Origin of the sequence: Rhizobium sp. RU36D (assembly GCF_900176345.1) — a bacterium.
In the GTDB taxonomy this organism is placed as follows: domain Bacteria; phylum Pseudomonadota; class Alphaproteobacteria; order Rhizobiales; family Rhizobiaceae; genus Allorhizobium.
On record NZ_FWXU01000004.1, the window covers coordinates 1 to 228,900 of the forward strand.

At 60.6% G+C, this 228,900-nt stretch carries 211 protein-coding genes, 9 tRNA genes and 2 pseudogenes (1 of these 222 only partly in view); 133 read left to right on the forward strand and 89 right to left on the reverse strand.

The window, feature by feature from the left end; translation table 11 throughout:
* Window positions 1–78: 78 nt before the first annotated feature.
* From B9A97_RS30100 to B9A97_RS06225, 9 genes are all read right to left on the reverse strand, one after another.
* Window positions 79–438 (reverse strand): restriction endonuclease, encoded by a 360-nt coding sequence (locus B9A97_RS30100; protein WP_244564144.1) that lies wholly within the window; start codon window positions 436–438, stop codon window positions 79–81.
* Window positions 439–623: 185 nt separating this feature from the next.
* Window positions 624–851 carry a winged helix-turn-helix domain-containing protein gene (locus tag B9A97_RS30105; RefSeq protein WP_244564145.1) on the reverse strand — a complete coding sequence of 76 codons (228 nt, stop codon included), beginning with the start codon at window positions 849–851 and terminating at the stop codon, window positions 624–626.
* A 64-nt stretch (window positions 852–915) separates the two neighbouring features.
* Window positions 916–4,728 carry a vitamin B12-dependent ribonucleotide reductase gene (locus tag B9A97_RS06195; RefSeq protein WP_084364177.1) on the reverse strand — a complete coding sequence of 1,271 codons (3,813 nt, stop codon included), beginning with the start codon at window positions 4,726–4,728 and terminating at the stop codon, window positions 916–918.
* 665 nt (window positions 4,729–5,393) lie between these two features.
* Window positions 5,394–5,981: a hypothetical protein gene (locus B9A97_RS06200; protein WP_084364178.1), complete on the reverse strand. Its 588-nt coding sequence runs from the start codon at window positions 5,979–5,981 to the stop codon at window positions 5,394–5,396.
* Window positions 5,982–6,310: 329 nt separating this feature from the next.
* Entirely contained in the window at window positions 6,311–6,886 is a 576-nt protein-coding gene (locus B9A97_RS06205) for a hypothetical protein (RefSeq protein WP_084364179.1), read from the reverse strand.
* A gap of 73 nt (window positions 6,887–6,959) precedes the next feature.
* The gene (locus tag B9A97_RS06210; protein ID WP_084364180.1) at window positions 6,960–8,738 is read right to left on the reverse strand and encodes a methyl-accepting chemotaxis protein; all 1,779 of its coding nucleotides are present in this window, start codon (window positions 8,736–8,738) and stop codon (window positions 6,960–6,962) included.
* Between the two features lie 283 nt (window positions 8,739–9,021).
* The gene (gene gpt / locus B9A97_RS06215) at window positions 9,022–9,519 is read right to left on the reverse strand and encodes a xanthine phosphoribosyltransferase (protein ID WP_084364443.1); all 498 of its coding nucleotides are present in this window, start codon (window positions 9,517–9,519) and stop codon (window positions 9,022–9,024) included.
* Window positions 9,520–9,758: 239 nt separating this feature from the next.
* On the reverse strand, window positions 9,759–10,601 hold the full coding sequence (locus tag B9A97_RS06220; protein ID WP_084364181.1) for a universal stress protein: 843 nt from the start codon (window positions 10,599–10,601) through the stop codon (window positions 9,759–9,761).
* A 136-nt stretch (window positions 10,602–10,737) separates the two neighbouring features.
* Window positions 10,738–11,511, reverse strand: coding sequence for a competence/damage-inducible protein A (locus B9A97_RS06225; protein WP_084364182.1), 774 nt, complete (start codon window positions 11,509–11,511; stop codon window positions 10,738–10,740).
* A 213-nt stretch (window positions 11,512–11,724) separates the two neighbouring features.
* Between B9A97_RS06225 and wrbA the strand changes: the two genes are divergently transcribed.
* From wrbA to B9A97_RS06240, 3 genes are all read left to right on the forward strand, one after another.
* Window positions 11,725–12,324, forward strand: a complete 600-nt coding sequence (wrbA, locus tag B9A97_RS06230) for an NAD(P)H:quinone oxidoreductase type IV (RefSeq protein ID WP_084364183.1) — start codon at window positions 11,725–11,727, stop codon at window positions 12,322–12,324.
* A 144-nt stretch (window positions 12,325–12,468) separates the two neighbouring features.
* On the forward strand, window positions 12,469–12,714 hold the full coding sequence (locus B9A97_RS06235) for a PilZ domain-containing protein (protein WP_084364184.1): 246 nt from the start codon (window positions 12,469–12,471) through the stop codon (window positions 12,712–12,714).
* 114 nt (window positions 12,715–12,828) lie between these two features.
* Window positions 12,829–12,913: transfer RNA gene (locus tag B9A97_RS06240), tRNA-Leu, on the forward strand.
* Between the two features lie 34 nt (window positions 12,914–12,947).
* Here the strand turns inward: B9A97_RS06240 and B9A97_RS06245 are convergent.
* Together B9A97_RS06245 and B9A97_RS06250 are read right to left on the reverse strand one after the other, a co-directional pair.
* The gene (locus B9A97_RS06245) at window positions 12,948–13,562 is read right to left on the reverse strand and encodes a hypothetical protein (RefSeq protein ID WP_244564146.1); all 615 of its coding nucleotides are present in this window, start codon (window positions 13,560–13,562) and stop codon (window positions 12,948–12,950) included.
* 79 nt (window positions 13,563–13,641) lie between these two features.
* Window positions 13,642–15,096: a TrkH family potassium uptake protein gene (locus B9A97_RS06250; protein WP_084364185.1), complete on the reverse strand. Its 1,455-nt coding sequence runs from the start codon at window positions 15,094–15,096 to the stop codon at window positions 13,642–13,644.
* A gap of 101 nt (window positions 15,097–15,197) precedes the next feature.
* Between B9A97_RS06250 and ilvA the strand changes: the two genes are divergently transcribed.
* Window positions 15,198–16,448, forward strand: a complete 1,251-nt coding sequence (ilvA, locus tag B9A97_RS06255) for a threonine ammonia-lyase (protein WP_084364186.1) — start codon at window positions 15,198–15,200, stop codon at window positions 16,446–16,448.
* On the opposite strand, the gene B9A97_RS06260 is transcribed toward ilvA, so the two are convergent.
* Both B9A97_RS06260 and B9A97_RS06265 read right to left on the reverse strand, forming a co-directional pair.
* Complete coding sequence (locus B9A97_RS06260) at window positions 16,441–17,307, reverse strand: alpha/beta hydrolase (protein ID WP_084364187.1); 867 nt, start codon at window positions 17,305–17,307, stop codon at window positions 16,441–16,443. The genes ilvA and B9A97_RS06260 overlap by 8 nt on opposite strands.
* Before the next feature lie 101 nt (window positions 17,308–17,408).
* Window positions 17,409–18,422 (reverse strand): glycerophosphodiester phosphodiesterase family protein, encoded by a 1,014-nt coding sequence (locus B9A97_RS06265; RefSeq protein ID WP_084364188.1) that lies wholly within the window; start codon window positions 18,420–18,422, stop codon window positions 17,409–17,411.
* Between the two features lie 105 nt (window positions 18,423–18,527).
* On the opposite strand from B9A97_RS06265, the gene B9A97_RS06270 reads away from it, so the two are divergent.
* From B9A97_RS06270 to B9A97_RS06280, 3 genes are all read left to right on the forward strand, one after another.
* Window positions 18,528–18,851 carry an HlyU family transcriptional regulator gene (locus tag B9A97_RS06270; RefSeq protein ID WP_084364189.1) on the forward strand — a complete coding sequence of 108 codons (324 nt, stop codon included), beginning with the start codon at window positions 18,528–18,530 and terminating at the stop codon, window positions 18,849–18,851.
* Window positions 18,852–19,046: 195 nt separating this feature from the next.
* Entirely contained in the window at window positions 19,047–22,262 is a 3,216-nt protein-coding gene (gene amt / locus B9A97_RS06275; RefSeq protein ID WP_084364190.1) for an ammonium transporter, read from the forward strand.
* 93 nt (window positions 22,263–22,355) lie between these two features.
* A complete protein-coding gene (locus B9A97_RS06280; protein ID WP_084364191.1) occupies window positions 22,356–23,609 on the forward strand; it encodes a GGDEF domain-containing protein in 1,254 nt (417 codons plus the stop codon).
* 67 nt (window positions 23,610–23,676) lie between these two features.
* On the opposite strand, the gene B9A97_RS06285 is transcribed toward B9A97_RS06280, so the two are convergent.
* Window positions 23,677–24,294, reverse strand: a complete 618-nt coding sequence (locus B9A97_RS06285; protein WP_084364192.1) for an FMN-dependent NADH-azoreductase — start codon at window positions 24,292–24,294, stop codon at window positions 23,677–23,679.
* Between the two features lie 130 nt (window positions 24,295–24,424).
* Between B9A97_RS06285 and B9A97_RS06290 the strand changes: the two are divergent.
* Window positions 24,425–25,327: pseudogene (locus B9A97_RS06290) on the forward strand (LysR family transcriptional regulator); the annotation flags it as partial.
* Window positions 25,328–25,397: 70 nt separating this feature from the next.
* Here B9A97_RS06290 and B9A97_RS30335 read toward each other — a convergent pair.
* The 4 genes from B9A97_RS30335 to B9A97_RS06310 form a co-directional block, all read right to left on the reverse strand.
* Complete coding sequence (locus tag B9A97_RS30335) at window positions 25,398–27,053, reverse strand: methyl-accepting chemotaxis protein (RefSeq protein ID WP_280164074.1); 1,656 nt, start codon at window positions 27,051–27,053, stop codon at window positions 25,398–25,400.
* 180 nt (window positions 27,054–27,233) lie between these two features.
* A complete protein-coding gene (locus B9A97_RS06300; RefSeq protein WP_084364445.1) occupies window positions 27,234–29,222 on the reverse strand; it encodes a bifunctional 2',3'-cyclic-nucleotide 2'-phosphodiesterase/3'-nucleotidase in 1,989 nt (662 codons plus the stop codon).
* A 122-nt stretch (window positions 29,223–29,344) separates the two neighbouring features.
* A complete protein-coding gene (locus B9A97_RS06305) occupies window positions 29,345–29,680 on the reverse strand; it encodes a PilZ domain-containing protein (RefSeq protein WP_084364195.1) in 336 nt (111 codons plus the stop codon).
* A 125-nt stretch (window positions 29,681–29,805) separates the two neighbouring features.
* A complete protein-coding gene (locus B9A97_RS06310; protein WP_143530364.1) occupies window positions 29,806–30,267 on the reverse strand; it encodes an Lrp/AsnC family transcriptional regulator in 462 nt (153 codons plus the stop codon).
* Window positions 30,268–30,422: 155 nt separating this feature from the next.
* Here B9A97_RS06310 and ald point away from each other — a divergent pair, with 155 nt between their 5' ends.
* Window positions 30,423–31,541 carry an alanine dehydrogenase gene (gene ald / locus B9A97_RS06315; protein ID WP_084364196.1) on the forward strand — a complete coding sequence of 373 codons (1,119 nt, stop codon included), beginning with the start codon at window positions 30,423–30,425 and terminating at the stop codon, window positions 31,539–31,541.
* 146 nt (window positions 31,542–31,687) lie between these two features.
* Here the strand turns inward: ald and B9A97_RS06320 are convergent, their stop codons facing one another.
* The gene (locus tag B9A97_RS06320; protein WP_084364197.1) at window positions 31,688–32,170 is read right to left on the reverse strand and encodes a DUF1203 domain-containing protein; all 483 of its coding nucleotides are present in this window, start codon (window positions 32,168–32,170) and stop codon (window positions 31,688–31,690) included.
* A 212-nt stretch (window positions 32,171–32,382) separates the two neighbouring features.
* Between B9A97_RS06320 and B9A97_RS06325 the strand changes: the two genes are divergently transcribed.
* Window positions 32,383–33,351 carry a DUF4344 domain-containing metallopeptidase gene (locus B9A97_RS06325; RefSeq protein ID WP_084364198.1) on the forward strand — a complete coding sequence of 323 codons (969 nt, stop codon included), beginning with the start codon at window positions 32,383–32,385 and terminating at the stop codon, window positions 33,349–33,351.
* Window positions 33,352–33,453: 102 nt separating this feature from the next.
* On the opposite strand, the gene sseA is transcribed toward B9A97_RS06325, so the two are convergent.
* From sseA to B9A97_RS06360, 7 genes are all read right to left on the reverse strand, one after another.
* Complete coding sequence (sseA, locus tag B9A97_RS06330) at window positions 33,454–34,881, reverse strand: 3-mercaptopyruvate sulfurtransferase (RefSeq protein ID WP_084364199.1); 1,428 nt, start codon at window positions 34,879–34,881, stop codon at window positions 33,454–33,456.
* Between the two features lie 21 nt (window positions 34,882–34,902).
* Window positions 34,903–35,640 carry an alanyl-tRNA editing protein gene (locus B9A97_RS06335; protein ID WP_084364200.1) on the reverse strand — a complete coding sequence of 246 codons (738 nt, stop codon included), beginning with the start codon at window positions 35,638–35,640 and terminating at the stop codon, window positions 34,903–34,905.
* A 7-nt stretch (window positions 35,641–35,647) separates the two neighbouring features.
* On the reverse strand, window positions 35,648–36,685 hold the full coding sequence (locus B9A97_RS06340; protein ID WP_084364201.1) for a cysteine synthase A: 1,038 nt from the start codon (window positions 36,683–36,685) through the stop codon (window positions 35,648–35,650).
* Window positions 36,686–36,896: 211 nt separating this feature from the next.
* Window positions 36,897–37,343 (reverse strand): type II toxin-antitoxin system VapC family toxin, encoded by a 447-nt coding sequence (locus B9A97_RS06345; protein ID WP_084364202.1) that lies wholly within the window; start codon window positions 37,341–37,343, stop codon window positions 36,897–36,899.
* Window positions 37,336–37,590, reverse strand: coding sequence for a type II toxin-antitoxin system Phd/YefM family antitoxin (locus B9A97_RS06350; RefSeq protein WP_084364203.1), 255 nt, complete (start codon window positions 37,588–37,590; stop codon window positions 37,336–37,338). The genes B9A97_RS06345 and B9A97_RS06350 overlap by 8 nt, the downstream gene beginning before the upstream one ends.
* 92 nt (window positions 37,591–37,682) lie before the next feature.
* Complete coding sequence (locus B9A97_RS06355) at window positions 37,683–39,131, reverse strand: cryptochrome/photolyase family protein (protein WP_084364204.1); 1,449 nt, start codon at window positions 39,129–39,131, stop codon at window positions 37,683–37,685.
* 86 nt (window positions 39,132–39,217) lie between these two features.
* Window positions 39,218–40,306, reverse strand: coding sequence for an ROK family protein (locus B9A97_RS06360; protein ID WP_084364205.1), 1,089 nt, complete (start codon window positions 40,304–40,306; stop codon window positions 39,218–39,220).
* Between the two features lie 168 nt (window positions 40,307–40,474).
* Between B9A97_RS06360 and otsB the strand changes: the two genes are divergently transcribed.
* Entirely contained in the window at window positions 40,475–41,251 is a 777-nt protein-coding gene (otsB, locus tag B9A97_RS06365; RefSeq protein WP_244564147.1) for a trehalose-phosphatase, read from the forward strand.
* A gap of 172 nt (window positions 41,252–41,423) precedes the next feature.
* Here the strand turns inward: otsB and B9A97_RS06370 are convergent.
* Window positions 41,424–41,498 (reverse strand) — tRNA-Asn (locus B9A97_RS06370).
* Window positions 41,499–41,659: 161 nt separating this feature from the next.
* Here B9A97_RS06370 and B9A97_RS06375 point away from each other — a divergent pair.
* From B9A97_RS06375 to exoR, 7 genes are all read left to right on the forward strand, one after another.
* A complete protein-coding gene (locus B9A97_RS06375) occupies window positions 41,660–41,941 on the forward strand; it encodes a hypothetical protein (RefSeq protein ID WP_084364207.1) in 282 nt (93 codons plus the stop codon).
* Between the two features lie 144 nt (window positions 41,942–42,085).
* Window positions 42,086–42,159, forward strand: a tRNA-Cys gene (locus B9A97_RS06380).
* 222 nt (window positions 42,160–42,381) lie between these two features.
* Window positions 42,382–43,053, forward strand: a complete 672-nt coding sequence (locus tag B9A97_RS06390) for a protein-L-isoaspartate O-methyltransferase family protein (RefSeq protein WP_084364447.1) — start codon at window positions 42,382–42,384, stop codon at window positions 43,051–43,053.
* Window positions 43,054–43,313: 260 nt separating this feature from the next.
* Complete coding sequence (locus B9A97_RS06395; protein WP_084364209.1) at window positions 43,314–44,294, forward strand: DUF2497 domain-containing protein; 981 nt, start codon at window positions 43,314–43,316, stop codon at window positions 44,292–44,294.
* A 395-nt stretch (window positions 44,295–44,689) separates the two neighbouring features.
* Window positions 44,690–47,617, forward strand: coding sequence for a valine--tRNA ligase (locus tag B9A97_RS06405; RefSeq protein ID WP_084364210.1), 2,928 nt, complete (start codon window positions 44,690–44,692; stop codon window positions 47,615–47,617).
* A 356-nt stretch (window positions 47,618–47,973) separates the two neighbouring features.
* Window positions 47,974–49,146, forward strand: a complete 1,173-nt coding sequence (locus B9A97_RS06410) for an outer membrane protein transport protein (RefSeq protein ID WP_084364211.1) — start codon at window positions 47,974–47,976, stop codon at window positions 49,144–49,146.
* 590 nt (window positions 49,147–49,736) lie between these two features.
* Window positions 49,737–50,528, forward strand: coding sequence for an exopolysaccharide production regulator ExoR (exoR, locus tag B9A97_RS06415; RefSeq protein WP_210189684.1), 792 nt, complete (start codon window positions 49,737–49,739; stop codon window positions 50,526–50,528).
* A 118-nt stretch (window positions 50,529–50,646) separates the two neighbouring features.
* Here the strand turns inward: exoR and xth are convergent, their stop codons facing one another.
* Both xth and erpA read right to left on the reverse strand, forming a co-directional pair.
* Window positions 50,647–51,447 carry an exodeoxyribonuclease III gene (xth, locus tag B9A97_RS06420; protein ID WP_084364212.1) on the reverse strand — a complete coding sequence of 267 codons (801 nt, stop codon included), beginning with the start codon at window positions 51,445–51,447 and terminating at the stop codon, window positions 50,647–50,649.
* Between the two features lie 103 nt (window positions 51,448–51,550).
* Entirely contained in the window at window positions 51,551–51,883 is a 333-nt protein-coding gene (gene erpA, locus B9A97_RS06425; protein ID WP_084364213.1) for an iron-sulfur cluster insertion protein ErpA, read from the reverse strand.
* Window positions 51,884–52,099: 216 nt separating this feature from the next.
* Between erpA and B9A97_RS06430 the strand changes: the two genes are divergently transcribed.
* The 14 genes from B9A97_RS06430 (at window position 52,100) to B9A97_RS06495 (ending at window position 68,646) form a co-directional block, all read left to right on the forward strand.
* A complete protein-coding gene (locus B9A97_RS06430) occupies window positions 52,100–53,317 on the forward strand; it encodes a deoxyguanosinetriphosphate triphosphohydrolase (protein WP_084364214.1) in 1,218 nt (405 codons plus the stop codon).
* A gap of 65 nt (window positions 53,318–53,382) precedes the next feature.
* Window positions 53,383–55,149, forward strand: a complete 1,767-nt coding sequence (gene argS / locus B9A97_RS06435) for an arginine--tRNA ligase (RefSeq protein ID WP_084364215.1) — start codon at window positions 53,383–53,385, stop codon at window positions 55,147–55,149.
* Between the two features lie 67 nt (window positions 55,150–55,216).
* Window positions 55,217–58,195, forward strand: coding sequence for an SPOR domain-containing protein (locus B9A97_RS06440; RefSeq protein WP_084364216.1), 2,979 nt, complete (start codon window positions 55,217–55,219; stop codon window positions 58,193–58,195).
* A 116-nt stretch (window positions 58,196–58,311) separates the two neighbouring features.
* The gene (nagZ, locus tag B9A97_RS06445; RefSeq protein WP_084364449.1) at window positions 58,312–59,337 is read left to right on the forward strand and encodes a beta-N-acetylhexosaminidase; all 1,026 of its coding nucleotides are present in this window, start codon (window positions 58,312–58,314) and stop codon (window positions 59,335–59,337) included.
* On the forward strand, window positions 59,337–60,182 hold the full coding sequence (locus B9A97_RS06450) for a segregation and condensation protein A (RefSeq protein WP_084364217.1): 846 nt from the start codon (window positions 59,337–59,339) through the stop codon (window positions 60,180–60,182). The genes nagZ and B9A97_RS06450 overlap by 1 nt, the downstream gene beginning before the upstream one ends.
* A gap of 104 nt (window positions 60,183–60,286) precedes the next feature.
* Window positions 60,287–60,916, forward strand: coding sequence for an SMC-Scp complex subunit ScpB (gene scpB, locus B9A97_RS06455; RefSeq protein WP_244564148.1), 630 nt, complete (start codon window positions 60,287–60,289; stop codon window positions 60,914–60,916).
* 96 nt (window positions 60,917–61,012) lie between these two features.
* A complete protein-coding gene (locus tag B9A97_RS06460) occupies window positions 61,013–62,146 on the forward strand; it encodes an ABC transporter ATP-binding protein (RefSeq protein WP_084364219.1) in 1,134 nt (377 codons plus the stop codon).
* Window positions 62,147–62,158: 12 nt separating this feature from the next.
* Window positions 62,159–62,362, forward strand: a complete 204-nt coding sequence (locus tag B9A97_RS06465; RefSeq protein ID WP_084364220.1) for a twin-arginine translocase TatA/TatE family subunit — start codon at window positions 62,159–62,161, stop codon at window positions 62,360–62,362.
* A gap of 57 nt (window positions 62,363–62,419) precedes the next feature.
* A complete protein-coding gene (tatB, locus tag B9A97_RS06470) occupies window positions 62,420–63,283 on the forward strand; it encodes a Sec-independent protein translocase protein TatB (RefSeq protein ID WP_084364221.1) in 864 nt (287 codons plus the stop codon).
* Window positions 63,280–64,092, forward strand: coding sequence for a twin-arginine translocase subunit TatC (tatC, locus tag B9A97_RS06475; protein WP_084364222.1), 813 nt, complete (start codon window positions 63,280–63,282; stop codon window positions 64,090–64,092). Before tatB ends, tatC begins: the two co-directional genes overlap by 4 nt.
* Window positions 64,093–64,189: 97 nt before the next feature.
* Window positions 64,190–65,473 carry a serine--tRNA ligase gene (gene serS, locus B9A97_RS06480; RefSeq protein ID WP_084364223.1) on the forward strand — a complete coding sequence of 428 codons (1,284 nt, stop codon included), beginning with the start codon at window positions 64,190–64,192 and terminating at the stop codon, window positions 65,471–65,473.
* A 19-nt stretch (window positions 65,474–65,492) separates the two neighbouring features.
* A complete protein-coding gene (surE, locus tag B9A97_RS06485) occupies window positions 65,493–66,266 on the forward strand; it encodes a 5'/3'-nucleotidase SurE (RefSeq protein WP_084364224.1) in 774 nt (257 codons plus the stop codon).
* 8 nt (window positions 66,267–66,274) lie between these two features.
* Window positions 66,275–66,916 (forward strand): protein-L-isoaspartate(D-aspartate) O-methyltransferase, encoded by a 642-nt coding sequence (locus B9A97_RS06490; protein ID WP_084364225.1) that lies wholly within the window; start codon window positions 66,275–66,277, stop codon window positions 66,914–66,916.
* A gap of 335 nt (window positions 66,917–67,251) precedes the next feature.
* Window positions 67,252–68,646 carry a peptidoglycan DD-metalloendopeptidase family protein gene (locus B9A97_RS06495; protein ID WP_348532391.1) on the forward strand — a complete coding sequence of 465 codons (1,395 nt, stop codon included), beginning with the start codon at window positions 67,252–67,254 and terminating at the stop codon, window positions 68,644–68,646.
* An 83-nt stretch (window positions 68,647–68,729) separates the two neighbouring features.
* Here B9A97_RS06495 and B9A97_RS06500 read toward each other — a convergent pair whose 3' ends face one another.
* A complete protein-coding gene (locus tag B9A97_RS06500; protein WP_084364450.1) occupies window positions 68,730–69,599 on the reverse strand; it encodes an ATP-binding protein in 870 nt (289 codons plus the stop codon).
* Between the two features lie 211 nt (window positions 69,600–69,810).
* Between B9A97_RS06500 and yajC the strand changes: the two genes are divergently transcribed.
* The 5 genes from yajC (at window position 69,811) to B9A97_RS06525 (ending at window position 74,615) form a co-directional block, all read left to right on the forward strand.
* Window positions 69,811–70,161 (forward strand): preprotein translocase subunit YajC, encoded by a 351-nt coding sequence (yajC, locus tag B9A97_RS06505; protein WP_084364227.1) that lies wholly within the window; start codon window positions 69,811–69,813, stop codon window positions 70,159–70,161.
* Window positions 70,162–70,240: 79 nt separating this feature from the next.
* Complete coding sequence (secDF, locus tag B9A97_RS06510) at window positions 70,241–72,799, forward strand: protein translocase subunit SecDF (protein WP_084364228.1); 2,559 nt, start codon at window positions 70,241–70,243, stop codon at window positions 72,797–72,799.
* A 3-nt stretch (window positions 72,800–72,802) separates the two neighbouring features.
* A complete protein-coding gene (locus B9A97_RS06515) occupies window positions 72,803–73,189 on the forward strand; it encodes an Mth938-like domain-containing protein (RefSeq protein WP_084364229.1) in 387 nt (128 codons plus the stop codon).
* Between the two features lie 33 nt (window positions 73,190–73,222).
* Entirely contained in the window at window positions 73,223–74,068 is an 846-nt protein-coding gene (locus tag B9A97_RS06520) for a phytoene/squalene synthase family protein (protein WP_084364230.1), read from the forward strand.
* Window positions 74,069–74,156: 88 nt separating this feature from the next.
* A complete protein-coding gene (locus B9A97_RS06525; RefSeq protein WP_084364231.1) occupies window positions 74,157–74,615 on the forward strand; it encodes a hypothetical protein in 459 nt (152 codons plus the stop codon).
* 27 nt (window positions 74,616–74,642) lie between these two features.
* Here B9A97_RS06525 and trmFO read toward each other — a convergent pair whose 3' ends face one another.
* The 3 genes from trmFO to B9A97_RS06540 form a co-directional block, all read right to left on the reverse strand.
* Window positions 74,643–76,055: a methylenetetrahydrofolate--tRNA-(uracil(54)-C(5))-methyltransferase (FADH(2)-oxidizing) TrmFO gene (gene trmFO, locus B9A97_RS06530; protein ID WP_084364232.1), complete on the reverse strand. Its 1,413-nt coding sequence runs from the start codon at window positions 76,053–76,055 to the stop codon at window positions 74,643–74,645.
* A gap of 144 nt (window positions 76,056–76,199) precedes the next feature.
* Window positions 76,200–76,343, reverse strand: coding sequence for a DUF1127 domain-containing protein (locus B9A97_RS30385; RefSeq protein WP_084364233.1), 144 nt, complete (start codon window positions 76,341–76,343; stop codon window positions 76,200–76,202).
* Window positions 76,344–76,660: 317 nt separating this feature from the next.
* Window positions 76,661–76,807 carry a DUF1127 domain-containing protein gene (locus tag B9A97_RS06540; RefSeq protein WP_084364234.1) on the reverse strand — a complete coding sequence of 49 codons (147 nt, stop codon included), beginning with the start codon at window positions 76,805–76,807 and terminating at the stop codon, window positions 76,661–76,663.
* 748 nt (window positions 76,808–77,555) lie between these two features.
* Here B9A97_RS06540 and B9A97_RS06550 point away from each other — a divergent pair.
* The 4 genes from B9A97_RS06550 (at window position 77,556) to tig (ending at window position 81,217) form a co-directional block, all read left to right on the forward strand.
* The gene (locus tag B9A97_RS06550; RefSeq protein ID WP_084364236.1) at window positions 77,556–78,665 is read left to right on the forward strand and encodes a DUF2157 domain-containing protein; all 1,110 of its coding nucleotides are present in this window, start codon (window positions 77,556–77,558) and stop codon (window positions 78,663–78,665) included.
* Entirely contained in the window at window positions 78,662–79,252 is a 591-nt protein-coding gene (locus tag B9A97_RS06555; RefSeq protein WP_143530354.1) for a GDYXXLXY domain-containing protein, read from the forward strand. The genes B9A97_RS06550 and B9A97_RS06555 overlap by 4 nt, the downstream gene beginning before the upstream one ends.
* A 120-nt stretch (window positions 79,253–79,372) precedes the next feature.
* A tRNA-Leu gene (locus tag B9A97_RS06560) sits at window positions 79,373–79,457 on the forward strand.
* A 281-nt stretch (window positions 79,458–79,738) separates the two neighbouring features.
* On the forward strand, window positions 79,739–81,217 hold the full coding sequence (gene tig, locus B9A97_RS06565) for a trigger factor (RefSeq protein ID WP_084364237.1): 1,479 nt from the start codon (window positions 79,739–79,741) through the stop codon (window positions 81,215–81,217).
* A 78-nt stretch (window positions 81,218–81,295) separates the two neighbouring features.
* Here tig and B9A97_RS06570 read toward each other — a convergent pair whose 3' ends face one another.
* Together B9A97_RS06570 and sthA are read right to left on the reverse strand one after the other, a co-directional pair.
* Complete coding sequence (locus B9A97_RS06570) at window positions 81,296–82,099, reverse strand: endonuclease/exonuclease/phosphatase family protein (protein WP_084364238.1); 804 nt, start codon at window positions 82,097–82,099, stop codon at window positions 81,296–81,298.
* Between the two features lie 28 nt (window positions 82,100–82,127).
* Window positions 82,128–83,555, reverse strand: coding sequence for a Si-specific NAD(P)(+) transhydrogenase (sthA, locus tag B9A97_RS06575; RefSeq protein WP_084364239.1), 1,428 nt, complete (start codon window positions 83,553–83,555; stop codon window positions 82,128–82,130).
* A 267-nt stretch (window positions 83,556–83,822) separates the two neighbouring features.
* Between sthA and B9A97_RS06580 the strand changes: the two genes are divergently transcribed.
* On the forward strand, window positions 83,823–84,482 hold the full coding sequence (locus B9A97_RS06580) for a peroxiredoxin (RefSeq protein ID WP_084364240.1): 660 nt from the start codon (window positions 83,823–83,825) through the stop codon (window positions 84,480–84,482).
* 552 nt (window positions 84,483–85,034) lie between these two features.
* On the opposite strand, the pseudogene radC reads toward B9A97_RS06580, so the two are convergent.
* The 4 genes and pseudogenes from radC to phaC all read right to left on the reverse strand — a co-directional run.
* Window positions 85,035–85,703 (reverse strand): annotated as a pseudogene (gene radC, locus B9A97_RS06590) (DNA repair protein RadC); the annotation flags it as partial.
* Between the two features lie 183 nt (window positions 85,704–85,886).
* Complete coding sequence (gene map / locus B9A97_RS06595; protein ID WP_084364243.1) at window positions 85,887–86,723, reverse strand: type I methionyl aminopeptidase; 837 nt, start codon at window positions 86,721–86,723, stop codon at window positions 85,887–85,889.
* 10 nt (window positions 86,724–86,733) lie between these two features.
* Complete coding sequence (gene sfsA / locus B9A97_RS06600) at window positions 86,734–87,477, reverse strand: DNA/RNA nuclease SfsA (RefSeq protein ID WP_084364244.1); 744 nt, start codon at window positions 87,475–87,477, stop codon at window positions 86,734–86,736.
* A gap of 40 nt (window positions 87,478–87,517) precedes the next feature.
* The gene (gene phaC, locus B9A97_RS06605) at window positions 87,518–89,323 is read right to left on the reverse strand and encodes a class I poly(R)-hydroxyalkanoic acid synthase (protein ID WP_084364452.1); all 1,806 of its coding nucleotides are present in this window, start codon (window positions 89,321–89,323) and stop codon (window positions 87,518–87,520) included.
* 190 nt (window positions 89,324–89,513) lie between these two features.
* Between phaC and B9A97_RS06610 the strand changes: the two genes are divergently transcribed.
* The 7 genes from B9A97_RS06610 (at window position 89,514) to recJ (ending at window position 96,030) form a co-directional block, all read left to right on the forward strand.
* Window positions 89,514–89,918, forward strand: coding sequence for a hypothetical protein (locus B9A97_RS06610; RefSeq protein ID WP_084364245.1), 405 nt, complete (start codon window positions 89,514–89,516; stop codon window positions 89,916–89,918).
* 205 nt (window positions 89,919–90,123) lie between these two features.
* Window positions 90,124–91,344: an LL-diaminopimelate aminotransferase gene (locus B9A97_RS06615; protein WP_084364246.1), complete on the forward strand. Its 1,221-nt coding sequence runs from the start codon at window positions 90,124–90,126 to the stop codon at window positions 91,342–91,344.
* A 65-nt stretch (window positions 91,345–91,409) separates the two neighbouring features.
* Window positions 91,410–92,732 (forward strand): homoserine dehydrogenase, encoded by a 1,323-nt coding sequence (locus tag B9A97_RS06620; protein ID WP_084364247.1) that lies wholly within the window; start codon window positions 91,410–91,412, stop codon window positions 92,730–92,732.
* A 289-nt stretch (window positions 92,733–93,021) separates the two neighbouring features.
* Window positions 93,022–93,243: a hypothetical protein gene (locus B9A97_RS06625; RefSeq protein ID WP_143530355.1), complete on the forward strand. Its 222-nt coding sequence runs from the start codon at window positions 93,022–93,024 to the stop codon at window positions 93,241–93,243.
* A 385-nt stretch (window positions 93,244–93,628) separates the two neighbouring features.
* On the forward strand, window positions 93,629–93,763 hold the full coding sequence (locus B9A97_RS30340; RefSeq protein WP_280164075.1) for a hypothetical protein: 135 nt from the start codon (window positions 93,629–93,631) through the stop codon (window positions 93,761–93,763).
* 140 nt (window positions 93,764–93,903) lie between these two features.
* A complete protein-coding gene (locus B9A97_RS06630) occupies window positions 93,904–94,104 on the forward strand; it encodes a hypothetical protein (RefSeq protein ID WP_084364249.1) in 201 nt (66 codons plus the stop codon).
* 123 nt (window positions 94,105–94,227) lie between these two features.
* Complete coding sequence (gene recJ, locus B9A97_RS06635) at window positions 94,228–96,030, forward strand: single-stranded-DNA-specific exonuclease RecJ (RefSeq protein WP_084364250.1); 1,803 nt, start codon at window positions 94,228–94,230, stop codon at window positions 96,028–96,030.
* A gap of 85 nt (window positions 96,031–96,115) precedes the next feature.
* On the opposite strand, the gene rhaI is transcribed toward recJ, so the two are convergent.
* Entirely contained in the window at window positions 96,116–97,408 is a 1,293-nt protein-coding gene (gene rhaI / locus B9A97_RS06640; RefSeq protein WP_084364251.1) for an L-rhamnose catabolism isomerase, read from the reverse strand.
* A gap of 79 nt (window positions 97,409–97,487) precedes the next feature.
* Between rhaI and B9A97_RS06645 the strand changes: the two genes are divergently transcribed.
* Window positions 97,488–97,646 carry a YqaE/Pmp3 family membrane protein gene (locus B9A97_RS06645; protein ID WP_084364252.1) on the forward strand — a complete coding sequence of 53 codons (159 nt, stop codon included), beginning with the start codon at window positions 97,488–97,490 and terminating at the stop codon, window positions 97,644–97,646.
* Between the two features lie 49 nt (window positions 97,647–97,695).
* On the opposite strand, the gene B9A97_RS06650 is transcribed toward B9A97_RS06645, so the two are convergent.
* Complete coding sequence (locus B9A97_RS06650) at window positions 97,696–99,792, reverse strand: bifunctional rhamnulose-1-phosphate aldolase/short-chain dehydrogenase (RefSeq protein WP_084364253.1); 2,097 nt, start codon at window positions 99,790–99,792, stop codon at window positions 97,696–97,698.
* Between the two features lie 200 nt (window positions 99,793–99,992).
* On the opposite strand from B9A97_RS06650, the gene B9A97_RS06655 reads away from it, so the two are divergent.
* From B9A97_RS06655 to B9A97_RS06685, 7 genes are all read left to right on the forward strand, one after another.
* Complete coding sequence (locus B9A97_RS06655) at window positions 99,993–100,805, forward strand: DeoR/GlpR family DNA-binding transcription regulator (protein WP_084364254.1); 813 nt, start codon at window positions 99,993–99,995, stop codon at window positions 100,803–100,805.
* A gap of 53 nt (window positions 100,806–100,858) precedes the next feature.
* Entirely contained in the window at window positions 100,859–101,854 is a 996-nt protein-coding gene (rhaS, locus tag B9A97_RS06660) for a rhamnose ABC transporter substrate-binding protein (RefSeq protein ID WP_084364255.1), read from the forward strand.
* 170 nt (window positions 101,855–102,024) lie between these two features.
* Window positions 102,025–103,563, forward strand: coding sequence for a sugar ABC transporter ATP-binding protein (locus B9A97_RS06665; protein WP_084364256.1), 1,539 nt, complete (start codon window positions 102,025–102,027; stop codon window positions 103,561–103,563).
* A gap of 9 nt (window positions 103,564–103,572) precedes the next feature.
* Window positions 103,573–104,574: an ABC transporter permease gene (locus B9A97_RS06670; RefSeq protein ID WP_084364257.1), complete on the forward strand. Its 1,002-nt coding sequence runs from the start codon at window positions 103,573–103,575 to the stop codon at window positions 104,572–104,574.
* Complete coding sequence (locus B9A97_RS06675; protein WP_084364258.1) at window positions 104,571–105,584, forward strand: ABC transporter permease; 1,014 nt, start codon at window positions 104,571–104,573, stop codon at window positions 105,582–105,584. Before B9A97_RS06670 ends, B9A97_RS06675 begins: the two co-directional genes overlap by 4 nt.
* Window positions 105,584–105,907, forward strand: a complete 324-nt coding sequence (gene rhaM / locus B9A97_RS06680; RefSeq protein WP_084364259.1) for an L-rhamnose mutarotase — start codon at window positions 105,584–105,586, stop codon at window positions 105,905–105,907. The genes B9A97_RS06675 and rhaM overlap by 1 nt, the downstream gene beginning before the upstream one ends.
* On the forward strand, window positions 105,904–107,289 hold the full coding sequence (locus B9A97_RS06685) for an FGGY-family carbohydrate kinase (protein WP_084364260.1): 1,386 nt from the start codon (window positions 105,904–105,906) through the stop codon (window positions 107,287–107,289). Before rhaM ends, B9A97_RS06685 begins: the two co-directional genes overlap by 4 nt.
* Before the next feature lie 37 nt (window positions 107,290–107,326).
* Here the strand turns inward: B9A97_RS06685 and B9A97_RS06690 are convergent, their stop codons facing one another.
* The 3 genes from B9A97_RS06690 to B9A97_RS06700 form a co-directional block, all read right to left on the reverse strand.
* Window positions 107,327–107,758, reverse strand: coding sequence for an ATP-binding protein (locus B9A97_RS06690; protein ID WP_084364261.1), 432 nt, complete (start codon window positions 107,756–107,758; stop codon window positions 107,327–107,329).
* 9 nt (window positions 107,759–107,767) lie between these two features.
* The gene (locus B9A97_RS06695; protein WP_084364262.1) at window positions 107,768–108,127 is read right to left on the reverse strand and encodes an STAS domain-containing protein; all 360 of its coding nucleotides are present in this window, start codon (window positions 108,125–108,127) and stop codon (window positions 107,768–107,770) included.
* Window positions 108,128–108,578: 451 nt separating this feature from the next.
* Window positions 108,579–108,653, reverse strand: a tRNA-Glu gene (locus B9A97_RS06700).
* A 266-nt stretch (window positions 108,654–108,919) separates the two neighbouring features.
* Here B9A97_RS06700 and B9A97_RS06705 point away from each other — a divergent pair.
* The 4 genes from B9A97_RS06705 to B9A97_RS06720 all read left to right on the forward strand — a co-directional run bounded on the left by B9A97_RS06705 (window position 108,920) and on the right by B9A97_RS06720 (window position 113,337).
* The gene (locus B9A97_RS06705; RefSeq protein ID WP_084364453.1) at window positions 108,920–109,654 is read left to right on the forward strand and encodes a GntR family transcriptional regulator; all 735 of its coding nucleotides are present in this window, start codon (window positions 108,920–108,922) and stop codon (window positions 109,652–109,654) included.
* A gap of 98 nt (window positions 109,655–109,752) precedes the next feature.
* On the forward strand, window positions 109,753–111,165 hold the full coding sequence (locus B9A97_RS06710; protein ID WP_084364454.1) for a vanillate/3-O-methylgallate O-demethylase: 1,413 nt from the start codon (window positions 109,753–109,755) through the stop codon (window positions 111,163–111,165).
* A gap of 256 nt (window positions 111,166–111,421) precedes the next feature.
* Complete coding sequence (gene purU, locus B9A97_RS06715; RefSeq protein ID WP_084364263.1) at window positions 111,422–112,270, forward strand: formyltetrahydrofolate deformylase; 849 nt, start codon at window positions 111,422–111,424, stop codon at window positions 112,268–112,270.
* Window positions 112,271–112,416: 146 nt separating this feature from the next.
* A complete protein-coding gene (locus tag B9A97_RS06720; RefSeq protein WP_244564149.1) occupies window positions 112,417–113,337 on the forward strand; it encodes a methylenetetrahydrofolate reductase in 921 nt (306 codons plus the stop codon).
* 138 nt (window positions 113,338–113,475) lie between these two features.
* Here the strand turns inward: B9A97_RS06720 and B9A97_RS06725 are convergent.
* The 3 genes from B9A97_RS06725 to gloA all read right to left on the reverse strand — a co-directional run bounded on the left by B9A97_RS06725 (window position 113,476) and on the right by gloA (window position 115,001).
* Window positions 113,476–113,550, reverse strand: a tRNA-Glu gene (locus B9A97_RS06725).
* Between the two features lie 167 nt (window positions 113,551–113,717).
* A complete protein-coding gene (locus B9A97_RS06730) occupies window positions 113,718–114,434 on the reverse strand; it encodes a hypothetical protein (RefSeq protein WP_143530356.1) in 717 nt (238 codons plus the stop codon).
* A 126-nt stretch (window positions 114,435–114,560) separates the two neighbouring features.
* The gene (gloA, locus tag B9A97_RS06735; protein ID WP_084364266.1) at window positions 114,561–115,001 is read right to left on the reverse strand and encodes a lactoylglutathione lyase; all 441 of its coding nucleotides are present in this window, start codon (window positions 114,999–115,001) and stop codon (window positions 114,561–114,563) included.
* Between the two features lie 189 nt (window positions 115,002–115,190).
* Here gloA and B9A97_RS06740 point away from each other — a divergent pair, with 189 nt between their 5' ends.
* From B9A97_RS06740 to B9A97_RS06765, 6 genes are all read left to right on the forward strand, one after another.
* The gene (locus tag B9A97_RS06740; protein WP_084364267.1) at window positions 115,191–115,775 is read left to right on the forward strand and encodes a cold-shock protein; all 585 of its coding nucleotides are present in this window, start codon (window positions 115,191–115,193) and stop codon (window positions 115,773–115,775) included.
* 8 nt (window positions 115,776–115,783) lie between these two features.
* Window positions 115,784–116,263, forward strand: coding sequence for a DUF192 domain-containing protein (locus B9A97_RS06745; RefSeq protein WP_084364268.1), 480 nt, complete (start codon window positions 115,784–115,786; stop codon window positions 116,261–116,263).
* Window positions 116,264–116,351: 88 nt separating this feature from the next.
* Window positions 116,352–116,428: transfer RNA gene (locus tag B9A97_RS06750), tRNA-Pro, on the forward strand.
* A 414-nt stretch (window positions 116,429–116,842) separates the two neighbouring features.
* Window positions 116,843–117,148 (forward strand): ETC complex I subunit, encoded by a 306-nt coding sequence (locus tag B9A97_RS06755; RefSeq protein WP_084364269.1) that lies wholly within the window; start codon window positions 116,843–116,845, stop codon window positions 117,146–117,148.
* A gap of 81 nt (window positions 117,149–117,229) precedes the next feature.
* Window positions 117,230–117,306 (forward strand) — tRNA-Arg (locus B9A97_RS06760).
* Window positions 117,307–117,660: 354 nt separating this feature from the next.
* Complete coding sequence (locus B9A97_RS06765) at window positions 117,661–118,320, forward strand: hypothetical protein (protein WP_143530357.1); 660 nt, start codon at window positions 117,661–117,663, stop codon at window positions 118,318–118,320.
* Window positions 118,321–118,388: 68 nt separating this feature from the next.
* Here the strand turns inward: B9A97_RS06765 and B9A97_RS06770 are convergent, their stop codons facing one another.
* The 4 genes from B9A97_RS06770 to B9A97_RS06785 form a co-directional block, all read right to left on the reverse strand.
* Entirely contained in the window at window positions 118,389–119,162 is a 774-nt protein-coding gene (locus B9A97_RS06770) for an amino acid ABC transporter ATP-binding protein (protein WP_084364271.1), read from the reverse strand.
* Window positions 119,163–119,182: 20 nt separating this feature from the next.
* Window positions 119,183–120,757, reverse strand: coding sequence for an amino acid ABC transporter permease (locus B9A97_RS30125; RefSeq protein WP_084364272.1), 1,575 nt, complete (start codon window positions 120,755–120,757; stop codon window positions 119,183–119,185).
* A 3-nt stretch (window positions 120,758–120,760) separates the two neighbouring features.
* On the reverse strand, window positions 120,761–121,954 hold the full coding sequence (locus B9A97_RS06780; protein WP_084364273.1) for an amino acid ABC transporter permease: 1,194 nt from the start codon (window positions 121,952–121,954) through the stop codon (window positions 120,761–120,763).
* A 99-nt stretch (window positions 121,955–122,053) separates the two neighbouring features.
* Window positions 122,054–123,079: an amino acid ABC transporter substrate-binding protein gene (locus B9A97_RS06785; RefSeq protein WP_084364274.1), complete on the reverse strand. Its 1,026-nt coding sequence runs from the start codon at window positions 123,077–123,079 to the stop codon at window positions 122,054–122,056.
* A 372-nt stretch (window positions 123,080–123,451) separates the two neighbouring features.
* On the opposite strand from B9A97_RS06785, the gene B9A97_RS06790 reads away from it, so the two are divergent.
* On the forward strand, window positions 123,452–124,642 hold the full coding sequence (locus B9A97_RS06790) for a cystathionine beta-lyase (protein ID WP_084364275.1): 1,191 nt from the start codon (window positions 123,452–123,454) through the stop codon (window positions 124,640–124,642).
* A 57-nt stretch (window positions 124,643–124,699) separates the two neighbouring features.
* Here B9A97_RS06790 and B9A97_RS06795 read toward each other — a convergent pair whose 3' ends face one another.
* Window positions 124,700–125,869 (reverse strand): FAD-dependent monooxygenase, encoded by a 1,170-nt coding sequence (locus B9A97_RS06795; RefSeq protein WP_084364276.1) that lies wholly within the window; start codon window positions 125,867–125,869, stop codon window positions 124,700–124,702.
* A 29-nt stretch (window positions 125,870–125,898) separates the two neighbouring features.
* Window positions 125,899–126,147 (reverse strand): zinc-finger domain-containing protein, encoded by a 249-nt coding sequence (locus B9A97_RS06800; RefSeq protein WP_084364277.1) that lies wholly within the window; start codon window positions 126,145–126,147, stop codon window positions 125,899–125,901.
* Between the two features lie 211 nt (window positions 126,148–126,358).
* Between B9A97_RS06800 and B9A97_RS06805 the strand changes: the two genes are divergently transcribed.
* Window positions 126,359–127,144: an alpha/beta fold hydrolase gene (locus B9A97_RS06805; RefSeq protein ID WP_084364455.1), complete on the forward strand. Its 786-nt coding sequence runs from the start codon at window positions 126,359–126,361 to the stop codon at window positions 127,142–127,144.
* Between the two features lie 38 nt (window positions 127,145–127,182).
* Here the strand turns inward: B9A97_RS06805 and B9A97_RS06810 are convergent, their stop codons facing one another.
* On the reverse strand, window positions 127,183–127,890 hold the full coding sequence (locus tag B9A97_RS06810; protein ID WP_179145238.1) for a peptidoglycan-binding protein: 708 nt from the start codon (window positions 127,888–127,890) through the stop codon (window positions 127,183–127,185).
* Window positions 127,891–128,071: 181 nt separating this feature from the next.
* Entirely contained in the window at window positions 128,072–128,875 is an 804-nt protein-coding gene (locus B9A97_RS06815) for an enoyl-CoA hydratase-related protein (RefSeq protein WP_084364456.1), read from the reverse strand.
* Between the two features lie 72 nt (window positions 128,876–128,947).
* On the opposite strand from B9A97_RS06815, the gene cysE reads away from it, so the two are divergent.
* The 7 genes from cysE (at window position 128,948) to B9A97_RS06850 (ending at window position 134,967) form a co-directional block, all read left to right on the forward strand.
* On the forward strand, window positions 128,948–129,772 hold the full coding sequence (gene cysE / locus B9A97_RS06820) for a serine O-acetyltransferase (protein ID WP_084364279.1): 825 nt from the start codon (window positions 128,948–128,950) through the stop codon (window positions 129,770–129,772).
* A gap of 133 nt (window positions 129,773–129,905) precedes the next feature.
* Entirely contained in the window at window positions 129,906–130,109 is a 204-nt protein-coding gene (locus B9A97_RS06825; protein ID WP_084364280.1) for a DUF3126 family protein, read from the forward strand.
* A gap of 191 nt (window positions 130,110–130,300) precedes the next feature.
* Window positions 130,301–130,663, forward strand: a complete 363-nt coding sequence (locus B9A97_RS06830; RefSeq protein ID WP_084364281.1) for a phasin family protein — start codon at window positions 130,301–130,303, stop codon at window positions 130,661–130,663.
* Window positions 130,664–130,961: 298 nt separating this feature from the next.
* Entirely contained in the window at window positions 130,962–131,309 is a 348-nt protein-coding gene (gene clpS, locus B9A97_RS06835; protein ID WP_084364282.1) for an ATP-dependent Clp protease adapter ClpS, read from the forward strand.
* Window positions 131,310–131,319: 10 nt separating this feature from the next.
* Window positions 131,320–133,806, forward strand: a complete 2,487-nt coding sequence (clpA, locus tag B9A97_RS06840) for an ATP-dependent Clp protease ATP-binding subunit ClpA (RefSeq protein WP_084364283.1) — start codon at window positions 131,320–131,322, stop codon at window positions 133,804–133,806.
* A gap of 70 nt (window positions 133,807–133,876) precedes the next feature.
* On the forward strand, window positions 133,877–134,635 hold the full coding sequence (locus B9A97_RS06845; protein WP_084364457.1) for an AzlC family ABC transporter permease: 759 nt from the start codon (window positions 133,877–133,879) through the stop codon (window positions 134,633–134,635).
* The gene (locus tag B9A97_RS06850; RefSeq protein WP_084364284.1) at window positions 134,632–134,967 is read left to right on the forward strand and encodes an AzlD domain-containing protein; all 336 of its coding nucleotides are present in this window, start codon (window positions 134,632–134,634) and stop codon (window positions 134,965–134,967) included. Before B9A97_RS06845 ends, B9A97_RS06850 begins: the two co-directional genes overlap by 4 nt.
* Window positions 134,968–134,977: 10 nt before the next feature.
* Here the strand turns inward: B9A97_RS06850 and B9A97_RS06855 are convergent, their stop codons facing one another.
* The 4 genes from B9A97_RS06855 to B9A97_RS06870 are packed head-to-tail and all read right to left on the reverse strand — an operon-like array spanning window position 134,978 to window position 137,828.
* Window positions 134,978–135,409 carry an HIT family protein gene (locus B9A97_RS06855; RefSeq protein WP_084364285.1) on the reverse strand — a complete coding sequence of 144 codons (432 nt, stop codon included), beginning with the start codon at window positions 135,407–135,409 and terminating at the stop codon, window positions 134,978–134,980.
* 42 nt (window positions 135,410–135,451) lie between these two features.
* On the reverse strand, window positions 135,452–136,633 hold the full coding sequence (locus tag B9A97_RS06860; RefSeq protein WP_084364286.1) for a GNAT family N-acetyltransferase: 1,182 nt from the start codon (window positions 136,631–136,633) through the stop codon (window positions 135,452–135,454).
* Window positions 136,630–137,361, reverse strand: coding sequence for a glycerophosphodiester phosphodiesterase family protein (locus B9A97_RS06865; RefSeq protein WP_084364287.1), 732 nt, complete (start codon window positions 137,359–137,361; stop codon window positions 136,630–136,632). Before B9A97_RS06865 ends, B9A97_RS06860 begins: the two co-directional genes overlap by 4 nt.
* Entirely contained in the window at window positions 137,358–137,828 is a 471-nt protein-coding gene (locus B9A97_RS06870) for a RidA family protein (RefSeq protein ID WP_084364288.1), read from the reverse strand. The genes B9A97_RS06865 and B9A97_RS06870 overlap by 4 nt, the downstream gene beginning before the upstream one ends.
* Window positions 137,829–137,947: 119 nt before the next feature.
* On the opposite strand from B9A97_RS06870, the gene B9A97_RS06875 reads away from it, so the two are divergent.
* From B9A97_RS06875 to lpxB, 14 genes are all read left to right on the forward strand, one after another.
* Window positions 137,948–138,793, forward strand: coding sequence for a cell envelope integrity EipB family protein (locus tag B9A97_RS06875; protein ID WP_084364289.1), 846 nt, complete (start codon window positions 137,948–137,950; stop codon window positions 138,791–138,793).
* A gap of 177 nt (window positions 138,794–138,970) precedes the next feature.
* Complete coding sequence (gene rpsB, locus B9A97_RS06880) at window positions 138,971–139,738, forward strand: 30S ribosomal protein S2 (RefSeq protein WP_084364290.1); 768 nt, start codon at window positions 138,971–138,973, stop codon at window positions 139,736–139,738.
* A gap of 257 nt (window positions 139,739–139,995) precedes the next feature.
* Window positions 139,996–140,922 carry a translation elongation factor Ts gene (gene tsf / locus B9A97_RS06885; RefSeq protein WP_084364291.1) on the forward strand — a complete coding sequence of 309 codons (927 nt, stop codon included), beginning with the start codon at window positions 139,996–139,998 and terminating at the stop codon, window positions 140,920–140,922.
* A gap of 99 nt (window positions 140,923–141,021) precedes the next feature.
* Window positions 141,022–141,744, forward strand: coding sequence for a UMP kinase (pyrH, locus tag B9A97_RS06890; protein WP_084364292.1), 723 nt, complete (start codon window positions 141,022–141,024; stop codon window positions 141,742–141,744).
* Between the two features lie 54 nt (window positions 141,745–141,798).
* Entirely contained in the window at window positions 141,799–142,359 is a 561-nt protein-coding gene (gene frr / locus B9A97_RS06895; protein ID WP_084364293.1) for a ribosome recycling factor, read from the forward strand.
* A gap of 44 nt (window positions 142,360–142,403) precedes the next feature.
* On the forward strand, window positions 142,404–143,147 hold the full coding sequence (locus tag B9A97_RS06900) for an isoprenyl transferase (RefSeq protein ID WP_084364294.1): 744 nt from the start codon (window positions 142,404–142,406) through the stop codon (window positions 143,145–143,147).
* Between the two features lie 9 nt (window positions 143,148–143,156).
* Window positions 143,157–143,990: a phosphatidate cytidylyltransferase gene (locus B9A97_RS06905; protein ID WP_084364295.1), complete on the forward strand. Its 834-nt coding sequence runs from the start codon at window positions 143,157–143,159 to the stop codon at window positions 143,988–143,990.
* 27 nt (window positions 143,991–144,017) lie between these two features.
* Window positions 144,018–145,151 carry an RIP metalloprotease RseP gene (rseP, locus tag B9A97_RS06910; protein WP_084364296.1) on the forward strand — a complete coding sequence of 378 codons (1,134 nt, stop codon included), beginning with the start codon at window positions 144,018–144,020 and terminating at the stop codon, window positions 145,149–145,151.
* 199 nt (window positions 145,152–145,350) lie between these two features.
* Window positions 145,351–147,672: an outer membrane protein assembly factor BamA gene (gene bamA, locus B9A97_RS06915; RefSeq protein ID WP_084364297.1), complete on the forward strand. Its 2,322-nt coding sequence runs from the start codon at window positions 145,351–145,353 to the stop codon at window positions 147,670–147,672.
* A gap of 48 nt (window positions 147,673–147,720) precedes the next feature.
* Complete coding sequence (gene lpxD, locus B9A97_RS06920; protein WP_084364298.1) at window positions 147,721–148,782, forward strand: UDP-3-O-(3-hydroxymyristoyl)glucosamine N-acyltransferase; 1,062 nt, start codon at window positions 147,721–147,723, stop codon at window positions 148,780–148,782.
* The gene (gene fabZ, locus B9A97_RS06925; RefSeq protein ID WP_084364299.1) at window positions 148,779–149,249 is read left to right on the forward strand and encodes a 3-hydroxyacyl-ACP dehydratase FabZ; all 471 of its coding nucleotides are present in this window, start codon (window positions 148,779–148,781) and stop codon (window positions 149,247–149,249) included. The genes lpxD and fabZ overlap by 4 nt, the downstream gene beginning before the upstream one ends.
* Window positions 149,246–150,058 carry an acyl-ACP--UDP-N-acetylglucosamine O-acyltransferase gene (lpxA, locus tag B9A97_RS06930; RefSeq protein ID WP_084364300.1) on the forward strand — a complete coding sequence of 271 codons (813 nt, stop codon included), beginning with the start codon at window positions 149,246–149,248 and terminating at the stop codon, window positions 150,056–150,058. The genes fabZ and lpxA overlap by 4 nt, the downstream gene beginning before the upstream one ends.
* Before the next feature lie 5 nt (window positions 150,059–150,063).
* Window positions 150,064–150,942, forward strand: a complete 879-nt coding sequence (gene lpxI / locus B9A97_RS06935; RefSeq protein ID WP_084364301.1) for an LpxI family protein — start codon at window positions 150,064–150,066, stop codon at window positions 150,940–150,942.
* Window positions 150,939–152,108, forward strand: coding sequence for a lipid-A-disaccharide synthase (lpxB, locus tag B9A97_RS06940; RefSeq protein ID WP_084364302.1), 1,170 nt, complete (start codon window positions 150,939–150,941; stop codon window positions 152,106–152,108). Before lpxI ends, lpxB begins: the two co-directional genes overlap by 4 nt.
* A 5-nt stretch (window positions 152,109–152,113) precedes the next feature.
* Here lpxB and B9A97_RS06945 read toward each other — a convergent pair whose 3' ends face one another.
* Together B9A97_RS06945 and znuA are read right to left on the reverse strand one after the other, a co-directional pair.
* Window positions 152,114–154,039, reverse strand: coding sequence for an O-linked N-acetylglucosamine transferase, SPINDLY family protein (locus tag B9A97_RS06945; RefSeq protein ID WP_244564150.1), 1,926 nt, complete (start codon window positions 154,037–154,039; stop codon window positions 152,114–152,116).
* A 125-nt stretch (window positions 154,040–154,164) separates the two neighbouring features.
* Entirely contained in the window at window positions 154,165–155,142 is a 978-nt protein-coding gene (znuA, locus tag B9A97_RS06950) for a zinc ABC transporter substrate-binding protein ZnuA (protein WP_280164077.1), read from the reverse strand.
* A 124-nt stretch (window positions 155,143–155,266) separates the two neighbouring features.
* Here znuA and znuC point away from each other — a divergent pair, with 124 nt between their 5' ends.
* The 3 genes from znuC to B9A97_RS06965 are packed head-to-tail and all read left to right on the forward strand — an operon-like array spanning window position 155,267 to window position 157,403.
* Window positions 155,267–156,190: a zinc ABC transporter ATP-binding protein ZnuC gene (gene znuC, locus B9A97_RS06955; RefSeq protein WP_084364305.1), complete on the forward strand. Its 924-nt coding sequence runs from the start codon at window positions 155,267–155,269 to the stop codon at window positions 156,188–156,190.
* Window positions 156,183–156,992 carry a zinc ABC transporter permease subunit ZnuB gene (gene znuB, locus B9A97_RS06960; protein ID WP_084364458.1) on the forward strand — a complete coding sequence of 270 codons (810 nt, stop codon included), beginning with the start codon at window positions 156,183–156,185 and terminating at the stop codon, window positions 156,990–156,992. The genes znuC and znuB overlap by 8 nt, the downstream gene beginning before the upstream one ends.
* A gap of 9 nt (window positions 156,993–157,001) precedes the next feature.
* Entirely contained in the window at window positions 157,002–157,403 is a 402-nt protein-coding gene (locus B9A97_RS06965) for a Fur family transcriptional regulator (protein WP_084364306.1), read from the forward strand.
* 30 nt (window positions 157,404–157,433) lie between these two features.
* Here B9A97_RS06965 and B9A97_RS06970 read toward each other — a convergent pair whose 3' ends face one another.
* From B9A97_RS06970 to B9A97_RS06995, 6 genes are all read right to left on the reverse strand, one after another.
* Window positions 157,434–157,961, reverse strand: a complete 528-nt coding sequence (locus B9A97_RS06970) for a gamma carbonic anhydrase family protein (RefSeq protein ID WP_084364307.1) — start codon at window positions 157,959–157,961, stop codon at window positions 157,434–157,436.
* 99 nt (window positions 157,962–158,060) lie between these two features.
* Window positions 158,061–158,330 carry a hypothetical protein gene (locus B9A97_RS06975; RefSeq protein ID WP_084364308.1) on the reverse strand — a complete coding sequence of 90 codons (270 nt, stop codon included), beginning with the start codon at window positions 158,328–158,330 and terminating at the stop codon, window positions 158,061–158,063.
* A 48-nt stretch (window positions 158,331–158,378) separates the two neighbouring features.
* Entirely contained in the window at window positions 158,379–159,719 is a 1,341-nt protein-coding gene (locus tag B9A97_RS06980; protein ID WP_143530359.1) for a D-alanyl-D-alanine carboxypeptidase, read from the reverse strand.
* 205 nt (window positions 159,720–159,924) lie between these two features.
* Entirely contained in the window at window positions 159,925–160,677 is a 753-nt protein-coding gene (locus tag B9A97_RS06985) for a hypothetical protein (RefSeq protein WP_084364459.1), read from the reverse strand.
* 293 nt (window positions 160,678–160,970) lie between these two features.
* Entirely contained in the window at window positions 160,971–161,582 is a 612-nt protein-coding gene (locus B9A97_RS06990) for a transglutaminase-like cysteine peptidase (protein WP_084364310.1), read from the reverse strand.
* A gap of 582 nt (window positions 161,583–162,164) precedes the next feature.
* Window positions 162,165–162,776, reverse strand: coding sequence for a PilZ domain-containing protein (locus B9A97_RS06995; protein WP_084364311.1), 612 nt, complete (start codon window positions 162,774–162,776; stop codon window positions 162,165–162,167).
* A gap of 292 nt (window positions 162,777–163,068) precedes the next feature.
* On the opposite strand from B9A97_RS06995, the gene B9A97_RS07000 reads away from it, so the two are divergent.
* Together B9A97_RS07000 and B9A97_RS07005 are read left to right on the forward strand one after the other, a co-directional pair.
* Entirely contained in the window at window positions 163,069–163,830 is a 762-nt protein-coding gene (locus B9A97_RS07000) for a rhomboid family intramembrane serine protease (protein ID WP_084364312.1), read from the forward strand.
* A 184-nt stretch (window positions 163,831–164,014) separates the two neighbouring features.
* Window positions 164,015–164,449 carry a CBS domain-containing protein gene (locus B9A97_RS07005; RefSeq protein ID WP_084364313.1) on the forward strand — a complete coding sequence of 145 codons (435 nt, stop codon included), beginning with the start codon at window positions 164,015–164,017 and terminating at the stop codon, window positions 164,447–164,449.
* A 36-nt stretch (window positions 164,450–164,485) separates the two neighbouring features.
* Here B9A97_RS07005 and B9A97_RS07010 read toward each other — a convergent pair whose 3' ends face one another.
* From B9A97_RS07010 to folE, 3 genes are all read right to left on the reverse strand, one after another.
* Entirely contained in the window at window positions 164,486–165,448 is a 963-nt protein-coding gene (locus tag B9A97_RS07010; RefSeq protein ID WP_084364314.1) for a patatin-like phospholipase family protein, read from the reverse strand.
* A gap of 112 nt (window positions 165,449–165,560) precedes the next feature.
* Complete coding sequence (hisI, locus tag B9A97_RS07015) at window positions 165,561–166,013, reverse strand: phosphoribosyl-AMP cyclohydrolase (RefSeq protein ID WP_084364315.1); 453 nt, start codon at window positions 166,011–166,013, stop codon at window positions 165,561–165,563.
* Between the two features lie 27 nt (window positions 166,014–166,040).
* The gene (folE, locus tag B9A97_RS07020; protein WP_084364316.1) at window positions 166,041–166,646 is read right to left on the reverse strand and encodes a GTP cyclohydrolase I FolE; all 606 of its coding nucleotides are present in this window, start codon (window positions 166,644–166,646) and stop codon (window positions 166,041–166,043) included.
* Between the two features lie 291 nt (window positions 166,647–166,937).
* Here folE and B9A97_RS07025 point away from each other — a divergent pair, with 291 nt between their 5' ends.
* From B9A97_RS07025 to B9A97_RS07050, 6 genes are all read left to right on the forward strand, one after another.
* Window positions 166,938–167,399, forward strand: a complete 462-nt coding sequence (locus B9A97_RS07025; protein WP_084364317.1) for an iron-sulfur cluster assembly scaffold protein — start codon at window positions 166,938–166,940, stop codon at window positions 167,397–167,399.
* Window positions 167,400–167,411: 12 nt separating this feature from the next.
* Window positions 167,412–167,765 carry a membrane protein insertion efficiency factor YidD gene (gene yidD, locus B9A97_RS07030; protein WP_084364318.1) on the forward strand — a complete coding sequence of 118 codons (354 nt, stop codon included), beginning with the start codon at window positions 167,412–167,414 and terminating at the stop codon, window positions 167,763–167,765.
* A 12-nt stretch (window positions 167,766–167,777) separates the two neighbouring features.
* Window positions 167,778–168,206: a DUF2267 domain-containing protein gene (locus B9A97_RS07035; RefSeq protein WP_084364319.1), complete on the forward strand. Its 429-nt coding sequence runs from the start codon at window positions 167,778–167,780 to the stop codon at window positions 168,204–168,206.
* A gap of 31 nt (window positions 168,207–168,237) precedes the next feature.
* Window positions 168,238–168,594, forward strand: coding sequence for a nuclear transport factor 2 family protein (locus B9A97_RS07040; protein WP_084364320.1), 357 nt, complete (start codon window positions 168,238–168,240; stop codon window positions 168,592–168,594).
* Window positions 168,595–168,726: 132 nt separating this feature from the next.
* On the forward strand, window positions 168,727–170,733 hold the full coding sequence (thrS, locus tag B9A97_RS07045) for a threonine--tRNA ligase (RefSeq protein ID WP_084364321.1): 2,007 nt from the start codon (window positions 168,727–168,729) through the stop codon (window positions 170,731–170,733).
* Between the two features lie 101 nt (window positions 170,734–170,834).
* On the forward strand, window positions 170,835–171,677 hold the full coding sequence (locus B9A97_RS07050) for a lysophospholipid acyltransferase family protein (RefSeq protein ID WP_084364322.1): 843 nt from the start codon (window positions 170,835–170,837) through the stop codon (window positions 171,675–171,677).
* A gap of 3 nt (window positions 171,678–171,680) precedes the next feature.
* Here the strand turns inward: B9A97_RS07050 and B9A97_RS07055 are convergent, their stop codons facing one another.
* Entirely contained in the window at window positions 171,681–172,589 is a 909-nt protein-coding gene (locus B9A97_RS07055; RefSeq protein WP_244564151.1) for a hypothetical protein, read from the reverse strand.
* Between the two features lie 148 nt (window positions 172,590–172,737).
* Here B9A97_RS07055 and B9A97_RS07060 point away from each other — a divergent pair, with 148 nt between their 5' ends.
* The gene (locus tag B9A97_RS07060) at window positions 172,738–173,322 is read left to right on the forward strand and encodes a nitroreductase family protein (protein ID WP_084364324.1); all 585 of its coding nucleotides are present in this window, start codon (window positions 172,738–172,740) and stop codon (window positions 173,320–173,322) included.
* Window positions 173,322–173,924: a flavin reductase family protein gene (locus B9A97_RS07065; RefSeq protein WP_084364325.1), complete on the forward strand. Its 603-nt coding sequence runs from the start codon at window positions 173,322–173,324 to the stop codon at window positions 173,922–173,924. Before B9A97_RS07060 ends, B9A97_RS07065 begins: the two co-directional genes overlap by 1 nt.
* Here the strand turns inward: B9A97_RS07065 and B9A97_RS07070 are convergent.
* Window positions 173,921–174,637 carry a hypothetical protein gene (locus tag B9A97_RS07070; RefSeq protein ID WP_143530361.1) on the reverse strand — a complete coding sequence of 239 codons (717 nt, stop codon included), beginning with the start codon at window positions 174,635–174,637 and terminating at the stop codon, window positions 173,921–173,923. The genes B9A97_RS07065 and B9A97_RS07070 overlap by 4 nt on opposite strands.
* A 115-nt stretch (window positions 174,638–174,752) precedes the next feature.
* Here B9A97_RS07070 and B9A97_RS07075 point away from each other — a divergent pair, with 115 nt between their 5' ends.
* On the forward strand, window positions 174,753–175,892 hold the full coding sequence (locus B9A97_RS07075) for a DUF2336 domain-containing protein (protein ID WP_084364327.1): 1,140 nt from the start codon (window positions 174,753–174,755) through the stop codon (window positions 175,890–175,892).
* Window positions 175,893–175,902: 10 nt separating this feature from the next.
* Here B9A97_RS07075 and B9A97_RS07080 read toward each other — a convergent pair whose 3' ends face one another.
* Window positions 175,903–176,310, reverse strand: coding sequence for a hypothetical protein (locus tag B9A97_RS07080; protein WP_084364328.1), 408 nt, complete (start codon window positions 176,308–176,310; stop codon window positions 175,903–175,905).
* A gap of 175 nt (window positions 176,311–176,485) precedes the next feature.
* Window positions 176,486–176,561: transfer RNA gene (locus B9A97_RS07085), tRNA-Lys, on the reverse strand.
* Window positions 176,562–176,758: 197 nt separating this feature from the next.
* Here B9A97_RS07085 and B9A97_RS07090 point away from each other — a divergent pair.
* Together B9A97_RS07090 and B9A97_RS07095 are read left to right on the forward strand one after the other, a co-directional pair.
* Window positions 176,759–177,511 (forward strand): cytochrome c biogenesis CcdA family protein, encoded by a 753-nt coding sequence (locus B9A97_RS07090; protein ID WP_084364329.1) that lies wholly within the window; start codon window positions 176,759–176,761, stop codon window positions 177,509–177,511.
* 36 nt (window positions 177,512–177,547) lie between these two features.
* Window positions 177,548–178,510 (forward strand): AEC family transporter, encoded by a 963-nt coding sequence (locus B9A97_RS07095; RefSeq protein ID WP_084364330.1) that lies wholly within the window; start codon window positions 177,548–177,550, stop codon window positions 178,508–178,510.
* Here B9A97_RS07095 and B9A97_RS07100 read toward each other — a convergent pair.
* Window positions 178,487–179,689, reverse strand: coding sequence for a UbiH/UbiF family hydroxylase (locus tag B9A97_RS07100; RefSeq protein ID WP_084364331.1), 1,203 nt, complete (start codon window positions 179,687–179,689; stop codon window positions 178,487–178,489). The genes B9A97_RS07095 and B9A97_RS07100 overlap by 24 nt on opposite strands.
* 182 nt (window positions 179,690–179,871) lie before the next feature.
* Between B9A97_RS07100 and pcsA the strand changes: the two genes are divergently transcribed.
* From pcsA to B9A97_RS07170, 14 genes are all read left to right on the forward strand, one after another.
* Entirely contained in the window at window positions 179,872–180,606 is a 735-nt protein-coding gene (gene pcsA / locus B9A97_RS07105; RefSeq protein ID WP_084364332.1) for a phosphatidylcholine synthase, read from the forward strand.
* Window positions 180,607–180,815: 209 nt separating this feature from the next.
* A complete protein-coding gene (locus B9A97_RS07110; RefSeq protein ID WP_084364333.1) occupies window positions 180,816–182,387 on the forward strand; it encodes an ABC transporter ATP-binding protein in 1,572 nt (523 codons plus the stop codon).
* Window positions 182,377–183,468 carry an ABC transporter permease gene (locus B9A97_RS07115; RefSeq protein WP_084364334.1) on the forward strand — a complete coding sequence of 364 codons (1,092 nt, stop codon included), beginning with the start codon at window positions 182,377–182,379 and terminating at the stop codon, window positions 183,466–183,468. Before B9A97_RS07110 ends, B9A97_RS07115 begins: the two co-directional genes overlap by 11 nt.
* A complete protein-coding gene (locus tag B9A97_RS07120; protein WP_084364335.1) occupies window positions 183,465–184,385 on the forward strand; it encodes an ABC transporter permease in 921 nt (306 codons plus the stop codon). The genes B9A97_RS07115 and B9A97_RS07120 overlap by 4 nt, the downstream gene beginning before the upstream one ends.
* A 45-nt stretch (window positions 184,386–184,430) precedes the next feature.
* Window positions 184,431–185,504 (forward strand): BMP family ABC transporter substrate-binding protein, encoded by a 1,074-nt coding sequence (locus B9A97_RS07125; RefSeq protein ID WP_084364336.1) that lies wholly within the window; start codon window positions 184,431–184,433, stop codon window positions 185,502–185,504.
* 156 nt (window positions 185,505–185,660) lie between these two features.
* A complete protein-coding gene (gene ytfQ, locus B9A97_RS07130; protein ID WP_084364337.1) occupies window positions 185,661–186,623 on the forward strand; it encodes a galactofuranose ABC transporter, galactofuranose-binding protein YtfQ in 963 nt (320 codons plus the stop codon).
* A 121-nt stretch (window positions 186,624–186,744) separates the two neighbouring features.
* The gene (gene ytfR, locus B9A97_RS07135) at window positions 186,745–188,268 is read left to right on the forward strand and encodes a galactofuranose ABC transporter, ATP-binding protein YtfR (RefSeq protein ID WP_084364338.1); all 1,524 of its coding nucleotides are present in this window, start codon (window positions 186,745–186,747) and stop codon (window positions 188,266–188,268) included.
* Window positions 188,265–189,269, forward strand: coding sequence for an ABC transporter permease (locus B9A97_RS07140; protein WP_084364339.1), 1,005 nt, complete (start codon window positions 188,265–188,267; stop codon window positions 189,267–189,269). Before ytfR ends, B9A97_RS07140 begins: the two co-directional genes overlap by 4 nt.
* A 4-nt stretch (window positions 189,270–189,273) precedes the next feature.
* Window positions 189,274–190,236, forward strand: a complete 963-nt coding sequence (gene yjfF / locus B9A97_RS07145) for a galactofuranose ABC transporter, permease protein YjfF (protein WP_084364340.1) — start codon at window positions 189,274–189,276, stop codon at window positions 190,234–190,236.
* A 35-nt stretch (window positions 190,237–190,271) separates the two neighbouring features.
* Window positions 190,272–191,009 (forward strand): FadR/GntR family transcriptional regulator, encoded by a 738-nt coding sequence (locus tag B9A97_RS07150; protein ID WP_084364341.1) that lies wholly within the window; start codon window positions 190,272–190,274, stop codon window positions 191,007–191,009.
* A 98-nt stretch (window positions 191,010–191,107) separates the two neighbouring features.
* Complete coding sequence (gene glmU / locus B9A97_RS07155) at window positions 191,108–192,472, forward strand: bifunctional UDP-N-acetylglucosamine diphosphorylase/glucosamine-1-phosphate N-acetyltransferase GlmU (protein WP_084364342.1); 1,365 nt, start codon at window positions 191,108–191,110, stop codon at window positions 192,470–192,472.
* Between the two features lie 110 nt (window positions 192,473–192,582).
* The gene (glmS, locus tag B9A97_RS07160; protein ID WP_084364343.1) at window positions 192,583–194,409 is read left to right on the forward strand and encodes a glutamine--fructose-6-phosphate transaminase (isomerizing); all 1,827 of its coding nucleotides are present in this window, start codon (window positions 192,583–192,585) and stop codon (window positions 194,407–194,409) included.
* Window positions 194,406–194,909 carry a GNAT family N-acetyltransferase gene (locus tag B9A97_RS07165; protein WP_084364344.1) on the forward strand — a complete coding sequence of 168 codons (504 nt, stop codon included), beginning with the start codon at window positions 194,406–194,408 and terminating at the stop codon, window positions 194,907–194,909. The genes glmS and B9A97_RS07165 overlap by 4 nt, the downstream gene beginning before the upstream one ends.
* A 9-nt stretch (window positions 194,910–194,918) precedes the next feature.
* A complete protein-coding gene (locus tag B9A97_RS07170; RefSeq protein ID WP_084364345.1) occupies window positions 194,919–195,617 on the forward strand; it encodes a DUF502 domain-containing protein in 699 nt (232 codons plus the stop codon).
* Here the strand turns inward: B9A97_RS07170 and recG are convergent.
* A complete protein-coding gene (gene recG / locus B9A97_RS07175; RefSeq protein ID WP_084364346.1) occupies window positions 195,592–197,697 on the reverse strand; it encodes an ATP-dependent DNA helicase RecG in 2,106 nt (701 codons plus the stop codon). The two genes, B9A97_RS07170 and recG, sit on opposite strands and share 26 nt — an antisense overlap.
* Before the next feature lie 99 nt (window positions 197,698–197,796).
* Between recG and B9A97_RS07180 the strand changes: the two genes are divergently transcribed.
* Both B9A97_RS07180 and mfd read left to right on the forward strand, forming a co-directional pair.
* Complete coding sequence (locus B9A97_RS07180) at window positions 197,797–198,114, forward strand: FAD assembly factor SdhE (RefSeq protein WP_084364347.1); 318 nt, start codon at window positions 197,797–197,799, stop codon at window positions 198,112–198,114.
* Window positions 198,111–201,614 carry a transcription-repair coupling factor gene (mfd, locus tag B9A97_RS07185; RefSeq protein ID WP_084364348.1) on the forward strand — a complete coding sequence of 1,168 codons (3,504 nt, stop codon included), beginning with the start codon at window positions 198,111–198,113 and terminating at the stop codon, window positions 201,612–201,614. The genes B9A97_RS07180 and mfd overlap by 4 nt, the downstream gene beginning before the upstream one ends.
* 23 nt (window positions 201,615–201,637) lie before the next feature.
* On the opposite strand, the gene B9A97_RS07190 is transcribed toward mfd, so the two are convergent.
* The 3 genes from B9A97_RS07190 to B9A97_RS07200 all read right to left on the reverse strand — a co-directional run bounded on the left by B9A97_RS07190 (window position 201,638) and on the right by B9A97_RS07200 (window position 205,197).
* Window positions 201,638–202,564 carry a DMT family transporter gene (locus B9A97_RS07190; RefSeq protein ID WP_084364349.1) on the reverse strand — a complete coding sequence of 309 codons (927 nt, stop codon included), beginning with the start codon at window positions 202,562–202,564 and terminating at the stop codon, window positions 201,638–201,640.
* A gap of 74 nt (window positions 202,565–202,638) precedes the next feature.
* Window positions 202,639–203,310, reverse strand: coding sequence for a DsbA family oxidoreductase (locus B9A97_RS07195; RefSeq protein ID WP_084364350.1), 672 nt, complete (start codon window positions 203,308–203,310; stop codon window positions 202,639–202,641).
* 117 nt (window positions 203,311–203,427) lie between these two features.
* Window positions 203,428–205,197, reverse strand: coding sequence for an extracellular solute-binding protein (locus tag B9A97_RS07200; protein ID WP_084364460.1), 1,770 nt, complete (start codon window positions 205,195–205,197; stop codon window positions 203,428–203,430).
* 300 nt (window positions 205,198–205,497) lie between these two features.
* On the opposite strand from B9A97_RS07200, the gene B9A97_RS07205 reads away from it, so the two are divergent.
* The gene (locus B9A97_RS07205) at window positions 205,498–206,136 is read left to right on the forward strand and encodes an invasion associated locus B family protein (protein ID WP_084364351.1); all 639 of its coding nucleotides are present in this window, start codon (window positions 205,498–205,500) and stop codon (window positions 206,134–206,136) included.
* A gap of 93 nt (window positions 206,137–206,229) precedes the next feature.
* Here B9A97_RS07205 and hspQ read toward each other — a convergent pair whose 3' ends face one another.
* Both hspQ and B9A97_RS07215 read right to left on the reverse strand, forming a co-directional pair.
* Window positions 206,230–206,559: a heat shock protein HspQ gene (gene hspQ / locus B9A97_RS07210; RefSeq protein WP_084364461.1), complete on the reverse strand. Its 330-nt coding sequence runs from the start codon at window positions 206,557–206,559 to the stop codon at window positions 206,230–206,232.
* Window positions 206,560–206,640: 81 nt separating this feature from the next.
* The gene (locus B9A97_RS07215; RefSeq protein WP_084364352.1) at window positions 206,641–207,564 is read right to left on the reverse strand and encodes a DMT family transporter; all 924 of its coding nucleotides are present in this window, start codon (window positions 207,562–207,564) and stop codon (window positions 206,641–206,643) included.
* A gap of 258 nt (window positions 207,565–207,822) precedes the next feature.
* On the opposite strand from B9A97_RS07215, the gene B9A97_RS07220 reads away from it, so the two are divergent.
* The gene (locus tag B9A97_RS07220) at window positions 207,823–208,830 is read left to right on the forward strand and encodes a coiled-coil domain-containing protein (protein ID WP_143530362.1); all 1,008 of its coding nucleotides are present in this window, start codon (window positions 207,823–207,825) and stop codon (window positions 208,828–208,830) included.
* 71 nt (window positions 208,831–208,901) lie between these two features.
* Window positions 208,902–209,948: a TAXI family TRAP transporter solute-binding subunit gene (locus B9A97_RS07225; RefSeq protein WP_084364354.1), complete on the forward strand. Its 1,047-nt coding sequence runs from the start codon at window positions 208,902–208,904 to the stop codon at window positions 209,946–209,948.
* 96 nt (window positions 209,949–210,044) lie between these two features.
* Here B9A97_RS07225 and glnA read toward each other — a convergent pair whose 3' ends face one another.
* Both glnA and B9A97_RS07235 read right to left on the reverse strand, forming a co-directional pair.
* A complete protein-coding gene (glnA, locus tag B9A97_RS07230) occupies window positions 210,045–211,454 on the reverse strand; it encodes a type I glutamate--ammonia ligase (protein WP_084364355.1) in 1,410 nt (469 codons plus the stop codon).
* 60 nt (window positions 211,455–211,514) lie between these two features.
* Entirely contained in the window at window positions 211,515–211,853 is a 339-nt protein-coding gene (locus B9A97_RS07235; protein ID WP_006727717.1) for a P-II family nitrogen regulator, read from the reverse strand.
* Between the two features lie 343 nt (window positions 211,854–212,196).
* Between B9A97_RS07235 and B9A97_RS07240 the strand changes: the two genes are divergently transcribed.
* A complete protein-coding gene (locus B9A97_RS07240; protein ID WP_084364356.1) occupies window positions 212,197–213,669 on the forward strand; it encodes an NAD(P)H-hydrate dehydratase in 1,473 nt (490 codons plus the stop codon).
* On the opposite strand, the gene B9A97_RS07245 is transcribed toward B9A97_RS07240, so the two are convergent.
* The 3 genes from B9A97_RS07245 to uvrA form a co-directional block, all read right to left on the reverse strand.
* Window positions 213,664–215,316, reverse strand: coding sequence for a Na/Pi cotransporter family protein (locus tag B9A97_RS07245; RefSeq protein WP_084364357.1), 1,653 nt, complete (start codon window positions 215,314–215,316; stop codon window positions 213,664–213,666). The two genes, B9A97_RS07240 and B9A97_RS07245, sit on opposite strands and share 6 nt — an antisense overlap.
* A 156-nt stretch (window positions 215,317–215,472) precedes the next feature.
* Window positions 215,473–216,276, reverse strand: coding sequence for a DUF72 domain-containing protein (locus B9A97_RS07250; protein WP_084364358.1), 804 nt, complete (start codon window positions 216,274–216,276; stop codon window positions 215,473–215,475).
* Between the two features lie 61 nt (window positions 216,277–216,337).
* A complete protein-coding gene (uvrA, locus tag B9A97_RS07255; protein WP_084364359.1) occupies window positions 216,338–219,259 on the reverse strand; it encodes an excinuclease ABC subunit UvrA in 2,922 nt (973 codons plus the stop codon).
* A 249-nt stretch (window positions 219,260–219,508) separates the two neighbouring features.
* On the opposite strand from uvrA, the gene B9A97_RS07260 reads away from it, so the two are divergent.
* On the forward strand, window positions 219,509–220,030 hold the full coding sequence (locus B9A97_RS07260; protein ID WP_084364360.1) for a single-stranded DNA-binding protein: 522 nt from the start codon (window positions 219,509–219,511) through the stop codon (window positions 220,028–220,030).
* A gap of 53 nt (window positions 220,031–220,083) precedes the next feature.
* On the opposite strand, the gene B9A97_RS07265 is transcribed toward B9A97_RS07260, so the two are convergent.
* Entirely contained in the window at window positions 220,084–220,713 is a 630-nt protein-coding gene (locus B9A97_RS07265) for a MarC family protein (protein ID WP_084364361.1), read from the reverse strand.
* A gap of 283 nt (window positions 220,714–220,996) precedes the next feature.
* On the opposite strand from B9A97_RS07265, the gene gyrA reads away from it, so the two are divergent.
* Window positions 220,997–223,834 carry a DNA gyrase subunit A gene (gene gyrA / locus B9A97_RS07270; RefSeq protein WP_084364362.1) on the forward strand — a complete coding sequence of 946 codons (2,838 nt, stop codon included), beginning with the start codon at window positions 220,997–220,999 and terminating at the stop codon, window positions 223,832–223,834.
* Window positions 223,835–224,202: 368 nt separating this feature from the next.
* Here gyrA and B9A97_RS29735 read toward each other — a convergent pair whose 3' ends face one another.
* Entirely contained in the window at window positions 224,203–224,355 is a 153-nt protein-coding gene (locus tag B9A97_RS29735; protein ID WP_179145239.1) for a hypothetical protein, read from the reverse strand.
* Between the two features lie 124 nt (window positions 224,356–224,479).
* Entirely contained in the window at window positions 224,480–224,623 is a 144-nt protein-coding gene (locus tag B9A97_RS29740; protein ID WP_179145240.1) for a hypothetical protein, read from the reverse strand.
* A gap of 219 nt (window positions 224,624–224,842) precedes the next feature.
* On the opposite strand from B9A97_RS29740, the gene coaD reads away from it, so the two are divergent.
* From coaD to tgt, 5 genes are all read left to right on the forward strand, one after another.
* Window positions 224,843–225,337, forward strand: a complete 495-nt coding sequence (gene coaD / locus B9A97_RS07275) for a pantetheine-phosphate adenylyltransferase (RefSeq protein ID WP_084364363.1) — start codon at window positions 224,843–224,845, stop codon at window positions 225,335–225,337.
* Between the two features lie 20 nt (window positions 225,338–225,357).
* The gene (locus B9A97_RS07280; RefSeq protein ID WP_084364364.1) at window positions 225,358–225,927 is read left to right on the forward strand and encodes a peptidylprolyl isomerase; all 570 of its coding nucleotides are present in this window, start codon (window positions 225,358–225,360) and stop codon (window positions 225,925–225,927) included.
* A 95-nt stretch (window positions 225,928–226,022) separates the two neighbouring features.
* Window positions 226,023–226,532 (forward strand): peptidylprolyl isomerase, encoded by a 510-nt coding sequence (locus tag B9A97_RS07285; RefSeq protein ID WP_084364365.1) that lies wholly within the window; start codon window positions 226,023–226,025, stop codon window positions 226,530–226,532.
* 155 nt (window positions 226,533–226,687) lie between these two features.
* Window positions 226,688–227,776 carry a tRNA preQ1(34) S-adenosylmethionine ribosyltransferase-isomerase QueA gene (queA, locus tag B9A97_RS07290; RefSeq protein ID WP_084364366.1) on the forward strand — a complete coding sequence of 363 codons (1,089 nt, stop codon included), beginning with the start codon at window positions 226,688–226,690 and terminating at the stop codon, window positions 227,774–227,776.
* Between the two features lie 4 nt (window positions 227,777–227,780).
* On the forward strand, window positions 227,781–228,900 hold the 5' portion of the coding sequence (tgt, locus tag B9A97_RS07295; RefSeq protein ID WP_084364367.1) for a tRNA guanosine(34) transglycosylase Tgt. 23 nt of this gene lie beyond the right edge of the window; only the first 1,120 of its 1,143 coding nucleotides appear in the window; its start codon is at window positions 227,781–227,783; the stop codon falls past the right edge of the window.

Consider the following 228,900-nt stretch of genomic DNA (forward strand, 5'->3'; position numbering starts at 1 on the left):
GCCTTCGTCATGCCAAACCTCCGTTTGGCATAATGAGTCAGAATTCCTCTGATTTGGGAATCCCATCACGAGTCGGCGTCATTGCTCGTTGGTATGACTTGTAAAAGTACCGGTGGTAATGAAGAGGCCTTTATCGGCTCGCCCCTGCAAAGCCCCACGAAAATCCCTGATCTCCCGAGATCCGACGCTTCCCTGCCAACGCTTGCATTGAAAATATACCTGAAACGAAACCAAATTTACGCGCAGAACACCGACCCCGTCGATACCGCCATCACCGGATTTTCCACGAACTTCTACTTTTATGAAGCCGGCCTCACGCAAGAGTCGTTGCGACAATCGCTCAAAGGAGGCTGGATCCATTTGCATCAGGCATTCCAATAGGCTCTGTTTCCAGTCACGAACAATGGTGGGCTCTTCTGCGATTTCCACGGCGGTCATCACGAGAGCTTCTGGCGCCACGCCATCGTTCTTTTGTTGTAGCCGTCGAAGTCTTGATCTCTCGCGCTCTTCTTCGTTTACTTTATTGTAAATGGCGAGCGTTTGCGATTTCTCCGTTATCGCGAATCCTGTTTCGGTTAGGTTCCAAACGCCACGTGCAGAATTTGCTAACGCTCCGCCACGCTTCAAAATGTTCTAGCCCATGCCAGGTAATAGCTTAGCCTCTGATCGCGTCCATTGGGCATCAGATAGCTTTGCTCAGTTTCGGTTACGCCCTCACGCTCGGTGATATTGTCGTTCAATTCATCGATTGCTGCAGAGCCGCCCAAGGCACGTAGCGCTTCGATTGTTGCCAGCATCATTTGCGGCAAATCGGGCAGACCGCTCTGCCCGATATGAAACGTTCTGCTCATGTCGCCTCCTGCGGATGCAAAAAAGGGGCGCTGCAACGCCCCTTAGAATCTATGGCTAGACCAATCAGCTGCACCCGCTCGTCGCGCCACACGTGTCGCACTTCTCGCAAGTCCCATTCCGCACCATGGTGAAATTCTGGCACTCGGAGCACATGTTGCCCGTATACCCCTGCGCAATCGAGCGCATGCGGCGGTCAGCTTCGAGTTTTTTGGCTTCCGTCTTGGCCGCGGCGGCGTCGGCGGCGGCCTTGTCGGAGAAGAGGGCGGTGGCCTCCTGGGCGGACTCGTCCACCAGTTCCTCGGCGATCTCCTCGGCCAGTTCGGCGGCGCGCTCCTCGTAGTCGCGCTTGAAGGCGACGATTTCGGAGGTGGAGACGGCAGCGACCGGCTCCAGCTTGCGGGCGGTATTGCCGGCAAAGGCGGTGATGGTGGCGCCGCCGGAGGCCTTGGCGGGGGCGGCGGTTGCAGCGCCCTTCGGCTCGGCCAGCGACCGGTCAACATTGCCGCCCGACACCAGCGTCGGCTTGTGGCCGCGGGTCCAGCCGGTCGAGATCAGGTTGGTCTTGCCTTCCTGGATGCCCTTGCCGAGCGCCGTGTTGGAGAAATCAGACGTATCGACATGGGCGAGGTCGTGACGGCCGAGATAGGACACGGCGAGTTCGCGGAACACGTAGTCGAGGATCGAGGTGGCGTTCTTGATCGCGTCATTGCCCTGAACCATGCCGGCCGGCTCGAACTTGGTGAAGGTGAAGGCCTCCACATATTCTTCCAGCGGCACGCCATATTGCAGGCCAAGCGAGATGGCGATGGCGAAGTTGTTCATCATCGCCCGGAAGGCGGCACCTTCCTTGTGCATGTCGATGAAGATTTCGCCGAGGCGGCCATCGCCGAATTCGCCGGTGCGCAGATAGACCTTGTGGCCGCCGACGGTGGCCTTCTGGGTATAGCCCTGGCGGCGGTTCGGCAGCTTTTCCCGTTCGCGCACCACGCGCTCGACCACGCGCTCGATGATCTTTTCGGTGATCGTCACGGCCTTGGCGGCGACGGGGGCGGCAACCAGTTCCTCCAGCGCGTCCTCGTCGTCCTCGTCCTCGATCAGCGAGGCGTTAAGCGGCTGGGAGAGCTTCGAGCCATCGCGATAGAGCGCATTGGCCTTAAGCGCCAGCTTCCAGGACAGCATATAGGCGGCGCCGCAATCCTCGACGGTCGCCTCGTTCGGCATGTTGATCGTCTTGGAGATCGCACCCGAGATGAAGGGCTGGGCAGCCGCCATCATGCGGATGTGGGATTCAACCGAAAGGTAACGCTTGCCGATCTTGCCGCAAGGATTGGCGCAATCGAACACGGCCAGATGCTCGGCCTTGAGGAAGGGCGCGCCTTCCAGCGTCATCGCACCGCAGACATGGATGTTTGCAGCCTCGATCTCCTTCTTGGAGAAGCCGAGATGGTCGAGCAGGTTAAAGCTCATGTCGGAGAGCTGCTCGTCGGATACCTTGAGCGTGCCCTTGAGGAAGTCGGCGCCGAGCGTCCACTGGTTGAAGACGAACTTGATGTCGAAGGCGGCCTTCAGCGCGCCGTTCAACGCCTCGATCTTGTCTTCGGTGAAGCCCTTGGCGCGCAGCGAGCCGGGATTGATGCCGGGCGCCTGGTTCAGGTTGCCATGGCCGACAGCATAGGCGTCGATCTCGGCGATCTGCGATTCCGAATAGCCAAGGGTGCGCAGCGCTTCCGGCACGGCAGCGTTGATGATCTTGAAATAGCCGCCACCGGCGAGCTTCTTGAACTTCACCAGTGCGAAGTCGGGCTCGATGCCGGTCGTGTCGCAATCCATCACGAGGCCGATCGTGCCGGTGGGCGCGATGACCGAGACCTGGGCATTGCGATAGCCATGCTTTTCGCCAAGCTCCAGCGCCTTGTCCCAGGCGGCGGTCGCATGGGCGATCAGGTCGCGATCGGTGCAATCGGCATGGATCAGCGCTACCGGATCGACCGAGAGGCCTTCATAACCCGTGGTCTGCCCATGCGCGGCACGGCGATGGTTGCGGATGACGCGCAGCATGTTGTCGCGGTTCGGCTGATAGCCCGGGAAGGGGCCGAGTTCCGAGGCGATTTCGGCTGACGTCGCATAGGAAACGCCGGTCATGATCGCGGTCAGCGCGCCGCAGATCGCGCGGCCCTCGGCCGAATCATAGGGGATGCCGGAGGACATCAAGAGACCGCCGATATTGGCATAGCCGAGGCCGAGCGTGCGATATTCATAGGAGAGTTCGGCAATTTGGCGTGAGGGGAACTGCGCCATCATCACCGAGACTTCCAGCACCAGGGTCCACAGGCGCACGGCATGCTCGTAGTCGCCGATATTGATGCGCTTGGTCGCCTTGTCCTTGAACTGCAGCAGGTTCAGCGAGGCGAGGTTGCAGGCCGTGTCGTCCAGGAACATGTATTCCGAGCACGGGTTCGATGCACGGATCGGGCCGGCGGCCGGGCAGGTGTGCCAGTCGTTCATCGTGGTGTTGAAGTGCAGGCCGGGATCTGCCGATGCCCAGGCGGCATAGGAGATCTTTTCCCATAGCTCGCGGGCCTTCAGCGTCTTCATCACGCGGCCGTCGCGGCGGGCGGTCAGGTTCCAGTTGCCGTCATTTTCGACAGCGCGCAAAAAGTCGTCCTTCAGCGAAACGGAGTTGTTGGAGTTCTGGCCCGACACGGTGAGATAGGCTTCCGAATCCCAGTCGGTGTCGTAGGTCTTGAATTCCAGGTCCTTGTAGCCCTGCTGGGCGAACTGGATGACGCGCTTGATGTAGTTTTCCGGAACCTGGTCCTTCTTGGCGGCGCGGATCTCGCGCTTCAGGGCCGGGTTCTCGTTCGGGTCAAAGCAGGCATCATTGGCGGCCGTGCAGTTGACGCAGGCCTTCATGATCGCCTTGAGGTGCTTGGCAACGATCTTGGAGCCGGTGACGAGGGCAGCAACCTTCTGCTCTTCCTTCACCTTCCAGTCGATATAGGATTCGATATCGGGATGGTCGATGTCGACCACGACCATCTTGGCCGCACGGCGGGTGGTGCCGCCCGACTTGATGGCGCCGGCCGCGCGGTCGCCGATCTTCAGGAAGGACATCAGGCCGGAGGACTTGCCGCCGCCCGACAGCTTCTCGCCTTCGCCGCGCAGGTGGGAGAAGTTCGAGCCGGTGCCAGAGCCGTATTTGAACAGGCGCGCCTCGCGGACCCACAGGTCCATGATGCCGCCTTCGTTGACGAGATCGTCCTCGACCGACTGGATGAAGCAGGCATGCGGCTGCGGATGCTCATAGGCAGACTTGGACTTGGTCAGCTTGCCGGTGAAGGGGTCCATGTAGAAATGCCCCTGGCCGGGGCCGTCGATGCCATAGGCCCAGTGCAGGCCGGTGTTGAACCACTGCGGGCTGTTCGGAGCGACGCGCTGGGTGGCCAGCATGTAGGCAAGCTCATCCTTGAAGGCGGCCGCATCTTCCTCGGACGAGAAATACTTGCCCTTCCAGCCCCAATAGGTCCAGGTGCCGGCCAGACGGTCGAAAACCTGACGCGCATCGGTTTCCGAGCCATAGCGCTCGTTTTCAGGCAGTTCCTTCAAGGCCTTTTCGTCGGCAACGGAACGCCACAGGAAGGAGGGAACGTCGTTTTCTTCGACCTTCTTCAGGCGTGCGGGAACGCCGGCCTTGCGGAAATATTTCTGCGCTAGAATGTCGGCCGCGACCTGCGAGAACTGCGCGGGCACGTCGATATCGGCCAGACGGAAGACGATCGATCCGTCGGGGTTCTTGATTTCGCTCACCGCCTTGCGGAATTCGATCTCCGCATAGGCGGACTGGCCGGGCTTTGTAAAACGACGTTCGATGCGCATCTCAATCCTAGTCCTTGTTAAATCCGGCGCCGTTTTCGGGCGCGAATGTCCCCGCCCAGCCGCGCTCGTCAAAAAGACGCCGCCAGGTGCTCAAAATTGCTTCCTACAGGTGGTGATCCCGCGTTAGGTAGCGCTGTATCTTGTGCCGATGCTGGCTGCAAACACTAAATATAGTATTAACAGTTTATTGCGACCAGTCCCGGATCGATGTTTTTGGCTACGAAAAAAACCGCGCAAAAGGACCTCTCAGCCTTGCTCGTCATGAGCAGACGCCGGGATTCGACAAACGGTATTCTTGATAAGAGCCGGCCTCGTTAATTCCAGCTCAGTCGCCGCCGCAACATAGAATCCATTAACTTTGAAAGGGGCGATTCCGTCAAGAGGTGGTTTATGACGAAAATATTAATACCAGATATTGTGGTGTCCCGCTGTGGAAAACGGGGAAAGTGCGTAAGCCAGCAATATCAGCGCCTTGCCGCGGAAGCCTCAGCCGCGATGCTATTGAAGGGACAAAATCAGCCCCTTCTCCTGCCGTAGCGTCAAGGCTGGGGAGAACGTAGGAAGGGGCGTCTCATCAGGTGCCAAGATCGCGGGCTGTACCGAATCGGAGCGTGGTTTGTCGCGCAAGCGGCCTATCTCACACGGTGACGGTGAGCCTAGCTTGGTCACAATGCGTCTATGTTGACGCCGATGGTGATCGCCCCGATCGGCTTGCCGCCATCGTCGGAGATGGTCAGCGAGGCCTGCGATTGCAACGCCTGGGACGACTCGTCCTTTTCGATCACATCGATGAAGAGCGCATCCGGGCCGGCGTCGAAGGACTTCTGAAACTTGTCTTCGTCCCCCTGCCAAAAGTCCGAGGGCATGTCGGTGGCGCCGACGATCAGGCCCCTGTTGTCCATGACGAGTATTTCGGCAATGCGTCCGCCGGAACCGGACAGCTTTTGCCGGAGCATTTCCGACAATACGTTCTCGGCCACGATGTCGATCATTATGCTATGGCCGGTACCTTCGAAACCGGCGCGCCACTGGCGATCGAGTTCGTTGATATCCGCATCGCTCAAGGTGGCATGTCGGGCATTCTGTTGCTGGATGGCGCCGATCAGCAGCGGGTCGCGGATCCACGGACGAACGTCGGTTTCCACGAAAGCTCGGACGGCCGGCACATGGCCTTGTTCGGCGCCATTGGCCGTTGGACCCAACGCGATGACGACAGACAGGAAGGCGGCTGCCCAAGCGGTAAAACCTGTCAATTCTCTGTCCTCCGCTCAAAAACGCGCTGTTGATCGCATTCCCCATGCTGGATGCGGCGCGGCACCACAAGGGTAATATTCGGCGATTTCCCTTTAACAAAAAATAAAACAGATCGTGGTCGTCGCCTCCTAGAAAAAGAACGTGGTGAATTCAATCTATTCGCGAGATCCAGTTGCGATCGCTATTTATGGAAATGCCCGGTTGAGGCAAATTATATTAAAGGTTTAAAGTATTTTCGCCAGGAGATGATCGGATACACAGAAGTACGGCGCCCTGAGGCGCCGCAAGATCTTTTGTTTCCTTGGGGGTCGAGGCTTGGCGCGACGACTTAGAGGGCGTCGAGATTGATGCCGATGGTGATTGCCCCGATCGGCGTGCCAGTCTCGTCGGAAATCGTCAGCGATGCCTGGGACTGCAGCGCCTGGGTCGACTCGTCCTTTTCCACCTCGTCCACGAACAGCGCATCCTTGCCGGCGCCAAAGGACTTCTGGAACTTCGCCTCGTCGCCCTGCCAGTAGTCCGAGGTCACGTCGCTCTGCCCGACATTGAGGCCCTTATTGTCCATCACGAACAGTTCGGAAATGGTGCCGGAGGAGGCGGCCTGCTTTTCCTGCAGCAGCTTGGAGAGCGCGTTGTTCAGCACCTCATTGATCATCGGTCGATCCGATGCCTCGACTTCGGCGCGCCATTTCTTGTCAAGCGCATCGATATCGGTTGCCGCAAGGCCGGCGTTCTTGTCGTTCTGCGCCTTGATGGCGACGATGACGGTCGGGTCGGAGAGCCACGGGACGACATTTTCCTGAACATAGGCCGTAACGGGCGCGACATGCTCCTGGGCGTATACCGGGCTGGTGGTTGCGGCAAGGGCGCCAAGGGCGATGATGCTGGCTACTATCGATTTCATCGGAGTTCTCCTCGTGAACGGTGTTGTGCCGGGACCCTGGTCTCCTCCGGATCCCCTGGGAGGTCATGCGGGCTCAGGCAACGCGCCTGAAAGGCGTGGTAGGACGGGTTGCAATGCGGAAGCGTCCTGCCGCATCCTGCAGCAGCCGGCTCTGGCTCAGCAGGTCGTGGCATGCAGCCGAGGTCTCCTCGACCATGGCGGCGTTGCGCTGGGTGGTCTGGTCCATTTCGGTGATCGCGTGGTTGATCTCGCGCAGTCCCGAGGATTGCTCCTGGTAGGACGAAGCGATCGCGCCGATCGTATCGGCAATGCTGCCGATACGCTCCTCGATCTTCATGAGGGCCGCGCCGGTCTCGTTGACCAGGTTGACGCCGCCGGCCACTTCCGCGTTTGAAACGGCAACAAGCTGCTTGATTTCCTTCGCAGCCGTGGCTGACCGCTGGGCAAGCTCGCGGACTTCCTGTGCCACCACGGCAAAACCCTTGCCGGCATCGCCCGCCCTGGCGGCCTCGACACCGGCATTGAGCGCCAGGAGATTGGTCTGGAAGGCAATCTCGTCGATCACGGAAATAATCTGCCCAATCTGCGAGGACGAGTTCTGGATGCGATCCATGGCGCCGATGGCACGGTGTACGACCTCGGCGGATACGCGCGCTTCGGTCTTGGCTTCGCCCACCATGCGGCCCGCAAGTTCGGCGCTTCTGGATGAGGTCTGGATCGTTGTCGTGACTTCATTCAGGGCCGCTGCCGTCTCTTCGAGCGAGGCGGCCTGCTGTTCCGTCCGCTTCGCCAGTTGCTGGGCCTGGTCCGCCAGTTCGCCGGCGCCATCCTCGACCGCAATAGATGCGGATTTGATGGATGTGATCGCCTCGGAGACGCTGTCGACCATGGCGTTGAAATCGACTCGCAACTGCTCGAAATCGGGGCCGAGATCGTTCAGCCGGGTGCTCAGTTGTCCGTCCGACAGACGTGACAGGGCATCGCCAACGCGGTCGATGATGCGTCTTTGGGTATCGGCGGCTTCTTCGGAGAGGGCGGCATTGCGCGCACGTTCGGTCTCAAGGACCTGTTGCTGCTGCTCGGCGCGGCGGCGGGTCTCGTCTGTCTCGATCGCATCGAGCCGGAAGCGTTCGAGGGCGCGGGCCAGAAAGCCGATCTCATCACCCTTTTGCTGGAACACCACGGCAGTCTGCATGTCCCCCTCCTGAAGCGCGACAATGCGGGCACTCAACTGACCGAGAGGGCGGCCGACCAGTCGCCGCATGGCGATGAGCAGGGCCGCAACCGCCACGGTGATGACGGCGGACTGGATCACCAGCGCGATCAAGGCGTTGTTGCGGGCGCTGTTGAGCACCTGCTCCGCCGACCAACTTGTAAAGACGTAACCTTGAGCCTTGCCGTTCTTGTCCAGCGGCAGAGGGGTCATCATGGTGACCACGCCGGCATCAAGGGCAGAACGGTCGATTTTCTGCTCGGCCGGTGCCGCCTTGAGCATGGCGATCATCGCATCGTCGGCGGGCAGGGCCGGTACACCGTCACGTCGCCAGTTGTCGATGATCTTCAGGTCGGTATTGAAGGCGGCGAACTGCACGAGTTCCAAGGCCGGGTTGTCCCGGTAAACCTTGTAGGTTTCGGCCACCACATCCACCTTGCCCCACTTCACGCCGCCGGCAGCAAGACTTGCGAACTGCGCCGAATCCTTGCTCCAGCCCGCCTGGGCGAGCCTGAGCATGTTGTCTCGCTGGCTGGTCCAACTGTAGACGGAGAGGCCAATCACGCCGATCAGGTTGATACATACGATCAGCGCGGCCATTTTGACGGTGAGCGAAAGCGAATTAAGCATTCTGAACATGTCGCATACGACCTCCAAGCGCTGCGTCAGCAGGGCTTCGTCTTACCGGACATCTGCGCCACGCATCGCGTCGTCATGACCCGTTGGCCCAAGGCCGGTCGCAGTATGCCAAGATTTAGCGTGCGCATGTTAACATATTCGGAATATGTAATTTACATATGTTCAAATATGCGTCTTTTGCCGCATCCACAGGCATTTTTGAGTGCTTGGAGTGTGCCAATACGAAAACGCCCGCGCTGAGGGCGCGGGCGAGGACGGCATTATCCTTGATGATGCGGACAGATCAGCCTTTTGTGCCCTTGGCGATCGGCTCCTGATAGGTGAAGCCCATGTCCCAGGGGAAATAGATCCAGGTGTCCTGGGAGACTTCCGTCACGAAGGTATCGATTGTCGGCACGCCCTTGGGCTTGGCATAGACACAGGCGAAATGGGCCTTCGGCAGCATTTCGCGCACTTCCGCCGCGGTCTTGCCGGTATCGGTCAGGTCGTCGACCACCAACACGCCGGCGCCACCATCGGTCAGCAGGTCGGCAGAGATCCCTTTGAGAACGTTCATCTCGCCTTGGTTCACATAGTCATGATAGGACGCGATGCAGACGGTTTCGATCAGGCGGATGTTGAGTTCGCGGGAAATGATCGCCGCCGGCACCAGTCCGCCTCGGGTGATGCAGACGATGCCCCGGAATTCCTGCCCCATGCCGGCCAGCCGCCAGGCTAGCGCGCGGGCATCGCGGTGGAACTGGTCCCAGGAGACGGGGAAGGCTTTTTCAGGCAGCGACATTGAGCGGGCTCCGCGTTCGATCTGGCCGGTCGGCGCCGGCATGGGTCTGGACGGAGGGCTGTCGAAGAGACACCACGCTTTGAAAGCGGAGCTGTCGGGCCTGGGCATCCGCTCCAGGCAACGGCCAATCCGGGCTATCCGTCTTTGGCCGCTGCTATTAGCGGCAATCGCCGCGCATTGGCAAGAGGGAGCGAGCGCCGCCGCTCTTGAAGCGACGGCAAAGGGTCTGAAGCCGGCAATCAGCGCGACAGCAAGGTCAGCGCGGTCATGGAATCGAGCAGGGTGCGGGTGACACCGCCAAACAGCACCTCCCACCAGCGCTTGTGGCTATAGGCGCCCATCACGAGAAGATCGACGCTGCTGTCTGCCAGCCGGTTTTCGATCGCCGCGGCTGCCGGCAGGCCATCCGTGGTGTGCGAGACCATCGTCACCTTGACACCATGGCGGGCGAGCGTCGCGGCAATCTCGGCGCCAGCCATGTCAGCCGATTGCGTGGCGTTGTCGGCCGGGTCAACGCAGAAGATTTCGACCGTTTCAGCGGCCTTGAGGAAGGGCAGGGCGTCGAAGGTCGCGCGCGCCGCCTCCCGCGAGCCGTTCCAGGCGATCATGACCCGCTGGATCGGTTTGGGCGTCTTCAGGATATAGGGGACCAGCAGCACGGGCCGCCCGCTTTCGAACAGGAAGTTTTCGAGATCCGACCGGCTTTCCGACAGCACCGCGTTGTCGCCCTGGGCAGCAACTACCAGGTCGGCCGTGCGCGCACTGTCGATGATGGCGCTGCCGCTGAAGCCGGCCGACGACATGAAGCTGCGCCATTCGAACGATATGCCCTCGCGCTCGGCAAGGCCTCGGAAGATCTTCTCGACATCGACAGTCTCGGCATGGGCCATGTCCTGCAGGGCCTGGACAGTTGCCGGGTCGGGGATCTCCATCGGCGCCACCAGCGGCACGGCGGCCATCGCCTCGGCATGGAGGCCAATCACATGCGCATTGCAGGTCTTGGCAAGGGCAATTGCGAAATCGGTAATCTGTTGGGCCGTCTTGGGCGTGTCCAGGATGGCGAGTATCGTCTTGTAGGCCATTGTGGGTCTCCTCAGCGGTTAAAAAACCTTCCGCATATAAAGCAATGCGGCGCAAACCGGCGGTGTTCCTTGACTTCGGTCAAACCGTCAGGGTCTTTGCCGCCCTTGGAGACGTTTCACGCGGCTTTTATCGCGATCACGCCTCCGGAACGAGAGCCGCTGGCGGGCGCTCTGCAATCAGGCCCTGGATCATCGCCGCCACGGCTGCCGCGGCGGCCTCGAGATCGGCCATATTACGCGAGCGTATCACAAGTTCGGTGGAAAAGCGCTTTCCATCGAAATGCGGATAGGAGCCGATGCTGGTTTCCGGATGCTGTTTCTGCACGGCTGCCAGCAGCGTGCCGATATCGCCTTCCCCATAAGGGCAGGCGATGGCGCGCGACAGCATCTTCGAGCCCGACGGTAGGGTGGAGATGACATTGTCAAGCATGGCCTGGAAGACCTGCGGCACACCCGCCATCACATAGACATTGCCGATGTGAAAGCCGGGGGCTGTGGAGACAGGATTGTCGATGTGAACGCTGCCTTGCGGCATGCGCGCCATGCGCTGCCGTGCCTCGGTAAACTCCATGCCGCGCCGGTCATACATCGCGGCGAGTATCTCCATGGCCCTGACATCATGGATGCAGGGCACGCCGAATGCCTTGGAGACCGCATCGGCGGTGATGTCGTCATGGGTCGGTCCGATGCCGCCCGAGGTGAACACGTAGGTGTAGCGGGCGCGCAGGGCGTTCAATGCAGTGACGATGTCATCTTCTTCGTCAGCGACGATGCGAACCTCCTTGAGGTCGATGCCCGACAGCGTCAGGAGATCGGCGAGATGCCCGATGTTCTTGTCTTTCGTCCGGCCGGACAGGAGCTCGTCGCCGATGGCCAGCATCGCGGCGGTATAGATGGTCGGTTCGGTCATGAGGGGAAATCCATGGAAATTGCGTGAGCTATAACTAGCGCCTCGCCGTGCAAATGCAATCGCGCCAGACGGCCGCGAAGACCGCAAGCAAAAAACATCGAGTTCCATTGAACAGTGAGTTGCCACCAGCGGGTCTGGCACTCCACCGCGAACACGCTAAGTCTAACGGTGCGAGCGCAATAACTGCGCATCACCAGCTTTCCGGAGATTGAAATGGCTAAGATCCTCGTCCTGTACTATTCGGCCTATGGCCACATCGAAACCATGGCCTATGCCGTTGCCGAAGGCGCAAAGTCGGCCGGCGCTGAAGTCGTCGTAAAGCGCGTTCCGGAACTGGTTCCGGAAGACGTGGCAAAGGCGTCCTACTACAAGGTCGACCAGAAGGCCGAGATCGCCACTCCGGCCGAACTCGAAAACTACGACGCGATCATCGTCGGCGCCGGTACCCGTTACGGCACGGTTGCATCGCAGATGCGCAACTTCTGGGATCAGACCGGCGGTCTGTGGGCCCAGGGCAAGCTGGTCGGAAAGATCGGCTCCATGTTCACCTCGACGGCAACGCAGCATGGCGGCCAGGAATCCACCATCCTCGGCTTCATCCCGACCTTCCTGCACCACGGCATGGCCTATGTCGGCCTTCCCTATGCCTTCCAGGGCCAGATGGGTGTTGAACAGGTCAAGGGCGGTTCGCCCTACGGCGCATCCACCATCACCGACGGTGACGGCTCGCGTCAGCCGTCCGAGATCGAACTCGAAGGTGCCCGCTTCCAGGGCGCGCATGTCGCCAAGCTCGCTGCCAAGCTGACGGCCTGAGCCTAGACTTCGCCTGTGCGGGAGTTCGCTTCCGCACAGGTTTCCATCCTGTCGTTCTGGCTGGATATAGAATTATTAGGATATTTGGATAAAAGCTGCGCCTCAACAGGCCGGGATCAGTGCCGGGGCTCAAGGTGTGGCGTCATGGAAGAAAAACGATCTGTTCCCCGCATGCGGGCGCTCAAGACGGCGCGAATCATTCTGGCAGGCGGACATTCCACCTTCGACTGCATGGTGCGGAACCTGACCGGCAAGGGCGCCCGGCTCGTGATGGAATCCACAATCGGGGTGCCTGACACATTCAGTCTCAGGTTTGAGGACGGCACGACGCATGCGTGCTCCGTCCGCTGGCGCAAGGTTTCCGAACTCGGCGTGAGTTTTGACGGCTGAAATTCAGCCAGATCGACCGGCTGTATCCCCATCCGCGATCTTGTGCCCAGATCAATTTACACGCGATCCGGCCCTTCCAATTCTCGGCCCGCCAAGCTATTGACCGTGCTCGTTGCGGACGTGGCGAAACTGGTAGACGCAAGGGACTTAAAATCCCTCACCGAGAGGTATACGGGTTCGATCCCCGTCGTCCGCACCAGGCTTCTTAACGCTCCGAATCAGGCCTACAATTCCTACGACCCGCTGACCGTGAATGTCTGCTCGAACACGGCGGCCCGATTGCCCATCACGTCATTGACGGTGTAGCGCAGCACATAGTCTCCGGGCTTGGCGCCGGACACATCGAGCGTCAGATGGGTGTAGATTTCCTGGTTCTGCACATAGCCGGTGAAGGCGAAGGTGCCGAAACCCTTTTCTGCCGCAAGCGTCGCACCCTTGGCGTCGCGAAGCTCCAGGTCGACGGTGAAATTGGATTGCACCTTGCCCCCGTCGGCAGGTTTCCAAGTCAGCCCGATCAATTCGACATAGGTGATCAGCGGTTCGCCGGGTTTGAAGACGGCATTCGGCTTGGGGCTATAGGCACCATAGGCCGCCGGCTTTTCGCTGACGAACACCGCCTTGCCGATGGTGAATGGCAGTCCCGCCGCAAAGCTGGTGAAGGCGTCGCGCGCCGCTTCATAGGCCGCCTTGGTGTCGCCGCTCGCTGCCTTTTCTTCCGCAAGCTTGGCGCCATCAGCCAGCGGACCTGCATGGGCAGCCAACGGACATGCAACCAGCAGCCCGAGCAAACCGAGCAACGGGATACCTGCCATATGTCCACGCGTCACGGCATTCCGCTGCAGTTCCATCTCGGCCTCCTCATTGAGAATCGGCTTGTAGAATTTCAGGGAATGCAGGCGGGCGTCAAGCGTAGCGACGGGCTTCTGCTCAAGCCTTCCAGAACAGCGGCATCAGCAGGACCAGTACCGACAGGACCTCCAGACGCCCAAGCAGCATCATCAGCGACAGTAGATAGAGTTCCGGGTCATTCATCATCGAGAAATTGCCGACCGGACCGATCAGGCTACCGATACCGGGACCGACATTCGACAGCGCCGTGATCACCGACGATGTCGAGGTCTCGAAGTCATAGCCCAGCCCGGCCATGGCGATGCTGCCGATGACCCAGAGGAACACATAGGCCGAGAAGAACAGGAAAACCGTGCTCTGCGTTTCCGCATCCACGACCTGGCGCCCGTAGCGCACCGAATACATGGCGTTGGGATAGATCAGCTTCTTCAGGCCCGTGGTGATGATGTTCGCCAGGATGATGAACCTGTAGGCCTTGATGCCGCCGGCCGTCGAGCCGGAACAGCCGCCCATGAAGGTTGCGAAGAAGGCGGCGGCAACGGCAAGCGGCCCCCACAGCGTGTAGTCCTGGCTGGCAAAGCCTGTGGTCGACAGGATTGAGGAGAAGTTGAAGAAGGCGTGGGTGAGGGCAGGCCCCAGATCGACCCCGTTGCGCAGGTGATTATAGATGGCGGCAGCGAGGGCAAACGCGCAGAGATACATAACGAACACGGCGATCTGTGGATCGCGCAGCGCATCCAGTCTGCCGCGGACGATGAACACGATCAGGATCGAGAATGGCAGGCTGCAGATCGTCATGAAAAAGGTCGAGATCCACAGGATCGTATCGCTGCGAAAATAGGCGAAGGATGCGTCATGGGTCGAAAAACCGGCCGTTGCAATGGTCGACATCGCATGGTTGATGGCGTCGAAATTGCTCATACCTGCCGCCCCATAGGCGATCGCGCAGGCAAGCGTGATCCCGACATAGACGGCCATGAAGGCGCGGGTGAAACTGGCCAGCCGCGCAAAAGGCTTGTCGTTGGTGTCGGATGATTCCATCTTGAAGAACGACATGCCGCCGACCCTGAGGAAGGGCAGCACGAACAGGCCGAGCGCCACGATGCCGATGCCGCCCAACCATGCCAGCAGCGACCGCCACATCAGGAGGCCTGGCGCCATATGATCGAGCCCCACGAGGATGGTCGAACCGGTCGTCGTGATCCCCGATATGCATTCAAACAGCGCCTGGGCGAAGGTGATGTTCGGCACCGCCATCATGAAGGGCACGGCCCCCACAAGCGAAAACGTCGCCCAGAGGAAATTGACCAGGAGAAAGCCGAGGCGCTTGGAAAAGACCGGCGGAGCCGCCCGCGTGGCGATCGCCGTCAGCAGCGACAGTCCGCCCACCAGGAAGCCGGAAAAGGCGAAGATGCGCCAGTCCTCGTGCCCGAAATAGAGATCGACAAGCGCGGGTATCATCATCGCCGTCGACAGGTAGAGGCCGCACAGCGCCGCGATATAGATGGCAAAACGGAAATGGCTGGCGTTCAAGGAGAATGCGTCCCGTATCTCGTGGCCGCGGAAAAGGACTTTGTCTCCGCCTGTGGCTATGCCATAGCGGGAGGCGTCAAAAATTTCAATGGACGGAGCCCGTGAAGCAACAGGATGTATTGGCCGCCAACGAGGCGATGCGCACGCTGTTTCCCGAAACGCCGCTGCAGCTCAACGATCTCCTGAGCGCCCGATACGGCGCGCGAATCTATCTCAAGCGCGAGGACCTCTCGCCGGTCCGCTCCTACAAGATCCGCGGCGCCTTCAACTTCTTCCGCAAGGTGATTGCGTCAGGTGGCACCGACAAGACCTTCGTCTGCGCCTCCGCCGGCAATCACGCCCAGGGTTTTGCCTATGTCTGCCGGCATTTCGGGGTTCCGGGCGTGGTCTTCATGCCGGTGACGACGCCGCAGCAGAAGATCGACAAAACCCGCATGTTCGGCGGCGCCTTCATCACCATCCGGTTGGTCGGAGACATCTTCGACCAGTGCTACCAGGCAGCCCGCGAGCATGTCGATGAGATTGGCGGCTACATGGTGCCGCCTTTCGATCATGCCGATATCATTGAGGGGCAGGCGACGGTGGCAGCCGAAATCCTGTCGCAACTGCCGGAGGGCGAGCGGATCGACCTGGTCGTCCTGCCGGTCGGCGGTGGCGGCCTGTCGGCCGGCATGACCGGCTTCCTCGCCGAGAGCCAACCAGGCATTGAATTCCTGTTTGCCGAACCGGCCGGTGCCCCGAGCTTGAAGAAGAGCCTGGAGGCCGGTACCGTCGTGACACTGCCCAAGGTCGATAACTTCGTCGACGGCGCGGCGGTGGCCCGGATCGGCGATCTGAACTTCGCAGCACTTCGCCATTTTTCGCCGGACCAAGTGATGGTGCTGCCGGAAAACGCCATCTGCGTGACGATCTCCGAAATGCTGAATGTCGAGGGTTTCGTGCTGGAACCCGCGGGCGCACTGTCGCTGGCCGCACTGGAGAAGCTGGGCCGCGCGGGTCTTGAAGGAAAGACCGTGGTGGCGGTGGTCTCGGGCGGCAATTTCGACTTCGAGCGCCTGCCTGATGTCAAGGAGCGCGCCATGCGCTATTCCGGCTTGAAGAAATACTTCATCCTGAGACTGCCGCAACGGCCGGGCGCACTTCGGGATTTCCTGAACCTGCTGGGCCCCGACGATGACATCGCGCGGTTCGAATATCTCAAGAAATCCGCCCGCAATTTCGGTTCGATCCTGATCGGCATCGAAACCAAGCAGCGTGGCAATTTCGAAACGCTGATCCAGAGCTTCGAGGCAACCGGCCTCGGCTATGAGGACATCACCGACAACGAGATCATCGCCAACCTGATCATTTGACGGCCAGGACCTGTCGCAGCCACGTGCTGATCCGCTCCACCAAAGGCCCCGTGGTATGGGGCGACAGGGCATCTCCGGCGATGATGTGATAATCTTCGTCGCCCACGGGACCGGGATCGATCACCGCATGCGGCGCGCGCCAGCGGGCGACGATGCGGTTCGTTGCCGCGGGATCGACGACCTTGTCGAGAGGCGAGCGAATGAAAAGCGCCGGGATGGCGAAGTCCTCGACCTTCACCCGGCCCGCCCGCTTGACCAGTTCTGCCATCGGCAGCAGCGCCTTGAACGGATAGACGGCCGTCCACAGCAGGCCATGGGCCTCGTTGCGGGGCGTAAATCTGCGATACTTGCCCATTATATGCGGCAGCAGGTTGCGGATGCCGGGCACGGTCAGAAGGAAGGCGCCAGCGCTCCGCACACGAAAATTCGGCGAGAGATAGACGAGTGCGGCGACCTTTTCGGACTTGCCTGGCCTGGACAGCGCGACAGTGGCCAGCGTCGCCCCCGTGGAGGTGGCCAGGATGACGATTCGCTCGCCCAGCCGTGCCGCCACGTCGAGCGCCTCGTCGAAATCCGCAAGCCAGTCATCGATCGTCGCCTCCGCCATGGCCTCGCCGCTGCGGCCGTGGCCGGTAAGCCGCATGAAGAAGAGATTGGCACCGAGCGCCTTGGCCACCAGATCGGGCAGGGGCCTGACTTCCCCCGAAGAGGCCGAAAAGCCGTGGACGTTTATGAGCACGAACGGTGTCCGCTGACGGCGGGCACTATCGTGCCAGATCACCTGTTTGACCGCGTGGGCGCGCAAATCCGGGAAACGGGCCTCGCCACGGGCGAGGTAAGCCTCGATGTCGTCGATCACGCCGGACCCTGAACCTTATGCCATCATTTTGAGGATACAGAACAGCAAAAAGGGCCGCACCGCAATGGGCAGCGGTTGGCACCGACAGGGACGCAGACAGCTTACGGCGCGCAGATGCCTGATGGCTGGCGGCCTTGGCAATAGCCGGAGGCGCGGGCGAATTCGGCGGCGCGTTCGATGCGGTTGGTCCAGATCAGGCCAGGGAAGCTTTGTGGGATGTTGGCCCAGGTCTCGACTTCGTCAAGACCTGCGGTGCCAGGGTCACCCGCAGTGAACGGACCGACAAGGATCACCTCTGATCCGGCCGAGGCCATGCGCTCGACGAAACGATGTGGCCAGCCCCACAGCAGGAAGGCGAAGTTCTGCGGCACCGGCACCAGACGCCCGGCGCAACTGTCCGGAACATGGCCGCTCCAGCCAAGGGCGAGGTATGTCAGGAGGCAGGACGTTACCGATGACCGCGAATAGCCGAGCATGCCGTCGACCGAGGCGATCACCGTTTCCGTCGGCTCGGTTCCGCCATAGACGCCGTAGACGGCCGCACGCTTTCTCGGATCTGCTAGCAACTGCCGGGCAAGCTCGGTGCCTTCCTCCGTCCGCCGGCTCTTGAAGTTGATCAGGAACTTACGATCGGGAAAGCGGGCAAACACCTCGTCCAGCGTCGGCATCATACCAACGCCTTTGCCACTGAAGGGGAATGTCTTGCCGTCATCGGCGGTATATCCGTAGCCGATGTCGAGCGTGCGCAACACGCTCATCGGCGTCTTCTCGGTGACGCCCTCGCCGTCTGTCCGGCAGTCGAGCGTCCAGTCATGGAAGACGGCGAATTGTCCATCAGGTGTCAGGTGCACGTCGAGTTCGACCACGTCGGCGCCTGCGGCAAAGGCGGCCTCCATCGACGGTAGTGTATTCTCCAGGAATGCATGCTCCGGCGGATGGATGCGCTCGGCGGTGCAGGTGTCATTGTCGAGATCGGCGCGGTCAAAGGTTTGATGCTGCCCGCGATGGGCAATGACGCGCGCGGCGCCTCCATCCGGAAATGATCGGAACAGGCTGGTGTTCATTGCCCAGACGGCGGCGATGACGAGAGCCAGTCCGAAGAAAAATCGCTGCATTGCAAAATGATTCCCGATTTAAATTCATGGGAAGCTTCGCCGGATTTATGGCGATTCAGAGGAGGCAGGCTTCTCCTGTATGGCCGATTGTGGTAGTCACGACCCATGGCTTCTTTCATCTCAAAAATCCTCGGTGCCTTTTCCGGCGCCTCCTCCGACAAGCCGGCCTCCGGGCCGAGCGCGCCCGCCCAGGCCCATGGTGACTGCACCATCCATGCGACGCCCATCCGCGAAGGCAACCAGTTTCGCCTTGCCGGTCGCATCGAGAAAACCGTGAACGGCGAAACGCTGACGCGCAACTTCATCCGCGCCGACATATTTCCCGGATCAGACGATGCGCTGGAGGCGACCTTCCGCAAGGCGCGGCAGATCATCGACCAGACCGGCCCATCGCTGTTTTCCGATGGCGAAAAAACCCGTCAGGTTTGATGGGAACGCAGAGCCGGACCTTGTGACATCAGCCAAGGTATCGCTTCTAAGGCGTTGCTAACATTAATAAACACGTCCCGGAACATACGCAATTTTAAATGATTGCGGCTTCTATGTTGCCAGAATGTAGTCTGGGGCATGGTGGTGGCCGGTAGCAAGTTATCCAGTATTCGAGTTGCGGGGTGCCATCGTGTCATGGCGGTGTCGCTTGTGCTGCTGGCATCCGCGCAGTCTGCGACCGCCTCGACCACTACGGATGCCACCACGCTCAATGCGAACCTGACCTGGATGCTGCTGGCCGGCGCGCTCGTCATGATGATGCAGGTGGGCTTCCTGCTGCTCGAGGCGGGCATGGTCCGCTCGAAGAACTCCATCAACGTCGCCCAGAAGAACATGCTGGACTTCGTGTTCGGGGTGGTGGCCTTTGCGGCTGTCGGCTTCATGTTTGCTTTCGGCCGGTCGGACAATCTTCCTGTCGGTACGGAAGAGGACTTCTTCTTTCTGCGCAATCTCGATGACTGGCAGGCAGGATTCTTCGTTTTTCAGGTGATGTTTTGCGGCACTGCAGCAACAATCGTGTCCGGTGCCGTCGCCGAACGCATGAAGCTGTCGGCCTATGTGCTGGGCTCGCTCGTCCTGTCCGGGTTCATCTATCCGGTCTTCGTCCACTGGGCCTGGGGCTCGGCGCTGTTTGCCAATGACACGGCCTTCCTGTCGTCCCTCGGGTTTGTCGACTTCGCCGGCTCCACAGTGGTTCACGCCACGGGTGGCTGGATCTCGCTTGCCGCCTGCATGGTGATCGGCCCGCGGCTCGGCCGTTTCGGGCCGGATGGACGCCCTGTGCGGATCGCCGGCCATAGTCCCGTCCTCTCCACCACGGGCGCCTTGCTGCTGTTCATCGGCTGGATCGGCTTCAATGGCGGCTCCACCATGCAGGCTAATCCCGACATCGCCCCGATCATTCTCAACACCGTTCTTGCCGGCGGAGTGGCCACCTGCGTCGGATATGTCATCGGCTTTTTCCAGGATGGCGTTGTCCTGCCGGAAAAATCGCTGACGGGCATGCTGGGTGGCCTCGTGGCCGTGACTGCCGGTTGCCACATCCTCGATCCCGGTGGTGCGCTGCTGATCGGCGCGATCGGCGCGGCGGTGGCCATCTACGGCAATGATGTCGTGCTGCATCGTCTGAGGATTGATGATGCGGTCGGCGCCATTGGTGTTCATGCCTTTGCCGGCGTGGTCGGAACGCTCGGCCTCGCCCTGCTGGCACCCGTGGAACTGTTGCCGGCCGGCGGACGAATGGCGCAACTGCATGTGCAGGCTTTCGGCGCGGCGCTGAATTTCTACTGGGCCTTTGGCCTTGGCTATGCCTTCTTCTGGCTGATGGAGCGCACGCTCAAGGTCCGGGTTTCCGTCGAAGACGAGGAAATCGGCCTCAACATTGCCGAGCACGGCACGCGCCTCGGCGTCGGCCATGTTGAGGACGCCCTGTCGAACCTTGTCAACGGCAAGGCAGATCTCAATCACCGGCTGCCGGTCGATAGCGGCGATGATGCGGAGAAGCTGAGCCTTTTGTTCAACCGGCTGATGGACAATGTGGCGGCGGAAGAGCGGGCACGGCAGGAGTTGATGAACCTCAAACGCGATCATGAGGAGATCGAGCGCGTTGCGGCTCTGGCGAGCGCCACGTTCGAGGCCATGGTGATGCACCAGCAAGGCACGATCGTCGATGGCAATAGCCGCCTTGCCGATCTGATGGGACTACCGATCGAGGAATTGGTGGGCCGGTCGCTGTCAGAGTTCCTGCCACAGACGGAGGATTGGGCAGCACTTCGGGACGCCTTCATGTCCGACCGCGAGTTCAACAAGGAAATCCTGCTGCAAAGGCCGGATGGCACGCAGATCCCGGTTGCGGCGCGGGGGCGCGACATCGTCTATCGCGGCGAGAAGATCCGCGTCGGCTGCCTCGTCGACTTGAGCGAGCGGAAGAAGGCCGAGCAGCACATCCGTCATCTCGCCTATCACGACGCGCTGACGGGCCTGCCGAATCGCACGCTGTTTACGGAAAAGCTTGCTGACGCCGTGACCCGCGCCCTGTCCGGTTGGGGCTGCGCCGTCGTCATGGTCGACCTCGATCATTTCAAGGATATCAATGACATCCACGGACATCCTGCGGGAGATGCCGTGATCCGCGAGGCGGGTCGCCGCCTGACGTCGGTCATCGGCAAGGACGATATCGCAGCGCGGCTTGGCGGCGACGAGTTTGCCGTCATCCTGGCCAATGCGTCCTTCGAGGCGCAGTTGGAGGATCTCGGGCGACGCCTGGTGACTGCCTTTCGCGCGCCCTTCGACATCGGGAATGGCGAGAAGGTGCGGTGTGGCATCTCGATCGGCGCGGCGCTGTGCCCCGAGCATGGCAGCAGCAGCGACGAACTGATCGGCAAGGCCGACCTTGCGCTCTACCATGCCAAGGATTCCGGCCGGAACACCTGGTGTGTCTTCCAGCCGGGCATGAGCGAACTGATCGAAAAGCGGCGTGCGCTTGAAGCCGATCTCGACCTTGCGCTGAAGCGCCGCGAGTTCGAGCTTTACCTTCAGCCCCGCATCAACGTGGCCAAGGCCGAGATCAGCGCCTATGAAGCCCTGATCCGGTGGCGCCACCCGCAACGCGGCATGATCAGCCCGGCGGATTTTGTCCCCGTTGCCGAGGTGTCCGGCAAGATCGTGGCTTTGGGGGAGTGGGTCATCGAGGAAGCCTGCGCCATGCTGCGCCGCGATTTGCCCCAGGGGCGGCTTTCGATCAATGTCAGCCCCATCCAGTTCCGCCATGCCGATTTTATGGTGCACCTGCGCGAGACGGTTCAGGATGCCGGCATCGAGCCGCATCGGCTGGAGCTAGAAATCACCGAGAGCGTGCTGATCGACGATGACAAGCGGGCGGTCAATATTCTCCGGGAGTTGAAGGAGGCTGGTTTTGACATCGCGCTGGATGACTTCGGTACCGGCTATTCGTCGCTGAGCTATCTCAACCGTTATCCCTTCGACACGATCAAGATCGACCGCAGTTTCGTCAACAATCTCGGGGTCGAGAACAATGCCGCGGCCATCGTCAGAACCATCATCGACCTCGGTGCCGGGCTTGGCATGAAGGTGGTCGCGGAAGGCGTCGAGACCATCGAGCAGGCCCTGCTGCTGCAGCAACTCGGCTGTGACGAGCTGCAGGGCTATCTGCTTGGCCGTCCGTTGCCGCTGCAACAGATTAGCCGCGAGGTGCCGAAGGCGATTGCGCTGCAGTTGCGCGGCATGGCGGCGAGGGTCGGCTATGATGCTGAAAGTGACGGCCCGGACGTAGGTGAAGCCCCGGTGGCGGGGGGAGAGAGCCGAACGCCGATCTCGCTGGCGGGCGAGTGACGACCGAGTGATGGCTTGGAAAGCCAGGCCATCGCCACCAACACCACCATGTTCGACTGACAACGAGCCGGCCACCCCAATGGCGAGATCCGAATGCAAAATCTGAATCTGGCGCTCTTCCTTGCTGAGGCGGTGCTTTATTTCACCCTGATGACGGCGCTCCTGCATTTTCGCCACCGCATCGGTCTCGGGGTATTCCTGACAGCGCTCGGCGTCATGCATTTCGTCGAAACCTATTTGGCCGCCGTCTTCTACGTGCCCCTGCCGTTTGGCGTCGTCTCGCCCGGATCATCGGTGTTCTTTGCCGGCAAGCTGATGATGATCCTGATGCTCTACATCAAGGAAGACGCGTCAACCGTTCGCCAGCCGATCTATGGGCTGTTTCTCGGCAACCTGGTAACTGTCGCGGTCGCTCAACTGCTGCTGCTGCACCAGACCGCCGACCTCGGAAATGCCCAGCAAGTCGATCTGAGCTTCCTCAACCAGATGGGCATGCTGATGGTGTGGGGAACGGCGCTGCTCTACGTCGATTCGCTCGGCATCATCCTTCTATACGAGCGCCTGGGCCGGATCATGCCGCGCTTCATGGTGCTGCGCTTTGCGATCAGCGGCGTGCTTGTCCTGTCCTTCGACCAACTCGGCTTTTATGCCCTGCTGCACTATCTCTATGATGCGCCGCTATCGGTCTTCTGGGGCGGCTGGCAGGCCAAGATGCTGGCGGCGGTCATCTACTCGCTGCTGTTTGCGCTCTATCAGCGGATCTTCAAGGATCACGGTGCCGTACTGTCTAGGCGGCCGATCCGCGACATCTTCTCCGACCTGACATTCCGGGAGCGGTATGAGGACCTGCTGTCGCGCACGGGGCGCGATACGCTGACGGGTGTCTATGATCGGAGCCGGCTGGAGATCGAGGCACCGCGCCTGATCCGCGAGGGGTTGCGGTCGGACCGCCAGGCGAGCCTGGTGATCGTGGACGTGGACCACTTCAAGGCGGTGAATGACCGATTCGGCCACCAGCATGGAGACGAGGTGCTGAAAGACGTCGCAAAGGCCATGCAGGAGACTCTGCGGGAAAACGACCACGTGTTCCGATATGGAGGCGAGGAATTCGTCGTGCTGCTTCCAGAGACCCCGCATCCCGATGCGCTGCTGATCGCGGGACGTCTGCGGCTGGCGATCAGCGATGGCGTGAAGAACCTGGCGGGAGAGGCAATGACCATTAGTCTTGGCGTGGCGACGGCACCGGGCGACGGGGTTAGCTTCAACGCGTTGCTCGCTGTGGCGGATGAGCGCCTTTACAAGGCCAAGCGCGGTGGTCGTAACCGGGTGGTAGGCGAGGGCGATTGAACCGCCCCCGCGGTCTCAGGCCGATCACCGGGGGACCCAAAGTCGACCCCGGCATCGTCTTTCGGCGTTAGGCTGCGCGGGCCAGTTCGATGACCTTGGCAGAAGCGGCGGCAATCGACTTCTCTGCGGCTTCAGGACCGAAGGCCAGGCCTTCCACATAGATCACTTCCACGTCCTTCATGCCCATGAAGCCGAGCACGGTCTTCAGATAGGGAACGGCGTGGTCCATGGCCGCTGCCGGGCCTTCCGAGTAAACGCCACCCGAAGACATGACGATATAGACCTTCTTGCCGGTCACGAGGCCCTTCGGACCTTCGGCGGTGTAGGTGAAGGTCTGGCCGGCGCGGGCGACGTTGTCGATCCACGACTTCAGTGTGGAATAGACGCCGAAGTTGATCAGGCCGGTCGCAATGACAAGCGCATCGGCGGCGAGCAGTTCGCGTACCAGCGTATCGGAATAGTCGGCGGCTGCGGCTTCTTCGGCGGTGCGGGCATCGGCCGGCTTGCGGATGGCCGAGGTCGCAACGGTATCGAGATGCGGGATCGGATTGGCGCCGAGATCGCGATGGACGACGGACGCGCCGTTGTTCTTGGCTGAGAGGCTGTTGGCCAGGTCAATGGCGACCTTGCTGGAGAGGGATTCTGCGCCGCGCGGGCTGGAGGTAACGAGGAGGATGGAGGACATGGGAGGACCTTTCTTGCATCTGGAATAGAGTGAAACGGCTTCGTTTCTGAAGTCCTAGATAGGTCCGCTTTCCCATCGAGAAAACTGTGATAATATGGATCGATATCATCGAATTTCTGGATGGATGGACATGCTGCCGAATCCGACACTTGACCAGTTGCAGGTTTTCCTCACCGTTGCCGATGCTGGCAGCTTTTCTGCTGCTGCCCGCATCATGAACCGCGCCCAGTCTGTGATCAGCTACACGATCGGCAATCTCGAGGAGCAATTGCAGGTATCATTGTTCGACCGCAGCGGTTCTCGCCAGCCGGTCCTGACGGACGCAGGCAAGGCGATCCTGACGGATGCACGTCGCATTGTCGGTGACCTGCAGGTGCTGCGGGCGCGCGCGGCGGGCATGCAACAGGGCCTTGAGGCGGAGGTTTCCGTCGCCATCAGCGTCATGGTCCCGACCATGGCCATGGTGGCGGTGCTGAAGGAGTTTCGCGAGATGTTTCCGAGTGTCTCGCTGCGACTGGATGTCGGCGAGCTCGGCAAGGTCATGGAACTGGTGATGCTCGGCCGCTCATCTCTGGGAATCGGCGGCGCTCTGGTGCGCCAGGACGATTCACTCATCATCGAGCGCATCGGGCACAATTTCATGCTGCCGGTGGCCGCCGCCGATCACCCACTGGCCCAGATCGGTCGTCCGCTGACCCTGGCCGATGTGCGTGAAGAGGTGCAGCTTGTGGTGACGGATGCCACCGAACTGACGGCCGGCCGCGACTTCAATGTCCTGTCTTACCACACCTGGAGGGTGAGCGACATTCCGACCAAGCACCACCTCATTCGCGGTGGCCTGGGCTGGGGTGGCCTGCCCGCCTCAACCGTGGATGAGGATCTGGTCTCCGGGCGGCTTGTGAAACTGGATCTCGAGGCCTACGAGAACAGTTCGTATTCGCTCTATGCGATCCGCCGCCGCGCCAATCCCCCGGGTCCGGCCGGCAACTGGCTGGTCGACGCCTTCCGTGCCCGCCTGTCCAATTGCCCCTCAGACTATCCGCAGGAGGGGTTTCAGGAACTGCTCAAGAAGAAGGCGGTAACCGACTCATTCGATTCCCTTTTTACCGACCAGCAACCGCGCGCAATCGCCGGGGTGAACCAGCCAGATCCTGCTGATTTCCGACCTTGAACTGGTTGACCAGCGCGTAGAGATTCTGAGCCTCCTGCGCTAGGCTCTGCGATGCGGCATTGGCCTCTTCGACGGTTGCCGCATTCTTCTGGGTGCCCTGGTCCAGGGCGTTGATGGCTTGGTTGATCTCGCCGATGCCGAGCGCCTGCTCCCGTGCCGAGGTTGCAATCGCATCGACATTGGTGTCGACGGACTGGACCTGCTGAACGATGTCGTTCAACGCGACGCCCGTCTTGTTGACCAGCGAGACACCGAGCCGGACGGCATCATTGGCGGTCGAGATCAGGCCCTTGATTTCCTTTGCAGCGTTTGCCGAACGCTGCGCGAGTTCGCGCACTTCCTGTGCCACGACCGCAAAACCCTTGCCGGCGTCGCCTGCGCGCGCCGCCTCGACCCCGGCATTCAGCGCCAAAAGGTTGGTCTGGAACGCGATCTCGTCGATCACGCCGATAATGTTGGAAATCTCGCCTGAGGACTTCGCGATCTTCTCCATGGCTGCGGTGGCTTCTTCGACAATGCTGCCGGAATTCTCCGCACTTGCTCGCGTCGTCGCGACCAACTGCCCCGCCTCTTCCGCGCGCCGGCTTGAATCTTTCACCGTCGTCGTCATCTCCTCAAGTGCCGACGCCGTTTCCTCTACCGAGGCTGCCTGCTTCTCCGCATTTTTGGCGATGTCGCTAGAGACATCGTTGATGACATTGGCATTGGCCGACAGCGCTTCGGCCGATGCGCGGATGGCCAGGATCGCGCTCTCCAGCGCCCGTGCCGCGAGGTTGAAATCCTGGCGGGTTTGCTCGAGGGCGACGTCGAGCGGTGAGTCGATGGCGACCGTCAGATCACCTTTCGCCAGCAGGGCGATGGCCTTGCCGATCGTTTCGACCGCCACCATCCGTGGCGTGATATCGGTCGCGACCTTGATGACCTTGTAGACCTGGCCGCGCGTATTGAAAACTGGCGTATAGGCCGCCTGGATCCAGACCAGCTTGCCGCCCTTGCCGATCCGGACGAAATTGTCCGCGATATATTCGCCGGATCGCAGGCGCTCCCAGAATTTCACGTAATCGGCCGAATCCGCATAGGCCTTTTCGCAAAACATGCGGTGATATTGACCGATGACCTCGGAGTTTGAATATCCCATGGCGGTCAGAAAGTTCTCGTTAACGTGGGATATCTTCCCGTCTGGCTCGAACTCGATGATCGCCTGGGACTTGTCGATGGCGCGCAGCCTGTTCTCGTCGTTGAGCGCCGAGATCTTGATGGGCGTGATATTGACTGCGATCTTCATCACAGCAACCACCTTCCCGTTTCGCTTGATCGGGTTGTAGGTGGCGCCCAGCCAGATGTCGTTTCCGGCTTTCGTCTGACGGCGGAAGTGGCCGTTATGCACTTCGCCATTCGCCAGGCTATCCCAGAACTTCTTGTAGTCTGGCGAATTGCGGATGGCATCTTCGCAGAAGATGCGATGATGCTTGCCCACGATCTCGTTCAACTCATAGCCCATGGCCTTGCAGAAGTTGTCGTTGGCCTTCATCACGGTGCCATCCGGCTTGAACCAGACCAGGGCTTGGCAACTTGAGATCGCCGCCATGTTTTCGCGGCATCCGGCACTTGACAACAATCCACTGAGCATTAGGGCGTTCCTCTTGACAATAGTTAAGAGGTATCTGCTCAGGGTAAATAATCGCTAAAACAGGCGTTCCAAATACGCCATTTTGGCGAACTTATTGTATTTGCAACCAAGTGTCAGCGTGGCTGGAAAACGGCTCCTCTATAATTTCAGCCTGAATCGCGCGAAACCCTCCGCACCATCGCCAGCGTCTTCGATCGTGGCGCCCTTGACATCGGCGAGCAGTTGCCGCGCCCTGGGGCCGGTTTCGAAGAGCGCTGTGGTGCCGCTCATCGGCGCGAAAGACCAGTTGCCGTCCGCCGACGGATTGATCGTGCCCTGCTCGACGATGTAGCGCACGATGACATCCCGGTTCGTATCGGGTGCGACAAGGATCACCTTGTCGGCCGCGATCTCCGGGAACTTTCCGCCGCCGCCGGCGCGGTAGTTATTGGTCGCGACGACGAATTTCTGTGCGGGATCAATGGGTTTACCGTTGAATTGCAGGTTGACGATGCGATTGGATTCCGGATGCACGACAACGCCATCCTTGTCATAACGGGCCGGCTGCGACAGGTCGATCTGGTAGGTCACGCCGTCGATAACATCGTAGTTATAGGATGGGAAATCCGGGTTCAGCAGCGGCGCGTCCTGAGCACCGGGCGTCACCTGCAGGAACATGCCGGCGGAGCGCTCCAACCAGTTCTTGACCTGCTCGCCCGTGATCAGCACGGCCTGCACGGTGTTGGGATAGAGATAGAGGTCCGCGACGTTCTTGATGGCGATATCACCGGCCGGAACATCCGTATAGTAATCAGAGCCGCCGCGTCCGCCGGCCTTGAACGGCGCTGCGGCTGACAGGACGGGCAGGTCCTTGTATTCGCCTTCCTTCAGCAGGTCCTTGACATACCAGGTCTGTGCGATCGAGACGATCTGCACCGAGGGATCGTCGGCGACGAGGGCGAAATAGGAATAGAGCGGCGTCGACGTCTTGCCCACGGGGGTGCGGACATAGTCGAGCGTCGCCTGGTGCTCCTCCGCCACCGAGGCGACCACTTCGGGCTTGTCTTTGACGTCGGCGACGATCTTGCGATTGTCATCCCGGTGATAGATCGGGCGCGCCTCGCAGGTGAAGTCAACGATCTTCCAGCTATTGCCGTCCTTCTCGATCAGGAGGTCGATCAGGCCGAGATGCGAGCCCCAGAAACCGGCCATGACGGCGGGCTTGCCGAGCAGCGTGCCCTTGACCGGATCGGCGCCGGGGACGTCGTCCCAGGTCTTCGGTCCGGGGAAGACCAGATGCTGGTGGCCGGTGAAGACCGCGTCGATTCCATCCACGCCGGCAAGATAGAGCGAGGCATTTTCCATGCGCTCCGTCTCGCCATGGCCATCGATGCCGGAATGGGAGAGCGCGATGATGATGTCAGCGCCGGCCTCCTTCATGACCGGCACCCAGGCCCGGGCTGCTTGGACGATGTCGCGGGTCTGCGCCTTGCCTTCAAGGTTCTTGGCGTCCCAGACCATGATCTGCGGCGGAACGAAGCCGATGAAACCGACCTTGATGGGGCTTTCGGCGCCGGACCCGTCCTTGATCTTCTTTTCAACGATGACATAGGGCTTGAAGAACAGGTCGTCGCGTCGCGGATCCTCTGCCAACTGACCCTTGGTGAGGTTGGCGCAGACGATGGGGAAGCTTGCACCGCCCAGCGTGTTGAACATGAAATCCAGGCCGTAGTTGAACTCGTGGTTGCCCAGCGTGCCGCAATCATAACCGAGCACGTTCATGGCCTTGACCATCGGATGCAGGTCGCCTGCCTTCATGCCCTTCTTGTAGGCCATGTAGTCGCCCATGGGATTGCCCTGCAGCATGTCGCCATTGTCAACCAGCATCGAATTGGTGGCTTCCGCCCTGATGCCATCGATGATCGAGGCGGTGCGGGCAAGGCCCATTGTGTCGTTCGGCTTGTCCGCATAATAGTCGTAGGGCATCACGTTGACGTGGATGTCGGTCGTCTCCATGAGCCGCAGATGCGCCTGGTTAGCCTGGGCGCGCGCCGAGAACGGGTGCAGCATGATCAGCGCCGTCGTGGCGGCGAAACCGCCGAGCAGGGATCGGCGTGTAATGGGGTGCAGATCGATGAGAGACGTCATGAAATCCTCCTTCGCGAAACGGCCGCCGCCCGGCAATCTAATGCCGTTCACCAAGGAGTGCATCGAAAAAATGACAGCCATATGATGATGGCTGTCGCAGGGACTACTTTGGGGTGCGTCCGTCAGCGTCTGCCGAAGGGCCTGACATCCTTGTGAAAATGCCGGAAATACGAGACCACCTGCGCATGGCTGTTGGAATTCTGGCGGATATGAATGCCAAGCCGGCCGCTGCGGCACCAGCGCACGACGCCCTCGATCAGGCCCATGTCGTCATTCTCGACCGTGATCTTGCTGCCCGCCGCGGCATGCAGGCGCCCGAACAATTCAAGCGCAATGCCGGTGCGTGAGACATTCATGACCCGCGCATCGGCCTGCTGGTCGAAATACTTGACCTTGGAATCGATTCGGCAATGGCTGCGGCTGGAACCGCGGCTTTCCATCTTGAACCTGGGCTGCATGGGTCCTCCCATCTGACGTTGCAAATCAGATGCGAACACTATCGGCAAAAGCTTGTTTCCCGTTGAATCCGATCGTTCAACTTGTTTCATTTCGCTCTCCCGCCAGGGGAAGAGAGCAGAGGCGGCTAAAGCCCGACATTCGGCCGGTCGATGATTTCCCGCAGCGCGAAGCTGGAATTGATCTTCACCACATGCGGCAGTGCCGAGAGCCAGTCCCGATGGATCCGCTCGTAATCCTCCAGGTCCTTTGCCGCAACCCTCAAGATATAGTCGTATTCCCCTGACATCAGGTAGCAGACCAGCACGTTGGGACAGCGCTTCACCGCGGCCTCGAACTCGGTCAGCGTCTTCGCGAACTGGCCTGATAGCGAGATGTGGACGATCACCATCATCTTGTAGTCCAGCGCCTTGTGCGACAGGCGGGCGTGATAGCCGCTGATGGTGCCCGATCGCTCCAGGATGTCGAGGCGTCGCGAGCAGGCCGATGCGGAGAGGCCGACACGCTCGGCCAGCACAGCATTTGAGATTCGGCCCTCCTGCTGCAAGGTGCGCATGATCGCAAGATCAATGGCGTCTGGCTGGTGGATTGGTGATTCCTTCGAAAATTTGTTCATGGACGCAATAATGTTCGAAAAGCGAAGGATCTGCAAACCCAATTCGCAAGGACATTCACCGGATTTTCTGGTTCCATTTGAGCCTTCAAGGAAACGGCCAAAAAGCCATAAAATGAGAGGAACGCTGTATGCGTGTCGGTTGCCCGAAGGAAATCAAAAATCATGAATACCGGGTGGGCCTGACGCCCGCCGCCGTGCGCGAATATGTCGCCCATGGCCATGATGTCCTGGTTGAGACCGGGGCTGGCGCCGGCATCGGCGCCGACGACAATGCCTATCGCACCGCCGGTGCGAAGATCGCCGCCACGGCCAAGGACGTTTTCGAAAAGTCCGACATGATCGTCAAGGTCAAGGAGCCGCAGCCCTCCGAATGGGCGCAACTGCGCGACGGCCAGATCCTCTATACCTATCTTCATCTCGCGCCCGATCCGGAACAGACCAAGGGCCTTCTCGCGTCAGGCGTCACCGCCGTGGCTTACGAGACGGTGACCGATGAGCGCGGCGGCCTGCCGCTGCTGGCGCCGATGTCCGAAGTCGCCGGACGCCTGGCCATCCAGGCCGGCGCGACCGCGCTGCAGAAGGCCAATGGCGGCCGCGGCATCCTGCTCGGCGGCGTGCCCGGCGTGCTGCCGGCCAAGGTTGCCGTCATCGGCGGCGGCGTCGTCGGTCTGCATGCGGCCAAGATGGCGGCAGGCCTGGGCGCCGAGGTCACGATCATCGATCGCTCGCTGCCGCGCCTGCGCCAACTGGACGATATCTTCGCCGGTCGCGTGCGCACGCTGTATTCGACCATTGATGCGTTGGAACAGGAAGTCTTTGCCGCCGATCTCGTCATTGGTGCGGTGCTGATCCCCGGTGCTGCGGCACCCAAGCTCGTCACCCGCGAAATGCTGTCGGGCATGAAGAAGGGCGCTGTCATCGTAGACGTCGCCATCGATCAGGGCGGCTGCTTCGAGACGTCCCATGCCACGACGCATTCCGAGCCGACCTATGAGGTCGACGGCATCGTGCATTATTGCGTCGCCAACATGCCGGGCGCCGTGCCGATCACCTCGGCTCACGCGCTGAACAATGCCACCCTCGTGCATGGCCTGGCGCTTGCCGATCGCGGCCTGCGCGCCATTGCCGAAGACCGTCACCTGCGCAACGGCCTGAACATCCACAAGGGCCGCGTCACCAACAAGCCGGTGGCTGAAGCCCTGGGCTACGAGGTTTCCGCTCCGGAAGCCGTGCTGAACGTCGCCTGAGACCGACACGATCATGGGAGATCCCGGCCATAAGCCGGGATCCCCGCAAGGGGCGCCACCCTACCGCTTGGACGCCCTTGCCTGTCATGAGCATGGTGGCATCGTGCAACCTCAAGCTAAGTTGAGGTCAAGCGGTTTTTTTCTCGTCAGGATATCGCGTCGATCCGCAGCTGATAGCAGTTGTTCCGGGCCGATCGCACATGGACATAGGCGACATCCTCCCGCTCAAGAAGGGTCGCAGCGCGGGCCGCGATATCTTCCGTCGCGGTTACCGCCCCGGTGCCGTAGACGATCCGGTCGTCCGCTCCATATCCGCGCACAATGTAATCGGGGCTCGACAGGATTTCCGGAAGCGCCGCTCCTCCCGCATGTTGTTCGCAAGGCTCTGCATGAAGGAAGATCGGCCCGGTCTCAGCATAAGGCTGAAGGGCGGGGAAGGGACGGTAGGCCAGAATGAGATAGGGAGCGCCCGCGTCGATCATCCCAAGGCAATGCCGACAGGGCATGCCGCCGCCGGGCGAGATCTGCTGTTCCGGCGGCATGCCATAGGCATCGGCCGCACCGTTGCGATAGGCGGCTGCGATATCGGATGGCATGGCGATGAAGGTGATGGCGGGGCTTGAAGTCATTGACGTTCTCCTGGTTTCACCCAGTTTTGATCAGCAATCCGGCGCAAGCCACCCGATTCCTGCAGCCCGATCCGTGCTAGATAGAGGCGCGTGTATCGCAGCCTATTTCCATTATTTTTAGCGTTGCCGGGCTAAGCTTGCGATCACGTCACGGGGTACGGGCAGGTGCACCCTCCCGTGAGTTTGGGGACACAGGGACTTCGGGGAACCATATGTCGAATAGGCGACTGCTTTTTGCCGTCTTGATGGCGGCGACGTTCTTTACCGCGTCGGGCCAAGCCCAGCACTTCGATAAGGGCGGGCCGCGCCAGGGCTCTGTCTTCATGCCGGGCTCGCCGGGAGGCGGTCCGGGGTCCGACACGGAGGAGCAGGAAAAGGAGCAGACCAAGGAGGCGCCCGGAGACGATTCCAGCAATGTCTCGGCTGAAAACATGCCCAGCGAACTCAACGACGAGCAAAAGGAAGAGGTGGTCCAGTTCGTGATCGGCAACTCCACCTTCATCATGTTCCACGAGGCCGGCCATATGCTGATCTCGGAACTGGGTCTTCCGGTCCTGGGGCGGGAGGAAGATGCGGTCGATACCCTCTCGGCCATCCTGCTTTTGGAAGGCCGTGACGAGACGCTGGACCAGGCGATCACAGATTCGGCTGATGGCTGGTTCCTGTCAGGCGAACAGATGGCCGAGGACGATGAATATGCCTTCTGGGACAGCCACGGCATCGATGACCAGCGCGCCTACCAAATCGTCTGCATGATGGTGGGCCATGACGCCGAAGGCTTCAAGGAATTCGCCGATTCGATCGAATATCCTCAGGATCGGCGGGAGGAATGCGTCTCCGAATACGAGCAGGCCCGCAACAGTTGGTATACGCTCCTGAAGCCGCATCTCAATCCCGAAGGCAAGAAGTCCAAGATCGAGGTTGTTTACGAGAAACCGTCAACCGCGGATCAGAAGCCGGCAGCTGATCTGATCAAGGAATCCAAGCTGTTGGAACACGCCGCCGAGATGTTCGGTGATCTTTATCAGCTAAAGCCGGGCATCAAGTTTGTCGGCAAATCCTGCGGCGAACCCAATGCCTATTGGTATCCCGGCGAACGGCAGGTGACCTTCTGTTATGAACTGGCGCAATACTACATCGCGCTCGACACCCAGTGGCACATCAACAATCCCGATGGGTGAGCTGTGAAACCGGTCGCCATCTTATCGATCGGCGGCCGTGCTTCTGCGCTCGTCTCTGGTGATGCGTTTGTTCCTAAACTGGGGAACAGTTGCGGGAGGCACTCAGCGCCCGCCGTTTGAAAGGATCGTCAGCATCTCGCTGTCCGTGAGCGGCTCGACCATGGCGTTCCATGTCTCTACCGGCGAGAAGCCGAAACGCTGGTACAGCTGAAGCGCCCGCGGATGGTCGAGGCTGTTGGTCATGACGGAGACGCGCTTGGGATTGGAGTGCCAGACGGCATAGAGCGCCTGCAGCAGGAACCACTTGCCGAGCCCCAGGCCCAGCGCATGCTCCATCAGGCCGAAATAGGAAAGCTCGGTAAAATCAGGGCTCTCGACCGAATATTCGAAGAAGCCCGCCGGTGCGCCGTTGACGTAGAGTACACAGATGCAGACCTTGGGGTCGTGGATTACCTTGCGCAGTTCCTCGTCGCTCATCCTCAGCCGCTTGGTCCAGTGCCAGCGGGCACCAACCTCACGCTGCAGGTAGCGATAGAAAGGCAAGGGGATTTCGACGGCCCGCATGATCGCCGTCTGGATATTGACCGGTACCGGCAGGCTGATCTTCGGCGGTGCCGTCATTTCAAGGCGGGTGACATGGGCCGTCAGCGGCCCATGGGGGCCTACCGCAACCGGCTCGGCAGGGCCGGTAACAACAGGCGTTTCAGCCTTGCCGCCCCATTCGGACCAGGAGCCGTCATAAAGGGCGTTGTCGGTATGCCCCAGGGATTCCAGCGCGAGCGTGATGACAGCCGCCGTGACGCCTGAGCCACAGCTCGTCACAACCGGTTTCTTCAGATCGATGCCGGCATCGGCCAGGATTGCCCGCAATGACGCAAGATCCTTGAGCTTTCCGTTTTCCGATAGGGAAACGGCGGGCACGCTGCGGGCGCCCGGCATGTGGCCGGAGCGCATGCCGGCCCGGGGCTCCGCCTGCTCACCGGTGAAACGCGGGCCGGGCCGGGCATCGGCCACCTGGCGCGTCCCGTCATCGACGATCTGCCGCATCGCATCGAACGAGACGACGCGCTTGGCATTGAAATTGATATGGAAAACGGCCGGTGCGGGTTCCGGCAGGTCGGTCTGCAGCGGCCGTCCCTCGGCCTTCCAGCCATCGAGCCCGCCATCCAGCACATAGACGCGCTCGGCGCCCATCACCCGCAGCATCCACCACACACGGGGGGCGGAAAACATGCCGGGGCCATCATAGACGACAATGGTGTCGGTCGCGGCGATGCCGAGCTTGCCGATCTCCTGCGCGAAGAACTCCGGCGAGGGCAGGGTGTGCGGCAGGCCGCTATCGACATCGGCGATCGCGTCCTGATCGAAGAAGACCGCGCCGGGGATGTGACCGGCGGCATATTCGGCCGCACCATTCCTGTTTTGCGCGGGCAGATACCAGGAGGCATCGACAATGCGGAACTCCGGCGCGCCAAGCTGTTTTTCAACCCAGTCTGCGGATACGACGAAACGGCTTTTTTCCGCGGTCATGATGCACTCCCTTGCCTATTGTCAGGCAAGGTCGCCGGCTGCTCCGAAGCGAATGCGGAACCGGCGGTTCTCCTTGCCCTTTTTCTCGATCTTGGCGATATGAATCGCGCCGACCTCCTGGGTTTCGGAAACATGTGTGCCGCCGCAGGGCTGGCTGTCAACGGATGAATTTTCGCCGATGCAGACCAGGCTGACCCTTCCCAGACCTACAGGCGGCCGGACATTCTTGGATTTGACGATGCCGGGATTGGCAATCAGTTCTTCATCCGTGATCCATTGCACATAGACCGGATGGTTTTCCGCGACGAGCCGCATCAGGTCCGCGGTCACCTGATCCTTGTCGATCGTCTCCGACATGTCGAAGTCGACCCGGCTTTCCTCTTCGCCGACGGCAGCACCGGTGATCGGATAGGGGCAGACGACGGAGAGAAGATGGCAGGCGGTGTGCATGCGCATCAGCCGGTAGCGGCGGTCCCAGTCCACATGCTGTACAAGGGTCTCGCCGACTTGCGGTCGCGCCTCGCCCTCGGCCGGAACATGCAGGATGATATCCTTGCTATCCCCGTGTCGCGTCTGGGCGAGCGCTATTTTTTGCCCGTCTTGGCGCTCCAGAAATCCCGTATCGCCGGGCTGCCCGCCAGAGGTGGCATAGAAACACGTACGGTCGAATTCGATCGCACCGTCCTCATGCACCGCCGTTACCACCGCCTCCAGGGTCGAAAGATAGAAATCGTCACGGTAGAGGGCGGTGGTGGGCATGCGTCACTCAAATCGGTTCGAAGGGGACTGCATATTCGGTCGCTGCCTCCATCCAGGTCGGAACCGGCAGGTTCTTGGACCGCAGGAAATCCGGATTGAAGAGCTTGGACTGGTAGCGGTTGCCGTAGTCGCACAGGATGGTCACGATGGTATGGCCCGGACCGAGATCGCGTGCAAGGCGGATTGCGCCTGCGATATTGATGCCTGAGGAGCCGCCGAGGCACAGACCCTCGTTTTCAACGAGGTCGAAGACGATGTCGAGCGCCTCGGAATCCGGGATCTGATAGGCGAAGTCAGGGGTAAAGCCTTCGAGATTGGCAGTAATGCGGCCTTGGCCGATGCCTTCCGTGATCGAAGAGCCCGAGGACTTGAGCTCGCCGTTCTTGTAATATTCGTAAAGCGCTGCACCCTCGGGGTCGGCAATGCCGATCTTGACCCCAGGCTTCAGGTTGCGCAGACCAATGCCGGTGCCGGCCAGCGTGCCGCCCGATCCGACGGCGCAGATGAAGCCATCCACTTCGCCTGCGGTCTGCTTGTAGATTTCGCGGGCGGTCGTGGCGATATGGGCGTCCCGATTGACAGTGTTGTCGAACTGGTTGGCCCAGATCGCGCCATTCGGCTCGGTCTTCGCCAGCTGCGCGGCAAGTCGTCCCGAGAGCTTCACGTAATTGTTGGGGTTCTTGTAGGGAACGGCCGGTACTTCGACCAGCTCCGCGCCCAGCAGCCTCAGGGCATCCTTTTTTTCCTGGCTCTGGGTTTCCGGAATGACGATCACGGTGCGATAGCCCAGCGCCTTGGCGACTAGCGTCAGGCCGATGCCGGTATTGCCGGCCGTGCCCTCGACGATCACGCCGCCCGGCCGCAGCAAGCCCTTCTTTTCTGCATCGCGAATGATGAACAGCGCCGCGCGGTCCTTGACCGACTGGCCGGGGTTCAGGAATTCCGCCTTGCCCAAGATGGTGCAGCCCGTTGCCTGCGATGCGCCTTTCAGCCGGATCAATGGCGTATTGCCGATTGCGTCGAGTACGGAGGGGTGGAATGCCATGATGTCTGCCTTTTCGCCTTGTGCGGACACTAGAACCAAATGCGCGGGAAAGAAAACCGGTGAGCCACGCGATTTCGTCTCTCTGAACAAAAATCATGCGGGCCGCGGCCAGCGCGGAATCGAAGCGGTGTTTTCGGCTTCAAGGCGCCGAAAGGCAAGGAATGGCATTTCATGCCGGGCCGGGGCGAGGGAAAATGCGTTCGGAGAATGCTTAACTACGAAACGCTTCGGGAAAATCACAGTCTATCCCGAGCGGCGCAAAATGCTTGATATTGGCGGTGATCACCTTGAGGTCATAGGCCTTGGCTGTCGCTGCGACGAGAATATCGGCAAGGCCCGGATGAGTACCGCTCGCTGTCGCGGCCTCATCGAGGAGGCCTGCAATCCGGGCAACCACGGGATCGACGGGCAGGATGCGGTCCCCGAAATTCTCGATGATGGAATCGAGCCATTCGTGCAGTCGCTGTGCCCGGTCGACGGCGCCGCGACGATGCAGCTTGCGCAGGCCCCTCTCGACCTCCGCCAGTGTAAGGGCAGAGATATAGAGAAGTTCCGCCTGCTCCCTAAACCATGTTCTTGTTGCCTCTGATGGGGCGTGTTTCCGGTCTGGCGAAAAGAGCGAGATGATGTTGGTGTCGATAAGGAAGCCGCTACTCAAGCTCGACGTCCCGTAACGGCGAAGGGTCGCGTTCGAGATCGGCCGGGCCGGGATAAGACATCAGGAACTCGCCGAAGTCAGGCCTCCGCTTCGTCATCGCCCGTTTCGCCGCTTCCCCGGCTTCGACGCTGACCAACATGGCCGCTGGCTTCCCATGACGGGTGATGGTGACGAACTCGCCGTTGGCTGCCTCATCCACGAGGCTGGCGAAACCCGCCTTGGCATCGGCAACACTCATGGTCGGCATGCGGAGCTCCAAAATTGACTATATATGGTCAATTTAGCCAAGCGAAGTGCGTGGATCAAGGAGCCTGCAGTGAGGACTGTGTTTTCTCCTTGTCACTCCGCTTTCAATCCCTTGAACGCCGCCAACGCCATGTCCCGCGCCTTGGCGTGATCAACGATCGGCTGAGGATAGGTCTTGCCCAGGCTGACGCCTGCTTCCTTCAGCACCGTGAGCGGTGCCTCGAAGGGACGGTGGATGAACTTGCCGGGCATATCCTTCAGTTCCGGCACGAAGCGGCGGACATATGCACCTTCCGGATCGAATTTTTCACCCTGGGTGATTGGATTGAAGATGCGGAAGAAAGGGGAGGCGTCGGCGCCGGAGCCGGCGACCCATTGCCAGCTTGCGGCATTGGACGCGGGGTCGGCATCGACGAGCGTATCGCGGAACCAGCGCTCGCCTTCGCGCCAGTCGATTAAGAGGTCCTTGATCAGGAAGGAGGCGACAATCATGCGCACGCGATTGTGCATCCAGCCGGTCTGCCAGAGCTGGCGCATGCCGGCATCGACGATCGGATAGCCGGTCTGACCCTTCTGCCACTTCTCTAGCAGACCGTGCTGGTGGTGCCAGGGAAACGCGTCGAACTTGTCGTTCCAGTTTTTCGTGGCGAGGTCGGGGGCGTGATAAAGAAGGTGATAGGAAAAGTCCCGCCAGACCAGTTCCTTGCGGAAGTGGATGTAGTCCTCGCTGGAATAGTCGTCGGACAGTCCGCGCGTCGCGTGCCAAACGGTTGCCGGCGAGATTTCGCCGAGCGCCAGATGCGGGGATAGTCTGGAGACGTGTTCCTCGCCCGGAAAGTCGCGCCGGGTGCGATAACCCTTGAGCCCCGACTTGACGAAACCGGCAAGACGCTTCTGGGCGCCGGCCTCGCCGGGCTGCCATTCGGCCTCAAATCCCTTGGCCCAATTTGGCTTGGTTGGCATCAGATGCCAGACATCCAGAGCCTCGCCACTAGGCCAATGTTTGGGGGTGGGCAGGGAGGTTGGCACCGGGATGGGCTCCGGCGGCTCGCCTGAACCGTCCAGCGCTTTCCAGAAAGGCGTGTAGACACGGAAGTGACCGCCCGCACCGGTCTTCAGCTTGCTTGGTTCATGCAGGATCTGCCCGGCAAAGCTTTTGACCTCCAGGCCCTTGGCAGCGAGGTCGCGCTTGATCTCTTGGTCGATCGCCATGCCGGGCGGATCGTAGCGCCGGTTCCAGTAGACAGCCCCGGCGCCTGTTTCCGCGATCAGATCCTCCAGAACACTGCTCGCCGACCCGCTGCGCAGGACAAGCCGGCTGCCGAGCTCAGACAGCGCTCCGCCGAGGGCCGTCAGCGAGTGATGCAGCCACCACGCCTGCGCTGCCCCAAGCGGGCCGGTGCCGTCTTTTTCCGGCTCGCGGATATAGACTGGAATGACGGGGCCGCCGCGATTGACGGCGGCGACCAGCGCCAGATTGTCGAGGAGACGTAGATCCTTGCGGAACCAGAGGATGGTGGGAGAGGCGCTGTCATGCGGCATGCAGGGGTCCTGGATCGTAATATCGTTCCCCCATTACGCCCACACGCCAGCCCCGGATCACCTCAAGTCGCCCACGGGGAAAGAGATCACTCCTTCTCCTTCTTGGGTGGCTGCTTGTTCGAAAAGCGTGCATTGCCGAGGCCCGTGCCGATGGTCACCACGCCCCAATGCGCCACATCCTGCATGAACGGCACCTGCGACAAGCCCTGCACCACCGCGTCATTGTGCATGATCACGAAGGTCTCGCGGCCGCCAATGCTCGGTATGGCCTTCATGATCTCTGCGGGGAGATTGAAGTGCTTGCTCTCCCAGTTGCCGCCCGGAAGGTTCTGCCCGCCGCGCTCGATCGAGCCGTCGGACCGTATAAGGCCAGGACAGGCGAGGCCGATGACAGGTGCGGGCGAAAGGCCCGCCTTCTCGGCCTTGTCAATCAGGTCGGTGAGCATGCGGATCAGTTCTGCAACGGCATGGGTGCGGGCCGGATCCTCATCCGCGTGCCGCCAGATCTCTGACTTCCACACCTTAGCCTTGGACAGATCGGGCTTGTCGTCCATCTTCAGCTTGACAACGCCGGCCCGGATATTGGTGCCACCGATATCGACGGCGAGAATGGCTTCGTGCCCCTTCAGCATCCATGCCGGCATCAGATGCGCCGCTCCGATCAGTCCGGCATCGTCGGGATGGTGCTTGATGGGGCTGAGTTCGACATTGATTCCCTCCATGTTCAAGAGAGCCATGGCGCGGGCAATCGCGAGTGCGCCGATGAAGCTTTCCTTGAAGCCGCCGCCGACTGCGATTCGCTGCGTGTTCTTCCAGGCGGAATCGGCGAGATAGCGGGTGAGAACCTTTGCGAGCTCCTGCGCAAAATCTTCCACAGCCCCCATGACCAAAGCCGCCGCCCTGACATCCTCACCACGCAGAAGGGCATCAAAATCCTTTTTTGAATAGTCTGAGGTCGGCTTTTCGCCAAGGGGATCGCCGCCGGCCTTCGCCATGCTTTTGCGCCAAAGGTCGATTTTCTTGGCAAAAGCACTCTTGTTGGCCTTGTCGCCGATGAAGCCGTCCTTGTCGCGACGTTCGAGATTGTAGTCGTCCACCGTGACGGCCGGCAGGTCATCAAGCCCGTGGGCAATCGGCGAGCCCGCATCCCGTGTCTTCGCCACTGACTTGGTCATTCGCACCCCTCCTGATAGACGCCCTTGCGGCGGTCTTTTCGCCACGTGCACAACGTGAAGATTCGTCAGAAGTTCCGGCGAAGGAACCGGTCTTGTCCTGCGGCTTGGCTGACCTAAGTCACCTCTATGACCCAAGCCGAACGAGACCTGGAATCCGCTGAAGAACCCGTGTCATCCGTTTTGGACGGCGTGACTCGCGACATTTTGCGGGAGTTGAAAGACGATCCCACCCATTGGGCGGTATTTCTGGATATAGACGGCACGCTCCTGGAACTTGCCTTGACCCCGGACGCCATCATAGTGCCGCCGTCTTTGCCTGATGACCTGGATCGCCTGCGCGAAAGGCTTCAGGGCGCCATGGCGCTGGTTACCGGCCGGGCGCTCGCCTATGCCGATCAGCTTTTTACCCCGCATCGCTTCCCGCTTGCCGGTTTGCACGGCGCTGAAATCCGCGACTGTAATGGAAATACTGCGCTCGCCAGCATCACCCCGGAATTCGAAGCGCTGAAGCAGGCTATAGCCCGGGAAGCCGAATCGATGCCGGGCGTGTTGATCGAGGACAAGGGTGCGGCTGTTGCGGCCCATTATCGACTGGCGCCGGACTACCAGCAGGTTCTGGCGGAGCGCATGCAACATTATGTTCGCGAGGCCGGACCGGGATGGGCGCTTCAGCTCGGCAAAATGGTGTTTGAGATCCGGCCCGCGCGGTCCAGCAAGGGCGACGCTGTGGAGTTTTTCATGCAGCAGGCTGCCTTTGCCAATCGACGGCCGCTAGCATTCGGCGACGATCTCACGGACGAATCCATGTTCTCGGTCGTCAATGCGCGCGGTGGCCATGCCGTCAGGGTGGGAAATCTGGCCGCGCCGAGCTGCGCTGCCGGTCGTGCGCCATCGCCTGTCTTCGTGCGGGAGGCGATCGCAGCGATCGTGGCCGGTAATCATTGAACGGAACCACCACTGCAAAGGCGCGCCAGTATGGCTAAATGTAATCAGCCAGTATGCAGCCTCGCAAGGCGACGCCATGCCTATGGCTGGCTCTCTGCAGTCGGGATAGTCAGGAGGCTTTGAAATTCCAAAGAAAAAGGCCCGCGCTTTTCAGCGCAGGCCTTATAAAATCTGGCTCCCCGGGCCGGATTCGAACCGGCGACCTGTCGATTAACAGTCGAATGCTCTACCGCTGAGCTACCAGGGATCAACCGCTTGCCGCGGTGTGAGTGGGCTAATACAAATGCTCGTTCGATTTGCCAAGCGGTTTTTCAAAAAAAACGTCATCGCCTTGTATTATTTTGTGGGTCGTCCCATGTTTTAGGCGGTGGCAAGATAGCGAAAACAGCACCGGACCCCCTGCAAAATATGGAAAATACCCGTCGATACCGCGTGGACGCGGCCCGTGGAAAACTTGTGCTGGGTCGTTTCGAGATTCCCATTCCACGATCTCGCGCCGGACGTCTGGCGATCGGATCCGTTCTCGTGCTGGGTGGCTGCCTCGGCTTTTTGCCCATTCTCGGTTTCTGGATGGTGCCGCTTGGCCTGGTCGTCCTGTCGCACGACATTCCCGTCGTTCGTCGTCGCCGTCGTCGCTTCACCGTTTGGTGGAAGCGGCGCTCGCCGCAGACGACTAGGGCAGGGCGATAGAGGTGCATGCGTGCGTGTCCGGGGCGGCAGGGCATGACATCAATCATTCAGCGATCCGCTTTGGATGAATTTGCAAAATAGCTCTTGCGCTTGTCATGGATCCGTTCTAAACGCCCGTCACCACTCGCTTTTAAGCAAACGGACGGCCTCGTGGCGGAGTGGTGACGCAGAGGACTGCAAATCCTTGCACCCCGGTTCGATTCCGGGCGAGGCCTCCAATTTTCCTATTCATTTCATTGACATAGCCGGCATGCCGGGCGGCTACGGCGACGTAGTCCGCGATCAGGGCTTCAGTGCGCATGACCTGATGCGTGCCGTGGTAGAAGGCCTGATTTCGGGGAAATCGGCCTGTCCTTGCGATCGGACGCTTGAAAGCATGGCTACCTGCAATTAAGACACAGGTGATCGAACAAGATCCGGCTGATTTGGGGCGACAGGACATGATGGATTTTGCAGCAGCACGCACGAAGATGGTCGACAACCAGATCCGGACGACCGACGTCACGTCGCATTCGGTGCTGAACGCCTTTCTGACCGTTCCGCGGGAGGCCTTTGTGCCTCAGAGCATGCGTGCGCTTGCCTATATAGATGAAGACATGCTGGTCGCGCCGGCCACCGCGTCTAGCCCGGCGCGCTACATTATGGAGCCGTCGCCGCTGGCCAAGTTGTTGCAGCTTGCCGCCATCACCAAGGACGATGTCGTCTTGGAGATCGGTTGCGGTGCCGGCTATGCCGCGGCACTGCTGTCTGAGCTTGCCGGTTCGGTCGTTGCCGTGGAATGCGACGAAGCTCTGGCCGCAAAGGCGCAGGCGACGCTCTCCGACCTCGGTCATGACAATGTGGCCGTTGTCACCGGACCGCTGGAAAAGGGCTATGCCGATGAGGCGCCCTATGACCTGATCTTCGTGAATGGTTCCGTGGAGCATGTCCCGGACGCGCTTTTGCAGCAGTTGCGCGAGGGCGGGCGTCTGGTGGCGGTGGTCGGCTACGGCAATGCCGCCCGCGCCGAGGTGCTGCTGAATTCCCGTGGCACGATTTCGCGCAGCAGCCATTTCAATGCAGCGGTCAAGCCACTGCCGGGCTTTGCAAAGGCGCGCGAATTCGTGTTCTAAGCGAGTTTGTGAGCTCCTCGCGGGGCAAGCAGGCATCTAAAGCTATATGTCGGCCGCGTCACAAGCGCGGCCGTTCGCGTCAGTGGTGTTTCGACCTTACGACAGTGCGATCTTTGCCGCTCGCGACAAAGCTGTGCATCACGGCGGATTGATGGCGTGCGTCGATTCCGTTTTTCCATGACTTCACATACACTCGCTCGAATCGTTGTGCGGTCGAGGCGGCAGGTCGATCGGAAATTGTAAAAATAGCGGGGAGTAACATGGCTCAGTCCAGTGTAGCGCGTGAACCGTCCATGGAAGAAATTCTGGCATCCATCCGACGGATCATCGAAAGCAATGATCCCGTCGGCAAGGACGCCGGCCGCTCCCCGATCTATGCCGGCGACGATAACATCGCGGAGGACGAGTTGAGCGTCGAGGATGCGCGCGAATTGTCGCTGATGCTGGAAGCCGCCAATGACAAGGCGCCGTCCGCCGCTCCTGCTGCACCGCAAATGCGGCCCGAGATGCGCATGTCGGCTCCGGCCCCCGAAATGAGGCCGGCGATGCCGGTTGCCGAGACGCGGGCAGCGCCGGCGATGGTCGAGCCTGCGGCCGGCGAGCAGGCGCGGCAGGCCCCTAAGAGCATTTCTCTGGCCGATCTCGCCGCACGGGTGCGTGCAGCGGCCGATCGCGGCGAGGGCATGGGCCTGCGGCCGACGATCCAGCCGCAGCCGACGCAGGTCGAGAACCCCATGATGACGAGCCGCATGGCGGATTTGCGCAATCCGCCCGACGTGGCGCCGGAGCAGCCGGTTGCGCGTCAGGAGATGCCGCCGCGTCCGACGGCTCCCCAGCCGCAACAGCCGATGGGCTACCAGCCGGCCTCGGACTACCAGGCCATGGGCGCCGAATTGCAGGCCGCACTCGACAGCGCTGCCCGGCAAATTGCGCCGGCCGTATTGCGCGAGCCGATGGCGAAAGCCGTGGTCGCCCCCGCTCCGGAGGTCGCAGCGCCCGTTGCCGAACTCGAAGATCAGTCCCGCAGCCTTATTTCGGCGACGGCAGGCGAGCAGATCGCGCGATCCTTCGATGAGTTGGCTGCTGCGATCGATGGCACGCAACGCCGCTCGCTGGACGAAATGGCCGAGGAAATGCTGCGCCCGATGCTGCAGGAATGGCTTGACGACAATTTGCCCACGCTAGTGGAGCGTCTTGTGCGTGAAGAAATCGAACGGGTGGCCCGCGGCCCCCGTCGTTAGGCTGCCGCAAACGGATCGGATAATCGAGCCGCGCCGGGTAGAGCCTTTCAGGGCCAAATAGAAACATTCTGCCGGAGCAGGTTTTTGTCAGGGCAGAGGCGATTGGCGATGGGCATACCTTTGCGTACGTCCGAGCCGATCGCCTCTGATCCTGGCAGAAAGATGCCCGGCCCTTCGGGCTGGCTGAAACGGGCCGCCTGATCGACCGAATGGCTTGGCCGTAGAGCTTGGCTACGACACGCGCCATTCGGTCGATCATCCGACTCCGTTTGAGCCAGCAGAATGGTTTCTATTTGGCCCTGAAAGGCTCCAGCCGGGGCGGCTTTTTTATTGACTCGGTTTTTCCAGTCCTATTTACAACCCAGCTACGAGAACTCTGAAGATCTGGTCGGAAAATGCTTGAAAAGACCTATGACGCCGCAACCGTAGAGCCGAAAATCGCTAGGGCATGGGATGATGCCGACGCCTTCCGCGCTGGAGCGAATGCAAAGCCCGGTGCCGAAAGCTTCTGCATCGTGATCCCCCCGCCGAACGTGACCGGCTCGCTGCACATGGGCCATGCGCTCAACAATACGCTGCAGGATATCATGATCCGCTTCGAGCGCATGCGGGGCAAGGATGTGCTGTGGCAGCCGGGCATGGACCATGCCGGCATCGCTACCCAGATGGTGGTCGAGCGCCAGCTCATGGAACGCCAGCTTCCGGGCCGCCGCGCCATGGGCCGCGAGGCCTTTGTCGACAAGGTCTGGGAATGGAAGGCGGAATCCGGCGGCCTGATCTTCAACCAGTTGAAGCGCCTCGGCGCTTCCTGCGACTGGTCGCGCGAACGCTTCACCATGGACGAAGGCCTGTCGAAGGCCGTGCTTGAAGTGTTCGTCACCCTTTACAAGGAAGGGCTGATCTATCGCGGCAAGCGGCTGGTCAATTGGGACCCGAAATTCGAGACGGCAATTTCCGACCTTGAGGTCGAAAATCGTGAAGTCGACGGCCACATGTGGCACTTCAAGTATCCGCTCGCGGGTGGGGAAACCTATACCTATGTCGAGAAGGACGCCGACGGAAACGTCGTGCTGCAGGAAGAGCGCAACTATATCTCGATCGCCACCACCCGGCCTGAAACCATGCTGGGCGACGGAGCCGTTGCGGTTCATCCTTCCGACGAGCGCTATGCGCCGATCGTCGGCAAGTTCTGTGAGATTCCGGTCGGCCCCAAGGAGCATCGGCGCCTCATCCCGATTATTACGGACGAATATCCTGATCCGGAGTTCGGCTCCGGCGCGGTCAAGATCACCGGTGCGCACGATTTCAACGACTACCAGGTGGCCAAGCGCAACCGCATTCCACTCTATCGGCTGATGAATACCCGGGCGGCGATGCGTGAAGACGGCGAGCCCTATGCTGTCTGTGCCGCAAGAGCCATGGAGATCGCCAAGTCTGGAGCCCTGCCTGGCGAAGCCGAGGTCGACGACATCAACCTCGTCCCGGACGAATATCGTGGCCTCGACCGGCTGGCCGCGCGCGAAAAGATCATCGCGGCCATCAATGCCGAAGGTCTGGCCGTGACCGTCAAGGATGTAGACGGTTCGGACATCCCTTATGTCGAGAACAAGAAGATCATGCAGCCCTTCGGCGACCGCTCCGGCGTCGTCATCGAGCCGATGCTGACCGACCAGTGGTTCGCCGATGCCAAGACGCTGGCTGAGCCGGCGATTGCTTCGGTGCGCGAAGGCCGTACGAACTTCGTCCCGAAGAACTGGGAAAAGACCTATTTCGAATGGATGGAGAACATCGAGCCCTGGTGCATTTCGCGCCAGCTGTGGTGGGGTCACCAGATTCCCGCCTGGTATGGTCCCGATGGCCAGGTGTTTGTCGAAAAGACCGAGGAAGAGGCGCTCGACGCGGCTGTCCAACACTATCTGGCCCATGAAGGCCCGTGGAAGGCCTGGGTCCAGGAAAAGCTTGAGAACTTCCACCCGGGCGAGATCCTGACCCGTGACGAGGACGTGCTCGATACCTGGTTCTCGTCCGCGCTCTGGCCGTTCTCGACCCTCGGCTGGCCCGAGAAGACGCCGGAACTAGACCGCTATTACCCGACCAGCGTGCTCGTGACCGGTTTCGACATCATCTTCTTCTGGGTCGCCCGCATGATGATGATGGGCCTGCACTTCATGAAGGACGAGGCCGGCGAGCCGGTCGAGCCCTTCCACACCGTTTATGTCCACGCTCTTGTTCGTGACAAGAACGGGCAGAAGATGTCGAAGTCCAAGGGCAACGTCATCGATCCGCTCGAACTGATCGATGAATATGGCGCGGATGCGCTGCGCTTCACGCTGGCGATCATGGCGGCCCAAGGGCGCGATGTGAAGCTCGACCCGGCGCGCATTGCGGGCTACCGCAACTTCGCCACCAAGCTCTGGAACGCCACGCGCTTTGCCGAGATGAACGGGGCCGAGAGCGATCCGCACTTCCTGCCGGAAGCCGCGACCCTGACGGTGAACCGCTGGATTCTGACCGAACTTGCCCGCACAGAGCGGGACGTGACCGAAGCGATTGAAAACCAGCGGTTCAACGAAGCTGCCGGCTCGCTCTATCGTTTCGTCTGGAACCAGGTCTGCGACTGGTATCTGGAACTGCTGAAGCCTGTCTTCAGTGGCACGGACGACGTGGCAAAGGCCGAAGCCCAGGCCTGCGTCGCCTATGTGCTGGAACAGACTTACAAGCTGTTGCACCCCTTCATGCCCTATATGACGGAAGAGCTCTGGGCGCATACCGCAGGCGAAGGGACAGAACGCGGCTCGCTTCTGTGCCATGCCGACTGGCCGGCGCCGGAATTTGCCGATGAGGTTGCCGCCAACGAGACCAACTGGCTGATCGATCTCGTCTCCGGCATTCGCTCCGCGCGGTCAGAAATGAACGTACCGCCGGGCGCCGTCGCGCCTCTTGTCATGGTGGCGACCAATGACCTGACACGTGAGCGGCTCGCACGCCACGAGGCAGCGATCATGCGTCTGGCCCGCGTCGAAAGCATCGCGCTGGCTGACACGGCGCCCAAGGGGGCGGCACAGATCGTGGTCGGCGAGGCGACGGCCTGCCTGCCGCTCGGCAAGCTGATCGATCTCTCGGCGGAAAAGGCCCGTTTGCAGAAGGCGATCGCCAAGACGGATCAGGAACTGGATCGCATTTCGGCCAAGCTCGGCAACGAGAAATTCGTGGCCAACGCCAATCCCGAGGTGGTCGCGAGTGAGCGTGAGCGTCATGCGGAACTGCTGGTGCAGCGCGCAGCCTTGATCAAGGCGCTTCAGAACGTCAGCGAAGCCGACTGATTTTTTCGCGATTCCCCATTCCGGCCGCCACAATCGGCCGGAATTTCGCCTTTTCGTCCTCCGGAATAAGGCTGACCGCGTAAATTTGTGAATTTAATCACTTTTGACCGCGAAAACCGAAACTGTTGTCATTGGGTAACATTGACGGCGTTGATTGGTAAATTTTTCCGCAAAGATCCGCATGCGATAGCGTTAACGAAAAATTTATCCGCCTGCCTCGCTGTTTGGGAGGGTTGATCGCAAACTTACGTAAATTTGAATGCGTTCTTGCTACCGGACCCGCTTCCCGTCACGATTGTCATTCTGTGGCCCTTGGCTAAAGTGATTCCATGTTCATGCCTGGAGTGGGGAGACAAATGGCAAAGACGCTTTTCAAATCCGCTGTTATCGCAGCAATTGGTGTCGCAGCACTCGCTTCGACGGCCAATGCCGGTGGTTTCAGCCGCGGCGAAGCCGATACCGACATCCTTTATGAGAAGGATGCCTTCATTTTGCGGGCAGGCGGTGTCTACGTGATGCCTGATCGCGCCTATGAAACAACCGCCGGTCGGGCCTCGACGGACGGTGACTTCATCGACAACTACTGGATCCCGAGCGTTGCCGCCAAGGTCAAGATCTCGGACCGGCTCGCCTGCGCATTCACCTACACGCAGGCCTTTGGTGCGGATGCCACCTACGGCGCAAGCGCGCGAACTGCTTACTTGTTGGCTGGCAACACGCCCTATGCCAGCAAGGGCTTCGACAGCAACGAATATGGCGCAACCTGCGACGTGAACTTCGAGGCTGGCCCTGGCAATCTGCACGTGATCGCTGGCGGTTTCATGCAGGACTTCAGCTATACCGCAGTCGCAGCCACGGCGAACAACATCTACATCGGTACGCTGCAGCTGGATGATTCCTCCTCGTTTGGCTATCGCCTTGGCCTGGGCTACGAGATTCCGGAATACGCCCTCCGTGCGCAGTTGCTATATCGGTCGCAGGTTGACCACACCACCAACTCCGGCTCTTTTGTCGTTGGTCCGGGTGGGTTGTCCCGTTTCCCGGTTGCCGTCGGTACGATCCTGCCGGCATCCGGCTACGGCTCATTGCCGCAATCCCTCGAACTCAGCCTGCAGACCGGCGTTGCCCCGGGCTGGCTGGTTTATGGTTCGGTTAAGTGGACGGACTGGAGTGTCCTGAAGGCGCTCAACTACCGGATCGCAACGACGAATTTCCAGGACGTTTACAACTGGAAGGATGGCTGGACGGTTCAGGCCGGTGTCGGTCATGCGTTCACCGACACCGTCTCCGGTACGGTCAACCTGACCTATGACAGCGGCGTTGGCACCGGTGCCGACATTGCGACCGATACTTGGACCATGGCTGCAGCCGCCATCATCAAGGCCGGTCCCGGCGAGTTGCGCCTCGGCGGCGGTATCAGCTACCTGACGGCTGGTAGCCAGTCGACGAGACAGTCCGCTGCCTTCAACGCAACGGCTGGCGATGACTGGTCCTACTCGATCGGCTCGTCCTTCACGCTGAAGTTCTGATGTCCGGGTGTGCGTTTGGCATGGCGGTCGTCGCCGGACATTCGCTACGGATGAAACTTGGGAAAAGCTCGGCTCACGCCGGGCTTTTCTTGTTTTCGGCGGCGCTCGGTTCGCGCATTTGTGATGTTTCTGCAACATGACGTTTTTCGTGGAGCGGTGGTCGGTCAGCCCCGGATGTTTGTCCATTTCCCGCCACAAACGAAGCGCAGCGGTATCGTCAGAAGGGACCGATGGTCCTGAAAAGGGGGCGAGCGTGCCCGCGTGAAATGAGTATGGCAGTTGAGAGAACCCTCACGATATCAAGCGATGCAATGCAGGGCGGTGTCAAAGGTGAGCCCGTCCGCCACCTGCGCGCGATCAAATGGCGGCTGGCCGCAGTCTTGCCGGAATGGAGTCGTAGGGTTTGCTTATATGCTGGAGACAGCGCCTCGGATCGGCAGCCCGCGCCGAAATCAGGCGGATGTCGGGATGAACAGGATGTTCATCGTTCCATGATACAGGTTTCGTCGAAAGCGGGCATGCAGGGTCCCCAGTTTCCGGGTCGCGGACTGCTGTCAGCGATGAAGTGGAAGAATTTCGCAATTATGTGGATGCCAGTATCGAAATCCCCGACAGCACTGTTGCTCTCGGCTGCGCTCTGCCTCTCCGTCGCCGGCGGTGCTCGTGCTTTCGACATCAATGCCGGGGTGACCAAGGAGTCCGGACCGTTCGACCTGTTCAAGTTCGGCTTCAAGGCCTACAAGAACGGTCAGAAGAAGGACGCGGTCGAGGCGTATCGCTATGCGGCCGAGAAGGGGCATACCGGTTCGCGCTGGGCGCTTGCCAATATGTATGCCGATGGCGACGGCGTGGTTCAGAACGATTTTGAAGCGTTCAAGATCTATTCCGAGATCGCCAGCCAGGGCGTGGAACCCGGCTCCAACGACACCGGTTTCTTCGTCAACGCGCTTCTTTCTCTCGCCCATTATTATCGGGAAGGCATTCCCGGCAGCCCTGTGAAGGCCGATCTCAGCCAGGCGCGCCAGCTTTACTTCCAGGTGGCCTCCACCTTTGGCGTGCCAGAGGCGCAGTACCAGCTTGCCCGTATGATCCTTGAAGGCCAGGGTGGCAAGGTCAATGTCCAGCAGGCAAAAAAGTGGCTAAATGTGGCGCGTAAGAGCGGCCATGCGGGGGCCATGGCGGTGTTCGGCAATCTGATTTTCCAGGAAGGGCAGTCTGTCCGCGGCCTGGCATTCCTGACCGCCGCGCTTGAGAAATGCCATCCGAACGACTGCGGTTGGATGCAGGCGCTGCAGGAAGAGGCATTCTCCATCGCTAATGAAGAAGACCGGCGCGTTGCCGTGGCGCTGGCGCCGCAGATCTTCAACCAGCCTGAGCAATAAGCGCCGTCGCTGCCTCTAGAGCATGTCGCGCAAAAGTGTGCAGCGGTTTTGCGACTACGACATGCTGAAGGATAAGACAGAAAGCGTTACGAGCGAATCTGAAAGATCGCGACGCGCTTTATTGAGGCAGCCGATCGAATGCGAATCGCGCGGTCACCGGCACATGGTCTGACGGCTTTTCCCAGCTTCGAACGTGCTTTTCGATCTGCGCCGAGACGAGCCGGTCGCTCGCCTCAGGTGAAAGCATCAGGTGATCGATGCGGATGCCGTTGTTCTTCGGCCAGGCGCCGGCCTGATAATCCCAGAAACTATAGAGCTGACGCTCGTCATTGGTCGCCCTGATGGCATCCGTGAGCCCGAGATTCTCGAGGCGGCGAAACGCCTGTCGGGTCTGCGGCAGGAACAGCGCATCGCCCGCCCAGGCCATCGGGTCGTAGCAGTCATAGGGCTCGGGAATCACGTTGTAGTCGCCCGCCAGAATAAGCGGCTCCTCAAGCGCCAGCCGTTCCTCGGCAAAGGCGCGAAGCCGCTCCATCCAGCTGAGCTTGTATGGGTATTTGACCGGATCATCCGCCGGATTGCCGTTCGGCAGATAGAGTGAGCACACTCTCACGACGCCGCCGGCGACGGAAAACACACCTTCGATGAACCGCGCCTGCTCGTCGGTCTCATCCCCCGGAAGGCCGCGATGGACCTCGTCGGGGCGGAATTTCGACAGGAGGGCAACGCCGTTGAAGCCCTTCTGCCCATGGGTTTCAACATGATAGCCCAGCGCCTCGATTTCCAGACGCGGGAAGGTCTCGTCCACGGACTTGATTTCCTGCAGGCAGGCGATGTCAGGATCCGACGTCTTCAGCCACTCGCAGAGGTTTTCGATTCGCGCCTTGACGCCGTTGATGTTCCAGGTCGCGATCTTCATAAAAAGCCTCTTCGCGCAGCGCTATTGCCGCCGCAAACACTCTAGACCGTCGCGATGGCGGAGCCAACGACGGGATCAAAAACTTCGGCAGTTTTCCAAAAGACTAAAGCGCAAAACTCGTGCCGCATCCACAGCTTGCGATCGCATTCGGATTCTTGATCTGAAACGACTGGCCCATCAGGTTGTCGATGAAATCGATTTCCGATCCTGCCATGTAGACCAGGGAAACCGGGTCGACCACCAGCCGGGCGCCATCGCGCTCGACAACGAGGTCGTCGGCTTGCGGACTGTCGTCGATATCGAACTTGTAGGAAAAACCGGAACAGCCACCGCCTTCGACGGACACGCGCAGCGCCCCGTTCTGATTCTGTGAACCGACGATCGCGGCGATCCGCTTGGCCGCAGCCGGGGAAAGGGTCACGTTTGCTTCTGTCATTCAAGCCTCCTGCCGGGGTTCAAGGCCCCGAGGACCATAGTTCATACTGCAATCGTCAAACGATCGCGACGTGAAGGTGCAATATCACCATGGCAACCGAAGATGGCACAAAATCGCCGCCCCCTAGGCGCCCATGTTTGCTATAGGTATGAAGACGAAGCGGCGGCGTCAATGGGTTCGGATGCCGGTGGGGCAATAGAGGGTGTTGAGACAGGAATGACGATTGACAAAAATGCGCTCGGTTTCGGATCAAGCGAGCCGGCGATCTATGCAGCCGACCCCTGGACGTCGCGCGGGCGTCTGTTTCCCGAGACAGGCAGTGCAACGCGCTCCGAGTTCCAGCGCGACCGCGACCGTATCGTTCATACCACCGCGTTTCGGCGGTTGAAGCACAAGACCCAGGTCTTTATCGGGCCAGATGGCGACCATTATCGCACCCGGCTCACTCATACGATCGAGGTGGCGCAGGTGGCCCGTGCGCTTGCTCGCGCCCTGCGAATCGATGAGGACCTGGCCGAAGGTGTCGCCTTGGTTCACGACTTCGGTCACACGCCCTTTGGCCATACCGGCGAGGATGCGCTGGATGAGGTGCTGCAGCCCTATGGCGGTTTCGACCACAATGCCCAGTCTCTGCGGATCGTCACCAAGCTCGAACGGCGCTATGCGGAATTCGACGGCCTCAATCTGACCTGGGAAACCCTGGAGGGCCTGGTCAAGCACAATGGACCGCTGCTCGACGCCAAGGGCGAGGGCACTCGCGGGCCTGTGCCCCTGCCGATCCTCGACTATTGCGAAATTCACGACCTCGAACTGGCAAGCCATGCCAGCCTCGAGGCACAGGTGGCGGCGATCGCCGATGATATCGCGTACAATACCCATGACATTGATGACGGCCTGCGGTCCGGCTATCTGAGCTTCGACATGCTCGAAGATGTGCCGTTTCTTGCTGGCCTGATGTCGGAGGTTCGCGAGCGTTACCCGCATCTGGAACCCGACCGCTTTACCCACGAGATCATGCGCCGGCAGATCACCCGCATGGTCGAAGACGTGATCATGGTGTGCCAGGAGCGGCTGAAGGCGATCAAGCCGCAATCGGCCGGCGATGTGCGCAATGCCGGCATCACCATCGCCACCTTTTCCGATGCCATGGCCGACACCGACAAGCAGATCAAGAAGCTGCTGTTTAGCCGCATCTATCGCCACCCCGACATCATGCGCATCCGCGCGGGCGCGGCGCAGATCGTCACCGACCTGTTCAAAGCCTATATGAATGACCCGCAACTGATGCAAAGCCATTACTGGGTGAACCATATCTCCGGGCTGAATTCCCAGGCCAAGGCACGCCATGTCGGCGACTATCTCGCGGGCATGACGGACACCTATGCTGTGCGTGCCCACAGGCAGTTGTTTGACCATACCCCCGATTTACGCTAGGCAGCGCTCGCAAACGCAGGGGACAGCCCGTCTCCTTGTCCGGCCGCTTCCTTGGAATTGTGACAATGAATCTCTTTTCAGACTTCGAGACCAGAATTAAGGGTGCCCTGCAGCAACTTGATCTTGTGAAGGAGAAAGGCGCCGGGCTCGATCTCAGCCGTATCGTCGTTGAGCCGCCGCGCGATGCAAGCCATGGCGACGCGGCGACAAATGCCGCCATGGTCCTGGCCAAGCCGCTTGGCACCGCGCCGCGTGATCTGGCCGTCATCATTGCCGAGCGCCTGAAGCAGGACCCTGATATTTCCGAGGTCACGGTTGCCGGGCCGGGCTTCATCAATATCCGCCTTTCGGCCAAATATTGGCAGCGCTTTCTCGCGGACGCCATCGGAGCCGGGGTTGATTTTGGCCGCTCGAACACGGGTGCCGGCCGCAAGGTCAATGTCGAATATGTCTCCGCCAACCCGACGGGGCCGATGCATGTGGGCCATTGCCGCGGCGCCGTTGTCGGCGACGCCCTTGCAAACCTTCTTGCCTTTGCCGGCTATGACGTCACCAAGGAATATTACATCAACGATGCCGGCGCGCAGATCGAAGTGCTGGCTCGCTCCGTCTTCCTGCGGTATCGCGAGGCGCTTGGCGAGCAGATCGGCGAGATCCCGCCAGGCCTATATCCCGGCGACTATCTGGTCCCGGTCGGGCAGGCGCTGGCCGAGGAATTCGGCACCCGGCTACACAATATGCCGGAAGAAGATTGGCTCGAGATCGTCAAGGACAGGGCGATTACCGCGATGATGGCGATGATCCGCGACGATCTTGCCACCTTGAACGTGCATCACGACATCTTCTATTCCGAGCGCTCGCTGCATGCCAATGGTGCCGCAAGGATTCGCACGGCTATCAACGACCTGACCTTCAAGGGCCATGTCTACCGTGGAACCCTGCCGCCGCCGAAGGGACAGTTGCCCGAGGATTGGGAAGACCGCGAGCAGACATTGTTCCGTTCCACCGAGGTGGGCGACGATATCGACCGGCCGCTGATGAAGTCAGACGGCAGCTATACCTATTTTGCCGCCGACGTCGCCTATTTCAAGGACAAGTTCGATCGCGGCTACAGCGAGATGATCTATGTCCTGGGCGCGGATCATGGTGGCTACGTCAAACGCCTGGAAGCAGTCGCCCGCGCCGTATCCGAAGGTAAGTCGAAGCTCACCGTTCTGCTATGCCAGCTCGTGAAGCTTTACCGCAATGGCGAGCCGGTGAAGATGTCGAAGCGCTCCGGCGACTTCGTCACTCTGCGCGAGGTGGTCGACGAGGTCGGCCGCGATCCCGTGCGTTTCATGATGCTCTATCGCAAGAGCAGCGAGCCGCTGGACTTCGATTTTGCCAAGGTGACGGAGCAGTCCAAGGACAATCCCGTCTTCTACGTGCAATATGCCCATGCGCGCTGCATGTCGGTTTTCCGCCAGGCCCGCGAAGCCTTTCCCGACATTGATTCGGACATCGAGGCTTCAGCACTTGTCGCTGCCATTGGCGGTATGGAGCTTGATCCAGCGGAAATCCAACTCATCGCCAAGATCGCTGAATATCCGCGTGTCGTGGAGGCCGCGGCGCATGCGCAGGAGCCTCATCGCCTGGCATTTTACCTCTATGATCTGGCCAGTTCTTTCCATGGTCACTGGAATAAAGGTAAAGATCACCAGGAATTACGATTTGTTAACGATAAAATCCGAGAATTGACCATCGCCAGACTTGGGCTGGTGCATGCTGTCGCTTCCGTGCTGAAGTCGGGTCTAGCCATTACCGGCACCGATGCACCCTCGGAGATGCGGTAGTATTGTCACCATTTCCCCACAATGCGCTGGCATGCGTCATGTTGCGTAGGTGAGTGGAAAATTAGTGATGGTACAAAAACAGGCCGCTTTGAGCGGAGGATACCGGGCAGATACGTTCGCGGATGACGATCCGCTGGCGGAGCTTGCCCGAATCGTCGGGTTCGAGCAGCCGCGTCCGGGCCAGCGCTCCACGCCGGAAACCCAGCCGCAGGCTCCGAGCCCTGTCTTCAATCTTGAAGACGAGCTTCTAAAAGAATTCGAGACCTTCGAAGTGCCGGCGCCAAGGACGACGCAGCCGGTCGCTCCCGCGCAGCCCGTTCAGCAGGTGGCAGCGCCCGTTGTCCAGGCACCTATTGCCCAGGCGCCGGTCGCGAAACCAACTGTTATGCCCGAGCCGGTCGTGGCCGCTCAGCCGGTCAAGGTTCAAGCTCCCGCTGTGCTCGAAGAACCCTTCGATTGGGCCGACGAACTGGCGCAGGCGGAGTATTACGAAGTTGCGCCTCAGGCTCCCGAGCAGGTTGTCGCCCGCGAGCAGGCTGTCAGCGTGGCTCCGCAAATCCGGCAGGAACCAGCTCAAAGCCTGGCGCCAGCGGCGCGGCAGGAGCCGTCCTTTGATGCCGAATCGGCAGATGACCTGATCAACGAGCTGGAACTGGCTTTCGGCACGAATACCCCTGCTGCCCCCGAGCCGGCATGGGCGCCGCAGCCGGCCGCCGCGCCGCGGATCAGCCTCCCGATCGCGAACTTCCAGGCCAAGCCCGCTGCACGCCCGGAGCCGGATTTCGGTCCGGATTTTGTCGATCCTGAGCCGGTTCGCCACGCGAGTTTTGTCGAAGCACCGCGCCGTGACGGTGACTATTCTGCATCCCCAGCGCCTGCTTTCGAGCCGGAGGCGGATGATGCCTGGCTTGATTTTGGCAATGGCTCGACGAGCGAACCGTCGAATTTAGCCGCGTCTGATCGCGGTCATGAAATCCCCGGCTTTGAAATCGATCCGCCGCAACAGGCGCGGTTTGAAAAGAAGCCCGAGGCAGGGCCGATCGAACCCGATTTTTCCTTCTCGTTTGCCGATGAACTCGCTGCAAGCGAGGAGGTGGCTTTCACGCCAGAGGCACCGCGCGCCTGGCAGCCGGAGATTCGCGAAAGCCGCCAGTCGGTAGCGCCTGCTGTTGCTACGCCCTCGGCAAAGCCTGCAGAACAGACAGAAGATTTCGATCTTCTGGGAGACAACGAATTCGAGCTGATGCTCGATGATCTGGATCTCGATCTTTCGGAACTTGATTTTGTCGAGCCTGCCAAGGCGCGGACAGTGACACCGCCCCCGGTTTCCCAACCGGTCAAGGCGGCGGCACAACCCCAGCCGTCGATCGGTCGAGCAACGGTTGCCGCAGCTCCGGTAATGCCAAGGAGCACGCCTTCGGCTGTTCCGGCCGCCAGCGCGGCACCATTTGTGGCCGCAAGTGCTGCACCGGCATTCGGAACGCGCGCGCCTGCCGCGATACCCGCAAAGCCTGCCGGTGACGACTTCGATTTCCGCATGGCTTTCGATCCCGATGAAATCGTGGAGCAGGAAGAGCAGCCAGAAACGGTTGCGATGATGGACGTTCCTGATGTCGTCTATACCGAGCCCAAGGAGCCGGCGCCGCGTCGCAGCGATTTCGAATATGATATCGAGACGGAGCTCGCAGGGCTTTTCGAAGCGCCGACAGCATCGCCGGTCACCGCAGCAGCGGCCGACACGGTGACATTCGGCGGCCCCGCCGTGAGCAAGCCAGCCGCGGCAGATGACTTCGACGCCTTCGAGCGCGCCCTGGAAGAGGATTTCCGGCGCTCGCTGCAAAACCCATCCAAGGGCAAGATGCCGCCGGCGGGCCGCATTTCGCTCGATCAGGTTGCCGCCCCGCGTCGCCGCAGCGGACGCCCGCTGGCGCTTGCGCTTGTTGCCACCGTGGTCGTTGTCGGTGCGGCTGCCGCCGGTGGTGCCTATTTCTGGCTGGGCACGGGCAGCTCTGCAACGGCGACGTCGGGCGAACCGCGCGTGATCATGGCGGACAAGGATCCGATCAAGGTTGCGCCGGAAAATCCGGGTGGCAAGTCCGTTCCGAACCAGGACAAGGCGGTCTATGACCGGGTCGCCGGTTCTTCCGTTGCCGATCCCAAGCAGTCCAGCCTGATTTCGACCAATGAAGAGCCTGTTGACGTGGTGCAGCGGACGCTTCTGCCGGAAAACCTGCCGCTCGAAGGTGAGAGCGAGGGCGAACCGGAAGCCATGGGCACGCCGGTGGGTGAAACCTCCGATCCGCGCCTGTTGCCGGAAGGACAACAGACCGCAGACGCCGCAGCCAATGGCGAGGCCGACCAGTCGGCAATCGCGCCGCGCAAGGTGCGCACCATGATCGTCCGCCCGGATGGTACACTGGTGGCCCAGGAAGTTCCGGCAGAGGCTCCGGCCGCTTCGGCACCAGCGGCTTCGGCACCGGCTGCGCAGACCAGCGGTCGTCCGGCAGCTCCCGCAGCAACCCCGGCTGCAGCACCTGCTGCCGCGGCACCTGCGGCTTCGGCCCCGGCACCGACCCAGGTCGCAGCGGCCCCGGCACAGCAACCCGCAGCGTCCGCGCCGGCGGCCTCCAGCACGCCCGTGCCGAATGCACGTCCGGCCGAACAGCCGGTCAATGTGGTCGGCCGCGTAACCGACCAGGGCAATGTGACGGCCACCCGCAACCAGCCTGCAGCGCCGGCGCCGGCTGCGGCTCCTGCCGCCGCGCAGCCCGCCAGTGCGCCGGCCCAGGCCAGCGTTCCCGCCGGCAGCTACGTGATCCAGATTGCGTCTCTGCCGTCTGAGGCCGATGCACAGGCGTCGTATCGCAACCTGTCAGCCAAGTTCTCCGGTGTCATCGGCGGACGCGGCGTGGACATCAAGGCCGCCGAGGTCGCAGGCAAGGGCACCTACTACCGTGTCCGCATCCCTGCAGGCACGAAGGCCGAAGCCGAAGCGCTCTGCGGCCGCTACAAGGCGGCGGGCGGAAGCTGCCTAGTGGCGCGCTGACATCGCTGTCGTGACAGAATGAATTGGGATGGCGGGGCTTTGGCTCCGCCATTTTTCTGTGAACGGCCTGATGCTTCGCCTTCGGCTTTGCCGTCACTGGCCTTATGGTCGCTCGCATGAGCGAATCCAAGGCAATGATCATGGGCCTTAAGGGCCTGTCCCCCGATGCGGACGAAATCGCGCTTTTCAGGGCCGAGCGGCCATGGGGCTTTATCCTCTTTGCGCGCAATCTGAGCGAACCCGCCCAGATCAGCGACCTCGTGGCAGCGCTGCGAGACAGCGTCGGGCGTCCCGAGGCACCCGTACTGATCGACCAGGAAGGTGGTCGCGTCCAGCGGCTTAGGCCGCCCTTGGCGGCGCGCTATCCGGCACCCGCCGTCATCGGGGAGATCTATCGCCGCGACCGCGAACGCGGCCTTCGCGCTGCGTGGCTGATGTCGCGGCTGCACGCCTTCGATCTTGCGCGATATGGCATTAACGTCGATTGCCTTCCGGTGCTGGACGTGCCCGTGGAAGGATCGACCAATGCGATCGGTGACCGGGCCTATGCCACGGATCCGCAGGCCTCGGCCGCGATGGGACAGGCGGCTTGCGATGGCCTCAAGGCGGGCGGTCTCTTGCCGGTCATGAAACATATCCCGGGTCATGGCCGGGCCATGGTGGATTCCCACCACCTTCTCCCCTTGGTCGATGTGCTGAGGGAAGAGCTCGAAGCGCATGATTTCGCACCCTTCAGGGCTCTAAGGCACGAATTGATGGCGATGAGCGCCCATGTGGTGTATCAAGCCATTGACCGTGACTATCCGGCGACGATCTCGAGAAAGATCGTGGAGGAAGTCATCCGGGGCTCCATCGGCTTTGAGGGGCTGCTGATGTCCGATGACGTTTCGATGAATGCACTGAAGGGCACGATCGGTGAGCGAGCTGCCGCGATGGCTGCGGCCGGCACCGACATCGTGCTCTATTGCCACGGCGTGATGTCGGAGATGATCGAGGTCGCCACGGTGACCGGCCCATTGCAAGGCGCTGCCTTGCGGCGTGCGCAGGCTGTCGAGCAGGCGCTTTCGGAGATCGCTGCGGGCGACGGCGCTGACGAAGCGGAGCTCCGTGCGGAGTTTGACGGCATGGGAGTGATGTCCTGATGGCAGCGCGCCGCGGCAGCCAGGGCGAGGGGCGCAAATCGGCACCGATGGATAGCCTCTGGCAGGACACGACCGCCGAGCGCGCCACCGGCGAAGCCGCCCTGCTGATCGACGTGGCCGGTTTCGAAGGGCCGCTCGACCTGCTGCTCTACCTCGCGCGAAACCAGAAAGTCGACCTGTCGCGCATTTCCGTTCTCGCGCTGGCCGAGCAATATCTGCAATTCGTAGAGAGCGCCCGTCGCATCCGCATCGAGCTTGCCGCCGACTATCTCGTCATGGCGGCATGGCTGGCCTACTTGAAATCGCGCCTGCTCATCCCGCAGCAATCCAAGGATGATGGCCCCTCGGGTGAGGAAATGGCCGCCACGCTCGCCTTCCGCCTGAAGCGGCTGGAGGCCATGCGCGATGCGGCGACCAAGCTGATCAATCGCAATCGGCTGGGCCGCGACATATTCGCGCGGGGCGCACCCGAGCATGTACCGGTGATGGAGCGCTCGGCCTTCGATGCCTCGCTCTATGATCTCCTGTCTGCCTATGCCGCACTTCGCCAGCGGCAAGCCGTCACCCAGGTCACCATCGAGCGGCGGCAGGTCTGGTCGCTCGCCGATGCGCGCTCCATCCTCAACAGGCTGATCGGCGAGGCGGCGGACTGGACGGCGCTGGACCAGTACCTGATCCGTTACATGACCTCGGAAGAGGATCGAGTGTCAGCCATCGCCAGCGCCTTTGCGGCCTCCCTGGAACTGGTGCGCGAAGGCCGGCTTGAAATCCGCCAAGAGCAGGCATTCCAGACGATTTACCTGCGGCCCGGATCTCAGCGCGAGACCGTCGCGGTGGTCGAGTAGGCGCTGACATGGCCGATCCTGATGACGAAGACGCAGACCTGACTCAACAGGAGGAACCTGACTCTACGTCAGCTGAGCTGAGGCGCACCCGGGATTCGATTAGAATGGCCGAAGCCCTTGTTTTCGCTTCCTCTTCGCCGGTTTCCGAAAATTTCATCGCCGAGAGGCTGCCCGCAGGCTCCAACGTTCCGGCCATCATGCGGCATCTCAAGGAGGCCTATGCGCCGCGCGGCGTCAATCTGGTGCAGGTCGATGATCACTGGGCGTTCCGTACGGCGGCCGATCTCTCGTTTGCGATCCGCAAGGACGATGGAGAGGTGCGAAAGCTCTCGCGGGCTGCGCTCGAAGTGCTGGCGATCATTGCCTACCACCAGCCTGTCACCCGCGCCGAGATCGAAGAGATCAGGGGCGTGCAAACCTCCCGCGGCACGCTTGACGTGCTGATGGAGGCGGGCTGGGTGCGGTTTCGTGGACGTCGCCGCACACCAGGGCGCCCCGTGACCATTGGTACGACGCGCGACTTCCTGGACCACTTCGGCCTGGAGGAGTTGCGCGATCTGCCAGGGATGGAAGAGTTGAAGGGCGCCGGCCTTCTCTCCGGCCGCATCCCGCCGGGCTTCAATGTGCCGCTGCCCTTGTCCGGAGACGAATTGACGGAAGACGAAGACCCGATCACCCAGCTGGACCTGGAGGAACTCGGCCTCTTGACTCCGGGCGGTGAAGCGGACGAATAGGATCAGGATTTTCGAAAGGGTGCAGGAACCCTCGGCTCGCGCGACGGCTTGATACCCGGCTCGACCGGGTGGCCGGCGAAGCATACGGGCGGTGGCATGAAATCTGATCCGGCTGACATGAGGCAAGGTGGTGCGCGGCGCACCGCCGGTGTTACTTTTGCGGCCCGGTTGGTGTTCGACAACATCCTCCACAGCTATGCCGGCAAGCAGACGCTCCACGGCATATCCCTGACCGCCGAGCCCGGCGAAGTTTTGTGTCTTCTGGGCCCATCCGGATCGGGCAAGACCACCCTTCTGAGGATTGCTGCGGGCATCGAGACTCAGGCCGCGGGACGGGTGCTGGTCAATGAGCGCGAGGTGGCCGGCCCCAGCGGTTATGTTCCGCCGGAGCGGCGCGGCATCGGCCTGATGTTCCAGGATTTTGCTCTGTTTCCGCACATGACGATCCTCGACAATGTGCGCTTTGGCCTGACTGCCATGCCGGCTGCCGAAGCCGCGTCCGAGGCCATGGCCGCACTGGAGCGTGTCGGCCTTGCCGGACATGCGCAGAAATATCCGCATGTGCTGTCGGGCGGCGAGCAGCAGCGCGTGGCGCTTGCCCGCGCGCTTGCACCACGTCCGGGCGTCCTGCTGATGGACGAGCCGTTCTCGGGACTTGATTCGCGGCTGAAGGACACGGTGCGCGCCGATACGCTGGCAATCCTCAGGGAAACCCGCGCCACGGCCATAGTCGTGACCCATGACGCCGAAGAGGCCATGCGCATGGCAGACCGGATTGCGCTGCTCCGCGATGGGCGGCTGGTTCAGATCGGCTCCGCGGAAGAGCTCTATCGCACGCCGCGCGACCTGTTTGCTGCCGCCTTCTTTTCCGAGATCAACGAGTTCGATGGCGTGGTGCGTGGGGGGAGCGTCGAAACGCCGCTGGGCAATGCGCCGGCACCCGGTTTTGCCGAGGGCGCGGCCGTCTCGGTGGCCGTCCGCTTGTCGGGACTATCGGTGTCCAAGGACGAGGGAATTATCCCGGCGCGTATCGTTTCCCGGCGCTTCCTGGGCGTCGTGGAATTGTTGAACTTGGCGGTGCCGGGGATCGAGCGGCCGGTGCGCGCGCGCATCCGCGCCGACCTGCTGGCGCCCGGTCTCAAAGATGTCACCGTCCGTGTTAGCCAACAGGATATTTTGGTGTTTGAAAAAAGCGTTCAAAGGCCTTACATCGGTGGAACGCAAAACTAAGGAGTTGCAGCAATGGGTTCTTTTAGCATGTGGCACTGGCTGATCGTCCTGGTGATCGTGCTCCTTCTGTTCGGCCGCGGCAAGATCCCGGAACTGATGGGCGACGTCGCCAAGGGTATCAAGAGCTTCAAGAAGGGCATTACTGACGACGACAGTGCCGACCAGCAGCAGCAGCCTGCGAAGACCGTCGACCACAAGGCCGACGAGGTCAAGTAACCCCCTGGCGGGAAATCCTGCGGCCTTCACCGGCCGCACCGGCTTTGGAGCCCATGAATGCTGGATATTGGCTGGACCGAGCTGCTTGTCATCGCGGTCATTCTGATTGTTGTCGTGGGCCCCAAAGACCTGCCGCCGATGCTTCGTGCCTTCGGCAAGATGACCACGAGGCTTCGCAAGACTGCGGGCGAGTTTCGCTCGCAGTTCGATGAGGCTCTGCGCGAGGCCGAGCTGGATGACGTTCGCAAGACGATCTCCGACGTGCGCGGCCTCAACCCCGCCAATTCGTTGCGCGAGGCCATCAACCCGCTGCGGCAGATGGGTCAGGAGATCAAGGCCGATCTTCAGCGGGCCACTGCGATCGAGATGACGCAGGATACCGGTGAGGACGCCGAGGAAGACTTGGTGGAAATGCTGTCGCCAGACCCGGCGCCGGCGCCAACGTCACCCGCACAGCCTGCCGCAACTGCTCCGGCTGCGGCTACCCCGAATGCAGCGGCTGCAGGTGCGACCCCGGCGCCCGCAACACCGGTTTCGCCTGTTGCGAATGCCAGCCCTGCTGCACCTGCCTCTCCGGCAAGCCCGCCAACGGCCAGCGCTCCTGCCGTTGCTGCACCACAGCCGGCGGTTCAAACCTCTCAGACGACCGTGTCGGCCTCGACGCTGGCAAGTGTGCCCCCGGAACTGGTGGCTGCTCCTGCGCCGGTGGCCGCGGCTGCCAATGCGCCTGCGACGCCCATGGCCGACCCGGCACCGGCCGCAAAGCCGAAGAGGGTGACGAAGAAGACGACCGAGCCAAAGCCGGCAAAGCCCGTTGCTGCCAAGAAGGCGGTATCCGAGGCCGTATCTGACAAGGCCGATGCGCCGAAGATAGCAGCACCGCGCAAAAAGCCCTCGACCACGAAGAAGGACCAAGCATGAGCGCGGATATCGAAGACAAGCCGCAGCCGCTCGTCGAGCACCTGATCGAGCTGCGCAGGCGCCTGATCTGGGCCCTAGCCGCCTTCTTCGTCGCATTCATTGTCTGCTTTGCCTTCGCCAAGGAATTGTTCAATTTCCTGGTCGTGCCTTATCGCTGGGCAGTGATCTGGGCCGGATTGGATCCTGCGAAGGCCGAACTGATCTATACTGCACCCCAGGAATTCTTCTTCACCCAGGTCAAGGTGGCGATGTTCGGGGCCATGGTCATCGCATTTCCGGTGATCGCGTCGCAGATCTACAAGTTCGTAGCGCCGGGCCTGTACAAGAACGAGCGGGCAGCCTTCCTACCGTTCCTCGTCGCATCGCCCCTGCTTTTCCTGCTTGGCGGCGCGCTGGTCTATGGCTTCTTCACGCCCATGGTCATGTGGTTCTTCCTCGCCATGCAGCAGGCGCCGGGCGAAGGCGAGGTGGCGATTTCCCTGATGCCGAAGGTTTCAGAATATCTGAGTCTGATCATGACACTGGTATTTTCCTTCGGACTGGTGTTCCAGCTGCCCGTCGTCACCACGCTGCTGGCCCGCGTCGGCATCCTCGAAAGCCAGTGGCTTGCCGAAAAGCGCAAGTATTTCATCGTGGTGGCTTTTGTCGTTGCGGCCGTGCTGACGCCGCCGGATCCGATCTCCCAGATCGGCCTTGCGCTGCCGACCATCCTTCTTTACGAGGTTTCCATCTATGCGGCGCGCATGGTGGAGCGTGGGCGTTCTGAGGCTGCCAAGGCCGAACAGGGCACTGATATCGACAAGGCTTGATTGGCCCGATCTTCCCCGTCGCGCAGCGGAATGGAGGCCCTCCCACCACTGAGGCGGGCGGGGCCATATCGACCCCGTTGAACGACCTGGAACTGCTATGCTTGACATCAAATGGATTCGTGAAAACGCCGAAGCCCTCGACGCCGCCCTGGCAAAGCGCGGGGCCGAGCCGCTCTCGGCCGGTCTGATCGCGCTTGACGAGAAGCGCCGTTCCGTCGTCCAGGCGCTGCAGGATATGCAGTCGCGCCGCAATGCCGCTTCCAAGGAGATCGGCGCGGCCATGGCCCAGAAGAACACCGAGCTCGCGGAGAAGCTGAAGGCCGAAGTCGCAGGCCTTAAGGACACCATGCCGGCAGCCGAGGAAGAAGAGCGCCGTGTTTCGGCTGATCTCACTGACCAGCTGTCGCGCATCCCCAATATTCCACTTGATGATGTGCCCGTTGGCAAGGATGAGCACGATAACGTCGTCGCCCGCGTGGTCGGCCAGAAGCCCGGCTGGAATCATCCGCCGAAGGAGCATTTCGAAATCGGCGAAGCCCTGGGCTACATGGATTTCGACCGCGCCGCCAAGCTCTCCGGCTCGCGCTTCACGGTACTGACCGGTCCGCTCGCCAAGCTGGAGCGTGCGCTCGGCCAGTTCATGATCGACCTGCATACGACGGAACACGGCTATACCGAAGTCTCCTCGCCGCTGATGGTGCGCGCCGAGGCGATGTATGGCACCGGCCAGTTGCCGAAGTTCGAGGAAGACCTGTTCAAGACCACCGACGGTCGCTACCTCATTCCGACCGCCGAGATCACGCTCACCAATCTCGTGGCCGGCGAAATCCTGGAGCAGGAAAAGCTGCCGTTGCGTTTCACCGCACTGACGCCGTCCTTCCGGTCCGAAGCAGGATCGGCCGGTCGCGACACCCGCGGCATGCTGCGTCAGCATCAGTTCTGGAAGTGCGAGCTCGTGTCGATCACCGATGCGGAAAGCTCGATTGCCGAACATGAGCGCATGACCGCCTGTGCCGAGGAAGTGCTCAAGCGGCTTGGCCTGCATTTCCGCACCATGACGCTTTGCACCGGCGACATGGGCTTCGGCTCGCGCAAGACCTATGACCTGGAGGTTTGGCTGCCGGGACAGAATGCCTATCGCGAGATTTCGTCTTGCTCGGTCTGCGGGGATTTCCAGGCGCGGCGCATGAATGCCCGCTATCGCGGCAAGGACGACAAGGGCACGACCTTCGTCCACACGCTGAACGGCTCCGGAACGGCCGTGGGCCGCTGCCTGATCGCGATCATGGAAAACTACCTGAACGAGGATGGCTCCATCACCGTGCCTGATGTGCTGCTGCCCTATATGGGCGGCATCACGAAGATCGAGCGGATGGCCTGATCGTTAAGAAGAGAGACAGATGCGCATTCTCCTGACCAATGACGACGGCATCCATGCGGAAGGGCTTGCGGTCCTGGAGCGGATTGCCCGCAATCTCTCCGACGATGTCTGGGTTGTCGCGCCGGAGACCGACCAGAGCGGCCTAGCCCATTCGCTGACGATCTCTGAGCCGTTGCGGCTCAGAAAGATCGATGAGAAGCGTTATGCGCTGCGCGGCACGCCGACCGATTGCGTCATCATGGCGGTGCGGGAAGTCATGGGCGGCAAGCCGGACCTGGTGCTGTCGGGCATCAATGTCGGGGCCAATCTGGGCGACGACATCACCTATTCCGGTACGGTCGCAGGCGCCATCGAGGGGGCCATGCAGGGCGTGCGGTCCATTGCGCTCAGCCAGCTCTACGACTATGCCAATGGCGGCCGTGTGGTTCCCTGGGAAGTGGGAGAAAGCCTCGGGCCGGAGTTGATCGACAAGCTGATCAAAGCTGAACTTGCGCCCGGAAGCTTCCTTAACGTCAACTTTCCCCGCTGCGCGCCTGAGCAGGTGCAGGGTGTAGAAGTCACGGCGCAGGGCAAGCTTGATTTTGGCCTCGATGTCGAAAAGCGTGCTGATGGTCGTGGCTTCCCCTATTACTGGCTGCGATTCGGCTCGCGCCTCACCGAGTTTCGCGCCGGCACCGATCTACACGCCATCGAGCACAACAAGATTTCCGTGACGCCGCTCAAGGTCGACATGACGGACTATGCCGCGCAGGACAATGTGGCCCGCGCGCTGGGTATGGGAGCCGCCGATTGAAAACCGGCATGATCGAGAAGGAAGGCTTTGCATCGCTGGTGCTGAGGCTCCGCGCGGAGGGGATTTCCGATATCGATCTGCTGACGGCCGTGGAGCAGACGCCGCGGTCGCAGTTCGTCCCCCCCGAATTTCTCGAACAGGCCTATTCCAGCCGCACGCTGCCTATCGAGTGCGGCGCTTTCATGGAGGGCGCCGACCTCGCAGTCCGGCTGATCGACAGGCTGAAGGTCAAGCCCGGTCAGCGTGTGCTGGAGATCGGTACCGGTAGCGGCTTTACCGCGGGCGTGATCGGGCGGTTGGCCGAACGGGTGATCTCCATCGACAGGTTCCGCACCTTGACCGCCGCGGCGCAGCGTCGGCTGGACGCGCTTGGCCTGCGCAACGTGATTCTACGCCAGGCCGATGGATCGAACGGCCTGCCGGGCGAGGGGACTTTCGACCGCATATTCTCCACGACGGCCTTTCCCGGGGTTCCGCGCTTCATGGCGGAACAACTGGTTTCCGGCGGCGTCATGCTGGCGCCGATCATCCTCTCCGAAGAACAATGCGTCATGGTCCGCCTGACCAAGACTGGCAGCCGTTTCGAGCGGGAAGACCTGTTCGACGTGCCCTATCTGCCGGTCATTCCGAAGCTCGCCGTCCATCTCTGATCCAGGCTCGGATTGCCACGCCGAGGCCTTGCCTCAAGTCCGACGATCCGCCGTCTCTCCGCAAAATTGCTGAAATAGTTGCGAGCGATTCCCTCGGGTTAACCCAACGGTAATACTAACGCGCTTTAATCTTACCATTGAGCGTTGCGTAATATGTGGGTCGAGTTATGCGTATGAGTGTATCGCAGAAAGCCGGACTTCCCGTCGCCAGAATCCTTGGCGCGATGTTGTTGGCCGGTGTCGCTTCGGGATGCAGTTCGGATGCGACGCGCTTCAGCGCTATTTTTACCGACAGTGATCCCCTGACGACGAATTCGGTTCCGCGGCGAACCCTGATGAATATGCGCGGTCAGGCGCCGGTTCCCGCACGCGACGTTGCCTCCGGTGGCATGGTCGCGCCGGCGCCGCAGCCGGATTATAACAGCCGCCAGCAGGCCCTGTCGCAGCCCTATCCCGGCCAGTCGCCGGCTTATGATCCGATGAGCACGTCGACGACCTCGCCCGGCGTGTCGCGGATGCCGGTGGCGCCTGCAAGCGTCCAGCGCACCGAGCTTTCGGCCCCGCGGCCAACGGCATCTGCCGCACGCGACGCTGCCTTGGCGCAACCCTTCCCCTCGGCTCCCGGAGCACAGGAGACGGCCGCTCATAGCCCTGTGGCCCCGGATCCGGTTGTCACCGGTCAGACGCAGCGCGCCGGTGCGGCACCGATGCCGCTGGGTGCGGCGCGCGTCACCCTGGCCCGCGGCGAAACCGTTGGCATTCTCGCGAAGCGTCATGGGGTGAGCGAACAGGCGATCCTCCAGGCAAACGGCATGACGAGCAGCGCCGAGGCCGCGACCGGTCAATCGCTGATCATCCCCAATGCCGGCATTCCGGGCGCCAGCGCCCGTGCGGCTGCCGATCCGGCAAGCTTGCCCGGCAATGTGCCGCTGCCGCGCAATGCTCCCGAACAGAAGGTCGCGGTGCTGCCGGGCGCCAATGCGACGCGTGACAAGGGCACCGTGGATGCGGCAGGCAAGCCCGTGCCGACGGGTGCGGGTGGCGCGGCTGGAGCAGGCGGAACCTATGTCGTTAAGGAAGGCGACACGCTGAACAAGATTGCCAAGGCCACTGGCACGCCGATCAAGGCGCTCAAGGAAGCCAACGGTTTGACCAATGGCGGGATCCGCATCGGCCAGACCCTGAAGCTGCCAGGCGGCGCGCCGGCCAAGGCGGATCCGGTCAAGACGGCCTCCGTGCCGCCGAAGGCTGACACGCCGAAGCCCGCACCGGCAGCCAGCCAGCCGGCCCCGACCAAGACGGTCTCGGACGCTGTGTCTGATGATACCAAGGATGCGGCACCCGAAGCCACTGGCATTGGCAAGTATCGCTGGCCGGTTCGCGGTGCTGTCGTTGCAAGCTATGGCCAGAATGTCGAAGGCAAGCGCAATGATGGTATCGATATCTCCGTGCCGGTTGGAACGCCGGTCAAGGCGGCCGAAAATGGCGTGGTCATCTATGCCGGCAACGGTCTGAAGGAACTGGGCAATACCGTCCTGGTGCGTCATGACGACGGCACCGTCACCGTCTACGGCCATGCCGATGCCATCTCGGTCCAGCGCGGTCAGAAGGTCCAGCGCGGCCAGCAGGTCGCCACATCAGGCATGAGCGGCAATGTGAAGCGTCCGCTTCTCCACTTTCAGGTCCGCAAGGATGCGACGCCTGTGAACCCCATGGGTTTCCTCGAGTAGGTATTGCGTTTTGGAGGAAACCAAGGAAAAGGCCCGGCAAAAAAACCGGGCCTTTTTCACGCTTTCTGACCATGGTGCAGCTATTACTGGCGCTCAATCCGCGTGCCTAGGCGGCTGGCAAGGTCCTGAATATATTGCCAGGCCACGCGGCCGGAGCGGGCGCCCCGCGTGGTTGCCCATTCCAGCGCCTCGGCATGCAGTTTTTCCCTTGATATGCCGAGATCGAAATGGGAGGCATAGCCATCGATCATGCCGAGATAGTCGTCCTGGCTGCATTTGTGGAAGCCGAGCCACAGGCCGAAACGGTCCGATAGGGACACCTTTTCCTCAACGGCCTCGGACGGATTGATGGCGGTCGACTGCTCGTTCTCCATCATGTGGCGCGGCAGCAGGTGGCGGCGGTTGGAGGTGGCGTAGAACAGCACATTATCAGGTCGCCCCTCGATGCCGCCGTCCAGGGCGGCCTTCAGGGATTTGTAGGCGGTGTCATCGTGATCGAAGGACAGGTCGTCGCAGAAGGCGATGACCCGGTAGGGCGCTGCCTTCAGGATGTCGAGAAGTGCCGGCAGCGTCGCGATATCCTCGCGATGAACCTCGACCAGCTTCAATTTTTCGTGTCCTGCCGCCCTGATATCCGCATGCACGGCCTTGACCAGGGATGACTTGCCCATGCCGCGCGCGCCCCAGAGCAGCACATTGTTGGCCGACAGTCCCTCGGCAAAACGCAGCGTGTTCTCATGCAGGATGTCGCGGACGCGATCGACGCCGCGAATAAGGGACAAGGCCACGCGGTTCGGCCTCGGCACGGGCTGCAGATGCAGCCGGGTTGGCGCCCAGACAAAGCAGTCGGCAGCCTCCCAGTCGTTGAAAGCGGGTGGCGGCCCGGCCAGACGCTCCAGCGCGTCTGCCAGCCGCCGGACTTCCTGGAGCAGGGTGTTTATGGGGTCGGTCAAATTTGCCTCCTCGATCTCTCGACGGACGATGCTCATGGTCCGGATTTCATCGGCGGTAGCATGGCGTTTTTGATGCTGAAAGGTTAATAGCCTTGGAAATGGTACGGTTGCGCGCCGTTTGTGTTGCATTCGGTCGGCCCATCACTATATTCCGGCGACCCGAAGCGGGGCAGCTGGGCCTACGCCGGTCAAGCTTATTAGGGAGTCTTTCATGTTTGTTACCGAAGCATTCGCCCAAGGTGCGGAAGCCACGGGTCTGGGCGGAATGGGGTCGGGCCTCGAAATGGTCCTGCTGTTCGCGCCGCTGATGGTGGTGTGGTATTTCTTCCTGATCCGTCCGCAGCGCCAGCAGATGAAGAAGCGTGAAGAGACCCTGTCTGCGATCCGTCGTGGTGACCAGGTTGTGCTCGGCGGCGGTCTCGTCGGCAAGGTGACGAAGGTCGTGGACGACAAGGAATTGGAAGTCGAAATCGCCGAAGGCATCAAGGTTCGTGCCGTTCGCGGTTATGTGGCTGAGGTCCGCGTCAAGGGCGAGCCTGTCAAGGCAGACGCCACTTCCTGATCAAGCCTGGTGCCGCCGGAAACGGCGGCATTGCCATTTTCGGGCCTTGCCGCCCGCCTAACCTGACTTCGAGAGTTTCATGCTATATTTCTCGCGCTGGAAGACCTTTTTTATCTGGTTCGTCGTCGCCATGAGCGTCGTCGTTGCGGCACCGAACCTGTTCAGCGACGAGCAGCTTGCCGAGTTCCCTTCGTTCCTGCCGACGAAGAAGGTCACCCTCGGTCTCGATCTCCAGGGCGGCTCTCACATCATGCTCAAGCTTGAGCGAGCCGATATTATCAAGGAACGTCTGGAAACCACAGTCGGCGACGTCCGGTCCTCGCTGAGGGACGCCGGGATCCGCTATACCGGTCTAAGTGGTGTCGGGCAGCGCGTGCAGGTCCGCATCACCGATGCCGACAAGATGGCTGCAGCGAAGGAAGCCTTGGCCCTGGTCACCACCCCTGTGAGCGTCGGCGGCTTGACCGGCGGTACGATCCAGGAAGTGACCATCGAGGAGCAGGATGGCGGATTGTTGATCCTCAACCTGACGGATGCCGGGATCGACTATCGCGTTTCGTCGGCTGTCAACCAGTCCATGGAAGTGGTGCGCCGCCGCGTCGACGAGTTGGGCACCACGGAGCCTCTGATCCAGCGCCAGGGCGAAGATCGCATCATCGTGCAGGTTCCGGGTCTGACGGATCCGCAGCGTCTCAAGGCCCTGCTCAACCAGACTGCAAAGCTGAGCTTCCGCATGGTCGATGGCACCATGCCGGTTCAGGAGGCGATGAACGGACGTCCGCCGGCCTCGTCGGAAGTGCTGTATTCGATGGACGATCCGCCGGTTCCGTATCTGGTGGAAAAGCAGGTGCTCGTCTCGGGTGAAAACCTCGTTGATGCGCAAGCAAGCTTCAACCAGCAGACCAATGAACCCGTCGTCACCTTCCGGTTCGACAGTCGCGGCGCCCAGCGTTTCGCCCAGGTGACGCAGCAGAATGTCAATCGCCCCTTTGCGATTATCCTCGACAACCAGGTGATCTCGGCGCCGGTCATCCGCGAGCCCATCGTCGGCGGCTCCGGGCAGATCTCTGGTAACTTTACGGTCGATGGCGCCAATGACCTGGCCGTGCTCTTGCGCGCCGGTGCGCTTCCGGCGACGCTGACCGTCGTGGAAGAACGCACCGTTGGTCCAGGCCTTGGCGCTGACTCGATCAATGCCGGTGTCGTCGCCTCCGGCATCGGCGCGATTTTCGTCATTGTCTTCATGCTCGCTTTCTACGGCAGCTTCGGGATCATGGCCAATATCGCGCTAGCGGCCAACATCGTGATGATCTTGGCACTCCTGTCCTTGATCGGGTCGACGCTGACGCTGCCCGGCATTGCCGGTATCGTCTTGACCATGGGCATGGCCGTTGACTCCAACGTTCTTGTTTACGAACGCATTCGTGAAGAGGTGAAGACCGGCAGGCCGCTGGTGCAGGCCATCGAGACCGGCTTCAACAAGGCCTTCGCCACCATTCTCGATGCCAACCTGACGACGCTGATTGCGGCGGCCGTGCTGTTCTTCCTCGGATCCGGGCCGGTTCGCGGCTTCGCCGTGACGCTCGCCGTCGGTATCGTCACGACCGTGTTTACCGCCTTCACCATGACCCAGTGGCTGATGGCTGCGTGGTTCCGCTGGAAGCGCCCGAAGACGCTGCCGAAGGGCGTGCGCACCGGCATGTTCGACACCCAGAACATTCGCTTCATGGCCGTGCGGAATTATACCTTCGCTCTAGCAGCAGCACTCAGCATCGCCTCGCTGGTTGGCTTCTCGACGGCAGGGGTTAATTTCGGCATCGATTTTACAGGCGGCTCGATCGTGGAGGTCAAGGCCCGCTCTGGTGACGCCGATCTTGCCGATATTCGCGAACGGCTGAGCGGATTGAATCTCGGCGACATCCAGGCGCAGGGCTTTGGTGACAGTCAAAGCGCGCTGATCCGCATCCAGGCGCAGGAAGGCGGCGAGAATGCCGAGCAGACGGCCATTACCCTTGTTCGCGGGGAGCTTGAGGACAAGTATGAGTTCCGCCGTGTGGAAGTGGTCGGGCCTGCCGTCTCAAGCGACCTGAGCTACACGGCCACCATCGGCGTCGCCGTCTCGCTGCTGGCGATCCTCGTCTACATCTGGTTCCGCTTCGAATGGCAGTTTGCGCTGGGCTCGATTGTCGCAACACTGCATGACGTGATCCTGACGCTCGGCATCTTCGTCATCACCGGGATCGAATTCAACCTCACCAGTATCGCGGCGATCCTGACGATCATCGGTTACTCGTTGAACGATACCGTCGTTGTCTATGACCGATTGCGTGAGAACCTGCGCCGCTACAAGAAGATGCCGCTGGATGTGCTGATCGATATCTCGATCAACCAGACGCTGTCGCGTACCGTGTTGACTGGCTCGACTACCCTTCTGGCTCTGATCGCGCTCTATTTCTTCGGCGGAGAAGTGATCGCATCCTTCACCCTGGCGATGATTTTCGGCGTGATCATCGGCACGTTCTCGTCCGTCTATATTGCTGCTCCAGTGCTGATCGCCTTCAAGCTGCGGCCGGAAAATTTTGAGAAGGACAAGGATGCCGACAAGGGCAAGCTCGATGCCGGCAGCGTGAAGGCCTGACCGGTGAGCGCAGGCATCGTCATCAGAGAGGCGCATTTCCCGGGAAGGGCGCCGATCGACGCCTATGGCAATGGCGGTTTCCGATTCGCTGATATGTCGCATCGCGGATCCCTGCTGTTGCTGCCTTCAGGCATCTATGGCTGGGATCTGGAAGAGGGCGATCCGTTGATGCGTGATCGCTTTCGCCGTGTGCTGGATGAGGCTGCCTCGATCGAGGTGCTGCTGGTCGGGACGGGCAAAAGCATCCGTCCCATACCGGCCGATCTGAAGTCGGCGCTGCGTGCGGCGCAGATCTCCAGCGATCCGATGAGTACGGGTGCTGCGGTCAGGACCTATAACATCATGCTCGCCGAGCAGCGCGCTGTTGCCGCCGCTTTAATCGCGGTTTGAGCTGATTTTTCTCCGGGGCGGGGCCCTTGCCGCATGCAGACCGACAACGACACCATCTGCCTTGATATGCTCAAGGAGACTGACAAGGACCGGTATCTGGCGACCCTGCTTGCGCCGCAGGAGGCGCAGCCCGATCTTGTGGCACTCTATGCGTTCAATGCCGAACTGGCACGCGTAAGAGATCTCGTTCGCGAGCCGCTTCCCGGCGAGGTGCGCTTGCAATATTGGCGCGATTTGCTCGAGGGCAAGGATCACGGCGAGACGGTCGCCAATCCCGTCGCGTCTGCGCTCGTTGCCGCGATTCGCCGGCACAATCTTCCGCGAGCACCGCTTGTTGCCATGGTCGATGCCCGGACCTTCGATCTCTATGACGACCCCATGGAAGATCGGGCGATGTTCGAAGGCTATGCCGGCGAGACGGCGTCTGCTCTCATCCAACTGGCGAGCCTCGTTCTCGACCCGGCTGCTGCGGCCGGATCGGCTTCCGTCGCGGGCCATGCCGGCGTGGCTCAGGCGGTGGCGGGCGCTGTGCTGCTGATGCCGCAGCACAGGGCGCGCGGTCAGGTCTTTGTGCCGCTGGAAATCCTGCGCGCCATCGGTCTTGATCGCGAGAGTTTCCTGGCAGGAGAGGACCGCAACCGTATTTCAGCAGCGGTCGAAGCCTTTTGCGGCCTCGGTCTCGATCACCTCGCCAAGGCCCGTGCCTCGGGCTTGATTGCGAAACCCTTGGTGCCGTCATACCTCACGGCAACGCTTGCGGGACCGGTTCTTGCCGCTGCCCGTCGGCTGGGGGCAGGCGTGTTCGATCGCGACATCCGGCCGGCGCAATGGCGCCGCCAGTGGCAGATGCTGAGACTTGGCCTGACGCGGCGTCTGTGAGGCCGGGATTTAAAGCGTCACATTCGCGCAAGCCTCGACGGGTAGGCAAATCCGGCACTAGTAGGTCTCGTGAAGACGGAGGCGTGGATTGAGCTTGGTGGTTTGGACAATCGTGTTTGCCCTGGTGGGACTGACCGCCTATGTGTCAACCCGCATGGCCAAAGGCTCCGAGGATGCCTCGCTTGCCGATACCGGCCTCGCAATCCTGGAATTTGGCCGCGCCTTCCCCGGCGAAGCCATCCGCAGCCTGCATCGGACCGCGGACAGCAATGCCGTGTTCGTGCGCCTGCATGACAACAAGGCCGGCTTCATGCGTAATATGGGAAACCACTATGCCTGCCATCTGATCGAGCCGGGCACCGTGCGCGTTCGTGCCTTGCCGGACCAGAACGGTTTTTCGGTCGAATTCCTCGACGCGCCGTTTCACAACGGTTCGTTCTTTTTCAACAGTTCCGCTGAGGCGGCAGAAGTGTCGCTCTGGCTTCTGGGCAACTACGTTGCGGCGGCGGATCGCGACACTATGCCCGTGCCGGCAGGTGGGCGGTAAGCCTGCCGGCCTTCTGCCGCAACTTTTTCAGGCGACGGAAAGCCACTTGCGGCAATCTTCCAAAGCACGTGCCGCAATCAGCTGACGCTTCATGATCGTCTTGTCCTTGCCCCTGAAGCGCTTCACGCCTTCGGGCTTGACGATCGATCCGGGCTCCAGCTCTGGGAAGAGGCCGAAATTGATATTCATCGGCTGGAACGACCGCTTGCCAGGCTCCTCGTCGCTGACGATATGCCCGCCGGTGATGTGGCCGAGCAAGGAGCCCAGCGCTGTCGTGGCCGGCGGAATATCCGGCATCTCGCCCTTGCGGTCTGCCGCGGCAAAACGCCCGGCCAGCAGGCCGATCGATGCGCTCTCGACATAGCCTTCGCAGCCGGTGATCTGCCCGGCGAAGCGCAGGCCCGGACGCGACTTCAGCTGCAGCGTCTGGTCGAGCAGCACCGGAGAGTTGATGTAGGTGTTGCGATGCAGGCCGCCGAGCCGCGCAAATTCCGCATGCTGCAGGCCGGGAATCATCCGGAAGATCTCGGCCTGAGCGCCATAGCGCAGCTTGGTCTGGAAGCCGACCATATTATAGAGCGTGCCAAGCGCGTTGTCCTGCCGCAATTGCACGACCGCGTAGGGCTTCACGGTCGGGTTATGGGCATTGGTCAGGCCCATCGGCTTCATCGGCCCGTGACGCAAGGTTTCGCGCCCGCGCTCTGCCATGATTTCAATCGGCAGGCAGCCGTCGAAATAGGGGGTGCCTTCCCATTCGTGGAAGCCCACCGCATCGCCTGCGATCAGCGCGTCGATGAAGGCGTTGTACTGCGCCTCATCCAGGGGGCAGTTGATGTAGTCCTTGCCGGTGCCACCGGGGCCTACCTTGTCGTAGCGGGACTGGTACCAGCAGATATCCATGTCGATGCTGTCGCGATGCACGATCGGGGCGATGGCGTCGAAAAAGGCAAGCGCCTCCTCACCGGTTTCGGCGCGGATCGATTCTGCCAGGTCCGCTGACGTGAGGGGACCGGTGGCGATGATCGATAGCCCCCATTCCCGAGGCGGTAGCCCCGTCACTTCCTCGCGCACGACGGTAATGAGGGGATTGGCGGCAATCTCGGCGCTCACGGCGGCCGAGAAACCGTCGCGATCAACAGCCAGCGCGCCGCCTGCGGGCACCTGGTGGCGATCGGCGCAGGCCATGATCAACGAGCCGGCCAGCCGCATTTCCGCATGGATCACGCCGACGGCATTCGAGGTCGCATCATCGGAGCGGAAGGAATTGGAGCAGACGAGCTCAGCCAGGTCATCGGTCTTATGGGCGTCGGTGCCCTTTACGCCGCGCATTTCATGCAGGATGACAGGAACGCCGGCCTTGGCGATTTGCCACGCGGCTTCCGAGCCGGCAAGACCGCCGCCGACGACGTGGACAGGAGAGATGGTATCAGCTGTTTTCATGCCGGCTGCTTATCATGGCGCATTGTTGCTTCCAATCGGGCAGAACGCAAAATGGCGCCCGAAGGCGCCATTTCGTCATGCAACCCGGCTGCAAACCGCGCCTCCACCCCTCGTCGGCGGATGCGCGGCGAGCCACGCTCCCCCTTAACGGAAGGAGCGGGAAGCGATGTTGCGGATTTCGTAGCGGGTGATGCCGATGTCCGACAGGGCCTGGTTGGACAGGCTGCCCAGTTCGTTCAGGGTACGGCGATAGCTGATCCAGCTCTTTGCAATGCGAATGGGGTTCATGGTCGTTTCCTCGTGAGATTTCTTGGCTGAGGGAGTGTTTTCCGCATCAGCGATTGGCACTCATATAAGCTGCCGCAGCAATATTGTGCAGTGCAAATTATAAGCGACTGCTATGCAAATAAGCACGGGATTGCCGCTATATGCGGCAGAAGCCAAAAACTGGGCGCGCAGTGGCAAATTTGAGGCATTTCGCCGGCGGTTTGGGGCACGCAAGCCAGAGGCGCTTGAAGGGTGGTGGCTGATTCCAGGCACAAAAAAAGCCCCCCGGGAAACGGGAGGCTATTTGGCGGTCGTTAGACCGATCGTTAGGCGATGGATCAGCCGGCGATGGCGTTACGAGCGACGCGGCGGATGTCTTCGCGGCCAATGCCGAGGTCACGCAGTTCGCGGTCAGACATGCGGCCGAGTTCGGTAACGGTCTGACGATACTTGCGCCAGTTGTTCAGCGAGCGAGTGATGTTCATGGTAAACCCCTTTTGGTTTCGCCGGACTATCTTCTGGCCGGCTCGAATTTGATGAGTCGAATATATGTTGCGTTGCGAAATTCCAAAAGCGCCAATCGAGTATGCCACCTATGCGCATTACGCATCGCTTCATGGTTATCAGATTGATAATTGGGCATTTTGTGGGCAATTCGCAGGCAGTTGTGCGGCGCGGAATTGTGGGTGAAGCCTACAGCATGTCGCGCAAAAGTGTGCAGCGGTTTTGCGATCACGACATGCTGAAACACAGGAGGCTAAAGCGGGGGGGGCAAGCGAATCTGAAAGATCGCGACACGCTTTAGAAACAATAACGCCCACCGGGGGAGGAGGTCCGGTGGGCGCTATGTATAGCGACTGGCAACTGGGAGGAGGAGGGCTGCCAGCCAATTCGGTGCCGCACTGGGAGGAGGAGTGCGCGGCTCCGAAACCTTTTGCGGTGAGAGCACCGCCAGATCAAAACAAGCTCAAAACGCTTTGTATCTGATCTTTGTTAAAAACAACCTACATGCCTCAGCTCTAATTGTGCAGTGCAATATCAGCATGGAAGCCATGCTGTTTTGCATTGCTGTCGCCTGGTGGGATTTCCCCTAGGGTTCGGTGGGCCGAGATCAGCCGCCATCGGCGCCAGCATTGTCTTTCACACCGTTCCGTATCAGATTGCGCCGGGATATCCGGAACGAGACGCCCTTCAGGGTCGACATGGCGGATATTGGGAGCAAGCGGAGCGTTCATGTATCGGGGCAGGCTGCAGAAGGATTTCGACCTCTGGGTCCAGAAGGGTTTGATCGGCAGGCTGCAGGCCGACCAATTGCTGGCCGAATATGATGGACGACGAGAATCGTTCAGCATCGGCACCGTTTTGGCAATCCTGGCCGCCGTGCTGCTATCGGCCTCCCTTCTGATGCTGATCGCCTCGGGCTGGGAGGAGATTCCCCGGCTCGGCAAGATCGGTGGCGTCTTTGCGCTGATCTGGATGTTCCACCTGGCGGCTGCACTGGCATTGCGACGCGGTGCCTCCCGGATTGCGGCAGGTTTGCTCATTCTCGGCAGCGCCAGCTTTGGCGGCGGCATCGCCCTGGTCGGCCAGCAGTATCATCTCTCGGGGGATACGGTCGATGCCATGCTGCTGTGGTTTGCGTTGACGGCGCTGTCGGCGGCGGCGTTCCGCTCTGGCGCCCTGACCGCCATGGCCGGGCTGTTGACCTGGGTGGCGTTCGCCAGCTTTCTGGATCAAATGGATGCACGCTGGGATGATGCCTATGTCGCGGCCATCTTGTGCGCCGCTGCGGTCGTTGCGATTCTGTCCTGGTGGACGCAAGCCGCAGCCATGCATTTCGTTTATCTGCTGCTGCTGGCATTTGCGGTCTGGTTTTATAGCCTCAGCAATGTGGCGACCACCACCGCCATGGCCATGGTGCTGGTAGGCCTGGTTTGCTTTTTCGCGACGACGCTGAAAGCTGTGCCATCCTGGTCGAAAATCATGCAAGGGATCGGCACCGCACCGGCATTTTATGCGCTGAGCCTTGCGCTGATCGGCCTGGGACTGCTGCACATCGACTATGACAGCGGCCTTCGACTTGCAGTGCTCAGCAGCCTCACGCTGGCCGTCTGCATTCTGGCTCTATGGCTTGCAGGTCGCGACAACGGCGCGGTGCGGGTGATCGCCTACGGCGCCTTCGCCGCAGAGGTTCTTTATCTCTCTTTCGTCACGATCGATTCGATGCTCGGCACGTCGGGCTTTTTCCTGCTGTCCGGCTTCGTTGTGGCCATCCTGGCCTTCGCCGTGGTGCGCGTTGAAAAGATGTTTGCTGCCAGAGCAAAAGCAAGGGGTGTCCAATGACCGCGATGCGCATCACTCCCCCGAGGCTCCCGTCTCTCATTGCCGCTATTCTGGTGGCCGCATCGATGACGGCGGTGCTGGGTTTTCAGATCGAAGGCCGTGCCTCGATCCTTCGCGACGGAACGGAAGTGCGGCTGAAGACAAGCCCCGTCGATCCCCGCGATCTGTTCCGTGGCGATTATGTCGTCCTGAACTATGACATCTCCACCATACCGGCCGCCCTCGTCACCGGTCCAACACCTGAACCCTATACCAAGGCGCGGCTGTGGGTGCGGCTGAAGCCGGATGCCGAGGGCTTGTGGATAGTTTCAGAAGCATCCTTCGCCGAGCTGTCATCAACAGATGGAAGCGCGGTGTTGCGCACCTTGCCGCTCCACGTCTTCGATCAGCAGACCTCCGGCAGCAGTTACGTCGTCGACTACGGTATCGAGAGCTACTACGTGCCGGAGGGCGAGGGGCTTGCCATCGAGGAGGCCCGTGATCAATCGAAGGTGACGGTCGCCGTGCGGGTATCCTCGTCAGGCGAGGGACAGATCCGCGCCCTGATTGTCGATGGCAAGGAGGTTTACAGCGAGCCGCTGTATTGAATTGAGTGGTGCGTTGGGCCGCTGGCGCGTGCATTTTTCCTTTGCGCGGTGAAAAACGGGTGATATAGAGACGCGCGCTCCGGAGGGGCCATGTCAATGGCAGCATGGGGTTCTTAGGACGCGGGTATGGTGAAATTGGTAGACACGCCAGATTTAGGTTCTGGTGCCGCAAGGCGTGGGAGTTCAAGTCTCTCTACCCGCACCAGTATTGCCGTTGAAGCGACGTGAGCAGGGAGAAGATCCCGCTTCGGCGCTTCTTGTGCCATTTTGCCTGGCAGAATGCTACAGTGCCGTGTGTCCGGCAGGACACGCCCGGAGGCTGAAGCGATTGAATTCGTGCAGGCGGGTCTAGGGAGCCTATTCGACCTTACCCGGCCTGCATTACAGGATTGCATCAAAGCCACGACCGGGAAGCGATTTCCGGCGTCGTGCTCAGATAAACCAAGGGCTGTCCGAGCACGGGCGCCACGACATGAAGGTACGAACATGCAGGTTATCGAAACGCTCGCTGAAGGGCTGAAGCGCGAACTCAAGGTCGTCATTCCGGCCAAGGACATGGAAGTCAGGATGAACGAGCGCCTGGCCGATGCCAAGGACAAGGTTCGTATCAACGGCTTCCGTCCCGGCAAGGTGCCGGTCGGCCATCTCAAGAAGATGTACGGCAAGTCGATCATGGCTGAACTGGTCAACGAGATCGTTCGCGACCAGCCGAGCGCGATCCTGTCGGGGCGCGGCGAAAAGTCGGCGACCCAGCCCGAAATCTCGATGACTGAAGACGAAGCGCAGGCCAACAAGATCCTGGCCGCCGAAGCCGATTTCGAATTCACGCTGTCCTACGAAGTCATTCCCGCGATCGAACTGAAGCCGGTTGACGGCATCAAGGTTGTCCGCGAAGTCGTAGAAATCGCTGACTCCGAAGTTGAAGAGCAGATCCTCAAGATCGCCGAAAGCGCCCGCACCTTCGAAGAGAAGAAGGGCAAGGCCGAAAATGGCGACCGCGTCACCATGGACTATCTCGGCAAGGTCGACGGCGTGCCGTTCGACGGCGGCAAGGATGAGGATGCCGAACTGGTTCTCGGCTCCGGCCGCTTCATCCCCGGCTTTGAAGACCAGCTTGTTGGCGTGAAGGCCGGCGACGAAAAGGTCATCAACGTCAAGTTCCCGGAAGACTATCCGGCAAAGAACCTGGCCGGCAAGGACGCAACCTTCGACATCACCGTCAAGCAGGTTGCCGCCCCGGCCGCGGTCGAAATCAACGACGAACTGGCCTCCAAGCTCGGCATCGAATCCGTCGACCGTCTCAAGGAAGTCGTTCGCGGCCAGATCGAAAGCCAGTACGGCTCGGTTACCCGCCAGAAGGTCAAGCGCCAGATCCTCGACCAGCTCGACTCCATGTACCAGTTCGACACGCCCTCGCGTCTCGTTGACGCCGAGTTCGAAAACATCTGGCGCCAGATCAACACCGACCTGCAGCAGTCCGGCAAGACCTTCGAAGACGAAGACACCACGGAAGAAGCCGCTCGCGAGGAATATCGCAAGCTGGCAGAACGCCGCGTTCGTCTCGGCCTCGTTCTGTCCGAAATCGGCGAAAAGGCCGGCATCGAAGTGACCGAGGAAGAAATGCAGCGCTCGCTCTATGCACAGTTGCAGCAGTTCCCGGGTCAGGAAAAGCAGATCCTCGACTTCTTCCGCAACACGCCCGGCGCTGCCGCTTCGCTGCGCGCCCCGATTTTCGAAGAGAAGGTCGTTGACAAGCTGCTGACCGAGATCGACGTCACCGACAAGACCGTGACGAAGGACGAACTGCTGGCCGACGAAGACGGCGAGACCGAGGAAAAGCCGGCGAAGAAGTCTTCCAAGAAGGCTGCCAAGGCTGAAGCTTCTGAGGCCGAAGGCGAAGAAGCCGCTCCGAAGAAGAAGGCTGCTCCGAAGAAGAAGAAGGCAGATGAGGCCGACGCCGAGTAATCGGCAAACCGTATCGATATATGCAAAAGGCCGTCCCTTGGGGCGGCCTTTTCGATTCCAGCCGTGCGCGCCTGGTCGTCAGCCGATCTCCGCCAGCAAGGGGCGATGATCCGATACTTCCGGCGCGGCCACCACGTCGAAGCCATGCACGGTGACATTTGGCGTCACCAGCATGTAGTCGGCATAACGACCTTCCTTGGTGTAGAGCGAGGTGCGCGTATCAGTGAACCCGCGGCCGGTGACAAGGTCGGCGAGACCGCGCTCGCCCAGCAAGCGAAATGTCTCGCTGTCCGGCAGCAGATTGAAATCGCCGCACACCAATAGGCGCTCGCCAGGCGGGTGAATTCGATCGATCAGCGCCAGCAGCGCTCGGGCCTGGGAACGTCGCTCCGGGCTGTCACCCTTGCCGGCCGGGTCCCTCAGGCCATGCAGTTGGACGACGGTGATCGGGGCATTCGCTTTCTCATCGAAGAGCCTGATGGCATGGGCATTGCGCGATCTCGGATGCTCGCCGAACCCGTGATGGGAATACTGGCCGTGGATGAAATCGAGGATCTGGCCCATGATCGGTATTCCCTTGCGAACAAAGGTCGCAAGGCCAAACTCCTGCCAGCAGGTTGCGTCGCCGTCCTGTAACTCGCCCCGTGCCGTCGGGCAGAAAAAGCCATCGTGTCGAGGCAAGACGGCTGCTATTTCCTCATAGAGATGGGCGCGTTGCTGCAATTCCACCGCGCCGTCGCGATAGGTCAGCCACGGATTTCGCGCTGATGGCGCGCGAGCGACTTCCTGAAGGCACAGGACGTCAGCATCCACAGCTCCAAGATAGGAGAGAAGCGGGCCATGCAGCATGCCTCCCCAGATGTTCAGCGACAGGATTTTCACACGTGGCTCACGGCTCTGAGCGGCCGGATTATTCAGCCGCCTTCTTCTCCATCTTCTCGAACTTCAGCTCGCCCATACGGTTCCAGGCATCGAGCCCGGCGATCTTGTAGGCCTCTGCCAGCGTCGGGTAATTGAAGGTGTTCTCGACGAAATATTCGACGGTGCCTTTGAGGTTCAGGACCGCCTGGCCGATATGCACCAGTTCCGTCGCACCTTCGCCAACGATATGCACGCCGAGCAAGCGGCGGGTTTTCAGCGAGAAGATCATCTTCAAGAGGCCGCTGTCGAGACCCATGATATGGCCGCGCGAGGTCTCGCGGAAATGGGCGATGCCGCATTCATAGGGGATGCCGCGTTTCTGCACTTCCTCTTCGGTCAGGCCGCAAGTGGAGATTTCCGGCACCGCATAGATGCCATAGGGGAAATATTGCGGCGGATCACTCGCGGGTGCGCCAACCGCATGGCGGGCGGCGATGCGGCCCTGTTCCATCGACGTCGAGGCCAGTGACGGAAAGCCCACCACGTCGCCGGCGGCATAGATGTTCGGCACGGCGGTCTGGAAGGTTTCCGGATCGACCTTGAGGCGTCCGCGGCTATCGGCTTCAAGCCCGGCGGCCGAGAGGTTGATGCTGTCGGTGGCGCCGACGCGGCCGGCGGCAAACAACACCATCTCCGCCGTCAGCACGCGGCCGTTCTGCAATGTGACCCGGCACTTTGTCCCCGGATCGCGTTCAACCTTCTCGACCGTCTGGCCGAAAATCAGCTTCATGTTGCGGTCACGCAGCTGGTAGGCGAAATCTTCGACGATTTCCTTGTCGATGAAATCCAGCATGGTGTCGCGCGGTTCCACCACGGTCACGGCCGTGTCCAGGGCGCTGAAGATGGTGGCATATTCAATGCCGATGACGCCGGCGCCGATCACGATCATCGAGCGCGGCAATTCCTTGATCGCCAAGATCTCGTCGCTGTCGATGATGGCGTCGTTGTCGAAGGGAATGTGCGACGGGCGATAGGGCTTCGTGCCGATGGCGAGAAGTACGGACGTGGCGCCAACGCGCAGGATCTCGCCATCCTCCTTCTCGATCTCGATCGTATTCTTGTCGATGAACTGCGCCTTGCCGCGCATCTGCTGAACGCGGTTGCGGGAGAACTGGTGCTCGAGAACCTCGACTTCGTGATCAAGGGTGATGAGCAATCGCCGGCGCAGGTCGTCGGCATTGATTTCCTGCTTGACCCTGTAGCTGCGACCGTAAAAGCCGCGCTCGCGCCAGCCGGTCAGGTTAAGCGCCGTCTCGCGCAGGGTCTTCGAAGGGATGGTCCCGGTGTGAACGGAAACGCCGCCGACGCGGGTGCCCTTCTCGATCACGAGAACCTTCTTTTCCAGTTTCGCCGCCTGGATGGCTGCCCGGCGTCCGGCGGGACCGCTGCCTATTACCACGAGATCATACTGGTTCATCGCTTCGCCCCGAATCAGGAAGACTTAGTTATTGCACTGCAAAATGCGTCGAGGGGCAATGTATCACTGCAATCTAACGGATTTGTTAGCGACGCCCTAACCTGTCGCTTTTCAGCCATGACGAGCAGACGGCAATTTATTCCAATCCCCCGAACAAAAAGAGCAAGGAAACCGCCAGAACCCCGGGCGAGTGGGCGAAGTTTCGCCGACAGGGGCCTGCCAAGCTGGCACTATGGCGCAAACGCATTTTTAAGGGAGTTTGCAGAAATGAGCCTTCGCATCAATCAGACCGCGCCGGACTTCACCGCCGACACCACCCAGGGCGAGATCAAGTTCCACGACTGGATCGGCGATAGCTGGGCAGTGCTGTTCTCGCACCCGAAGAATTTTACGCCGGTCTGCACCACCGAGCTTGGCGCCATGGCCGGCCTGGATGACGAGTTCCGCAAGCGCAATGTCAAGGTTATCGGCATTTCGGTTGATCCGGTGGATAGCCACACCAAGTGGAAGCAGGACATCAAGACCGCGACCGGCTTCGAAGTCGGCTACCCGCTGATCGGCGACAAGGACCTGAAGGTCGCAAAACTCTATGACATGCTGCCGGACGACGCGGGCAATAGCTCGGAAGGCCGCACGCCGGCAGACAATGCGACCGTTCGCTCTGTTTATGTCATCGGCCCCGACAAGAAGATCAAGCTGATCCTCACCTATCCCATGACCACGGGCCGCAACTTCGATGAGATCCTGCGGACGATCGATTCGATCCAGTTGACGGCCAAGCATCAGGTGGCAACGCCCGCCAACTGGAAGCAGGGCGACGACGTGATCATCACCGCCGCCGTCTCCAATGAAGACGCCATCGCCCGCTTCGGCTCCTTCGACACGGTTCTACCCTATCTGCGCAAGACCAAGCAGCCGACGGCTTGAGGCGATTAGCATAAGAGGTACGGTGGAGGCCGGCTTTGCCGGCCTTTCGCATGACTGCAATTATCTATTGTGATAACACCGTTATTCTGCGGGTCGTGAACGACCAGTGGTGCGGCGGGATTTTGGATCTCTTTGGAATGGGCGGCGAGCCGTCGCATTTGCGGCTTTTGGCAGCGAAGGATTTCAGTACTTGCCGCGAAAGGTTGCAATTTACGGCTTTATAGTGTGCGTACTGTTGCTGATATTTGTAATGGCACTCGGAATTGTTATTGGTTTCTACGAAAAAATACTTTCTGCCGTGCTGCCTGAGAGAATAATCTATATTGTTCCTGTGTTTATGATTCCGGCTTGTTTACTGCTGATTATATTTGGATTCGTGAATTTCTTTTCAATTATGATGTCCATGTTGATAAAGGCTGACCCGTCCTACGAAATCATTCGAAAGTCCGGCTCTCCTTTCCACTATTTGGTTTAGAAGGAGATCCGGGATGAAATAGAATTGCACGTTCCGCCGGATTGACATCATTAGTGCCCACAGCGCGGTGACCACCCTCAAATCAACCTTAGTCCCTTCAAGCTTGCATGGCCATCGCGGCCGATGATGATGTGGTCGTGCACCGTGATGCCCAGCGGCTTGGCGCTTTCGATGATCTTCTTGGTCATGTCGATATCGGCGCGCGATGGCGTGGGGTCGCCTGAGGGGTGGTTGTGGACAAGGATCAGTGCGGTGGCCGAGAGTTCCAGCGCCCGCTTCACCACTTCCCGCGTGTAGACAGGGGTGTGGTCCACGGTGCCACGGCCCTGGACCTCGTCGGCGATCAGCGCATTACGCTTGTCGAGGAACAGGATGCGGAACTGTTCGCGCGCCTCATAGGCCATGGCGGCGTGGCAGTAATCGATCACCGATGACCAGGAGGCGAGTACCTGCTTGCCGCGCAATTCGCTTTTCAGCATGCGGTGGGCGGCAGCACCAATCAGTTTCAGGTCGGAGGCCACAGCCTCACCCACGCCCTTGACCTCCGTCAAAAGCGGCGCCGGCGCACCGAGCACGCCGCCGAGCGTGCCGAACCGGGCGATCAGCGCCTTGGCGATCGGCTTGGTATCGCGCCGCGGAATGAGGCGGAAGAGCAGGAGTTCCAGCAATTCGTAGTCGGCCAGCGCCGTATCGCCGCTTTCCTTGAAGCGGCTGCGCAGCCGCTCGCGATGGCCGTGGTAATGCGCCTCCGGTTCCGTCGCGGCAGGGGCAGCGGTCTTCACCGCACGCTTCTTCAGCGCCGAGGCCTTGCCGGCCTGTTCGGAAAAGAAGTGCCGTTCGTCGGCTACGCCCGCGTCGATCTCCGCCGCCTCGTCGAAATCGAAAACGGGGTCTTCGTGTTCCGATGGACGAGGAGGTCGGGCCATGCGTCAGCCTTTGAGCGGCGGCAGTCCCGGTCGGTCCAGGCCGCCCGGCGACAGGGTGAAGATTTCGCAGCCCGTCGCCGTCACGCCCACGGCATGTTCATACTGGGCCGTCAACGACCGGTCGCGGGTGACGGCCGTCCAGCCATCGGCCAGCACCTTCACATGCGGACGCCCAAGATTGATCATCGGCTCGATGGTGAAGATCATGCCCTCGCGCATCTCGGGTCCTTCGCTGGCGCGACCGTAATGCAGGATGTTGGGACTGTCATGGAATAGCTGGCCAACGCCGTGGCCGCAAAAATCGCGGACAACGGAGCAACGCTCGGCCTCGGCATAGGTCTGGATCGCTTCGCCGATGGCACCCGTTCGCACGCCGGGCCGAACGGCCGCGATTCCGCGCATCAGGCATTCATGGGTCACTTCCAGCAGCCGCTCGGCCGCCCGCTTGATTTCGCCGACGGGATACATCCGGCTCGAATCGCCATGCCATCCGTCCAGCACATAGGTGACGTCGATATTGACGATGTCGCCTTCGCGCAGCGGCTTGTCGTCGGGGATCCCGTGGCAAACCACGTGATTGATCGAGGTGCAGGACGACTTGGTGTATCCGCGATAGTTTAGGGTCGCGGGCAGAGCGCCATTGTCCATGCCGAATTCGAAGACGAAGCGGTCGATCGCATTGGTCGTCACGCCGGGCTTCACAAACGGCACCAGCTCGTCCAGGCAACGCGCCGTCAGCTGGCAAGCTCGCCGCATGCCGGCAAAGCCCTCGGCGTCATAGAGCCGGATCGCTCCCGTGTTTTTTGGCGGGGCCGTTGCCGCGTCGATATAATTGACCATGCAAGCACTTTCAGTCCGTCGTTGAGACCCTTTGTCTTAATGTAGCAATGCCCGGTTCGTCTATCGGGATCAATCCGGATGGCGCGATTTCGTCGCGGCCCACCCGGCATTTCAGCGCAAATGCCTCCACCCCGCGGGCGACCGCGCGGCGAAAGGCGACGCCATAGGCCGGATCGAGATCGCCCGAGAGCCGAAAGCGGTCACAGTCATGGCGCTGGACGAGATAGATCATGATGGCGCGATGGCCGGCGTCTACCATGTCGCCGAGTTCTTCCAGATGCTTCGCACCACGTGACGTGACCGTATCGGGAAATTCCGCTAGGCCGGGACTTCTGGTGAAATGCACATTCTTCACCTCGACATAGGTGTCGGGCATTCCTCCGCCTGATAGCAGCAGATCGATGCGCGAGTTGCGGCCATAGCGCTGTTCCCGCTTGATAACGGGATAGAGATGCAGGTTGTCGATCAGGCCTTTGCGGATGCCTTCTTCTGCCAGCGCGTTCGGCAAGGCGGTGTTGATGCCGACCAGATGGCCATCGACCTCGACCAGTTCCAAAGCATAGCGGTATTTCCGCGCCGCCGACTGGTGTTGCGACAGCCATATGTTTGACCCAGGCGCAGTCAGGCCTCGCATGGAACCGGTATTCGGACAAAAGCCCGTGATTTCCTCACCCGAAGCCAGCACGGCATCGAACAGGAAGCGCTTGTAGCGCTGGATGAGGCGGGCAGGAACCAGCGGCGGATCAAAGATCATCTGGTGACTGCCGACCCCGGACCTTTAACACTGGCGCTGGTCAGACGCGCACCATCACATAGGTACCCGGTGCGTCGGCAATAGCGTTCAGCGCACCGCCTCCGGGAATGCGGGCCGGAACCCGCTCGTCGTCAAGGCTCTCGATCCACTTTTGCCAATGCGGCCACCAGGAGCCCGGCGTTTCCTTGGCCGAGGAGACCCAATCCTCGAACTCGCCCTGCGGCGGACCGCCGGTCCAGTATTGGTATTTCTGCTTGTCGGGCGGGTTGACCACGCCGGCGATGTGACCGGAACCGCTCAGCACATAGCTGACGGGGCCGCCGAAATACTGGCTACCGACAAAAACGGATTTGGCCGGCGCGATATGGTCTTCCTTGGTGGCGAGATTATAGACCGGGATCGTCACGTCCTTCAGCGACAGCGTCTTGCCTGCCAGTTCCATTCGGCCCTTGGTCAGGTTGTTGTTCAGGTAGCAATTGCGCAGGTAATAGGAGTGGTTTGCCGCAGCCATGCGGGTGGAATCGGAATTCCAGTAGAGGAGGTCGAAGGGTAGGGGATCCTGGCCCTTCAGGTAGTTGTTGACGAAATAGGGCCAGATCAGTTCGGAAGCCCGGAGCATGTTGAAGGCCGCCGCCATCTTCGAGCCGTCAAGATAGCCCGCCTCCTTCATCCGGTTTTCGATGGAGCTGATCTGCTCCTCGTCGGCAAATACCTTGAGGTCACCGGCATAGGTGAAGTCGACCTGCGTGGTGAAGAAGGTCGCACTGGCGATCCGCTTGTCGCCCTCCTGCGCATGCAAGGCGAGCGTGGCCGCGAGCAGGGTTCCGCCGACGCAGTAGCCGACCGCGTTCACCTCGCGCTCGCCGGTTGCCTTCTCGACCGTATCCAGCGCAAACTCGATACCGTCGCGAACATAGGCCTCCCAATCCTTATCGGCATGCCGTTCGTCGGGATTGACCCAGGAGATGACAAAGACCGTCTGTCCCTGGTCCATGCACCATTTGATGAAGCTCTTCTGCGGATTGAGGTCGAGGATATAGAACTTGTTGATCCATGGCGGCACGATCAGCAGCGGGCGCTTCAGCACCGTGTCCGTCGTCGCCTCGTATTGCAGCACTTCGCAGACGTCGCTCTGCGCAATGACCTTGCCGGGCGAGAGCGCCAGATTCTTGCCGACCGCAAACTTGCTGTAGTCCGTCTGGCGCAGCCGCAGGTCGCCACCGCCGGCTGCGATGTCTTCGGCCAGCATTTTCATGCCGCGCACGAGATTTTCGCCATGGCTACTGACGGTCTCGCGATAGACCTGTGGATTGGTCATCACGAAATTGACGGGAGACAGCGCCGCCGTCAGTTGACGGACATAGAAGGCGGCCTTGTGACGCGTATGGGCGTCAAGACCGTCGGCTTCCGCGACCATCTTCTCCGCCCATTGCGAGACGACGAGATAGACCTGGCGCATGAAGTCGAAGAACGGATTGCGCTCCCAGTCCTCGTCGGAGAAGCGCTTGTCCTTGGCCGCAGCCTCGCCCACCGTCATGGCTTCACCCGCCATCCGCTGCATGCCGCGGGTCCATATGGCGAATACGCCCGCCATGAGATGGGTTTGCGCCTCAAGCGTGCGCTTGGGATCGGCCATCCAGTATTCGACGACCTTTGAGAGGGTCTTGACCAGTTCGGCTAGGGGTTCGGCAGCGGCGGAGCTGTCGATCACGCCCTGCTCGCGCGGCGCGATCCAGGCCGATGCCGCCTTGCCGAGATTTTCCAGCGCCTTGGCGACATTGACCGCCATGGCCTCCGGGTTTTTCACGACATAAGGTTCGATGAGTTTAGGGTTGAAACCCGGCATTGCCCCGCGGTTTTCGTCGTTTTCGGTGGTTCCGTTGTTCACCGCGCCCTCCCGAAGCGTCTTAATCGTTCTTTTGTAATTGCATATCCTGCAACAAAGCGACTAAAAGTTCCAGCGATAGAAAGCACACGAGACTTAAGTCCGGTGTGACCAGGCGGCCATGGCGATGCGTGGCCCTGAGGGGTTTAGGATGAAGCTTCACGACCAGGCAAAGACGGTGGCAGTCCTGCTTCGCGCGATAGCGATCGCGGCGCCGGCCTTTGGCTTATCTGGCTGTTTTTCGGTTGATGGTACGTCGTTCCAACCCCAGCCTCTGGCGGAAGTCGCGGCTTCGCCTGCACCTGTCTCCACGACAGCGGTGCCGACCGGTCCCGTCAATACGGGCCGGTATCCGACATTTGGCGGTCCGCTGACTGCGGCGAATGTGCAGATGGAAAACACGGATGCGGCCAAGATCGAGGCGCGCATGACGGCCTTGTCGGCGGCGCGCCGGTCCGGCTCGGTCACCGAGGCGGAATACCAGAGACGGCTTGCGGAGCTGCGTCGCCTCGCCAGCGAGCATGGCGCCGCAACGGAAGCCGAAATCTCCAATTAGCCCTTGCGTTTCGGGTGATTCGGAAGCAAACCACGCCCCAAGTGGGCCGTGCCCCGCCGTTTCACCGGCGGGGTCAAAAAATTACCGCAGATGGCCTTGATGCGGTAAAGTTCCACACGACGGAGCTCAAGCACTACGCTGAAAGCGCCGGAACAAGGGCACTATCGGTTGCCGCAACGCTGACTGCGGCTCTACGGGGTTAGAAATGGAAGAATTTCATAAAGTCCGGCGTCTGCCGCCCTACGTCTTCGAACAGGTAAACCGTTTGAAGGCCAGCGCGCGAGCGGGCGGCGCCGACATTATCGACCTCGGCATGGGCAATCCGGACCTTCCGACCCCCAAGGCGATCGTCGACAAGCTTTGCGAAGTCGTTCAGGACCCGCGCACCCACCGCTACTCGGCCTCCAAGGGTATCCCCGGCCTGCGCCGCGCCCAGGCAAGCTATTATGCCCGCCGTTTCGGCGTAAAGCTGAACCCGGATACCCAGGTCGTGGCGACGCTCGGCTCCAAGGAAGGCTTTGCCAACATGGCGCAGGCGATCACCGCGCCTGGCGACGTGGTGCTCTGCCCGAACCCGACCTATCCCATCCACGCCTTCGGCTTCCTGATGGCGGGTGGCGTGATTCGCTCCATGTCGGTCGAGCCGGACGAGAGCTTCTTCCCGCCGCTCGAGCGCGCCGTGCGCCACTCGATCCCGAAGCCGCTGGCGCTGATCATCAACTATCCGTCCAACCCGACGGCCCATGTGGCAAGCCTCGACTTCTACAAGGACGTCATCGCCTTTGCCCGTAAGCACGACATCATCGTGCTGTCGGACCTGGCCTACTCGGAAATCTATTTCGACGAGAACAATCCGCCGCCGTCGGTTCTGCAGGTGCAAGGCGCCATGGATGTGGCGGTGGAATTCACCTCCATGTCCAAGACCTTCTCCATGCCGGGCTGGCGCATTGGCTTTGCCGTGGGCAATGAGCGGCTTATCTCGGCACTGACCCGCGTGAAGTCCTATCTGGACTACGGCGCATTCACGCCGATCCAGGTTGCCGCGACCCATGCGCTGAACGGCGACGGCTCCGACATCGCGGAAGTCCGCAATGTCTATAAGCGCCGCCGTGACGTGATGGTCGACGCATTCGGCAAGGCTGGCTTCGAAGTGCCGCCGCCGGCTGCGACCATGTTTGCCTGGGCCAAGATCCCCGAGCAGTTTCGTCATTTGGGCTCGCTCGAATTCTCGAAGCTGCTGGTCGAGAAGGCCGATGTCGCTGTGGCTCCGGGCATCGGTTTCGGCGAAATGGGCGACGATTACGTGCGTCTGGCGCTGGTCGAGAACGAACATCGCATCCGCCAGGCTGCGCGCAACATCAAGAAGTTCTTCTCGACGGCCGACGACAGCCTTCACAACGTCATCGCGCTCAACGCGCATCGTTGATCTCTCATTTCCCGGCGGGCCGCTCGTGCCCGCCGCTCCCATGTTTCTTATGACAGGATTGACCTATGGCAGATGCCCTTCGTATCGGCATTGCGGGCTTGGGCACGGTTGGTGCCTCCCTCGTGCGTATTCTTCAGCAGCGCCGCAACGAGCTTGCCATTTCCTGCGGTCGCGCCATTCAGATCGTGGCGGTCTCCGCGCGTGACCGCAACAAGGATCGCGGCGTCGATCTTTCCGGTGTCGAATGGTTCGCCGATCCGCTCGATCTAGCGGCGAATGCCCAAATCGACGTCTTCGTGGAACTGGTGGGTGGCGCCGAAGGTGCGGCCGAAGCCTCTGTTCGCGCGGCGCTCGCTCGCGGCCTGCATGTCGTGACCGCCAACAAGGCGCTGCTTGCCAAGCACGGTGTCGAACTGGCCAAGCTTGCCGAGGAAAAGGGCGCGCTTCTCAATTACGAAGCTGCCGTTGCCGGGGGCATTCCGGTCATCAAGGCGGTGCGTGAATCCCTGACGGGCAATAGCTTCTCGCGCGTCTACGGCATCATGAACGGCACCTGCAACTACATCCTGACCAAGATGGAGAAGGAAGGCCTGTCCTTCGCAGAGTGCCTGAGGGAAGCTCAGCGGCTCGGCTATGCCGAGGCTGACCCGGCTTTCGATATTGAGGGCAACGATACCGCCCACAAGCTGGCGATTCTGACGACGCTTGCCTTCGGCAGCGAGATTGCGGCGGACGACATCTATCTCGAAGGCATCACCAATATCTCGATCGACGACATCCATGCGGCCGCCGATCTCGGCTATCGCATCAAGCTGCTTGGTGTCGCGCAGCGCACGGAGAGCGGCATCGAGCAGCGGGTGCATCCAACCATGGTGCCGCTCGATTCGGTTATTGCCCAGGTCGATGGCGTCACCAATGCCGTGGCGCTTGAATCCGATATTCTCGGCGAATTGTTGATGGTTGGCCCCGGTGCCGGCGGCAATGCCACGGCGTCGGCTGTGCTGGGTGATATCGCTGATATCGCCAAGAGCCGTCCCGGTGCCCAGCAGGTGCCGGTTCTCGGCCGTCCGGCGCATTTGCTGGAGCCCTATCGCCAAGCGGCAATGCAGAGCCACGAAGGCGGCTATTTCATCCGCCTGACGGTACTCGATCGCACCGGTGTCTTCGCCAGTGTCGCCACGCGCATGGCCGAGAATGGCATCTCGCTGGAATCGATCGTGCAGCGGTCGAAGACGCCCGTGGTATCAGGCGCGCCCCAGACCATCATTCTTGTCACCCATGCCACGATGGAAGCGTCCGTGCGCAAGGCAGTGAATTCGATCAAGGGCGAAGGCTATCTTGTGGGCGAACCGCAGGTCATCCGCATCGAGCGGCCAAAGGCTGCCTAAGGCCTGTTCGCTTTGGAAAACGACGCGCCGGTTGCTCTCCAGCAGCCGGCGTTTTCTTTTGTGCATCTGTCCGCATGCTTGACGGATCCTTAAAGCCCCTCTCGGCCCGCGAGACACTTGCCCGTCTGGTGTCTCCAATTGGGGCTGTTTTCCACGACAGTTCCGTCTCGGGCACCGATTGCCTCAAATTTTAGCGGTTATCATAACGATATATGAGCTTATCTGGATGTAGCCTCCTATTGCGCGCCAGAAACGATGTTTGGGCGAGCGCAATCGAGGAGTTGAAGCCGTGTTGTCGCAAACCAATGGAGTACCAAACGCAGCGGTGATCTCGGCGGCAACGCAGGAGATCAAGCCCACCAACCGCATGCATTGGCTCTATGACGAAGGCCTCCGTGAAGACATCGCCGAGGACGACGACTTCGAAGGCAGCCGCAACTGGGCCGTTATCCTCGTGCTTCTGGCACTTTCCCTGTCTCCCATCGCCGCCATGCTGATGCTGCTGCTGTAGGGCTGTGCCCGCTCTGGCGGCAAGAAATCTCGCTGCATTGCGGGACCGTAAGCCCTGAGTGACGGCGAATCGTCGCATTGCAATATCTATATGGGGTAATATCCATTTAAAGTCAGTCTGTTGTGGCGAATTCCGCATCTGGATGTCAGTCGTGCAGTCGATTCCTCTCGTTATCAGGGCTACTGTCTTTTCAGTAGTAAATCTGTAGGGGGAGCCAACCATGACGGGTCGCCGCAAGGCCGCGTCTTGTGCATGTGTGTCATTCATGCCGATCAAGCTGTGGTTCCCCGCGTCAAGAGCAACGGGCGCATCTGATAGCGATGATACCTCTAGACCATCAGCCGCAGAGACGCTTCCAACTGTAGCAGAGTCTCCCAGGAGTTGGTTGTACGAGGACGGCCCGGAGGAGGGGCCGGCCGAAGACGACGATTTCGAGGGGAGCCGCAACTGGGCTGTTATCCTCGTGCTGGCAGCCCTGGTGCTGCTGCCCATCATTGGCCTGATCGTGCTCCTTCTCTAGGCAGATGCCGCTACATGTCCATTTTTAGTCGGCCTCTTCCAGCAATTTCTACTTCTAGGCTGGATTATTGGCTCGCATCTTCCCGATCCGCGCGTTACTCTTCTGCTCTGGGGGAAGTCGGTTCTGGGGAGGAGCCCATCATGATCGATCGCGGCGGCGTTAAATCCGTTCCATCCGTTCCGTTGAAGTCGAGCGGTGCGCGCGTTGTTGCCAGTTCCATGGACATGCGTCTTCGGGACGAGGACGATCGGGACGGCGGTCGAAACTGGGCTTTGATTCTCTTGTTTTCGGCGATGTTCTCCGGACCGGTCTGGCCCTACCTGATGTTCCTGGCCATCTGATCGATCCTTCGTTTCGACCATCGGCCTTCGTTTCCGGTTGAATGTCCGGTTTCATGCATTGCGGGACTGTTGCAAGCGCAAGCCTCTCTGTAGAAGGGAGGCTTGAACTGTTTTGGTGGGTGCATGTCAGGTCAGGTCGATCCCGTACCGCGGGCCTTTCTCGGGGTGGAACGCTCCGCAAATGGACAGAGATGGATGTCGCGCCTGGACCAGGCGGCCGAGAACCGCGCGCTGGCCATGGCGCAGGTTCATGGATTGCCGGATCTCGTCTGCCGCGTGCTGGCCGGCCGCGGGGTCAGCCTGGATGAGGCACCGGCATTTCTGGATCCGACACTGCGCAACCTCATGCCGGATCCCGCCACCCTGACGGATTGTCTCAAGGCGGCGGAGCGATTGGCAGATGCGGTCGCCGCGGGTGAAAAGGTCGCCATCTTCGGAGACTATGACGTCGATGGGGCCGCGTCTTCGGCGCTGATGCATCGCTTCCTGGCGCATTTTGGCATCGATGCACCGATCTATATCCCGGACCGGATCTTCGAAGGCTATGGCCCCAATCCCACGGCGATCGGGCAATTGATCGACAATGGCGCGCAGGTGATCGTGACCGTCGACTGTGGGTCGACCAGTCAAGAGGCGCTGGCCGTGGCGGCCGAGCGCGGTGTCGATGTCGTGGTCATCGACCACCATCAGATGGCCCATGCGATGCCGCCATGCCATGCGCTGGTCAATCCCAACCGGGAGGACGACCTGTCGGGGCAGGGCCATCTCTGCGCGGCGGGCGTGGTGTTCCTGGTGCTGGTAGCGACGCTGAAGATCTTGCGGTCGAGGGGTGATCGCCGCGCCCATCTCTTGGATCTGCTGACCTTCCTGGATCTCGTCGCGCTGGCGACCGTCTGCGATGTCGTTCCGCTGAAGGGCCTGAACCGTGCCTATGTCGTCAAGGGCTTGATTGCCGCCCGGCATATGAAGAATGCCGGACTGGCGGCGCTCTTGAAGGTCTCCGGCATCGGCGGACCGGTGACGCCCTATCACCTCGGTTTTCTCGTCGGTCCACGCATCAATGCCGGGGGCCGCATCAGCGACGCCGCCCTGGGAAGCCGGTTGTTGACGGTGGATGATCCGGCCACGGCCGACGAGATCGCCGATCGGCTCGACGGACTGAACCGCGAGCGCCAGGTCATGGAGGCGTCCATGCTGGCCGAGGCAGAGGCCGAGGCTGCCATGGCCTATGGCGACGGCGAGACGGCATCGGTGATCGTCACCGCCCGTGACAACTGGCATCCCGGGATTGTCGGACTGTTGGCGGCGCGATTGAAGGAACGGTTCCAACGACCGGCCTTCGCCATAGCCTTTGATCCTTCTGGCAAAGGCACGGGTTCCGGCCGCTCGATCAACGGCTTCGACATCGGCAGCATGGTTCGGGCGGCGGTTGACCAGGGGCTGCTGGTCAAGGGCGGCGGACATGCCATGGCGGCAGGCCTCACCGTGGATAGACCCAATCTCGGCAAGCTGAGAGCCTTCTTCGACGAAGCATCGGAGAAGACGGTCGCCGCACTGTCGGCAAACCGCACACTGAAGATCGACGGCGCGCTGGGTGCTTCAGGTGCGACCCTGGAACTGATCGATGTGTTGGAGACGGCAGGTCCCTATGGCTCCGGCCATTCGCAACCGATTTTTGCGCTTCCTGCCCACCGGGTGCGGGACGCAAGGCCTGTAGGTGCGACCCATGTCAAGGTGACCCTCGAGGCCCAGGACGGCACGCGTCTGGAGGCGATTGCCTTCCGCGCTGCAGGGACGGCGCTTGGCGACCTGCTGATGACATCCCGAGGTCAGCAATTGCATGTGGCCGGTACGATCGGCGCCGATCATTGGCAGGGTAGCCGCCGCATCCAGATGCGCATCATTGATGCCGCCAAGGCCTTCTGAATCGGTTTATGAAAGCCATGAATCAAAACAGCATGTTGTCGATGCAACATGCTGTTTTTTATTGTTTATCGCTGGTCTATCAGGTTCAGACGATGCCGCCCGAGCCGCCCTTGACCGCGGGCCGTTCGGCAGCGACCTTGGCACGGTAGCCGCTGGCCCTGTAGGTCGCGATCGGATCGATGGCACCACCCGCGCGGCGGCGAGCTTCGGCCAGGATCGGCTCCACGTCGGTGCGATAGGCACGCTTCAATGTCTCCGATGCCATCAGGGCATCATTGCCGTTCTGGAAGCCTTCGAGCGCCACGCGGTCGACGATCAACGCCTGGGCATAGGCGCGGCGGATTTCGTTGGCGCTGGAAATCAGGCTCTCGATCGGATCCGTGACATTGTGCGACTGGTCGATCATGTGGGCGGGGTGGAAGCCCTTCACCCCACGATGCTCGGCATCAACCAACTCGTTGAACACCAGGAACAGGCGATAGGGCTCGATCGCGCCGGCATCCAGATCGTCGTCGCCATATTTTGAATCGTTGAAGTGGAAGCCGCCGAGCTTGCCGAACTGAATGAGGCGGGCGACGATCATCTCGATATTGGTGTTCGGCGCATGGTGGCCGAGGTCCACGAGGCAGAAAGCCTTGTCACCCAGCGTCTGGGCAATCAGCAGATTGGTACCCCAATCCTGGACCACCGTCGAATAGAAGGCCGGCTCATACATCTTGTGTTCGCTGAAGATGCGCCAGTCATCAGGCAGCTTCTTGTAGATCTCGCCCATGGCGGCGAGATAACGCTCGAAGCTCTTGGTGAAATTCGTCTGGCCGGGGAAGTTCGAGCCATCGCCGATCCATACCGTCAGCGCCTTGGAACCAAGCGCCTCGCCGATCTCGATGCATTCGATATTGTGCTCGACAGCCTGGGCGCGCGTGCCGGCGTCGACATGGCTGAGCGAGCCATACTTGTAGGAATGTGCTTGCTCCGGCGCATCCGAGAAGGTGTTCGAATTCATCGCGTCGAAGCCAAGGCCCAGCGAATCGCCCTTGGCCTTCAACGCCGTCGGGTCGGCCTTGTCCCAGGGGATATGCAGCGAGACAGTCGGCGTGGCGCGCGTCAACTCATTGATGACAGAGCAGTCCTCGAGTTTGTCGAAGATGTTGCGCGGTTCGCCCAGCCCGGGAAAGCGGGCAAAGCGCGTGCCGCCGGTGCCCACGCCCCAGGAGGGAACGGCGACGTGGAATTCCGCTACCTTGGAGGTGATGGCCTCGATATCGATATCGGCGCGGGCCAGCTTTTCCCCGAGCGCCTGGTAGTCAGACATAAGGGCGGCGGCGCGCTTGTCGTTTTCGCTGCCGATCACGTCAGATGAAATTTTCGTGTCCGTCATTCTTTTCTCCTCCCGCCCGCGAACGATCGTCGCCATCTAAGCGTTGTCAGTCAATTCGTCACTCAATCACGAGGCATTCATGGACGTCGTACGAATCTTGCTCGCCATTATCCTGCCGCCTGTGGGCGTGTTTCTTCAGGTGGGCATCGGTCTGCATTTCTGGTTGAACATCCTGCTGACCATCTTCGGCTATGTGCCCGGCATCATCCACGCCATCTGGGTCATTCTCCGCAAATAAGCGGTCACCGCCGCGGCATTCGCGCCGCGGCAGGTCCTGGGAGAAGATGTCAGCGGGTAAAGCTCTGGGCGTTGCCGGCATCCACATTGATGATGTTGCCGGTCGACTTGGCCGAGAGGTCGGAGGCCAGGAAGTAGATGGCTTCCGCGATATCTTCCGGGAAGACGTTGAGCTTCAGCATAGAGCGCTTGCGGTAATGCTCTTCCAGATCGGTAACCTCGATCTTGGACGACGCCGCACGCTGCTCGCGCCATTCGCCATTCCAGATCTTCGATCCGCGCAGCACGGCATCCGGATTGACGGTGTTAACGCGGATGCCCGCATCCGCGCCCTCAAGCGCCAGGCAGCGCGCAAGATGGATTTCCGCAGCCTTTGCCGTGCAATAGGCCGACGCATTGGGCGAGGAGGCAAGGCCGTTCTTCGAGGCAACGAACACGACATTGCCGCCGATCCCCTGGCGACGGAACAGGCGGAAGGCCTCCCGCGACACCAGAAAATAGCCGGTCGCAAGAATGCTCATGTTCTTGTCCCACATGGCAAGCGTCGTGTCTTCCACCGGTGCGGAAGAGGCGATCCCGGCATTGGACACGAGAATGTCGACGCCGCCGAACTCGACGCAGGCTTCCGCGAAGGTCGAAACGACCTGCTCTTCCCGCGTCACGTCAAGCTTGACGCTGCGCACGCTGTCGGCGCTGTAGCGCTTGGCGAAATCGGCCTGGGTCGCGGCGAGCGCGTCCGCATCGATATCGGCCAGAACCACGCAGGCGCCTTCCGACATCAGCCGTTCGGCCGTTGCGCGACCGATGCCGCCTGCACCGCCGGTGACGAAGGCAACCCGTCCGGCCAGAGACTTCGGCTTCGGCATGCGCTGCAGCTTGGCTTCCTCAAGCAGCCAGTATTCGATGTCGAATGCTTCCTGCTCCGGCAGGCCCTGATATTCCGACACGGTGGAGGCGCCGCGCATCACGTTGATGGCGTTGACATAGAACTCGCCGGCAATGCGGGCGGTTGCCTTGTCCTTGGCGAAGGACAGCATACCAACACCGGGGACCAGGAAGATCACCGGATTGGGATCGCGCATGGCAGGCGAATTGTCGTGACGGCAAGCCTCGTAATAACGCTTGTAGTCGGCGCGATAGTCCTCAAGCTGATGGTCGAGACCGGCAATCACCGCATCCACATCGGGATTGGCGGGGTCGAAATCGACGATCAGCGGCCGGATCTTGGTGCGCAGGAAATGGTCGGGGCAGGAGGTACCAAGAGCCCCGAGCGGCTTCAAATTCTTGGAATTGACGAATTCGAGAACAGCATCCTGGTCGTCGAAATCGCCGAGCTTGCGTTCTGCCTTGCCAATTCTGCCACGGATCTCCGGCATCAGCCTGGAGGCAATGGCGCGGCGCTGTTCGGCCGGCAGGCTGGTGACGGCGGCCCCGCCGAAAATCGTCTTGCCTTCGGTCTCCTTGGCAAACCACTCGATCGCCTTGTTGATGATATCGAGGGTCAGGAGATAGCAATCCTTGGCGTCGTCAGCCCAGGTAAACAGGCCGTGGCTTTCCAGGACGACACCCTTGGCCTTAGGATTGGCCGCGACGAAGGCGCCGAGATCAAGGCCGAGCTGGAAACCGGGGCGGCGCCAGGGCAGCCAGCCGATATCGTTGCCGAAGATCTGCTGGGTCAATTCCCTCGAATTCTTGGATGCGGCAATCGCGATGATCGCATCCGGATGCATATGGTCGACATGCGTGAACGGCACGAAACCGTGCAGCGGGGTATCGATCGAGGCCGCGCGCGGATTGAGGTTGAAGGTGCAGTGGGGCAGGAACCCGACCATGCGGTCTTCGTCTTCCACGCCCTTGTAGATGCCCTTCAGCGCTTCGAGCTTGTCCATGTAGAGGGTGGCGAATCCGTCGAGCTTGATGGTGCCGACATCGCCGCCAGAGCCCTTGACCCACATGACACGGACCTTTTCGCCCGTCAGAGGATCCGTTCCCATGACCTTGGCGGAAGTGTTGCCGCCGCCGTAGTTGGTGATGCGCTTGTCAGCGCCCAAAAGATTGGAGCGATACAGCAGCTTGCCCGGCTCATCCAGCTTGGCTGCATGGCTGTCGTCCCAACGATTTTCGAGAAGGCGGGTTTTGCCCGTCATCGCTTCCTCCCAAATGTTCTTTCTAGCACGAAGGGCGCTGCGCCGTTCGTCTCCTTGAGCGAGGTATCGCGCATTACCTCGCGAATTGTCAATCACAAACGATCACAAAGTTTCATTGTGCGCTGCAATATAATCTTTTTTGATCGTTTGTGATTGACAGCGGAGTGTTAAATGGCATTAATCAGCCTCAGGAGGATCCCATGCACGAACGTGAACGCCATCGCATTATATTGAGCGCGATCCAGGAAAAGCCTGTGATCACCGTGCAGGATATCGCCGAATTAACTGAGGCTTCTGAAGCAACGATCCGCCGTGACATCGCTTCCCTGCATGTGCAGGGGAAGTTGCGCAGGGTGCGGGGAGGGGCTGAAGCCGTCCATCCGCCACAGCTGGGCAATCTCGCGGCGCGCCCGTTTCGCGTTTCCGAATCGATCAATATCGACAAGAAACGCGCAATAGCGCGCAGTGCGGTGGATTTGTGCGAGGAAGGTGATTCGATCATCATCAATGGCGGAACCACCACATTCCAGATGGTTCATTTCATGTCTGCGCGGCGGCTGCAGGTCATGACCAATTCCTTTGCGATCGCCGAACATCTGGTGAAGCATTCGAAATGCACGGTATCGGTGCCTGGCGGCGCGATTTATCGCGACCAGAGCCTCATTCTCTCGCCATTCGACAATGATGCGATCCGCAATTTCTACGCCCGCCGCATTTTCATCGGCGCCCAGGGCATCAGCGCTCACGGCGTGATGGAATCGGATGCGCTGGTCATCCAAAGCGAGCAGAAGCTGATGAAGCAGGCCGATGAGCTGATCATCATGGTCGATTCCAGCAAGTTCTCGAAGCGCTCGAGCCTGATCTTGTGCCCGCTCGACAACGTCTCGACCATCATTACCGACGACAGGATTTCCGACGAGGCGGCCGCCATGGTCGCCGATGCGGGCATCAAGCTTATTACGGTGAAGCCCATGGCTTCAGCCGAAAAGGAAGATTCCACCTCGGTCGCGTGAAAAGACCGGATCGGGGTGGTGGGTTCAACAGTCATCAACGGGAGGAACTGCCAATGACATTGTCCAAGAAACTGCTCGCAGGCGTCGCCATGACGCTGATCGCCATGGCGTCTTCGGCCAGCGCCGCAGACGTGAAGATCGCACTGGTCGTCAAGTCGCTCGGCAACGGCTTCTTCGAGGCGGCCAACAAGGGCGCCGAGGAAGCGGCCAAGGAACTCGGCGGCGTCGAGATCATCTATACCGGCCCGACCACCACGACCGCCGAAGGCCAGATCGAAGTGATCAACTCGCTGATCGCCCAGGGCGTTGACGCCATCGCGATCTCCGCCAACGATCCGAACGCCGTCGTTCCGGCCCTGAAGAAGGCTGCCCAGCGCGGTATCAAGGTCATTTCCTGGGATTCGGGTGTTGCCGCCGAGGGCCGCATCATGCATCTCAACCCCTCGTCCAACGAACTAATCGGCAAGATGTGCCTGCAGCTCGCCAAGGATCATCTGCCTGACGGCAAGGGTGACTTCGCCATTCTCTCGGCCACCACCACCTCGACCAACCAGAATATCTGGATCGAGGAAATGAAGAAGCAGCTCAAGGACTTTCCGGGCCTGAACCTGACCACGACGGTCTATGGCGATGACCTCGCCGACAAGAGCTATCGCGAAGCCAATGGCCTTCTGACCTCCTCGCCGAACGTCAAGGTCATCGTCGCTCCGACCACGGTTGGTGTTCTCGCAGCATCGCAGGCCGTCAAGGATGCCGGCAAGATCGGCCAGGTCTATGTGACGGGCCTTGGCCTGCCGTCTGAAATGGCCGGCGCCATCAAGTCGGGCGCGACCAAGGAATTCGCGATCTGGAACCCGATCGACCTTGGCTACTCGGCAACGCAGATCGCCTATCGCCTGGTCAAGGGCGAGACCGACGGCAAGCCGGGTTCGGACATCGCAGCCGGCCGCATGGGCACGATCAAGGTTGGTGACAACGGCGAAGCCGCCATGGCCGATCCCTTCGTCTACGACGCTTCGAATATCGACCAGTTCTCGAAGATCTTCTGAGATCGGACGTTCAACTGGGGCGCCGCCCCTCACCCTAGCCCTCTCCCCGCAAGCGGGGAGAGGGAACGTGCCCTGACAAAGACCCGACGGCTATGGCTGGTGTCTTCTCCCCGCTTGCGGGGAGAAGGTGCCGGCAGGCGGATGAGGGGCCCACAGGAAACTGACAAGACATGACTGTTCGCCCAAAACCTCTCGACGTGACCTCAAACGCCTTCACGACATCTACACCCATCCTGGAAATGCGGGGTATCTCGCAGATATTTCCAGGGGTTAAGGCGCTGGATGGTGTCAGCATCGCGCTTTATCCCGGCGAGGTGACGGCCCTGATCGGGGAAAACGGCGCGGGCAAGTCGACGCTGGTCAAGATCCTGACCGGCATCTACCGCCCGAACGAAGGCGAGATCCTGATCGACGGCAAGACGACGGCATTTGCCAGTGCCCAGGCCGCGATCGATGCCGGCGTCACCGCGATCCACCAGGAGACGGTGCTGTTTGACGAGTTGACCGTCGGCGAGAACATTTTCCTAGGTCATGCGCCCCGCACCAGCTTTGGCCTGATCGACTGGAAAACCATAAACCAGCGCTCGCGCGAGCTGATGGCCGAACTCGAAAGCAATATCGATCCAACGATAAAGCTGAAGGACCTGTCGATCGCGCAACGGCATCTCGTGGCGATTGCCCGGGCGCTTTCGGTCGATGCGCGTATCGTCATCATGGACGAGCCGACGGCCGCCCTGTCGCGCAAGGAAATCGACGATCTCTTTCGCATTGTCGCCGGCCTGAAACGCCAGGGAAAGGCGATCCTGTTCATCAGCCACAAATTCGATGAGCTCTATGAGATCGCGGAGAATTTCGCGGTTTTCCGCGACGGACGCATGGTCGGGTCGGGGCGCCTGAAAGAAACGCCGCAGGACGAGATCATCAGGCTTATGGTCGGCCGCGATGTGCACGATGTCTTCCCCAAGACGGAGGTCGCGATCGGCGGCACCGTGCTTGCGGTGGAGAGATATTGCCACGATACCGAATTCCGCGACATCTCCTTCGATCTGCGCAAGGGCGAGATCCTGGGCGTCTATGGCCTGATCGGCGCCGGACGCTCGGAATTGTGCCAGTCGCTCTTTGGTATTACCAGACCGGCCAGCGGCCGGTTGACGCTGGAGGGCAGGGCACTCGACATCCGCTCGCCGTCAGACGCCATCAATGCCGGCATCGTCTATGTTCCGGAGGAGCGCGGCCGCCACGGCCTGGCGCTGCAGATGCCGATTTACCAGAACATGTCGCTGCCTTCGCTGGTGCGAACATCGGTTAGTGGCTTTCTGAAGGCGGCCAATGAGTTGAAGCTGGCGCGCAAATATGCCGAACGCCTCGATCTGCGGGCAGCGGCATTGTCCGTGCCCGTCGGCACGCTCTCCGGCGGCAACCAGCAGAAGGTGGTCATCGGCAAATGGCTCGCGACCGCGCCGAAGGTCATCATCCTGGACGAGCCCACCAAGGGCATCGACATCGGCTCGAAGGCCGCCGTGCACGCTTTCATCAGCGAGCTGGCCGGCGAGGGACTTTCCATCATCATGATCTCGTCGGAACTACCCGAAATCCTCGGCATGTCCGACCGCGTGCTGGTCATGCGCGAGGGATTGATGGCCGGAATTTATGATCGGGCTGATCTGTCAGCCGAAACGCTGGTGCGCGCCGCTACCGGCAATGCTTGAGGAACAAAGATGCAGCGGCTCCTGAAAAATCGAGAACTCCTGCTGGCAGCAATCATCGTCGTGATGATTGCTGCCTTCTCCACCCGCGCGCAGAATTTTGCGACGCCCGGCAATCTAGCCAATGTTTTCAACGACACGGCGATCCTGATCATCCTGGCGCTTGGCCAGATGACGGTGATTCTGACCAAGTCGATCGACCTCTCGGTGGCCGCGAACCTTGCATTTACCGGGGTGGCCATTGCCATGCTGGACGCGGCCTATCCCGATCTACCGCTGGCGCTGCTGATCGTGCTCGCCATCGGCATCGGCGCCGTGCTTGGCGCGATCAACGGGTTCCTGGTCTGGGCGCTGCAGATACCGCCGATCGTCGTGACTCTCGGCACGCTCACCATCTATCGCGGCATGGCCTTCGTGCTATCAGGCGGCAGCTGGGTCAACGCCCATCAGATGTCGCCCGACTTTCTCAATATTCCCCGCATGTCGGTGCTCGGAATGCCAGTGCTTTCCTGGGTCGCGATATCGGTCGTCCTCATTATCTGGTTCGTGCTGAGCCGCACGCAATTCGGGCGGTCTGCCTATGCTTCTGGCGGCAATCCTGTCGCCGCCGTCTATGCCGGTATCGACGTGGGACGCACCCGCTTCAGGGCGTTTGTCCTGTCCGGTGCGCTGGCCGGTCTCTGCGGCTATCTCTGGGTGTCGCGTTATGCCGTCGCCTATGTGGATATCGCGGCAGGGTTTGAGCTTGATAGCGTCGCGGCCTGCGTGATCGGTGGCATTTCGATTGCCGGTGGCATCGGTTCGGTTGCCGGCACCGTGCTGGGCGCTCTGTTTCTCGGCGTCATCAAGAATGCGCTACCGGTGATCGGCATCTCGCCGTTCGCCCAGATGGCGATCTCGGGAATCGTGATCATTCTGGCCGTCGTTTTCAATGCCCGCGCCGAACGCCGCAAGGGCAGGATCATCTTGCGTGACCGCGCCGCCGGTGGCGCCAACAAGGAGGTGGCCGCATGAGCGCCGCGACCCCAACCGATCAGGTGAAGCGTTATATACCCGACCATCTCGGGACGCCGCTGAAGCGCGCGCTGGGGAGCTGGGAGGCGCTGCTGTTTGCCGTCGCCGTGGCGATCTTTATCGCCAACTCACTGGCATCGCCCTATTTCCTCAATGCCTGGAACCTGTCTGACGCGACCTTCAACTTCACCGAAAAGGCGATGATTGCCTTTGCCATGGCGCTGCTGATCATCGCCGGCGAGATTGACCTCTCGGTGGCTGCGATCATCGCCCTTGCATCCACGGCCATGGGGGCCGCAGCCCAGATGGGTGTCGGTGCGCCGGGCCTGGTGGCGATCGGCATTTCCGTCGGCCTCGGTTGCGGCGTGTTCAACGGCTTCCTCGTCGCCGTCCTGAAACTGCCGTCGATCGTGGTGACGATCGGCACCATGAGCCTGTTCCGCGGCATTTCCTACATCGTGTTGGGTGACAAGGCCTATGGCAATTATCCGGCCGACTTCGCCTATTTCGGCCAGGGCTATGTGGTCTGGGTGTTCTCGTTCGAATTCGTGCTCTTCCTCGTCGTCGCGGCCCTATTCGCGGTGCTGCTGCATCGGACGAATTTCGGCCGCCACGTCTATGTCATCGGCAACAATCCGCTCGCGGCCCGCTTTTCCGGGATTCCGGTTGATCGGGTGAAGTTCATCCTCTTCGTCCTGACCGGTTTGATGAGCGGCGTCGCCGCAGTCTGCCTCACATCGCGCCTCGGCTCGACCCGTCCTTCGATTGCGCAGGGCTGGGAGCTTGAGGTCGTCACCATGGTCGTGCTGGGCGGTGTGTCCATTCTCGGCGGGGCGGGCACCATTGCCGGCGTGCTGATCGCCGCCTTCGTGATGGGCCTCGTGACCTTCGGGCTCGGACTTTTGAACGTGCCGGGCATTGTCATGTCCATCTTCATCGGTCTGCTGCTTATCGTGACCATCGCCTTGCCGATCGTCGCGCGCCGCCTGCGTCATTCAAGGGGTCTTTGATGTCCGAACTGGAAAAACACGCTTTCAAGATGCGCCTCAATCCCGGCATGGACGCAGAATACAAGAAGCGCCATGATGAAATCTGGCCTGAACTCGTCGAGCTTCTGCATGCCGCGGGTATCAGCGACTATTCCATTCACCTGGATCGCGAGACGAACACGCTGTTTGGCGTGCTCACGCGCCCCAAGACCCACGGCATGGCTGACCTGCCGCATCATCCCGTGATGAAGCGCTGGTGGGCGCATATGGCTGATATCATGGCCTCCAATCCGGACAACTCGCCCGTGGCCACCGATCTCGTGACAGTCTTCCATCTGCCATGACCGATCCGACTTACCGCAGGATTGCCGTCCTCGACATCGGCAAGACCAATGCCAAGGTCGTGGTGATCGAAGCCGCGACCGGTGCGGAAATCGCATCTCGCAGGATGCCGAACCGGGTGCTGCCCGGCCCGCCTTACCCGCATTATGATGTCGACGGTCTGTGGATCTTCATCCTGGAGGCTCTCGCAGCGTTTGCGAAACACCCGGGTTATGACGCCGTATCGATTACCACCCATGGCGCCAGCGCGGTGCTTCTCGATGCCAATGGCGATCTGGCCATGCCAGCGCTCGACTACGAGCATGACTATCCGGCCGAGATCGCCGCCGCCTATGATGCAGCGCGGCCGCCATTTTCCGAAACCTGTTCGCCCCGGCTTGCCCTGGGGCTCAATCTCGGTGCCCAGTTGCATTTCCTGAAAACCCGGTTTCCCGACAGGTTTTCGGCGGTGCGCACCATCATGACCTATCCGCAATACTGGGCCTTCCGGCTGACGGGGGTTGCGGCCAATGAAGCCACGTCCCTGGGCTGCCACACGGATCTGTGGGTTTCCGGGGAGGGGCGTTATTCCTCCCTGGTCGATACCCTTGGGATTCGCGAGCTGATGGCGCCTCTGAGGTCTGCCTTTGACAGGCTGGGCGATGTCAGGCCTGAAATTGCGAGCCAGTTGGGCCTCGCAAGGCCCTTGCCGGTCTATTGCGGCATTCATGATTCCAATGCGTCGCTGCTTCCCCATCTGGTTCGCCGAACGGCGCCTTTCGCGGTGGTTTCGACGGGAACCTGGGTGATCAGTTTTGCCGTCGGAGGAGAATTGACCTCTCTAGACCCTACGCGCGACACCCTGGCAAATACCAGCGCCTACGGGCAGCCGGTTCCGTCAGCACGCTTCATGGGTGGACGCGAATTCGAAATCCTGACGGCCGATCTGGGGCGACCGGATCCCGTGCTGGCGGAGGCTGCGGTGGAGGCCGTCATCGCACGCCAGGTGATGGTGCTGCCCAATGTGGTTGAAGGGTCCGGCCCGTTTCCCGGCAGGACCATGGCCTGGATCGGAAATCCGGTCGACGAGGCCGAACGCTACGTCGCGGCATCGCTTTATATCGCGCTGATGAGTGCGGCCTGTCTGGACCTGCTAAAGGCCGATGGCCCTGTTGTGGTGGAGGGGCCTTTCGCGCAGAATGCTGTGTATCTGAAGGCCTTGTCGTCGGTGACGGGCAGGCCCGTAAAGGTGCTGAAGGAAGGCGCCTCGACCGGGACCGCGGATGGCGCAGCGCTGCTGACCGGTATCGCAGCGCCCGTCACGGAAGAGATAACGATTGCCGGCGGCTACGAGATCGCCGCCTATGCCCGCGCCTGGCGCGAAGCGCTGCAGTCGGGATCTTGACCAGGGGAAGCCGGCGCGGGTGAGCGCCGGTCTTATTTTACTCCGCCAGGTCTTTCAGGGTGATGCGGGTGACGTTGCGCCCGCCTTCAACGGTCTGCGAAATGGCTTCGGCATATTCATGAACAAGAAATAGTCCAAGACCGCCGATTTCCATGTCTTCGAGGCTGACGTCTTCGTCCGGCTGCCGCGGCGGCTGGGTGATATCGTAAAACTTGGCCCCGTCCGCCAGAGTCAATTGCGGCCGCCCGTCCTTGACTTCGGCGGTCACCTCGATGGTGTCCTGGACGCCACCGTCATAGCCGTAGCGTATCGTATTGGCGAGCAGTTCCTCGGTGACCAGAAGAAACGCGGTACGGACGCCGTCGCTCACGCCGGATTGGTCGGCGAACTCGCTGAGCATCGCATTGACGCGTTCCAGTTCCTCCAGATCGTTCGCAACCGAGACCGTTGCGGCAGCATCCCCCCTCATGGCCCCAGCCTAGTTGGCGTCAGGGGCGGAGGGAGCGACTTCTGCCAATGCCTCCTCCTGGCTGGCGACAACCTTGATGATCTTGAGGAAGCCGGAGACGCGCAGGACATCGTGAACCTGCGGATTGAGCGCAAACAGCACATATTTGCGATTGGCGGGCGCCAGCATCTTGGCGGCGATCAGCAGAGAACGAAGTCCAAAGCTCGAGACGTAGTCGACGCCGGCCATATTGATGAGCAGGGCACCCTGACCATTGTCGATATGCTTCTTGAGATGCGCCTCAAAGGTCTTGGCCGTCAGCGTGTCCATTTTCCCGATGGGGTGGACGACCGTGGCATTGCCTTCGGTGGTGTCAGTAATGGTAATCATGGTGTTCTGCCTTTCCACTGGCACGCCGCATTCGAATGCCCGGGTCTTATCGGCCTTCGCTCGGGCGGAGCCTGGGCAAAAGGTCGCCTGATGAGGCCGACCGCGGGCGCGCGCATATGAACGTGTTGCAGCGCGATTTTCAAGAGCTAGTTCTGGGCGTAAATGTTTGTGACCAACCGGCTAGTGATGCACCGGCGTAACCGTCACCTGAGAAGACGAGAAAGGCTCCGGACGTGTGGTTTCTACGGGAAAAACGCATATCCGGCGCATACGAGTGACGGGTCCAAATCGACCGGGAGAATTATCAAACGCGCAAGGCGTCCGGTGCGTCAGTCATCGCTTACGTATAAATCTGAAGATTTGCGAAACGCCAACGCAACAGGGCAGCAACCCGAATGCGGATCCAATCTTCCAAATGACTATATGTAGGGAGATCTTCGCACGGAAGAAGTGGCACGCCCTAGGGGAGTCGAACCCCTCTTCCCAGAATGAAAATCTGGTGTCCTAACCGATAGACGAAGGGCGCGTGCGCTTCGTGGCGCCCTTATAGTCAGGGCTCGCTGAGACCGCAAGCGCAAAATGGCAGTTTTTTCACAGGGACGATGAGAAATTTTAGGCAGCCTGTGCGTTGGCTTTGGATGGGCCTGCAATCGCAGCGTTTGAGCTTTTTCCGTTTCCATGTCAGATAATATCACCGACTGGAACTGGCCGCTGCCGGACGGCGGAACGACTGAATTCTCCTTCAGTCTTCACAGGCTCCAGGGAATCGAACACCAACGGATCGAAGCGAATATGCAGGAAACAGCGAGCAACACCCACGCGACGCGGACCGTCATTGAGTTGCGAAAGAAGATTTTCAGCGGCGAACTGACCGGCGGTACGCGTCTGCTGGAGGTTCCGCTGGCCGAGGAGCTGGAAATATCCCGCACGCCGCTGCGCGATGCCATGTCGCGGCTGGCCGAGGAGGGCCTCCTTGAGCGCGGACGCCACGGCGGGTTTGTCGTACGCAAATTCACCTATGCCGATGTGATCGACGCCATCGAGCTGCGCGGCGTTCTGGAAGGGACGGCGGCACGCCTGGCAGCGGAGCGCGGAATGCGTCCTGATGGGCTTTCTTGTATACAGGCTGTTGTCGCTCGGCTCGAAAATTGTTTTGGCGAACAGCCCGGCGAAGTCGATTTCGAGGCCTATTCAAAATACAATGCCGAATTCCATCAGGAGCTCGCGGCGCTGTCCGGCAGCGACATGATCGAGCGCGAAGTGGAGAGGGTCACGAGGCTCCCCTTCGCATCTCCCTCCGCCTTCATGCCTGACAAGGCCGATATCGCCGCATTTCGCCGGTCTCTTCATGTTGCGCAGGAGCAGCACAAAGCCATAGTTTCAGCCATTTCTGCTCGCGAAGGCTCCCGTGCGGAGGCCTTGGCCCGCGAACATGCACGCACTGCCCGCCGCAATCTCGAGGTCGTCATGACGGAGGGCGGCATGCTCAAGGAGCGCGTGCCAAGCCTTGCTCTGGTCGTGCCGTAAGCATTTTCGATTGCCTCATCCAAAAAATATCTCTTGCCAGCAGACCGAAGTTGAGCCAGTCTATGTATACATAGATCATGTTCAAGGGAGGAATGATTGTGTCAAATTCATCGCTCGCGACGGTAATGCAGGCGGCCGGCAACACGGTCCAGATGCTGCGCAACTCAAAAATCGGCATGTATGTATACCCGGTCGTTGCGCCGGAGTTTTCCAACTGGCGCGATGAGCAGCGCGCATGGCGTGATTCGGCAGTGCTTTTCGATCAGTCGCACCATATGGACGAACTCATCGTCGAAGGTCCTGATGCCGAGAAGTTTCTGGCCTATCACGGCATCAACTCTTTCTCGAATTTCGACCTGAACCGCGCCAAGCACTTCGTTCCGGTGACGCCTGCCGGCAATGTCATCGGCGACCACATCATTTTCCGTGAGCGCCAGGACAAGTTCATCCTCGTCGGACGTGCACCAGTCTCCAACTGGCTGATGTTCTGCGCTGCTTACGGACAGTGGAATGTGCGCATCAAGCACGATCCCCGTTCGCCGTCGCGCCCCGAGGGCGAGCGCGTTCTGCGCACCCACTATCGCTACCAGATCCAGGGCCCAGAAGCCTCCAAGATCTTCGAAAAGATGAATGGCGGCCCGGTCCAGGACATCAAGTTCTTCCATGTCGACTGGATCAATGTCGGCTCAAAGAAGGTGCAGGCGCTGCGTCACGGCATGTCCGGCGCACCGGGTCTGGAAATCTGGGGTCCCTACGAAGACAAGAGCTACATCCTCTCGGTCATCCTGCAGGCAGCCAAGGATGCTGGCGTCAACCTCGTGCGTTGCGGCAGCCGCGCCTATTCCACCAACACGCTCGAATCGGGCTGGATCCCGTCGCCGCTGCCGGCGATCTATACCGGCGATGGCATGCTCGCCGCCTACCGTGAATGGCTTGGTGCCGACAGCTATGAAGCTGGTGGTGCGATCGGTGGCAGCTTCGAGTCTGACAACATCGAAGACTACTACGTCAATCCGTTCGAACTCGGCTACGACTTCTATATCGGCTGGAAGAAGGACGACTTCATCGGCAAGGCTGCCCTCGAAAAGATGAAGGGCCAGAAGAACCGCAAGAAGGTGACCTTCGAGTGGAACGCGGAAGACGTCGTCAACGTCATCGCCTCCGCCTTCAAGCCGGGCGAAGAGCACTACAAGTGGATCGACTTCCCGCAGCCGAACTACGCCTCGACGAGTGCGGACAAGGTCATGCACGAGGGCAAGATGGTCGGCATGTCGATGTTCAACGGCTACAGCTACAACGAGCGTTGCATGCTGTCGCTCGGTATCGTCGATGCCGACATCAAGGAAGGCGATGTTCTGACCATGGTCTGGGGCGAGCCCAATGGCGGTTCCGGCAAGACCTCGACCGAGCGCCACAAGCAGGCGGAAATCCGCGTCCGCGTATCGCCGACGCCTTATGCCCGAGAAGCGCGCGAGAACTACGCCGAGAGCTGGCGCACGAAGCGTTCCTGATCTCAGGGCGTCAGGCGCTGTTGAATCCTTGATTTGAGAGATGAACCCGCCCGTGATGAACGGGCGGGGCTTTATCGGGCACCCGTGGGAGCGGGGAGGGAGCGACGCTTGCCGTTGAGGCGCGTCGGACGGCCGGTGCGCGCCCAGCGCTGGACCGCGAGCGGCAGATGAGCCGCGTATCTTTTCACACTCGCAATGTCAGTCGGCCTGCACGCGCAGACCGTGACGGCATTCCTGTGACTTTGGGGATTGGATCATGACGGATTACATTCTGACGCTGCATTGCCAGGATCGGCCGGGCATCGTTGCGGCAGTTGCCACCCGGCTGGCGGCATCGGGCGGAAACATCAGCGAAGCGCAACAATTCGACGACAAGGAAACCGGTCGCTTCTTCATGCGCGTCGCGTTTTCGCTGGATCGCCCGATTGAGGAATTTAAGGCGGGTTTTCCGCAGGAGGCGGAACGCTTCGGGTTGGAATGGACACTGCGGCCGGCAAATGAAAAGCGGCGGGTGCTGATCCTGGTGTCAAAGTTTGATCACTGCATGGGCGACCTGCTGTACCGAAACCGCATCGGCGAACTGCACATGGATGTGGTGGGTATCGTCTCCAACCATCCGAGTTCCGCCCTGAACCTGACGCTGCATCACGGCATACCCTACCATCATTTTCCGATGGAGAAGGGCGCCAAGCACGAGCAGGAAGCGCGGATCAAGGCTGTGATCAAGGAGACCGGCGCGGAACTGGTTGTGCTTGCGCGCTATATGCAGATTTTGTCTGACGAGTTTTCGGAATATCTCTCCGGCCGCTGCATCAACATCCACCACAGCTTCCTGCCCGGCTTCAAGGGCGCCAAGCCCTATCATCAGGCTCATGAGCGTGGCGTCAAGATGATCGGCGCTACCGCCCATTACGTCACCGGTGATCTCGATGAAGGGCCGATTATCGCCCAGGACGTCGAGCATGTCACCCATGCTGATACGCCCGAGGATCTCGTCCGCAAGGGCAGGGATATAGAGCGCCGTGTGCTCGCACGCGCCGTAACCTGGCATTTGGAAGATCGGGTCCTGCTGAACGGCCAAAAGACGGTCGTCTTCGGTCGGTGATAAATCCCCATCATGTATTCATGGCGACAGGAAGAGAGGTTGAATTCCAACGTTATCACGCGGAAAAATCAAATATGCGCGATGTCCTTGGAAAAGATAGACTGATAATGTATACATGATTGGGTGTTGGGAGAGGAGAGTGCGCGGTGCTGAATTTTTTCAAACGTCGGAGTGCAGGATCGGACGTCGTTGATGCTCCCGGATTGGCCGAGATCGTGGAGGGCTACTCCATTGAGGTCATGCCGCGCACGGCGGCCAAGGTGGACGACTTCAAGACCTTGCTGCCAGCGGGCACGCGCGTCTACGTCGCCCATATCGAGGGCACGCCGATCGAGGACATGGTTGCGACGGCAAAACGCCTTCGCGAGGATGGCTTCCCGGTCATGCCGCACATTCCTGCCCGCATCATCGCCGATGCCGCGACACTCCAGGACTGGATCGCGCGCTATCACGGCGAGGCTGGCGTGGACCAGGCCCTGCTGCTGGGCGGTGGCGTATCGGTGCCCCACGGCGCCTTCGACAATTCCATGCAGTTGATGGAGACGGGGCTGTTTGACCGCTACGGCTTCAAGCGGCTCCATGTCGCAGGTCATCCCGAGGGCAACAAGGACATAGATGCCGATGGGTCGACGCGTCTTGTTGATGACGCGCTTGGCTGGAAGCAGAAGTTTTCAGAGCGCACGGATGCCGAAATGGCCATCGTCACGCAATTTGCGTTCGATGCGGAGCCTGTTATTGCCTGGGTCTCGCGCCTGCGTGCCAGTGGGATCACGCTTCCCGTCCATGTCGGCATTGCTGGCCCGGCAAAGCTGCAGACCCTGCTGAAATACGCAGTCGCCTGTGGTGTCGGTCCCTCGCTGAAGGTCCTGCAAAAACGCGCCATGGACATCACGAAGCTCATGCTTCCTTATGAGCCGGACGAAATCCTGCAGGACGTGGCGAAACGCCAAGCTGGCGCCGGAGACGCGATCTTCGAGCAGATCCACTTTTTCCCGCTCGGTGGAATCAAGGCCTGCGCCGATTGGGCCACGCAACAGATGGCGGATTCAACACCGAAACATCTTTGACAGACATTGACGTCTCTGCCGGTCGCGCCTTGCTGGCATGGTGCGGCCGCGATCGCTGTTACGCCTTTGAAAACGTCGCAGAACGCCGCTCGAACGGGTCTCAAAGCACAAAATTGTAGTGAAAATAGTTGAACGGAGTGGCACGCCCTAGGGGAGTCGAACCCCTCTTCCCAGAATGAAAATCTGGTGTCCTAACCGATAGACGAAGGGCGCGTGCGCTCCGTGGCGCCCTTATAGTCAGAGCTTTTTATTCTCGCAAGCGCCTATTTTCATTTTTTTCAAAAAAATGACAGCCATGCTGACTGCGCTGGAATAGGTGAATATTTACAAGAGATTACGGTTCGCGAGCCTCGGCGCGCAGAGCCTGCGCCCTGGGGATATCAGCTGCCTTTGCGGCCAAGCAGGCGCATCAGCGAGAAGGATTTCTTCTTGCCGTCTTCTGCAGGTTCGGCTGCCTCGGAAACCGGCTCTGCCGGATCATAGGCAACCTCTGCCGGCTCAGGCGTAACGAGTTGCTCGGCCGCTGGGTCTGGCTGCGAAACGGCCGCAGGTTCGACATAGGCCTGCTCGCTTGCCGCTGGCCGCGGCGCGCTGAACAGGCTGCCCGCCGATGGATTGATTCCGGAGCGAACTGGGAGATTCGACGGCACAAGGCTGGTGGACCCTTGCACCGTGCCGGACGTGTCCGCAGGGGCATAGGCCATTTGCCGGCTGGCGAAGATGCTGTTGCTGCCGGCCGATGCCGCCGTCGGCGCCATGACAAGTTCGTCAAGAGGGGCCGAATCCTGCGGCGGGGCACTTGCATCGGCAATTTGCGTTGGCGGCGTGTCGAGGGCTGCGGGTTGCGGCTCGACCATGACAGGCTCGCCCAGGGCAGCGATCTGCGCATCGGTTGCACGCTCTTCCGGGAGGCGGGCTGGCACTGGTGCGGTAGCGATCCGGTTCTGTGTCTGCTTCTCGTTTTTGGGAGCATCCGGCAGGCTCGCCTGCTTACCGCCAGTCGTGGTGCACCCGCTCAAGATCAATCCCGCCACAAGGCTGAGTGTCAGCGGCGTGGCGCGGTGGTGATGACGAAAAACGACTGATGTCTTGGACAAGATGAGAGGCTCCCGTTGCCGGTGAGCCTCTGGAAGCGCGCTTGCGCCGTCTGCCGGCTCATCCGGCTCTGACTAGAGCCCTAGGAATAGCCCGCCTGGCTTGCGCGAGGCGGGCGCGGTCGCAGATTACCAGCTTCCGGTATTGGGCATGGACAGCCAGGGCTCTGCGGGGGCCAGGCTACCGCCCTTCTGCAGGATTTCGATCGAGATGCCATCCGGCGAACGCACGAATGCCATGTGACCGTCGCGGGGCGGGCGGTTGATCGCGACGCCACTGTCCATCAGCTTCTGGCAGATCGCGTAGATATCGTCGACCTCATAGGCGAGGTGCCCGAAATTACGACCGCCGGTATAGTCTTCCGTGTCCCAGTTGTAGGTCAGTTCGAGGCATGGTGATTTCGACTCGGTCGCCTCGACAAAATCCTCATCCGCTGTCAGGAACACCAGGGTAAAGCGACCCTTCTCGTTTTCGATCCGCCGCACCTCTTTCAGGCCGAAGACGTCAGTGTAGAAAGCAAGCGACGCATCGAGATCCTTGACCCGGACCATGGTGTGTAGATAGCGCATCAATGTCTCCTGTTTTGTTTGTGCCGATATGGGCCAGCGGACAGTTTCGGGCAAGGCTATCCGGCCAAAAAAGCAGCTGGGTATATTGCAAACTAGGGCTTGCGCTCATGCATTGGCGAGATGTTAATCTGTTCGTCAAGAATCAGTTAACTGTTGCAATGTGACGCGTTACCGAGGGGCTGGCAGGAAATGGCGGACAGAATTTCATCGAAAGGGCTTGCTGGCCTCGAAGAGCTGTCTGGCGAAGCCGTCGATTTGATTGAAATCACCGGCGTTGTCAAATGGTTCGACGTTGCAAAGGGCTTCGGTTTCATCGTGCCTGACAATGGCATGCAGGACGTGCTGCTGCATGTCACCTGCCTGAGGCGGGACGGCTACCAGACGATCCTGGAAGGCACCCGCATCGTCGCCCTGATCCAGAAGCGCGATCGCGGTTACCAGGCCTTCCGCATCCTCTCCATGGATCAGTCCACGGCCGTGCACCCGTCGCAGCTGCCGCCGGTCAGGACCCATGTGCAGGTCACGCCATCGAGCGGTCTGGAGCGGGTCATCGTCAAGTGGTTCAACCGCACCAAGGGATTTGGTTTCCTGACGCGCGGCGAGGGCACTGAAGACATTTTTGTCCATATGGAAACGCTTCGCCGTTTCGGCTTGACGGAACTTCGGCCCGGCCAGACCGTTCTTGTACGCTACGGCAATGGCGACAAGGGCCTGATGGCGGCGGAAATTCACCCCGACAATCCAGGTCCAAGCCCGGCCGTCAGGGCTCATTGAGGCTTGATATGAAAATTTCGTCCTTCAAAAGCGCTATATCGGCGCTTTTTTTGTCTCTAGTATTGGTATTCGCGGCGGTAACCGCAGGCATGTCGGCGGATGTCAAGTTTCCGCGTGGCCAGGTGCGGATCGTCACACCGTCAGGCGCGTCTCACATTTTCGCGGTCGAGATCGCTGCGACTATGGAGGCCCGCACCCAGGGACTGATGAACAGGACCGATCTCGGCCCAAACCAGGGCATGTTCTTCGATTTCGGCCAGACACGGCTGGTGACCATGTGGATGCGCAATACGCCTTTGCCGCTAGACATGATCTTTATCACAGAAGACGGCACCGTGACCCATATCGCTGAGAACACCACGCCATTCTCTGATGCCATCATCGAATCGAGAGGCCCGGTCCGCTTCGTGCTGGAGGTGAATGCTGGCCGCTCACGCGCATTGGGCATTTCTCCCGGCGCCAAGATCACTGTCGCCGAGGCAAAATAGGATTTTCAGCCAGAACGAGGTTGGATAACCGGAATTTTGCTGTTGCGGCGCATGAAGGTTCAGTGTATTCGGGCCGTCATTACCGGTTCGGAGTGTAGCGCAGTCTGGTAGCGCATCTGGTTTGGGACCAGAGGGTCGGGAGTTCGAATCTCTCCACTCCGACCATTTTTTTCAGAAGCCTGCGGCCATTAGGCGGTCATTTGATTGTCTAGGCCGACGAAAACTCATCCCAAAATCTATCCTCTGAGCGAATATGCGACCGCAGCGGATTTGCGGGGTTCTTGATGTGCGCTTGTCGAGTTTAGACAATCACGGGAACCTCGAGATCAGATCCCCGCAGGCGTTGCTCAGCCCTCCGTAACGGAATTTCGCTCGCATCGACCACCGCATTTCCCTTTGAAGCTCTATTTGACGAGTTGCGGATTCCGTTGCGGGCGGTTATATCAGGCTATCGATCCCGGGTGATTATTTCGCTCGGAATTGCGTCGTTATTCAAGGACGTGTGGACTTTCCGAAGCCATCCGGTTTGCTCAAGCCAACGTCCTTTCAGGTTGTAGCAATAACTGGGATCAGATGTCTATGTCTGCAAAGATCTATCGTCCGGCAAAGACGGCCATGCAGTCCGGCAAGGCCAAGACGCATCTTTGGGTTCTGGAGTTTGATCAGTCCGAGCCGCGAAAAATCGATCCCGTGATGGGTTACACTACGTCAGGCGACACCCGCCAACAGGTGAAGCTGACCTTCGAGACGCAGGAACTGGCGGAAGCCTATGCGCAACGCAATAACATCGAGTATCGGGTGATCCCGCCGAAGGAAGCGACAAGGAAGGCATTGTCCTATACGGATAATTTCCGTTTCAACCGGATGCAGCCCTGGACACACTGACTGGACAAAACTTGGCGGTGCGGGCGGCAAGAATAACATTTTTCCGCGCGATCTGCAGACAGCAAGGATCGTCCATGATCCGGCCCCTTAGCTCAGCTGGATAGAGCACCTGCCTTCTAAGCAGGTTGTCGCAGGTTCGAGTCCTGCAGGGGTCGCCAATATTTTCAGTAGATTACTGGTCTCACAAGCGAGGCGCCACGACGCCGTTTACGGCTTTTTCGATGCCGTTTACATTCTTCACCCGAGTCTTTCTTGCAATACCGGCCGAAGCGACCGTGCTGCGATGAAATTTGTTGTTGTGCGATGCACAAGAGCCGAACTAGACTCCGCTGATTGATGGGCCCTACAGCATGTCGCGCAAAAGTGTGCAGCGGTTTTGCGATCACGACATGCTGAAAAACAAGAGACTAAAGCGTGGCAAGCGAATCTGAAAGATCGCGACACGCTTTAGGTTTTACCTCCGATCCTCCGGTTGCGCTGGTGCAGCGCCTCAGACTTCGAAGGAGCAAGCCATGACGCGATCCTCAGGCACTGTTCTCAGCGTCCTCGTCTTACTGGCAGTCCCAACGTCTGCCCTTAGCGGCGACCTTTCTGTTCCCTCGCCCTTGACTTTCGATGCGAGCCGAAATGGAGACCGCGCCTACAATTTGAACTGGACCGTGCGTCTGGGCGACGACATCCCTGTTCGAACGCGGGTCAAGGTTGGACTTTCAGGTTCGGACGACGGTAGGCTTGGCGAGCTTCCTCTGCGCGTCACCACGGGCATCAGAAATCCGGATGATTCAGAGGTTTTTCGTCGTTCGCTTGAACTGACGGCCGGCCAGGCTGCGGATCATGGTGATGCCGCGGTCACATGGCGGCGCAGCCGTCCCCTATCGGTGGGGCAAGACTTCGAGCTCGAGCTCCGCCAAAGCGTGACGACGGGCTTAAACGCTGGCCCGGATCGGACGATGGGCGTGTTGCGGGGAAGCCAAACCCTGATCGTGGATGATATAGCGCCGAAGACGTCGCTGCAGGCGACGACGACCCTTGCGAGCGATCAACGAGGCCCTACAGCCCAACTGCGCATCGAGCGGCAGTTGCTGAGCGACTTCCGTATCAGCGCAGATTTCAATCACAATGCCACCAAGAACAGTGCCCGTATCGACGCGCGCTATTTCCTCTCCTGGTGACGCCATTCCAGAATCAAAACAGGCGCCAGCATCCGCGGGTGCCTGTTTCAGCAGAACAAGTCAGCCGATCAGTGCAGGATCTGGCTGAGGAACAGGCGCGTGCGCTCGTGCTGCGGATTGTCGAAGAATTCTGCCGGTGAATTCTGCTCGACGATCTGGCCCTGGTCCATGAAAATGACCCGGTTGGCGACCTGACGAGCAAAGCCCATTTCGTGGGTGACGCAGAGCATGGTCATGCCTTCCTCGGCCAGCCCAACCATGGTGTCGAGCACTTCCTTGACCATTTCGGGGTCGAGCGCCGATGTCGGTTCGTCGAACAGCATGATCTTCGGCTTCATGCACAGAGAACGGGCGATCGCCACGCGCTGCTGCTGGCCGCCTGAAAGCTGGCCCGGATATTTGTTTGCCTGTTCCGGGATCTTGACGCGCTTGAGGAAGTGCATGGCCACTTCTTCGGCATCCTTCTTCGACATCTTGCGGACCCAGATGGGCGCAAGCGTGCAGTTTTCCAGGATGGTCAGATGCGGGAAGAGGTTGAAGTGCTGGAACACCATGCCGACCTCGCGGCGCACTTCGTCGATCTTCTTCAGGTCGTTCGTCAGTTCGATCTTGTCGACGATGATCGTGCCCGACTGATGCTCCTCAAGTCGGTTGATGCAGCGGATCATCGTCGATTTGCCAGAGCCTGAGGGGCCGGCGATGACGATACGCTCGCCCTTCATCACCTTGAGGTTGATGTCGCGCAGAACGTGGAAGTCGCCGTACCACTTGTTCATGCCAATGATTTCGACCGCGACATCGGTGTCCGAGACGGTCATTTTTGCAGCCTGTGCTTCAGCCATAGGAGTTACCTCGAAAATTCTTATCGTTTGTGTCCGGTGTCGAGATGGCGTTCCATGAACGCCGAGTAGCGCGACATGCCGAAGCAGAAGAGCCAGAACAGGAAGCCCGCGAAGATCAGGCCCGTGATCGGGGTGACCGGCGTGATCCAATTCGCATCGCGGAAGTTCAATTGCACGATGCCGAGCAGGTCAAACATGCCGATGATCGACACCAACGACGTATCCTTAAACAGGCCGATGAAGGTGTTGACGATGCCGGGGATGACGAGCTTGATCGCCTGCGGCAGGATGATCAACCGCGTCGTCTGCCAATAGCCGAGACCGAGCGAATCGGCACCTTCATACTGCCCCTTCGGAATGGCCTGCAGACCGCCACGGATGACCTCGGCCATGTAAGCGGAGGCGAACAGAGCAACCCCGACAAGCGCGCGCAGGAAGTTGTCGATGGTCCAGCCGGTCGGCAGGAACAACGGCAGCATCACGTTTGCCATGAACAGCACGGTGATCAGCGGCACGCCACGCACCACCTCGATGAAAGTGACGCACAGCATCTTGATGACTGGCAGATTGGATCGCCGACCCAGCGCCAGCAGGATGCCGAGCGGCAAGGAAACCGCGATGCCGACGAAAGACAGCACCAGCGTCACCATCAGGCCACCCCAGAGCGGGGTTTCGACCTTGGTAAGTAAGTCCGTATCTATACCGGTGAAGAAGACGAAAAGGCCGAACAAAAGCACGACCAAAATAGTCTGCAGCGACAACCTTCCAGCAGCGCGAAGACCGATGAGTAAAATCACAGACCCCGTCAATGCGTAGTCAACCCAAAACGAGGCGCGTGATCCGATTCCCTGTTCGGTTAGTTCTCGAACGCTCTCTATCGATGACGACAGGAAATACAATGGGTGCGAAACAAGCGCCGCAAATCCCTCAAGCATGCCTTGAGTTAGTTGCCAGCCTGTCTGATCTATCTGAGTGAAGAACGAAAGAAGCCACAAAGCTGAATTGACCAAACCCAGTGGCGCAGCGGCAATATAGTACACCAATACGGCCAAAAGCCATACTGCCAGATTGATGACCCAGGCCGCAAAACCGATTGCTGCGAATGGTAAAGCCATTCCGCCCATCAGCAGGAATACAGACAATATAGGGAATGCTACAAACAGTAGGCCAGCGCTTAGGCCCTTGTTCGGCACCTTCGGGATCAGCATCGGCATCAGCAGGGCGATGAACATGATGCCGACCAGCATTGGCCGCCAGCGTTCTTCAAGGGGATAGCGGCCAAAGATGAACTGGCCGAAACGCTCTTCAACGAAAGCCCAGCAGGCGCCGCTCCAGCCTTCCGGCTGGATGCCTCCCTGCGGGATCGTGGCGCAAACCGAGCGGTCGGAGCCGACCCAGCTTGCCTGGATGAAGAGCCAGTTGAGTATGCCCGGCACCGTCCAGAGCAGCAGGGCAACCGCTATGAAGGTCAGCACCACGTCCTTGGGCGTGGCGAGCAGGTTGGACCGGATCCAGCCGGTCACCGTACCCTGGCTGACCGGGGCGGGTTTTGGCGCCAGCATGTCCTGGCGAACGTAAGTGATGTCACGCGCCATGTTTTATCGCTCCACCAGGGCCATCTTGGCATTGAACCAGTTCATGAAGCCCGATGTCGCCAGGCTGATCGAGAGATAGACGACCATCCAGATCGAGACGACCTCGATCGCCTGACCGGTCTGGTTCAGGGTCGTTCCGCCGGTTGCCACGAGATCGGGAAAGCCAATCGCGGCGGCAAGCGAGGAGTTTTTCGTCAGGTTCAGATACTGGCTGGTGAGCGGCGGAATGATGATGCGCATGGCCTGGGGCACGACGACAAGTCGTGTCGCCTGGCTCGGCTGCAGGCCAAGCGCCGCGGATGCCTCGCTTTGTCCCTTGGGCACGCCCCTGATGCCGGCGCGGATTGTTTCGGCAATGAAGGACGCCGTGTAAAAGGAGAGTGCAAGATAGAGCGCGACGAATTCCGGCCCGAGAACCGCACCGCCGGCGAGGTTGAATCGGCCGAGTTCGGGATAGTTGAACGACAGCGGCCAACCGACCAGCGCAAATACGATCAGCGGAAAACCGATGATCAGGCCGAGCGAAGCCCAGACCGTCGGAAACTGCTGGCCGGTCGCCATCTGCCTGGCCTTGGCCCAGCGCGCGACGACAATGGCAAGCACGATCCCGATCAGGAGAGCTACCGGCAGCGCGATGGCGCCATCGCCCCAGATCGGCTTGGGAACAGCGAGGCCTCGGTTGTTCAGGAACATGCCGAGCGGCAGATCCAGCGATTCGCGCACCTGGGGCAGGGTGCTCAGCACGCCCGAATACCAGAAGAAGATGACGAGCAGCACCGGGATATTGCGGAAGACTTCGACATAAACGGTGCACAGCCGGGCAATCAGCCAGTTGCTGGAAAGCCTGCCGATGCCGATGATAAAGCCGATGATCGTTGCGGTGATGATACCGGTAACGGCAACGAGCAAGGTGTTGAGGAAGCCGACGACCAGCGCGCGTCCATAGGTGGAGTCGCTGGTATATTCGATCATCGACTGGCCGATGTCGAAGCCGGCGCGGCTGTTGATGAAGCCGTATCCGGACGCTGTTCCGGAGCGTGCGAGGTTGTCAGCGGTGTTGCCCGCGATCCAGAGCACGAAAAGCACGGTCAGCAGGGCCGTCAGCACCTGAAAGAAGATAGCGCGTGCCGTCGGGTTGTAGATATAGCTGGTAATAGTCCCCCGTTCCGCTGGCGCGGCTAAGGCATGGTCAGTCATTGGCCAATCCCCTGTGGTCCTTTGCGGACCTTATTCTGCTTGTCTTTTTTGTTATGGGGCCGGGGCGACGGATCGCCCCGGCAAATTTTCGACGATCGCTTAGCGGATCGGCGGTGCGTATTGCAGGCCACCCTTGGACCACAGCGCATTCAGGCCGCGCTGGATCTTGAGCGGGCTGTTCGTGCCGATGTTACGCTCAAAAATTTCGCCGTAATTGCCGACGGCCTTGATGATGTTGTAGGCCCAGTCGTTGGTCAGGCCAAGGTCGGTACCGATCTTGGTATCAGCCTCGGTGCCGAGGAAGCGCTTGATATCGGGGTTGGTGGTCGAGGCCTTGATCTCGTCGATATTGGCCTGGGTGATGCCGAATTCTTCTGCCTGGATCAGCGCGTAGTGGGTCCAGCTCACGATATCGAACCACTGGTCGTCACCCTGGCGGACGGCCGGGCCAAGCGGCTCCTTGGAGATGATTTCCGGCAGAACGATGTGATCGTCGGGGTTGGTCAGGTTCAGGCGGACCGAATAAAGGCCGGACTGGTCGGTGGTGTAGACGTCGCAACGGCCAGCGGCGTAGGCAGCGTTGACTTCTTCGAACTTTTCGAAAACGACCGGCTTGTATTCCAGGTTGTTGGCCTTGAAGTAGTCGGCGAGGTTGAGTTCGGTCGTCGTGCCGGACTGAACGCAGACGGCAGCGCCGGACAGCTCCAGAGCGGACTTTACGTTGAGGCTCTTCGGAACCATGAAGCCCTGGCCGTCATAATAGTTGACGGTGCGGAAGTTGAAGCCCAGCGCGGTGTCGCGGCTGATGGTCCAGGTGGTGTTGCGGAAGAGAACGTCGCCTTCACCCGACTGAAGGGCCGGGAAACGGGTCTGGCCCGTGGTGGGCGTGTACTTCACCTTCGTGCCGTCGGCGAAGATCGCAGCAGCCACGGCCTTGCAGTAGTCGACGTCGAAGCCAGACCAGTTGCCGGAAGCATCCGGAGCGGCAAAGCCGGCAAGACCGGTGTTGACAACGCACTGAACGAAGCCCTTGGCCTTTACGTCGTCGAGCGTGGCAGCCGATGCAGCCGAGCCAAAGCCCAGGACTGCTGCGCCAATCGCGACTGACAGAAACTTGTTGTTCATTTTTCCCAACCTTTTGTCTGTTTTCTTGTGATCGCGGCGATTTCTCCTGCGCGGGATGGCTCCCGTCGCCTCGCCGGCCCGCCGACCTCCCGGCGCGGACAAGGGCTATCACAGTCTTAAATGGCAACAGGGTCAAGTCTCGACCCGAATAATTGCGCCAAAAATTGGCAATTTGCTCATTCGGCTGCAAAATGAGGCATAAATCATTCGTGAGTGCAGGGATTTGCCGAAAAAATCATCTCCCGAAACGCTTTGGATATCGTCCTTGAGATGTTTTATCCGTCCGCCATGACCTGGGCGAGGGGCTTGACCGCAACCCGGCCAACGGTCAGAAATCGGGTATCGCAGTCGCAGGAAAGGCTCCCACCCCCCATGAAAGACAGAGAGACAATGCTGGCCGGCGCCGGCACGAACACCAGGTTGTGCCACCTTGGCCATGATCCCTTCGCATATCATGGTTTCGTCAATCCGCCGGTAGTGCATGCCTCAACGGTCTTGTTTCCCGATGTCGAAACCATGGAGTCCCGTCGGCAGAAATACACCTACGGCACGCGTGGCACGCCGACCACGGATGCGCTTTGCGCGGCGATCGATGCGCTGGAAGGTTCTGCCGGCACGATCCTCGTGCCCTCGGGTCTTGCAGCCATAACGGTTCCGTTCCTGGCCTTCCTGTCCGCAGGCGACCACGCGCTGATCGTCGATTCGGTCTATTCGCCCTGCCGGAATTTCTGCGACACGATGTTGAAGCGACTCGGCGTGACAGTCGAATATTACGATCCCGCGATCGGCGCCGGCATCGAGACCTTGATAAAACCCAATACCAAATTGGTTCACACCGAGGCGCCAGGCTCCAACACCTTTGAAATGCAGGATATCAGGGCGATTTCCGATATCGCGCACCGCCATGGCTGCGTGGTGACCATGGACAATACCTGGGCGACGCCGCTGTATTTCAAGCCGCTGGATTTCGGTGTCGACATTTCCATGCATGCGGCGACGAAATATCCGTCGGGCCATTCCGACATCCTGATGGGCACAGTCTCTGCCAATGCTGCGCATTGGGAGAAGCTCAGCGAAGCCAATATCACGCTCGGCATCTGTGGCGCGCCCGATGACAGCTACCAGATCCTGCGCGGTCTGCGCACCATGGGCCTCAGGCTCGACGCCCACCAGAAGGCGGCCCTGGCAGTGGCCGAATGGCTTGAGGGCAGGGATGGTGTTGCCCGCGTCCTTCATCCGGCCTTGCCGAGCTTTCCCGGCCACGACATCTGGAAGCGTGACTTCAAGGGCGCAAGCGGCATCTTCTCTTTCGTATTGGCGGCCGATGAGCCGGCGAAATTCAAGCCGAAGGCGCGGGCGTTCCTGAATGCACTGTCCGTTTTCGGGCTGGGCTATTCCTGGGGTGGCTATGAGAGCCTGGCCGTGATGGTCAATCTCGACGACCGCACGATCTGTAAGGCGCCGAGCGAAGGCCCGGTTATCCGTCTGCAGATCGGCCTGGAGGACGTGCCGGACCTGCTCGCTGACCTGGAGGCGGGTTTTGCCGCAGCGGCAGCAATCTAAGTCTCAATTGACGAACGGCAGCCGGCGTTCCTGTGACGCCGGTTGTGCCCGAAGTATTTAAACCTGTTCGCCGGCGCGGTAGCCATAGAGCCAGTCGAGATCGCTGGCCAGGCTTTGCGGTGGCCGCAGCGCCAGCACGAGATCGCGGCCCATGCGGATCGGGCCGCGCGCGTGATAGACAAACTTGTTGAAGGCACCGCGCTGCCGCACCCGCGCCGCTCGCGCCTGTCGAAGGCTCTGGTACCGGTCGAGCGCAGTCTGCAGCGGATGATGCGCAAGGAGCGCCGCCAGGTCGAAACCATCCTCGATCGCCATCGCAGCCCCTTGGGCCGAAAACGGCATCATCGCATGGGCCGCATCGCCGACCAGAACCGTGTCTCCGCCGCCATGCCATTGACCCGGTCCCGCCTGGAATAGCGGCCAGTAGTTCAGCGCAGGCGCTGATGCGATCATCGACTGCAGGGACGGGTGCCAGCCCGCGAAGGCGCGCGCCAGAAGGGCCTTCTGGGCCTCCGTTCCGGTGGCGGACCAGGTCTCTCCGGGGCTCACTCCGGCACTGATGGCCACGATATTGTAGCCGCTGATCTCGCGCAGTGGATAGGCGACCAGATGGCAGTTCGGCCCAAGATAAGCCGTGACGTTGGCCGGATCCAGGAAGCCGGGTCCCCCCTTGGCCGGCAGCGTGAAGCGCCAGGCGACATTTCCGGAGAACGAGACCTCCGGCGCCCCCGGTATCATGATGCGCGTCCGTGACCACACGCCGTCAGCGCCAATCACGACGTCGGGTGAGTGCCCGACGAGTTCGGCAAGCTGCTTGCGCCCGGCATCCTCGATTCGGGTGCCGAGATGCAGGCGTATCAGCGGGTTCTTCAGCACTACCGACAACAGGGACTGCTGCAGCGTCGAGCGATGAAGCACCCCATAGGGAGCGCCCCAGCGATTCTCCGCAAACGAGCCGGCGGGTACGGCCGCGAGCGTCTTCAGGCTAAGGCCGGAGGCGAGATTGATATAGTCAGGCCGACGCCAGTGGGCCTCGATGTCCTGGAGAACGCCGAGGGCCTGCAAAACGCGCGAAGCATTCGGTGAAAGTTGCAGACCGGCGCCCACTTCGCCCAACTGCGGAGCCTGCTCCAGGATGTCGGCATGAATCCCGTGATGGGCCAGCGACAATGCGGTCGAAAGGCCGGCAATGCCGGCGCCGACCACCACGGCGGATGTAACGGGCATGGAAGATGCCGATCCGTTCTAGGCTTCGTTTAAGCCACCTTCGACAGGAAGACGCAGCCGGCCGGATTTGTCTGGTCGGCCTTCAGGGAAGGATTGTAGCGGTAGAGGGTCGAGCAATAGGAGCAGACCTTCTCGTCATCATGGCCCATATCGATGAAGATATGCGGATGATCGAAAGGCTGGGATGCGCCGGTGCACATGAATTCCCGCACGCCGATCTCGATGAGGCGATGTCCGCCATCGTTCTGAAAGTGCGGAATGGAATGATGTCCGGCCATGGGTGATCTCCGACTGCGTGCAATTTGCGCGGACCTTAGCCCCGTTGCCTGAAAATGTGTAGTGCCAAACACCTCGGGAAATCACAGAAATCTTATGGATGGACCTTTGACGCGACCCTTGCCTTGCCTAAGGTGCGGCAAATCCGGCGCCGTCGTCTATGTGCGGTGCCCAACATGGCGTTGAGCGAGAGTAGCGCCCGGGATGGATATGATGAACCTGAATGCCCCGCCCTTTTCCCTGTTCTTTCACGACGGTTTGCAACTGGCCTATTTCGACGAGGGCGATCCGTCGGGTGCCCCGATCCTGCTGATCCACGGCTTTGCATCGACCGCCGTCGTGAACTGGGTACATCCCGGCTGGGTCAAGACCCTCGGCGATGCCGGTTTCCGGGTGATCGCGATCGACAACCGCGGCCATGGCAATAGCGACCGCCCGCATGACGCAGAAGCCTATTATCCGCCCTTGATGGCGGCCGATGCCGCAGCACTCCTGTCGCATCTCGGCATCGATCGAGCCCATGTGATGGGCTACAGCATGGGCGCGCGGATTTCGGCCTTTCTTGCGCTTGAGCATCCCGAGCGGGTGCGCTCGCTGATCTTCGGCGGGTTGGGGATTGGTCTCTGCGACGGCGTCGGTGATTGGGACCCGATCGCCGAGGCCTTGCTGGCGCCGTCACTCGATGATGTCACCCATGCGCGTGGCCGCATGTTCAGGGCTTTCGCAGATCAGACGCGCAGCGATCGATTTGCGCTGGCAGCCTGCATCCAGACATCGCGCTTGCTTGTCAGCCGCGAGCAGGTGGCCCGCATCGACCAACCCACATTGATCGGCGTCGGCACCAAGGACGACATTGCCGGCTCGCCGCAGGAACTGGCGGCCCTGATGCAGAATGCCACCGCGATCGACATACCCGGCCGTGACCACATGCTGGCCGTCGGCGACCGGGTGTTCAAGCGTGCGGCGCTGGAGTTCTTGGCCGCCAACGAGCAAGCGTGATGCCAATTTGCCTCTGAAGTTGGGTGTTCGATCCGCGGCTATTGCGGTGATGCTCTTCTGAGTGCCTCCATGGTGTCATTGGTTGCAACGCCGTCTGGCCGGATGCCCGCGTGCCTCTGGAACTGGATGACGGACGCACGGGTGGCCGCGCCAAATATGCCGTCTTCCTCGACATCGAGCCCCAGAACGAGGTTCAATCGCTCCTGGATCCACTCCACTTGAGGCCCACGATCTCCTAGGGCAACGAGTCGTGCTTCCTCATGAAGTGCAACGGGGTCGCCGAACACACCCTCCTCGTTCCACTTCAACATCTGCTGGCGGCTAATTTCGAAATGCATGGCGTCTTCCGTTTTGAAAGCCGCCCCCCAGAAGAAATCGTGGCTATTGAATATGGGGTGCATGCGGATAAGACCCTTCTGCGCCTTGTCGTCGCCTCGCGTATCGAGCTTGCCTTCAAGGGTAAAATCGATCGCGCATCCCCAGGAGTGGTTGCTGATAGACGTCTTGCTGCCACGCACGTAGCGCGTGCACAGCATGCCGGCACTGCCCAGTGCATTGTAGCATTCCGGCTCCTTTTGCTTCACATCTGCCAGTGCCGCGCGAAGTTTTTCGACGACCGGCTTCAAGCCGGTGACACGAAATGGGCCGACATCTTCGGTCACGATCAGGTTTCTGATTCGGCCATTGGTGACGGGCCGGCATTCCTGGTCGTAATTGCCGCGCGGGCTTCCCAACACGCGCAGCATGAGATTGTTCGAAAGCGGCTCAATAGAACCGTTAAGCCCTGCGCGATTGCTCAGTCGCACGGTGTCGCTTATCCAACTCATGGCTCTCCCCCATTCGGAAATGATGAACCATGGAACGCTAGGTCAATTTCAGCGGAAATACAACCTATGATAACTAAAAATAATATACGCTACTTAAAGGTTATCTTCCTTCGAATATCGGCTTTCGCCGCTCGGCAAAGGCGGCGCGCCCCTCTGCATAATCCCGGCTGTCGAATGTGGAGGATCCGACGATATCGGCCTCTCGCAACAGATCGGCGTCCTGTTGGGCGACCGCCCGCAGCGCAAGCTTGGCTGCCTGAACGGAGAGTGGCGCATTCGCCGCGATGGTATCGGCAAGCGAGAAGGCGGCACCATCAAGCGCGCCATCTTCTGTGACGTCGAGCAGGAAGCCATTTGCCAACAGCGCCTGGGCACCGACCGGCGCGCCGGTGAACAGCATCTGCCGCGCCATCTGCGGCCCCAAGCTCTCGTAAAAGTCCTGGATGGCGTCGGCAGGGTAGGCGAGGCCGAGCCGCGCGGCGGGCACGGCAAACGTGGCGGAGGCGGTGCCAAGCCTGAGGTCGCAGGCCGCGGCAAGGCCAAGGCCGCCGCCGTAGCAAATGCCTCTCACGGCAGCAATCACCGGCACTCTCGCCTGCCGCAGCGCTGCGAAGGCGGCGCTGTTCTCGGCCTCATAGATGCGGGCGGATTCGGTGTCTTTTCGAACCTGGGCGAATTCCGAGATATCGGCGCCGGCGCTGAAGTCTCGTCCGCCGGCGCCTGCAAGCACGATCACCCGCGCGCCGGCCTCGCCGATGAGCCAGGTGACGGCGTCGGGAATGGCGCGCCACATGGCAGCCGTCAGTGCGTTGCGGCGCGGCTGGTTGTCGATGGTCAGCATGCCCAAGCCGTCGCCGCATGCGGCATGAATGCCGCCGGCTGCGAAATCGCGTGAATTTGTCATCAGGAAATGGCCCATTTATGTTGGTCAGCGGATGCTATATATAAAGATGATGATAGAACGAGGAGACCTCCGATGGTCGCAAAAAACGAGCTGCTTGTCTCGGAGCATGTGAAGCCGATGGACCCGATCTGGCATAGCCTGCGCCAGGAAGCGCGGGTCGCCGCCGAGAGCGATCCGATACTCGCGGCCTTCCTGTATTCGACGGTGCTCAATCATCGCTCGCTGGAAGACAGCGTCATCTACCGCATCTGCGAGCGTCTCGACCATCAGGATGTCCAGGCCAGCCTTCTGCGGCAAGCCTTCCAGGAGATGCTGGCCGACTGGCCGGAATGGAGCACGGTGCTGCGGGTCGATATCCAGGCGGTCTATGATCGCGATCCTGCCTGCACGCGCTTCCTCGACGCGGTCCTGTATTTCAAGGGATTCCACGCGATCCAGACGCATAGGCTGGCGCATTGGCTGCTTGGCCAGGGACGGCGCGACTTTGCTCTGTATCTGCAGAGCAGGTCGTCGAGCGTGTTCCAGACGGATATCAACCCGGCAGCCCGCATCGGCAGGGGAATTTTCCTCGATCACGCCACCGGGCTCGTGGTGGGCGAAACCGCGCGCATCGGCGACAATGTCTCGATCCTGCACGGTGTCACCCTGGGTGGCACCGGCAAGGAGGGCAGCGACCGCCATCCCAAGATTGGTGATGGTGTGCTGATCGGCGCAGGGGCGAAGGTGCTCGGCAATATCGAGATCGGTTGCTGCTCTCGCGTTGCCGCAGGCTCCGTCGTGCTGAAGCCGGTGCCCAAGGGGTCAACCGTAGCAGGTGTGCCCGCCCGGGTCGTGGGTGAGGCGGGATGCGCCGAGCCGTCGCGCTCCATGGATCAAATCCTTCGCTCTGACGACTGATTATTGACGTCGGCCCGGCCGTCGGGGCGAGGGCGTGGCGGCGATTCGCCGCGCCTTTCAAAGCCATTCGCCTTTACATGCCGGTCATGCCCGTGCCAAAAGCGGCGCCAACTGAATCGTATGGAGAAAAGCCGTGAAGCCTGACGAAATCAAAAAACTCGACGCTTACTTCAAGCGCATGTTCAACGCGCAGATGGTCGTCAAGGCCCGGCCCCGCAAGGACGACTCGGCTGAAGTATACATGGGCGATGAATTTCTGGGCGTGGTCTTCAAGGACGAGGAAGACGGCGATCTGTCCTATAATTTTTCCATGGCGATCCTGGACGTGGATCTCTAAAGCCGGGAGTTGCACCCGGTCTGATATATTTTCGAAATATCAAATATTTCGCGGGCCGACCTAAGCCAGGTCGGCTTTTTTTATAACTTTAAATAAACCTGTGATTGTTTTGCAATGCACAATACTACTTGACAAAAATTGTGCAGCTGCTAGTTAAGATTGCATGTAATCTAACCAGAAGGACCGGTGACATGTTCAATTTCGACGACGCCAGCAAGAAGAGCAAAGAGGCCATCGACGCGATGCTGAAGAACTATGCCGAGGTCGCGAAGGGATACCAGGCGATCGCGGCGGAAGCCTCCGAATACTCCAAGAAGTCGTTTCAGGACATGGCGTCTTTCATGGAGCAGCTGTCCGGCGTGAAGAGCATCGAAAGCGCGTTCGAACTGCAGTCCTCGTTCATGAAGAGCTCTTATGAGAGCTTCGTCAGCGAAGCCACGAAGATGAGCGAGATGTATGCCGAACTGGCCAAGACTGCCTACAAGCCTTACGAGGCCGGCATGGCAAAGGCCTCTTCCATGGCGCCGGCACCGACCCAGTCGGTCATGCAGTAATCGGCAGGCCGGTCTCCGCCTGAAGACAAAATCAGCCGCCTGATTTGGCCGGTCGCGTTCTCGCGGCCGGTTTTTTGCTTCCCACTCCATCGCTTTTCATGACCTGGCGGCCATCGCGCCTCTCGTGGCCTTCCCCAGGCTTGCCCTTTTTGAAGATTTGAAGACGTTGCCTCTCAAATCTGTTTGCACTGTGCTGCAAGGGCCTTAAAATCCGCAAACAATGAACTACCTTAATGGGCTTGATGTCCGGAACTATCGTCCGCGTCTGCGGTCCGGACCGTGAGAGAGAAAGAGTGAAATGATCGCAACGCCGATCGTGATGCAACAACAGGGTGACGGGGATAACACCGGCCGTGGTACCTCAGTCATCACCCGTACCAAGTCTAAAACGAAGAAGCCCAATCTTTATCGCGTATTGCTTCTGAACGATGATTATACGCCCATGGAATTCGTGATCCACATCCTGGAGCGTTTCTTTCAAAAGGATCGGGAAGCGGCGACACGCATCATGCTTCATGTCCACAATCACGGCGTGGGCGAATGCGGCGTGTTTACCTACGAGGTCGCCGAGACCAAGGTAAGCCAGGTTATGGATTTCGCCAGGCAGCACGAACACCCGCTGCAATGTGTGATGGAAAAGAAGTGAGGAACTGACCGTGCCAACATTTTCTCCCAGCCTCGAAAAGGCACTGCACCAGGCACTGACCTTTGCCAACGAGAGGCATCATGAATACGCAACGCTGGAGCATTTGCTGCTCGCGCTGATCGACGACGCTGACGCAGCGGCCGTGATGGGTGCGTGCAATGTCAATCTGGATGTCTTGCGCAAGACGGTCAGCGACTATGTCGATAATGAACTGGCCAATCTCGTGACCGGATATGACGAGGATTCCAAGCCCACCTCGGGCTTCCAGCGGGTCATCCAGAGAGCGGTGATCCACGTCCAGTCGTCCGGCCGCGAAGAGGTTACGGGCGCCAATGTGCTCGTTGCGATCTTCGCCGAGCGCGAGAGCCATGCGGCCTTTTTCCTGCAGGAGCAGGAAATGACGCGCTATGATGCCGTCAACTATATCTCCCACGGCATCGGCAAACGGCCGGGATCGTCCCAGGTCCGTTCGCCCCGGGGTGCGGAGGACGGCGAAGCCGAGCCCAAGCAGTCCCGCGACCAGGAAGAGGGATCGGCCAAGAAGCAGCAGGATGCGCTCAAGGCCTACTGCGTCAATCTCAACGAAAAGGCTCGCAACGGCCGCATCGATCCGCTGATCGGGCGCCATAGCGAGGTCAACCGGACCATCCAGGTCCTGTGCCGCCGTTCGAAGAACAACCCGCTTTACGTGGGTGATCCCGGCGTCGGCAAGACGGCGATCGCCGAAGGTCTGGCCAAGCGGATCATCGAAGGCAAGGTGCCCGAGGCGCTCGCTGATGCCACGATCTTCTCGCTCGACATGGGCACGCTGCTCGCCGGTACCCGCTATCGTGGTGACTTCGAGGAGCGCCTGAAGCAGGTGGTGAAGGAACTCGAGGAATATCCCGGCGCCGTGCTGTTCATCGACGAGATCCACACCGTCATCGGTGCCGGCGCGACCTCGGGCGGCGCCATGGACGCATCGAACCTGCTGAAGCCGGCGTTGTCCTCCGGGCAGATTCGCTGCATCGGCTCGACCACCTACAAGGAATACCGCCAGTTCTTTGAGAAGGATCGTGCTCTCGTTCGTCGCTTCCAGAAGATCGACGTCAACGAGCCCTCGATCGAGGATGCCATCGAGATCATGAAGGGCCTGAAGCCCTATTTCGAGGATTACCACAAGCTGCGGTATTCCAACGAGGCGATCAAGTCGGCGGTTGAGCTGTCGGCGCGCTACATCTCTGACCGCAAGCTGCCGGATAAGGCGATCGACGTGATCGACGAAACCGGTGCGGCCCAGATGCTGCTGCCGGCGTCCAAGCGTCGCAAGCTGATCACTGAGAAAGAGATCGAGGCGACGATCGCCACCATGGCCCGCATTCCGGCCAAGACCGTTTCCAAGGATGACGAGATGGTTCTCGCCAACCTGGAAAAGGAGCTGCGTTCGGTCGTCTATGGCCAGGACAAGGCGATCGAGGCCCTGTCGACCTCGATCAAGCTGGCCCGTGCCGGTCTTCGCGAGCCGAACAAGCCGATCGGTTGCTATGTCTTCTCCGGCCCCACCGGTGTGGGCAAGACCGAAGTTGCCAAGCAGTTGGCCGCTTCGCTCGGCGTCGAGATGCTGCGCTTCGACATGTCGGAATACATGGAGCGGCACACCGTCTCGCGCCTGCTCGGTGCTCCTCCCGGCTATGTCGGCTTCGACCAGGGCGGCCTGTTAACAGACGGTGTCGACCAGCATCCGCATAGCGTTGTGCTGCTGGACGAAATCGAGAAGGCGCATCCGGATATCTACAATATCCTGCTGCAGGTCATGGACCATGGCTCGCTAACCGACCACAACGGCAAGAAGATCGACTTCCGCAACGTCATCCTGATCATGACGACCAATGCGGGCGCGTCGGAAATGGCCAAGTCCGCTATCGGCTTCGGCTCGTCCAAGCGTACCGGCGAAGACGAGGAGGCGCTGAACCGGCTGTTCACGCCCGAATTCCGCAACCGTCTCGACGCGACGATCGCATTCGCTCCGCTGCCGACCGAAGTCATCCACAAGGTCGTGCAGAAGTTCGTCATGCAGCTGGAAGCGCAGCTTTCCGAACGCAACGTCACCTTCGATCTGAGCGAGGCGGCTGTCGCCTGGTTGTCGAAGAACGGCTATGACGAGAAGATGGGCGCCCGTCCGCTGGCGCGCGTCATCCAGGAGCACATTAAGAAGCCGCTCGCCAACGAGATCCTCTTCGGCAAGCTGAAGAAGGGGGGCGTGGTCAAGGTCGGCACCAAGACCGATGACGAGGGCAAGGAGGTGCTGGACCTCGAGGCGCTCTCGGATGTCGCTCCGGTCAAGCCGAAGCCGGAAGCAGAACTCGTGGCCGCCGATGGTGTCGAAGAGGCGCCTGTTGTCGCGGCCAAGCCGAAACGTGCGGCGAAACCCGCCGTCGCCGCGGCTCCGGAACAGGCGCCTGAGGATGAGACCCCGAAGCGGCGCAGCGCCGTTCCGCGGGTGCCGAAGAAGAAGTGATGGCCTGCATCCAGGCCGCAACGATGCCGGGCGAAAGCCCGGCATCTTCGTTTTCAATGCCGGACTGCCGATGACCTCCGTCCAACACGACCACAGTCCTTATTACTGGTATCTTGCGGGTCTTCGCGGAATCTTTTCGCTTCCAGCCTTTATCCTGATGGTCTCGTTCGTCGGCTTCAGCGCCTTCGCACTCGAATCGGGTCTCACCCGGACCCAGGCCATGGTGATGACCATGGCCGTCTGGGCTCTCCCGGCGAAGATGATCCTCACCGGCATGATGGCGAGCGGCGCGTCTCTGCTGGCGATCTTCATCGCCGTATCGCTGTCGTCCATCCGCATGATGCCTATGGTCGCATCCTTGGTCCCCGAAATCAGGACCGAACGCACGCCGACCTGGGTCTTGCTGATCCTGTCGCATTTTGTCGCGATCACCGCATGGGTCTTCACCATGCAGCACATAGCCGATGTGCCGCGGGAGCATCGCGTGCGTTACTTCGCGGGTTTCGGGATCACGCTGACGCTGGTCAATACGGTTCTGGTTGGTATCTGCTACGGCCTTGTGGCGAGCTTTCCGCCGCTGATCGCCGGTGCCCTGTTTTTCCTGACGCCCGTCTATTTCGTCGCTTCGATCTGGGCGACATCGCGCCAACCCCTGTTGAAGCTTGCATTTGTGATCGGGGCCGTGGGTGGTCCGGTGCTGACACTGGTCATGCCGGGCTTAGATATTCTGGTGGCCGGCATTGGCGGAGGAACGGTCGCCTATCTCATCGACCGCGCCATTCGCCAGCGCCGTGCCGCCACTGATTTGACAGCGGAGAAATCCCCATGATGGCGGACTACTGGCCCTTTGTCGTGATTGCCATCGGTGGCTGGCTTGCTACGGATTTATGGCGCTATCTTGGGGTTGTCGCCGGAAACCGGCTTGACGAGGAGTCAGAGGCTTTGCGTTGGGTCAGGGCGGTTGCCACGTCGCTGGTGATGGCCGTGACGGCCAAGCTGATCGTCTTTCCCAGCGGCATGTTGGAAAGCTCTCCGCTCTGGCTGCGACTCGGTGCGGCGGGCCTTGGCTTTCTGGCATTTCTCGCCGCCGGCCAAAAAGTGGCCGTCGGCGTCGTCGTTTCCATGGCCTTGCTCATTGCAGGCCTGCTGGCCTTGAGCTGATCGCCAATGATTACTCGTCCATCGCCGCCTTAATCTTCTCGGCATTGGCCTTCAGCACGTCGATGCTTTCCATGCCGCCGGTATGCGGCTTCAACGGCTGGCCTTCGTGACGCGGGATGACGTGGAAATGCAGGTGGAAGACGGTCTGGCCGGCCGCCGGCTCGTTGAACTGGGCGATGTAGATCCCATCCGCCTCGAAGGCTTCTTTTGCCGCGACCGCCATCTTCTGCACGACCGGAATTAGCTTCGCCAGGACCGCGGGATCGGCATCCAGCATGTTGCGGGAGCCCGTCTTGGGAATGACGAGAAGATGCCCTGGCGCCTGCGGCATGACGTCCATGAAGGCGAGGGTGTGGTCATCCTCGTAAAGCTTGACGGAGGGAATCTCGCCTTTCAGGATTTTCGCGAAGATGTTGTTCGGATCATAGGCCGCTGTGGTCATGTCTGTCTCCCAAGTCATTCTGGTGATGGTCAGGCAGCGGCGTCAATCCTGCCGCTCGCCTTTGCGGAACGGGCTGTGTTCGGAGAGGTGCCCGCCCATCCGTTCGACCTCCTCCCGCTCCCGCTGCAGATAGTCGTCGATCGCCCGGCGCAGGCCGGCATGGGCGATGTAATGCGCCGAATGGGTTGTCACCGGCAGGTAGCCGCGCGCCAGCTTGTGTTCGCCCTGCGCGCCGGCCTCTACCCGCTTCAAGCCCCGCGACAAGGCGAAATCGATCGCCTGGTGATAGCAGACCTCGAAATGCAGGAAGGGGTGATCCTCAATACAGCCCCAGTGGCGACCGTAGAGCGCCTCCGAACCGATAAAATTGATCGCGCCGGCGATATATCGGCCATCGCGCTTTGCCATGACGAGAAGGATGTCATTGGGCATACGCTCGCCGATCAGCGAATAAAACTGTCGTGTCAGATAGGGGCGGCCCCATTTGCGGCTGCCGGTATCCATGTAGAAGGCAAAGAACTGGTCCCAGATGTCTTCAGTCAGGTCCTTGCCGGTCAGCCAGTCCACGGTGATCCCGTTTTCCAGCGCGGCCCGTCGCTCCTTCTTCAGGCCCTTGCGCTTGCGCGACGCCAAAGTCTCCAGGAAGGCATCGTGGTCGGCATAGCCGTCATTGATGAAATGAAACTGCTGGTCGGTCCGGTGCAGATAGCCGGTTTCCTCGAAGATGGGTAGTTCATCTTCCGGCAGGAAGGTGACATGGGCGGACGAAACATCCAACTCGCGTGTCACCTGCCGCAGGCCACCCGCCAGCAGTCCCTTTATTGCAGGCTCATCCTGGCCGCGGGCAACCAGCAATCGCGGACCGGTGGCAGGCGTGAAGGGCACGGAGCACTGGAGCTTCGGATAGTATCGCCCGCCGGCCCGCTCGAAGGCGTCAGCCCAGCCGCCGTCGAATACATATTCTCCACGGCTGTGGTTCTTGAGGTAGCAAGGCATGGCACCGAGCAAACTGCCGGAGGCATCTTCCAGGATCAGGTGATGCCCGAGCCAGCCGGTCTGCGCCGTGGCGGAGCCTGATTCTTCGAGCGAAGACAGGAATGCATGGGACAGAAAGGGATGGTATTCACCGCCGGCAGTTGCATCTGCGCCGGCAAGTCGCGCCCACATCTCGGGCGCGATCCTGGAAAACGACTGTTCTACTCGGATTGTCACATCGCCTGTCATGCGGCCGGCTGGCTCTCCCTTGGATCGAATCCCTCGAACGTCATCTGCTCTGCATATTTATAGGTCTGCGCCCGGGCGATTTCATCCCTCACGGTCCAGGTAATGATCCGAACCCCCTTGTTTTGCTGCTCGGTGATGAACGCGTTCGGCAGGTGAGCGACGTAATAGGAGATAAAGTCGAGCCCTAGTGCCATGGCTTCCTGATGGGCGGCAAACTCTTCCGGCTTATCGCCCATGGCCGTCAGGCCGACGGGGTAGGGGCAACCGGCAAGCTTGAGGGCTCGCAGCAGGTGATAGTCGAAGCTCATCAGGGCGACCTTGCCCTCATAGCCTTCGAGAACCTCCAGCACGCTCTCGACAAAGCCGTCGTCCTGCTCTGCATCGATACCCTTGAGTTCGATCACCAGGGGCACGCGACCCCTAACCAGCGAGAGCATCTTCTTGAGCGTTGGAATGCGTTCCGAAGTGCCGCCGACAGACAAGAGGCCGAGCTCCGATGCCGTGCGCTCACGCACCTCGCCGGTCAGTCCGCACAGGCGCTGCAAGTCATGGTCATGGAACACCATGGGCACGCTGTCGGACGACAGCTGGATATCGCATTCGATGGCGAAACCAGCCTCCGCCGCTCGCTCGAAGGCGGCAAGCGTGTTTTCCCAGACGGACTTGTTCATGTCGTGATAGCCGCGATGGGCGACCGGCAGTTCGACAATCCAATCGGCAGTGCTCACAGCGCGATCTCCAGGACGGCGTCGATCTCGACAGTCGCATTGAGGGGCAGGGAGGCCATGCCGACCGCGGCGCGCGCATGCTTGCCCGCCTCGCCCAGGACATTGGCGATCAGATTGGAAGCCCCGTTCATCACGAGATGCTGGCTGGTAAAGTCAGGCGCTGAAGCGATGAAGCCATTGAGCTTCACCACCCTGGTGATGCGTCCGAGATCGCCCGAGAGCGCCGATTTTGCCTGGGCCAGAATGTTGATGGCGCAGAGTTCCGCGGCCCGTTGTGCAGCGGCCAGGTCGACATCGGTCCCGGCAAGGCCGGTCACTGCGACCTTGCCGTCTTCCATCGGCAACTGCCCCGACAGGAAAAGAAGGTTGCCCGAGATCACATATGGTACATAATTGGCCGCCGGTGCCGCAGCCTGCGGGAGGACGATGCCAAGCTCCTTCAGCCGGCTTTCGATAACGTCAGACATTTTGCTTTCCTGCGTTTATTGTAAAGTCACAAAAAATCCTGCATTCAAGACACGAGGTGCCTCGTTTTTGCCGGGACTGTTCTTATAGCATCGGCAGCGAGTCCAACAGGAGGAATTGCATGTATCGCTCGAGCCTTGCCGCTGCCATCGCCGCCTGGGCCGCAACGACCGGTCTGGCCGCCGCCAGCGCCAATGCCGCAGCCGCCGGTGCGCTTGCACCACACCGTGCAATCTACGACATCGAACTCAAGGAGGCTTCGGAGCGATCCGGGATTGAGGGCATGCGCGGTCGCATGGTCTATGAGTTCAACGGATCCGAATGCGCCGGCTATACCACCAATTTCCGTTTCGTGACCCGCATCGATACGGGTGAGCAGGTGCGCGTCACCGATCAGCAGAGCCTCACCTTCGAAGATCTCACGGCTGGACTGTTCCGCTTTGAGACGAAGTCCTTCACCGATGACAAGCTGGACAAGGACGTCAGCGGGACGGCCGAGGAGCAGGACGGCAATGTCTCGATTGAGCTGTCCGAGCCGGAGCCGCGGGAGTTGGAACTGGCGAGCAGCCGCTTTCCGGCGTCACACATGCTTGAAGTCATCGAAAATGCGCGCAAGGGCAAGAAGCTGTTCGAGGCCCGTATCTTCGACGGTTCGGAAAATGGCGACGAGACCTATCTGACGACGACGATCGTCGGCAACGCGCAAAAGCCGGAAGCCGGCGACGCTGATGCCGCCAAGGCCGGCGATCTCGCCAATGCCAGCTACTGGCCGGTATCGATCGCCTATTTCGACGAGAGCACCACTGGCGACGTGGTCCCGGTCTACACCCAGTCTTTCAAGCTGTATGAGAACGGCGTTACGCGCGATCTCACGCTCGATTACGGCGACTTCGTCCTCACGGGGCGGCTGAGCAAGCTTGAGATCCTGGGGACGGGCGACTGCAACCAGGCGAAAGCCAAGCCCTGACACCCGCTAAATTACAAGAATGGCCTTGATTTCCCGAGGAATCGGGGATATGGGCACCACCATTCCACACGCGAAGCTTGGGATGGACCGGGAGAAATCCGGTCGGTTCCGCCGGTGGCACATCAGATGTGCTGTTTGCTTCGCGGGGGTTAAACCGGAAACAGGAGACTACAAGGCATGGCATTGCCCGATTTCAGCATGCGTCAGCTTTTGGAAGCTGGCGTTCACTTCGGCCACCAGACTCATCGCTGGAACCCGAAGATGAAGCCGTATATTTTCGGCGATCGTTCTAACATCCACATCATCGACCTGGCCCAGACCGTTCCTATGCTGTCGCGCGCCCTTCAGGTCGTGTCTGACACCGTTGCTCGCGGCGGCCGTGTTCTGTTCGTCGGCACCAAGCGCCAGGCTTCGGAAATCATCGCTGATTCCGCCAAGCGCTCGGCACAGTACTACGTTAACTCCCGCTGGCTCGGCGGCATGATGACGAACTGGAAGACCATTTCGAACTCGATCCAGCGTCTGCGCAAGCTCGACGAGATCCTGAACTCGGATGCTTCGGGCTTCACCAAGAAGGAACGCCTGAACCTCGAGCGTGAGCGCGAGAAGCTTGAAAAGGCCCTCGGCGGTATCCGTGACATGGGCGGCACGCCGGACCTGATGTTCATCATCGACACCAACAAGGAAAAGATCGCCATCGACGAAGCCAAGCGCCTTGGCATTCCGGTCGTTGCGATCATCGACTCGAACTGCGATCCGGACCTCATTGACTACCCGATCCCGGGTAACGACGACGCCTCGCGCGCTATCTCGCTGTATTGCGACCTGATCGCACGCGCTGCCATCGACGGCATCGCACGCCAGCAGGGCGCTTCGGGCCGCGATCTCGGCGCTTCGGCCGACGCGATGCTCGAGCCGGCGCTCGAAGAAGAAGCAGGCGCCTGATCTTTTTCGGCCGCGAACGAATGCGCGGCCTGTCAGGTGTAGGAATAACGAACGGCCGCCACTCAGCCAAACGGGTTGGCGGCCGGTTTTCGTTCAGGCGGCCGCCGCATGTCGCTCAGCGCAGCGGATGGCCGTGAAGGAATTTCGTGATGATCTCGCTTCATCACGCTGTCATATTTACGGGTACAAGTCGTGCCCAAACAGGCGCGGACCGGGTAGATCCCGGTTGCGTCGCGTGAAACGATAAGAGGCAAACAATGGCTGAAATCACTGCTGCACTGGTTAAGGAACTGCGCGAAAAGTCTGGCGCGGGCATGATGGACTGCAAGAAGGCGCTGACCGAAAACAACGGCGACATCGAAGCCGCCATCGACTGGCTGCGCGCCAAGGGCATTGCCAAGGCCGACAAGAAGTCCGGCCGCACCGCAGCCGAAGGCCTGATCGGCATTGCCGGCGCGGGCACCAAGGCCGTCGTGGTCGAAGTCAACTCCGAAACCGACTTCGTTGCTCGTAACGACGCGTTCCAGGATCTCGTCCGCGGCATCGCCTCCGTAGCGCTGTCGACCGATGGATCGGTTGACGCCATTGCTGCTGCCACCTACCCGGCATCGGGCAAGCCCGTATCCGACACCATCAAGGATGCGATTGCCACGATCGGCGAAAACATGACGCTGCGTCGCGCCACCCTGCTGTCCGTCGAAGACGGCGTGGTCGCAACCTATATCCACAATGCGGTATCCGACGGTCTCGGCAAGCTCGGCGTTCTGGTCGCGCTGAAGTCGACCGGCAACAAGGAAGCGCTGAACGCGATCGGCCGTCAGGTCGCGATGCACATCGCTGCCACCAACCCGCTCGCAATCCGCGCCGACGAAGTCGATGCAGCCGTTGCAGAACGCGAACGCAACGTGTTCATCGAGCAGTCCCGCGCTTCCGGCAAGCCGGACAACATCATCGAAAAGATGGTGGAAGGCCGCATGCGTAAGTTCTTCGAAGAAGTTGCCCTTCTCTCGCAGGCCTTCGTCATCAACCCCGACCTGACCGTCGGCGCTGCCGTCAAGGAAGCTGAAAAGGAAGTGGGCGCCCCGATCGAAGTCGTCGGCATGGCCCGCCTGCTGCTCGGCGAAGGCATCGAAAAGGAAGAAAGCGATTTCGCAGCCGAGGTCGCTGCTGTCGCCAAGGGCTGATCGGCATCTCCTGATCTTGCCGTGAAAAGGTATGGGGCATCGCGTGACAACGCGGTGCCCTTCGTGTATCCGCCTTGCAATTACATCTGAGGAGCTGACATGACTTCAAAGCCGATTTATGGGCGCGTTCTTCTCAAGGCATCGGGCGAGGCCCTGATGGGCAGCCAGGGTTTCGGTATTGACGTGGCAGTTGCGGATCGCATTGCGTCCGATATTGCCGATGCCCGCGCCATGGGCGTGGAAGTTGGCGTCGTGGTCGGCGGCGGCAACATCTTTCGTGGCGTGGCCGTGGCCTCCAAGGGCGGCGACCGGGTGACCGGCGACCACATGGGCATGCTTGGCACGGTCATCAATGCGCTCGCACTCGCCACCTCGCTGCGCAAGCTCAACATCGACACCGTCGTGCTCTCGGCCATCGCTATGCCCGAGATTTGCGAAAGCTTCTCCCAGCGCGCCGCCCTTCACCATCTGGCGCAGGGGCGCGTGGTGATTTTCGCCGGTGGAACCGGCAATCCCTTCTTCACCACCGATTCGGCTGCCGCCTTGCGCGCCGCCGAGATTGGTGCGGAGGCGATCTTCAAGGGAACCCAGGTTGACGGCATCTACTCCGCCGACCCGAAGAAGGACCCGACAGCTACCCGCTTCGACAAGTTGACCCATAGCGAAGTGCTCGAAAAGGGCCTGGCGGTTATGGACGTTGCTGCCGTGGCACTGGCACGCGAAAATTCCATCCCGATCATCGTCTTCTCGATCCACGAGAAGGGCGGTTTCTGCGAAATTCTGTCCGGCGGCGGTCGTATGACTGTCGTTACCGACAACTGACGGCGGCCTTAGCCAACCCTCACTTGCCGCATCGTGACTACAGGAGAAAAGACAATGAGCGAAGGCATCGACATTTCTGACATCAAGCGCCGCATGGATGGCGCCATCAATGCGTTCAAGCACGATATCGCGTCTCTGCGCACCGGGCGCGCCTCGGCCAATATCCTGGATCCCGTGACGGTCGAAGCCTATGGCTCGCGCATGCCGTTGAACCAGGTGGCCAACGTCACCGTGCCGGAACCGCGCATGCTGGGCATTTCCGTGTGGGATAAGTCCATGGTCAATGCCGTCGACCGCGCGATCCGGGAGGCCAATCTTGGGCTCAATCCGATCATCGATGGTCAGAACCTGCGCATTCCGTTGCCGGAACTGAACGAGGAGCGCCGCAAGTCGCTGGTCAAGATCGCGCACGAATATGCCGAGAAAAGCAAAGTCGCCATTCGCCATGTGCGCCGCGACGGTATGGATGGTCTAAAAAAAGCCGAAAAGGATGGTGTTATCGGACAGGATATCAGCCGTTCCACCTCGGAAAAGGTGCAAAAGATGACGGATGAGGCTATTTCCGATGTCGACCGCTTGCTCGCCGACAAAGAAAAAGAAATCATGCAGGTTTAAACAGGGACCTCAGTTCGTCGCTCCTCCATTGCACCGGGCCCACAATGTCGAAACTAAACAGTCGCGCGATACCCGAACATGTCGCGATCATCATGGACGGTAACGGCCGGTGGGCGAATGCGCGTGGCTTGCCACGGGCCTTTGGCCACAGGAAGGGCGTGGAGGCGGTACGCACCACCGTGAAGGCCGCGGCCGAGGCCGGGATCGGCGTCCTGACGCTCTTTGCGTTCTCCTCCGAGAACTGGCGGCGTCCGGAGACCGAAATCACCGATCTGTTCGGACTGCTCAAGGCCTTCATCAGGCGGGACCTCGCGGAACTTCATCGCGAAGGCGTCAAGATCCGGGTGATTGGCGACCGGTTCAGCCTGAAGGAAGACCTGCGCGTGCTGCTGCAGGAGGCGGAGGAGACGACGCGGGGCAATAGCGCCCTGACGCTGGTCATCGCCTTCAACTACGGCTCTCGCGACGAGATCGCGCGAGCCGTTCAAAGCCTGGCGCAGGACGTTGCGGCAGGACTGATTGCGCCCTCCGACATCGATGCCGCCGCCATTGGCGCACGGCTCGACACAGCCGGTCTTCCCGATCCCGATCTGATCATCCGGACCAGCGGTGAGGAACGGCTTTCCAACTTCCTGATGTGGCAGGCCGCCTATTCCGAGCTGATGTTCGTGCCGGAATACTGGCCGGATTTCGGCCGCGATACCCTTGTTGCCGCGCTCGAACGGTATGCCACGCGCGAGCGGCGATTCGGGGCCGTTGTCGCTCCGGCCGTCGCCGCCGGCACGTAAGTAGCGTCGATGGCGCGGGAACTTAAACTTCGCATCTATTCGTCTGTTGTGATGGTGGCCGTCGTTCTGGCCGCGACATGGCTCGGGGGAACGGCATTTCGCCTTCTGTCGGCACTGATATCGCTGCTGGTCTACTACGAGTGGTCCAGCATGACAGGTTTGCGCGATTCAAACTTCCGCGCCAATGCCTGGGGCTGGTTCTCGACCGGGGCCATCTGCGCCAATCTCCTGTTCGGCTCCGACGACATGGCTGTTCCGCTGCTAGGGGGCCTTGTTGTGACGGCGCTGGTTCTGAAGCTGGTAGGCCGCTGGAGCCTGTGGCTCGCGGGTGGCATCCTTTATGCCGGGCTGACGGCCATAGCCATGGCGGGAATCCGCGGTGACGATTCGGTCGGCTTCACCGCTATGCTCTTTGTTTTCGCCACGGTCTGGGGCACCGATATCCTTGCCTATTTTGTCGGACGAGCGATCGGCGGGCCAAAGCTCGCGCCGCGAATCTCTCCCGGCAAGACCTGGTCGGGCGCGGCGGGTGGAACCGTGTCCGGCGTGCTCGCCGGCTCCGGGCTGGCGCTCATCTTTTTCCCAGCGGTTGGCCTTTGGATCGTTCTCGTGGCATTTCTGCTCTCGGTGTCCAGCCAGATAGGCGACCTGTTCGAATCTTTCATCAAGCGCCGCTTCGGTGTAAAGGATTCGAGCCATCTGATACCCGGCCACGGCGGCGTCATGGATCGCGTCGACGGCCTGGTATTTGCGTGCTTTTCCGCGTTTTTGCTGGCTGCAATCCATGCCGCTCTGACCGGACGCCCCGTTGCTTCGCTCGGTGGCTTTTTGCTCGGTCTTTGATCCGGGTCTCGAAGAATGAGGTGAAATATGGACGGTCTTTACTCGATCCCGTGGTTGCTGGTCGGCTATATCCTGCCCTTCATCGTGGTGCTGTCGCTGCTGGTGTTCGTCCATGAAATGGGACACTACCTTGCGGGGCGCTGGTCCGGCATTCGGATCCTCGCCTTTTCCGTGGGATTCGGCCCTGAGATTGCGGGTTACACTGACCGCCATGGAACGCGCTGGAAGATCTCGGCCATTCCGCTCGGCGGTTATGTGCGATTCTTCGGCGACGAGGATGCGGCAAGCCGGCCAGATTTTGACGGGATCGCCGAGTTGACCCCCGCCGAACGGGAAACGACCATGGCCGGGGCAAAGCTGTGGAAAAGGGCCGTGACCGTCGCGGCTGGACCCATCGCCAATTTCATCCTGGCAATCGCCATCTTTGCCGTTGTCTTCGGGATGAACGGCAAGCCGGTCGTGGATCCGGTCGTTGCGGAAACCAGGCCCGGAAGTGCAGCCGCTGAAGCCGGTGTGCTTCCGGGTGACGTCTTGCTGGCGCTCGACGGGCAGAAGGTTGCGACCTTCGATGATGTCCGGCGCTATGTCAGCATGCGCCCCGATATCGAGATCCTCGTGACGGTGAAGCGCGGGGAAGAGACGCTCGATCTGCCGATGGTGCCGAAGAAGAGCGAGATTACCGACCAGTTCGGCAACAAGATGGAAGTCGGCCTGATCGGCATCGTGACCAGCCAGGAGCGCGGCAATTTCCGTGTCGAGGAACTGTCGCCACTGGAGGCGCTGCGCGAGGGCAGCCTTCAGACATGGCATATCGTCACGGGCACGTATGATTATCTCAGCAATCTCGTCATGGGCCGCATGAGCGCGGAGCAGCTGGGCGGGCCGGTTCGAATCGCCAAAATGTCAGGCGAGGTCGCGACTTTGGGCATCACGGCCTATCTCACCTGGGCGGCCATGCTGTCCGTGTCGATAGGTTTGCTTAATCTTATGCCGGTACCGGTGCTTGACGGCGGACATCTAGTCTTCTACGCGATTGAGGCGGTCAGGGGGAGGCCGGTCGGTCCGGGGGCGCAGGAAATCGCGTTTCGGATTGGCCTTGTCATGATCCTGTCGCTGATGGTGTTTTCCACTTGGAACGACTTCGGTCGGCCCTTCGGATGATGTCGGAGCCTTGCCAAGCGTGTTACGATTTGTTTACGATGTTTCAAATTGATAGTGGCGATTGGGCCACGCCTTTAAATGAAGTAAACGGAAATTAACCTGCAGTCTTGCTTGTAGGGGAAAACCGGTTAAAACCACTCTCGGGCCGGAGTCGGGTCGGATTGGCTGCGGGACAACGGAAAAAAGGTTAGAAATACAGATGAAGGCTGGTTCAAAGTTTTTGAACGCTGTTTCGGCAGCTGCTCTGTCTGCTGGGGTCGTGTCTTCTGGTGCAGGCGTTCTCGTTCTGGCATCCACTGTGGCCGTTCAGGCCGCTGTGATCCAGCGTGTTGAAGTTCGTGGCGCTCAACGCGTCGGCACGGAAGCTGTTCGGTCGAATATCACCATCCAGCCCGGCAAGAGCTTCTCCAACACGGATATCGATGAGTCCGTGAAGCGGCTCTATTCGACCGGGTTCTTTTCCGATGTTCGCATCTCCGTTTCCGGTGGCACGCTCGTCGTCACCGTATCCGAAAACCAGCTGATCAATCAGGTCGTGTTCAACGGCAACCGCAAGATCAAGGACGACAAGCTGCAGGGTCTGGTTCAGACCCAGGCGCAGGGTCCTTACAGCGAGAGCCTGATCACCGCTGACATCGCGCGCATGAAGGAGGCTTACGCCGCCATCGGTCGCAGCGACGTCGAGATCACGACTCAGGTAGCGCCTGTCGCCGAAGGTCGCGTCAACCTCGCCTTCGTCATCAACGAAGGCGATCGCACCAAGATTTCGCAACTGACCTTCGCCGGCAACCAGGCCTATAGTGACAGCCGTCTTGCTTCCGTCATTTCGACGAAGCGCTCCAACATGCTCTCGTTCCTGACCCGCAAGGACGTCTACAACGAGGACAAACTGCGCGCTGACGAAGAAGCCCTGCGTCAGTTCTACTACAATCATGGCTATGCCGACTTCCGCGTGATTTCGTCTGACGTCAGCATGGGTGAGGGTGGAAACGAATATTCCATCAACATCACCGTGGATGAAGGTCAGCGTTACAAGTTCGGTCCGGTAACGGTCGAGTCGACGGTCGAGGGCATCGATGCCCGCGAGCTTCAGGGCCTGCTTGAGACCCGCGAAGGTGCCGTCTACAGCGCCCGCGATGTTCAGAAGTCGATGGAAGCCATCTCCCGCCGCGTATCGTCTGCGGGCTATCCGTTTGCGCGCGTCGTTCCGCGTGGCGACCGCAATTTCGAAAACAATACGATCGGTGTGACCTATCTCGTCGACCAGGGTGACCGGGCTTACGTTGAGCGGATTGAAATCCGCGGCAACACCCGCACCCGTGACTATGTCATCCGTCGCGAGTTCGATATCAGCGAAGGCGACGCCTTCAACCAGGAAATCATTTCGCGCGCCAAGCGTCGTCTTGAGGCTCTGGGCTACTTCAATGCCGTCAACATCTCGACCGCACCTGGCTCGTCGCCTGACCGCGTCGTTGTTGTGGTCGACGTTGAGGATCAGCCGACCGGTTCGTTCGGTATTGGTGCTGGTTATTCCGCTGGCGGCGATGGCCTGATCCTGGAAGCCTCGGTTGAAGAAAAGAACTTCCTGGGCCGTGGTCAGTTCATCCGCGTCGCGGCAGGTGGTGGTTTCGAAAACAGCCAGACCTATAACCTGTCGTTTACCGAGCCTTATTTCCTCGGCTATCGCCTCGCCGCCGGCTTCGATATCTACAAGAGCCGCACCGGCAGCAACGCGAATTATGATTATGCCGAACAGGGTGCGACGCTGCGCATCACGGCGCCGATCACCGAAAACCTGGGCACCACGTTCCGCTATAACTACAAGGAACTGGAATACACCAATGCCGGTACCGGCCTGTCGCGTCCGTATGTCGATCTGGTCAACGGCAGCCCGTGGGTTCAGTCGTCGGTCTCGCAGACGATCACCTACAACACGCTGGATGACCGTGTCATCGCCCGTGAAGGTATCTATGCCACGGCGACGCAGGAATATGCCGGTCTGGGCGGCGATTCGGACTTCTACAAGATCTACGGTAAGTTCAAGTACTTCCACTCCCTGTCGGATGAGCTTGACCTGATCGGATCGGTTTCCGCGAGCGGTGGTCACGTGACGCCGACGAGCGGTAATCTCAAGGCCTTCGATCAGTTCATGATCGGTGGTTCGGATCTGCGCGGCTTCGAGACCAATGGTATTGGTCCGCGTATGGCGAACGGCGATCCGGTTGGTGGCACGACCTATTTCACGGTCTCTGCCGAAACCAACTTCCCGCTTCCGGGCATTCCGCAGGATCTCAATCTGCGCGGTGCGGTGTTCGCGGATGCCGGTACGCTTTACGGCAACGATGTTCGCAACACGGCTGGCATTCAGGGCACCAGCATGTCCTGGCGTAGCTCGGTCGGCGCCGGTATCCTCTGGGTATCGCCGTTCGGTCCGCTGCGGTTCGACTATGCCGTGCCGATCGCCAAGGAAAGCTTCGACAAGGAACAGCGTTTCCGCTTCTCCATGGCGAGCCAGTTCTGATATCGACTGTCGAACCGACAGCACTGAGACAGTCCGGGGCGCAAGTCGATGCAGCATGAACATTTTTTTCCGCCCCGGGATGGCATGACCCTTTCAGAATTGGCAACTCGGCTTGATGCCGAGTTGCGCGATCCTGCGACGGGTGATGTGATGATCAGCGGGCTGGCGCCCGTTTATCGCGCCAAAGCGGGCGAGCTTTGCTATATCCTGTCACGTCGTAACAAGGATGAGCTGAAGACCTGTGAGGCTTCTGCGATTCTGTGCGACAAGGCACTGCTTTATCTGGTGCCGGATCATATTCCGGCACTGGTGAGCAAAAATCCGCATGCCGCTTTCGCGATTGCAGGTGGCCTGTTCTATCCCACCGCGCTGAAGCCGTCTCCCATCGTGTCGGGCCTGGAGGGCGTTTCTCCTGCCGCTTTTGTCGATCCGCAAGCCAAGCTTGAAGCTGGCGTGGTCGTCGAGCCCATGGCGGTGATCGGTGCAGCTGCCGAGATCGGCGAGGGCACGCGGATCGGGGCAGGGGCCGTGATCGGCCACAATGTCAAGATCGGGCGCGGTTGCACGATCGCGGCGGGCGCGTCGATCTTGTCGGCCTATATCGGCAACAATGTCATCATCCACAACGGTGCGCGGATCGGCCAGGATGGCTTCGGCTATGCGCCGGGACCGGCGAGCATGATCAAGATCGTCCAGATCGGCCGGGTGATCATCCAGGACAATGTCGAGATCGGCGCCAATACCACGATCGACCGTGGAACTATGGACGATACGGTCATTGGCGAGGGCACGAAGATCGATAACCTCGTCCAGATCGGTCACAATGTGAAGATTGGCCGCCATTGTGCCATCGTCAGCCAGGTTGGTATCGCCGGCAGTACCCGTTTGGGCAATGGTGTTCAGATTGGCGGTGCGGCGGGCGTCAACGGTCATATCACCATCGGCGACGGTGCCCAGATCGCTGCCATGAGCGGCGTGCTGAACGATGTGCCGCCCGGTGAGCGTTACGGCGGGGTTCCGGCCCGGCCAATGAAGGATTATTTGCGCGAAGTTGCGGCCATGCTTGGTCAGGCCGATATCCGCGCGAAGGAGAAAGGGGGAAAAGAATGAGCGGCGAAGAGATAAAGGCCGATTTGGCGGCTGCCGATATTCTTGAGATCATGAAGCTCTTGCCCCATCGCTATCCTTTTCTGCTGGTGGACAAGATCGTTGAGATCGATGGTGATAACTCCGCCATCGGCATCAAGAACGTGACGGCAAACGAGCCGCATTTCACCGGCCATTTTCCCGACAGCCCGATCATGCCGGGTGTGCTGCTGATCGAGGGCATGGCCCAGACGGCTGGTGCCATCTGTGCGCGAAAGCAGGGTGAGCACGGCAATCTCGTCTACTTCATGACCATCGACAACGCCCGTTTCCGCAAACCGGTGGTGCCGGGGGATCGCGTGGAGTATCATGTGGTCAAGCAGAAGCAGCGCGGCAATATCTGGAAGTTTCATTGCGACGCCAAGGTCGATGGTGCCTTGGTCGCCGAAGCCGATATTGGCGCGATGATCATGCGCAAGGATGGCCAATGACCGCGACGTCAGAAACCCAGATTCATCCGATGGCCGTCGTCGAAGACGGCGCTGTCATTGGTCAGGGCGTGAAGATCGGGCCATTCTGCCATGTCGGCCCACACGTCGTTCTGGGTGACGAAGTCGAGCTTCTGTCGCACGCCGTGGTGACCGGGCGCACGACCATCGGTCGCGGCACGCGCATTTTCCCGTGCGCGACCATCGGTGGCGATCCGCAAAGCGTTCATCACGGTGGCGAGCACACCACGCTTTCGGTTGGTGATCACTGCACGATCCGTGAAGGCGTGACGATGAACACCGGAACGGCCGGAGGCGGCGGCAAGACGGTTGTGGGCGACAACAACCTCTTCCTCGCCAATTCGCACGTGGCGCATGACTGTCAGCTCGGAAATCACATTATCCTGTCGAATAACGTGATGCTTGCTGGCCACGTGACCGTGGAAGATCGCGTGATCCTGGGTGGCGGCTCTGCCGTGCACCAGTTCACTCGCATTGGTCGCCAGGCCTTTATCGGTGGCCTGTCCGCCGTCAGCTACGACGTCATTCCCTATGGCATGCTGAATGGCAATCCGGGCGTGCTGAGCGGCCTGAACATCGTTGGCATGACACGGGCCGGTATCGAACGGGCTACCATTCATGTCGTCAGGCGCGCTTACAAGCAGATCTTCGAGGGCGAAGGCTCCGTGCGCGTGAATGCGGCGGCCATTCGCGAGGACTATGCCGATTGCAAGGAAGTCGTTGAAATCCTGGATTTCATTGCCGCCGATGCAGATCGTGCCCTGTCCTCCCCATTCCGCGGCAAGGCTTGAGCGCCATGCCGCTTGCGCCCGGCGCGCGTGGTCATCGCCTGGGCATTATTGCCGGCAGCGGTTACCTTCCGCACTTCGTCGCTGAGGCGGCGCGCCGTGCCGGCGAAGATCCGTTCATCATGGCGCTTTCGAACGAAGCCGACCAGTCCTGGGACGGGTTTGAGCACGCCGTTATCGGGGTTGGCGATGTGGCAGGCCTTGCCCGGCTTCTGAAACGCCATGACATTGGCCGCGTGGTGATGTCGGGTGCGGTGCGCCGTCGCCCGCCGCTTGCTGACATCCACGTCAACCTGCGGTCGCTTGTGAAACTGCCTTGGGCACTCAAAACCCTGCTCGCAGGCGGCGACGATGCGGTTCTGAAAATGGTGATCACGCTTATCGAGGCGCAGGGCGCGTCGGTGATTGGCGTCCAGGATATTGCGCCCGATCTCCTCGCGACGGCCGGGGCGCTTGGCAAGATCAGGCCATCGGCCGATGATATCGCCGACATCGCGCGCGCATCTGAGGCTGCGGAAGCCTTGGGGCGCCTGGATGTCGGGCAGGGCGCCGTCTCGATTGGTGGCCGCATTGTGGCGCTCGAAGGAGTCGAAGGGACCGACCGCATGCTGGGCCGCGTCGCCGAGCTTCGCGCCGAGGGACGCATCTCGATGAAGCGAAAGGGCGTCCTGGTAAAACTCTGTAAACCCCAGCAGGATATCCGCGCCGACCTGCCGGCAATCGGTATCTCCACGGTGGTCAACGCGCAAAAGGCCGGATTGGCGGGTATCGCCGTTCAAGCGGGCCGTGCACTGGTCATCGAGCGCGAGAAGATGCTCGCGGCTGCCGATGAGGCGGGCCTGTTCGTCTGCGGCATCGATCTGGGCCTTGAGGGTTACGGACTATGACGCGGCCTCTGAAGATTGCCGTCATCGCGGGCGAAGTCTCAGGCGATTTGTTGGGCGGCGACATCATCGCCCGGCTGAAGCAGATCTATCCCGGTGAAATCACCCTGGTCGGCGTTGGCGGCGAGGCGCTGATCGGGCAGGGGCTGACATCGCTGTTCGACTTCTCCGAACTGTCGGTTATGGGCCTGACCCAGGTGTTGAAGCGCTTGCCCCGGTTCATTCAACTGATTGGCCTGACAAGCCGCGCAATCATCGCCGAAAAGCCTGACCTGCTCCTGATCATCGACAGCCCTGACTTTACGCACAGGGTGGCCCGCAAGGTGCGGGCGGCACTGCCGGACTTGCCGATCGTGAATTATGTCTGCCCCAGCGTCTGGGCCTGGAAGGAGTATCGCGCCAAGGCCATGCTGTCCTATGTGGATCGCGTGCTTGCGGTGCTGCCCTTCGAGCCCGAGGTCATGCAGCGTTTAGGTGGGCCGGAAACGCTATTCATCGGCCATCGCCTGACCGCGGATCGCCATGTCTTGGAAACGCGGCAAAGACGCGCGGAGCGTCCGCTCGATCCGACGCCCCGGACAGTGCTGCTCTTGCCGGGATCCCGCCGCGGGGAAATCAGCGCACTTCTGCCCGTTTTCGGGGAGGCGATGAGCGAGTTCGTGCGGCGAAACGGCGAGACGCGGTTTATCCTGCCGACCGTCCCCCGTCAGGAGGCGCTTGTGCGCCAGATCATTTCGGACTGGTCGCTGAAGCCGGAAATCGTCGTTGGGCAGGATGCCAAATGGCGCGCCTTTGCTGAGGGGGATGCGGCCATGGCAGCGTCCGGCACGGTGCTTTTGGAGCTGGCGCTGTGCGGCATCCCGGCCGTATCCACCTATAAGGGCGATATGCTGATGACGTTGTTTAGCAGCCGAATCCGGATCTGGACGGCCGCCCTGCCAAATTTAATTGCCGATTACGCAGTGATCCCCGAATATATGAATGCAGCACTGCGTCCCGGCGCCTTGGTGCGCTGGATGGAGCGGCTGACGACGGACACCATTCAGCGGGAGGTCATGCAAAAAGGCTTTGACACCGTCTGGGCGCGGCTGCGCACCGAGGTTCCCCCGGGCGAAGCCGGCGCGCGACACATGCTGGATCTGCTGCGCTCACGCAATCTCATAAGCTGACTATCTCACGCCGCTTCCGCGCGAAACGGTGTGACGCGTGGCGCCATGGCAGGGACATCGAAGTGATCGGGTGCAAGACCCGCCTTCGCCCTCGCGGCCATCATCTCGAACGCGCTTTCCAGATGGCGGCAGAAACGCTCGTCATCAAACAGAGGAGCGCTGAAACGATGATCGGCGATATGGCGCCGGATCGCCCGCAATTCTTCTCGGTTCTGCACCATTTGGGTGCACAGACGCACATAGTCTTCGCGATCTTCTGCAACCAGTTGCGGCAGTCCAATGGCGTTCAGCAGGCTTTCCGACACCCTCGACGCAAAGTTGGTGCCCTTGAAGGTAGCGACCGGAACCCCGGCCCACAGCATGTCGGATGTTGTCGTGTGACCATTGTACGGGAAACTGTCGAGGCCGAGGTCCGCGGCCTGGATCCTGACAATATGGGGCTTGTAATCAGTCTTTGCCGCAAACAGCAGCTGACCGGCCTTGATGCCCAACCGTCGGAACTCCTCCGCGGTTGATTTGCGGGACGCGCCGCCATTGCACATGATCCACAGCAAGGATTGCGGATTGGCGCGCAGAACATCGGCCCAGATCGACAGGCATTCGAGCGAGTTCTTTCGCTGGCTATGGAAGGCCGCAAAGACGAAACGGTCGGCGGGCAGGCCATAGACATGGCGCGGCTGCCCTGGCGGAAGCGCCCGATAGACCGGATCATTCGGCTGGTAGGTTTCCGGCAGGCGGCAAAATTTCTCGTGGTAGTGCGGCTTCGAACTCTCCGGCAGCACGAAGCGGTCGCCGATCACGTAGTCGCAGTCCACATTGACACAGCTGCCGGGAAAGCCCAGCCATTGCACGTGGATCGGCGCCACCGGCAGATTCATGATGCCGGAGCGGGAATTCTCGGTATGCCCCTTCAGGTCGACCAGGATGTCGATCTGGTCATTTCGAATGGCCTGCGCCGCCGCCATGTCGTCCATCTCGCCGATGCGGACGATCCGCCCCCATTTCACCCGGTTGCCCCCGTCCATGGCCACGTATTTGTCGGGGGTTGAGCAGTAGAGAGTGGTCTCGAATCGATCGCGGTCGTGGCGTTCGAGTACGCTCTGGAACAGCCGCATGGTCGAATGGTCGTCCCACAGGTCGCTGGAGACATAACCGATCCGCAGCTTCTCCTGCCATTGGTGCGGCATCGCCCAGCGGAGAGGGCCTGAATTCGGGGCTGCCTGCGTTATCGGGCCTGTATTCGCCGCCAACCGGTTCAGGCTCTCGTCGCGGCACCACATCAGGCTGTAATGGGGGGATTCTCCGACAAGAGACGAGAGGTCACCGCGGGCAATATCATCCGCAACGGCCACTTCCTCGCGTCGCATGATGTCATAGTCACAGAACTCCCGCGCGTAGCCCAGCAAGGCCATGCGGATGAAAGGATCCTCCGGAAAGATTGCACGCAGTTTGGAGAACAGCGGGATGTTGCGCTCGTTGTTCCATTCCTGCGTCAGCAGGCCGATGGCATAGAGCAGGTGCTCCGGATCATCGCTGTCCACCAGGTCATTCTGAACGCTCTTGACCAGTTCCCTGTTGCCGCTGGCGCTTCCCAGCTTCGCCAGGACAAAGGCCGCTTCTGGATCTTTCGGATAGCGTTGACGCAGGTCCAGCGCCAGCGACATCGCCTGCCCATCGAGACCGTCATTGAGGCTGAGGCGGGCCGCACGCGCCAGGAAGGTGCGCGGGTCGATCACCATCTGGGAAGCCTGCAGATAGGCCTCAATGGCTTCCTTGATGAGGCCCAGCCCCTCAAGCGAGCGCGCCATCAGGTGCAGCACGGACCCGTCGGGGTTTGTAGCAATGATTCCGTTCAAGACTTCCAGAGCTTCGGAATACTGGCCGTTGTCAAAGGCCGCCTGAGCGCGCGCCATGCTATCGGTGCTCTGCAAGTTTCGTCTCTCCATGCAAACTCGTGGAGACACAAAGTAGTGTCTGGCCCTTGCGCCGGGCTAGCGACGCGACCCGGAAAAACCGGGGCAGCCTTTGCGCCAGTTGCTTGGGCTTTGCCTGCCCGTCAGGATTGGGACAGGCAACCGACCATCGAATCGGCAAGATTGCGGATCAGCTGCGGATAGAGGTCAGGCCCTTCCGGTATGGTGGCGCCATGGGGATCCAGGGCGGCAGACTTGGCGGACGTGCCCTCCATGACGACGGAGACGAGCTTGGACTCAAACTGCGGTTCAGCGAACACGCAGACAGCTTTCAGCTCTGCAATCTTGTCATGGATCGCCGAAATACGTTCCGCGCCGGGCATGTTTTCCGGGCTCACGGTGACGGAGCCGGCGACCCTCACTTTGTAGCGGTGTTCGAAATACTGATAGGCGTCGTGAAACACGACGAATGGCTTGTCCGCGACGGGTGCCAGTTTCGCCTTGGTCTCCGCATCGAGTTGGTCGAGCTCTGCCTCGAGAGCCGCAAGGTTTTTGGCATAGGCGCCGGCGTTGGCCGGGTCGGCCTTGGCAAGCGTTTGTTCGACTGCCCTTGCCATGGCCTTGGCATTCATAGGGTCGAGCCACATATGCATGTCGACGCCGTGCTCTTCGTGGCCATGGTCGTGTTCGTGGTTCTCAGCCGCCTCATGGGAATGGCCGTGATCGTGGCCTACTTCCTCGGCGTGTTCTCCGCCCCCGTGATCATGGGCTTCGAAGGGTCCACCCTCACGGTATGCCAGCTTCTCCAGGCCAGGCACGTCTTCCATTTCAACGACCTCAGCCTTGCCTGCCAGCGCCTCCAGCGGTTTCTCAAGAAAGGCTTCCAGGCCGTGGCCCATCCAGAAGACGATCTGTGCCTTCTGCAGGGCCTGGGCGTCCGATGGCCGCAAATTATAGGTATGGGCAGAGGCCGTGCCCTTCACGATCAGCGACGGCGTGCCCACATTCTTCATGACCGCGGCCACCAGGGAGTGCAGCGGCTTGATCGAGACGACCACGTCAGGTGCGGCAAAAGCCGAAACCGGCGCTAGGGTAAGCGCGGCAACACCGCCGAGCATCATGGAGCGAAGGAATTTCATGGCGCTACTCCGACTTGAATGTAAGATGTAATGTTATTACATCAATTGCGTAATGCTATAACGTGTGCCATAGCCTTTCGCAACAGCAAAAAAATGCAGGTTGTTCATGTCGCTCCCCAGCCTGAACCCAGACAAGCCGTTGGTCTCCCTCACTAACGCCGGATTGCGCCGCGGCGGCCGCTGGCTTGTGCGAGGCGTGGAGTTTTCGGTTCGCCGCGGTGAAATCGTGACCCTGATCGGGCCGAACGGTTCGGGAAAATCGACCAGTGCGCGCATGGCCATTGGGGTGCTGGAGCCCAGCGAAGGCAAGGTGGCGCGTCACGCCGGCCTGAAGGTCGGATATGTACCGCAGAAGCTCGCTGTTGATTGGACGATGCCGCTCACCGTGCGACGGTTGATGACACTGACCGGTGCCCTTTCAAAGGCCGATATTGATGAGGCGCTGGAGGCGGTCGGGATCCCGCATCTTCAGGATGCCGAGGTTCAGCACCTCTCGGGCGGGGAGTTCCAGCGGGCGCTTCTTGCCCGCGCCATCGCCCGCAAGCCCGATCTCCTGGTGCTGGACGAACCTGTGCAGGGAGTCGATTTCAGCGGCGAGATCGCCCTCTACAACCTCATCACATCGATCCGCAATCGCACCGGCTGCGGCATTCTGCTGATTTCGCACGATTTGCACGTCGTCATGGCGGAGACGGACACGGTGGTCTGCCTGAATGGCCATGTCTGCTGTCGCGGAACGCCGGATGCCGTGGCGAGAAGTCCGGAATATATGCGGCTGTTTGGTGGCGCGGCCGGCCGGACGCTAGCGGTCTACAGCCACAGCCACGACCATACCCATCTGCCGGATGGACGGGTGCAGCATGAAGATGGGACGGTGACCGATCATTGTCATCCCGGTGATGGCCATCATCACGATCATTCCGATGGGCATGATCATCATGGGCACGACGATCACCACCATGATCACGAACACGCCGCCCACGCTGTGAAGGCGGATGCGGCGCCGGGCAGGGGGCATGGCCATGCTTGACGACTTTTTCGTCCGCGCCCTGATTGCCGGCATTGGACTTGCTCTCATGGCCGGGCCGCTCGGCTGCTTCGTCATCTGGCGGCGGATGGCCTATTTCGGCGACACCATGGCCCATTCCGCGCTTCTGGGCGTCGCCCTGTCGCTGCTGTTTTCGCTGAACCTCATGGTCAGCGTGTTTCTTGTCGCGGCTGTGGTATCGCTGCTGCTTCTGTTCTTGCAGCGTCGGCAGGCCCTGTCGGCCGATGCGCTGCTCGGCATACTCAGCCACGCAACCCTGGCAATCGGGCTTGTGATGGTCGCCTTCATGACCTGGGTGCGCATAGACCTGATCGCCTTCCTGTTCGGGGATATCCTTGCCGTAACTGTCACCGACATCTACTTCATCTGGGGTGGCGGCATCCTGGTTCTGGCAGCGCTTGCCTGGCTCTGGCGTCCGCTGCTGGCCGCCACCGTCAATGCGGAACTGGCCGAAGCCGAAGGCATGCACCCCGAGCGAGTGCGGCTCCTCTTCATGCTGCTGATGGCCGTGGTCATCGCAATCGCCATGAAGATCGTCGGCATCATGCTGATCACCTCGCTGCTGATCATTCCCGCTGCAGCGGCCCGACGCTTTTCTTCGACGCCCGAGATCATGGCGGTGCTCGCATCCGTCATCGGGGCCGTCGCGGTTGTCGGCGGCCTGTTCGGCTCGCTCACCTACGACACCCCCTCAGGCCCTTCGATCGTGGTGGCCGCCCTGTTACTCTTCATCCTCAGCCTGTTGCCCCTGGGATCGCGGCGCGCTGCGGACAAAGCCCTGTGAGGAAAAGGCATGAACGCTCCAAAGCTCACCCGCAATCAGTCTCTCGTCTATGAGGTCCTCGGTCGCTCGGAAAGCCCGCTATCGGCATATACGATACTCGACCGCCTGAGAGACCAGGGCTTCCGCGCGCCGCTGCAGGTCTATCGCGCCCTCGAGAAGCTGTTGGAGGCCGGGCTGGTTCATCGGCTCGAGAGCCTCAACGCCTTCGTTGCCTGTGCCCATACCTCGGAAAGCTGCTGTCATAATCACGGCACGGTAGCCTTCGCGATCTGCAATAGCTGCGGCCACGTCACGGAGTTCCATGATCATGAGGTAGACCATCGGCTGGAGGACTGGGCGCGGGGCCGACGGTTCAAGGCGGAGAAAACCACCATTGAAATTCGCGGGCTTTGCGAAGCCTGCGCGGCGTAACACGCTGAGTCGATTCCTGACGGCCGGACGTCAGATCTGCCGAAGGTCGCGACGAAAACGCTGCCAGTTGGCAATGTAGTTTTGGGCGGACCGGCGCAGCCCCTCGACCGCGCTGTCGTCAAGTGTCCGGATCGCTTTTGCCGGCGATCCCACGATCAAGGAATTGTCGGGAAACGCCTTCCCTTCCGTCACCAGCGCATTGGCGCCGACCAGGCAGTTGTTGCCGATCCGGGCACCGTTGAGCACGGTTGCGCCCATGCCGACAAGCGAATTGTCGCCGATGGTGCAGCCATGAATGATCGCATGATGTCCGATGGTGCAGCCCTTGCCGACCGTCACCGGAAAGCCCGGGTCGACATGGACCATCACGCCTTCCTGGATATTGCTGCCGTCGCCTATTGAGATCGGCTCGTTGTCGCCACGCAGCACGGCCCCGAACCAGATACCGACATCAAGACCGATATGCACTTGTCCGATGACATGGGCATCTGGTGCAGCCCAGAAACGATCAGGATCGGCCAGAGAGGGAGTCCAATCGGCTAGGGCGTATAGCGGCATGGCAAGTCTCCGGCAAATTATCCTGTGGCGTCTGCCCCTCGTGGCGTGGCGTCCGTGATTCGGACGCTGCGAAGGCAGACGCCGTGACTATGGGTATGTTCAGCGTAGCCGCAAGACGACGGGCTTGCGACCGGCATGGGACCCGACATGCAGGTGAATTCTGGCCTCCGGCTGCGAGTAGCGCCAGGCACGAGCACCGTGGCTCAAAAGCAGCGCCACCAGATCCTTGCTGCGGCTGCGCGAGCGGTTGCGTCCGAGATCGGCCAGCCGCATCGCCGCTTCGTGCAGCGGATGCAGGGTGTGGCGCGCGATCCGTCCCGCCTCGCCGGGTGAGGAGCCTTGTCCGAAGTGATTTTCGTTCACTGCCATTTGAAGCCTCGTACGCTGAACCAATCGAGGTTGCCGGACGTCAGTCGCTCACTGCGTCGCCCAGCAGCCTATGCCTATTCTCTTGAGGGTCTTGCATGCATTGACTGCGGAATTCTGGTCATCGAAGCCTGAGAAGCGGGCACGGAAGAGCTTTTCTGCACCCGAATTATAGGCAACGGTGAAGGGGGTGGCGGAACGCAATACCTTGCCGCCTTTGTCCTGCGCCTTGCGCAGAAGTTCGAGCGCCATGTCGCGGTCAGGCGACGTGCCGATCTGTATGAACCAGCCGGAGCGCGAATTGGTTGAAGCCGTCACGATGTTGTCGACATCAACCGGCTTCTCGGCGGCAGGTGCCTTAGCCTTGGCGGTCTCCTGAACTGGCTTCGGTGCAGGGGCCGGTGCCTGAACCATGGATTCCAGGGCGGCTGCGGCAGCATTCGATCCGCCGGTGGACGCATAGGCGACATCGACCTGGCCCGGCTTGGCGCTGATCACAGGAGCAGCAGCCACCTTGGCTGTGGCGGCAGCCACGGGCGCGGTGACTGGAACAGGCACGTCGGCAATCTCGACAGGTGCCGCAACAGGCGCGCTGCGGAACTTGGCAATCAGGTTGGTATTGGCCGAGCGGGACGCCTGCGGCAGGTATTTTGCCACCAGCTTCTTCATCTGTTCATTGCGGCGGGCGCCAGACGTCGATCCGAGAACCACGCCGACGATGGAGCGACCATCCACTTCCGCGGAGGTGGCGAGATTGTAGCCGGCTGCACGGGTGTAGCCGGTCTTGATGCCGTCGACGCCACGAACGACGCCCAGCAGGCGATTGTGGTTGCCGATCGTCTGTTTGCCGAACTTGAAGCTGCGGGTGGAGAAATAGCCGTAATACTGCGGAAAATGCTGGCGAAGCGCGATGCTGAGCCGCGCCTGGTCGCGCGCCGTCGTCACCTGCTCGTCATTCGGCAGGCCATGGGCATTGCGATAGACGGTGCGGGTCATCCCGAGGCTGCGCGCCTTGGTGGTCATCATCTGGGCAAAGCGAGCCTCGGATCCGCCGAGGAATTCGCCCAGCGCCGTTGCCATGTCATTGGCGGACCGGGTGACGAGGGCCTGGATGCCCTGTTCCACCGTGATGGAGCCGCCAGCGCGCACGCCAAGCTTGGACGGAGGTTCGGCAGCCGCATGGGCAGAGACCGGAACGCGCGAATCCAAGGAAATGCGACCGCTCTCAAGTGCCTCGAACACGAGGTAGAGCGTCATCATCTTGGTGAGGGAGGCGGGAAAGCGAATTCCGTCGGGGTCTTCGCTGTAGAGCACCTTGCCGGTCTTGGCGTCGATGACGATCCCGGCATACTGGGCAGCCACAGCCTGAGTCACAGAAACACTCATCGCCATAGCAACCACCGCGATTGCAAGGAGTTTGGTAAGGAGTGGAGAGGTTCTCCGCTCGTTATTTCTTCGATTGTTTATGTGCACCGCGAAACTCATTCATTGCATGGAAATCTATCGGACGCCCCCAACGACCCATGTCCGGAGTTTACGGTTACAGCCTTACCAAGAAGTTTATGGCAAAGAATTCCTTTCCAGGATCGGTGGAATTTTACCGGGCGAGAGCTATCGGCTCCGATGCGATCAAGCGCTGTTCGATATAGGCGCGAATGCTCATGTCGATCTTGTCCCAATCGGCGAGATTGGCGCTTGAGAATCGGTACAGCACCGTCAGGTCCTTGCCGACATGGATGTCTCTCTGGCAATCGCCACTGCTCGGGGCAGCACCATGTTCCGGCAGAACGCAGCGCACGACATAATCCCGCTCACCCAGCCGGCGGGCGGTCAGCAGGACCTCGTTGCCATAGCCACTTTCAGCCTTCAGCCGGTGCAGGGTGAGGCCATAAGGGCCTTTTTCCGGCGGACCGGAAAACAGGTGCCGGTAGATCGGCTCCAGGCGCCCGGACATGTCGCGGGACATGGTGCTCTGGGTCAGCTGGATAAAGATCAGCGATCCGGCGAGCGACACGTCCTCGAATCGACGTCGGTACTCCTTGCGGTAGCCGATCATTTCGGGCCACAGCAGATAGAGATCGGCGCGTTCCAGCGCGCCGTCCATGCGTTGGTTGTCGAAGCGCAGCGTATTGGCCGTCAGCTTCAACTGGTCCTGTCCGATGGTGACGGTATGGACGTGCGAACTATCGGTCTCGCCCTGGCCAAGCAGGGCATCGCCATACCAGTGTCCCAGCAGATTGATGGCGCCCGACAGCAGCGCCAGGACCGCGACGACAGCGACAAGCCGCGCAAGGAAGCGGTTCGATAGGAGCGGGGCGTGATCTGGCGCGTCAGCCTGATGTATCGTCATGTCGAGGCCATCCCCCATTCTGTTCCGGCAGGCCCGGCCGTGATCGCCTGATAAACGCTCTCAGCCGATGCAAAGCGCGAGGCCAAGGGTTCGCTCATCATGGTTAATCATGGGTTAACGTAAGGATGCTGCCTTGCGCGGACGTGACTCTTCTGGCCCATCATCAGGCGATGGCACAAAAAATCCGGCCCTGCCTGGGGGAGGCAGGGCCGGCACATGGCTCCGGTCGGGGGACGGGTATGGGGGGACGGACCGGGCCAATCTAGCGCTGCATTGTGATGCGGACGGCAGCGCTAATTCGATTTGACGCTACCCACAGCGGTTGCACGGCCATCCTGGATCTTCACCCAGGCACCGGAGTCACTGGAGGATTGGCGCTTCAGATAGGTGTATTCGGTGTCATGCCAGAGCAGCACCTTGTTTCGCATGTTGTCGAGAATGAAGTCGCCGTGATCGGTGCGGACCGTCAGGACCGCATGCCCCTCGCCATTGGGCTGCAGAACCACTGTCACCAGCAGGTCGGCGGGCGAAAAGCCGAGCTTGATCAGCTTTTGCCGCTTCAACAGCGCATAGTCCTCGCAGTCGCCGACATTGGTGGGGAAGGCCCAGCGCTCCTCGACCCCATAGATTTCCTGGTCGGTAGACGGGTGAATGGCCGCGTTCACGTCGTAATTGACTTCCAGCATGGCCTTCCATGCGGCCTCGGTCAGTATGGCCGGGCCGGGATCGCTCCCGTTGCGGGTGCATTCTCGCGGATTGCTCTTGCAGAATTCGTAATGTCCGATCGGCGGATTAGTCTTGCCGATGATGCGCATATTCGCCGGTATTGCTGCGGCAGGTAGTGCGTAAACCCCCGTCAAGACGGCGGTAAGAATTCCAATCCCCAGTATTTTGCTTGTTGTCATTGGTTATCTCCCCGTGATGGAGACACAATGACACCTATATTTTGATCTCTCGCAAAATAGCGAAGTACAATTAGCGACTTACTTGAGTAAAATTCCAATAAAAGTTGCGAAAAACAAGAATAAAATTCGCGTTGTATTTTCGTCTGATTTCTCGAAAATTCTCCTCAAATTTTGCGCTTATTGTCCGCAATGCGGCGTTTATCGACCAGCGAGAACGAGATAAGAGGCTGATATCATTGCATAAGCCATCGCCAGTCCAGTTCTGGCACGCGTGGCGCCATTTCGGCATCGTGGCGCGACCGGTTGCCGTTTCGCGGCAGTCGCGACCGATATCTGTCTCAAAGTGGGATTGTGTCGCCTTGAAATGGGCCTTTGTTGCCAAACCGGCCCCAAAAAATTTTTTTGGCAGGCAGGGAATATTGTGCAGAGAGGCGCAGCAAAAATGATCTGCGCTGGCACGGTGAGGCTCCCGTGACCAAACCGCAGCACGAGCGACTTGCCCCTAGGTCACAAAGCGAGTGAATAATCGGAATGGGAATGGACGCCGCGCAAACATGCGCAGCAAGCCGTGACGGCTCAGGCTCAGAGAAACTCGGTGAGCGCTTCGCGAGATTGCAGCGTCAGGAACTCGATCGCCACGCCTTCCTGGAAATGACGAACGACCCGGCCGCGCATGCTGCCCACACGAACCGGCGTGCCGATCGGTGGGCGAATGTCGATATCGACCGCCGCGCCGGAGAGCGAGAGGTCCATGAGCTTGCAGGGATAGCGTCGGCCGTCTTCGAGCGTCATTTCGATCCGCGTGGTGCGCGGCGTCAGACGATCATGCCGGCGATCTTCTGGCAGGCCGAGTTCGTGCTTGTTGGCGATCCACGTCAGCTGCGCCGCCAGTTTCTCGCGCTTGCGGCCTGTCGCGTTGATGGACATGACGAAACCGTCATCCGTCAATTTGATGACACTGCCTTCGATTCGGCCGAGGTGGTCGATATAGGCGATGACCCGCTCTTCCGGCCGCGGCCGGCCTTCGCAGGCGAACCGAACGTCGCCGGGCGACATGTTGATCACAGTGCAGACATATTCGTCGTAATTGGCCAACATAAGCCGGCCCTGCAGGTTCACAGAGACGCGTTGAAACGCCCGTTGGTCGACGGGTGCGTTTGGTCGGCTGGACTGTGATGCCTGAAAAGAATACATCGCTTGGTTTCTGACATGAGCGCTACAGCGTCCAGTTTTAGCAGGGCGCGGTTAATAGAGCTTTATAATCAAGCCTCGCCATCCCCGTGAACCACCTCCTGTCGCCCAAGCTGGAACAGGGTTACGAAGAGGTTTCACCTGTCACAGGCGACGGATCCGTAAAGATCGGGCAATTTTTGCCGGGACTTGCGGCATTTCAATTCCGCGGCACTGAGCCCTTGCGGCATGGCTTTATTTATATCCGCGCTGCTATAGATCACGAACTTGCAAAAAACAGAAGGTAGTGGCCCGCATGGATCAGCAGTTCCCCGATGGTGAGGGAGACGAACTCGGCAGGAGCGGGGCAGAGGGCAAGCCGCGAGCGCCGCGGCGAGAGCCCATCTTCAATCTGCCGACCACGATCCTGGTGTCCCTGGCGCTGATCGCCGGCATTTATGGGGTGGAGTCGCTATTGTCTCCTGAGCAGGCCGAGAGCTTCGCCATCACCTTTGGGTTCGCCCCGGTCCGATATGCCTATCCTCTGGGAGAGCAGAGCCTGGAATGGCTGTGGACGCCCGTTACCTACTCGCTTCTTCACGGTGGTCCCGAACATCTGATCTTCAACGGACTGTGGCTCGCGGCGTTCGGCACGCCCGTGGCGCGTCGTATCGGGCCCTACAGGTTCGTCCTGTTTTGGATCATCTCGGCGGCGGCCGGTGCGGCGCTGCATACGGTGGTCAATTGGGGACAGCCGAGCCTGATGATCGGCGCGTCCGCCGTTGTGTCGGCGCTGATGGGGGCGGCCTGCCGCTTCGCCTTTACGCCCTATAGCCGCTACATGCCGTTGGAAGTCGCCCCAAGACTCGGAGTAGTCGAATCGCTTCGCGAGCGCACTGTCATGGTGTTCACGGCGGCCTGGTTCTTTGGCAACCTCGTGATCGCACTCGGCCTTCCGATCTTCGGCGCCTTCGGTGAACAGATCGCCTGGGATGCGCATATCGGCGGCTTTCTCTTTGGTTTCCTGTCCTTTGCGCTGTTTGACCCGGTGCGCACGCGCCCCGGCCATGCCCTCTGATCGCCAGCCGTGCCGGCGTATTGCATTATCCTCTAATTGAAGGCACCATTAAACAATGTGGTTCCGACTGCGTCATGCGCTGACGCTGCGGATACCCAGACCGACGCTTGTGGCAGTGGGTAGGAGCCTGCCGCAGGCGTGTGAAGTGCCTTTGAGACTTCTCACTGACGGCAAGGAGGATAGCATGTCGGCATCGGTAAAAAGTATATTGGAAGAAAAAGGCCGCAATGTCGTGACGGTCGGCCCGAGCGTTACCTTGGCTGAGGCCGCCAAGGTTCTTTATGAAAACAAGATCGGCGCCGTCGTTGTGGTCGGGATGGAAGGACGGATCGTCGGCATCTTCACCGAACGCGACGTCGTGACCGCCATCGGGCGCAATGGCCCTGAGGGCATGGGACAGCCGGTTTCCACCGTCATGACCGCCAATGTCTACCGCTGCTCCGAGGAAGCGACCATCAACGACCTGATGGAAGTGATGAGTAGCCGGCGCTTCCGTCACGTGCCCGTGGAGAAAGCCGGAAAGCTCTGCGGCATCATCTCGATCGGGGACGTGGTGAAGTCGCGCATCCGGGAGATCGAGCTCGAGGCCGAACACATCAAGGCCTATATCGCCGGCTGACGGAGCCCGGCAAGCGGGAAGCCTTCCGGTTACGTCTTAGCGGGCGAAGGCTTCCTGCATACGTTTCAACTCGTTGATCTTGGCGCGGGCTTCCTCATAGCCCCTGTCAATGGCTTCGCCGGCGCGGTGGAATTCCGACAGGCCGATATCATTGACGCGCGGATGAAGCTGGAGGTCTGGCGGATCTCCGGCAAGGCGCGCGCGGGAAATACGATCCTGGATGATGTTGAAGGCCTGCACCATGACCCCGGTCAGGCCGATGCGGGACGGATTTTTCGGCGCCTCGGCCAGCGGATCGCCGAGATTGCTGGCGCGGTGCTTGACCACGGCGGAGCGTCCGAACAGATCGTAGTGAAGGTTGACCGCCATCACGAGCGGCTGTTCGTAAGCGCGGCAAACCGAGACCGGCACTGGATTGACAAGGGCGCCATCGATCAGGGTGCGGTTGTTGCACTGGACCGGCTCGAAGATGCCGGGCAGGGCGTAGGATGCCCTAAGCGCCGTGATCAGATGGCCGCTGTCGATCCAGACCTCGTGACCGCTGTTGAGTTCGGAAGCGACCGCCACGAAGGGCTTAGGCAGATTCTCGATGTTCAGCCCCTGCAGATGTTCCTGCATGCGCTTGGTCAGGCGCATGCCGCCCAGCAGTCCGCCGCCGCCGATCGTCAGGTCCAGCAGGGAGGCGATCCGCCGCATGGTCAGCGAGCGCGCGAATTCTTCTAGTTCATTTAGCTTGCCGGCCAGATAGCAGCCGCCCACCAGGGCGCCGATCGAGGTCCCGGCGATCATGCCCACCTCGATTTCGGCCTCGTCAAGGGCGCGCAGCACGCCGATATGTGCCCAGCCGCGCGCGGCACCACCGCCCAATGCCAGTGCTATCTTGGTCTTTCGGCTTTTTTCGAGAGCGGGAGGCGTGGCAACAGGCGGCTGGGAGGCCTGCTTGCCATCGACGACAGCCGAAGGCAAACCGTTGTTACGATACAAGTTCCAGTTCAGCATCCACGCATTCCTCACCGCCGAACAACACCTTGCACCATGTTGGCCTTGGGATGCTTACGATTCCGTTTAGCGTGCCCGCCAAACCGGTCAAGAAATGGGCATCAGCCTAATTTCAGGCCTTGTCGCCATAGACTTTTTCGGGATCGAAGTGGCGGTGATCATCAACGATGGTCAGCGTCGCCGACCCGTCCTTCAGCGCTGCGCTGCGATAGAAGCAAGAGCGCCGTCCGGTGTGGCAGGTTGCCTCCTGGCCGCGCACGGACACCTTCAACCAGACCGCGTCCTGGTCGCAATCGGTCCGCAACTCCTTGACGTCCTGCAGGTTGCCGGAGGTCTCGCCCTTTTTCCAGATCTGCCCGCGCGAGCGGCTGAAATAATGGGCAATACCGGTTTCCAGCGTCAAGGACAGCGCTTCCGCATTCATATGCGCGACCATCAGCAACTCGCCGTCCGAAGCGTCGGTCACAACGGCGGTGAGTAACCCATGCGCATCGAATCGCGGGGTAAAAGCCGCGTCTTCTTCGAGCAGGTGCTTATCGCCAGGAGGAGCGTTGAAGTTGATCATGTCGATATCCGGTATGTTACTGTTGCTTCAGCGCCCACGCACCATGGTCATGAAACGGGCCTGTTCTGTAGCGTTGTCCTTGAAGCGGCCGGTGAAGGTCGTGGTCAGGGTCGTTGACCCGGATTTCTGGATACCGCGCATGGCCATGCACATGTGCTCAGCTTCGATGAACACGGCGACGCCGAGCGGCTGCAGCGTTTCAGTAATGGCCTGCGCTATCTGCGCCGTCATCGCCTCCTGCGTCTGCAGGCGACGGCCGAACACATCGACCACGCGGGCGATCTTGGAAAGGCCCAGCACCCGCCCGTCCGGCAGGTAGCCGACATGCGCCTTACCCATCACCGGCAGCATATGATGCTCGCAATGGGAAAAGAACGGGATGTCGCGCACCAGCACCATATCGTTATAGCCGGCAACCTCCTCAAAGGTGCGTCCGAGCACTTCGTCGATATCGGTTTCGTAGCCAGAAAACAGTTCGCGATACGACGCAGCGACGCGCTTTGGCGTATCGAGCAACCCTTCGCGTTCCGGATCATCACCCGCCCAGCGCAGCAGAACACGGACGGCCGCCTCCGCTTCCTCGCGGCTCGGACGGGATGTGTCGGATACCAGGTTCTTTACTATAGCGTCCACGCGCCTGATCTCCCGTTCACCCGCTTGCGGGTTAGCCTTCTTGGATTTCTTGGGCTGTAATTGCGTAACTCGGCTCATGATAGCAAGCCCATTCGTTGATTTTGTGTCCGCTGGCTGGCGATGCGCGGCGTTGCCGCCCTGCGTCAACCATTGCAGTCATATAACGTAATCTTATATAGGTTGGATTGGCGGGCTGTGAAGAAATGATCGCACGACAGAGTGTTGCGAAGCGGATTATCATTTCACCATCGGCATTACAGACGCTATGGATTGCAGGAGGCGCGGCCTGGCATGGATGACATCTACAACAGCAAGATCCTGGAATTCGCCGGCAATATCGAGCGCAGCGGTGTCTTGGACGATCCCGATGGCAGCGCGGAAAAGCATTCGAAGCTCTGCGGCTCGAAGGTGCGTGTTTACCTTCGCATGGATGGCGATGTCGTCAGCGATTTTTCCCATGTGGTGAAGGCCTGCGCGCTTGGTCAGGCTTCGTCGTCCATCATGGCACGCCATGTCGTCGGTGCGACCGCCGACGAAATCCGTCAGGCACGCGAGGACATGCTGGCCATGCTGAAGGCCGACGGGGAGGGGCCATCGGGTCGCTTTGCCGACATGCGGTTCCTGAAGCCGGTCAAGGACTACAAGGCGCGCCACGCCTCGACGATGCTGACATTCGATGCCGTCGTCGATTGCCTGGATCAGGTGGAGGCCCGAGCCCAAGGCGCCGTTCCAGCGGGATCGCTCGCATCATGAGCTTGCTGCAAGATGTGCTCTGACTGTCGCGACAAGCCGGCTTACAAAGGCAGAAACTATGCCGGGCCGTTTCGCAAAACCCCGGACCGTCTGCTCGGCATGGGTTTGATACGGCTCTATCAACTGACGCTGTCTGGTTTAATCGGAAATTCCTGCCGCCACTTGCCGACCTGTTCGGAGTATGGCTACGAGGCCATTGCACGCCATGGTCTTTGGCCGGGCGGTTGGTTGACCCTGTTTCGCGTGGGCCGATGCGGTCCCGGCGGAACCTCGGGCTTTGATCCGGTGCCGCCGATGCTCGACGGTTCATACCGCTGGTGGACCCTGTGGCGATATCGTCGGCCAGGTCTTAAGCGAAAGGACTGAAGGGTTTTCACCATGCCGATGCCGATGGAGTATCGCCAAGCCTCCGTGGATTTCGACCGTTTCATGGAAGATCTGAAGGAGGTCTCGATGCTTCGGACTTCCCACCAGGCTTATACCATGCTGCAGGCGGTCTTGCAGGTGTTTCGACGGCGGTTGACCGTGGCCGAGGCCATCGCCTTCGCCGGTGTTTTGCCGCCGGTCTTGCGCGCGATCTTTGTCAGCGACTGGGATGTGAGCGAAGAGCAAAAGCAGTTCTCGAGCAAAGCTGAGATGATGGCGGAGGTGCGAGCCCTGCGGCACAATCACAACCTCTCCACCGAGAGCGCGATCGATGACGTGGCCACGGCCGTCAGACGCAATGTCGATCCGGCTTCCCTGGAGCGGGTCCTGTCGCTAATGCCGGAAGGTGCCCGTGCCTTCTGGTTCGGTTCGAACACGTGAAATTCCGCTCGCCATCCGAGGTGTAATCCCCATGAGCTTTGATCCGGCCGTCAGGCTTCAGCAGTTTCATGATGCCATCAATCGCCTTGACTATGCCGCGATCGAATCGTGTTTTGCGTCCGATGTGCTCTATCTCTCCGGCGGCACCGGTAATGTCGCGGGTCGGGACGCGGTCATGGCGGCCTTCCGTCGGTATTTCGAAACCTATCCGGACCAGGTGGCGTCGAACGACAAGGTGGAGCGCCTCTCGGATCGACAGGCCCGCTCCTTCTGGCGGCTGAGGGCGACCCACGCCGTGACCGGCGAAGCTTTGATCCGGCAGGGGATAGAGACCATAACCTTCGATGAACAGGGCGCCATCACCGAGGTCCGCGTCGAAGATCTTTAGCCGCCCCGTCCCATCCTAAATTTCTTTACTCTGCGCGGGTTTCGCTTTATCACCCGCGCGTTCGTGGCCGCGCCCTTGCGCCGGCCTTTTGCACCACCCGCATTGGTTGGCGGGACTGGATAAGGAGATACCATGTCAGAAGCCATTTCCCTTACATTTCCCGATGGTTCCGTTCGCAGCTACGCCGCGGGCACGACCGGTCGTGAGGTCGCCGAATCGATTTCCAAGTCGCTGGCAAAGAAGGCCGTCGCCATCGCGCTCGACGGCGGTTTGCGCGACCTCAGCGACCCTGTCAGTTCGGGGCGGATCGAAATCGTCACCCGCAACGATGACCGCGCGCTGGAACTGATCCGCCACGACGCCGCCCACGTGATGGCGGAGGCTGTGCAGGAATTGTGGCCCGGTACCCAGGTGACCATCGGTCCCGTCATCGAGAACGGCTTCTATTACGACTTCGCCAAGGCCGAGCCCTTCACGCCGGAGGACCTGCCGAAGATCGAAAAGCGGATGAAGGAAATCATCCAGCGCAACAAGCCCTTCACCAAGGCAGTCTGGCCGCGCAACAAGGCGCGTGAGGTCTTTGCGTCCAAGGGCGAGAGCTACAAGGTCGAACTGGTCGACGCGATCCCCGAGGACCAGGATCTCAAGATTTATTACCAGGGCGACTGGTTCGACCTGTGCCGCGGACCACATATGGCATCCACGGGCCAGATCGGCACGGCCTTCAAGCTTATGAAGGTGGCAGGCGCCTATTGGCGCGGCGACAGCAACAATGTCATGCTGACGCGTATTTACGGCACCGCTTTCGCCGAGCAGGAGCAGTTGGACAACTATCTGCGTGTGCTGGAAGAGGCTGAAAAGCGCGACCATCGCAAGCTTGGCCGGGAAATGGACCTGTTCCATTTCCAGGAAGAGGGCCCCGGCGTGGTGTTCTGGCATGGCAAGGGCTGGCGCATGTTCCAGACCTTGACGGCCTACATGCGCCGTCGCCTGTCCGGCACCTATCAGGAAGTCAACGCGCCGCAGGTGCTCGACAAGTCACTATGGGAGACCTCTGGTCACTGGGGATGGTACCAGGAGAACATGTTCGCGGTGAAATCCGCCCATGCTTTCACTCATCCCGATGACGAGGAAGCCGACCAGCGCGTCTTTGCCTTGAAGCCGATGAACTGCCCGGGTCACGTGCAGATCTTCAAGCATGGGCTCAAATCCTATCGCGACCTGCCGATTCGCCTGGCGGAGTTCGGCCTGGTCCACCGCTATGAAGCATCCGGTGCCTTGCATGGCCTGATGCGCGTGCGCGGGTTTACGCAGGATGACGCGCACGTGTTCTGCACCGACGAGCAGATGGCGGCGGAATGCCTGCGTATCAACGACCTCATCCTGTCGGTCTATGAGGACTTCGGCTTCAAGGAAGTGGTGGTGAAGCTCTCCACCCGTCCGGAAAAGCGTGTCGGCACCGATGCCTTGTGGGATCGGGCAGAGGCCGTGATGATGGAGGTCTTGAAGACGATCGAAGCCCAATCGGGCGGACGCATCAAGACCGGCATCCTGCCGGGCGAGGGCGCGTTCTACGGGCCGAAGTTCGAATACACGCTGAAAGATGCCATCGGCCGTGAATGGCAGTGCGGTACGACTCAGGTGGATTTCAACCTGCCGGAACGCTTTGGCGCCTTCTACATCGATGCGAATTCGGAGAAGACCCAGCCTGTGATGATCCACCGCGCTATCTGCGGCTCGATGGAACGTTTCCTCGGCATCCTGATCGAGAACTTCGCCGGTCATATGCCGCTGTGGTTCGCGCCGACTCAGGTTGTCGTGGCAACCATCACCTCGGAGGCCGATGACTACGGTCGCGAAGTCGCCGAGGCCTTGCGTGACGCGGGCATGCAGGTCGAGACCGACTTCCGCAACGAGAAGATCAACTACAAGGTCCGCGAGCATTCCGTGACCAAGGTTCCTGTGATCATCGTCTGTGGCAAGCGGGAGGCCGAGGAACGGACTGTCAACATCCGCCGTCTTGGGTCTCAGGACCAGACCTCGATGACGCTCGATGAGGCGCTTGCTTCGCTTTCGGCGGAGGCCACGCCGCCCGATGTCAAGCGCAAGGCTGCTGCTAAGGCTTCCAAAGCAGCCTGATACAATACGCCGTCTGGCAGGTCCGCAAGGGCGCTGTCAGGCGGCTGTCATGTTATTGTTATACCGCATACCAGGTGCAAGCTGAAGCAACCGGGGTTTCGATGAAGTTCGAAGAACTGTCCTACGCCAATGAGCGGGATCCGCGCCTCAAGCGATGGATTATCCGCTCGATCGAAAACCTGTCCGGCCGCGACCGCTACGCCCGGCTGTACGATATCTGGCGTCACGACATCTACGGCAAGACTGATCGCGTCTTCGGCAAGATGCTGGACATGATCAATGTCGAACTTGCGGTCACGGGCGAATGGCCGCCATGCAATCTCCCGGATGGCCCTGTCGTGATGGTGGCCAACCATCCCTATGGCATTGGTGACGGGATCGCGTTTCTGGCGCTTGCCGAGCAGTTGCAACGCCCGTTCCGGGTCATGATCAACAACGAATTGTTGAAGATGCCCGAATTGGGTCCTTATTCGCTGCCGGTTTCCTTCGAGGAGACCAAGGAAGCGCTGGCGATGAACATGCAGACCCGCCACGAGGCCGTCAGGCTGCTGAAGGAAGGCGTGACCATCATCGTGTTCCCGGCTGGCGGCGTGGCAACGGCGCGCAAGGCCTTCGGCAAGGCCGAGGATCTGCCCTGGAAGATCTTTCCAGCAAAGCTCATCCAGGCTGCCCGTGCCAATGTCGTGCCGGTATATTTCGAAGGCCAGAACGGACGGCTCTTCCATATCGCCAGCAAGATCTCCATGACGCTCAGGGTCTCCCTTCTGGTCCGCGAGTTCCGCAGGCTGTCGGGCAGCACGATCAATGCCCATGTCGGGCGGATCATGTCCTGGGAAGAGCTGTCGAACAACGGCGACCGCAAGGAGTTGTTGGCGCGGCTTTATGAGGCCGTATTCACGCTGGCACCGAACGCTCGCCGCGGTGGGCTGAAAAAGGCCGGCTAAGGGCTATTTCGTCAGTAACAGTTCTACCGCACTGCTGCGGCCGGCTTCCACCTGAAAGTCCTTTTGGTAGATCTTGTCCTTGTTGCGGGCGATGGCCGTATACTCGCCCTCGGCCAGCACCATGCTTGGATAGGCGCTGACGCTTTCCGCGACGATGTCACCAGATGATGTCAGCACCGACCAGGCGGTATCGGCAATCGCTTCGCCACCAGCCTCCGACACCAGTTTGAGATTGATCTGTGCGGCGCGGTGCTGGATTGTCGCTTCGGTCAGTTTGCCGGCCTCAACTTTGATGTCGGCCCGCACCACCGCGTTGACATCGCCATATTCCGACACGATGTGATAGGTGCCGGCGTTGAGCCGGACGATCGTGTTGGCATCCACATCGGCCATCAACAGGCCGCGCTCGCCATCGTCCTTGGCTTCCGCCGCATAGACGTCGAACTTCAGGTCCTTTGCAGGGATCCGGATGTCGGCGCCGGTAACGGCGTTGAGAATCATGCCGCCAGCATCCAGAACGAGCACTTGCTTTTCCAAATCGCCGCTGCCCGGCACGGTCAGCTTTTTAGTGGCACCGGCGCGGCCGAATGCTACGTTTACGAAGTATTCTCCCGGCATCAGCTGGAAATCCGCCGATCCGCCCTCAGCGGTCGCGACAAGCGGCAGCTTACCATCGGGTCCGGGAATGGGGCTGAAGACGCGCCAGGACAGCCCTTGCTGCATGGCGCCGCCGTCGGAGGTGAGCTTGGCTTCAAACGCGACCGTCTTGGCCGGAGAAGGCACAGCGTTTGCGCCAAGGTTCGGCGAAAACGCATTGAGCTTCGGCATCTTGGCGGTGCTGTCCAATTGCTTGAACGTCTTGAACGCGTCCTGCGCCTGGGCGGCGCTGACCGACAACGCAACGAACGCCACGACATGCAAATGGCGACCAACGAGGGAAAGACACGACATCAATTATGGGACCGGGTTGACTTCTTGATCAATGAAAGCAACTTCAATCCGAATGTGGTGGCGATTTCAAGACCTCCCGCCCGCCGCCAGGACCGTGAAAGCCCTCCAAATGCAAAAAGATTCTCAACTTATCGACTATCTCACCAAACGCCGCTCCATGCCGGCCTTCCAGATGTGCGAGCCGGGTCCGAATCGCGACCAGATCGAGGTCATGCTGACACTGGCATCGCGCGTGCCCGACCACGGCAAACTCGCGCCTTGGCGCTTCGTGGTCTATACCGGCGCCGAGCGCCAGCGGATCGGCGAGGCTTTGCTGCAGATGGCGCTTACCAAGAATCCGGCGCTGTCAGGCGAAATGATCGCGGTCGAGCGCAGCCGCTTCACCCGTGCGCCCGTTGTCATCGCCGTCATCAGCACGGCCGCCCCCCATGCCAAGATCCCGGAATGGGAGCAGGTTCTGTCAGCCGGGGCGGTCTGCCTCAATCTCGTCATGGCGGCCAATGCCCATGGCTTCTTTTCCAACTGGCTGACCGAATGGTTCGCCTATGATGAAGCCGCCTATCCGCTGCTCGGCGTCCGCCCGGGCGAAAAGGTCGCGGGCTTCATTCACATCGGCTCCAGCACCTTCCCCGTGACGGATCGGCCGCGTCCCGACCTGAAGGACATCGTGACCTGGGCCGGAGAGGAGAGCTGATGTTCTACGAGACCGCCGATAACCGCCATGGCCTCGCCCATGACCCGTTCAAGGCGATCGTGGCGCCCCGGCCGATCGGCTGGATCGGGACCCGCTCGGCCGACGGCGTTCGCAACCTCGCACCCTATTCCTTCTTCAATGCGATCAGCGACCGGCCGAAGCTGGTGATGTTTTCCTCGATGGGCCACAAGCATTCCGTGGCCAATATCGAGGCGACCGGTGTTTTCACGACCAGCCTTGTGGGCGCTGAATTGACCCAGCAGATGAATACCTCATCGGCCGCGGTCGGCGCCGAAGTCGATGAGTTTGCCCTGGCGGGACTGACACCAGGGGAGGGCCGTCTGGTGGCCGCACCCTATGTCACGGAAGCCTATGCCGTGCTGGAATGCCGCATGACGGAGATCATCCGGCCGAAGACCCTGTCTGTGCCGTCCGACAGCTATGTCGTCTTTGGTGAAGTGGTTGGTATCCACATATCCGAGGCAGCGATCACGGATGGTCGGCTGGATATGTCGATCGTTCGGCCACTCGCGCGCATGGGCTATATGGACTACAGCGAGGCATCATCAACCTTCGAACTGTTCCGGCCGCAGCTTCCCTAGGTGTCTGTCGATGGCGCGGATGGGTGGACAAGCACCCATTCGAAACCGGGTTCCGGCATCCAGCCCCGGCTTGCGGCATCCTCCAGAGAGCTGCCGCAGGCGCAATCGACCGCAGCCACGTCGGCCGCTGCAGCGGCCAGCCTGACGGTGGCGCGAACTGAGGTGATGAGGCTTGCGCTCGGAGGCAGCTCATCTCCCAAAGCTTGCGCAAGCAGCCCCCCATTCCAGCCTAAAGCCATCAGTCGGTCGGATTTCCCGGCAAAGCTGCCGGCCGCCAGCAAACCCTGGGAATTATCGCCGATCAGCGCCAGGATCGATAACCGGATTGCCGCAGAACCTTCCGCCTCGGCCACATCGAGCAGCACATGCAGGTATTGCAGGTCTGCGCCGGAACGGGCGCCCGCAAGCGCAACCCCCTCGGCTCCCATCTCCAGTGCCCAGGCGATGTCGAGTGCAATCTCCTCCTCGTCCTCAACCCGGTGAAGGCCGACCCAGAGCGGGACCGCAGACACCTCGGTCGAACCGGCAAGCAGCGACCGCCACCCGCGCCGGGCCGTGGCCGCCGCCTCGCCATAGCAACCGCTGAAATCGAGCAGTCGCGCGGCCACACCACAGATAAGATCAGGTGATCCGGAAGGATAGTCGCCTACCGAAATGAATTGCAGGATTTGGGGAGGGGAAGGCGAGACATCGCGCCGCTGAAAGATGGTCAAGACCGCATCCGGGATTCTTCAAACATGGTGAACCAATCTTAAACACTTTCCCGATAGCGTGAAGCCAGTGATTGTGGGCCGATGCAGGCCCCGTAGTAAGCGATTGGGATTGCACGTGATCGTTCAGGCTTTTCTTCGGTGGGTGGAAACGGCCAAGGCCAGCGACAGGGCTCGCGCCGCCAGTGCTCTCGGTCGGGCCTTCCTTAAATCTGAGATGGCCGAGGAGGAGCGCCGCGCCGCCCGCGTGGCAATGACCTACCTCCTTGACGATCCGTCGCCGCGCGTGCGGCTCGCCCTATGCGAGGCCCTGGCCGACAGCCCCGAAACGCCGCGGCCAATCATGGTCTCCCTGGCGCAAGACCAACCGGAGATCGCCTGTCACGCCATCCTCCGCTCTCCGGTTCTAAACGATTCGGATCTGGTCGATCTTGTCGGGCGTGGCGCGGACCATACCCGTGCGCTGATTGCCGGGCGTCCCCGTCTCAGCCGTATGGTCGCCGCGGCATTGGCAGAGGTCGCCGAGACGCCCGAGATCCTGACGCTGCTGGAAAATGATGGTGCGGCCATTTCGCCCATGACTTTGAAGCGGCTGGCCGAGCGGCACGGCCATCACGAGGTCGTTCGCCGGCATTTGCTTGAGCGGGAGGCTCTGCCGGCCGCCGCACGGCAATTGCTGGTCAACCGGGTTACCGAGGCCTTGGTCGGAGCGGGCCTCGTCCTGGCGGCCGTCGGCGCCCGTCGCATGGAGCGCGTGGCGCGAGAGGCGGGTGCGACGGCAACCCTGTCCATCGCGGGCTCGGTGAGCCACGAAGAACTTCCGCCGCTTGTCGAACATTTGAGGGTCAGCGGTAAGCTCACGCCGGCCTTCCTGATGCATGCTCTGTGCTCGGGCCGCACTGACTTCTTCGGCACGGCCATTGTCATGCTGTCGGGTCTGGAGGAGCGACGGTCGCGCGCGATCCTCGCCACCGGCCGGCGGCATGCTGTTCGCGCCTTGCTGGAGGCCTGTGGCCTTGCCCGCGACGTCAGCGAGATTTTCGTGGACGCGATCTTCCTTTGGCGCCAGGCCATGCAGAGCGGGGCAGTGGACAATGCCGGGATTGCCCAGCAATTGCTCGCACGCCACAGGCACTTCGCGCCGGGATCCGGTTCCGCGGCCGAACTGCTCGACATGATCGAACAGTTGCAGATGGCCGAAGAGAGGCACCATGCCCGCGCCTATGCCTCCGGCTTTAGCCTGGCTGCCGCAGAATAGCCGATCAGAATCAGTTGGTGATCTTCTTCGCCACCCAGGCATAGCTGTCTGAAACGACATGCAGCGGCTTTTCAAACACCATCCGAATGCCGGCTGTGCCGGGAAGGGCTTCGCGGATCCGGTCAAGCGCCCGGCTGGCCAATCCCTTGTGCTCGGACTCGGGCGGCGCCGGAACCGGCATCGGCAGCGGCAGCGGCTGTTGTTCGGCAACCGCAGGCGTGCTCTCTGCTTCCGGCGGTTGGCACACCGCGATCACCATGGGATAGCTGACATTGCCATATCGTTCGAGCACGCGCTCCGATGCGGCATCGCATAGTTCAACACTGACCCAATGTTCCTGGGCGGTGGCAATATACTGGCACTGGTTGACGCTGTCGTCGCATCCCAGGATGGTCATCGCAATGAGGGCTGTTTTCATCTGCCGGTTTCCGCTTCGGGTGGTGTCTTGTGCATGATGCCGAAAAGTGTGTGCGGTTTTCGGTCGACATCATGCTCTGATTATATGACTCTAGAGGCGCTTCGGATTTGAGGACGATCCGACCTAAAATCATCTGGCTCTAGAACTCCATACCCGCGAAAGCTGGGCGAAAGAATGGTGAGAGCGCAGGGATTCGAACCCTGGACCTACTGATTAAAAGTCAGTTGCTCTACCGGCTGAGCTACGCTCTCCCGTTCAGGGGTGGTCCCCTCGGAAGTGCGCGGAACATATGCAGACACGTAGTCGCGGTCAACCCATAAAAACGGCCGGATTCGGCGTTTTCCGGCTTTCTTTTCAGGGCGGGATGACGCAGGGCGCGGAAAGGTGATTGGCACCTGGGCACATCAGGGGCTAAGGAAGCGGCATAGCCAATGGAGCAGGCCTGCCCGTGTCGATTGCTGAAATCTCTTTCTTGAGCGCGCTGTTTGCCGGTGCCTTATCCTTCCTGTCGCCTTGCGTCCTTCCACTGGTCCCGCCATACCTGTGTTACATGGCCGGCATTTCCGTCGACCAGTTCCGGGGTGGAACGGCAGCAGTGTCTGCCTCGCCCGATGCGCGACGGGCCGTGATGCTGGCGGCCCTTGCCTTCACGCTCGGCTTTTCCACCGTCTTCGTCGCTCTGGGTGCCGGGGCATCGACCATCGGCATGATATTGCGCCAGCATCTCGACCTCCTGTCGAAGATCGGCGGCTTGATCATCATCGTCATGGGCTTGAACTTCCTCGGCGTGTTCCGGCTGGGCTTCCTGTCCGGCGAGATGCGCTTCCACGGCGGCGGCAAACCGGCGACCCTGTCGGGTGCCTATGTCATGGGCCTGGCCTTCGCCTTCGGCTGGACACCCTGCATCGGTCCGGTTCTTGGCGCCATCCTTGGCGTGGCGGCCTCCCGCGAAACCGTTGGTGACGGTGCGGTCCTGCTTGCGGTCTATTCCCTCGGCCTTGCCGTACCCTTCTGGATCGCCGCCGGCTTTTCCGGCGCCTTCATGCGGTTTCTGTCGCGCTTCCGTCGGCATCTCGGCGTGGTCGAGAAGGTCATGGGCGGCCTCTTGGTGCTGACAGGGCTTGCTTTCATGTTCGGTTTCGTGGCCGATCTGGCAATCTGGTTCCAGCAGACCTTTCCAATCCTGTCGCAAATCGGCTAAGGCCGTGACGATCGTTCAGGCTCGGAAGGATAGGGCATGGCTGAAATCACCGGGCTCGTTCTGCCGTTTTTCGGGCTGATACTGGTCGGCTATGTCGTCGCCAAGCTGATGCACCAACCGGCCGAGGCGATCGGCTGGCTCAACATCTTCATCATCTATGTCGCTTTGCCATCGCTGTTCTTCAAGCTGGTGTCCAAGACGCCGGTGGAGCAATTGACCCGAATCGATTTCATTGCCGCCAGCATCGCCGCGACCTATGGCATATTCATTCTGGTCTTCCTGATAGGACGGTTCCTTAGGGGCAATTCGATTGCCGATTGTACCATTCAATCGCTGGCCGGCGCCTATGGCAATATCGGTTATATGGGGCCGGGCCTGGCACTTCTGGCCTTTGGTGAGAAGGCAGCCGTCCCGGTGGCACTGGTCTTCTGCTTTGAAAATGCTGTGCATTTCTCTGTCGCACCGGCGATGATGGCGATTGCCGGTGGCGACGACCGGCCACGAGGGCGGGTTGCGCTCGATGTCGCCAAGAAGATCGCCTACCACCCCTTTATTGTATCAACGGCCATCGGCTTCATTGCCGCTGCTCTGCATGTTGTGCCGCCTGTCCCCGTACAACGGCTGATCGACTATCTGGCGCAGGCCGCAGCACCCTGCGCCCTGTTTGCCATGGGTGTCACGCTCGCCTTGCGACCCCTGAAACGGGTTCCCGCAGAACTCGCCTATATCGTGCCGATCAAGCTTCTTCTTCACCCGCTGGTCGCTTATGTCGTGCTGTCGGCAGCAGGGAATTTCGATCCGCTCTGGGTCTATACGGCGGTCCTGCTGGCGGCCTTGCCTACGGCAACCAATGTCTTTGTGATCGGCCAGCAATACGGCGTTTGGCAGGAACGCGCGTCTGCGACGATCCTGATCACCACGGTCCTTTCGGTGCTGACGGTGTCGGCGCTGCTCTATGCCATCACGTCAGGCCTGCTACCGCCTGACCTTTTCCCGTAGCATCCGGGGCAGGGCGCTGAAGCCGCGTCCGGGCTCGATGCCTTCCTGCATCACGATATGGCGCAGCGGCGCGATCGTCGATAACACGTGCAAGCCTGCCGCCCGGACCATCTGCACCGGAACGAAATCGCTGAGCAGCGAGCGGTTGAGCAGATCCACACTTGCCGTCCGGCTGATGACATCGGTGCGGCGCTTGCGGTCGAAGGCGTCGCCTGCCGTGCCTGAGATCGGCATATCAGGGCTAGAGCACAGCAGCGATTCGAGCGCCATCACGTCCCGCAGGCTGAGGTTCAGGCCTTGGGCGCCGATAGGCGGAAAGGCATGGGCGGCTTCACCGACCAGTGCTACCCGGCCCTTGCCGAAGCGATGCGCCGTCATGCCGGACAGCGGCCAAGTCTGGGCACCGTCCTCGACGCTTACCGTTCCAAGCATGGACTGCATCCGCTCTTCCACGCGGCGGCTGAGTTCCGAAACATCAAGGGCCATCATCTGCTCGGCGATGGCGGGATTGAGGACCCAGACCAGGCTGGACCGGTTGCCGGGAAGCGGCACTTGCGTGAACGGCCCTGATTCGCCATGAAATTCGGTGGAGACGTTTCTATGCGGAATGGTGTGCGCAAAATTCAGGACCAGTGCCGTCTGCGGGTAAGACCATGTCCGGGTACCGATACCGGCGGCCTCGCGCACGGCCGAGCGGCGGCCATCCGCGCCAATAACGAAGTCCGCTTGGACCTTGTCCCCTTGATCGAGCATGATCGTCGCCTGTTCCGAACCGAGTTCGAACGATTGGGCACTCGAATCGTACAGGGTGATATTGGCATCCTGCCGAACGTGATCAGCGAGCACAGCCAGTAGCGCAGTGTTCGGCATATTGTATCCGAAGGCCGGCAAGCCGATCTCGGAGCTGCGAAACGCAACCGGTGGCGCGCGGAACAGGCGCCGCGTGCCATCGAGAATCTGCATGGTCGAGAGCGCTGCCGCTGATGGCGCGATTGCCCCCCACACTCCAAGGCGGTCGAGCAAACGGATGGACTGGTCCATCAAGGCGGTCGTCCTGCCATCGGCAACACCAGGAGCTGGCGCGATCAGGGCGACCTTGCGGCCACCCCGTGCCAGCGTCAAAGCTGCCGTCATGCCTGCCAAACCGCCACCGACGACGGCTACCTCAGATCTGCTCATATCCTGACCTCATCTCACCAACTCCATTTAGGGCGTTCCGCGCCGCAAATCCATGGTTCGAATTGGCGCAGGCACCCTCGAAACGAGCGAAATCCCCGCCCGCCATGGCATCGCGGATTGCAAAAGCATCCATTTCATCGGATACCACGTGCCTTAGGGACAGGGAGATCGGTCGCAGGCGTATGAAAATCTTCAACTACAAGCGCGTGCCCTATGCGGAAATCCGGGCGTTTTCGGTGCATATCCTGACGGCCTCCGGTTCATTTCTCGCATTTCTGGGCGTGGTCGCAGCCGCCGAACACCGATTCGTCGACATGTTCTGGTGGCTCGGGCTGGCACTTCTGGTGGACGGAATAGATGGCCCGATAGCCCGCAAGGTCCGCGTCAAGGAAGTCCTGCCGAACTGGTCCGGCGATACGCTGGACAATATCATCGACTATGTGACCTATGTGCTCTTGCCCGCTTTCGCGCTCTACCAGAGTGGTATGATCGGCGAGCCTTGGTCTTTTGTCGCGGCGGGCATGATCGTCGTCTCCAGCGCGATCTACTATGCCGATATGGGCATGAAGACGGACGAGTATTTCTTTTCCGGCTTCCCCGTGGTCTGGAACATGATCGTGTTCACGCTGTTCGTGATCGATGCCTCCGCCAATACGGCGCTTGCCGTTGTGATCGTCTCCGTCGTCCTGACCTTCCTGCCGGTCAACTTCCTGCACCCTGTCCGCGTCAAGCGGCTGCGCAGCCTCAATCTCGGCATCTTCCTGCTGTGGTGCCTGCTTGGCGGCATCGCCCTGCTGATGCATTTCGACAGCCCGTCCTGGCTGGTGCTGCCCTTCATCGTAACGGGGATTTATCTCTATGTGATCGGCGGCGTGTTGCAGGCCTTTCCGGCACTCGGCCGCGGGGCGGCGAGCTGAAGGTCCGGCTGAATTTGTGCTGGATGCCTCAAAAAAATCAGTGGCCTGTGGTTGAGCGCGGCATCAATCTGAGTATCAATGTCTAATGGACATTGTGCGGCGCCTTGCGCGCTGCCCGAAGCCGGGAACGATAACAACAATATAGAAGACGATTGCCGGACAGACGACGATCAGCCATCGATGCGGATGTTCGGCAGCAGGGGGAATGGGTGTCGCAATCGCAAGGGTCCGGCGCGACTACGTTGCTTTCGGTGGAAAAGCTGACGAAGGCCTTCGGCAGCTTCAAGGCCTGCGACGGCATCGACCTCGATATACGCCCAGGCGAAGTTCATGCCCTTCTGGGTGAGAACGGCGCTGGGAAGTCCACCCTGGTCAAGATGCTGTTCGGCGTTCTGGCTCCGTCTTCTGGCCGCATCAACTGGCGTGGCGCGCCTGTGGATATTGACTCACCCGCCGAGGCGCGACGCCTCGGTGTCGGCATGGTGTTCCAGCATTTCTCCCTGTTCGAAGCGCTGACGGTGGCGGAAAACATCGCGCTATCGCTGGACAAGCGGACGCCGCTTGCTACCATCGCAGCCCAGGCGCGCGACCTCTCGGTCGCCTATGGCCTGCCGCTCGATCCCAACGCCCATGTGGCCGACCTGTCCGTGGGCGAACGCCAGCGGATCGAGATCATCAGGGCACTTCTGCAGAACCCGCAGCTTATCATTCTCGATGAACCGACCTCCGTCTTGACGCCGCAGGAAGCCGACAGGCTGTTCGATACGCTCGAAAAGCTGAAAGGCGAGGGGCGTTCGGTTCTATATATCAGCCACAGGCTGGAGGAGGTGCAGCGCATCTGCGACCGCGCCACCGTGCTTCGCCATGGCAAGGTCACCGGTGCCTGCGACCCGCGGCTGGAAACGCCGGCCTCACTGGCACGCATGATGGTCGGCACAGAGGTTGCGGAAGTGCGCCGCGATGCCGATGTTGCCATGGGCGAGGTGACGCTCGCGGTCGAGGGGCTGAACGTTGCGCCACGGACGCCCTTTGCCATGCCTTTGCGCGATGTGTCGCTCACGGTCAGGGCTGGCGAGATCCTGGCCATCGCCGGCGTCGCCGGCAACGGCCAGAGCGAATTGTTCGATGCGCTTTCCGGGGAGTATCCGACTGCGGAAAACGAGGTTGTGCGCATTCGCAACAAGGGCGTCGGACGCGTCGGGATCAATGGTCGGCGGCTGATGGGCGCGGGCTTCGTGCCCGAGGAGCGGCATGGACACGGTGCCGTCACCGGTCTGTCCCTGTCCGACAATCTGCTGCTGGCCCGAAATACCTCCGACCACAGGGCCTTTCTCGGCGGCGGCTTGCTTCGATTGATACGCCATGATGCGGTCAAGAGAGCGACGGCGCGGATCTGCGAGGCCATGGATGTCCGCAAGAGCGGTGTCGATCCGCTTGCTGGCGCGCTGTCCGGCGGCAATCTGCAGAAATTCATCGTCGGTCGCGAACTGGATCGTCAGCCGGCCCTCCTGGTGGTCAACCAACCGACATGGGGCGTGGATGCTGGCGCCGCGAGCCGCATCCGACAGGCGCTTGTCGATCTCGCCCGCGCCGGCTCGGCGGTGCTGGTCATCAGCCAGGACCTGGACGAGATTTTCGAAGTGGCGACCGATATTGCCGTTATTTCCGAAGGGCGCCTCTCACCGATCTATCCCGCCGAAGACCTGTCGCGCGAGAAGATCGGCCTGCTGATGGGTGGCCTGCATGACAAGAGCGGCGCGGAGACGGCCCATGCGCATTGAACTGGAAAAACGCCCGTCGCCGTCGATCTGGCTGTCGCTGCTTTCGCCACTGATTGCGCTGGCGCTGACTGTGGTGTTCGGCGCCATCATGTTCGCGATGCTGGGAAAGAACCCGGCCAGCGCGCTCTACAGTTTCTTCATCGAGCCGCTGCTTGAGGTCTGGTCGCTGCATGAGCTGATCGTCAAGGCCGCGCCTTTGATCCTCATCGCTGTGGGCTTGTCAGTCTGCTACCGCTCCAACAACTGGAATATCGGCGCCGAAGGCCAGTTTACCATCGGCGCCATCACGGGATCGATCCTCCCGGTGCTGGCCCCCGACTGGCACTCACCCGCCGTGCTCCCGCTGATGCTGATTATGGGCATGCTCGGTGGCGCGTTGTATGCCGGTATTCCGGCCCTCCTGAAGACCCGTTTCAACACCAACGAAATCCTGGTCAGCCTTATGCTGGTCTATATCGCCCAGCTGTTTCTCGACTGGCTGGTCAGAGGCTCCTGGCGCAATCCGCAAGGCTATAACTTTCCGCAGACAAGACCCTTTTCGTCTGAAGCCATCCTGCCGGAACTGTTGTCCTCGGGACGGGCCCATTGGGCGATCGTGTTTGCCTTGGCTGCCGCACTCATCCTGTGGTTCGTTAACCGCTACACGTTGAAAGGCTTCGAAATCACCGTGCTCGGCCAGTCGGAACGGGCAGGGCGCTTTGCCGGATTCTCGTCTCGGCGCATGGTCTGGTTTTCCATGCTTCTGTCCGGCGCGCTTGCCGGATTGGCCGGTATTTCAGAGGTCTCCGGTTCCATCGGCTATCTCCAGCCGACGATTTCGCCGGGTTATGGCTTCACCGCAATCATCGTCGCCTTTCTTGGTCGCCTCAACCCGATCGGCATCGTGATAGCTGGGCTCGTGCTGGCGCTGACATATCTTGGCGGGGAGGGCGCGCAGCTTTCGATCGGGGTGTCCGACAAGGTCACCCGCGTGTTTCAGGGGCTGTTGCTGTTCTTCGTGCTCTCCTGCGACACACTGATCCGCTACAAGATCCGCCTGGTGATGACACGGGTCTCAGGCTCGGCGGGAGGACGTGTTTGATGATCGTCGAAGCCATTCTTCTTACCGTCATTACCGCTGCGACGCCGCTCGTCATCGCCGCCCTCGGAGAACTGGTGACCGAGCGCGCCGGCGTGCTGAACCTTGGCGTCGAAGGCATGATGATCATCGGTGCCGTCTGTGCCTTTGCCGCGGCGCAAATCACCGGTTCGCCCTATATCGGCATCCTGGCCGGCATTGCCGGCGGTGCCGTCTTCTCGCTGCTCTTCGGTTTCCTCACGCTGACGCTGGTCGCCAACCAGGTGGCGACGGGGCTTGCACTGACGATCCTCGGCCTTGGCCTGTCCGGCCAGATGGGCGAGAGTTTCGTCGGCGTGCCCGGCATCAAGCTGCAACCGATCGTCATCCCGGTTCTTGCTGATCTGCCGTTCGTCGGCAAACTCTTGTTCCGCCAGGATCTGATCTTTTACCTATCGATAGCTCTGGTCATCGGCATCAACTGGTTCCTGTTCCGCAGCCGCACCGGCCTGACGCTCCGCGCAATCGGCGACAATCACGGCTCTGCCCATGCGCTGGGGATCAATGTCATCCGCACCCGTTATCTCGCCGTGCTGTTCGGCGGCGCCTGCGCGGGATTGGCCGGAGCACAGCTTTCGCTGGTCTATACCCCGCAATGGGTCGAGAACATGTCGGCCGGACGCGGCTGGATTGCCTTGGCGCTGGTTGTGTTTGCCTCCTGGCGTCCGCTTCGGGTTTTGGCGGGTGGTTATCTTTTCGGCGCGGTGACCATCGGTCAATTGCATGCCCAGGCGTTTGGCATCGGTTTACCCTCGCAGTTTTTGTCGGCGCTGCCTTACGCAGCGACTATTGTTGTCCTGGTCATCATTTCGCATAATCGCCGGACCACGCTGATCAACACCCCGGCGTCGCTCGGCAAGCCTTTCGTTCCCGATCGCTGATCGGATGCCTATCAAACAGTCTTCACGTCAACAGAGGTCCGCAACATGAAGAAACTGCTTATCGCACTCGCCGCCACCGCCGCCGTCCTCGGCGGTTTTGCAGGCGGCGCACAGGCCCAGGAAAAGAAGAAGATCTGCTTCATCTACGTCGGCACCAAGACCGATGGCGGCTGGACGCAGGCCCATGATATCGGCCGCCAGGAGCTGGAAAAGGCGCTCGGTGACAAGATCGAGACCGCCTATCTGGAAAGCGTTCCGGAAGGTCCGGATGCCGAGCGCGCCATCGAGCGCATGGCCCGTTCCGGCTGTGGCCTGGTCTTCACGACGTCCTTCGGCTTCATGGACGCCACCGTCAAGGTTGCTGCCAAGTTCCCGGATGTGAAGTTCGAGCACGCCACCGGCTTCAAGGCTGCCGAAAACGTCGCAACCTACAATTCGCGTTTCTATGAAGGCCGCTACATCCAGGGCCAGATCGCGGCCAAGATGTCGAAGAAGGGGCTCGCCGGCTACATCGCCTCCTTCCCGATCCCGGAAGTCGTCATGGGCATCAACGCTTTCGAGCTCGGCGCGAAGTCGGTCAATCCTGACTTCAAGCTGAAGGTCGTATGGGCCAACACCTGGTTCGATCCCGGCAAGGAAGCCGATGCCGCCAAGGCGCTGATCGACCAGGGCGTTGATATCCTGACCCAGCACACCGACACGACCGCTCCGATGCAGGTGGCTGCTGAGCGCGGCATCCTTGCCTTCGGCCAGGCCTCCGATATGATCGCCGCCGGTCCGAAGACCCAGCTGACCGCAATCGTTGACACCTGGGGTGCCTATTACATCAAGCGCACCCAGGCCCTGCTCGATGGCACCTGGAAGTCCGAGCAGATCTGGGACGGTCTGAAGGACGGCATCCTGACTATGGCCCCCTACACCAACATGCCTGACGACGTGAAGGCGATGGCGGAGGCAACCGAAGCCAAGATCCGCTCTGGCGAACTGCATCCCTTCACCGGCCCGATCAACAAGCAGGATGGTTCGGCCTGGCTGAAGGAAGGCGAGAAGGCCGATGACGGCACCCTGCTCGGCATGAACTTCTACATCGAAGGCGTTGACGACAAGCTGCCGCAATAACCGCAGCCATCGCGCACGCGATATCAATTGGAAGGGCGCCCCTTGTGGCGCCCTTTTCAATTTTCCGTGAATTTCTCGAAGCCCCCACGTTTACAAAAATCATATAGTATGATTTATGGATGGTGTCGCAGGGAGCGACCCAAGTGGGAGGAAATCATGAAACTTTTTAAAGCGCTTGCCAGCGCCACGGTTCTTGCTGGCTGCATGTTCTCGTCTGTTTCTGCTGCCGATATGGTTGTCGGATTCTCGCAGATCGGCTCTGAATCGGGCTGGCGCGCAGCAGAAACCACGCTGACCAAGCAGGAAGCCGAAAAGCGCGGCATCGACCTGAAGTTCGCGGATGCGCAGCAGAAGCAGGAAAACCAGATCAAGGCGCTTCGCTCCTTCATCGCCCAGGGCGTTGATGCGATCCTCGTCGCTCCGGTTGTTGCGACAGGCTGGGACGAAGTTCTCGAAGAAGCCAAGGAAGCCGAAATTCCGGTCATTCTGCTCGACCGTACGGTTGACGCTAACAAGGATCTCTACATGACCGCGGTCACGTCGGACCTGGTTCATGAAGGCAAGGTCGCTGGCGAGTGGCTGGCCAAGACTGTCGGCGACAAGCCTTGCAACATCGTTGAGCTTCAGGGCACCACCGGTTCTTCGCCTGCAATCGACCGCAAGAAGGGCTTTGAAGAAGGCATTGCCGGCAAGGCAAACCTCAAGATCGTTCGCAGCCAGACCGGCGACTTCACCCGCACCAAGGGCAAGGAAGTCATGGAAAGCTTCCTCAAGGCTGAAAACGGCGGCAAGAACATCTGCGCTCTCTATGCCCATAACGACGACATGGCCGTCGGCGCCATCCAGGCCATCAAGGAAGCCGGCCTGAAGCCCGGCACCGATATCCTCGTCGTCTCGATCGATGCCGTTCCGGATATCTTCCTGGCCATGGCTGCCGGCGAAGCCAATGCCACGGTTGAACTGACCCCGAACATGGCGGGCCCGGCCTTCGATGCTCTGGAGAAGTTCAAGAAGGACGGCACCCTGCCGCCGAAGTGGATCCAGACCGAATCCAAGCTCTATACCCAGGCTGACGATCCGAAGAAGGTCTACGAAGAGAAGAAGGGCCTCGGCTACTAAGCCCGGCGACTGCAGAACGACCCGCACGCGATCACGCGTTCGGGTCCGGTCTTTGGCGATCCGGCCGCGCAACGGCGCGGTCGGATCGGCTTGCGTTGCCTGCACGGAGCATGTGGCCCTTATGTCCGAAATGCGAAATTCGATCCTGACGGCGTCGGGAATCTGCAAGTATTTTCCGGGTGCAACCGCGCTCAATCACGTTGACTTCAATCTCGGTCGCGGGGAAATCCACGCCCTCCTCGGTGAAAACGGCGCGGGTAAATCCACGCTGGTGAAGTGCCTGACTGGTGCCTACCGTCGGGACGGTGGATCCATCGAACTGGACGGCGAGGCGATTGATCCGCGCGACACGCATGCCGCGCAGAAACTGGGCATCGGCACCGTCTATCAGGAGGTCAATCTCCTGCCCAACCTTTCCGTGGCGGAAAACCTTTATCTCGGACGCCAGCCGCGCCGTTTTGGCCTGATCGATAACAGGCGCATGAATGCCGACGCCGCCAAGCTCCTGGCGAGCTATGGTATCGACATTGACGTCAAATCCGAACTGGCGCGCTATTCCGTGGCCATCCAGCAGGTCGTAGCCATTGCCCGGGCTGTCGATGTTTCCGGCAAGGTGCTTATCCTCGACGAGCCGACCGCCAGCCTGGACGCCCAGGAAGTGGCCATGCTGTTTCGCATCATGCGAGACCTCAAGGCCCGCGGTCTCGGCATCATCTTCATCACCCATTTTCTCGGTCAGGTCTACGAGATCGCCGACCGCGTGACCGTGCTGCGCAATGGCTGCCTCGTCGGCTCTGAGCCGACAGCGACACTGGATCGGCATGCCTTGATTTCCATGATGCTGGGCCGCGATCTCGAAGCCGCTGAAAGCACGCAGGCGCGCGAGGGACGCAAGAAGAACGCGGTCCGTTACCGCTTCAGTGGCGTCGGCCGCCGCGGCCATGTGCAGCCATTCGATCTCTCCGTCCGCTATGGCGAAGTGGTCGGCATGGCCGGGCTGCTCGGCTCTGGCCGAACCGAGACCGCCGAAACCCTGTTTGGCATTCGCCCCTCCGATAGCGGCTCGATCGAACTCGATGGCAAGCCCGCCCGAATTGCCGCACCGCGTGACGCCATTGCCCATGGCTTCGGCTTCTGCCCTGAGGACAGAAAGACCGATGGCATCGTCGGCGATCTGTCCATTCGGGAGAACATAGCGCTCGCCCTTCAGGCCCGGCGCGGCTGGTGGCGGCCGATCAGCATTGGTGAACAGGTTGAGCTGGCAGACCGCTATATCAAGGCGCTGGATATCCGCACCACGGATCGCGACAAGCCGATCCGCCAACTGTCGGGCGGCAACCAGCAGAAAGTGATCCTTGCCCGCTGGCTCGCCACCAATCCGCAATTCCTGATCCTGGACGAACCGACGCGCGGCATCGATGTCGGGGCCCATGCGGAAATCATCAAGCTGATCGAAGACCTGTGTGACCAGGGACTTTCCCTCCTGGTGATCTCGTCAGAACTTGAGGAACTGCTGGCCTACAGTTCGCGCATCATCGTGATGCGCGACCGGCGACAGGTTGCGGAACTCACGGGAGAGGCGATGACCACGGGCAATATCGTCAATGCGATCGCCGCCCAGCCGCAGGAAGGGAGCCCGGCATGACCGCGATCAAGCAGATGTCGCTGCGATTGGCACCTCAACTCGTGGCCCTCGCGGTCATCCTCTTTTTGAATGTTTTGGCCTTCCCTAACTTCTTCGATATCGGCGTCCAGAATGGCCGCCTGTATGGCAGTCTGATCGACGTCCTCAATCGCGGCGCGCCTGTCGCACTGGTCGCCGTCGGCATGACGCTGGTGATTGCCACAAAGGGCATCGACCTCTCGGTCGGCGCGGTCATTGCAATCACGGGCGCCGTTGCGGCTGCCTGTATCACCTCGGGCATGTCTTTACCGGTTACACTCCTGATCGTCCTTGCGGTCGGCCTGGCATGCGGTTTGTGGAACGGCGTGCTAGTGGCGGTTCTCGATATTCAGCCGATCATCGCCACCCTGGTGCTGATGGTGGCCGGGCGTGGGATCGCCCAGTTGATCACCGAGGGCACGATCATGACCTTCACGGATCCGGGCCTGATCTTCTTTGGCAGCGGTGCCGTCGCTCTCATCCCGGTTCCCGTCGTCGTCTGGATTGTCTTTGCCCTGCTGGTCGCAGTGATCGTTCGCGGCAGTGCGCTCGGCCTGCTGGTGGAAGCCGTCGGCGTGAACCGCCGCGCGTCGAGCCTTGCGGGTGTCGCAACGCCAATTCTGCTGATCCTCGTCTACAGCCTGTGTGCCCTGTCGGCCGCGATTGCGGGGATCATCGTTGCCGCGGATATCAAGGGTGCTGACGCCAACAATGCGGGCTTGTGGCTCGAGCTGGACGCTATTCTGGCTGTTGTCGTCGGTGGAAACTCGCTGCTGGGCGGACGCTTCTCGATCGCGGGGTCTGTGTTGGGCGCCATGATCATCCAGTCCATCAATACCGGCATCCTGCTCTCGGGCTTTCCGCCGGAATTCAACCTGATCATCAAGGCCGCCATCATCGTGATCATCCTGGTCGTACAGTCGCCCGCTCTGCAGTCGGTCGCGAGCCTTTGGCTCGGCCGCTCCTTCCGGTCGGGAGAATAAGGCTATGAATGCGCGTTATCTTCCCGTCCTGACGACCGTCGTCATTTTTGTCGTCGCCTATGCTCTTTGCGCAGTCCAGTTCCCCGCAATGCTCTCGGTGCGGGTGATCAGCAATCTCCTGACCGACAATGCCTTCCTGGGAGTCGTGGCCGTGGGCATGACATTCGTCATCCTATCCGGCGGCATCGATCTCTCCGTCGGCGCTGTGATTGCCTTTGCCGGCGTGTTTCTTGCCGTCATGCTGCAGAATACCGGCGTTCACCCGCTGGTCGCCTTTGGCCTGCTTCTGGTCATCACCACGGTCTTCGGTGCGCTGATGGGTGCCGTGATCCACTACCTCGAAATGCCGGCTTTCATCGTGACGCTGGCCGGCATGTTCCTGGCGCGCGGCATGGCCTTCGTGTTGTCGATCGACAGTATCCCGATTGATCACGAGTTCTATTCGGTCATCCGCAAGACCTTTTACAAGCTGCCCGGGGGCGGGCGCCTGACGGTGATTGGCGGCATCATGATCCTGGTCTTCGTGCTTGGCGCGCTGATCGCTCACCGCACCCGCTTTGGCGCGAATGTCTACGCGCTGGGAGGCGGGGTCCAGACCGCGCGGCTGATGGGCGTGCCGGTTGGTCGCACGACAATCCTGACCTATGCGCTGTCGGGTCTGTTGGCCGGTCTCGCCGGCATTGTATTCTCGCTCTACACATCGGCCGGATATCCGCTGTCGGCGGTTGGCGTGGAGCTCGACGCGATTGCCGCAGTGGTGATCGGTGGAACCCTGCTCACGGGCGGCACGGGCTTCGTCGCGGGGACGTTTATCGGCATCCTGATCCAGGGACTGATCCAGACCTACATCACTTTCGACGGCACGCTCTCCAGTTGGTGGACGAAAATCCTGATCGGTCTACTTTTGTTTGCTTTCATCCTGCTGCAGAAGGGAATATTGGCTTTGTCCCGACGAGAGGGCAGGTAGCCAAACTCCAGGGAGTGCGTCGCGTGCTAAACGAAATGCCAGAGGTGGTGTCGACAGTCCGGCGGTCACGCAACAGCCACGGCCAGGTCGTGGAGGAAATCGGCACCGCGATTGTCGCGGGCGAATTCCCTGTCGGCAGCGTGCTGCCGGGCGATGTGGAACTGGCCCAGCGCTTTGGTGTGTCGCGCACCGTGTTGCGGGAGGCGATGAAGACCCTGACGGCCAAGGGTCTCGTTGTGCCGAAAGCACGCATCGGCACGCGTGTCACCGATCCGCAATACTGGAACATGTTCGATAGCGACGTCCTGACCTGGCATTTCGAGGCAGGCGTCAGCGAAGAATTTCTCCTGAACCTCTATGATATCAGGATGGCCTTCGAGCCGGCGGCGGCTGAACTGGCGGCGGAACGCGCCGGGCCCGACGAGATCGAAGGGCTACGTCAACTCGCCGACGACATGGGAAAGCCCGGCCACACGATCGAAAGCCTGGCGCTGGCCGACCTGCGGTTTCACCTGGCACTGGCAAATGCATCCGGCAATCCGTTCATGCGCACCCTTGGCAGCCTGATCAAGGCGGCCTTGGTCGGCGCCTTCAAGATGTCGTCGGAGCCTGTCGTCGGTCGTCGCGGGCCGGAGGTTCGCAGTTCGCATATGGCAATCGTCGACGCGATTGCCGCCCGTGATCTCGAAGCCGCGCGCAAGGCAATGGTCAATGTCATTTCCGTCGGTCGCGAGCGCGCCCGCGCCACCCATGTGACACAGCATTCCGGCTGATTAACCCTCTCCGTTTTGATCTTGGCGCGCAGAACGACTTCCTGATATGGAACGCCGGCGCGCCGTGATGGGGCGCGGTCAATTTTCCGGAGACTGACATGAGCCGCACCTGTCTTGCCGTCATCCTCGCTGCGGGCGATAGCACCCGCATGAAATCGTCGATGTCGAAAGTGCTGCATCCGATTGCCGGCTTGCCGATGATTGCCCATGTCATGCAGTCGGTGGCGGCAGCAAATGCCTCCGAGGTGGCCCTGGTCTTAGGCCGCGATGCAGAGGCGGTCGCTGCCGCTGCAAGCCGACCGGATCTTACAATCGAAAGTTACACGCAGGTAGAGCGCCGCGGAACGGGCCATGCCGTGCTCTGCGCCCGGGACGCCATCGCCCGCGGCTATGACGATGTGCTCGTTGCCTATGGCGACGTACCTCTGGTCACGCCGGAGACCTTCAAGGCTGCGCGGGCGGCTCTGGCTAATAGCAATGACATTGTGGTCATCGGTTTTGAAACGCCGTCTCCGACGGGCTATGGCCGTCTGCTTGTGGAGAACGGCCAACTCCTGGCGATCCGCGAGGAGCGCGACGCGAGCGAGGAAGAGCGCAAGGTCACCCGCTGCAACAGCGGTTTGATGGCCATCAATGGCAGGCGCGCGCTCGAATGGCTCGATCGCATCGGCAATGCCAATGCCAAGGGCGAATACTACCTGACCGATATCGTGGAAATCGCACGGGCTGCGGGCGCCAGCGTGGTGGCCGTGGACGCGCCGAAAGCGGAGGTCATGGGCTGCAACAACCGGGCCGAGCTCGCCATGATCGAGCGGGTCTGGCAGGAGCGCCGTCGCCACGAACTGATGCTGTCCGGCGTCACCATGGTCGCGCCCGAGACCGTATTCCTGTCCCACGACACGGAGCTCGGACAGGATGCGCTAATCGAACCGAATGTGGTCTTCGGTCCGGGCGTCACGGTGGAGGGCGGTGCCGTCATCCACGCCTTTTCCCACATTGAGGGAGCCTATGTCGCAGCAGGCGCTACGGTTGGCCCATTTGCAAGGCTGCGCCCGGGTGCCAATCTGGCAGCGGACTCCAAGGTCGGTAACTTCTGCGAGGTCAAGAAGGCCGAGATCGGCAAGGGTGCCAAGGTTAACCACCTCACCTATATCGGCGATGCCTTTGTCGGTGCGGGCAGCAATATCGGCGCCGGCACGATCACCTGCAACTATGATGGCGTCAATAAGCATGTGACGCGGATCGGCGAGGGCGCCTTCATCGGCTCGAATTCGTCTCTGGTTGCGCCGGTCACGATCGGCGACAAGGCGCTGGTCGCCTCGGGCAGCGTCATCACCGAGGACGTACCGGCAGACGCCTTGGCTTTTGGCCGCGCTCGCCAGGAGATGAAGCCCGGACGCGCCACCGTTATCCGCGAGCGCAATCTGGCCGCCAAGGCTGCCCGGAAGACGAAGAGCGACTAGACGCCTGTTCGCGCATTACGCATCGAAAAACAACGTGACCGGCTTCGCAATTGCGAAATCCGGCAAAATCATTAGGACTGCGGCAGAAGTCGTGGCCATGGGAGAAATGCATGTGCGGCATAGTCGGTATCGTCGGTAACAAGCCAGTGGCGGAACGCCTTGTCGATGCCTTGAAGCGGCTCGAATATCGCGGCTACGATTCTGCCGGTGTCGCGACCATCAATGCTGGCCGGATGGATCGCCGCCGCGCCGAAGGCAAGCTTTTCAATCTGGAAAAGCGGCTGTCCGAGGAGCCGCTGCCGGGAACAACCGGCATCGCCCATACCCGTTGGGCAACCCATGGTGTACCGAACGAGACCAATGCCCATCCGCATTTCGTCGAAGGCGTGGCCGTTGTCCATAACGGCATCATCGAAAACTTCTCCGAATTGAAGGACGAGTTGATCGCGGACGGCGCTATCTTCAACACCCAGACCGACACCGAGGTCGTCGCACATCTCCTGGCAAAGTATCGGCGTGACGGGCTTGATAACAAGGCCGCCATGCTTGCGATGTTGAACCGGGTGACCGGCGCCTATGCGCTTGTGGTGATGTACCAGGACGATCCCGACACCATCATGGCTGCGCGCTCTGGGCCGCCGCTTGCCGTCGGCTTCGGCAAGGGCGAGATGTTCCTCGGATCGGACGCAATTGCGCTCGCACCCTTCACCAATGAAATTGCCTATCTGGTCGATGGCGACTGTGCCGTCATTCACCACGGCGGGGCGGAGATCATGGATTTCGCCGGCAAGCCCGTCGAGCGTCCTCACCAGATCTCCCAGGCTTCGGCCTTCATGGTCGACAAGGGCAATTATCGCCACTTCATGCAGAAGGAAATCTACGAGCAGCCGGAGGTGATCGCGCATGCGCTGTCGCATTATGTCGACTTCAGCTCGTACACGGTGCGCGAGGACAACGACGCCATCGACTTTGCCAAGCTGCGCGGCCTTGCGGTCTCAGCCTGCGGAACGGCCTATCTCTCGGGCCTGATCGGCAAATACTGGTTTGAGCGCTATGCCCGTCTGCCCGTCGAGATCGATGTCGCCTCGGAGTTTCGCTATCGCGAAATGCCCTTGTCTCAAGACCAGGCGGCGCTGTTCATCTCGCAGTCGGGCGAGACGGCCGACACGCTCGCGTCGTTGCGCTATTGCAAGGATGCCGGGCTGAAGATCGGCGCGGTGGTCAACGTCAAGGAATCGACGATAGCCCGGGAATCCGATGCAATCTTCCCGATCCTGGCTGGCCCGGAAATTGGCGTCGCCTCAACCAAGGCCTTCACCTGCCAGTTGGCGGTGCTTGCCGCGCTGGCCATCCGGGCGGGCCGAGCCCGAGGCCATCTGTCGGCAGCCGATGAGAAGACCATGGTGCGCCAGCTCGCCGAGATGCCGCGCATCATGAGCAGCGTGCTGAACAGCCTGCAGACCAAGGTTGAAGCCCTGTCCCGCGATCTCTCCAAGTTCAAGGACGTGCTCTATCTCGGTCGCGGCACGAGCTATCCGCTTGCGCTTGAAGGCGCGCTGAAGCTCAAGGAAATCTCTTATATCCACGCCGAAGGTTATGCGGCCGGCGAGTTGAAGCATGGGCCGATTGCCCTGATTGACGAAAACATGCCGGTGATCGTCATCGCGCCACATGATCGCTTCTACGAAAAGACCATTTCCAACATGCAGGAAGTGGCCGCTCGGGGCGGGCGGATTATCTTCGTGACAGACGTGAAGGGGGCCGCGGCCTCCAAACTGCCGACCATGGAAACCATTGTGCTTCCGAATGTTCCCGAGCTGATCTCGCCGATGGTCTTTTCATTGCCGATCCAACTGCTCGCCTATCACACGGCGGTCTTCATGGGCACCGACGTCGATCAGCCGCGCAACTTGGCAAAGTCTGTGACGGTGGAATGAAGATACGCGCCGAGGCACCGGGTGACGAGCTTGCCATCGGTCGCGTGACGGAGGCGGCTTTCGCGGGAAAGCCCTATAGCGACCAGACCGAGCACCTGATCGTCTCGCGGCTGCGCCAAGCCGCGGCCCTGACCATCTCGCTCGTCGCCGAAACAGAGGGCGAGATTGTCGGCCACGTGGCATTCTCACCGGTGACCCTGTCGGGCGGCGAGGTCAATTGGTGTGGCATGGGACCTGTATCGGTTCTGCCGGAGCGGCAAGGAGACGGCATAGGGTCGCAACTCATTCGTGCAGGACTGGAACAACTGAACCTATTGGGCGCCAACGGTTGCGTCGTTGTGGGAAGCCCAAAACTCTATCCCAAGTTCGGTTTTCGACATCACGCCGATTTGACCTATCCGGATTTGCCGCCTGAGTATTTTATGATTTTAACCTTGCAGGGAGCCACTCCTTCCGGCATGGTCGCCTTCCATCCTGCGTTTTACGGCAGTGCACAATAACGGCGAGTGATGTTGGACGGACCTGATCGCATCCCGGTCGCTACGCGGCTCCGCAATAATTTTCTAACGGGCCTGATCATTTGCGCGCCGGTGGCGATCACCATCTGGTTGACCTGGACCTTCATCCACTGGGCCGACAGCTGGGTAAAACCCTATATTCCCTCTCGCTACAATCCCGAAAGCTATCTGCAATTTGCGATCCCGGGTTTCGGCCTGCTGATCGCCGTTGTGGTCATCACGATGATCGGCTTTCTTGGAAAGAACCTCATCGGACGTTCGATCGTCGATTTCGGCGAATCGATCCTGCACCGCATGCCCCTGGTGCGGACGATCTATAAAAGCCTGAAGCAAATCTTCGAGACTGTTCTCAAGGAGCAATCGAGCTCGTTCAAGAAGGTTGGCCTGGTGGAATTCCCAAGCCCCGGCATGTGGGCCCTGGTGTTTATTTCGACCGACGCCGCTGGCGAAGTCGCGGCCCGCTTGAACGAGGATGGCGAGGAAATGGTGGCGGTTTTCCTGCCGCCCACGCCAGTTCCGACGGCCGGCTTCCTGATGTTTGTGCCGCGCAGCAAGATCAAGATGCTGGATATGACGCCGGAGGAGGGGGCAAAGCTGCTGATTTCGGCTGGTCTCATCACGCCGGATTACAATCCCAAAGGGGTACAGGTGCCGCCTTTACAGGTCAGCCCGCCCGCAGAAATCGGATAGCCTCGTCGCGGCGGTGCAGATAGAGCAGCGTCCGCACCGCGTCACCCCGCTCGCTTATCAGATCGGGATCACGCTCCAGCAGATAGGCCGCGTCCTTGCGGGCGATTTCCAGCAGGTCGCCATGGTGTTCGAGACTGGCGATCCGGAAACCTGGCGTGCCGGACTGGCGGGTCCCCAGCAACTCGCCTTCGCCGCGAAGCTTGAGATCTTCCTCTGCAATCAGGAAGCCGTCCTCGCTGTCACGCAGGATGGAGAGCCGCGCCCGCCCGTTTTCACTGAGCGGCCCCTTATACAACAGGATGCAGCTTGACGCCTCGGCACCGCGTCCGACGCGACCGCGCAACTGGTGCAACTGCGCCAGGCCGAAGCGCTCGGCATGCTCGATCACCATGATCGTGGCATCTGGCACATCGACACCGACTTCCACGACCGTCGTTGCCACCAGCAGCCGCGTTTCGCCGTTCTTGAAGGCGAGCATGGCGGCGTCCTTGTCCGGTCCGCTCATCCGGCCATGCACCAGGCCGACAGGGGCACCGATCATCATAGACAGCACGGCATGGCGCTCCTCCGCCGACATCAACTCGCTTTCCTCTGTCTCCTCCACAAGCGGGCATATCCAATAGGCCTTCTTGCCCTCAGCCACGGCGACCCGCAGCCGCTCCACGATATCCTCGATGCGATCGGTCGGGACGGTCACCGTCTGGATCGGCTTGCGGCCGGCCGGCTTTTCGGTGAGCTTTGAGACATCCATGTCGCCGAAGGCCGCCAGCACCAGCGTGCGCGGGATGGGCGTAGCGGTCATGACCAGCATATGCGGCGAGATGCCCTTGGCCGTTAGGCGTAGGCGCTGATGCACGCCGAATCGATGTTGCTCATCGACGACGGCCAGCAGAAGGTTGTTGTAGATCACCGAATCCTGGAACAGCGCATGGGTGCCGATGATGATCTGCGCGGCGCCGGATGCAATGCGCTCGGTGATCGCCTCGCGCTCGCGGCCCTTGGTGCGGCCGGTCAACACCTCGACAGTTACTCCCGCCGCTGCCGCCAGCTTCGAGATCGTGGCATAATGCTGCCGCGCCAAAATTTCCGTGGGCGCCATCAGCACGGCCTGACCGCCGCCCTCAATGGCGGCCGCCATGGCCAGCAAGGCCACCAGCGTCTTGCCGGCCCCGACATCGCCCTGCAGCAGTCGCAGCATGCGCTGGTCCGATGCCATATCCCTCAGGATATCGGCAACAGCCTCCGACTGACTGCGCGTCGGCGAAAAAGGCAGGGCGGCCAGGATTTTTGACGACAGTTTACCGGTTGGTACGATTGGCGTCCCTGCGACGCGCCGGAGTTTCGCCCGGACCATGGCCAGCGAGACTTGGCCCGCCAGAAACTCGTCATAGGCCAGACGCCGCCGGGCGGGCGCCTGCGGGTCAGCATCCCGATCGTCGCGCGGGTGGTGCAATTGTTCGAAGCTTTGCCGGGCCGGGGCAAAGCCCTGTTTGGAGACCAGTGACGGGTCGATCCATTCGGGAAAATCCGGAAGCCGAGTCAGCGCGTTTTCAACCGCCTTGCGCAGCATCTTGGGCGAAAGGCCAGCGGTCAGCGGATAGACTGGCTCAACCATCGGCAGGTTTCCCGCCTCGCTTTCGCGCACCATGTAATCAGGGTGAACCATCGAGGCACGGCCGTTGAACCATTCGACCTTGCCCGACACCATCAGCCGTTCGTCCAGCGGAGCCGCCTTTTCCAGCCAGTTGCCCTTGACCTTGAAGAAGGTCAGCGCCAGTTCGCCGGTGTCATCCTGCAGGATGATGCGATAGGGCAGATTGGACTTGCCCGCGGGCGGTGGCAGGTGCCGGATCACGTCGCCGACCACCGTGACGACAGCGCCTTCTTGCGCATAGGCGATACCGGGCTGGTGGCGGCGGTCGATCAGCCGGTGAGGGGCAAGGAACAGCAGGTCCACCACGCGGGCGTCCTCCGCATCCTCGCGTCCCAGAAGGGTAGCTAGAAGCTGGGCCAATTTTGGTCCAACGCCGGTCAACGACGATAGGGGAGAAAACAACGGGTCGAGCAGGGTAGGGCGCATAGCCGCGTCAAGATGCGACGGAAATTACGGCCTTGGCAAGGCTGACAAGCTACATCTCAGGCGTTATAGAGGCGCATCAACAGGAAGGTGGCATAAGACATGACAGGCCTGGTACGCAGCAGCGCCGATCTCGACGTCAGGCGGCGGCGGATTCTGTTCCGCTGCTGGCATCGCGGCATCCGCGAAATGGACCTGATGCTTGGCCAGTTTGCCGAGAACGAAATCGCGGATCTGTCCGAAACCGATCTCGACGAGCTTGAGACGATCATGGCCGAAGAGGACAATGATCTGGTGAAATGGGTCACGGGCGCCGAGCCGATACCGGAGCGCTTCCAGACGCCTCTGTTTCATCGGATAGCAGCCCACCGCCCGGGCTTCGATCCGGTCACCGCTGATGGTGTCGGTACAGTCGAATGATCCGTTTTCTCGATACCAAGGCGATCGACCGCGCCGGCGGTGCCGTCACGCTGTCCAATGTGCCCGATGGCATGGAGGCCTTTCTGCTGGCCGAACTGGCGCGAGAGGGCCGGCCTGTCGTTTACGTCCTGTCGGACGGCCAGCGCATTGCCGACATCGAGCAGTTGCTGTCCTTCGCAGCCCCCGACATTCCGGTTCTGTCGCTGCCGGCCTGGGATTGTCTTCCCTATGACCGGGTGTCGCCGAGCGCCGATGTCTCGGCGCGGCGACTGACGGCCTTGGCGGGCCTGATCAACCACGCAAAAAAGCCCCACGCCGCCATCGTTCTGGTGACGGTCAACGCCATGCTGCAAAAGCTGGTGCCGGCCGACATCATTGAACAGCTGAGCTTTTCGGCCAAGCCCGGCAACCAGCTGCGCATGGAAGACGTCGCCGCGCGGCTCGAGAGAAACGGCTTCGAGCGGGTGGCGACGGTGCGCGAAGTCGGCGAATTCGCCGTGCGAGGCGGTATTCTCGACGTCTTCGTACCCGGTGCCGAGGAGCCCGTGCGGCTAGACTTCTTTGGCGACACGCTGGAATCGATTCGCAGCTTCGATCCGGCAAGCCAGCGCACGACTGGTCAGGCGCGCTCCCTCGACCTCAACCCGATGAGTGAAGTAACGCTGACGCCTGACAGCATCAGCCGTTTTCGCAAGGCCTATCTGTCTCTGTTCGGTGCCGCCACCCGCGACGATGCGCTCTACACCGCCGTCTCCGAAGGACGGCGCTATGCCGGCATGGAACATTGGCTGCCCCTGTTCCACGACAATCTAGTGACCGCCTTCGACTATCTCCGGGGTTTTCGTTTCGTCACGGATCATACCGTAAGGGAGGCTGCGGAAGAGCGCTCGAAGCTCATTCGCGACTATTACGAGGCGCGGCTGAATGCCGGCGGCGGCGCCAAGGGTCACTTGTCGCAAGGCACGCCCTACAAGCCTGTTCCGCCGGAGCGGCTCTATCTCGGCGCAACGGATTTCGGCCGTGCGCTTGATGCTGTTGAGGCAATCAGGCTGACGCCCTTTGCCGAACATGAGGGCGAGGCCCGACGCGTCATCGAAATCCCAGCGCGTAGCGGCCCCCGCTGGGCACGCACGGCAGCCGAAAGCCGCGACGAGGGGCGCACCAACGTCTTTACCCAGGCCGTGACCTATATCGCGGACAAGCGGGCGACAGGCTCCAAGGTACTGATTTCAGGCTGGTCCGAGGGATCGTTGGATCGGCTGCTGCAGGTGCTGCAAGAACATGGGCTTGGCAGCCTCAAGCCGGTTGCCGCTCTCAAGGATATCGATGGCCTGAAGCCGGGCGAGGCGGCCACGACAGTGCTGAGCCTTGAGGCCGGCTTCGAGATCGGCAACCTCGTCGTCGTCGGCGAACAGGATATCCTCGGCGACCGCATGGTGCGCCGCTCAAAGCGTCGCAAACGCGGCGCCGATTTCATCGCAGAAGTGGCTGGCCTCGACGAGGGCTCCATCGTCGTGCATGCGGAACACGGCATCGGCCGGTTCATCGGCTTGCGGACAATCGAAGCCGCCGGCGCGCCACATGCGTGTCTCGAACTGCAATATGCCGATGAGGCAAAGCTGTTCCTGCCGGTGGAAAACATCGATCTACTCTCGCGCTATGGCGGCGAAAGCACCGAGGTGCAACTCGACAAGCTGGGCGGCGGCGCCTGGCAGATGCGTAAGGCCAAGCTTAAGAAGCGGCTGCTCGATATGGCGGGCGGGTTGATCCGCATTGCGGCCGAACGCCTGACGCGCATGGCCCCGGTTCTGACGACGCAGGAAGGCCTTTACGACGAATTCGCGGCCCGTTTCCCCTATGACGAGACAGAGGACCAGTTGGCGGCGATCGAATCCGTGCGCGGCGATCTGGGCGAAGGCCGTCCGATGGACCGGCTGATCTGCGGCGATGTCGGCTTCGGCAAGACGGAGGTGGCCCTGCGTGCCGCCTTCATCGCCGCGATGAACGGCATCCAGGTCGCTGTCGTGGTTCCGACCACGCTACTGGCCCGCCAGCATTTCAAGACATTCTCCGAGCGTTTTCGCGGGCTTCCGATCCGCATCGCCCAGGCCTCGCGCCTGGTGGGCTCCAAGGAACTGGCGCTTACCAAGAAGGAAGTCGCCGAAGGCAAGACCGACATCGTTGTCGGCACCCACGCGCTGCTGGGGAGTGGGGTCAGCTTCGCCAATCTCGGGCTGCTGATCATCGACGAAGAGCAGCATTTCGGCGTGAAGCACAAGGAGCGGCTGAAGGAGCTGAAATCGGATGTGCATGTGCTGACGCTGTCGGCCACGCCGATACCGCGCACGCTGCAACTGGCCATGACCGGTGTGCGCGAACTGTCCTTGATCACCACCCCGCCGGTGGACCGCATGGCGGTGCGCACCTTCATTTCGCCCTTCGATCCCCTCGTTATCCGCGAGACGCTGATGCGCGAGCACTATCGCGGCGGTCAGAGTTTCTACGTCTGCCCGCGGCTGGCCGACCTGCCGGAGATCCAGGCCTTCCTGCAGTCCGACGTTCCGGAACTGAAGGTCGCCGTTGCCCATGGTCAGATGGCGGCGGGCGAGCTCGAGGACATCATGAATGCCTTCTACGACGGCAAGTATGATGTGCTGCTGTCGACCACGATCGTTGAGTCCGGCCTTGATGTGCCGACCGCCAATACCATGATCGTCCACCGGGCCGACATGTTCGGCCTGGCCCAGCTCTACCAGCTGCGCGGCCGCGTTGGCCGTTCCAAGGTGCGTGCCTTCGCGCTGCTGACCCTGCCGGTCAACAAGGTTCTGACGTCAACGGCCGAACGGCGCCTGAAGGTGCTGCAGTCGCTCGATACGCTCGGCGCCGGCTTCCAGCTCGCAAGCCACGACCTCGATATCCGCGGCGCCGGCAACCTGCTTGGCGAGGAGCAGTCCGGCCATATCAAGGAAGTCGGTTTCGAACTCTACCAGCAAATGCTGGAAGAGGCCGTTGCCGAGGTGAAGGGTGTGGACGAAGTCCGCGATACCGGCTGGTCGCCACAGATCTCCGTCGGCACTGCGGTGATGATTCCGGACGACTATGTGCCCGACCTTCATCTTCGCCTCGGTCTCTATCGCCGCCTGGGCGAACTGACGGAACTCAACGAGATCGACGGATTCGGTGCCGAGATGATCGACCGCTTCGGCCCGCTGCCGAAAGAGGTCCAGCATCTCCTGAAGGTCGTCTATATCAAGGTTCTGTGCCGCAAAGCCAATGTCGAGAAGCTGGAGGCCGGGCCGAAGGGCATTGTCGTGCAATTCCGCAACAAGGAATTCCCGAACCCGGCAGGCCTTGTGGGCTTCATTGCCAAGCAGGGCACCATGGCGAAAATCCGCGCCGACCACAGCGTCTTCCTCACCCGCGACCTGCCGACACCGGAAAAGCGGCTGGCAGGAGCGGCTGTTGTCATGACGCAACTGGCGGATCTGGCGAAGGGATAGGCAAGGTGCTGCTGCCGGAGGGCTTATCGCTCCGGCTTCACCATCGCATCCGCCTGGCCATCTGGTGTCATTGGCGGTGGCAGCGGCACGCCCTTGGTGCGTTCGCGTGACAGCGTCAGCAGACCCGAGCCGACAATCAGTACGATCCCGGCCAGCATCGGCGCATCAACGGCGTCGCCGAAGATCAGGTAGCCGAACAGGATCGCCCAGATCATCTGGCTGTATTGAGTCGGCGCGAGGATCGCCGCTGGCGTGTAGAAGGCGGCATACATGATCAGCACGTTGCCCACGGCGCCGAGAAGGCCGTAGGCTGCCAGCAGCAGCCAATCCTGCGGGGCAGGCGGTGTGTAGGACGGGATCATCGCCAGTCCGCAGATCACCAGGATGCCAAGCAGGCCCGAGCCATATTGCGACAGATTCTTTTCCGAAGGCCCCACGGCGCGGAACACCACGATGGAAACGGCACCGGATATGCCGGCCAGCACAGCGCCGGCATGGCCGATCGAAAGCTCGCGGAAGCCAGGCCTCAGTACGATCAGCACGCCGATAAATCCGAGCGCCACCGCACCCCAGCGCTTGAGGCCAACGATTTCCTTGAGAAAGATCACCGACATGATGGTGACGAAGGACGGCAGCAGGAAGATCAGGCAGAAGGCTTCGGCCATAGAGAGGTGCGTGAAGGCGGTGACGCTGCCGATGCAGCCGAGGCCTTTGGCGACAAAGCGCACGATCCATAGCGGCCGGTTGGTTGTAGCGAAGATGTCGCTCCAGCGGTCGGCCTTCTTCTTGAGGAAGGGCAGGGCAGCAGCGCCGAAACAGGCACCGAAGAAAGCCGATTCGAAGGGCGACATGCGCCCCGCGATATATTTGACGGCGGCATCACTGCAGGAATAGGCGGCAAAGGCCGCAAATGCGAGCAGGATGCCCTTGAAAATCTGATCGGAGCGCAAGGCAGACTCGGGTGCTGGAAGCAATCTTCACGCGTGAAGCTGTGTGAAGTGCTTATGCCCGGCAGCCCCATGCGTCAATTCAGATTTCGCTGCTCATCCTGCTTGGTCGCCGCGATCTGGCGCAGGGCATTGGCAAACTCATCAACCGGCTGCGCGCCGCTCACCGCATAGCGCTGGTCGATGATGAAGAATGGCACGCCGTTCACGCCCATCTGTTGTGCTGCAGAGATCTCATCCCGAACCGTATCCTTGTCGGCTTCGCCTGAAAGCAAGGTGTTGACGACGGCGCGGTCAAGACCCGATGCTTCGGCAATATCGAGGAGGACCTGCCGGTCGCCTACGTTGCGGCCCTCTTCGAAATTGGCCTTGAACAGCGCATCGACCACCCGGTTCTGAACCTCACGGCCCTCCACTGCTGCCCAATGCGAAAGGCGATGGGCGTCCAGCGTGTTGGGACCAACCTTTACCGCGGCAAAGTCGAAGGCAATGCCCACTTCCGCGCCGAGCTTGGTCAGCTGTGCATGGGCGCGATCCATGTTTTCCTTGCCACCCAGCTTGGCCGCGAGCGCCTTCTGGTGATCGACACCCTCTGGCGGATAGTCCGGGTTGAGCTGGTAGGGGCGCCAGTTCACATCCACGCCGATCTCGTCCTGGATCTGGGCGATCGCGAGTTCCAGCCGGGCCTTGCCCAGATAGCACCAGGGGCAGACGACGTCCGACACGACGTCAATGGTGATGCGCTGCATGCTAAATCCTTTCCAGGGAGGGCGGGTCTAAAAAAATATCCTCGCGACTTAAGCCGCGAGGATTTGGTTTTCAACCAGTTACGTGGAGGGAACTACCCGGAAAAACCACAGAATGCGCTATTGCACCCGGGTGTCATACCAGGTCGGCAGCTGGTAGCCATAAAGCGGCGTCGTATCCGGACGGCCTATATGCTTCCACCGCGCCACCCATTGTTCGCCGACGTGATAGAGCGGCACGACGTAATGGCCGGACACCAGCAGCCGGTCATAGGCGCGCACGGCGGCCCGGAAATCCTCCAGGCTGCGGGCATTGACGAGCGCGTCGATCATCCGGTCGATATCGGGATCGGCCACGCCGGCATAATTGAAGCTGCCCTGGGCGTCGCGCGATGCCGAGCCCCAGCGGTTGATCTGTTCGGCACCTGGTGACAACGAAGAGGTATAGGCCTTGACGATCATGTCGTAGTCGAAGCTGTTCGAGCGGGCCTGATACTGGGCATCATCAACGGTGCGGATCGTCATGGTGACGCCGACCAGGGCCAGCGCTCGCTGATAGGCGATCGCCATCTTCTCCTGGCCTTCGTTCTGCGTCATCACCTCGAAGGTGAAGGGCTTGCCCTGGGCATCCACCATCTTGCCGTTGCTGATGGAATAGCCGGCGGCCCGCATCAGTTCCACCGTACGGCGCAGGATGTTGCGATCGGCTCCCGAGCCATCGGAGACCGGCAAGACATAGGTTCCGGCCAGGATCGCGGGATCGATCCGGTCGCGCGCGGCACCAAGCAGGTTGAGTTCGCGATCGTCAGCGGCATTGCCATAAGCGCCGAGCGACGAATTCTGCCAGAAGCTTTGGCTGCGCTTGAATGCGCCGCTATACAGGTTCTTGTTCACCCACTCGAAATCGAAGGCGAGGGTGAGGGCTTCACGCACCCGTGGATCGGCAAAGATCGGCCGCCGCGTATTAAAGACGAAACCGAGCATGCCCGAGGGCAGGCCGGGCTGGAAAACTTCCTTCACCACATCGCCATTCGCCGCGGCCGGGAAATCATAGGCCCTGGCCCAGTGACCCGCATCGCCATCCGGATAGATCGAGACGTCGCCTTTCTTGAAGGCCTCAAACAGGATATTGTCCTGCAGGAAATAGGTAACCGAGATCTCGTCGTAATTATCAAAGCCGACCTTGGATGGGATATCCTTGCCCCAGTAGTTGGGATCGCGCTCCCACACGATCTTCTCGCCGGGCTGGATCGACTTGATCTTGTAGGGGCCGGAGCCGAGCGGCGGATTAAGCGACGTCTGGTCGAATGTCGCAGGATCGATCGCATGCTGCGGCAGGATCGGTGACATCGCGATGATCAGCGGTGTTTCGCGATTGGCCTTGTCATTGAAGGTAAAGCGAACGGAGCGATCGCCGACCTTTTCCATCTTCTCTACCACGGCCAGCCGTCGGTTATAGGGCGGGCGGCCCTTTTCCTGCAGCAGGTTGAACGAGAAGATCACGTCTTCGGGCGTCACCGGCTTACCATCCTGCCAGCGGGCGGCCGGATTGAGGTTGAACTGGATGAAGGTACGATCTTCATCCCATTCTACCGTCTCGGCGAGCAACCCATAGAGAGAAAAGGGCTCGTCGCTAGAGCGCGTCATCAGTGATTCGTAGAGCAGGTTGCCGTATTCCGGATCCCAGACGCCACGGGCCGTCGTGCGCATGCCCTTGAGGACGAAAGAGTTCAGGGCGTCGAAGGTCCCCACCACCCCATAGGAAACCTTGCCGCCTTTCTTCACGTCCGGCTTCACATAGGGGAAGTGCTTGTAGTCCCGAGGCAGAGCCGGTTCGCCGTGCATGGCAATGCCATGCACGGGTTCGGCTTGGGCCAGGCCGGCTGTCATCAGGAATGCGAGGCCGAAAACAAGCTTGCGCACGGATGGTCCTTTCAGGAAGATTCGCAAAATCGCGGCAAAATACCATGAACACCGGCAAATCCAACCTCACCTTAGGTTATTTGCCTTGCGGTGCCGGGAAACCACCAAAGAAGTGCTGGATATTCGCGACGCTGCGATGTAACAGGATGCCCAGGAAGTCGAGGTCATGTATTTGCCTCAATTAAACGACAGGTGACTGGGCACTATCGTTAACCACACCGGTTCGCCAAGTCGCTTCCGATTGGATTTCAGGAGACGGATTTCGTTATGATGCTCACACCAATCACATCCATGCGCGGCGCGCTGTCCGCTCTCGCGCTTACCATTGGCGCCGCGAGCCTGCCGCATATGGCTGCTGCGCAGGAGGCCGCTCCGGCTGGCGCACCGCCGCAGGGATGGTTCAAGACCTGCGCCAAGCAGGAAGACGCCGACGTCTGCATCGTGCAGAACCAGCTGGTCGCACAGAATGGTCAGCTGATCACGGCCGTTGGCCTGATCACCGTCGAGGGCAAGGTCAACCGCAAGCTGATGCAGGTCTCGGTTCCGGCCGCGCGCCTGATCCCGCCGGGCGTTACCATGCAGATCGATGGCGGCAAGCCGCAGAAGTTTGACTACGCGGTCTGCCTTCCTGATCGCTGCACGGCGGAAATTCCGCTGACCGATGCCATCATCGCCAGCCTGAAGAAGGGCAGCGAAGTGGTCTTCACCTCGATCAACTTCCGCCGCATTCCGAACCCGATCAAGATCGCGCTCGAAGGCTTCACCGGTGCGTATGATGGCGAAGCGATCACCCAGTCGCAGGCTGAAGAGCGCCAGCGTGCACTGCAGGAAGCGATGCAGAAGAAGAACGAAGAAGCCCGCAAGGCTCTCGAAGACGCACAGAAGGCTTCCAAGCAGGGCCAGTAATCCCGGACCATTGCTTCAGACGAAAAAAGCCCGGTTTGTCCGGGCTTTTTGCATTTGAGGGGACTGAGCGGCTTGGGAGACCGCTGTCAGGCCTCAATGGGCGAAATTCATCCGCGGCTTGTAGCGCCCCGCCTGTTCCATAACGAAGATCTGCTGCACATGGGGGTTCCTGAGCGGCAGCTGGCTTTCGTCATGCTCCAGATTCTGCTCGGAGACGTAAGCGACATATTCGGTTTCGTCGTTTTCAGCCAGCAGGTGGTAGAATGGCTGGTCCTTGCGAGGACGCACTTCCGCCGGAATGGAGTTCCACCATTCCTCGGTATTGGCGAATTCCGGATCGACATCGAAAATCACGCCCCGAAACGGGAACACCTTGTGACGGACGACATCACCGATGGCAAATTGAGCGATACGTTGCTTCATGGCTTTCATCCTTTCCCTTGATAATCTGGGGTCAGAATTGCCGGATATCAAGAGTGAAGCCCCATATCTGTTGCAAAACTGTCACCTTGACCTCGCCTTACCGCGTGGAAGCGATGCCAGAAGCACCCCGCCCATGACCAGGATGATCCCGGCCGCGTGATAGGTGTGAAACGTTTCGCCGAGAAACACCACCGCCATCACGATCGAGATCGGCGGCATCAGGTAAAGGGTGACACCAGCCATGGCCGGCCCGAACACCCGCACGGCATGCTGGAAGCAATAGAAGGCGGCCAGCGAGGCAAACAGAATGATGCCGCCGAGCTTCCACCAGTCGCTGGGGCTGTCGGGCAATAGCCCACCGGTCAGAACCTCGTAAAGCGCGGGCGGTAGCAGCACGACCGCCCCGGAGATCGCAAGCAACCCGAACAAGGGCAGAGGCGCAATCTCCTTCATCGCCGGGTTCCGCAAGGCGAGAGAATAGAGAGCGAAGGCGATTGCGGCAACGAGAATGCCGAGGTCGCCGATATTGAAAGTGAGCGCCGCCAGGGCCGCCAAGGATCCTTTTAGGACAATAACGGCGACACCGGCAAAGGCGATCACCATGCCGGCGAGTTCGCGGAGGCTAATCGGCCGCCCCTGGAACATCCATTGCAACAGGATGATGAAGAGCGACGAGGTGGTGTAGATCAGCGTCGCGTTCGATGCGGAGGTCAGCGTCAGCGCCCAATAGACGAAGCCCCCGCAAATGCCCATGCCGAGAATGCCGAGCCATAGCCACAACAGGGTGTGATCGCGAACGAAGGCGATGGCTGTCCGTCGATCGGCATAGACAAAGGGTAGAATGATCAATGCTGATCCCGCCCAGCGAATGAAGGCCGTGGTGAAGGGCGCGATATCGCCGGTGATGCCTCGTCCGAAGATCAGGTTGGAGGAGAAGAAGACCGGGGCGAGAAAGTAGAAAGCCCAGTCGAGCGGACGCGGTCTGGATGCCCCGTCTGTCATCATTATGGTAAACCGATCAACAGGCCGCAAAGATGAGGAGCGGCGAAAAAAGATGCGAGTCAACTTTGATCCTATCGTTGGCCCGGCATGCTGGGAAGCGCCAATCCGCCGTCACCGGCCGCTCTTCCCCTTGCTTGCGTGCATGCTGATTTCGCGCTACCTCAAGCACGTAAAGTCTTCGCAGGAGCGCTCTTGGCAAACCAATGGGGTAGGGACAGTCAGCTTCCATCAAACCGTGGGGCAGGCGGGACGATAATCGCCGTGTTGGTGGCTCTGTCGTTGGGGGCAGCGGCGAGCTACGGCTATATGCGGTTTGCCCAGCCTGATCAGAGTGCTCAAGTCTCAGAATTGACAGCTGAAAATGACCTGCTGCAGCAGTCTCTGCACGAAGCGCAGACAAAACTGGAGCAGAATGCCGCATCGCTCGCTGAGGCTGAAAAAGCCAGAACTGCGGCGGAAAACGCCGTTCGGCAGCGTGAGGCGGCGGAGGCAGATGGCAACTCCGAAGTGGCCGAGTTGCAAAAGCGTCTTGCGGAGCAGGCGAAAGAGCTGGACAGGCTGACCGAACAATTGGCCGCGGCCAGCAATTCCGACGCCACAGCCTCTGCGCAGGAGATGACTGCCCAAAATCAGCAACTGACGGCCAAGCTGCAGCAGGTGCAGGCGCAGGTGCGATCGGTCGAGGCGGAGAGGGACAGGCTTGAGAAGGAGCTTGCCGCATCAAGACAAGATGGACAGGCGAGCGCTGCGGCTACAGGCCGCGAACTCGATGAGCTACGACAGTCCGTTGTTCCACAGCTGCGCGCAGAAATCGAGCGGCTCCAGCAGCAGGCAAAGGCACTGAACGCCGAAAAGTCTCAACTTCAGGCAGGCCTTGAAACACTGCAGGCGCAAGCCAATGCCGACCGGGCGGCACGCGCACAGCTGGACGATGAGTTGCGGGTTGCACGCGCCAGAGTCGCCGAGCTGGAACGGCAGTTGGCTGCACAGACCGCCGACATCCAGGCGGCAACGCCAGCCCCGCAAAACGAAACGCCCGCCGAGAAGCCAGCGACGCCATCCGCCAGAAGTCCGCGCGATCCGAGTGAGGTCGACAACGCGCTTCGACGCGCACCGGGCTTGACGACGCTGTCGTCGGATCAGGAGACGCGCCTGCGTTCCGCGCTGGTCGACGGTGCCTGCGTGACTGATGCCTTGGACGCGGCCTTCGATCGTGTGCCGGTCATCACGCTCAGAAACCTGATCCGCGATCTCAACAGCGATTGCTGACGTCCAATATTGCGGTTGTTTGGCCGGCCGGGGGTCTGTGCGACACATTTGAAGCTTGAAGGGAGACGAGCATGCGAGGCAGGACGTGGTTTCATCGGATTGTGGTGCTGGGACTAGCGCTGATCGCCGGCGCCATGCCGGCAGCCTCGGCCGAATTCGAGCGCAACATCATGACCGGAGGGCCGACGGGGACCTACATCCGCATCGGTCGCGATATTGCCGGCCTCGGCCAGGAATGCGGGCTCACACTCAACGTTCAGGAAAGTGCGGGCTCGCTTGAGAACTTCATTGGCGTCCGCAACCGTCGCAACACGCAATTCGGCATCGTGCAATCCGACGTGCTGGAATATCTCAAGACCTTCGAAGCCAATGATCCCGAAGTGCAGGACGCCGTTCGCGGTGTCAGGATCATGTTCCCCCTCTATAACGAGGAAATCCATGTTCTCGCCAAGCGGGAGATCGGCACCCTCAAGGATCTCGCTGGCAAGAAGGTCGCGATCGGGGTCAAGGACAGCGGCACTTTCCTGACGGCATCGCTGATCCTGGACATTTTGCAGGTCAATGCCGCCGAGCGCGTGCCGATCAACCCGGATGCCGCCCTGCCGAAATTACAGGCCGGTGAAATCGACGCATTCTTTTATGTGGCCGGCGCCCCGGCGCCGCTGTTTGCCAATGCTGCCATCGACCAGCAGAAATTTCACCTGGTGCCGATCAAGGATGCCCCGCTCTTGGCGACCTATAACAGCGCTAGCATCCCGGCGGGCACGTACGCCTTCGAACAGGGTTCGGTTGACGTCGTCGCCGTCAAGGCCGTGTTGATGACCTTCGACTACGACCCCAAGCGAAACGCCTATCACCGCGAGAGCTGCACCACTGTTGCGGATTTTTCCAGTCTTATCCTTAACGGTCTCGGCAAGCTTGAGCAGCAGGGACATCCGAAATGGAAGACCGTGGATCTCACGGCCCTGCCGCCTGGATGGCAGGTCGGCTCTTGCGTGAAAGTCGGGCTGGCGCTCGACTACGAGCCCAAATGCACCAAGCCGGCGACCTCTCCCGCGAGCGACGCAAACGAGGACTATCTCAATCTCCTCAAGCAGCGTTTGAAGCAGCAGCCATAGAATGCCGGCAAGCGGACACAAAAAAACGGCGAAGCAACCGATGCTCCGCCGTTTTTTGTTGTGATGGCGGTCGGAAATCCGACCGCCCAGAGGCCTTTAGGCCGAGTAGTACATGTCGAATTCGACCGGATGCGGGGTCATTTCGAAGCGCATGACTTCCTGCATCTTGAGTTCGATGAAGCTATCGATCTGGTCGTCATCGAACACGCCGCCAGCGGTCAGGAACTTGCGGTCCTTGTCCAGGCTTTCAAGCGCTTCGCGCAGCGAGCCGCAGACCGTCGGGATCTTCTTCAATTCCTTCGGTGGCAGGTCGTAGAGGTCCTTGTCCATCGGCTTGCCGGGATGGATCTTGTTGCGGATGCCGTCAAGGCCGGCCATCAGCATGGCGGCAAAGCCCAGATAGGGGTTCTGGGTCGGGTCGGGAAAGCGCACTTCCACACGCTTTGCCTTCGGATTGGAGCCGAACGGAATGCGGCAGGAGGCCGAACGGTTGCGTGCCGAGTAAGCCAAGAGAACCGGCGCTTCGTAGCCCGGAACCAGACGCTTGTAGGAGTTGGTGGTCGGGTTGGTGAAGGCGTTGATCGCCTTGGCATGCTTGATGATGCCGCCGATGTAATACAGGCAGGTTTCCGACAGACCGGCATATTCGTCGCCCGCAAAGGTCGGCTTGCCGTCCTTCCAGATCGACTGGTGGACGTGCATGCCCGAGCCGTTGTCGCCAAAGATCGGCTTCGGCATGAAGGTTGCCGTCTTGCCATAGGCGTTGGCGACCTGATGCACGACATACTTGTAGATCTGCATCTTGTCGGCATTGCGCACCAGCGTGTCGAACTTGACGCCGAGTTCGTGCTGGGCAGCAGCGACTTCATGGTGCTGCTTTTCGACCGTCACGCCCATTTCGGCAAGCACAGTCAGCATTTCCGAGCGCATGTCCTGGCAGCTGTCGATCGGCGGAACCGGGAAGTAGCCACCCTTGACGCGCGGACGGTGGCCGAGGTTGCCGGTCTCATAGTCCATGTCGTCGTTGGACGGCAGTTCGCTCGAATCCAGCTTGAAGCCGGTATTGTAGGGATCGGCCTTGTACTTCACGTCGTCGAAGACGAAGAATTCGGGTTCGGGACCGACGAACACGGTATCGCCGATGCCGGACGCCTTGAGATAGGCTTCAGCCTTCTTGGCAGTGCCGCGCGGATCGCGGTTGTAGGATTCGCCCGAGACCGGGTCAAGAATGTCGCACAGGATGACCATCGTCGACTGGGCGAAGAAGGGGTCCATATGCACGGTGTCCGGATCCGGCATGAGAACCATGTCGGACTCGTTGATCGCCTTCCAGCCTGCAATCGAGGAGCCGTCAAACATGACACCGTCGGCGAACATGTCTTCATCGACGCAGGAGACGTCCATCGTCACATGCTGCAGCTTGCCCTTCGGGTCGGTAAAGCGCAGGTCCACGAACTTGACGTCGTTGTCCTTGATCTGCTTGAGAATATCGTTTGCGGTCGTCATTTGACGTTTTCCTTGAGTGAGATGACGATATGGGGGCCTGACCTCCCTTGACCAGGCCGTTTAGATGGCGTCGATGCCAGTCTCGCCGGTACGAATGCGTACCACTTCCTCGACATTGGATACGAAGATCTTTCCGTCTCCAATGCGACCGGTCTGGGCGGCGTTGCGGATAGCATCGATCACCGCTTCCACATTTTCATCGGCCAGCACGACCTCGACTTTGACCTTCGGCAGGAAGTCGACAACGTATTCGGCACCCCGATAAAGTTCCGTATGGCCCTTCTGGCGGCCGAAACCCTTGGCTTCGGTGACCGTGATCCCCTGCAAGCCGACTTCCTGAAGGGCTTCCTTCACTTCGTCCAGCTTGAAGGGCTTTATGATCGCTTCGATCTTTTTCATGAGAAAATTTCTCTCCGCTTCTTTCATGAAAGCAGGATCATGCCCGCTCGCCCAGCGTTATGCACGTAACGTGCCAACTACCTGTATGAATTCGATGAAACGCGTCCATCAGGGCACGCCTCGATGCTGATCTTGCCGATTGCAGGACAAAAAGCCAGTGCCATTTGCCTAATTTTTATGAATGCGCCGCATTTTGCCACAGCAGTCTTTCACCGCCCGAAAGGCGCATCTGACCCTAGCGTAACGCTCGCGGTTCACGAAATAGGCATATGATTAATTTTGATGCATTTCAGTGCTTTATTGTGCTCTGTTCACAGGCCCCATCATTTGATTGAATAGCCCAATGGCTGACTTTGACCCACACATGCTACTAACGCCGACCCAGATGAGCGCGGTCGATCGCGCTGCGGTTGATTCGGGCATCGAGTCCTACGGGTTGATGGAAAAGGCCGGGCAGGCCGTCGCAGCGGCGGCGTTGCGGCTCTATCCGCAAGCCCATCGCTTTGCCGTGCTGTGTGGTCCCGGCAATAATGGTGGGGATGGCTATGTCGCCGCCCGGGCCTTGGCCGCCTGCGGGGCGACGGTGGCTGTGTTCCATCTCAAGGATCCCGCCCGTCTCAAGGGCGATGCCCTGACGGCCCATGTCGCCTGCAAGCTGCCATCCGCAGCGCTTTCCGACTTCCGGCCGCAAGGGGGCGACGTGGTCATCGACGCCATTTTTGGCGCCGGGCTTGATCGCGCTGTCGATCATGAGATCATGGCCGCTATCGCACGTGTCGAGAAGGCCGACGTGCCCGTGCTCGCCGTCGATCTGCCATCCGGCGTCAATGGCCGGACCGGTATGCCGATGGGGGCCGCTTTCAAGGCCGCGCACACGGTGACGTTCATGGCGCGCAAGCCGGGGCATTTGCTGATGCCCGGCAGGCTGCTATGTGGCACGGTGGAAGTTGCCGATATCGGAATTCCCCGGCGCATCCTGACCGCCCATGCCGACCGTCTGGCAGAAAATGCCCCGAGCCACTGGCAACAGCATCTCCCGGTTCACGGCGCCATGGACCACAAGTTTTCGCGCGGGCATCTCGTCGTATTCTCAGGCGAGGCCAGCGCTACGGGTGCCGCGCGGCTATCTGCCCAGGCTGCCTTGAAGACGGCGGCCGGCCTGGTCACCATGGCTTCCCCTGAAAACGCGATGACGGCCAATGCGGCCCATCTCACAGCCATCATGCTGAAGCGCATCGATGATACTGATGACCTTAAGTCCTGGATCGCCGACAAACGGCTGTCGGCCTTCGTGCTTGGTCCCGGCTTCGGCGTCGGTCAGAAGGCCCGTGACTTTACGCTGTCCCTGTCTCAGCACAGGCTGGTGCTTGATGCCGATGGCATCACCAGCTTCAAGGACGATCCGGACCTGTTATTTTCGGCCTTCGCCGGCGGCGAGACGCGCTTGGTGCTGACGCCCCATGACGGGGAATTCGCGCGGCTGTTTCCCGATCTTGCCGGCGACCCCAGTTTGGGCAAGGTCGAGCGCGCGCGCATGGCGGCCGCGAGAGCCCATGCCGCGGTGGTCTGCAAGGGAGCCGATACGGTGATTGCGGCACCCGATGGCCGCGCCTTGATCAATACCAATGCGCCGGCCTGGCTGGCCACGGCCGGTTCCGGCGACGTGCTTGCCGGCATTATCGGCGGCTTGATGGCCGCGGGCATGCCGGCTTTCGAGGCGGCTGCCGCCGGGGTATGGCTGCATGGCGAAGCCGGCCAAAAAGCGGGGCAGGGCATGACGGCAGAAGATCTGGCAAAGGCCGTGAGGCCACTATAGCAGTCGGCTTTTTCTCAGCATGCCCTGACCTTCTAGCACCGGATAGGCGATCGATACGACCAGTGAATTGATCTCCTTCAGATCGCGCATGGTGTCGATATGCAGAGAGCTGGAATCGAAGCTTGCGATATTTCCGGCGCGGAGCCTCTGCATATGCTGCTCTTCACTGCATCGCACCAGTTCGCGAACGGCCTCCTTGCGCGCAACCAGCTGGCGCGCATGTTCCACATCCCGGTTGACCAGCAGATTGAAGGCGAGCCGCGCGTTCTTCACCACCTCGTTGTGCATATCCGTCAGCTCCGCCCACCCCTCCGGCGAAAACACCACCTTGCGTTCATGCTTCTTGCGCGCCCGCGCCAGCATGTTCTGCGCAATGATGTCGGCCGCCTGTTCGATCTTCACGGTGGCGCTCAGCAAATTCTGGCACTGGGCCGCGGAATCCGCGTCGAGCACGCTTTCGGAAATGCGGGCGAGATAGAACTTGATGTCGCGATGGATCGCGTCGATCTCGTCATCCAGCCCGGCAATCCGCTCCATCTTGGCGGCATCGAAATGGTCGTAGAGCTCGAAGATGCGGCCGAGCATGATTTCGGTCTTGTCGCACACCGCCAGAACCTCTCGCGTGGCGTTGTTCACGGCCTGGCGCGGATTGCTGAGATCGGCGGGATTGAGCGCGGAAAGGCGCTGCTCCAGGAAAGCCGCCGTCGGCGCCTTCGCCGGCAAGATAAAGCGCTGCAGCAAATGCGCGACCAAGCCGGTGACCGGCAAACCCACAACGAGAACAGCGGCATTGATGGCCAGATGCGCCACGACAACCGCATCACCAAGTCCTGATGCAAGCAGGCCTGGATCGAGCGCAAAGCGCATCTGCAGCCCCAGCGCCACCAGCGTGACGCAGCCGCGAATGACGACATTTCCCAGCGGCACGATACGAGCCACCGCTTCGGCATTCTTCGTCAGCATGGCGCCGATGATCGCCGCCCCGAAATTGGCGCCGAGCACCAGCGGGATGATCAGGACCGGCGGCAACACGCCGCGATCCGCCAGGGAGGCAAACAGCAAGATGGTCGCAACACTGGAGTGGAATGCCCAGGCCAGCACAGCGGCCAGAAGAAAGGCGCTCAGCCAGTCCTGCGCCAGGAAGTTGATCACGATCGGCAGGATCTGGCTATGCCGCAGCGGATCGGAGGCTTCGCCGATCAGTTTCAGCGACAAGAGCAGCAGCCCCAGGCCGAAGCAAATGCGGCCTGCCTGCCGCAGGTCCCGCGCCTCCGACGCCCGGAAGGCGATGGTTCCCAGTAGCAGCAGAATGGGAATGAGCAGCGACAGGTCGTGCCGCAGGATGCGTACAACGAAGGCCGAACCGAGATCGGCTCCCAGCAGCGTCGCCACACCAATGGCAGACCCGACATATCCACCCGCCACGAAGGACGACATGATCAGGGCAACCGCGGTGGCACTCTGCAGCGCCACCGCAAAGAAGAAGCCTGCAACGGCCGCCGAAAACCGGTTCCCTAGCGCAAGCCTCAGTCTGTCTTTGAGAATATGCCCATAGGCACGCTCGACGCCGGTTCGCACCATGCGCGTTGCCCACAGCAGCAGGGCCACCGCGCCCGCAAGATTGATAAAGACCGCAATGCCTGTCATGAAAAAACTTCCGAGCGCTCTGCGGTTTGTCGCAGGGACACATATGCTTCACGGAATCGCAGCTGAAGACATGCGGTTCTGCGACTCACGTTAGCTCAGAATCGCCATTGTCACAATTTGCCGACACATGGCTGTATAGTGGGCTGAAGCAACAACTTAAGAGAGTTTCGACTGCAGCAGCCGCGCGCCGTTTGGCGCATTCACCTTTCCGCCGGAAATGAAGAACGCAAAGACGTCTCGCGGGGCCTGCGGGGCCTTATGGTGCGGATCGATAGGCTGCAAATCCCCAGGCATATCCCCGGCGGCATAGGCTTTGAACCGGTCGGCCCAGGTTTCGATCGCAGCGACGGGATAGCAGCTCTGGACATCATCCGTGCCGCGCTGAAGCCGCGAATAGATAAAGTCGGCCGTCACGTCGGGAAACATGGGATAGTCTTCGTGATCAGCGCAAACAGCCGCAACACGATGCTTGACCAGCAGCGCAACGAATTCCGGCACGCAGAAGGACGGGTGACGCGGCTCGACCACATGCCTGAGGGCGATCCCGTCCTGCTGCTTTGGCAGTAGCGAGAGGAAGGCGTCGAAATCGTCAGGCTCGAATTTCTTCGTGGCCATGAATTGCCACAGGATCGGCCCGAGATGGGGGCCAAGCTCCGTTATGCCCTGGCCAAGAAATTTGCCGATTGACTCGCCAGCCTCGGCCAGCACCTTGCGATTGGTGCAAAACCGGCTCGCCTTCAGCGAAAACACGAAGCCATCAGGCACTTCCGACGCCCATTTTGCGAAGGTCGCCGGCTTCTGGCTGGAGTAATAGGTGCCGTTCACTTCGATTCCCGTCAGTTCGCGGCTGGCGAATTCCAACTGCTTTTTCTTGGGCAGCTTCTCCGGATAGAAGCTGCCTTCCCAGGGATCAAAGGTCCAACCGCCGATTCCCGTGCGAATTGCGCCTGACTTGGTCATGAAACATACTCTCCTGTCATGGGCAGCGTCAGACAAAACCCGCCTTCAGCGCGGGCCCTAATCACTCCGCCGCAGCACGCTTACCTCCGCGACGCTCCAGCAGTTCCTTGAGGAACTGGCCGGTGTAGGAGCGCTCGACCTTGACGATATCCTCAGGTGTGCCCTGGGCGACAATCTCGCCGCCGCCGTCACCGCCTTCGGGTCCGAAGTCGATGATATAGTCGGCGGTCTTGATCACTTCGAGATTGTGTTCGATAACCACCACGGAATTGCCCTGGTTGACCAGTTCCTGCAGCATTTCCAGCAGTTTGGCCACGTCGTGGAAATGCAGGCCGGTCGTCGGCTCATCCAGGATATAGAGCGTCCGCCCTGTCGATTTCTTCGACAATTCCTTGGCAAGCTTGACGCGCTGCGCCTCGCCGCCGGAGAGCGTGTTGGCCTGTTGCCCGACCTTGATATAGCCCAGGCCGACATCGAACAGGGACTGCAGCTTGTCGCGAACCGAAGGCACGGCGGCGAAGAATTCCACGCCTTCCTCGACCGTCATGTCGAGCACATCGGCGATCGACTTGCCCTTGAACGTCACATCCAGGGTCTCGCGATTGTAGCGCTTGCCGTGGCAGACGTCGCAGGTGACATAGACATCCGGCAGAAAGTGCATCTCGATCTTGATCACACCATCGCCCTGGCAGGCCTCGCAACGCCCACCTTTGACGTTGAAGGAGAAGCGGCCGGCTTGATAGCCGCGCGCTTTCGCCTCCGGAAGGCCCGCATACCAGTCGCGGATCGGCGTGAAGGCGCCGGTATAGGTCGCCGGGTTTGAGCGCGGCGTGCGCCCGATCGGTGACTGGTCGATGTCGATCACCTTGTCGATGAACTCGAATCCGTCAATCCGCTCGTGCTCTGCCGGATTTTCGCGCGCGCCCATGACCCGTCGTGCGGCCGCCTTGTAGAGCGTCTCGATCAGGAAGGTCGATTTGCCACCACCCGATACGCCGGTCACGGCGGTGAAGACGCCGAGCGGAATGGCAGCGGTAACGTTCTTCAGATTGTTGCCGCGGGCACCGACGACCTTGATCTGCTGTCCCTTTTTCGGCTTGCGGCGGACGTCGGGAACCGCCACGCCCAGCGCGCCGGAAAGGTATTTGCCGGTCAGCGACTTCGGGTTCTTCATGATCGCCTGCGGCGCGCCTTCCGCGACCACCTGTCCGCCATGGATGCCGGCCGCCGGACCGATATCGACGACATAGTCCGCGGTCAGGATCGCGTCCTCGTCATGCTCGACGACAATGACCGTATTGCCGATATCGCGAAGATGTTTCAGCGTCTCAAGCAGACGGGCATTGTCGCGCTGGTGCAATCCGATCGATGGCTCGTCGAGGACGTAAAGCACCCCGGTCAGGCCCGAGCCGATCTGCGAAGCCAAGCGAATGCGCTGACTTTCGCCGCCGGACAAGGTTCCGGAGTTTCGCGACATAGAGAGGTAGTCAAGGCCGACATCATTGAGGAAGCGCAGCCGCTCGCGGATCTCCTTGAGGATCCGTGCGGCGATCTCGTTCTGCTTGGCCGAGAGCTTTTCCGGCAGGTCTTCGAACCATTGGCCTGCGACCCGGATCGACATTTCGGTGACCTGGCCGATATGCAGCCCGTCGATCTTGACCGCCAGCGCCTCGGGTTTCAGGCGGAAGCCGTTGCAAGCCGGGCAGGGGGCGGCCGACATGAAACGCTCGATTTCTTCGCGCGCCCAGGCACTATCGGTCTCCTTCCAGCGGCGCTCCAGATTGGGCACGATGCCTTCGAATGTCTTGGTCGTCTTGTAAGAGCGAGCGCCATCGGCATATTCGAATTCGATCTTCTCATCCGTGCCATGCAGAATGGCGCGCTGCGCCGCCGGCTTGAGATCCGACCACTTGTTCGACAGTTTGAAACCGAATTCCTTGCCCAGCGCCTCAAGCGTCTGGTTGTAATAGGGCGAGGACGACTTGGCCCAGGGTGCAATCGCACCGTCATTCAGCCGCCGTTCCGTCTCCGGTACGATCAATGCCTCATCGATCTTTTGCTGGAAGCCGAGACCGTCGCAGGTGGGGCAGGCGCCGAAGGGATTGTTGAACGAGAATAGCCGCGGCTCGATCTCCGGAATGGTGAAACCGGATACCGGGCAGGCAAATTTCTCCGAGAACATCACCCGCTCATGGGTTTCGTTCAGCGATTTGTTGGCCGATCCGCCAGCGGCCGTTTCTTCCGGCGGCAGCGGCTTGTCGGCAAACTCGGCAATGGCAAGCCCGTCGGACAGCACATGGAGGCAGGTCTCCAGGCTGTCGGCCAGGCGCGATGCGATATCGTCGCGCACCACGATGCGATCGACCACCACATCGATGTCATGCTTGTATTTCTTGTCCAGCGCCGGGACATCGGCGATTTCGTAGAACTGGCCGTCGACCTTGACGCGCTGGAAGCCCTTTTTCATGAGCTCGGCCATTTCCTTCTTGTACTCGCCTTTGCGCCCGCGCACGATCGGCGCGAGAATATAAAGACGCGTGCCCTCGCCGAACCCAAGGATCCTGTCCACCATCTGGCTGACGGTCTGGCTCTCGATCGGAAGGCCCGTCGCGGGCGAATAAGGGATGCCGGCGCGGGCAAACAGCAAGCGCATGTAGTCGTAGATTTCGGTGACCGTGCCGACGGTCGAACGCGGGTTACGCGACGTCGTCTTCTGCTCGATGGAAATCGCTGGCGACAGGCCCTCGATCTGGTCCACGTCGGGCTTCTGCATCATTTCGAGGAACTGGCGCGCATAGGCTGACAGGCTCTCGACATAGCGGCGCTGACCCTCGGCATAGATCGTATCGAAGGCGAGCGAGGATTTGCCGGAGCCGGACAGTCCCGTCATCACGATCAGGCTGTTGCGCGGAAGGTCAATATCGATACCCTTCAGATTGTGCTCGCGCGCGCCGCGGATTGAAATGGTCTTCAGTTCACTCATGACAGGGGCTCGTATGGGGGAGGATCGCTTCTTATGTAGTCATCGTTGCGGCGCTGTCGAGCCACAAGGACCTCTTGCGTTCCTTTTTCGATTCTGTTGACAGGATCATAGCGGAAATATAGAACAAATAAAGAACATATTTCCCTGTGGATTAAACGCCGAGAATGCGCAAAGGGCGGGCCCTTTGCTTTAAGATCGACCGATGGTTATCAGATGGATCGCGCGGCGGCGCGGCGACGAGGTGTGAGTATGGCTGGCAGCGTGAACAAGGTAATTCTGATCGGAAATCTGGGTGCAGATCCGGAAATCCGTCGCACGCAGGACGGTCGTCCGATCGCAAACCTGCGGATTGCGACCTCCGAAACCTGGCGTGACAAGAACAGCGGCGAACGCCGCGAGAAGACGGAATGGCACACCGTCGTGATTTTCAACGAAGGCCTGTGCAAGGTGGCGGAGCAGTATCTCAAGAAGGGCTCGACGGTTTATGTCGAGGGTGCGCTCCAGACCCGCAAGTGGCAGGACCAGAACGGCCAGGATCGCTATTCCACCGAAGTCGTGCTTCAGGGCTTCAATTCGACCCTGACCATGCTCGGCGGCCGGGGCGAGGGTGCTGGACAGGGCGGTTCGCGCGGCGGCGACGATTTTGGCAGCTATGGCGGCAACGATTATGGCGCGCCGGCACCATCGCGCGGTGGCTCGTCAAACCGTGGGTCCTCCGCACCATCAGGCGGAAGCTTTTCGCGCGATCTGGACGACGACATCCCGTTCTGATCGCGCTGGAGATCAGTGGTCGCGGTTTAAATCACGATTGAACCGCGTGCCGGTCACAGGCCGAAGGCGGCCTTGATGCCGTCGACCACGAACTGGACCGAAAGGGCGGCAAGGATCACGCCGAGCAGCCGGGTGAGCAGCGCCCGGCCGGTGACGCCAAGCGCACGGTTCAACCGGTCTGCCAATAGCAAGGCGGCAAGCACCAGGGCGAGACAAACGGCGATGACGGCGATCAATTGTGCTTTGCCTGCCGTCTCCGGCATCGTGCCCGAAATAAGCACGGTTGCCGAGATTGCGCCCGGGCCGGCGATCAGGGGAATGGCCAGCGGGAACACGGCGATGTTGTGGATGTGATCCTTGGTGATGGCGGCGTCGCCGGTTTTTTCCTTTCGCTCCTGACGTTTTTCAAAAATCATCTCGAAAGCGATGGTAAACAGCATCAAGCCGCCGGCTATGCGAAATGCACCCATGGAAATGCCGAGCGCTGACAGGATGCTCGCGCCGAACAGTGCAAAGACCGTGAGGATGCCGAAGGCGATCAGGGAACTTCGAATGGCCACTTGGCGTCGCTGCAGCGCGCTCATCCCTTGGGTGACGCCGATGAACAGCGGGGCGAGGCCGGGCGGATCAACGGTGACCAGCAAAGTCGTGAATGCGTTGACCAATTGTTCCACAGATGCCATGGGTTCCCTCCAACGTCGGCCTTAGCATGCTTGAGAGGGCGTTTGCGAGCAAGCGGCTGTTTCCATTCATGGCCTTGGCGTGTTCCTTTCGCGCCGTGCCAGGCTTGCGTGACGAGGGGTGGATTGTCCATGGCCAGGAGGTCGGCTTCCCGCGGTTGTTGGCAGCGGTTCAACAACGGCTTTGAGACCAAAAGGCTGTTCAAAACCCCCGCCGAAATTGGCGCGGCGACGGCCTTTCGGCTATAAACTAGACAGTGATTCTGAATAGAGATCGTGACCTGATTTGACTGAGCAAAGCACTCCCGGCGGCGGCAAGTTTCCGTCCGACATCGAGCCGATTTCCATCATTGAGGAAATGCAGCGGTCCTATCTCGATTACGCGATGAGCGTTATCGTGAGCCGCGCGCTTCCCGATGTTCGCGACGGACTGAAGCCGGTTCATCGCCGCATCCTCTATGGCATGTCGGAACTCGGCATCGACTGGAACAAGAAATACGTCAAATGCGCCCGCGTCACCGGTGACGTGATGGGTAAGTACCACCCTCATGGCAACCTGGCGATTTATGACGCGCTGGCGCGCATGGCGCAGGACTGGTCGCTGCGACTGCCCTTGATTGACGGTCAGGGCAATTTCGGTTCGATCGATGGCGACCCGCCGGCGGCGGAACGCTACACGGAATGCCGGCTGGAAAAGGCGGCCCATGCGCTGCTCGACGACCTCGATAAGGAAACCGTCGATTTCCGCGACAACTATGACGGCACGCTGTCAGAACCGGTCGTGGTTCCGGCCAAATTCCCGAACCTGCTGGTCAACGGGGCAGGCGGCATCGCAGTCGGCATGGCCACCAACATTCCGCCGCACAATCTCGGCGAGGTAATCGACGGCTGCATCGCGCTGATGGACAATCCAGCGATCGAACTGCCGGAACTGATGCAGATCATTCCCGGTCCGGATTTCCCGACAGGCGCTCTGATCCTCGGCCGTTCTGGCATCAAGTCGGCCTATGAAACCGGGCGCGGCTCCGTGATCATGCGCGGCGTCGCGCGCGTCGAGCCGATGCGTGGTGATCGCGAGCAGATCATCATCACAGAAGTTCCCTATCAGGTGAACAAGGCCACGATGATCGAGAAGATGGCCGAGCTTGTGCGCGAGAAGCGCATTGAGGGCATTTCCGATCTTCGCGACGAGTCCGACCGTCAGGGCTATCGCGTTGTCATCGAGCTGAAGCGCGATGCCAATGCGGAAGTCATCCTGAACCAGCTCTACCGCTATACACCCTTGCAGACCTCGTTTGGCTGCAACATGGTGGCGCTGAATGGCGGCAAGCCGGAACAGCTGACACTGATCGACATGCTGCGCGCCTTCGTCAGCTTCCGCGAGGAAGTCGTTAGCCGGCGAACGAAGTTCCTGCTGCGCAAGGCCCGCGAGCGCGCCCATGTGTTGGTAGGTCTGGCGATTGCAGTTGCCAATATCGATGAAGTGATCCGCGTGATCCGCAGCGCGCCCGACCCGCAATCGGCACGCGAAATCCTCATGACCCGGCGTTGGCCGGCATCGGATGTCGAATCCCTGATCCGCCTGATCGACGATCCCCGCCATCGCATCAACGATGACAACACCTACAACCTGTCGGAAGAGCAGGCGAGGGCAATCCTCGAACTGCGCCTGGCCCGCCTGACGGCGCTTGGTCGCGACGAAATCGATGAGGAATTGAACAAAATCGGTGCGGAAATCACCGACTATCTCGATATCCTGTCCTCGCGTCTGCGCATCCAGAACATCGTCAAGGGAGAGCTGACCGCGGTTCGCGACGAGTTCGGCACCCCGCGTCGCACGCAGATCGTCGATGGCGGTCCCGACATGGACGACGAGGACCTGATTGCCCGCGAAGACATGGTCGTGACGGTGTCCCATCTCGGCTATATCAAGCGCGTGCCGCTGACCACCTATCGCGCGCAGCGCCGCGGTGGCAAAGGACGTTCAGGCATGGCGACCCGTGACGAGGATTTCGTTACCCGGCTATTTGTCGCCAGCACCCATGCGCCCGTGCTGTTCTTCTCCTCGCGCGGCATTGTCTACAAGGAAAAGGTCTGGCGCCTGCCGATCGGCACGCCGACCTCGCGCGGCAAGGCGCTCATCAATATGCTGCCGCTGGAACCCGGCGAGCGCATAACCACGATCATGCCGCTGCCCGAGGACGAGGCGAGCTGGGACAATCTCGACGTCATGTTCTCGACGACGCGCGGTACCGTTCGCCGCAACAAGCTCTCGGACTTCGTGCAGGTCAACCGCAACGGCAAGATCGCGATGAAGCTCGAGGAGGAGGGCGACGAGATCCTCTCTGTCGAAACCTGCACTGGGCCGAACCTCGATCTCGGCTTGCCGGGCGACGACGTGTTGCTGACCACCGCGCTTGGCCAGTGCATCCGCTTCCCCGTGGATGATGTCCGCGTATTCGCCGGACGCAATTCCATCGGTGTTCGCGGCATATCGCTTGCCGAGGGAGACCGGATTATTTCCATGACGATCGTCGGCCATGTCGATGCCGAACCGTGGGAACGCGCCGCCTATCTGAAGCGCTCTGCCGCCGAACGGCGTGCCAGCGGTGTCGATGAAGAGGATATCGCGCTTGTTGGCGAAGAAGTGACCGAAGAAGGTCAGTTGTCGGACGAACGCTACGAATATCTGAAGTCACGCGAGCAGTTCGTGTTGACCGTCTCGGAGAAGGGGTTCGGCAAGCGCTCGTCGTCCTACGACTTCCGGACATCGGGACGCGGGGGCAAGGGTATCCGCGCCACCGACACCTCCAAGACCAACGAGATCGGTGAGCTTGTTGCCGCCTTCCCGGTCGAGGACAAGAACCAGTTGATGCTGGTCTCCGATGGCGGGCAGTTGATCCGCGTGCCGGTAGACGGCATCCGCATCGCCAGCCGCGCAACGAAGGGCGTCACGATCTTCTCAACCGCCAAGGATGAAAAGGTTGTCTCGGTCGAGCGGATCAGTGAGCCCGAAGGTGAAGAGGAACTGGATTTGCCGGCCTCTGTTGATGGCGCGACCACCAGCGAGACGGATGGCGGCAATGATCGGGCCCCCATTCCGGATGGAGATGCATCCGCCTGACGCTAAAAACCCTCCAATCTGAATGGTTGGAGGGTCTTGATTTACCGGCCGAAGTGGTATTTCCGAAAATAAAAAAGCGGCGCTTCACCGGCGCCGCTTTTTTTGACGATAATTGTGTGTTCCGTGTCGCAGCCACTGTTTGCCCGTCAGGGTCAAAACGCCTTGTGGCGGTCAATTATCGACTTGAAGTCCTGATTTTCTCGGCGGAGCGCAGAGACGGTCGAAGCCACGGAGGCGACGAACATGCAACTGATCAGCGCAGCAAGCGTTGCCAATGTTACGAACATTGTCATTCCTTTCTTCTTCAACCTGTTTCTGCGATTTTGTTCTATCTCGGATCTCTATATCCGAGATTTATTGTTTCGGCGTTAATGGCCGAAACTGTGATAGCGGGCGGTGATCGGCGGACCGTAGAAGTTTGAGGCACCATCTTCAGTGGTGTGGAAGCCGATAGACGTTGCGAGCATCGCCGTCATCATGGTCATCCAAAGCAAATTAATTACCGTTACCTTGTCCGGCATAGTCATCATCCTTTCAGGGCGTCTGGGCTGCTGCTTGCGTTAATGCAAGCGCTCGGCCAAAGTTCCTTTTGATTATGGAAAACCTTCTATGACCGCCAAGCTGAAACGTCGCTTAATGCGCCGTTCATCCTGCGTTCATCTTCGCTGCCATTTTACGTGTCTGTCGCAACACGAGGTCGTCCGCTTCGGCTCTCTCTTCGATGATATCGATCAGGAGCTCGACGGCGACTGCAGTGCTGACGGCTAGGATCACGAGCAGGGCAAGCATGTCAATGGTTCCCATTGTTGTGGGATTGCCGCTTGGCAACCTCCATGACGACCAATGTGCCAAATTGCGCCTGAAGCGGTGCTGAATCCCCCGTTCAGCTTCCATTCACCCGATCAGAGGCGTTGAAGCTGTCTTTCGTGGGTCTTCCAACATCGCAAAAGGCTTGCGGTCATTGCCGGCTCGTGACACAAGGCGGACCAAACGAGACACGGCGATCCTATGACGACTGCCTTTTACACTGGGTCGTTTGACCCCATGACAAATGGCCACCTGGATGTGCTCGTCCAGGCGCTGAAGGTCGCGCCCCGGGTTATCGTCGCGATCGGCGTTCATCCGGGCAAGGTGCCGTTTTTCAGCTATGAGGAAAGGGCTGCGCTCATTCGCGAAAGCCTCTCGGCTATTCTTCCGGAGAGGTCTGACGATATCGACGTCGTCTCCTTCGACGGTCTTGCTGTCGATGCTGCCCGCCAGCATGGCGCAACGCTTCTGGTTCGCGGCCTGCGCGACAGCACGGATTTCGATTACGAAATGCAGATGGCCGGCATGAACCATGAGATGGCGCCCGATCTGCAGACCATTTTCCTGCCGGCCGGCGCGGCATCCCGGCCCATTACGGCCACATTGGTACGGCAGATCGCCTCCATGGGCGGTGATGTCAGTGCCTTTGTGCCGCCGCCCGTCCTATCCGCCCTGAAAAGCAGGCGCAAAGCCTGATAGCGATTTATGGAGTCCCCATGAAACTAATTCATCTTGCTGTTGCCGGTCTTATGGCGATCTCCGGCTTTGTCGGCTCGGCTGTAGCCGCCGAGGACGATTTCCTCACCATCCAGTTGAAGGATGGCCCTGTTGTTATCGAGCTTCTGCCGAAGTCGGCTCCCCAGCACGTGGCGCGCCTCAAGGAGCTTGCTTCGAAGGGCGAGTTCGACAATGTCGCTTTCCATCGCGTGATCGAAGGCTTCATGGCGCAGACCGGCGACGTGCAGTTCGGCGACATGGAAGACGGCTTCCAGCCCGATCGCGCCGGTACCGGCGGCTCCAGCCTGCCTGACCTTCCGGCTGAATTCTCCAACATTCCCTTCGAGCGCGGTACGGTCGGCATGGCCCGCGCCCAGGACCCGAATTCCGCCAACTCGCAGTTCTTCATCATGTTTGCCGATGGCGGCTTCCTCAACGGCCAGTACACGGTTGTAGGCAAGGTCGTTGCCGGCATGGATCATGTTGACAAGATCAAGCGTGGCGATGGCGCCAACGGCGAAGTTTCGAACCCCGACCGCATGGTCAAGGTCACCGTCGGAAGAAAATAAGGCCATCGGCCGATTTCATGCGGAGCGCCTGCGCATCCGCCACTGCATCCAGTGTGATGCTCTAGACTGGGCAGAGCCCATAAAAGGAGAATAACATGGCCGAGATCAAGGATCCGGAAAACACGATCATCCTGGAAACCACCAAGGGCAAGGTCGTCATCCAGTTGCTTCCGGAAGTGGCCCCGGGCCATGTTGCCCGCATCAAGGAACTCTCGCGCGAAGGCGCCTATGACGGCGTCGTCTTCCATCGCGTCATCGCCGACTTCATGGCACAGACCGGCGACGTACAGTTCGGCAAGCAGGGTGGCGAGAACTTCAACCCGGCGCGCGCCGGCATGGGCGGCTCTTCCAAGCCGGATCTCGCCGCTGAATTCTCCGCCACCCCGCATGTGCGCGGCACCTGCTCGATGGCCCGCTCACAGAGCCCGAATTCGGCGAACTCGCAGTTCTTCATCTGCTTCACCGACGCTCCGTGGCTCAACAAGCAGTATTCCGTCTGGGGCCAGGTCATCGAAGGCATGGACGTCATCGACCAGATCAAGAAGGGCGAGCCTGTTCGCGATCCCGATTCGATCGTGTCGATGAAGGTTGCCGCCGACGCCTGATCGCGTGACTGATGTGGAACCCGCCCGACGCGGATTGCGTCCGGGCGGGTTCTCGCGTTTCGGGAAGCCTGATAAACATGCAGCAAGTCCGTACTGGACTGCCATTTCATCACTAGCCTATGGAGCGTGTCGCCCAAGCGGCCCTCTGGAAAACCATGCGCGTAGACCTTTTCGACTTCGACCTTCCGGATGAAAGCATTGCGCTCAGGCCCGCCAGCCCGAGGCATGACGCGCGGCTGCTCGTGATCAGGCCTGAAGGCGGCCAATCGCTTCAGGATAGCACCGTCATCGACCTGCCGTCTTTCCTTCGTCAGGGCGATGCGCTGGTCTTTAACGACACGAAGGTCATCCCCGCCCAGTTGGAAGGCATTCGCCATCGCGAGGGCGCCGAACAGACTGGCATTTCCTGCACGCTGCATATGCGTGTTGGGGCGAACCGCTGGAAGGCCTTTGCGAGGCCGGGCAAGCGGATCAAGGAGGGTGATCGGCTGAGCTTTGGTGGTCATGGCGGGGACGCCTGTCTGCTAGGCACCCTGGATGCGACGGTTGCGGAAAAGGGCGAGGCCGGCGAGATCGAACTCGCCTTTGATTTCTCAGGCCCGGATCTCGACCAGGCCATTGCGGCCGTCGGGCATATTCCGCTGCCGCCCTATATCGCGGCCAAGCGTCCTGAAGATGGCCAGGACAGGACCGACTACCAGACCATCTATGCCCGGGAAGAAGGTGCCGTTGCGGCCCCGACTGCCGGCCTGCATTTCACGCCCGAACTGTTCGATAAACTCGATGCCGCCGGCATCCAACGGCATTTCGTTACGCTTCACGTTGGGGCAGGGACCTTCCTGCCCGTCAAGGCCGACGACACCGCCGACCACAAGATGCACCAGGAGATCGGCCATGTCAGCGACGCCACCGCGGCGGCACTGAATGACGTGCGCCGCCGCGGCGGTCGGATCGTCTGCGTCGGCACAACGTCGCTGCGGCTGATCGAGAGTGCGGCCGACGATCAGGGTGTCATTCACCCCTGGTCGGGCGCAACGGATATCTTCATCACCCCAGGCTATCGCTTCCGTGCTGTCGATGTGCTGATGACCAACTTCCATCTGCCCAAGTCGACGCTGTTCATGCTCGTCTCGGCCTTTTGCGGCCTTGAGACCATGCAGGGCGCCTATGCCCATGCCATCGCCTCGGGCTACCGTTTCTATTCCTATGGCGATTCAAGCCTGCTGTTCCGAAAAGACCGCTGAATCCATGTCCGACGTCAAAACCGAGAATTTCAAGTTCACCCTGAAGGCCACCTCTGCCAAGGCGCGTCTGGGCGAGATCACCATGCCGCGCGGCACGATCCGCACGCCGGCCTTCATGCCCGTCGGCACGGTCGGCACGGTCAAGGCCATGTATCTGGACCAGGTGAGGGAAGGCGGCGCCGATATCATTCTCGGCAATACCTACCACTTGATGCTGCGTCCCGGCGCCGAGCGCGTGGCTCGGTTGGGAGGCCTTCACGAACTGATCCGCTGGCCGCATCCGATCCTGACCGACAGCGGCGGGTTTCAGGTCATGTCGCTCTCCGGCCTGCGCAAGCTCGATGAGAAGGGCGTTACCTTCAAGAGCCATGTCGATGGCAGCACCCATCATATGTCGCCCGAGCGCTCGATCGAGATCCAGGGGCTTCTGGGGTCCGACATCCAGATGCAGCTCGATGAATGCGTGGCCCTGCCGGCAGAGCGCAAGGAAATCGAGCGCGCCATGGAAATGTCGTTGCGCTGGGCCGAACGATGCCGCGTGGCCTTCGGGGAACAACCGGGCAAGGCGATGTTCGGCATCGTCCAGGGCGGCGATATCCCGGATCTGCGCATCCGCTCGGCGGAGGGCCTCAAGCAACTGGATCTCAAGGGCTATTCCATCGGCGGCCTTGCAGTCGGCGAGCCGCAGCATGTGATGCTGGAGATGCTGCGCATCACATTGCCGGTGCTGCCGACCGAAAAGCCGCGCTATCTCATGGGTGTCGGCACGCCAGACGATATCCTGAAGTCGGTCGCCGAAGGCATTGACATGTTCGATTGCGTCATGCCCACCCGGTCGGGTCGACATGGCCTGGCGTTCACCCGGCGCGGCAAGGTCAATATCCGCAATGCGCGCCATGCGGAGGACATGCGGCCGTTGGACGAGGAATCGAACTGCCCGGCGTCGCGCGACTATTCGCGCGCATATCTCCACCATCTCGTCCGCTCGAACGAAGCGCTGGGCGGCATGCTCCTGTCCTGGAACAACCTGTCCTATTACCAGGAACTGATGCAGGGCATCCGCAAGTCGATCGAGGAGGGCCGTTTCGAAGATTTCAAGGCCGAAACCATGGACATGTGGGCCC

Excerpts from the sequence above, each read along its gene's own strand:
- B9A97_RS07115 (WP_084364334.1), top strand. The coding sequence starts at position 182,377 with ATGCGCATTGAACTGGAAAAACGCCCGTCGCCGTCGATCTGGCTGTCG.
- phaC (WP_084364452.1), bottom strand. The coding sequence starts at position 89,323 with ATGCCGGGTTTCAACCCTAAACTCATCGAACCTTATGTCGTGAAAAAC.
- B9A97_RS06520 (WP_084364230.1), top strand. The coding sequence starts at position 73,223 with ATGCAGACCGACAACGACACCATCTGCCTTGATATGCTCAAGGAGACT.
- lpxA (WP_084364300.1), top strand. The coding sequence starts at position 149,246 with ATGACCGCGACGTCAGAAACCCAGATTCATCCGATGGCCGTCGTCGAA.
- B9A97_RS06980 (WP_143530359.1), bottom strand. The coding sequence starts at position 159,719 with ATGGCGATGAGTGTTTCTGTGACTCAGGCTGTGGCTGCCCAGTATGCC.
- B9A97_RS06655 (WP_084364254.1), top strand. The coding sequence starts at position 99,993 with ATGCACGAACGTGAACGCCATCGCATTATATTGAGCGCGATCCAGGAA.
- lpxI (WP_084364301.1), top strand. The coding sequence starts at position 150,064 with ATGCCGCTTGCGCCCGGCGCGCGTGGTCATCGCCTGGGCATTATTGCC.
- B9A97_RS06755 (WP_084364269.1), top strand. The coding sequence starts at position 116,843 with ATGTCTGCAAAGATCTATCGTCCGGCAAAGACGGCCATGCAGTCCGGC.
- B9A97_RS06390 (WP_084364447.1), top strand. The coding sequence starts at position 42,382 with ATGATGGATTTTGCAGCAGCACGCACGAAGATGGTCGACAACCAGATC.
- B9A97_RS06550 (WP_084364236.1), top strand. The coding sequence starts at position 77,556 with ATGTATCGGGGCAGGCTGCAGAAGGATTTCGACCTCTGGGTCCAGAAG.
- B9A97_RS06900 (WP_084364294.1), top strand. The coding sequence starts at position 142,404 with ATGTCGAAACTAAACAGTCGCGCGATACCCGAACATGTCGCGATCATC.
- rhaM (WP_084364259.1), top strand. The coding sequence starts at position 105,584 with ATGTCCGAACTGGAAAAACACGCTTTCAAGATGCGCCTCAATCCCGGC.
- B9A97_RS07140 (WP_084364339.1), top strand. The coding sequence starts at position 188,265 with ATGACCGCGATCAAGCAGATGTCGCTGCGATTGGCACCTCAACTCGTG.
- B9A97_RS07285 (WP_084364365.1), top strand. The coding sequence starts at position 226,023 with ATGGCCGAGATCAAGGATCCGGAAAACACGATCATCCTGGAAACCACC.
- B9A97_RS07000 (WP_084364312.1), top strand. The coding sequence starts at position 163,069 with ATGGATCAGCAGTTCCCCGATGGTGAGGGAGACGAACTCGGCAGGAGC.
- B9A97_RS30125 (WP_084364272.1), bottom strand. The coding sequence starts at position 120,757 with ATGGCGCGTGACATCACTTACGTTCGCCAGGACATGCTGGCGCCAAAA.
- B9A97_RS06695 (WP_084364262.1), bottom strand. The coding sequence starts at position 108,127 with ATGATTACCATTACTGACACCACCGAAGGCAATGCCACGGTCGTCCAC.
- B9A97_RS06975 (WP_084364308.1), bottom strand. The coding sequence starts at position 158,330 with ATGGCAGTGAACGAAAATCACTTCGGACAAGGCTCCTCACCCGGCGAG.
- B9A97_RS06665 (WP_084364256.1), top strand. The coding sequence starts at position 102,025 with ATGACTGTTCGCCCAAAACCTCTCGACGTGACCTCAAACGCCTTCACG.
- B9A97_RS07100 (WP_084364331.1), bottom strand. The coding sequence starts at position 179,689 with ATGAGCAGATCTGAGGTAGCCGTCGTCGGTGGCGGTTTGGCAGGCATG.
- amt (WP_084364190.1), top strand. The coding sequence starts at position 19,047 with ATGGCGGTGTCGCTTGTGCTGCTGGCATCCGCGCAGTCTGCGACCGCC.
- B9A97_RS06800 (WP_084364277.1), bottom strand. The coding sequence starts at position 126,147 with ATGGCCGGACATCATTCCATTCCGCACTTTCAGAACGATGGCGGACAT.
- glmS (WP_084364343.1), top strand. The coding sequence starts at position 192,583 with ATGTGCGGCATAGTCGGTATCGTCGGTAACAAGCCAGTGGCGGAACGC.
- B9A97_RS06205 (WP_084364179.1), bottom strand. The coding sequence starts at position 6,886 with ATGAAATCGATAGTAGCCAGCATCATCGCCCTTGGCGCCCTTGCCGCA.
- B9A97_RS06675 (WP_084364258.1), top strand. The coding sequence starts at position 104,571 with ATGAGCGCCGCGACCCCAACCGATCAGGTGAAGCGTTATATACCCGAC.
- wrbA (WP_084364183.1), top strand. The coding sequence starts at position 11,725 with ATGGCTAAGATCCTCGTCCTGTACTATTCGGCCTATGGCCACATCGAA.
- ytfR (WP_084364338.1), top strand. The coding sequence starts at position 186,745 with ATGTCCGAAATGCGAAATTCGATCCTGACGGCGTCGGGAATCTGCAAG.
- B9A97_RS06785 (WP_084364274.1), bottom strand. The coding sequence starts at position 123,079 with ATGAACAACAAGTTTCTGTCAGTCGCGATTGGCGCAGCAGTCCTGGGC.
- B9A97_RS06645 (WP_084364252.1), top strand. The coding sequence starts at position 97,488 with ATGGACGTCGTACGAATCTTGCTCGCCATTATCCTGCCGCCTGTGGGC.
- B9A97_RS06795 (WP_084364276.1), bottom strand. The coding sequence starts at position 125,869 with ATGCCCGTTACATCCGCCGTGGTGGTCGGCGCCGGCATTGCCGGCCTT.
- uvrA (WP_084364359.1), bottom strand. The coding sequence starts at position 219,259 with ATGAGTGAACTGAAGACCATTTCAATCCGCGGCGCGCGCGAGCACAAT.
- B9A97_RS07260 (WP_084364360.1), top strand. The coding sequence starts at position 219,509 with ATGGCTGGCAGCGTGAACAAGGTAATTCTGATCGGAAATCTGGGTGCA.
- argS (WP_084364215.1), top strand. The coding sequence starts at position 53,383 with ATGAATCTCTTTTCAGACTTCGAGACCAGAATTAAGGGTGCCCTGCAG.
- B9A97_RS06870 (WP_084364288.1), bottom strand. The coding sequence starts at position 137,828 with ATGTCTGACGTTATCGAAAGCCGGCTGAAGGAGCTTGGCATCGTCCTC.
- B9A97_RS06440 (WP_084364216.1), top strand. The coding sequence starts at position 55,217 with ATGGTACAAAAACAGGCCGCTTTGAGCGGAGGATACCGGGCAGATACG.
- sthA (WP_084364239.1), bottom strand. The coding sequence starts at position 83,555 with ATGAACCAGTATGATCTCGTGGTAATAGGCAGCGGTCCCGCCGGACGC.
- B9A97_RS06335 (WP_084364200.1), bottom strand. The coding sequence starts at position 35,640 with ATGCCCACCACCGCCCTCTACCGTGACGATTTCTATCTTTCGACCCTG.
- B9A97_RS06905 (WP_084364295.1), top strand. The coding sequence starts at position 143,157 with ATGGCGCGGGAACTTAAACTTCGCATCTATTCGTCTGTTGTGATGGTG.
- B9A97_RS06830 (WP_084364281.1), top strand. The coding sequence starts at position 130,301 with ATGTTCAATTTCGACGACGCCAGCAAGAAGAGCAAAGAGGCCATCGAC.
- recJ (WP_084364250.1), top strand. The coding sequence starts at position 94,228 with ATGTCAGGTCAGGTCGATCCCGTACCGCGGGCCTTTCTCGGGGTGGAA.
- B9A97_RS07125 (WP_084364336.1), top strand. The coding sequence starts at position 184,431 with ATGAAGAAACTGCTTATCGCACTCGCCGCCACCGCCGCCGTCCTCGGC.
- B9A97_RS06395 (WP_084364209.1), top strand. The coding sequence starts at position 43,314 with ATGGCTCAGTCCAGTGTAGCGCGTGAACCGTCCATGGAAGAAATTCTG.
- B9A97_RS06495 (WP_348532391.1), top strand. The coding sequence starts at position 67,252 with ATGAATATGCGCGGTCAGGCGCCGGTTCCCGCACGCGACGTTGCCTCC.
- B9A97_RS07095 (WP_084364330.1), top strand. The coding sequence starts at position 177,548 with ATGGCTGAAATCACCGGGCTCGTTCTGCCGTTTTTCGGGCTGATACTG.
- B9A97_RS06765 (WP_143530357.1), top strand. The coding sequence starts at position 117,661 with ATGACGCGATCCTCAGGCACTGTTCTCAGCGTCCTCGTCTTACTGGCA.
- B9A97_RS06540 (WP_084364234.1), bottom strand. The coding sequence starts at position 76,807 with ATGAACATCACTCGCTCGCTGAACAACTGGCGCAAGTATCGTCAGACC.
- mfd (WP_084364348.1), top strand. The coding sequence starts at position 198,111 with ATGATCCGTTTTCTCGATACCAAGGCGATCGACCGCGCCGGCGGTGCC.
- B9A97_RS06705 (WP_084364453.1), top strand. The coding sequence starts at position 108,920 with ATGCAGGAAACAGCGAGCAACACCCACGCGACGCGGACCGTCATTGAG.
- B9A97_RS06225 (WP_084364182.1), bottom strand. The coding sequence starts at position 11,511 with ATGACCGAACCGACCATCTATACCGCCGCGATGCTGGCCATCGGCGAC.
- B9A97_RS06270 (WP_084364189.1), top strand. The coding sequence starts at position 18,528 with ATGGCTTCTTTCATCTCAAAAATCCTCGGTGCCTTTTCCGGCGCCTCC.
- rpsB (WP_084364290.1), top strand. The coding sequence starts at position 138,971 with ATGGCATTGCCCGATTTCAGCATGCGTCAGCTTTTGGAAGCTGGCGTT.
- exoR (WP_210189684.1), top strand. The coding sequence starts at position 49,737 with ATGCCAGTATCGAAATCCCCGACAGCACTGTTGCTCTCGGCTGCGCTC.
- B9A97_RS06355 (WP_084364204.1), bottom strand. The coding sequence starts at position 39,131 with ATGCCGCATGACAGCGCCTCTCCCACCATCCTCTGGTTCCGCAAGGAT.
- tatC (WP_084364222.1), top strand. The coding sequence starts at position 63,280 with ATGAGCGCGGATATCGAAGACAAGCCGCAGCCGCTCGTCGAGCACCTG.
- B9A97_RS06405 (WP_084364210.1), top strand. The coding sequence starts at position 44,690 with ATGCTTGAAAAGACCTATGACGCCGCAACCGTAGAGCCGAAAATCGCT.
- nagZ (WP_084364449.1), top strand. The coding sequence starts at position 58,312 with ATGAGCGAATCCAAGGCAATGATCATGGGCCTTAAGGGCCTGTCCCCC.
- znuC (WP_084364305.1), top strand. The coding sequence starts at position 155,267 with ATGTCGCTCCCCAGCCTGAACCCAGACAAGCCGTTGGTCTCCCTCACT.
- B9A97_RS06810 (WP_179145238.1), bottom strand. The coding sequence starts at position 127,890 with ATGCTGCGCGTGTTGGGAAGCCCGCGCGGCAATTACGACCAGGAATGC.
- xth (WP_084364212.1), bottom strand. The coding sequence starts at position 51,447 with ATGAAGATCGCGACCTGGAACATCAACGGCGTCAAGGCGCGAATCGAA.
- B9A97_RS29735 (WP_179145239.1), bottom strand. The coding sequence starts at position 224,355 with ATGCCGGACAAGGTAACGGTAATTAATTTGCTTTGGATGACCATGATG.
- sseA (WP_084364199.1), bottom strand. The coding sequence starts at position 34,881 with ATGACCGCGGAAAAAAGCCGTTTCGTCGTATCCGCAGACTGGGTTGAA.
- lpxB (WP_084364302.1), top strand. The coding sequence starts at position 150,939 with ATGACGCGGCCTCTGAAGATTGCCGTCATCGCGGGCGAAGTCTCAGGC.
- B9A97_RS06690 (WP_084364261.1), bottom strand. The coding sequence starts at position 107,758 with ATGAGGGGGGATGCTGCCGCAACGGTCTCGGTTGCGAACGATCTGGAG.
- B9A97_RS06285 (WP_084364192.1), bottom strand. The coding sequence starts at position 24,294 with ATGTCCTCCATCCTCCTCGTTACCTCCAGCCCGCGCGGCGCAGAATCC.
- B9A97_RS06580 (WP_084364240.1), top strand. The coding sequence starts at position 83,823 with ATGAGCCTTCGCATCAATCAGACCGCGCCGGACTTCACCGCCGACACC.
- hspQ (WP_084364461.1), bottom strand. The coding sequence starts at position 206,559 with ATGAAGCAACGTATCGCTCAATTTGCCATCGGTGATGTCGTCCGTCAC.
- B9A97_RS06990 (WP_084364310.1), bottom strand. The coding sequence starts at position 161,582 with ATGACAACAAGCAAAATACTGGGGATTGGAATTCTTACCGCCGTCTTG.
- B9A97_RS07225 (WP_084364354.1), top strand. The coding sequence starts at position 208,902 with ATGCGAGGCAGGACGTGGTTTCATCGGATTGTGGTGCTGGGACTAGCG.
- B9A97_RS06450 (WP_084364217.1), top strand. The coding sequence starts at position 59,337 with ATGGCAGCGCGCCGCGGCAGCCAGGGCGAGGGGCGCAAATCGGCACCG.
- B9A97_RS07010 (WP_084364314.1), bottom strand. The coding sequence starts at position 165,448 with ATGCTGAACTGGAACTTGTATCGTAACAACGGTTTGCCTTCGGCTGTC.
- B9A97_RS06630 (WP_084364249.1), top strand. The coding sequence starts at position 93,904 with ATGATCGATCGCGGCGGCGTTAAATCCGTTCCATCCGTTCCGTTGAAG.
- bamA (WP_084364297.1), top strand. The coding sequence starts at position 145,351 with ATGAAGGCTGGTTCAAAGTTTTTGAACGCTGTTTCGGCAGCTGCTCTG.
- rseP (WP_084364296.1), top strand. The coding sequence starts at position 144,018 with ATGGACGGTCTTTACTCGATCCCGTGGTTGCTGGTCGGCTATATCCTG.
- B9A97_RS07025 (WP_084364317.1), top strand. The coding sequence starts at position 166,938 with ATGGATGACATCTACAACAGCAAGATCCTGGAATTCGCCGGCAATATC.
- B9A97_RS06325 (WP_084364198.1), top strand. The coding sequence starts at position 32,383 with ATGTCGAATAGGCGACTGCTTTTTGCCGTCTTGATGGCGGCGACGTTC.
- serS (WP_084364223.1), top strand. The coding sequence starts at position 64,190 with ATGCTTGACATCAAATGGATTCGTGAAAACGCCGAAGCCCTCGACGCC.
- thrS (WP_084364321.1), top strand. The coding sequence starts at position 168,727 with ATGTCAGAAGCCATTTCCCTTACATTTCCCGATGGTTCCGTTCGCAGC.
- B9A97_RS07280 (WP_084364364.1), top strand. The coding sequence starts at position 225,358 with ATGAAACTAATTCATCTTGCTGTTGCCGGTCTTATGGCGATCTCCGGC.
- B9A97_RS07250 (WP_084364358.1), bottom strand. The coding sequence starts at position 216,276 with ATGACCAAGTCAGGCGCAATTCGCACGGGAATCGGCGGTTGGACCTTT.
- B9A97_RS06845 (WP_084364457.1), top strand. The coding sequence starts at position 133,877 with ATGACCTCCGTCCAACACGACCACAGTCCTTATTACTGGTATCTTGCG.
- secDF (WP_084364228.1), top strand. The coding sequence starts at position 70,241 with ATGCTATATTTCTCGCGCTGGAAGACCTTTTTTATCTGGTTCGTCGTC.
- B9A97_RS07035 (WP_084364319.1), top strand. The coding sequence starts at position 167,778 with ATGCCGATGCCGATGGAGTATCGCCAAGCCTCCGTGGATTTCGACCGT.
- ald (WP_084364196.1), top strand. The coding sequence starts at position 30,423 with ATGCGTGTCGGTTGCCCGAAGGAAATCAAAAATCATGAATACCGGGTG.
- ytfQ (WP_084364337.1), top strand. The coding sequence starts at position 185,661 with ATGAAACTTTTTAAAGCGCTTGCCAGCGCCACGGTTCTTGCTGGCTGC.
- B9A97_RS06740 (WP_084364267.1), top strand. The coding sequence starts at position 115,191 with ATGGCGGACAGAATTTCATCGAAAGGGCTTGCTGGCCTCGAAGAGCTG.
- B9A97_RS06350 (WP_084364203.1), bottom strand. The coding sequence starts at position 37,590 with ATGCCGACCATGAGTGTTGCCGATGCCAAGGCGGGTTTCGCCAGCCTC.
- B9A97_RS06340 (WP_084364201.1), bottom strand. The coding sequence starts at position 36,685 with ATGGCATTCCACCCCTCCGTACTCGACGCAATCGGCAATACGCCATTG.
- B9A97_RS06850 (WP_084364284.1), top strand. The coding sequence starts at position 134,632 with ATGATGGCGGACTACTGGCCCTTTGTCGTGATTGCCATCGGTGGCTGG.
- B9A97_RS06815 (WP_084364456.1), bottom strand. The coding sequence starts at position 128,875 with ATGACAAATTCACGCGATTTCGCAGCCGGCGGCATTCATGCCGCATGC.
- pcsA (WP_084364332.1), top strand. The coding sequence starts at position 179,872 with ATGAAAATCTTCAACTACAAGCGCGTGCCCTATGCGGAAATCCGGGCG.
- B9A97_RS07235 (WP_006727717.1), bottom strand. The coding sequence starts at position 211,853 with ATGAAAAAGATCGAAGCGATCATAAAGCCCTTCAAGCTGGACGAAGTG.
- coaD (WP_084364363.1), top strand. The coding sequence starts at position 224,843 with ATGACGACTGCCTTTTACACTGGGTCGTTTGACCCCATGACAAATGGC.
- B9A97_RS07080 (WP_084364328.1), bottom strand. The coding sequence starts at position 176,310 with ATGAAAACAGCCCTCATTGCGATGACCATCCTGGGATGCGACGACAGC.
- B9A97_RS30100 (WP_244564144.1), bottom strand. The coding sequence starts at position 438 with ATGACCGCCGTGGAAATCGCAGAAGAGCCCACCATTGTTCGTGACTGG.
- yajC (WP_084364227.1), top strand. The coding sequence starts at position 69,811 with ATGTTTGTTACCGAAGCATTCGCCCAAGGTGCGGAAGCCACGGGTCTG.
- surE (WP_084364224.1), top strand. The coding sequence starts at position 65,493 with ATGCGCATTCTCCTGACCAATGACGACGGCATCCATGCGGAAGGGCTT.
- tsf (WP_084364291.1), top strand. The coding sequence starts at position 139,996 with ATGGCTGAAATCACTGCTGCACTGGTTAAGGAACTGCGCGAAAAGTCT.
- B9A97_RS07205 (WP_084364351.1), top strand. The coding sequence starts at position 205,498 with ATGATGCTCACACCAATCACATCCATGCGCGGCGCGCTGTCCGCTCTC.
- B9A97_RS06780 (WP_084364273.1), bottom strand. The coding sequence starts at position 121,954 with ATGACTGACCATGCCTTAGCCGCGCCAGCGGAACGGGGGACTATTACC.
- queA (WP_084364366.1), top strand. The coding sequence starts at position 226,688 with ATGCGCGTAGACCTTTTCGACTTCGACCTTCCGGATGAAAGCATTGCG.
- rhaS (WP_084364255.1), top strand. The coding sequence starts at position 100,859 with ATGACATTGTCCAAGAAACTGCTCGCAGGCGTCGCCATGACGCTGATC.
- B9A97_RS29740 (WP_179145240.1), bottom strand. The coding sequence starts at position 224,623 with ATGCTTGCCCTGCTCGTGATCCTAGCCGTCAGCACTGCAGTCGCCGTC.
- yjfF (WP_084364340.1), top strand. The coding sequence starts at position 189,274 with ATGAATGCGCGTTATCTTCCCGTCCTGACGACCGTCGTCATTTTTGTC.
- B9A97_RS06280 (WP_084364191.1), top strand. The coding sequence starts at position 22,356 with ATGCAAAATCTGAATCTGGCGCTCTTCCTTGCTGAGGCGGTGCTTTAT.
- frr (WP_084364293.1), top strand. The coding sequence starts at position 141,799 with ATGAGCGAAGGCATCGACATTTCTGACATCAAGCGCCGCATGGATGGC.
- trmFO (WP_084364232.1), bottom strand. The coding sequence starts at position 76,055 with ATGAAAACAGCTGATACCATCTCTCCTGTCCACGTCGTCGGCGGCGGT.
- B9A97_RS07215 (WP_084364352.1), bottom strand. The coding sequence starts at position 207,564 with ATGATGACAGACGGGGCATCCAGACCGCGTCCGCTCGACTGGGCTTTC.
- B9A97_RS07005 (WP_084364313.1), top strand. The coding sequence starts at position 164,015 with ATGTCGGCATCGGTAAAAAGTATATTGGAAGAAAAAGGCCGCAATGTC.
- B9A97_RS06670 (WP_084364257.1), top strand. The coding sequence starts at position 103,573 with ATGCAGCGGCTCCTGAAAAATCGAGAACTCCTGCTGGCAGCAATCATC.
- gloA (WP_084364266.1), bottom strand. The coding sequence starts at position 115,001 with ATGCGCTATCTACACACCATGGTCCGGGTCAAGGATCTCGATGCGTCG.
- glmU (WP_084364342.1), top strand. The coding sequence starts at position 191,108 with ATGAGCCGCACCTGTCTTGCCGTCATCCTCGCTGCGGGCGATAGCACC.
- gpt (WP_084364443.1), bottom strand. The coding sequence starts at position 9,519 with ATGTCGCTGCCTGAAAAAGCCTTCCCCGTCTCCTGGGACCAGTTCCAC.
- pyrH (WP_084364292.1), top strand. The coding sequence starts at position 141,022 with ATGACTTCAAAGCCGATTTATGGGCGCGTTCTTCTCAAGGCATCGGGC.
- B9A97_RS06375 (WP_084364207.1), top strand. The coding sequence starts at position 41,660 with ATGGAAAATACCCGTCGATACCGCGTGGACGCGGCCCGTGGAAAACTT.
- lpxD (WP_084364298.1), top strand. The coding sequence starts at position 147,721 with ATGCAGCATGAACATTTTTTTCCGCCCCGGGATGGCATGACCCTTTCA.
- yidD (WP_084364318.1), top strand. The coding sequence starts at position 167,412 with ATGTGCTCTGACTGTCGCGACAAGCCGGCTTACAAAGGCAGAAACTAT.
- clpS (WP_084364282.1), top strand. The coding sequence starts at position 130,962 with ATGATCGCAACGCCGATCGTGATGCAACAACAGGGTGACGGGGATAAC.
- B9A97_RS06805 (WP_084364455.1), top strand. The coding sequence starts at position 126,359 with ATGAACCTGAATGCCCCGCCCTTTTCCCTGTTCTTTCACGACGGTTTG.
- tig (WP_084364237.1), top strand. The coding sequence starts at position 79,739 with ATGCAGGTTATCGAAACGCTCGCTGAAGGGCTGAAGCGCGAACTCAAG.
- scpB (WP_244564148.1), top strand. The coding sequence starts at position 60,287 with ATGGCCGAAGCCCTTGTTTTCGCTTCCTCTTCGCCGGTTTCCGAAAAT.
- B9A97_RS07170 (WP_084364345.1), top strand. The coding sequence starts at position 194,919 with ATGTTGGACGGACCTGATCGCATCCCGGTCGCTACGCGGCTCCGCAAT.
- B9A97_RS07040 (WP_084364320.1), top strand. The coding sequence starts at position 168,238 with ATGAGCTTTGATCCGGCCGTCAGGCTTCAGCAGTTTCATGATGCCATC.
- B9A97_RS06745 (WP_084364268.1), top strand. The coding sequence starts at position 115,784 with ATGAAAATTTCGTCCTTCAAAAGCGCTATATCGGCGCTTTTTTTGTCT.
- fabZ (WP_084364299.1), top strand. The coding sequence starts at position 148,779 with ATGAGCGGCGAAGAGATAAAGGCCGATTTGGCGGCTGCCGATATTCTT.
- sfsA (WP_084364244.1), bottom strand. The coding sequence starts at position 87,477 with ATGATCTTTGATCCGCCGCTGGTTCCTGCCCGCCTCATCCAGCGCTAC.
- B9A97_RS06265 (WP_084364188.1), bottom strand. The coding sequence starts at position 18,422 with ATGCAGCGATTTTTCTTCGGACTGGCTCTCGTCATCGCCGCCGTCTGG.
- B9A97_RS06195 (WP_084364177.1), bottom strand. The coding sequence starts at position 4,728 with ATGCGCATCGAACGTCGTTTTACAAAGCCCGGCCAGTCCGCCTATGCG.
- B9A97_RS06620 (WP_084364247.1), top strand. The coding sequence starts at position 91,410 with ATGGCAGATGCCCTTCGTATCGGCATTGCGGGCTTGGGCACGGTTGGT.
- znuA (WP_280164077.1), bottom strand. The coding sequence starts at position 155,142 with ATGATGCTCGGCGGTGTTGCCGCGCTTACCCTAGCGCCGGTTTCGGCT.
- purU (WP_084364263.1), top strand. The coding sequence starts at position 111,422 with ATGACGGATTACATTCTGACGCTGCATTGCCAGGATCGGCCGGGCATC.
- B9A97_RS07180 (WP_084364347.1), top strand. The coding sequence starts at position 197,797 with ATGACAGGCCTGGTACGCAGCAGCGCCGATCTCGACGTCAGGCGGCGG.
- rhaI (WP_084364251.1), bottom strand. The coding sequence starts at position 97,408 with ATGACGGACACGAAAATTTCATCTGACGTGATCGGCAGCGAAAACGAC.
- B9A97_RS06615 (WP_084364246.1), top strand. The coding sequence starts at position 90,124 with ATGGAAGAATTTCATAAAGTCCGGCGTCTGCCGCCCTACGTCTTCGAA.
- map (WP_084364243.1), bottom strand. The coding sequence starts at position 86,723 with ATGGTCAATTATATCGACGCGGCAACGGCCCCGCCAAAAAACACGGGA.
- B9A97_RS06430 (WP_084364214.1), top strand. The coding sequence starts at position 52,100 with ATGACGATTGACAAAAATGCGCTCGGTTTCGGATCAAGCGAGCCGGCG.
- B9A97_RS30105 (WP_244564145.1), bottom strand. The coding sequence starts at position 851 with ATGAGCAGAACGTTTCATATCGGGCAGAGCGGTCTGCCCGATTTGCCG.
- B9A97_RS06985 (WP_084364459.1), bottom strand. The coding sequence starts at position 160,677 with ATGACGATACATCAGGCTGACGCGCCAGATCACGCCCCGCTCCTATCG.
- B9A97_RS07050 (WP_084364322.1), top strand. The coding sequence starts at position 170,835 with ATGAAGTTCGAAGAACTGTCCTACGCCAATGAGCGGGATCCGCGCCTC.
- B9A97_RS06770 (WP_084364271.1), bottom strand. The coding sequence starts at position 119,162 with ATGGCTGAAGCACAGGCTGCAAAAATGACCGTCTCGGACACCGATGTC.
- B9A97_RS06995 (WP_084364311.1), bottom strand. The coding sequence starts at position 162,776 with ATGTATTCTTTTCAGGCATCACAGTCCAGCCGACCAAACGCACCCGTC.
- B9A97_RS06300 (WP_084364445.1), bottom strand. The coding sequence starts at position 29,222 with ATGACGTCTCTCATCGATCTGCACCCCATTACACGCCGATCCCTGCTC.
- cysE (WP_084364279.1), top strand. The coding sequence starts at position 128,948 with ATGGTCGCAAAAAACGAGCTGCTTGTCTCGGAGCATGTGAAGCCGATG.
- B9A97_RS07165 (WP_084364344.1), top strand. The coding sequence starts at position 194,406 with ATGAAGATACGCGCCGAGGCACCGGGTGACGAGCTTGCCATCGGTCGC.
- B9A97_RS30335 (WP_280164074.1), bottom strand. The coding sequence starts at position 27,053 with ATGGCGGCGATCTCAAGTTGCCAAGCCCTGGTCTGGTTCAAGCCGGAT.
- B9A97_RS06305 (WP_084364195.1), bottom strand. The coding sequence starts at position 29,680 with ATGCAGCCCAGGTTCAAGATGGAAAGCCGCGGTTCCAGCCGCAGCCAT.
- B9A97_RS06650 (WP_084364253.1), bottom strand. The coding sequence starts at position 99,792 with ATGACGGGCAAAACCCGCCTTCTCGAAAATCGTTGGGACGACAGCCAT.
- B9A97_RS06965 (WP_084364306.1), top strand. The coding sequence starts at position 157,002 with ATGAACGCTCCAAAGCTCACCCGCAATCAGTCTCTCGTCTATGAGGTC.
- B9A97_RS06210 (WP_084364180.1), bottom strand. The coding sequence starts at position 8,738 with ATGTTCAGAATGCTTAATTCGCTTTCGCTCACCGTCAAAATGGCCGCG.
- B9A97_RS06320 (WP_084364197.1), bottom strand. The coding sequence starts at position 32,170 with ATGACTTCAAGCCCCGCCATCACCTTCATCGCCATGCCATCCGATATC.
- recG (WP_084364346.1), bottom strand. The coding sequence starts at position 197,697 with ATGCGCCCTACCCTGCTCGACCCGTTGTTTTCTCCCCTATCGTCGTTG.
- B9A97_RS06875 (WP_084364289.1), top strand. The coding sequence starts at position 137,948 with ATGTATCGCTCGAGCCTTGCCGCTGCCATCGCCGCCTGGGCCGCAACG.
- B9A97_RS06465 (WP_084364220.1), top strand. The coding sequence starts at position 62,159 with ATGGGTTCTTTTAGCATGTGGCACTGGCTGATCGTCCTGGTGATCGTG.
- B9A97_RS07195 (WP_084364350.1), bottom strand. The coding sequence starts at position 203,310 with ATGCAGCGCATCACCATTGACGTCGTGTCGGACGTCGTCTGCCCCTGG.
- B9A97_RS06410 (WP_084364211.1), top strand. The coding sequence starts at position 47,974 with ATGGCAAAGACGCTTTTCAAATCCGCTGTTATCGCAGCAATTGGTGTC.
- B9A97_RS06220 (WP_084364181.1), bottom strand. The coding sequence starts at position 10,601 with ATGGCCTACAAGACGATACTCGCCATCCTGGACACGCCCAAGACGGCC.
- erpA (WP_084364213.1), bottom strand. The coding sequence starts at position 51,883 with ATGACAGAAGCAAACGTGACCCTTTCCCCGGCTGCGGCCAAGCGGATC.
- B9A97_RS06235 (WP_084364184.1), top strand. The coding sequence starts at position 12,469 with ATGGAAGAAAAACGATCTGTTCCCCGCATGCGGGCGCTCAAGACGGCG.
- B9A97_RS07200 (WP_084364460.1), bottom strand. The coding sequence starts at position 205,197 with ATGACAGCCGGCCTGGCCCAAGCCGAACCCGTGCATGGCATTGCCATG.
- znuB (WP_084364458.1), top strand. The coding sequence starts at position 156,183 with ATGCTTGACGACTTTTTCGTCCGCGCCCTGATTGCCGGCATTGGACTT.
- B9A97_RS06490 (WP_084364225.1), top strand. The coding sequence starts at position 66,275 with ATGATCGAGAAGGAAGGCTTTGCATCGCTGGTGCTGAGGCTCCGCGCG.
- B9A97_RS06610 (WP_084364245.1), top strand. The coding sequence starts at position 89,514 with ATGAAGCTTCACGACCAGGCAAAGACGGTGGCAGTCCTGCTTCGCGCG.
- B9A97_RS07150 (WP_084364341.1), top strand. The coding sequence starts at position 190,272 with ATGCCAGAGGTGGTGTCGACAGTCCGGCGGTCACGCAACAGCCACGGC.
- glnA (WP_084364355.1), bottom strand. The coding sequence starts at position 211,454 with ATGACGACCGCAAACGATATTCTCAAGCAGATCAAGGACAACGACGTC.
- B9A97_RS06245 (WP_244564146.1), bottom strand. The coding sequence starts at position 13,562 with ATGGAACTGCAGCGGAATGCCGTGACGCGTGGACATATGGCAGGTATC.
- B9A97_RS06360 (WP_084364205.1), bottom strand. The coding sequence starts at position 40,306 with ATGACCAAGTCAGTGGCGAAGACACGGGATGCGGGCTCGCCGATTGCC.
- B9A97_RS07060 (WP_084364324.1), top strand. The coding sequence starts at position 172,738 with ATGCAAAAAGATTCTCAACTTATCGACTATCTCACCAAACGCCGCTCC.
- tatB (WP_084364221.1), top strand. The coding sequence starts at position 62,420 with ATGCTGGATATTGGCTGGACCGAGCTGCTTGTCATCGCGGTCATTCTG.
- B9A97_RS06860 (WP_084364286.1), bottom strand. The coding sequence starts at position 136,633 with ATGACAGGCGATGTGACAATCCGAGTAGAACAGTCGTTTTCCAGGATC.
- B9A97_RS07245 (WP_084364357.1), bottom strand. The coding sequence starts at position 215,316 with ATGACAGGCATTGCGGTCTTTATCAATCTTGCGGGCGCGGTGGCCCTG.
- B9A97_RS06555 (WP_143530354.1), top strand. The coding sequence starts at position 78,662 with ATGACCGCGATGCGCATCACTCCCCCGAGGCTCCCGTCTCTCATTGCC.
- B9A97_RS06970 (WP_084364307.1), bottom strand. The coding sequence starts at position 157,961 with ATGCCGCTATACGCCCTAGCCGATTGGACTCCCTCTCTGGCCGATCCT.
- B9A97_RS06460 (WP_084364219.1), top strand. The coding sequence starts at position 61,013 with ATGAAATCTGATCCGGCTGACATGAGGCAAGGTGGTGCGCGGCGCACC.
- B9A97_RS07265 (WP_084364361.1), bottom strand. The coding sequence starts at position 220,713 with ATGGCATCTGTGGAACAATTGGTCAACGCATTCACGACTTTGCTGGTC.
- B9A97_RS06790 (WP_084364275.1), top strand. The coding sequence starts at position 123,452 with ATGAAAGACAGAGAGACAATGCTGGCCGGCGCCGGCACGAACACCAGG.
- B9A97_RS30385 (WP_084364233.1), bottom strand. The coding sequence starts at position 76,343 with ATGAACCCCATTCGCATTGCAAAGAGCTGGATCAGCTATCGCCGTACC.
- B9A97_RS07065 (WP_084364325.1), top strand. The coding sequence starts at position 173,322 with ATGTTCTACGAGACCGCCGATAACCGCCATGGCCTCGCCCATGACCCG.
- B9A97_RS07240 (WP_084364356.1), top strand. The coding sequence starts at position 212,197 with ATGGCTGACTTTGACCCACACATGCTACTAACGCCGACCCAGATGAGC.
- B9A97_RS06685 (WP_084364260.1), top strand. The coding sequence starts at position 105,904 with ATGACCGATCCGACTTACCGCAGGATTGCCGTCCTCGACATCGGCAAG.
- hisI (WP_084364315.1), bottom strand. The coding sequence starts at position 166,013 with ATGATCAACTTCAACGCTCCTCCTGGCGATAAGCACCTGCTCGAAGAA.
- B9A97_RS06855 (WP_084364285.1), bottom strand. The coding sequence starts at position 135,409 with ATGACCACAGCGGCCTATGATCCGAACAACATCTTCGCGAAAATCCTG.